The sequence below is a fragment of the Nonomuraea bangladeshensis genome, assembly GCF_039529455.1.
In the GTDB taxonomy this organism is placed as follows: domain Bacteria; phylum Actinomycetota; class Actinomycetes; order Streptosporangiales; family Streptosporangiaceae; genus Nonomuraea; species Nonomuraea bangladeshensis.
The window spans coordinates 112,604-342,219 of the sequence record NZ_BAAAMV010000011.1 but is presented as its reverse complement, the minus strand read 5'-3'; the positions used below and the strand labels follow the sequence as shown (position 1 = coordinate 342,219).

The 229,616-nt window shown below is 72.7% G+C and carries 203 protein-coding genes and 1 pseudogene (2 of these 204 running past the window's edge); 118 read left to right on the top strand and 86 right to left on the bottom strand.

The window, feature by feature from the left end; genetic code table 11:
* The 6 genes in view from ABD292_RS36660 to ABD292_RS36635 are tightly spaced (at most 48 nt apart) and all read left to right on the top strand, a layout consistent with a single transcriptional unit that may run on beyond the window.
* Window positions 1-351: the final stretch of a beta-galactosidase gene (locus tag ABD292_RS36660; RefSeq protein ID WP_344215668.1), read on the top strand. Its footprint begins 1,671 nt before the window's first position; 351 of the gene's 2,022 nt are visible here — the last part of the coding sequence; the start codon falls outside the window, past its left edge; the stop codon is at window positions 349-351.
* Window positions 348-1,472 carry a glycoside hydrolase family 53 protein gene (locus tag ABD292_RS36655; protein WP_344215666.1) on the top strand — a complete coding sequence of 375 codons (1,125 nt, stop codon included), beginning with the start codon at window positions 348-350 and terminating at the stop codon, window positions 1,470-1,472. Before ABD292_RS36660 ends, ABD292_RS36655 begins: the two co-directional genes overlap by 4 nt.
* Before the next feature lie 44 nt (window positions 1,473-1,516).
* Window positions 1,517-1,978: an RrF2 family transcriptional regulator gene (locus ABD292_RS36650; protein ID WP_344215664.1), complete on the top strand. Its 462-nt coding sequence runs from the start codon at window positions 1,517-1,519 to the stop codon at window positions 1,976-1,978.
* Between the two features lie 42 nt (window positions 1,979-2,020).
* The gene (locus ABD292_RS36645) at window positions 2,021-3,211 is read left to right on the top strand and encodes a globin domain-containing protein (protein ID WP_344215662.1); all 1,191 of its coding nucleotides are present in this window, start codon (window positions 2,021-2,023) and stop codon (window positions 3,209-3,211) included.
* A 35-nt stretch (window positions 3,212-3,246) separates the two neighbouring features.
* Window positions 3,247-3,876, top strand: a complete 630-nt coding sequence (locus tag ABD292_RS36640) for a nitroreductase family protein (protein WP_344215660.1) — start codon at window positions 3,247-3,249, stop codon at window positions 3,874-3,876.
* 48 nt (window positions 3,877-3,924) lie between these two features.
* A complete protein-coding gene (locus tag ABD292_RS36635; protein WP_344215658.1) occupies window positions 3,925-4,755 on the top strand; it encodes an SAM-dependent methyltransferase in 831 nt (276 codons plus the stop codon).
* Between the two features lie 4 nt (window positions 4,756-4,759).
* On the opposite strand, the gene ABD292_RS36630 is transcribed toward ABD292_RS36635, so the two are convergent.
* The 4 genes from ABD292_RS36630 to ABD292_RS36615 are packed head-to-tail and all read right to left on the bottom strand — an operon-like array spanning window position 4,760 to window position 11,452.
* The gene (locus ABD292_RS36630) at window positions 4,760-6,151 is read right to left on the bottom strand and encodes a GH1 family beta-glucosidase (RefSeq protein ID WP_344215656.1); all 1,392 of its coding nucleotides are present in this window, start codon (window positions 6,149-6,151) and stop codon (window positions 4,760-4,762) included.
* Window positions 6,148-8,439 carry an alpha-xylosidase gene (yicI, locus tag ABD292_RS36625; RefSeq protein ID WP_344215654.1) on the bottom strand — a complete coding sequence of 764 codons (2,292 nt, stop codon included), beginning with the start codon at window positions 8,437-8,439 and terminating at the stop codon, window positions 6,148-6,150. Before yicI ends, ABD292_RS36630 begins: the two co-directional genes overlap by 4 nt.
* A gap of 23 nt (window positions 8,440-8,462) precedes the next feature.
* Entirely contained in the window at window positions 8,463-10,454 is a 1,992-nt protein-coding gene (locus tag ABD292_RS36620; protein ID WP_344215652.1) for a beta-galactosidase, read from the bottom strand.
* Complete coding sequence (locus ABD292_RS36615; protein WP_344215895.1) at window positions 10,451-11,452, bottom strand: LacI family DNA-binding transcriptional regulator; 1,002 nt, start codon at window positions 11,450-11,452, stop codon at window positions 10,451-10,453. Before ABD292_RS36615 ends, ABD292_RS36620 begins: the two co-directional genes overlap by 4 nt.
* A gap of 98 nt (window positions 11,453-11,550) precedes the next feature.
* On the opposite strand from ABD292_RS36615, the gene ABD292_RS36610 reads away from it, so the two are divergent.
* Window positions 11,551-12,732, top strand: a complete 1,182-nt coding sequence (locus tag ABD292_RS36610) for an SGNH/GDSL hydrolase family protein (protein ID WP_344215649.1) — start codon at window positions 11,551-11,553, stop codon at window positions 12,730-12,732.
* Between the two features lie 3 nt (window positions 12,733-12,735).
* Here the strand turns inward: ABD292_RS36610 and ABD292_RS36605 are convergent, their stop codons facing one another.
* The 4 genes from ABD292_RS36605 to ABD292_RS36590 form a co-directional block, all read right to left on the bottom strand.
* The gene (locus tag ABD292_RS36605; RefSeq protein WP_344215647.1) at window positions 12,736-13,941 is read right to left on the bottom strand and encodes a hypothetical protein; all 1,206 of its coding nucleotides are present in this window, start codon (window positions 13,939-13,941) and stop codon (window positions 12,736-12,738) included.
* A gap of 119 nt (window positions 13,942-14,060) precedes the next feature.
* Complete coding sequence (locus ABD292_RS36600; RefSeq protein WP_344215645.1) at window positions 14,061-15,281, bottom strand: PP2C family protein-serine/threonine phosphatase; 1,221 nt, start codon at window positions 15,279-15,281, stop codon at window positions 14,061-14,063.
* 32 nt (window positions 15,282-15,313) lie between these two features.
* Complete coding sequence (locus ABD292_RS36595) at window positions 15,314-15,880, bottom strand: dihydrofolate reductase family protein (protein ID WP_344215643.1); 567 nt, start codon at window positions 15,878-15,880, stop codon at window positions 15,314-15,316.
* A gap of 50 nt (window positions 15,881-15,930) precedes the next feature.
* A complete protein-coding gene (locus tag ABD292_RS36590; RefSeq protein ID WP_344215641.1) occupies window positions 15,931-17,706 on the bottom strand; it encodes an aldehyde ferredoxin oxidoreductase C-terminal domain-containing protein in 1,776 nt (591 codons plus the stop codon).
* 96 nt (window positions 17,707-17,802) lie between these two features.
* Here ABD292_RS36590 and ABD292_RS36585 point away from each other — a divergent pair, with 96 nt between their 5' ends.
* On the top strand, window positions 17,803-17,985 hold the full coding sequence (locus tag ABD292_RS36585; RefSeq protein WP_344215639.1) for a DUF6203 family protein: 183 nt from the start codon (window positions 17,803-17,805) through the stop codon (window positions 17,983-17,985).
* 27 nt (window positions 17,986-18,012) lie between these two features.
* On the opposite strand, the gene ABD292_RS36580 is transcribed toward ABD292_RS36585, so the two are convergent.
* The 4 genes from ABD292_RS36580 to ABD292_RS36565 all read right to left on the bottom strand — a co-directional run bounded on the left by ABD292_RS36580 (window position 18,013) and on the right by ABD292_RS36565 (window position 32,837).
* Entirely contained in the window at window positions 18,013-20,676 is a 2,664-nt protein-coding gene (locus tag ABD292_RS36580; RefSeq protein ID WP_344215637.1) for a WD40 repeat domain-containing serine/threonine protein kinase, read from the bottom strand.
* 82 nt (window positions 20,677-20,758) lie between these two features.
* On the bottom strand, window positions 20,759-20,929 hold the full coding sequence (locus ABD292_RS36575; protein ID WP_329575292.1) for an MbtH family protein: 171 nt from the start codon (window positions 20,927-20,929) through the stop codon (window positions 20,759-20,761).
* Window positions 20,908-26,517 (bottom strand): non-ribosomal peptide synthetase/MFS transporter, encoded by a 5,610-nt coding sequence (locus ABD292_RS36570; RefSeq protein WP_344215634.1) that lies wholly within the window; start codon window positions 26,515-26,517, stop codon window positions 20,908-20,910. The genes ABD292_RS36575 and ABD292_RS36570 overlap by 22 nt, the downstream gene beginning before the upstream one ends.
* Window positions 26,514-32,837 (bottom strand): amino acid adenylation domain-containing protein, encoded by a 6,324-nt coding sequence (locus tag ABD292_RS36565; RefSeq protein ID WP_344215632.1) that lies wholly within the window; start codon window positions 32,835-32,837, stop codon window positions 26,514-26,516. Before ABD292_RS36565 ends, ABD292_RS36570 begins: the two co-directional genes overlap by 4 nt.
* 335 nt (window positions 32,838-33,172) lie before the next feature.
* Here ABD292_RS36565 and ABD292_RS36560 point away from each other — a divergent pair, with 335 nt between their 5' ends.
* The 11 genes from ABD292_RS36560 (at window position 33,173) to ABD292_RS36510 (ending at window position 45,001) form a co-directional block, all read left to right on the top strand.
* The gene (locus tag ABD292_RS36560) at window positions 33,173-33,493 is read left to right on the top strand and encodes a phosphopantetheine-binding protein (protein WP_177240931.1); all 321 of its coding nucleotides are present in this window, start codon (window positions 33,173-33,175) and stop codon (window positions 33,491-33,493) included.
* Window positions 33,490-34,839 carry a glycosyltransferase gene (locus ABD292_RS36555; protein ID WP_344215629.1) on the top strand — a complete coding sequence of 450 codons (1,350 nt, stop codon included), beginning with the start codon at window positions 33,490-33,492 and terminating at the stop codon, window positions 34,837-34,839. Before ABD292_RS36560 ends, ABD292_RS36555 begins: the two co-directional genes overlap by 4 nt.
* Entirely contained in the window at window positions 34,836-36,260 is a 1,425-nt protein-coding gene (locus ABD292_RS36550) for a glycosyltransferase family 4 protein (RefSeq protein WP_344215627.1), read from the top strand. The genes ABD292_RS36555 and ABD292_RS36550 overlap by 4 nt, the downstream gene beginning before the upstream one ends.
* Window positions 36,257-37,192, top strand: coding sequence for a thiamine pyrophosphate-dependent dehydrogenase E1 component subunit alpha (locus ABD292_RS36545; RefSeq protein WP_344215625.1), 936 nt, complete (start codon window positions 36,257-36,259; stop codon window positions 37,190-37,192). Before ABD292_RS36550 ends, ABD292_RS36545 begins: the two co-directional genes overlap by 4 nt.
* Window positions 37,189-38,193 carry an alpha-ketoacid dehydrogenase subunit beta gene (locus ABD292_RS36540; protein ID WP_344215623.1) on the top strand — a complete coding sequence of 335 codons (1,005 nt, stop codon included), beginning with the start codon at window positions 37,189-37,191 and terminating at the stop codon, window positions 38,191-38,193. The genes ABD292_RS36545 and ABD292_RS36540 overlap by 4 nt, the downstream gene beginning before the upstream one ends.
* A complete protein-coding gene (locus ABD292_RS36535; RefSeq protein WP_344215621.1) occupies window positions 38,190-39,356 on the top strand; it encodes a 2-oxo acid dehydrogenase subunit E2 in 1,167 nt (388 codons plus the stop codon). Before ABD292_RS36540 ends, ABD292_RS36535 begins: the two co-directional genes overlap by 4 nt.
* A complete protein-coding gene (locus tag ABD292_RS36530; protein ID WP_344215619.1) occupies window positions 39,353-40,732 on the top strand; it encodes a condensation domain-containing protein in 1,380 nt (459 codons plus the stop codon). The genes ABD292_RS36535 and ABD292_RS36530 overlap by 4 nt, the downstream gene beginning before the upstream one ends.
* Before the next feature lie 127 nt (window positions 40,733-40,859).
* Window positions 40,860-42,482 carry a SpoIIE family protein phosphatase gene (locus tag ABD292_RS36525; RefSeq protein ID WP_344215617.1) on the top strand — a complete coding sequence of 541 codons (1,623 nt, stop codon included), beginning with the start codon at window positions 40,860-40,862 and terminating at the stop codon, window positions 42,480-42,482.
* On the top strand, window positions 42,479-43,576 hold the full coding sequence (locus tag ABD292_RS36520; RefSeq protein ID WP_344215615.1) for a cobalamin B12-binding domain-containing protein: 1,098 nt from the start codon (window positions 42,479-42,481) through the stop codon (window positions 43,574-43,576). The genes ABD292_RS36525 and ABD292_RS36520 overlap by 4 nt, the downstream gene beginning before the upstream one ends.
* Complete coding sequence (locus tag ABD292_RS36515; protein ID WP_344215613.1) at window positions 43,573-43,950, top strand: STAS domain-containing protein; 378 nt, start codon at window positions 43,573-43,575, stop codon at window positions 43,948-43,950. The genes ABD292_RS36520 and ABD292_RS36515 overlap by 4 nt, the downstream gene beginning before the upstream one ends.
* Window positions 43,951-43,999: 49 nt before the next feature.
* A complete protein-coding gene (locus tag ABD292_RS36510) occupies window positions 44,000-45,001 on the top strand; it encodes a lytic transglycosylase domain-containing protein (RefSeq protein ID WP_344215611.1) in 1,002 nt (333 codons plus the stop codon).
* A 6-nt stretch (window positions 45,002-45,007) separates the two neighbouring features.
* Here ABD292_RS36510 and ABD292_RS36505 read toward each other — a convergent pair whose 3' ends face one another.
* Window positions 45,008-46,795, bottom strand: a complete 1,788-nt coding sequence (locus ABD292_RS36505) for a glycoside hydrolase family 15 protein (protein WP_344215609.1) — start codon at window positions 46,793-46,795, stop codon at window positions 45,008-45,010.
* A gap of 9 nt (window positions 46,796-46,804) precedes the next feature.
* On the bottom strand, window positions 46,805-47,437 hold the full coding sequence (gene yczE, locus ABD292_RS36500; protein WP_344215607.1) for a membrane protein YczE: 633 nt from the start codon (window positions 47,435-47,437) through the stop codon (window positions 46,805-46,807).
* Between the two features lie 63 nt (window positions 47,438-47,500).
* On the opposite strand from yczE, the gene yczR reads away from it, so the two are divergent.
* Window positions 47,501-48,931: a MocR-like transcription factor YczR gene (gene yczR, locus ABD292_RS36495; RefSeq protein ID WP_344215605.1), complete on the top strand. Its 1,431-nt coding sequence runs from the start codon at window positions 47,501-47,503 to the stop codon at window positions 48,929-48,931.
* Between the two features lie 9 nt (window positions 48,932-48,940).
* Here the strand turns inward: yczR and ABD292_RS36490 are convergent, their stop codons facing one another.
* Together ABD292_RS36490 and ABD292_RS36485 are read right to left on the bottom strand one after the other, a co-directional pair.
* Window positions 48,941-49,549, bottom strand: a complete 609-nt coding sequence (locus tag ABD292_RS36490; RefSeq protein ID WP_344215603.1) for a trimeric intracellular cation channel family protein — start codon at window positions 49,547-49,549, stop codon at window positions 48,941-48,943.
* Window positions 49,550-49,558: 9 nt separating this feature from the next.
* Window positions 49,559-51,052, bottom strand: coding sequence for a peptide MFS transporter (locus ABD292_RS36485; RefSeq protein WP_344215601.1), 1,494 nt, complete (start codon window positions 51,050-51,052; stop codon window positions 49,559-49,561).
* Between the two features lie 173 nt (window positions 51,053-51,225).
* Between ABD292_RS36485 and ABD292_RS36480 the strand changes: the two genes are divergently transcribed.
* The 5 genes from ABD292_RS36480 (at window position 51,226) to ABD292_RS36460 (ending at window position 57,424) form a co-directional block, all read left to right on the top strand.
* Complete coding sequence (locus ABD292_RS36480) at window positions 51,226-53,076, top strand: AMP-dependent synthetase/ligase (protein ID WP_344215599.1); 1,851 nt, start codon at window positions 51,226-51,228, stop codon at window positions 53,074-53,076.
* Between the two features lie 80 nt (window positions 53,077-53,156).
* The gene (locus tag ABD292_RS36475; RefSeq protein ID WP_344215597.1) at window positions 53,157-54,680 is read left to right on the top strand and encodes a hypothetical protein; all 1,524 of its coding nucleotides are present in this window, start codon (window positions 53,157-53,159) and stop codon (window positions 54,678-54,680) included.
* 114 nt (window positions 54,681-54,794) lie between these two features.
* Window positions 54,795-55,283: a hypothetical protein gene (locus ABD292_RS36470; protein ID WP_344215595.1), complete on the top strand. Its 489-nt coding sequence runs from the start codon at window positions 54,795-54,797 to the stop codon at window positions 55,281-55,283.
* A gap of 175 nt (window positions 55,284-55,458) precedes the next feature.
* A complete protein-coding gene (moaA, locus tag ABD292_RS36465) occupies window positions 55,459-56,448 on the top strand; it encodes a GTP 3',8-cyclase MoaA (RefSeq protein ID WP_344215593.1) in 990 nt (329 codons plus the stop codon).
* Between the two features lie 199 nt (window positions 56,449-56,647).
* Entirely contained in the window at window positions 56,648-57,424 is a 777-nt protein-coding gene (locus ABD292_RS36460; RefSeq protein ID WP_344215591.1) for an NTP transferase domain-containing protein, read from the top strand.
* Window positions 57,425-57,740: 316 nt separating this feature from the next.
* Here the strand turns inward: ABD292_RS36460 and ABD292_RS36455 are convergent, their stop codons facing one another.
* A complete protein-coding gene (locus tag ABD292_RS36455; protein WP_344215589.1) occupies window positions 57,741-58,055 on the bottom strand; it encodes a DUF3099 domain-containing protein in 315 nt (104 codons plus the stop codon).
* A 99-nt stretch (window positions 58,056-58,154) separates the two neighbouring features.
* On the opposite strand from ABD292_RS36455, the gene ABD292_RS36450 reads away from it, so the two are divergent.
* Window positions 58,155-58,367, top strand: a complete 213-nt coding sequence (locus tag ABD292_RS36450; protein ID WP_020547544.1) for a dodecin — start codon at window positions 58,155-58,157, stop codon at window positions 58,365-58,367.
* A 530-nt stretch (window positions 58,368-58,897) separates the two neighbouring features.
* Here ABD292_RS36450 and ABD292_RS36445 read toward each other — a convergent pair.
* Window positions 58,898-60,280 (bottom strand): metallopeptidase TldD-related protein, encoded by a 1,383-nt coding sequence (locus ABD292_RS36445; RefSeq protein ID WP_344215586.1) that lies wholly within the window; start codon window positions 60,278-60,280, stop codon window positions 58,898-58,900.
* Window positions 60,277-61,770 carry a TldD/PmbA family protein gene (locus ABD292_RS36440; protein ID WP_344215584.1) on the bottom strand — a complete coding sequence of 498 codons (1,494 nt, stop codon included), beginning with the start codon at window positions 61,768-61,770 and terminating at the stop codon, window positions 60,277-60,279. Before ABD292_RS36440 ends, ABD292_RS36445 begins: the two co-directional genes overlap by 4 nt.
* Window positions 61,771-61,847: 77 nt before the next feature.
* Between ABD292_RS36440 and ABD292_RS36435 the strand changes: the two genes are divergently transcribed.
* The gene (locus ABD292_RS36435) at window positions 61,848-62,543 is read left to right on the top strand and encodes a beta-ketoacyl-ACP reductase (protein ID WP_344215582.1); all 696 of its coding nucleotides are present in this window, start codon (window positions 61,848-61,850) and stop codon (window positions 62,541-62,543) included.
* Window position 62,544: 1 nt separating this feature from the next.
* Complete coding sequence (gene fabI / locus ABD292_RS36430) at window positions 62,545-63,309, top strand: enoyl-ACP reductase FabI (protein WP_329575373.1); 765 nt, start codon at window positions 62,545-62,547, stop codon at window positions 63,307-63,309.
* Between the two features lie 116 nt (window positions 63,310-63,425).
* Here the strand turns inward: fabI and ABD292_RS36425 are convergent, their stop codons facing one another.
* A complete protein-coding gene (locus ABD292_RS36425) occupies window positions 63,426-64,295 on the bottom strand; it encodes a hypothetical protein (RefSeq protein ID WP_344215579.1) in 870 nt (289 codons plus the stop codon).
* A gap of 125 nt (window positions 64,296-64,420) precedes the next feature.
* Window positions 64,421-65,368, bottom strand: coding sequence for an aldo/keto reductase (locus ABD292_RS36420; RefSeq protein ID WP_329575378.1), 948 nt, complete (start codon window positions 65,366-65,368; stop codon window positions 64,421-64,423).
* Between the two features lie 145 nt (window positions 65,369-65,513).
* Between ABD292_RS36420 and ABD292_RS36415 the strand changes: the two genes are divergently transcribed.
* Genes ABD292_RS36415 through mshC form a run of 5 tightly spaced genes read left to right on the top strand, consistent with a single transcriptional unit; the run spans window position 65,514 to window position 69,447 of the window.
* Window positions 65,514-66,200: a histidine phosphatase family protein gene (locus ABD292_RS36415; protein ID WP_344215576.1), complete on the top strand. Its 687-nt coding sequence runs from the start codon at window positions 65,514-65,516 to the stop codon at window positions 66,198-66,200.
* A 9-nt stretch (window positions 66,201-66,209) separates the two neighbouring features.
* Entirely contained in the window at window positions 66,210-66,758 is a 549-nt protein-coding gene (locus ABD292_RS36410) for a DUF3090 domain-containing protein (protein WP_344215574.1), read from the top strand.
* On the top strand, window positions 66,755-67,519 hold the full coding sequence (locus ABD292_RS36405; RefSeq protein ID WP_091087519.1) for an SCO1664 family protein: 765 nt from the start codon (window positions 66,755-66,757) through the stop codon (window positions 67,517-67,519). The genes ABD292_RS36410 and ABD292_RS36405 overlap by 4 nt, the downstream gene beginning before the upstream one ends.
* A gap of 31 nt (window positions 67,520-67,550) precedes the next feature.
* Window positions 67,551-68,201 carry an NRDE family protein gene (locus ABD292_RS36400; protein WP_344215571.1) on the top strand — a complete coding sequence of 217 codons (651 nt, stop codon included), beginning with the start codon at window positions 67,551-67,553 and terminating at the stop codon, window positions 68,199-68,201.
* Window positions 68,202-68,211: 10 nt separating this feature from the next.
* On the top strand, window positions 68,212-69,447 hold the full coding sequence (gene mshC / locus ABD292_RS36395; RefSeq protein WP_344215569.1) for a cysteine--1-D-myo-inosityl 2-amino-2-deoxy-alpha-D-glucopyranoside ligase: 1,236 nt from the start codon (window positions 68,212-68,214) through the stop codon (window positions 69,445-69,447).
* A gap of 114 nt (window positions 69,448-69,561) precedes the next feature.
* Here the strand turns inward: mshC and ABD292_RS36390 are convergent, their stop codons facing one another.
* Genes ABD292_RS36390 through ABD292_RS36350 form a run of 9 tightly spaced genes read right to left on the bottom strand, consistent with a single transcriptional unit; the run spans window position 69,562 to window position 78,879 of the window.
* Entirely contained in the window at window positions 69,562-70,521 is a 960-nt protein-coding gene (locus ABD292_RS36390; RefSeq protein ID WP_344215567.1) for a UDP-glucuronic acid decarboxylase family protein, read from the bottom strand.
* Window positions 70,518-71,405 carry a glycosyltransferase family 9 protein gene (locus ABD292_RS36385; protein ID WP_344215565.1) on the bottom strand — a complete coding sequence of 296 codons (888 nt, stop codon included), beginning with the start codon at window positions 71,403-71,405 and terminating at the stop codon, window positions 70,518-70,520. The genes ABD292_RS36390 and ABD292_RS36385 overlap by 4 nt, the downstream gene beginning before the upstream one ends.
* Window positions 71,396-72,070, bottom strand: coding sequence for an SDR family oxidoreductase (locus ABD292_RS36380; protein ID WP_344215563.1), 675 nt, complete (start codon window positions 72,068-72,070; stop codon window positions 71,396-71,398). Before ABD292_RS36380 ends, ABD292_RS36385 begins: the two co-directional genes overlap by 10 nt.
* Entirely contained in the window at window positions 72,067-73,398 is a 1,332-nt protein-coding gene (locus ABD292_RS36375) for a PfkB family carbohydrate kinase (protein ID WP_344215560.1), read from the bottom strand. The genes ABD292_RS36380 and ABD292_RS36375 overlap by 4 nt, the downstream gene beginning before the upstream one ends.
* Window positions 73,399-73,947: a D-sedoheptulose-7-phosphate isomerase gene (locus ABD292_RS36370; protein ID WP_344215557.1), complete on the bottom strand. Its 549-nt coding sequence runs from the start codon at window positions 73,945-73,947 to the stop codon at window positions 73,399-73,401.
* A 3-nt stretch (window positions 73,948-73,950) separates the two neighbouring features.
* Window positions 73,951-75,138: a glycosyltransferase gene (locus ABD292_RS36365; RefSeq protein ID WP_344215555.1), complete on the bottom strand. Its 1,188-nt coding sequence runs from the start codon at window positions 75,136-75,138 to the stop codon at window positions 73,951-73,953.
* The gene (locus ABD292_RS36360) at window positions 75,135-76,205 is read right to left on the bottom strand and encodes a glycosyltransferase family 9 protein (protein ID WP_344215552.1); all 1,071 of its coding nucleotides are present in this window, start codon (window positions 76,203-76,205) and stop codon (window positions 75,135-75,137) included. The genes ABD292_RS36365 and ABD292_RS36360 overlap by 4 nt, the downstream gene beginning before the upstream one ends.
* Entirely contained in the window at window positions 76,202-77,251 is a 1,050-nt protein-coding gene (locus ABD292_RS36355; protein ID WP_344215550.1) for a glycosyltransferase, read from the bottom strand. Before ABD292_RS36355 ends, ABD292_RS36360 begins: the two co-directional genes overlap by 4 nt.
* On the bottom strand, window positions 77,248-78,879 hold the full coding sequence (locus ABD292_RS36350) for a carbamoyltransferase family protein (RefSeq protein ID WP_344215548.1): 1,632 nt from the start codon (window positions 78,877-78,879) through the stop codon (window positions 77,248-77,250). The genes ABD292_RS36355 and ABD292_RS36350 overlap by 4 nt, the downstream gene beginning before the upstream one ends.
* Before the next feature lie 204 nt (window positions 78,880-79,083).
* Here ABD292_RS36350 and ABD292_RS36345 point away from each other — a divergent pair, with 204 nt between their 5' ends.
* The 3 genes from ABD292_RS36345 to ABD292_RS36335 are packed head-to-tail and all read left to right on the top strand — an operon-like array spanning window position 79,084 to window position 80,906.
* Complete coding sequence (locus ABD292_RS36345) at window positions 79,084-79,674, top strand: D-glycero-alpha-D-manno-heptose-1,7-bisphosphate 7-phosphatase (RefSeq protein ID WP_344215546.1); 591 nt, start codon at window positions 79,084-79,086, stop codon at window positions 79,672-79,674.
* On the top strand, window positions 79,671-80,591 hold the full coding sequence (locus tag ABD292_RS36340; protein WP_344215544.1) for a glycosyltransferase: 921 nt from the start codon (window positions 79,671-79,673) through the stop codon (window positions 80,589-80,591). Before ABD292_RS36345 ends, ABD292_RS36340 begins: the two co-directional genes overlap by 4 nt.
* 24 nt (window positions 80,592-80,615) lie before the next feature.
* Entirely contained in the window at window positions 80,616-80,906 is a 291-nt protein-coding gene (locus tag ABD292_RS36335; protein ID WP_425565227.1) for a WhiB family transcriptional regulator, read from the top strand.
* Here ABD292_RS36335 and def read toward each other — a convergent pair.
* On the bottom strand, window positions 80,842-81,327 hold the full coding sequence (def, locus tag ABD292_RS36330; RefSeq protein WP_344215542.1) for a peptide deformylase: 486 nt from the start codon (window positions 81,325-81,327) through the stop codon (window positions 80,842-80,844). The two genes, ABD292_RS36335 and def, sit on opposite strands and share 65 nt — an antisense overlap.
* A 229-nt stretch (window positions 81,328-81,556) precedes the next feature.
* On the opposite strand from def, the gene ABD292_RS36325 reads away from it, so the two are divergent.
* Both ABD292_RS36325 and ABD292_RS36320 read left to right on the top strand, forming a co-directional pair.
* Window positions 81,557-82,723, top strand: coding sequence for a uroporphyrinogen-III synthase (locus ABD292_RS36325; protein ID WP_344215540.1), 1,167 nt, complete (start codon window positions 81,557-81,559; stop codon window positions 82,721-82,723).
* Entirely contained in the window at window positions 82,720-83,511 is a 792-nt protein-coding gene (locus tag ABD292_RS36320) for a sirohydrochlorin chelatase (RefSeq protein ID WP_344215538.1), read from the top strand. The genes ABD292_RS36325 and ABD292_RS36320 overlap by 4 nt, the downstream gene beginning before the upstream one ends.
* Here the strand turns inward: ABD292_RS36320 and ABD292_RS36315 are convergent.
* The 3 genes from ABD292_RS36315 to ABD292_RS36305 all read right to left on the bottom strand — a co-directional run bounded on the left by ABD292_RS36315 (window position 83,397) and on the right by ABD292_RS36305 (window position 86,140).
* The gene (locus ABD292_RS36315) at window positions 83,397-83,675 is read right to left on the bottom strand and encodes a TetR/AcrR family transcriptional regulator C-terminal domain-containing protein (RefSeq protein WP_344215536.1); all 279 of its coding nucleotides are present in this window, start codon (window positions 83,673-83,675) and stop codon (window positions 83,397-83,399) included. The two genes, ABD292_RS36320 and ABD292_RS36315, sit on opposite strands and share 115 nt — an antisense overlap.
* A 957-nt stretch (window positions 83,676-84,632) precedes the next feature.
* Window positions 84,633-85,487 (bottom strand): PAC2 family protein, encoded by an 855-nt coding sequence (locus ABD292_RS36310; protein ID WP_091087559.1) that lies wholly within the window; start codon window positions 85,485-85,487, stop codon window positions 84,633-84,635.
* Between the two features lie 194 nt (window positions 85,488-85,681).
* A complete protein-coding gene (locus ABD292_RS36305) occupies window positions 85,682-86,140 on the bottom strand; it encodes a universal stress protein (protein ID WP_344215534.1) in 459 nt (152 codons plus the stop codon).
* A gap of 140 nt (window positions 86,141-86,280) precedes the next feature.
* On the opposite strand from ABD292_RS36305, the gene metH reads away from it, so the two are divergent.
* The 8 genes from metH to ABD292_RS36265 all read left to right on the top strand — a co-directional run bounded on the left by metH (window position 86,281) and on the right by ABD292_RS36265 (window position 97,388).
* Window positions 86,281-89,745 carry a methionine synthase gene (gene metH / locus ABD292_RS36300; RefSeq protein ID WP_344215532.1) on the top strand — a complete coding sequence of 1,155 codons (3,465 nt, stop codon included), beginning with the start codon at window positions 86,281-86,283 and terminating at the stop codon, window positions 89,743-89,745.
* A 36-nt stretch (window positions 89,746-89,781) separates the two neighbouring features.
* Entirely contained in the window at window positions 89,782-90,432 is a 651-nt protein-coding gene (locus tag ABD292_RS36295) for an HAD family hydrolase (RefSeq protein ID WP_344215530.1), read from the top strand.
* A 269-nt stretch (window positions 90,433-90,701) separates the two neighbouring features.
* Window positions 90,702-91,208, top strand: a complete 507-nt coding sequence (locus ABD292_RS36290) for a cellulose synthase (RefSeq protein ID WP_344215527.1) — start codon at window positions 90,702-90,704, stop codon at window positions 91,206-91,208.
* 225 nt (window positions 91,209-91,433) lie between these two features.
* Window positions 91,434-92,426, top strand: coding sequence for an ABC transporter permease (locus ABD292_RS36285; protein ID WP_091087569.1), 993 nt, complete (start codon window positions 91,434-91,436; stop codon window positions 92,424-92,426).
* Between the two features lie 47 nt (window positions 92,427-92,473).
* Window positions 92,474-94,237 (top strand): ABC transporter substrate-binding protein, encoded by a 1,764-nt coding sequence (locus ABD292_RS36280; RefSeq protein WP_344215523.1) that lies wholly within the window; start codon window positions 92,474-92,476, stop codon window positions 94,235-94,237.
* An 84-nt stretch (window positions 94,238-94,321) separates the two neighbouring features.
* A complete protein-coding gene (locus ABD292_RS36275; RefSeq protein ID WP_344215521.1) occupies window positions 94,322-95,335 on the top strand; it encodes an ABC transporter permease in 1,014 nt (337 codons plus the stop codon).
* Window positions 95,332-96,357, top strand: a complete 1,026-nt coding sequence (locus tag ABD292_RS36270) for an ABC transporter ATP-binding protein (protein ID WP_344215519.1) — start codon at window positions 95,332-95,334, stop codon at window positions 96,355-96,357. The genes ABD292_RS36275 and ABD292_RS36270 overlap by 4 nt, the downstream gene beginning before the upstream one ends.
* A gap of 44 nt (window positions 96,358-96,401) precedes the next feature.
* Window positions 96,402-97,388, top strand: coding sequence for an ABC transporter ATP-binding protein (locus ABD292_RS36265; protein WP_371247569.1), 987 nt, complete (start codon window positions 96,402-96,404; stop codon window positions 97,386-97,388).
* Window positions 97,389-97,428: 40 nt separating this feature from the next.
* On the opposite strand, the gene ABD292_RS36260 is transcribed toward ABD292_RS36265, so the two are convergent.
* The 3 genes from ABD292_RS36260 to ABD292_RS36250 are packed head-to-tail and all read right to left on the bottom strand — an operon-like array spanning window position 97,429 to window position 100,196.
* Window positions 97,429-98,112 (bottom strand): response regulator, encoded by a 684-nt coding sequence (locus tag ABD292_RS36260; RefSeq protein ID WP_091087580.1) that lies wholly within the window; start codon window positions 98,110-98,112, stop codon window positions 97,429-97,431.
* Window positions 98,109-99,275 (bottom strand): sensor histidine kinase, encoded by a 1,167-nt coding sequence (locus ABD292_RS36255; RefSeq protein WP_344215514.1) that lies wholly within the window; start codon window positions 99,273-99,275, stop codon window positions 98,109-98,111. The genes ABD292_RS36260 and ABD292_RS36255 overlap by 4 nt, the downstream gene beginning before the upstream one ends.
* 60 nt (window positions 99,276-99,335) lie before the next feature.
* Window positions 99,336-100,196, bottom strand: coding sequence for a RecB family exonuclease (locus ABD292_RS36250; RefSeq protein WP_344215512.1), 861 nt, complete (start codon window positions 100,194-100,196; stop codon window positions 99,336-99,338).
* A 149-nt stretch (window positions 100,197-100,345) separates the two neighbouring features.
* On the opposite strand from ABD292_RS36250, the gene ABD292_RS36245 reads away from it, so the two are divergent.
* Complete coding sequence (locus ABD292_RS36245; protein ID WP_344215510.1) at window positions 100,346-101,482, top strand: site-2 protease family protein; 1,137 nt, start codon at window positions 100,346-100,348, stop codon at window positions 101,480-101,482.
* 340 nt (window positions 101,483-101,822) lie between these two features.
* On the top strand, window positions 101,823-103,358 hold the full coding sequence (locus ABD292_RS36240; RefSeq protein WP_344215508.1) for an FHA domain-containing protein: 1,536 nt from the start codon (window positions 101,823-101,825) through the stop codon (window positions 103,356-103,358).
* Between the two features lie 162 nt (window positions 103,359-103,520).
* On the opposite strand, the gene ABD292_RS36235 is transcribed toward ABD292_RS36240, so the two are convergent.
* Both ABD292_RS36235 and ABD292_RS36230 read right to left on the bottom strand, forming a co-directional pair.
* Entirely contained in the window at window positions 103,521-104,018 is a 498-nt protein-coding gene (locus tag ABD292_RS36235; RefSeq protein WP_344215506.1) for a hypothetical protein, read from the bottom strand.
* Window positions 104,019-104,169: 151 nt separating this feature from the next.
* Window positions 104,170-105,261 (bottom strand): GNAT family N-acetyltransferase, encoded by a 1,092-nt coding sequence (locus ABD292_RS36230; RefSeq protein ID WP_344215503.1) that lies wholly within the window; start codon window positions 105,259-105,261, stop codon window positions 104,170-104,172.
* Between the two features lie 55 nt (window positions 105,262-105,316).
* On the opposite strand from ABD292_RS36230, the gene ABD292_RS36225 reads away from it, so the two are divergent.
* The 5 genes from ABD292_RS36225 (at window position 105,317) to dop (ending at window position 113,503) form a co-directional block, all read left to right on the top strand.
* Window positions 105,317-106,168, top strand: a complete 852-nt coding sequence (locus ABD292_RS36225) for a tRNA (adenine-N1)-methyltransferase (RefSeq protein WP_344215501.1) — start codon at window positions 105,317-105,319, stop codon at window positions 106,166-106,168.
* Window positions 106,169-106,372: 204 nt separating this feature from the next.
* Window positions 106,373-108,136, top strand: a complete 1,764-nt coding sequence (gene arc, locus ABD292_RS36220) for a proteasome ATPase (RefSeq protein ID WP_344215499.1) — start codon at window positions 106,373-106,375, stop codon at window positions 108,134-108,136.
* A 170-nt stretch (window positions 108,137-108,306) separates the two neighbouring features.
* Window positions 108,307-110,691, top strand: a complete 2,385-nt coding sequence (locus ABD292_RS36215) for a carbamoyltransferase HypF (RefSeq protein WP_344215496.1) — start codon at window positions 108,307-108,309, stop codon at window positions 110,689-110,691.
* Window positions 110,692-110,759: 68 nt separating this feature from the next.
* Window positions 110,760-111,902: an acyltransferase family protein gene (locus ABD292_RS36210; RefSeq protein WP_344215494.1), complete on the top strand. Its 1,143-nt coding sequence runs from the start codon at window positions 110,760-110,762 to the stop codon at window positions 111,900-111,902.
* Between the two features lie 86 nt (window positions 111,903-111,988).
* Complete coding sequence (dop, locus tag ABD292_RS36205) at window positions 111,989-113,503, top strand: depupylase/deamidase Dop (RefSeq protein ID WP_344215491.1); 1,515 nt, start codon at window positions 111,989-111,991, stop codon at window positions 113,501-113,503.
* 27 nt (window positions 113,504-113,530) lie between these two features.
* Here dop and ABD292_RS36200 read toward each other — a convergent pair whose 3' ends face one another.
* A complete protein-coding gene (locus ABD292_RS36200) occupies window positions 113,531-113,914 on the bottom strand; it encodes a hypothetical protein (protein ID WP_344215892.1) in 384 nt (127 codons plus the stop codon).
* Window positions 113,915-114,083: 169 nt separating this feature from the next.
* Here ABD292_RS36200 and ABD292_RS36195 point away from each other — a divergent pair, with 169 nt between their 5' ends.
* The 9 genes from ABD292_RS36195 (at window position 114,084) to ABD292_RS36155 (ending at window position 122,396) form a co-directional block, all read left to right on the top strand.
* The gene (locus tag ABD292_RS36195) at window positions 114,084-114,293 is read left to right on the top strand and encodes a ubiquitin-like protein Pup (protein ID WP_329575500.1); all 210 of its coding nucleotides are present in this window, start codon (window positions 114,084-114,086) and stop codon (window positions 114,291-114,293) included.
* A 586-nt stretch (window positions 114,294-114,879) separates the two neighbouring features.
* Window positions 114,880-115,728, top strand: a complete 849-nt coding sequence (gene prcB / locus ABD292_RS36190; RefSeq protein WP_371247025.1) for a proteasome subunit beta — start codon at window positions 114,880-114,882, stop codon at window positions 115,726-115,728.
* 22 nt (window positions 115,729-115,750) lie between these two features.
* On the top strand, window positions 115,751-116,584 hold the full coding sequence (gene prcA, locus ABD292_RS36185) for a proteasome subunit alpha (protein WP_344215888.1): 834 nt from the start codon (window positions 115,751-115,753) through the stop codon (window positions 116,582-116,584).
* Window positions 116,585-116,975: 391 nt separating this feature from the next.
* The gene (locus tag ABD292_RS36180) at window positions 116,976-117,503 is read left to right on the top strand and encodes a hypothetical protein (protein ID WP_344215489.1); all 528 of its coding nucleotides are present in this window, start codon (window positions 116,976-116,978) and stop codon (window positions 117,501-117,503) included.
* A gap of 132 nt (window positions 117,504-117,635) precedes the next feature.
* Window positions 117,636-118,994, top strand: a complete 1,359-nt coding sequence (gene pafA, locus ABD292_RS36175; RefSeq protein WP_091087617.1) for a Pup--protein ligase — start codon at window positions 117,636-117,638, stop codon at window positions 118,992-118,994.
* A 99-nt stretch (window positions 118,995-119,093) separates the two neighbouring features.
* A complete protein-coding gene (locus tag ABD292_RS36170; protein WP_344215487.1) occupies window positions 119,094-120,014 on the top strand; it encodes an FKBP-type peptidyl-prolyl cis-trans isomerase in 921 nt (306 codons plus the stop codon).
* 178 nt (window positions 120,015-120,192) lie between these two features.
* Entirely contained in the window at window positions 120,193-121,209 is a 1,017-nt protein-coding gene (locus ABD292_RS36165; RefSeq protein WP_344215485.1) for an FKBP-type peptidyl-prolyl cis-trans isomerase, read from the top strand.
* A 29-nt stretch (window positions 121,210-121,238) separates the two neighbouring features.
* Entirely contained in the window at window positions 121,239-121,883 is a 645-nt protein-coding gene (locus ABD292_RS36160) for a helix-turn-helix transcriptional regulator (RefSeq protein ID WP_344215483.1), read from the top strand.
* 21 nt (window positions 121,884-121,904) lie between these two features.
* Window positions 121,905-122,396, top strand: coding sequence for a DUF3291 domain-containing protein (locus tag ABD292_RS36155; RefSeq protein ID WP_425565226.1), 492 nt, complete (start codon window positions 121,905-121,907; stop codon window positions 122,394-122,396).
* On the opposite strand, the gene ABD292_RS36150 is transcribed toward ABD292_RS36155, so the two are convergent.
* The gene (locus ABD292_RS36150; protein ID WP_344215481.1) at window positions 122,342-123,409 is read right to left on the bottom strand and encodes a DUF3866 family protein; all 1,068 of its coding nucleotides are present in this window, start codon (window positions 123,407-123,409) and stop codon (window positions 122,342-122,344) included. The genes ABD292_RS36155 and ABD292_RS36150 overlap by 55 nt on opposite strands.
* Before the next feature lie 38 nt (window positions 123,410-123,447).
* Between ABD292_RS36150 and ABD292_RS36145 the strand changes: the two genes are divergently transcribed.
* From ABD292_RS36145 to ABD292_RS36115, 7 genes are all read left to right on the top strand, one after another.
* Complete coding sequence (locus ABD292_RS36145; RefSeq protein ID WP_344215479.1) at window positions 123,448-124,398, top strand: helix-turn-helix transcriptional regulator; 951 nt, start codon at window positions 123,448-123,450, stop codon at window positions 124,396-124,398.
* Between the two features lie 31 nt (window positions 124,399-124,429).
* On the top strand, window positions 124,430-125,422 hold the full coding sequence (locus ABD292_RS36140; RefSeq protein WP_344215477.1) for a helix-turn-helix transcriptional regulator: 993 nt from the start codon (window positions 124,430-124,432) through the stop codon (window positions 125,420-125,422).
* Window positions 125,419-125,574, top strand: coding sequence for a hypothetical protein (locus ABD292_RS36135; protein WP_344215475.1), 156 nt, complete (start codon window positions 125,419-125,421; stop codon window positions 125,572-125,574). Before ABD292_RS36140 ends, ABD292_RS36135 begins: the two co-directional genes overlap by 4 nt.
* Before the next feature lie 65 nt (window positions 125,575-125,639).
* Complete coding sequence (tatA, locus tag ABD292_RS36130) at window positions 125,640-125,957, top strand: Sec-independent protein translocase subunit TatA (protein ID WP_344215473.1); 318 nt, start codon at window positions 125,640-125,642, stop codon at window positions 125,955-125,957.
* Between the two features lie 43 nt (window positions 125,958-126,000).
* Window positions 126,001-126,924, top strand: coding sequence for a twin-arginine translocase subunit TatC (tatC, locus tag ABD292_RS36125; protein ID WP_344215471.1), 924 nt, complete (start codon window positions 126,001-126,003; stop codon window positions 126,922-126,924).
* Between the two features lie 46 nt (window positions 126,925-126,970).
* Window positions 126,971-127,867 (top strand): diacylglycerol kinase, encoded by an 897-nt coding sequence (locus ABD292_RS36120; protein WP_344215469.1) that lies wholly within the window; start codon window positions 126,971-126,973, stop codon window positions 127,865-127,867.
* Between the two features lie 94 nt (window positions 127,868-127,961).
* A complete protein-coding gene (locus ABD292_RS36115; protein WP_329575539.1) occupies window positions 127,962-130,688 on the top strand; it encodes a DEAD/DEAH box helicase in 2,727 nt (908 codons plus the stop codon).
* A gap of 39 nt (window positions 130,689-130,727) precedes the next feature.
* On the opposite strand, the gene ABD292_RS36110 is transcribed toward ABD292_RS36115, so the two are convergent.
* Window positions 130,728-130,916: a hypothetical protein gene (locus tag ABD292_RS36110; protein WP_344215466.1), complete on the bottom strand. Its 189-nt coding sequence runs from the start codon at window positions 130,914-130,916 to the stop codon at window positions 130,728-130,730.
* Between the two features lie 391 nt (window positions 130,917-131,307).
* Between ABD292_RS36110 and ABD292_RS36105 the strand changes: the two genes are divergently transcribed.
* Together ABD292_RS36105 and ABD292_RS36100 are read left to right on the top strand one after the other, a co-directional pair.
* Entirely contained in the window at window positions 131,308-133,278 is a 1,971-nt protein-coding gene (locus tag ABD292_RS36105) for an ABC transporter ATP-binding protein (protein WP_344215464.1), read from the top strand.
* Between the two features lie 137 nt (window positions 133,279-133,415).
* Window positions 133,416-133,997 (top strand): TetR/AcrR family transcriptional regulator, encoded by a 582-nt coding sequence (locus ABD292_RS36100; RefSeq protein WP_344215462.1) that lies wholly within the window; start codon window positions 133,416-133,418, stop codon window positions 133,995-133,997.
* A gap of 171 nt (window positions 133,998-134,168) precedes the next feature.
* On the opposite strand, the gene ABD292_RS36095 is transcribed toward ABD292_RS36100, so the two are convergent.
* Complete coding sequence (locus ABD292_RS36095; RefSeq protein ID WP_344215884.1) at window positions 134,169-135,590, bottom strand: RNB domain-containing ribonuclease; 1,422 nt, start codon at window positions 135,588-135,590, stop codon at window positions 134,169-134,171.
* A gap of 126 nt (window positions 135,591-135,716) precedes the next feature.
* Between ABD292_RS36095 and ABD292_RS36090 the strand changes: the two genes are divergently transcribed.
* Window positions 135,717-136,463, top strand: coding sequence for a hypothetical protein (locus tag ABD292_RS36090; protein WP_344215460.1), 747 nt, complete (start codon window positions 135,717-135,719; stop codon window positions 136,461-136,463).
* Window positions 136,464-136,470: 7 nt separating this feature from the next.
* Here ABD292_RS36090 and ABD292_RS36085 read toward each other — a convergent pair whose 3' ends face one another.
* Window positions 136,471-137,364, bottom strand: coding sequence for a siderophore-interacting protein (locus ABD292_RS36085; protein ID WP_344215458.1), 894 nt, complete (start codon window positions 137,362-137,364; stop codon window positions 136,471-136,473).
* A gap of 301 nt (window positions 137,365-137,665) precedes the next feature.
* On the opposite strand from ABD292_RS36085, the gene ABD292_RS36080 reads away from it, so the two are divergent.
* A complete protein-coding gene (locus ABD292_RS36080) occupies window positions 137,666-138,796 on the top strand; it encodes a pectate lyase family protein (RefSeq protein WP_344215456.1) in 1,131 nt (376 codons plus the stop codon).
* A gap of 148 nt (window positions 138,797-138,944) precedes the next feature.
* Complete coding sequence (locus ABD292_RS36075) at window positions 138,945-141,005, top strand: alpha-galactosidase (protein ID WP_425565232.1); 2,061 nt, start codon at window positions 138,945-138,947, stop codon at window positions 141,003-141,005.
* 10 nt (window positions 141,006-141,015) lie between these two features.
* Here the strand turns inward: ABD292_RS36075 and ABD292_RS36070 are convergent, their stop codons facing one another.
* Window positions 141,016-141,423, bottom strand: coding sequence for a DUF3592 domain-containing protein (locus ABD292_RS36070; protein WP_344215452.1), 408 nt, complete (start codon window positions 141,421-141,423; stop codon window positions 141,016-141,018).
* A gap of 196 nt (window positions 141,424-141,619) precedes the next feature.
* On the opposite strand from ABD292_RS36070, the gene ABD292_RS36065 reads away from it, so the two are divergent.
* Genes ABD292_RS36065 through ABD292_RS36040 form a run of 6 tightly spaced genes read left to right on the top strand, consistent with a single transcriptional unit; the run spans window position 141,620 to window position 147,546 of the window.
* Complete coding sequence (locus tag ABD292_RS36065; RefSeq protein WP_344215450.1) at window positions 141,620-142,483, top strand: STAS domain-containing protein; 864 nt, start codon at window positions 141,620-141,622, stop codon at window positions 142,481-142,483.
* Window positions 142,483-142,863, top strand: coding sequence for an STAS domain-containing protein (locus ABD292_RS36060; RefSeq protein WP_344215448.1), 381 nt, complete (start codon window positions 142,483-142,485; stop codon window positions 142,861-142,863). Before ABD292_RS36065 ends, ABD292_RS36060 begins: the two co-directional genes overlap by 1 nt.
* Window positions 142,860-143,261: an anti-sigma regulatory factor gene (locus ABD292_RS36055; protein ID WP_344215446.1), complete on the top strand. Its 402-nt coding sequence runs from the start codon at window positions 142,860-142,862 to the stop codon at window positions 143,259-143,261. Before ABD292_RS36060 ends, ABD292_RS36055 begins: the two co-directional genes overlap by 4 nt.
* The gene (locus tag ABD292_RS36050) at window positions 143,258-144,259 is read left to right on the top strand and encodes an ATP-binding protein (RefSeq protein ID WP_344215882.1); all 1,002 of its coding nucleotides are present in this window, start codon (window positions 143,258-143,260) and stop codon (window positions 144,257-144,259) included. Before ABD292_RS36055 ends, ABD292_RS36050 begins: the two co-directional genes overlap by 4 nt.
* Window positions 144,260-144,269: 10 nt before the next feature.
* Window positions 144,270-145,949: an ATP-binding protein gene (locus ABD292_RS36045; protein WP_344215444.1), complete on the top strand. Its 1,680-nt coding sequence runs from the start codon at window positions 144,270-144,272 to the stop codon at window positions 145,947-145,949.
* Window positions 145,942-147,546: a SpoIIE family protein phosphatase gene (locus ABD292_RS36040; RefSeq protein ID WP_344215442.1), complete on the top strand. Its 1,605-nt coding sequence runs from the start codon at window positions 145,942-145,944 to the stop codon at window positions 147,544-147,546. Before ABD292_RS36045 ends, ABD292_RS36040 begins: the two co-directional genes overlap by 8 nt.
* Window positions 147,547-147,559: 13 nt before the next feature.
* Here ABD292_RS36040 and ABD292_RS36035 read toward each other — a convergent pair whose 3' ends face one another.
* Window positions 147,560-148,300 (bottom strand): GntR family transcriptional regulator, encoded by a 741-nt coding sequence (locus tag ABD292_RS36035; protein ID WP_344215440.1) that lies wholly within the window; start codon window positions 148,298-148,300, stop codon window positions 147,560-147,562.
* A gap of 63 nt (window positions 148,301-148,363) precedes the next feature.
* Between ABD292_RS36035 and ABD292_RS36030 the strand changes: the two genes are divergently transcribed.
* Window positions 148,364-149,155, top strand: a complete 792-nt coding sequence (locus tag ABD292_RS36030; protein WP_344215438.1) for an inositol monophosphatase family protein — start codon at window positions 148,364-148,366, stop codon at window positions 149,153-149,155.
* 110 nt (window positions 149,156-149,265) lie between these two features.
* Here the strand turns inward: ABD292_RS36030 and ABD292_RS36025 are convergent, their stop codons facing one another.
* From ABD292_RS36025 to ABD292_RS36015, 3 genes are all read right to left on the bottom strand, one after another.
* Entirely contained in the window at window positions 149,266-149,973 is a 708-nt protein-coding gene (locus tag ABD292_RS36025) for an HAD family hydrolase (protein WP_344215435.1), read from the bottom strand.
* A complete protein-coding gene (locus ABD292_RS36020; RefSeq protein WP_344215433.1) occupies window positions 149,970-150,722 on the bottom strand; it encodes a hypothetical protein in 753 nt (250 codons plus the stop codon). The genes ABD292_RS36025 and ABD292_RS36020 overlap by 4 nt, the downstream gene beginning before the upstream one ends.
* A gap of 85 nt (window positions 150,723-150,807) precedes the next feature.
* Window positions 150,808-151,464, bottom strand: a complete 657-nt coding sequence (locus tag ABD292_RS36015) for a GntR family transcriptional regulator (protein WP_344215431.1) — start codon at window positions 151,462-151,464, stop codon at window positions 150,808-150,810.
* Window positions 151,465-151,530: 66 nt separating this feature from the next.
* Here ABD292_RS36015 and ABD292_RS36010 point away from each other — a divergent pair, with 66 nt between their 5' ends.
* Entirely contained in the window at window positions 151,531-152,718 is a 1,188-nt protein-coding gene (locus ABD292_RS36010; RefSeq protein ID WP_344215429.1) for a CaiB/BaiF CoA transferase family protein, read from the top strand.
* A complete protein-coding gene (locus ABD292_RS36005; protein ID WP_344215427.1) occupies window positions 152,715-153,536 on the top strand; it encodes an HpcH/HpaI aldolase/citrate lyase family protein in 822 nt (273 codons plus the stop codon). The genes ABD292_RS36010 and ABD292_RS36005 overlap by 4 nt, the downstream gene beginning before the upstream one ends.
* 6 nt (window positions 153,537-153,542) lie before the next feature.
* Here ABD292_RS36005 and ABD292_RS36000 read toward each other — a convergent pair whose 3' ends face one another.
* Complete coding sequence (locus tag ABD292_RS36000; RefSeq protein WP_344215425.1) at window positions 153,543-154,181, bottom strand: TetR/AcrR family transcriptional regulator; 639 nt, start codon at window positions 154,179-154,181, stop codon at window positions 153,543-153,545.
* 118 nt (window positions 154,182-154,299) lie between these two features.
* Between ABD292_RS36000 and ABD292_RS35995 the strand changes: the two genes are divergently transcribed.
* The 5 genes from ABD292_RS35995 (at window position 154,300) to ABD292_RS35975 (ending at window position 159,133) form a co-directional block, all read left to right on the top strand.
* Window positions 154,300-155,277 (top strand): sugar ABC transporter substrate-binding protein, encoded by a 978-nt coding sequence (locus ABD292_RS35995; protein WP_344215423.1) that lies wholly within the window; start codon window positions 154,300-154,302, stop codon window positions 155,275-155,277.
* Window positions 155,274-156,317 (top strand): ABC transporter permease, encoded by a 1,044-nt coding sequence (locus ABD292_RS35990; protein ID WP_344215421.1) that lies wholly within the window; start codon window positions 155,274-155,276, stop codon window positions 156,315-156,317. The genes ABD292_RS35995 and ABD292_RS35990 overlap by 4 nt, the downstream gene beginning before the upstream one ends.
* Entirely contained in the window at window positions 156,314-157,069 is a 756-nt protein-coding gene (locus ABD292_RS35985) for an ATP-binding cassette domain-containing protein (protein ID WP_344215419.1), read from the top strand. Before ABD292_RS35990 ends, ABD292_RS35985 begins: the two co-directional genes overlap by 4 nt.
* A 101-nt stretch (window positions 157,070-157,170) precedes the next feature.
* Complete coding sequence (locus ABD292_RS35980) at window positions 157,171-158,127, top strand: alpha/beta hydrolase (RefSeq protein ID WP_344215417.1); 957 nt, start codon at window positions 157,171-157,173, stop codon at window positions 158,125-158,127.
* A gap of 166 nt (window positions 158,128-158,293) precedes the next feature.
* Window positions 158,294-159,133: a metallophosphoesterase family protein gene (locus tag ABD292_RS35975; RefSeq protein WP_344215415.1), complete on the top strand. Its 840-nt coding sequence runs from the start codon at window positions 158,294-158,296 to the stop codon at window positions 159,131-159,133.
* A gap of 5 nt (window positions 159,134-159,138) precedes the next feature.
* On the opposite strand, the gene ABD292_RS35970 is transcribed toward ABD292_RS35975, so the two are convergent.
* Window positions 159,139-159,498: a fluoride efflux transporter FluC gene (locus ABD292_RS35970; protein ID WP_344215412.1), complete on the bottom strand. Its 360-nt coding sequence runs from the start codon at window positions 159,496-159,498 to the stop codon at window positions 159,139-159,141.
* On the bottom strand, window positions 159,495-159,956 hold the full coding sequence (locus ABD292_RS35965; RefSeq protein WP_344215407.1) for a FluC/FEX family fluoride channel: 462 nt from the start codon (window positions 159,954-159,956) through the stop codon (window positions 159,495-159,497). The genes ABD292_RS35970 and ABD292_RS35965 overlap by 4 nt, the downstream gene beginning before the upstream one ends.
* Window positions 159,957-160,029: 73 nt before the next feature.
* On the opposite strand from ABD292_RS35965, the gene ABD292_RS35960 reads away from it, so the two are divergent.
* Window positions 160,030-160,743, top strand: coding sequence for an HNH endonuclease family protein (locus ABD292_RS35960; protein ID WP_344215404.1), 714 nt, complete (start codon window positions 160,030-160,032; stop codon window positions 160,741-160,743).
* Between the two features lie 12 nt (window positions 160,744-160,755).
* Here the strand turns inward: ABD292_RS35960 and ABD292_RS35955 are convergent, their stop codons facing one another.
* Window positions 160,756-161,607 carry a GDSL-type esterase/lipase family protein gene (locus ABD292_RS35955; protein WP_344215402.1) on the bottom strand — a complete coding sequence of 284 codons (852 nt, stop codon included), beginning with the start codon at window positions 161,605-161,607 and terminating at the stop codon, window positions 160,756-160,758.
* Between the two features lie 216 nt (window positions 161,608-161,823).
* Between ABD292_RS35955 and ABD292_RS35950 the strand changes: the two genes are divergently transcribed.
* Window positions 161,824-163,050, top strand: coding sequence for an isochorismate synthase (locus ABD292_RS35950; RefSeq protein ID WP_344215400.1), 1,227 nt, complete (start codon window positions 161,824-161,826; stop codon window positions 163,048-163,050).
* A gap of 6 nt (window positions 163,051-163,056) precedes the next feature.
* Here ABD292_RS35950 and ABD292_RS35945 read toward each other — a convergent pair whose 3' ends face one another.
* A complete protein-coding gene (locus ABD292_RS35945) occupies window positions 163,057-163,677 on the bottom strand; it encodes a YigZ family protein (protein WP_344215398.1) in 621 nt (206 codons plus the stop codon).
* A 73-nt stretch (window positions 163,678-163,750) separates the two neighbouring features.
* Here ABD292_RS35945 and ABD292_RS35940 point away from each other — a divergent pair, with 73 nt between their 5' ends.
* The gene (locus ABD292_RS35940) at window positions 163,751-164,086 is read left to right on the top strand and encodes a hypothetical protein (RefSeq protein ID WP_344215396.1); all 336 of its coding nucleotides are present in this window, start codon (window positions 163,751-163,753) and stop codon (window positions 164,084-164,086) included.
* Between the two features lie 125 nt (window positions 164,087-164,211).
* On the opposite strand, the gene ABD292_RS35935 is transcribed toward ABD292_RS35940, so the two are convergent.
* From ABD292_RS35935 to ABD292_RS35915, 5 genes are all read right to left on the bottom strand, one after another.
* Window positions 164,212-164,532 (bottom strand): hypothetical protein, encoded by a 321-nt coding sequence (locus tag ABD292_RS35935; RefSeq protein WP_344215394.1) that lies wholly within the window; start codon window positions 164,530-164,532, stop codon window positions 164,212-164,214.
* A gap of 12 nt (window positions 164,533-164,544) precedes the next feature.
* Complete coding sequence (locus ABD292_RS35930) at window positions 164,545-165,939, bottom strand: glycosyltransferase family 4 protein (RefSeq protein ID WP_344215392.1); 1,395 nt, start codon at window positions 165,937-165,939, stop codon at window positions 164,545-164,547.
* 175 nt (window positions 165,940-166,114) lie between these two features.
* Window positions 166,115-169,255 (bottom strand): S41 family peptidase, encoded by a 3,141-nt coding sequence (locus tag ABD292_RS35925; protein WP_344215390.1) that lies wholly within the window; start codon window positions 169,253-169,255, stop codon window positions 166,115-166,117.
* 70 nt (window positions 169,256-169,325) lie between these two features.
* Complete coding sequence (locus ABD292_RS35920) at window positions 169,326-169,448, bottom strand: hypothetical protein (protein WP_281249613.1); 123 nt, start codon at window positions 169,446-169,448, stop codon at window positions 169,326-169,328.
* A 102-nt stretch (window positions 169,449-169,550) separates the two neighbouring features.
* A complete protein-coding gene (locus ABD292_RS35915; RefSeq protein ID WP_344215386.1) occupies window positions 169,551-170,630 on the bottom strand; it encodes an Rv2578c family radical SAM protein in 1,080 nt (359 codons plus the stop codon).
* Window positions 170,631-170,764: 134 nt separating this feature from the next.
* Here ABD292_RS35915 and ABD292_RS35910 point away from each other — a divergent pair, with 134 nt between their 5' ends.
* A complete protein-coding gene (locus tag ABD292_RS35910; protein ID WP_344215384.1) occupies window positions 170,765-171,109 on the top strand; it encodes a DUF3040 domain-containing protein in 345 nt (114 codons plus the stop codon).
* A gap of 97 nt (window positions 171,110-171,206) precedes the next feature.
* On the opposite strand, the gene ABD292_RS35905 is transcribed toward ABD292_RS35910, so the two are convergent.
* Genes ABD292_RS35905 through ABD292_RS35895 form a run of 3 tightly spaced genes read right to left on the bottom strand, consistent with a single transcriptional unit; the run spans window position 171,207 to window position 173,245 of the window.
* Window positions 171,207-172,061, bottom strand: coding sequence for a polysaccharide deacetylase family protein (locus tag ABD292_RS35905; RefSeq protein ID WP_344215382.1), 855 nt, complete (start codon window positions 172,059-172,061; stop codon window positions 171,207-171,209).
* A gap of 42 nt (window positions 172,062-172,103) precedes the next feature.
* Window positions 172,104-172,586 carry an OsmC family protein gene (locus ABD292_RS35900; protein ID WP_344215380.1) on the bottom strand — a complete coding sequence of 161 codons (483 nt, stop codon included), beginning with the start codon at window positions 172,584-172,586 and terminating at the stop codon, window positions 172,104-172,106.
* The gene (locus ABD292_RS35895) at window positions 172,583-173,245 is read right to left on the bottom strand and encodes a GntR family transcriptional regulator (RefSeq protein WP_344215378.1); all 663 of its coding nucleotides are present in this window, start codon (window positions 173,243-173,245) and stop codon (window positions 172,583-172,585) included. The genes ABD292_RS35900 and ABD292_RS35895 overlap by 4 nt, the downstream gene beginning before the upstream one ends.
* 100 nt (window positions 173,246-173,345) lie before the next feature.
* Here ABD292_RS35895 and ABD292_RS35890 point away from each other — a divergent pair, with 100 nt between their 5' ends.
* On the top strand, window positions 173,346-173,993 hold the full coding sequence (locus ABD292_RS35890; protein ID WP_344215376.1) for a PadR family transcriptional regulator: 648 nt from the start codon (window positions 173,346-173,348) through the stop codon (window positions 173,991-173,993).
* 144 nt (window positions 173,994-174,137) lie between these two features.
* The gene (locus ABD292_RS35885; protein WP_344215374.1) at window positions 174,138-175,001 is read left to right on the top strand and encodes an alpha/beta fold hydrolase; all 864 of its coding nucleotides are present in this window, start codon (window positions 174,138-174,140) and stop codon (window positions 174,999-175,001) included.
* On the opposite strand, the gene ABD292_RS35880 is transcribed toward ABD292_RS35885, so the two are convergent.
* From ABD292_RS35880 to ABD292_RS35860, 5 genes are all read right to left on the bottom strand, one after another.
* Entirely contained in the window at window positions 174,998-176,572 is a 1,575-nt protein-coding gene (locus ABD292_RS35880) for a penicillin-binding transpeptidase domain-containing protein (RefSeq protein ID WP_344215371.1), read from the bottom strand. The genes ABD292_RS35885 and ABD292_RS35880 overlap by 4 nt on opposite strands.
* A gap of 30 nt (window positions 176,573-176,602) precedes the next feature.
* The gene (locus tag ABD292_RS35875; RefSeq protein WP_344215368.1) at window positions 176,603-177,295 is read right to left on the bottom strand and encodes a lysophospholipid acyltransferase family protein; all 693 of its coding nucleotides are present in this window, start codon (window positions 177,293-177,295) and stop codon (window positions 176,603-176,605) included.
* A gap of 250 nt (window positions 177,296-177,545) precedes the next feature.
* Window positions 177,546-178,142, bottom strand: a complete 597-nt coding sequence (locus tag ABD292_RS35870) for an NUDIX hydrolase (RefSeq protein ID WP_329575683.1) — start codon at window positions 178,140-178,142, stop codon at window positions 177,546-177,548.
* A 56-nt stretch (window positions 178,143-178,198) separates the two neighbouring features.
* On the bottom strand, window positions 178,199-178,459 hold the full coding sequence (locus ABD292_RS35865) for a hypothetical protein (RefSeq protein ID WP_344215365.1): 261 nt from the start codon (window positions 178,457-178,459) through the stop codon (window positions 178,199-178,201).
* Between the two features lie 54 nt (window positions 178,460-178,513).
* The gene (locus ABD292_RS35860; RefSeq protein WP_344215363.1) at window positions 178,514-180,517 is read right to left on the bottom strand and encodes a HelD family protein; all 2,004 of its coding nucleotides are present in this window, start codon (window positions 180,515-180,517) and stop codon (window positions 178,514-178,516) included.
* Between the two features lie 67 nt (window positions 180,518-180,584).
* On the opposite strand from ABD292_RS35860, the gene ABD292_RS35855 reads away from it, so the two are divergent.
* Together ABD292_RS35855 and ABD292_RS35850 are read left to right on the top strand one after the other, a co-directional pair.
* Entirely contained in the window at window positions 180,585-181,199 is a 615-nt protein-coding gene (locus tag ABD292_RS35855; RefSeq protein ID WP_344215361.1) for a TetR/AcrR family transcriptional regulator, read from the top strand.
* Window positions 181,200-181,404: 205 nt separating this feature from the next.
* Window positions 181,405-183,102, top strand: coding sequence for a SulP family inorganic anion transporter (locus tag ABD292_RS35850; protein WP_344215359.1), 1,698 nt, complete (start codon window positions 181,405-181,407; stop codon window positions 183,100-183,102).
* A 60-nt stretch (window positions 183,103-183,162) separates the two neighbouring features.
* Here ABD292_RS35850 and ABD292_RS35845 read toward each other — a convergent pair whose 3' ends face one another.
* Window positions 183,163-184,341 carry a cysteine desulfurase-like protein gene (locus ABD292_RS35845; RefSeq protein WP_344215357.1) on the bottom strand — a complete coding sequence of 393 codons (1,179 nt, stop codon included), beginning with the start codon at window positions 184,339-184,341 and terminating at the stop codon, window positions 183,163-183,165.
* 9 nt (window positions 184,342-184,350) lie between these two features.
* Here ABD292_RS35845 and ABD292_RS35840 point away from each other — a divergent pair, with 9 nt between their 5' ends.
* From ABD292_RS35840 to ABD292_RS35820, 5 genes and pseudogenes are all read left to right on the top strand, one after another.
* Window positions 184,351-185,400, top strand: a complete 1,050-nt coding sequence (locus ABD292_RS35840; protein ID WP_344215355.1) for a winged helix DNA-binding domain-containing protein — start codon at window positions 184,351-184,353, stop codon at window positions 185,398-185,400.
* Between the two features lie 55 nt (window positions 185,401-185,455).
* A complete protein-coding gene (locus ABD292_RS35835) occupies window positions 185,456-186,901 on the top strand; it encodes a WS/DGAT/MGAT family O-acyltransferase (protein ID WP_344215353.1) in 1,446 nt (481 codons plus the stop codon).
* Between the two features lie 16 nt (window positions 186,902-186,917).
* The gene (locus ABD292_RS35830; protein ID WP_344215351.1) at window positions 186,918-188,051 is read left to right on the top strand and encodes a winged helix DNA-binding domain-containing protein; all 1,134 of its coding nucleotides are present in this window, start codon (window positions 186,918-186,920) and stop codon (window positions 188,049-188,051) included.
* Window positions 188,052-188,260: 209 nt separating this feature from the next.
* A pseudogene (locus ABD292_RS35825) lies at window positions 188,261-189,169 on the top strand (RNA polymerase sigma factor); the annotation flags it as partial.
* A 142-nt stretch (window positions 189,170-189,311) separates the two neighbouring features.
* Window positions 189,312-190,043: a class I SAM-dependent methyltransferase gene (locus ABD292_RS35820; protein ID WP_344215880.1), complete on the top strand. Its 732-nt coding sequence runs from the start codon at window positions 189,312-189,314 to the stop codon at window positions 190,041-190,043.
* Window positions 190,044-190,053: 10 nt separating this feature from the next.
* Here the strand turns inward: ABD292_RS35820 and ABD292_RS35815 are convergent, their stop codons facing one another.
* Both ABD292_RS35815 and ABD292_RS35810 read right to left on the bottom strand, forming a co-directional pair.
* Window positions 190,054-192,063 (bottom strand): beta-galactosidase, encoded by a 2,010-nt coding sequence (locus ABD292_RS35815; protein WP_344215349.1) that lies wholly within the window; start codon window positions 192,061-192,063, stop codon window positions 190,054-190,056.
* A gap of 10 nt (window positions 192,064-192,073) precedes the next feature.
* Window positions 192,074-194,395: a beta-xylosidase/alpha-l-arabinosidase gene (locus ABD292_RS35810; RefSeq protein WP_344215347.1), complete on the bottom strand. Its 2,322-nt coding sequence runs from the start codon at window positions 194,393-194,395 to the stop codon at window positions 192,074-192,076.
* A 225-nt stretch (window positions 194,396-194,620) separates the two neighbouring features.
* Here ABD292_RS35810 and ABD292_RS35805 point away from each other — a divergent pair, with 225 nt between their 5' ends.
* The gene (locus ABD292_RS35805) at window positions 194,621-195,634 is read left to right on the top strand and encodes a LacI family DNA-binding transcriptional regulator (protein WP_344215345.1); all 1,014 of its coding nucleotides are present in this window, start codon (window positions 194,621-194,623) and stop codon (window positions 195,632-195,634) included.
* 1 nt (window position 195,635) lies between these two features.
* Here ABD292_RS35805 and ABD292_RS35800 read toward each other — a convergent pair whose 3' ends face one another.
* Window positions 195,636-196,148 (bottom strand): hypothetical protein, encoded by a 513-nt coding sequence (locus ABD292_RS35800; protein ID WP_344215343.1) that lies wholly within the window; start codon window positions 196,146-196,148, stop codon window positions 195,636-195,638.
* 191 nt (window positions 196,149-196,339) lie between these two features.
* Here ABD292_RS35800 and ABD292_RS35795 point away from each other — a divergent pair, with 191 nt between their 5' ends.
* From ABD292_RS35795 to ABD292_RS35770, 6 genes are read left to right on the top strand one after another with little or no spacing between them, the layout of a single operon-like run.
* Window positions 196,340-197,797, top strand: coding sequence for a hypothetical protein (locus ABD292_RS35795; RefSeq protein ID WP_344215341.1), 1,458 nt, complete (start codon window positions 196,340-196,342; stop codon window positions 197,795-197,797).
* Entirely contained in the window at window positions 197,794-198,234 is a 441-nt protein-coding gene (locus ABD292_RS35790; protein ID WP_344215339.1) for a roadblock/LC7 domain-containing protein, read from the top strand. Before ABD292_RS35795 ends, ABD292_RS35790 begins: the two co-directional genes overlap by 4 nt.
* A gap of 38 nt (window positions 198,235-198,272) precedes the next feature.
* The gene (locus tag ABD292_RS35785; protein ID WP_344215337.1) at window positions 198,273-198,602 is read left to right on the top strand and encodes a DUF742 domain-containing protein; all 330 of its coding nucleotides are present in this window, start codon (window positions 198,273-198,275) and stop codon (window positions 198,600-198,602) included.
* Window positions 198,583-199,176 (top strand): GTP-binding protein, encoded by a 594-nt coding sequence (locus ABD292_RS35780; protein WP_344215335.1) that lies wholly within the window; start codon window positions 198,583-198,585, stop codon window positions 199,174-199,176. The genes ABD292_RS35785 and ABD292_RS35780 overlap by 20 nt, the downstream gene beginning before the upstream one ends.
* Window positions 199,173-200,453 carry a cytochrome P450 family protein gene (locus tag ABD292_RS35775; protein WP_344215333.1) on the top strand — a complete coding sequence of 427 codons (1,281 nt, stop codon included), beginning with the start codon at window positions 199,173-199,175 and terminating at the stop codon, window positions 200,451-200,453. Before ABD292_RS35780 ends, ABD292_RS35775 begins: the two co-directional genes overlap by 4 nt.
* Entirely contained in the window at window positions 200,410-201,624 is a 1,215-nt protein-coding gene (locus ABD292_RS35770; protein WP_344215878.1) for a cytochrome P450 family protein, read from the top strand. Before ABD292_RS35775 ends, ABD292_RS35770 begins: the two co-directional genes overlap by 44 nt.
* Window positions 201,625-201,706: 82 nt before the next feature.
* On the opposite strand, the gene ABD292_RS35765 is transcribed toward ABD292_RS35770, so the two are convergent.
* Window positions 201,707-202,756 (bottom strand): glycosyltransferase family 9 protein, encoded by a 1,050-nt coding sequence (locus ABD292_RS35765; RefSeq protein WP_344215331.1) that lies wholly within the window; start codon window positions 202,754-202,756, stop codon window positions 201,707-201,709.
* A 34-nt stretch (window positions 202,757-202,790) separates the two neighbouring features.
* On the bottom strand, window positions 202,791-203,732 hold the full coding sequence (locus ABD292_RS35760) for a glycosyltransferase family 9 protein (protein WP_344215329.1): 942 nt from the start codon (window positions 203,730-203,732) through the stop codon (window positions 202,791-202,793).
* A gap of 98 nt (window positions 203,733-203,830) precedes the next feature.
* Between ABD292_RS35760 and ABD292_RS35755 the strand changes: the two genes are divergently transcribed.
* Together ABD292_RS35755 and ABD292_RS35750 are read left to right on the top strand one after the other, a co-directional pair.
* Window positions 203,831-204,460, top strand: coding sequence for a cysteine hydrolase family protein (locus ABD292_RS35755; protein ID WP_344215328.1), 630 nt, complete (start codon window positions 203,831-203,833; stop codon window positions 204,458-204,460).
* Between the two features lie 41 nt (window positions 204,461-204,501).
* Window positions 204,502-205,080: a DUF1707 SHOCT-like domain-containing protein gene (locus tag ABD292_RS35750; protein ID WP_344215325.1), complete on the top strand. Its 579-nt coding sequence runs from the start codon at window positions 204,502-204,504 to the stop codon at window positions 205,078-205,080.
* 6 nt (window positions 205,081-205,086) lie between these two features.
* Here the strand turns inward: ABD292_RS35750 and ABD292_RS35745 are convergent, their stop codons facing one another.
* The 5 genes from ABD292_RS35745 to ABD292_RS35725 form a co-directional block, all read right to left on the bottom strand.
* On the bottom strand, window positions 205,087-206,124 hold the full coding sequence (locus tag ABD292_RS35745; protein ID WP_344215323.1) for a PP2C family protein-serine/threonine phosphatase: 1,038 nt from the start codon (window positions 206,122-206,124) through the stop codon (window positions 205,087-205,089).
* Between the two features lie 119 nt (window positions 206,125-206,243).
* Window positions 206,244-207,221, bottom strand: coding sequence for a glycine betaine ABC transporter substrate-binding protein (locus ABD292_RS35740; protein ID WP_344215321.1), 978 nt, complete (start codon window positions 207,219-207,221; stop codon window positions 206,244-206,246).
* Window positions 207,222-207,249: 28 nt separating this feature from the next.
* Complete coding sequence (locus ABD292_RS35735) at window positions 207,250-208,026, bottom strand: ABC transporter permease (protein ID WP_344215319.1); 777 nt, start codon at window positions 208,024-208,026, stop codon at window positions 207,250-207,252.
* Window positions 208,016-209,020 (bottom strand): ABC transporter ATP-binding protein, encoded by a 1,005-nt coding sequence (locus ABD292_RS35730; protein WP_344215317.1) that lies wholly within the window; start codon window positions 209,018-209,020, stop codon window positions 208,016-208,018. The genes ABD292_RS35735 and ABD292_RS35730 overlap by 11 nt, the downstream gene beginning before the upstream one ends.
* Window positions 209,007-209,660, bottom strand: coding sequence for an ABC transporter permease (locus ABD292_RS35725; protein WP_344215315.1), 654 nt, complete (start codon window positions 209,658-209,660; stop codon window positions 209,007-209,009). Before ABD292_RS35725 ends, ABD292_RS35730 begins: the two co-directional genes overlap by 14 nt.
* Before the next feature lie 124 nt (window positions 209,661-209,784).
* Between ABD292_RS35725 and ABD292_RS35720 the strand changes: the two genes are divergently transcribed.
* Window positions 209,785-210,594, top strand: a complete 810-nt coding sequence (locus ABD292_RS35720) for an IclR family transcriptional regulator (RefSeq protein ID WP_344215313.1) — start codon at window positions 209,785-209,787, stop codon at window positions 210,592-210,594.
* Between the two features lie 73 nt (window positions 210,595-210,667).
* Here ABD292_RS35720 and ABD292_RS35715 read toward each other — a convergent pair whose 3' ends face one another.
* The 4 genes from ABD292_RS35715 to ABD292_RS35700 form a co-directional block, all read right to left on the bottom strand.
* Window positions 210,668-210,937 carry a LuxR C-terminal-related transcriptional regulator gene (locus ABD292_RS35715; RefSeq protein ID WP_344215311.1) on the bottom strand — a complete coding sequence of 90 codons (270 nt, stop codon included), beginning with the start codon at window positions 210,935-210,937 and terminating at the stop codon, window positions 210,668-210,670.
* Between the two features lie 510 nt (window positions 210,938-211,447).
* A complete protein-coding gene (locus tag ABD292_RS35710) occupies window positions 211,448-212,323 on the bottom strand; it encodes a hypothetical protein (RefSeq protein WP_344215309.1) in 876 nt (291 codons plus the stop codon).
* 73 nt (window positions 212,324-212,396) lie between these two features.
* Window positions 212,397-213,635, bottom strand: coding sequence for a hypothetical protein (locus ABD292_RS35705; RefSeq protein WP_344215307.1), 1,239 nt, complete (start codon window positions 213,633-213,635; stop codon window positions 212,397-212,399).
* Window positions 213,590-217,927: a LamG-like jellyroll fold domain-containing protein gene (locus tag ABD292_RS35700; protein WP_344215305.1), complete on the bottom strand. Its 4,338-nt coding sequence runs from the start codon at window positions 217,925-217,927 to the stop codon at window positions 213,590-213,592. The genes ABD292_RS35705 and ABD292_RS35700 overlap by 46 nt, the downstream gene beginning before the upstream one ends.
* A gap of 980 nt (window positions 217,928-218,907) precedes the next feature.
* Here ABD292_RS35700 and ABD292_RS35695 point away from each other — a divergent pair.
* Window positions 218,908-219,222: a hypothetical protein gene (locus tag ABD292_RS35695; protein ID WP_344215303.1), complete on the top strand. Its 315-nt coding sequence runs from the start codon at window positions 218,908-218,910 to the stop codon at window positions 219,220-219,222.
* 430 nt (window positions 219,223-219,652) lie between these two features.
* A complete protein-coding gene (locus tag ABD292_RS35690; protein ID WP_344215876.1) occupies window positions 219,653-220,231 on the top strand; it encodes a hypothetical protein in 579 nt (192 codons plus the stop codon).
* 66 nt (window positions 220,232-220,297) lie between these two features.
* On the opposite strand, the gene ABD292_RS35685 is transcribed toward ABD292_RS35690, so the two are convergent.
* Window positions 220,298-222,655 (bottom strand): rhamnogalacturonan lyase, encoded by a 2,358-nt coding sequence (locus ABD292_RS35685; protein WP_344215301.1) that lies wholly within the window; start codon window positions 222,653-222,655, stop codon window positions 220,298-220,300.
* A gap of 186 nt (window positions 222,656-222,841) precedes the next feature.
* Between ABD292_RS35685 and ABD292_RS35680 the strand changes: the two genes are divergently transcribed.
* The 3 genes from ABD292_RS35680 (at window position 222,842) to ABD292_RS35670 (ending at window position 224,558) form a co-directional block, all read left to right on the top strand.
* Window positions 222,842-223,219 carry a hypothetical protein gene (locus ABD292_RS35680; protein ID WP_344215299.1) on the top strand — a complete coding sequence of 126 codons (378 nt, stop codon included), beginning with the start codon at window positions 222,842-222,844 and terminating at the stop codon, window positions 223,217-223,219.
* 65 nt (window positions 223,220-223,284) lie between these two features.
* On the top strand, window positions 223,285-223,722 hold the full coding sequence (locus tag ABD292_RS35675) for a MarR family winged helix-turn-helix transcriptional regulator (RefSeq protein WP_344215296.1): 438 nt from the start codon (window positions 223,285-223,287) through the stop codon (window positions 223,720-223,722).
* A complete protein-coding gene (locus ABD292_RS35670; RefSeq protein ID WP_344215294.1) occupies window positions 223,719-224,558 on the top strand; it encodes an alpha/beta fold hydrolase in 840 nt (279 codons plus the stop codon). Before ABD292_RS35675 ends, ABD292_RS35670 begins: the two co-directional genes overlap by 4 nt.
* 115 nt (window positions 224,559-224,673) lie before the next feature.
* Here the strand turns inward: ABD292_RS35670 and ABD292_RS35665 are convergent, their stop codons facing one another.
* Both ABD292_RS35665 and ABD292_RS35660 read right to left on the bottom strand, forming a co-directional pair.
* Window positions 224,674-225,156, bottom strand: a complete 483-nt coding sequence (locus ABD292_RS35665; RefSeq protein ID WP_344215292.1) for a nuclear transport factor 2 family protein — start codon at window positions 225,154-225,156, stop codon at window positions 224,674-224,676.
* A 31-nt stretch (window positions 225,157-225,187) separates the two neighbouring features.
* Entirely contained in the window at window positions 225,188-226,018 is an 831-nt protein-coding gene (locus tag ABD292_RS35660; RefSeq protein ID WP_344215290.1) for an SDR family NAD(P)-dependent oxidoreductase, read from the bottom strand.
* Between the two features lie 58 nt (window positions 226,019-226,076).
* Here ABD292_RS35660 and ABD292_RS35655 point away from each other — a divergent pair, with 58 nt between their 5' ends.
* Entirely contained in the window at window positions 226,077-226,733 is a 657-nt protein-coding gene (locus ABD292_RS35655; protein WP_344215288.1) for a TetR/AcrR family transcriptional regulator, read from the top strand.
* Window positions 226,734-226,895: 162 nt separating this feature from the next.
* Window positions 226,896-229,484 carry a M14 family zinc carboxypeptidase gene (locus ABD292_RS35650; RefSeq protein ID WP_344215286.1) on the top strand — a complete coding sequence of 863 codons (2,589 nt, stop codon included), beginning with the start codon at window positions 226,896-226,898 and terminating at the stop codon, window positions 229,482-229,484.
* 62 nt (window positions 229,485-229,546) lie between these two features.
* On the opposite strand, the gene fusA is transcribed toward ABD292_RS35650, so the two are convergent.
* Window positions 229,547-229,616, bottom strand: partial view of an elongation factor G gene (gene fusA, locus ABD292_RS35645; protein ID WP_344215284.1) — the 3' portion only. The gene runs 1,946 nt beyond the window's last position; the window shows 70 of its 2,016 coding nt (coding positions 1,947-2,016); its start codon lies off the right edge, out of view; the stop codon is at window positions 229,547-229,549.

The following is a 229,616-nucleotide window of genomic DNA, read 5'->3' as shown; positions in this document are numbered from 1 at the left end:
GCCGGCCCCGACGCCGGCCACCCCGCCTTCACCCGGCACGACCTCGGCGCGGGCGCCGCCTGGTACCTCAGCACCGCCCCCACCGGCGGCCGGGCCCTCCGCGACCTGCTCGGCCAGGTGCTCGACCGGGCGGGCGTGTCGCGCCCGCGCGGCCTGCCCGAGCACCTGGAGCTCGTCCGCCGGGGCCGCCACGTGTTCCTCATCAACCACGGCGACGAGCCGGTGACGGTCGAGGGGGTGACCGGCGTCAGCGTGTTCGACGGCGAGCGCTGCGACGGCCGGGTCACCGTCGCGGCCGGCGCCGTCACGGTCGTCGAGGAAACCCCCCGACCCGAAGGAGAACGCGCATGAGGCGCATCCTGACCGTCCTGTCCCTGCTGTTACTCACCGCCGCCTCCCTGGCGGCACAGCCCGCCCAGGCCGCACCGGCGCATGGCCCCGGGGTGCGGCTGGCGATCCGCGGCGCCGACGTCTCCAGCCTCGCCAAGTCCGAGGCGCTCGGCGGCGTCTACCGCGACACGCTCGGCCGCCGCGCCGACGCCCTGCGCGTCCTGTCCCAGGCCGGGCTCAACTACATCAGGCTCAAGGTCTGGGTGAACCCGGCCGACGGCTACAACACCAAGGCGAAGGTGCTCGCCGTCGCCAAGCGGGCCAAGGCCCAGGGGCTGAAGCTGCTCGTCGACTTCCACTACTCCGACACCTGGGCCGACCCCGGCAAGCAGTACAAGCCGGCGGCGTGGGAGTCGCTGAGCTTCGACCGGCTCCGGCAGGCCGTCGCCGACCACACCTACGACGTGCTCGACGCGCTGCGCCGCCAGGGCACCCCCGCCGACATGGTCCAGGTCGGCAACGAGATCAACGGCGGCCTGCTCTGGCCCGACGGCTCCAACACGAACTGGGCGAACACCGCCGCGCTGCTGAACGCCGGCCACGACGCCGTCAAGCGGGTCTCGCCCGCGACCAAGGTCGTGCTGCACCTGGCCAACGGCGGCGACAACGGGTTGTACCGGTGGTGGTTCGACAACGCCGCCGCGTACGGGATCAGGCACGACGTCATCGGGGTGTCGTACTACCCGTACTGGCACGGGACGCTGGAGGGCTTCCAGGCCAACCTCAACGACGTCGCCACCCGCTACGGCAAGCCGATCGTCGTGGTGGAGACCGGCTACCCCTTCACCACGGCCGACGACGACGGCTGGGAGAACCTCATCGGCTCGGCCGAGCCGTACCCCGGCTACCGGTCCACGCCGCAGGGGCAGGCGGCCATGCTGGCGAAGGTCGCCGACATCGTCAGGCAGGTCCCGAACGGTCTCGGCCTCGGCCTGTTCACCTGGGAGGCGACCTGGACCGGGGTGCCGGGCAACGGCTGGGACCCGGCCGACCCGTCCTCCGGCAACGCCTGGGAGAACCAGGCGCTGTTCGACTTCGCCGACCGCCCGTTGCCCGCGATGGCGGTGCTCGGCGGGGTCTGAAGACGGTAACCTGAGAAGGCGGCCGGGCGGCATACCGTGGACGCATGCGCCTGACCGCCTTCACCGACATCTCCCTGCGCATCGTGATGCGGCTGGCCGTGGCGGACGCCGACGAGCTGCTGACCACGCGGGCCGTGGCCGACGCGCTCGCCGTCCCGTACACCCACGCGGCCAAGGCCGTCGCCAGGCTCAGCGAGCTGGGGCTGGTCGAGGCCAGGCGGGGGCGGGGCGGCGGGATGCAGCTCGCCGCGCGCGGCCGCGCCGCGACGGTCGGGAGCATCGTGCGCGCCCTGGAGGGCGGCGACGACGTGGTGGGGTGCGAGGACGCCGTGCCCTGCCCCCTCCGGGCCGCCTGCCGGCTGCGCGGCGCGCTGCGCCAGGCCCAGGAGGCGTTCTACGCCGCGCTCGACGACGTCACGGTCGCCTCGCTGGTCGAGGCGCCGACCGGGCCGGTGCTGCTGTCGCTCACGCCCCCCGGGGAACGGACCGCCCCTCTGGCCAAATAATATGCATCCCAGATACCAATTTGAGGATCTGGGGGTTCATCCATGCTGTCCGAGGAGAGCGCGGCCGTCGTCCGCGCGACGCTGCCCGTCGTCGCGGCCCAGCTCGACACCATCACCGCGCGGTTCTACGACACGATGTTCGCCGACCGCCCCGAGCTGCTCGACGGCCTGTTCAACCGCGGCAACCAGCGCAACGGCGAGCAGCGGCGCGCCCTGGCCGGCTCCATCGCCGCCTTCGCGACCATGCTGCTCGACCACCCGGACGAGCGCCCCGACGAGCTGCTGTCGCGCATCGCGCACAAGCACGCCGCCGTCGGCGTCACCGAGGACCAGTACGTCATCGTCCACAAATACCTGTTCGGCGCCATCGCGGAGGTCCTCGGCGACGCCGTCACCCCCGACGTGGCCGCCGCCTGGGACGAGGTCTACTGGCTGATGGCCGGCGCGCTCATCGCGATCGAGGCCCGCTTGTACGCCGCCGCCGGCGCCGAGGGCGGCCGCACCTGGCGGACCTGGCAGGTCGTGGAGCGGCGCGAGGAGACCCCGGACGCCATGTCCCTGCTGCTGCGCCCGCTCGGCGACGAGCCCGTGCCGCCCGCCCTGCCCGGCCAGTACGTGAGCATCCGCGTCCGCATGCCCGACGGCGTCCACCAGCTCCGCCAGTACACCCTCTCCGGCGACGGCGACGGCGACGGCGACGGCGACGGCGGCCTGCGCCGCGTCACGGTCAAGCGGGTCGAGGACGGCGAGGTCTCCGCCCTGCTGCACGCCACCGCCAGGGAGGGCGACGAGCTGACGCTGTCCGCGCCGTTCGGCGACGTCGCGCTGCGCGACGGCGAGGCCCCGCTCGTGCTCGTCTCGGCCGGCATCGGCTGCACCCCGATCACCGCCATGCTCGGCCACCTGGCCCGCACCGGCGACCCCCGCCGGGTGCTGCTCCTGCACGCCGACCGGGACGTGACGAGCCACCCGCTGCGCGCCGACATGGCCCGCCTCGCCGCCGAGGTCGGCGCCGAGCAGGTCCTCTGGTACGAGCGCGACGCCCCCGAAGGCGCCCGCACCGGCCTGATGGACCTGGACGGCGTGGCGATCCCCGAGGGCGCGGAGGTGTACATGTGCGGGCCGGTGCCGTTCATGCGGGCGGTCCGCGGCGGGCTCATCAGGGCGGGCGTGGCGCCGAAGGACATCCACTACGAGGTCTTCGGCCCCGATCTCTGGCTCGGCGCCGCCTGAGCCTCCCGGGCGCGGCGGGTTGGCATGATGGGCCCATGACACCCGACGAGCTGCTCACCACCACCCGCAGCGTCCGCAAGCGCCTCGACCTGACCAGGCCCGTGCCGATGGAACTCGTCCGCGAGTGCCTGGAGATCGCGCTGCAGGCCCCCAGCGGCGGCAACGCCCAGGGCTGGCACTGGGTCGTGGTCACCGACCCGGAGCGGCGCAAGGCGATCGGCGACTACTACGGCCGGGCCACCCGCGCCTACCTCGCCTCGAAGTCCTCGGCCGGCGCGCTGTTCCAGGACGACCCTGAGCGGGCGGCGGTGCAGCGGCGGGTCTCCGACAGCGCCGCCTACCTGGGTGAGCACATGGGGGAGGCGCCGGTCCTGGTGATCCCCTGCATCGAGGCGGCCAGGCTGCCCGAGGGCAACCAGGCGGGACTCTGGGGGTCGCTGCTGCCGGCCGCGTGGAGCTACATGCTGGCCGCCCGCGCCCGCGGCCTCGGCACCGCCTGGACGAGCCTGCACCTGGTGTACGAGACCGAGATCGCCGAGCTGCTCGGCATCCCGGCCGACGTCCGGCAGGGCGCGCTCATCCCCACGGCCTACTACACGGGCGAGACGTTCAAGCCGGCCCGCCGCCAGCCGCTTGACGACGTTCTTCACCTCGACGGCTGGTGACGGGTTAAGATCACCGGCGTAATCCCCCCGTACCCCAAGGAGCCGGCGATGTCCGACAGCGAGCAGGAAAGCGCACCACAGGGGATCGACACCAGCAGGCCGAGCGTGTCACGCGTCTACGACTTCCTGCTGGGCGGCACGCACAACTACGCCGCCGACCGGCAGGTCGGCGAGCTGGCGCTGAAGATCGCGCCGGACGCGCCGCAGGCCGCCAGGGCCAACCGGGCGTTCCTGCGGCGCACGGTCCGCCACCTCGCGGGCGAGGCCGGCGTCCGGCAGTTCATCGACGTCGGCTCCGGCCTGCCCACGCAGGGCAACGTGCACGAGATCGCGCAGGCGGTCGCGCCGGGCGCGCACGTCGTCTACGTCGACCACGACCCGATGGTGCAGGTCCACGGCGGGGCGCTGCTCGCCGGCGACGACACGACGGCCGTGGTGCACGCCGACGCGCGCGAGCCGGAGAGCATCCTCGCCGACCCGCGCACGCGCGACCTCATCGACTTCGACCGGCCGGTGGGGCTGCTGATGTTCGGGCTGCTGCACCACCTGGCCGACGAGGAGGACCCGGCCGGGATCGTGGCCCGCCTGACGGCGCCGCTCGCCTCCGGCAGCCACGTGGTCATCTCCCACTTCCACAACCCGGGCGCGGCCCACCCCGAGGTCGCCGCGCAGGCGGCCGAGGCCGAGAGGCTGTTCAACGAGCATCTCGGCACCGGCCGCTGGCGCACCCGCGAGGAACTGCTGGCCTACTTCGACGGCCTGGAGCTGCTGGAGCCCGGCCTCGTGCCGCTGCCGGAGTGGCGGCCGGACGAGGGGGAGGACGCCGGTCTCGGGATCACCTACCACACCTTCGTCGGCGGGGTGGGGCGCAAGCCGTAGCGGCTCACTCCGGCAGCTTGCCCGTGGCCACCACGTCGCGGTACCAGTGGGCGCTGTCCTTCCAGGTGCGCTCCATCGTCTGCCGGTCCACCCGGACGATGCCGAACCGCTTGGCGTAGCCGTGCGCCCACTCGAAGTTGTCCATCAGCGACCACACGAAGTAGCCGCGCACGTCCGCGCCGCCCGCGATGGCCTCGGCCACGGCGGACAGGTGCCGGCGCAGGTAGTCGACCCGGTCGGCGTCGTGGACCAGCCCGTCCTGCCCGACCGGGTCGGGGAACGCGGCGCCGTTCTCGGTGATCATGAGGGGCAGGCCCGGGTAGTCGCGGTGCAGGCGCAGCAGCAGCTCGGTCAGGCCGGTCTCGTCGATGTTCCAGCCCATCTCGGTGTACGGGCCGGGCTGGCGGACGAACTCGACGTCCTCGCAGGCGATCCACGGGGAGGCCGCCCCGTCCTGGTGGCCGTCGGCCGTCTCCTTCGGCCCGGAGCCGTCCCAGTGCCGCACCAGCGTCGGGTTGTAGTAGTTGACGCCGAGCACGTCGATCGGCTGGCGGGCGGCGGCCTCGTCGCCGTCGCGCACGAACGACCAGTCGGTCACCGAGGAGGTGGCCTCGATGAGGTCGCGCGGGTAGGCGCCCTCCAGCATCGGCCCGAGGAAGGCCAGGTTGGACAGGGCGTCCGCCTTGCGCACCGCCACCGCGTCCGCCTCGGACACGCCGCGCACGTGGTGCAGGTTGAGCGTGACCGACATCCGCGCGTCCCTGGCCGCGGTCGAGCGCAGCGCCTGCACCGCCAGGCCGTGCCCGAGGTTGAGGTGGTGGACGGCGGCGAGGGCCGCGGCCGGGTCGGTGCGGGCCGGGGCGTGCACGCCGGAGGCGTAGCCCAGGTACGCCGAGCACCACGGCTCGTTCAGCGTGATCCAGGTATGCACGCGGTCGCCGTACCGCTCGCCCATCAGGCGGGCGTACTCGGCGAAGCGCAGCGCCGTGTCGCGGGCCGGCCAGCCGCCCGCGTCCTCCAGCTCCTGCGGCAGGTCCCAGTGGTAGAGGGTGGCGACGGGGGCGATGCCGCGGGCCAGCAGGCCGTCGATCAGCCGGTCGTAGAAGGCCGCGCCCGGCTCGTTCAGCCCGCCGGAGCCGCCCGGCTGGACGCGCGGCCAGGAGATCGAGAAGCGGTAGGCGCCGACGCCGAGCCCGGCCAGCAGGTCGAGGTCGGACTCCAGCCGGTGGTAGTGGTCGCAGGCGAGGTCACCGGTGTCGCCGTTCGCGACCAGGCCGGGGGTGTGCGAGAAGGTGTCCCAGATGGACGGGCCGCGGCCGTCCTCGTTCCAGGCGCCCTCGACCTGGTAGGCGGCCGTGGCGGTGCCCCACAGGAAGCTCTCGGGGAAGGTCGTCATGTTGCTCCTTCAAGGATGATCTCGATCTCGTCGATGTCCGGCCCGGCGGTCGCCCGCGCGCCGCCGGCCAGCAAGTTCCAGGACGTGGCCGCGCCCTCGACGCGCCGGGCCCGCACCCGCTCGCCGTCCCGCGACACCTCGAAGACCGCCCCTGTGCCCCCGTCCACGGTGGGAACGGTAACAGTGCGGTGATCGCCGTCCGCGAGCCGGTACGCCCGCAGGGTCACGCCGTCGGCGTAGTCGTAGTCGGGCCGGTCCTCGCGCGCGCCGACCGGCAGCACCGCGCCCGGCCGCACCAGCAGCGGCAGGCTGTCGAAGCCGTGCACCTCGGTGTGCCAGGCGGGGCCCGTCACCGTCGCGCCGTCCAGCAGGCGGGTCCACTCGCCGGCGGGCACGTAGTAGGAGACCTCGCCCCCGGCCGACAGCACCGGCGCGACCAGCAGGTCGGGGCCCAGCATGTACTGGGCGTCGAGGTGGTCGCAGGCCCGGTCGCCGGGGAACTCCAGCTGCATCGCCCGCATCACCGGCAGCCCGTCCGTGGTGGCGCGCACCGCGGCGCCGTACAGATAGGGCATGAGCCGCGCCTTGAGCCTGGTGAACGCGCGCAGCACGGTCACCGACTCCTCGTCGAACAGCCACGGCACCCGGTACGACGAGCTGCCGTGCAGCCGGCTGTGCGACGACAGCAGCCCGAAGGCCACCCACCGCTTGAACACCGCCGGGTCCGGCCGGCCCTCGAACCCGCCGATGTCGTGGCTCCAGAACCCGAACCCGGCCAGGCCGAGGGAGAGCCCGCCGCGCAGCGACTCGGCCATCGCCTCGAACGTGGACTCGCAGTCGCCACCCCAGTGCACCGGCAGCCGCTGCCCGCCGACGGTCGCCGACCGGGCGAACAGCACGGCGGGGCCGCGCTCGGCCAGCACGTCGTGGACGGTCTGGTTGTAGAGCAGCGTGTAGTAGTTGTGCATGCGCTCGGGGTCGGAACCGTCGGCGTAGGCCACGTCGGTCGGGACGCGCTCGCCGAAGTCGGTCTTGAACGCGTCCACGCCCATGTCGAGCAGCGCGCGCAGCTTGCCCGCGTACCACTCCCGCGCGGCCGGCGAGGTGAAGTCGACCAGCGCCCGCCCCGCCTGCCAGTGGTCGTCCTGCCACACCGTTCCGTCCGGGCGGCGCAGCAGGTGGCCGAGCCGCCGGCCCTCGTCGAACAGCGCCGACGCCTGCCCGATGTACGGGTTGATCCACACGCACACCCGCAGCCCGCGCTCCCTGAGCCGGCGCAGCATGCCCTCGGGGTCGGGGAACGTCTCCGGGTCCCACTCGAAGTCGCACCAGCGGTATTGCCGCATCCAGAAGCAGTCGAAGTGCAGCACGCTGAGCGGGATGTCCCGCTCGGCCATCCCGGACACGAACGACGTGACCGTGGCCTCGTCGTAGTCGGTGGTGAACGACGTGGACAGCCACAGCCCGAACGACCAGGCGGGCGGCAGCGCCGGACGGCCGGTCAGCGCGGTGTAGCGGCGCAGGATGTCGGCCGGCGTCGGGCCGTGGATCACGAGGTACTCCAGCTCGTGCCCCTCGACGCTGAACTGCACCCGCGACACCGTCTCCGACCCCACCTCGAACGACACCCGCCCCGGATGGTTGACGAACACGCCGTAGCCGCGGTTGGTCAGGTAGAACGGGATGTTCTTGTAGGCCAGCTCGCTGGCCGTGCCGCCGTCGTCGTTCCAGATGTCGACGCTCTGCCCGTTGCGCACCAGCGGGCCGAAGCGCTCGCCGAGCCCGTACACCAGCTCCCCGGCGCCGAGCCGCAGCTGCTCGACCAGGAAGTGCCGCCCGCCGGCGTCCTCCATGAGGCCGAGGCTCCTGCCGTCGCCGCGGGTCAGCTCCCTGCCGCCGGCGCTGAAGACCAGCTCCCACGGCGCGTCCCTGCGCAGCCGCGCGGTGAGCGCGCCGCTGGTCAGGCTCGCGTGTTCGGCGTCCACGTCGATCCCTGTCGTGACCGGCTCCCCGCGCAGCTCGAAGGCGGGGGAGTCGGGCACCGAACCGGCGAGGTGCACCACGCGGACGCTGATCACGTCCGGCATCGGCGAGGAGACGTCCACGCGCAGGACCGGGCCGTCGATGGTGGCGCCCCGGTGGGTGATCGGGCGGGTGGGCGCGAGGATCCGTAACGACCCGCCCGCCTGATCCGCCGTGACGTCCTGGATCGTGACGTCGTGGGCCGCGGCGGCGTACGAGGCCCGCACGCCCGGCCGCATCCGCCAGTAACCGTCCTTGAACTTCATCCCGTCCGCCCCAGAGGTGAGAGTCAGGTGCGCCGGCGCAGCGCGGCGACCGCGCGCGGCGGCAGGGTCACGGGGCCGTCGGCGACGGCTCCGGTCAGCAGGTCCTCGCAGCGTCCGCCGGGGTCCACGCGGGCGGTCGCGGCGCCGTGGTTCAGCAGGAACAGCACCTCGCCGCGGCGTACCGCCTCGACGCCCGGTGGCAGCTCGGCGACCTCGCCGCGCACGCCCGCGTCCGCCAGCGCCCGCGCCATGACCTCGGCGAGGGCGGCGGGCTCCGGCAGGGTGGCGACGTACCAGGCGACGCCGTCGCCGGCGCGGTGCCGCAGCACCGCGGGCCGCCCGGCCAGGTCGCCGCCGGTGAACTCGGCCACGGCCTCGGCTCCTTCCGCGGCCATCAGCTCGGTCCAGGTGTGCGCGGTGAACGCCTCCCCGTCGCGCCAGCGGCAGCCGACCTCGCCCGCCGCGGGCAGCCACTCCTCGCCGGAGGCGCCGAGCGCCGCGCGCAGCGGCGCGGGGAAGCGGCCGGTCCGTACGTGCCCGTCCGGGTCCACCACGCCGGAGAACGGGCCGACGACCAGTGTGCCGCCGCCCCGCACGTACGCGGTCAGCGCGTCCGCGTCCTCGTCGGTGACGAGGAACAGGTTCGGCACCACGACCAGCGCGTACCCGCCGAGCTCGGCGTCCGGCGGCACCACGTCCACGGCGACGCCCCGCTCCCACAGCGGCAGGTAGTAGGCGAGCAGCTGCTCGTCGGCCCGCAGCCGGTCGCTCGGCCGGGCCGGCTCCTCCAGCGCCCACCAGCTCTCCCAGCCGAACACCAGCGCCACCCGCGCCGGCACCGGCTGCCCCGCCACCTCGCCGAGCCCGCGCAGCTCCCGCCCGTGCGCGCGCACCTCGCGGTGCAGCCGCGTGTCCGGGCCGGCGTGCGGCACCATCGCCGAGTGGAAGCGCTCGGCGCCGAAGCGGGAGGCGCGCCACTGGAAGTAGCACAGGCCGTCCGCGCCCCTGGCCAGCGCCTGCAGCGACTCCAGCCGGAGCTGCCCCGGCGGTTTGGGCAGGTTGTGCGGCCGCCAGTTGACCGCGCCGGCCGCCTGCTCCATCAGCAGCCACGGCCGGCCGCCCGCCAGGCCGCGCATGAGGTCGTGGACCAGCGCGGTGCGCGCCGGGGCGAGCGGGTCGCCCGGGTCGGGGTAGCAGTCGTTGGAGACGACGTCCTCCTCGGCGGCCCACTTCCAGGCGTCCACCGGCTTGAACAGCCCCATGAAGTTGGTGGTGACCGGGATGTCCGGCGTGTGCTCACGCAGCACGTCACGCTCGGCGCGGAAGTGGTCGAGCAGCGCGTCGGAGCAGAACCGCTGCCAGTCGAGGCTCTGCGTCGGGTTCACCAGGTACGGGGCCCGCCGTGGCGGCAGGATCTCCGCCCAGCCGGAGTAACGCTGGCTCCAGAACGTGGTGCCCCACGCCGCGTTGAGCGCGTCCAGGCCGCCGTAGCGCCGCTCCAGCCAGGCGCGGAACGCCTGCGCCGAGACGTCGCAGTGGCAGATCTGGCCGTACTCGTTGCCCACGTGCCAGAGGGCGAGCGCGGGATGACCCACGTAACGGGCGGCGAGGTCGCCTGCGATGCCGAGCGCCCGCTCCCGGTAGACCGGCGAGGACGGGCAGAACTGGTTGCGCGAGCCGTACCAGAGCCGGTGCCCCGAGGCGTCCTCCGGCAGCGTCTCCGGCCGGAGGTGCCCCAGCCACGGCGGCGGCGAGGCGGTCGGGGTGGCGAGGTCCACCGCGATCCCGGCGTCGGCCATCAGGTCCATGACCCGGTCCAGCCAGCCGAAGTCGCGCGCCCCCGGCTCCGGCTCCAGCCGCGCCCAGCTGAACACGCCGACCGTCACCAGGTTGACCCCGGCCTCGCGCATCAGCGCGACGTCCTCGGCCCACACCTCCTCCGGCCACTGCTCGGGGTTGTAGTCGCCGCCGAACAGCAGGCCACGGCCCGCCGTGAGGCGCTCCAACCCGCTCATGCGCCGGCTCGCGGGGGGCCCGAGCTGCCGCCGGGCACCAGGCGGCACGGCACCAGCCGCTGCCGTGGGGGACCGTCGTCCTGGAGCCGGTCGATGAGCATGCGCGCGCCGAGCCGGCCGAGCTCGGCGCTCGGCGGCTCCAGCGTCGTCAGGCTCGGGTGGAACATCGCGGCCGCCCGCGCCGACGACAGCACCAGCACCACCGTCAGGTCCTCCGGGACGCGCCAGCCGCGCGCCGCCACGCCCGCGAGCACGCCGGCCGCCGCGTGGTCGTCGGCCACGGCCAGCGCCGTCACGCCGGGGCGCTCGGCCATCAGCCGCTCGAACGCCTGCCTGCCCTCCTCGGCCGAGCCCGGACGGAAGCCGTCCGCGTAGCCGATGCCCGCCTCGCGGGCGGCCGCGGCGAACTCCGCCGCCATCCGGGCCGCCGGGCCGTAGCCCTCGGCGTACCGGCCGGGGGAGAGGTTGAAGAAGGCCAGCTCGCGGTGGCCGAGCCCGGCCACGTGCGCGACCGCGTCGCGGGCGGTGGCGGCGAAGTCGATGTCGGCGTGGTCGATCGCGTCCGGCTCGCGGGTGCGGCCGATCATCGCGAACGGCACCCCGGCCGCGGACAGGAACTCCGTCCGCTCGTCGTCCAGCCGCACCTCCATGAGCAGCACGCCGTCCACCAGCCCGAGACCGGTGAGGTGGCGCAGCTCGTCGATGGGGTCGGCGCTCTCCGGCGACAGCAGCAGGTGGTAGCCCAGCTCCTTGGCGGCCTCGGCGGCGCCGGTCGCGAAGAGCATCTCCGTGTGGCCGAAGCCGCCGGACGGCGTGGGGAACAGCAGCGCGAGGATCCTGGTCCGCTTGCTCTGCAGGCCGCGCGCCAGCAGGTTCGGGCGGTAGCCGAGCTCGGCGGCGGCCTGCTCGATGCGCCGCTTGGTGGCCGCGGCCACCGGCCGGGTGCCGTTGAGCGCGGCGGAGACCGTGCTGACCGCGACCTGGGCCCGCTCGGCCACATCACGCAATGAGGACATCAGACCCCAGACGGGAGGTTGTCGAAACGTTTCGCATAACCTAAAGTCCGATTTGTGCGGATGTCAACGGGCTTAGTGCCATGAGCGGCCACTGGGTGGACACCTGGACCGCGACGCCCCAGCGGATCGAGCCCGGCGACCTGCCGGCCCCGCCGTACGCGGGCGGCGGCGGTCCAGGCGGCCCCGTCCTGGCGGACGCCACGCTCCGGCAGACCATCAGGGTCTCGGCGGGCGGCCCCCGCCTGCGGCTGCGGCTGTCGAACGCCTTCGGGACCGCGCCCCTGCCCGTGACCAGGCTCGCCGTGGCCCGTCCCGCCGGCGGACGGGCGGGCGTGAGCGCGATCGAGCCGGGCACCTCCCGGCCGCTGACCTTCTCCGGCCGTTCCCACGTCGTCGTGCCGCCCGGCGCGCAGGCGGTGTCCGACCCGCTGGACGTGCCGCTCGCGGCCGGCTCGGTCGTCACCGTCACCGCCTACCTCGCGGACGGCCAGCACGCGCCGGTCACCGGGCATCCCGGGTCGCGGACGACGTCCCATCTCGCGCCCGGCGACCAGTGCGAGGCCACTGATCTCGCCGGGGCGACGCCCGTGGACCACTGGTACCTGCTGAGCGCCGCCGAGGTGCACGCCGATCCAGGGACGTACGCGCTGGTCCTGCTGGGCGACTCGCTGACCGACGGGCGCGGCTCCACCACCAACGGCAACGACCGCTGGCCGGACCGGCTCGCCGACCGGCTCGGCGGAACAGGTCTCGCCATCGCGAACCAGGCGACGGGCGGCAACCGGGTGCTCGCCGACGGCCTCGGCCCGAGCGCGCTGGCCCGCCTGGACCGCGACGTGCTGGCCCGCAGCGGCGCCCGCTGGCTCATCGTCTTCGAGGGCGTCAACGACCTCGGCGTCGCCGAGCCCTCCCCGGCCGCGCAGAAACGGACGGCCGGGGAGCTGGTCGCCGGCTACGAGCAGATCGTGACCCGCGCGCACGCCGCCGGCCTCACCGTGTACGGGGCCACGCTCACCCCGTTCGGCGGGCACGACTACGACGACCCCGGCGGCTGCAGGGAGGCCGCCCGCCAGGAGGTCAACGACTGGATCCGCACCGGCGGCCGGTTCGACGCGGTGATCGACTTCGACCGCGCGGTCCGCGACCCGGCGGAGCCACGGCGGCTGCGGGCGGCCTTCGACGGCGGCGACGGCCTGCACCTGAACGCGGCCGGGTACCAGGCGCTGGCCGAGGCGGTGCCCGCCGGGCTGTTCGCGCGGTAAGGGTCAGCGGCGGCTCAGCGCCAGGCTGTGGACCGGGTGCTCGCCCTCGGTCTGCAGCCGGTACTCCCGCCCCGACTTGGCGCGGTTCTCGGCGATCACCCGCTCGGAGGCCGGCTGCTCGCCGCCCATGAGCGCCTCCTGCATCTTCTCGAACCGCTCGTGGGCCTCCTGGACGTAGCCGGTGCCGAGCGTCGTGTAGTCGATCTGGGTGGCCAGCAGGTCGCGCAGGTAGGCCTTGTTGGGCTCGAACGTCACCGGCTGCGGCAGCTCGGGCGCGCACACCTGCTCGGGGTCGCGGCCGTCGTACTTCTTGAACAGCTCGGCCGCCAGCCGCAGGTGCTCCAGCTCCATGTTGAGATGCAGCTCCCAGATGTTCTTCACCTTGGGGTCGGACTCGGTCTCCATGAACGAGTGGTAGAGGTAGCACTCGTTGTACTCGTGGTTGAGCAGCATCTCCCACCAGCTCTCGCCCGGGTCCACCAGGGACTCGTAGTGGGTGACGTGCTCCTCCTCCACCATGCCGATCTCCTGGTAGAGCTGCCGGGCGATCGGCTCCATGTAGGTCGGGCCGACGTTCATGTAGAAGTTCATCGTCTGCTGCTCGGCAGCCATGATCGTCAGCGCGTGCAGCTTGGAGATCGGCGCGGCGCTGGAGCGGTCATAGGGCTCGCGCACGTTGTCCACGGGGTTGCGGTGATGCAGGTACGTCGGCCGTCCCGGCATGACCTCGGTCAGGTTGTCGACGATCTTCTCCGCCTTGCGGTGCTCGATCATCTCGTACAGGTTGGCGTAGCGGTAGAGGTGGTCGAAGTCCTCCAGCACCCCGAACTCGTACGCCTGCCGCAGGTACGGATCCGGCTCCATGCGGGCCACCCACGCGGTCAGATCGACGGCGACCTGCTCGTAGGAGATCGTCGTCTCCAGCACCGAGGACACGCCGGGCAGCAGCCAGTTCACGGCCTTCTGCTGCTGGGCCTCGATGTAGCGGGAGCGGGCCAGCTGCTGCTTCAGCTCGATGTCCGGGCAGTGCCGGGCCAGGTGGTGGCTGAAGAAGATCGCCTCGACCTCGATGCCGTTCATCGTGATGATGCGGCAGAGCGTGTAGGGGTCGCAGTGGTCGGGATCGACGGGGGTCACGTTCAGCTCGCGCCAGTTCCGCAGCTGCTTGTCCAGCGGGATACCCCGCTCCTGCAATGGGTTGAAAGGCATGACGCCGGGCTCCTTGCGTTGGTCGGGAACATCCGGTTTCCGGCGTACCCGGCGCCTTTGCCGACAACCTCCCGTCCTGATCGGCTGAGAGGCTGGAGATGGTAATGCCGCGCCGCAGGTCAGGACACGGTCAGGAGGCGGTGCCGCTCGCCGTACCACTCGACGGTCATCACCGTGGCATCGTCCTGCAGCCGGTCGCCCTGGTGCCGCAGGATCGTCTGGATGAGCCGGCGCAGCGTCTCCGGCGCCGACACGCCGTCGGCCTCGTGCCGCACCACGAAGTCGGTGAAGCGCTCCAGCCCGAACACCTCGCCGCCCGGGCTGCGCGCCTCCACGATCCCGTCGGTGTAGAGCAGCAGCCGGTCGCCGGGTTCGAGCTGGTAGCGCAGCAGCCCCCTGGCCATGCCCAGCCCGAAACCCATCGGCGGATCGGGCATGGGCAGGGTCTCCAGCGTCGCCACCCGCCGGCCGCCGCGGATCACCAGCGGCGGGTGGTGGCCGCGGTTGACCCAGTGCAGCAGGCCGGTCCGCAGGTGCAGCGAGGCGAGGAGGCCGGTCGCGTACCGGCCCCTGAACTGCTTCTTGATCGCGGCGTCCACCGCCTCGCTCACCTCGGGCAGCCCCATGCCCTGGCGCCGGTGGTGCCGGGACGCGGCCATCGCGACCGAGGCGGTCAGCCCGGCCGCCGTGTCGTGCCCCATCGCGTCGAACAGCGACACGTGCAGGACGTCACCGTCGATCGCGTAGTCGTAGGCGTCGCCGCCCACCTCGTACGCGGGCTCCATGGCGGCGCTGACCACCACCCCCTCGCTCGCGAACGTGCCCGGCGGCAGCAGGCTCCACATGACCTCCGCCGACAGCGTCATCGGCCGGGACCGCACCAGCCGGGCGTAGGAGTCGCTGTGGGGGCGCTTGCTGACGATCAGCACCGCGATCAGCGCGGCGAGCTGCGCGGCCCGCCACTCGGTCAGCTCCGGGTCCTCGTCCGGCACGTCCAGCCCGAGCACCCCGATCCGCTCGGTGCCGTCCAGCAGCGGCACCCACAGCCGGCGCGGGCCGCCGCCCGTGCCCGGCGTCGCGTACACCTTCGACACCGTGCGGAACGCCCGGCCAGGCAGCGTGGTGTCGATGCCGAGCCGCTCGGGCGGGGGGCCCGCCGCGTCGCGCTGCCCCGGCAGCAGCACCAGCGACTGCTGCTGCAGGTCCGCGACGTAGATCAGGGTGCCGGAGAAGCCCATCATCGCGGCGTGCTCGGCGACCAGGGCCGGCAGGTCCTCCATGGCGGCCAGGTGGCTGGCCGCCAGCAGGCCGCCCAGGGCGCGCTCGCCGTCGCTCCGCATCGACCTCTCCTTTCAGGGCGGATGGACGGCTCCTACCCGCGCGGTACGGGATCACCCGGCGGCGGGACCCGCCACCACAGGTGCGTGGCCGACGGGGCCTGCGTGACGCCGAGCCGTTCGAGGGGGACGGGCGCGCCGCCGGGGCGGTCGAAGAGGCGGACGCCGTCGCCGAGCAGGACGGGCGCGACGAACACCAGGATCTCGTCCAGGACCCCCGCCTCCAGGCACTGCCGGGCCACGTCCGCGCCGAGCACGTTGACGTACTTGCCGCCCGCCGCCTCCTTGGCGGTGGCGACGGCGGTGCCGAGGTCGCCGGCGAACACCACGCCGGGCACCGGCTCGGCGGGGACGTGATGGGTCAGCACGACCTGCGGCCCGCTCCAGCCGCCGCCGAACGCCTGGCCCTCGCCTTCCGTGCCCCGGTGCGGGTCGTCACCGCCGAACGTGCGCCGGCCCACGAGGAGCGAGCCGATCCGCCCGGCGAGGTCGTCGGCGAAGGGATCGGGCCCGAGGTAGGGGGTCAGCCAGGACATGTCGCCGCCCGGCCCGGCGATGAAACCGTCCAGGGACATCGTCGCGGAGTAGAGGAGTTTGCTCATACTCCATGGGACACCGCCCGCGCGGCGAACTCACCGCGCCCGGCGGGGCTTTACCAGCCGAGTTCGGCGTGGAACGCCGCCCGCGCCTCGGCGAACGCCTCCCGCTCCAGCACCGCCCCCGTGTACGGCCCCTCGGCGACCGGCTCCTCGTGCAGCCGCGCGGGCAGCTCCTCGCGGCCCGCTCGGCCCTCCCTGGCGGCGTAGGCGCGCATCGCGTCCAGCCGCTCCTGCCCGGCCGCCAGCAGCTCCGCGACCGGGAACTCGCGGCCCAGCACGGCGGCGGCCAGCCCGGTCAGCCGGTCCAGCGTCAGCGGCCGGGTGGGGGAGGAGGCGAACAGGCACACGTTGAGCGCGTCCAGGGCGCTCCACAGCCGCAGCAGGCGGGCGGTGCGCGTGCCCCGCTCCGCGTCCAGGCGTCCGGCCGGCGCCGGCTCCGCCCCGATCCTCGCCGCCTCGGGGAAGCAGTACGTCAGCCCCTCCACCGGGTCGAAGTCCAGGTCGTGCTCCAGGGCGTCGTAACGGGGGCCGCCGGGAGCGAGGGCGTAGCCGAGGCCGAGCCCCGGCTGGACACGGGGGTCGAAGCAGGGCAGCTCCGCGCCCTTGGCCGTCATCGCGTACCGGGCGGCCTCCGGGCCCAGCGCGGCGGCCGCGCGGGCGGCGCCGTCGGCCAGCAGGTCGCCCAGCTCGCCCGTCCGGTGCGCCACGTCCGCGACCAGGCCGGGCAGGGCCGCCGCGGCACCGAAGGCGGGCCCGCCGGGCAGCAGGCCGCGCCCGGCGCACTCCATGGCGAAGGCCAGCGTGCCGCCCAGGCTGACCGGGTCGAGGCCGAGGTCGTTGCAGCGGGCGTTGGCGGCGAGCACGGTGTCGAGGTCGTCGATGCCGAGGTTCCAGCCGAGCGAGGGGAACGCCTCTTGCCCGAGCCCGCCCGAGCGGCGCTCCGGCGCGGACGGCGGGGCGTACACCTTGAGGCAGTCGTTGGGGCAGCCCGGGCAGGCGCCGCGCAGGGTCACCGCGCGGCCCGCGTAGTCGCCCTCCTGGGGGGCGCGCAGACCGGTCGCGGCCGTGACGGAGAAGTTGCGCACGGCGACGTAGCCGGGCGCGGGCGGCTCGCCCGTCCACCCCGCGAACCCCGGCTCGCCGTGCTGCCAGGCCGCGAGCCGGTTGCCGGGCAGCGCGTCGCGGTAGAAGGCGGCCACGTCCGCCAGCGCCCCGGGATCGGCGACCGCCGCCTCGGCGTCGCCCGCGAACACCAGGGCCTTGAGGTTCTTGGCGCCGAACACCGCGCCGATGCCGTACCGGGCGGCCGGGTGGGCGAGGTCGGTGACGACGCTCGCGTACCTGACCAGGCTCTCCCCGGCCGGGCCGATCGCCGCCACCGAGGCGTCGCGGCCGTGCCTGGCCCTGAGCGCGTCGGTGGTCGCGGCGGTGCCGAGGCCGCGCAGCTCCTCCGCGTCGCGCACGCTGACCTCGCCGTTCTCCACCAGCAGGTACGACAGCCGCGCCGCCCGCCCGGTCACCGCCAGCGCCCGCACCCCGGCGGCCCGCATCCCGGCCGCGAACGGGCCGAGCGCGTGCGACTCCCCGGCCACCCCGGTCAACGGCGACTTGGCCAGGAACACCGCCTTGGCCAGGCCGGGCGCGCGGACCCCGCCGAGCCGGCCGGCGGCCACGAACAGCAGCGCGCGCGGGTCGTACGGGTCCAGTCCTGGCGGCGTGCGCTCGGTCATCAACCGCAGGCCGAGGATCGTCCCGTCGTAGTGGCCGGGCTCGTCGTCGCGGTGCTCGCGTTCGACGGTTCCGCTGGTCAGGTCCACGATGGTCGGCACGGCACAGTACGACATCACACCTCACAGCGCGGGCGCAAACCGGCGCGGGCGCAGGTGCCTGGTGCGGCCGGCGCCGATCCGGGCAGAGGAGAGCCCATGAAACGGTTACTCAAGGTCCTCCTGGGGCGCCGCATGGCCGCGACCCCCATCGGCGCGGCGCTCCTCGCCCTCGGCTGGTTGGTGAACCGCCGCCGCCGCAAGAACCAGCCCCGCCCCGGCCCCGCACCCCGGCCCGCCCGCTCCCGCCGCCGCTCCGATCGCCGCCTCTCCCACCGCTGACTACAGGAGCGTGGCTGGGTGGCCGGCTCAGCCGGTGCCGAGGCTCCAGAGGCGCAGCCGGCGATCCGCGCCGAGGGTGGCGACGACCGGGCGGTTCACCGCCTGCTCGGTGAGCGCCAGCGCGCGGATGCCGCCGCCCTCGCCGGAGCCGAACTCGCCGACGATCTCCCCGTCGGCGAGGCTCCAGACGCGCACGAACGCGTCCCCGCCCGACGGCGTGTGCGCCACGACCGCCACCGGCATGCCGCCCATGACGCCGGTCACCAGCGCGGCGGCGCCCCGGTCGTCGGGGCTGCGGTCGCTGAAGTCCCACTTCTTCCGGCGTTTGCCCGACTTGAGGTCGTACACGCGCAAGGTGGCGTCCTGATGCGTGGAGACCAGCACCGGCCGGCCCTTCAGCTCGTCGCACGCCAGGAGCTCGATGCCGCCGATCTCGCCGGTCTTGAACGTGCCCGACACCACGCCGGTGGACAGGGGACGCACCCGGATCCGGTTCGCGCCGTCGCCCGTCACCAGCACGTCGGCGTCGCCCAGGCGGCCGAAGGCCAGGCCGTTGACGCCCTGGAAGTGCTCGGTGCTCGTGGGGCCGATCTGCTTGCCGGTCGTGACGTCCCACAGGCGGACGACGCCGCGCAGGTCGCGCAGGCTGTCGTACTTCTGCGACACCGCGACCACCTGGCCCGCGGCCGTGACGGTCATCGCGATGATCGGGTCGGGGGCCTTATGCGAGGCCAGGCTCTCGCCGGACGGGCGCCACAGGCGCATGCGGCCGTCGGCGTGCCCGGAGGCGACCACCGGCTCGCCCCGGCTGTTGCCGTACGCGAGGGCCGTCGTCGCCGCGCCGCCGTCGCCGAGCCTGCGGGCCGGGCCGGCGGTGACGTCCCAGGCGACGACGGAGCCGTTGCCGCCGCCGAGCGCCACGAACGGGCCGCGCGCCTCCATCACCGCCGACGGGGCCCCCGTGCCCGCGGGCAGCGCCGCCGGCTCCCCGATCATCGTCCCGAACGGCTCGGCCGCGACCGGCGTGGCGGGCGTTTGTGTCGGCGTCTGGAGGGACGGCTGAGTGGACGAGGGAGTGGCGGAACCGGCGGGGGAGGGCATCCCGGTGGCGCCGGTGTCGGGAACGGGCGGCTGATTCAGCGTCCCGTCGTGGCCTGCCGCGCCGCCGTCCGGCCTGAGCGCGACGAACGCCGACACCGCGGCCGTCGCCAGCGCCGCCGCCCCGGCGCTCAGCACGGCCCGCCGGCTGACCCCCTTCCGCGCGCCCCCCGGCGAGGTCTCCGGGCCCGGCATCCCCCCGTGGTACGACCCCTGCGACCCCCGGCCCCGCCCACCAGACCCGCGTCCCTCGACGGTCCCCTGCTCCCGACGCCCTCCAGAACTCCTGTGGCCCTCGGCAACCGGCCGCCCACCGCCCCTCCCCGCCCCACCGGCCCCCGGCCAGGGCCCGACAGGATTCGGCACGGGCACGCCGCCCCCACCGCCCGGCCCAGCGGCAGCAGGCACGGCGGCGTGGCCCGGCGATTGCATGCCCGGGCCGCTGGCGTTGCCCGATGGCACGCCGCTCGGCCTAGCCGTGCCCGGCACAGCGGCGGGGCCCGGCGGAGGCGCGCTCGGCCCGGAGGCGGCCGGCCTGCTCGCATGGTCCGACGGCACCCCGCTTGGCTGGGCGGCGTCCGGCATGGCGGCGTAGCCCGGCGATTGCATGCCAGGTCCGACGGCGGCCGGCCCGCCGGCGTTGCCCGACGGCATCCCGCTCGACTCAGCCGCGCCTGGCAGCGCGGCGTGGCCTGCCAGTGGCGTGCCCTGTCCGGTGGTGCCCGGCGTGGGGGCGGCGCTTGGGCCGGTGGGGGTGGAGCCGGGCAGAGGGGAGGGGACGGCGGGGGCGCGGTGGGTCATCAGGCGCTTCATCAGCTCCGTGGGGGACGGCCGTGAGGCCGGGTCCCTGGCGAAGCACGGGCGCAGCACCTCCGCCAGCCGCTCCGGCACCCCGCCCAGGTCCGGCGAGCCGCTGAGCACGGCGTTGAGGATCGCCGGCACCGTCGCCCCGGCATAGGCAGGCCGCCCGGTGGCCGCGAACACCATGGTCCCGGCCCAGCTGAACATGTCGGACGCCGGCCCGACCCGCTGCCCCTCGAACTGCTCGGGCGACATGTACGTAGGCGTCCCCACCACCCCGGACGCCATCGTCGTCGCGTCCAGCGCCTTGGCGATGCCGAAGTCGATGACGATGGGCCCCTCGGGCCCGATGAGCACGTTGCCCGGCTTGAAGTCGCGGTGCACGATCCCGGCCTGGTGGATGGCGGCCAGCGCGGTCAGCGTGGAGATCGCCAGCCGGTCCAGCGTCCCGCCCGTGCGCGGCCCCTCCGACCGGACGACCTGGTGCAGCGTGTCGCCCGCCACGTACTCGCTCACGATGTACGGCCGCTCGTCCGCCGTCCCCACGTCGAGCACCGCCGCCGTGCAGAACGCCGCCACCCGCCGCGCCGCCTCGACCTCGCGCAGGAAGCCACGGGTGATCCCGTCGTCGCCGATCAGGTGGCTGTGCAGCAGCTTGACGGCGACCTCGCGCCCGTCGTCGCCGACCGCCTTGTAGACCGTTCCCTGGCCGCCGGAGCCGAGCACGCCGACGAGCCGCCAGCCGGCCACCCGTTCGGGGTCGCCCGGCCGGAGCGGGCGGATCTGCGGCATCCCGCTCCTTCCGCGGACATCTGTGTGAGCGATCCACACGATAGCCAATATCCGCTCGGATGGTCCGATCGGGACGGATGGGTCAGCGGGCGCTGAGGGGGCGCATGTCGGTCCAGACCTCCTCGATGTACGCCAGGCAGTCGTCCTTGCCGCCGCGGAACCCGGCCGCCCGCCAGCCGGCCGGCACGTCCCGGTCCGCGGGCCACACCGAGTACTGCTCCTCGTGGTTGATCACGACCTGGTAGTCGTCCATGCGTCCTCCTTGACCGGCGCCCCGCGTTCGCGCAGGGCCTGGAAACCGATGAGGTCGTCGGGCAGCGCGTCGGGCACCAGCGCGTCGAAGTCCCACAGGACCCGCCGCCGCCTGGCGACCAGCACGCAGGCGGCGATGGCGGCGCCGAGCAGCACGTACAGCAGGCCGATGCCGCGGCCCTCGCCGGTGCCGATGACCCGGCCGACCGTGTCCGCGAGCGCGCCGCCGTCGGCGAGCAGCGGTTCGAGGAGGGACGTGCCGAGCGGCGCGACGACGGCGTACCCGATGGGCAGCGTCGAGAACGCCACGAGCTGGTTGAGCGCGAACACCCGCCCGTGGTAGCGCTGCGGGATCTTCACCTGCACGATCGTCGTGTAGACGCCGTTGAGCAGCGTCAGCGACAGGAACAGCCCGAACACCCCCGCCGTGACCACCACGAGGTCCGGCCGCGCGCCGATCACCACGGCCGAGATCGCCAGCGTCAGCGTGAACATGAGCTGTCCCCGGAAGCGCCGCACCCGCGGCCCGCCCCACACCGCCATGACGAGCCCGCCGACGAACACCCCGAGCCCGCCGGCGAACGACACCCGCCCCACATCGGCGATCGTCCCCGACGACAGCACCAGCGGCGAGATCATCAGGAACAGCGCGGCCATGAACAGGTTGACCACGGCGAAGAACGTCACCATCCGCCGGAAGCCCTTGTTCCCCCACGAGTAGCGCAGCCCGTTGACCAGCTCGGCGGCCACCGTCTCGCGGCGGCGCAGCGCCATCGTGGCGGGGAAGCGGATGAGCAGCAGGCTGCCGATGGCGATCGCGTAGCTGATCACGTCGAGGGCCAGAATGCCCTCCAGGCCGATGAGCGACATCAGCCCGGCCGCGGCGAGCGGCACGACGAGCTGCGCGACGCCGTTGATCATGCCGACCACGCCGTTGGCGTGGCCGAGGAAACGTTTCGGCACGAGCTGCGGCACGGCCGACTGGTACGCCACCCGCTGGAACGCCAGCGCCACCGACAGGCCGACCAGCAGCGGGTAGATGTGCCACACCTGGAGGTTCCCGGTCCACAGCAGCAGGCCGAGCAGCAGCTGCGTGCCGAACGCGCCCGCGTCGCCGAGCAGCATCACGCGCCGGCGGTCGCTGCGGTCCACGATGGTCCCGGCGAGCGGCGCGACGATCATGCCGGGCACCAGCGCCAGCACCGAGAACAGGGCGAAGTCGACGAGGGAGTCCGTCGTCAGGTAGATCCAGAGGGGGACGGCGAACTCGGTCAGCGCCGAGCCGATGATCGACACCGCCTGCCCGGCCGCCACCGCGAAGAAGCGCCGCATGCTGGGCCGCGGCCCGGCCGCCTCGCGCCGGTCCGGCGTCCCGGTCGCTCCGCGCCGGGGCGGGATCCCGGCGGCCGCCCTCGCCTCGACCGCCGGGACGCCCGCGGTCCGCGACCCGGCACCGGAAAACGCCTCGGAGGGCGCGTCGGAGAGCGTCTCGGAGGACACTCCGGTGGACTCCCCGGGAAGTGCCTCCGGGGTCTCGCGGGAGACCCCCTCTAGCCACCACGTCCGCCCGCCGTCGCCGCGCTCCAGCCCGGCCGTCTCCCCGGAGGCGAGCGCGGTGTGCGTCCGGGTCAGGATCTCGGCCAGCTCCCCGGCCCGGTACTTGACGAAGAAGTGCGCGGCCTCGTCCAGCACCGCGCACGCGGTCACCGGCGACAGCACGTGCCACTCGCGGAAGCGCTCCTGGTAGAACTCCATGATCGGGTCCCGCTCACCGGCCACGGCGATGACGGGCGCGCCCAGCCGGCCGCCGTCCTCCTCGAACAGCCGGGTGAAGTAGCGTTCGGCGGCCCGCGTGCCCTCCCGCCGGTTGCGGACGATCAGCCGCAGCTCCTCGGGGCTCAGGTCCGACACGTCGAGGCCGGCCGCCGTGAGCGCGTTGATCCGCCCCTGGTCGCCGCGCAGGTCGTCCAGGCGGTCCCGGAGCCGGGCCGTCCGCCCGCCCGGCCGGGCGAACGGGAAGATCCCGCCCAGGTAGACCGCCTCCACCTCGCGTCCCGAGTCCTGCAGCCGCCGCGCGATCTCGGCGATGATCATCGCGCCGAGCCCGCAGTGCCCGTACAGCACGACCGGGCCCTCGATCCCGGTCAGGATCTCCTCGGCGCAGCGCCGCGCGACCTCCTCCGGCGGCATCGACTCCTCGCCGAGCTCGTGCCCGGGAACGGCGATCGAGTACAGCGCCCAGTCGCCGGGCAGCGCGTCGGCCAGCGGCTTGTAGATCACCGCGCTGCCGCCCCCGTACGGCGCGCACACCAGCGTGGCCGCCGTCGCGGCGCGCGCGGGCGTGAGCCGCCGCAGCAGCCCGCCGTCCCCTTCGCGGGCCCGCTCGTCCCCGGCGAGCAGCGCCGCCGTCTCCCTGACGGTGGTGTGCGTGAACAGGTCCATGAGCGTGACCCGACGCTCCGGCGCGATCCTGCGCAGCCGCGCCAGCACCCGCATGGCCAGCAGCGAGTGCCCGCCCAGCTCGAAGAAGTCGTCCAGCGCGCCCACCCGGGCGAGCCCGAGCACGTCGGCCCACACCGCCGCGACGGCCTCCTCGACCGGCCCGTCCGGCGGGACGAAGGCGGCGCCGTCGTCCGGGCGGTCGTCCTCGGGGTCGGGCAGCGCGGCGCGGTCGACCTTGCCGTGCGACTTCAGCGGCAGGTGGTCGAGCCAGACGTACCGGGCCGGGATCATGTAGTCGGGCAGCCGCTCGCGCAGCCAGGCGCGCACCTCGGCGGCCGGCGCCCGCGCGCCGCCCTCCACCGGCAGCAGGTAGCCGACCAGGCGGTCCCCGCGCAGCTCGGCCACCGCCTGCGCCACCCCGGGGAACTCGGCGAGCACGGTCTCGACCTCGCCCAGCTCGACCCGGTACCCGCGGATCTTGACCTGCAGGTCGCGGCGGCCCAGGAACTGGAGCGTGCCGTCCGGCAGCCACCGCCCGAGGTCGCCGGTCCGGTACAGGCGGGCGCCCGGCGGGCCGTCAGGGTCGGGCACGAACCGCTCGGCGGTGAGCGCGGGCCGGCCCAGGTAGCCGCGGGCCAGCCGGTCCCCGCCGAGGCAGAGCTCGCCGACCACTCCCACGGGCACCGGCCGCAGCCGCTCGTCGAGCACCCGTGCCCGCGCGCCGGGCAGCGGCCGGCCGATCGGCAGCGTCGTCTCCCGCGCCGGGAGCTCCGGGTCCACGGCGAACGTGGTGATGCCGACCGTCGCCTCCGTCGGCCCGTAGTGGTTGACGACGGCGCAACGGCCGCGTCCTGGAGCCTCGTACGCCGCCAGCTCCCGCGCCCACGCCCACGAGGACGCCTCGCCGCCGAGGATCAGCAGCCGGCGCGGCAGCAGCTCGGCGGGCCCGGCCTCGGCGAGCAGCGCGGCCAGGTGCGACGGGGTGATCTTCAGGTAGTCGGCGGGGCTCGCCCGGAAGTGCTCGGCCAGCTCGCGCGCCGACGTACGGGACGGCAGCAGGTCGAGCCGGCCGCCGGTCATCAGCGCCAGGTAGAAGATCGTCACCCCGAAGTCGAAGGCCAGCGACTGCGGCAGCGCGAACGACGCCCCGGGCTCGACGCCGAACCGCTCGCGCACGCCCGCCAGGTATGTCACCACCTCCCGGTGCTGCACGGCGACCCCCTTGGGCCGCCCGGTGGTGCCGGAGGTGTAGATCACGTACGCGAGGTCCGACGGCCCGATCCCGGCCCCGGCGGGCGGGTCCCCGTCCGGCACCCGGCCGGGGTCGATCTCGATCAGGCCGTCAGGCAGCGCCCCGCGCGCCCCCTCCGAGGTGATCGCCGTGCGCACCCCGGCGTCCTCGACCAGGTACGCGAGCCGCGCGGCCGGCTGCTCGGGATCGAGCGGCACGTACGCCGCCCCGGCCGCCAGCACGCCGAGCAGCGCCACCGCCGTCCCGGCCGACTGCTCCAGGCACACCGCCACCCGATCGCCCGGCCGCACCCCGCGGGCGCGCAGGTGGGCGGCCAGCCGCCGGGCCCGTACGGCCAGCTCGCGGTAGGTCAGCCGGTCGCCGCCGAAGGTCACGGCGGTCGCGTCCGGGGTCCGCCCGGCCTGCGCGAACACCAGCTCGTGCAGCAGCTCCGCCTCCGGAGGCGCGGGCGGCGCGGCGCTCTCCAGCGCGGCCAGCCTGGCCCGCGCGGCCTCCGGCAGGATCTCCAGGCCGGACACCGGCGTGCCCGGCGCGGCCACGGCCGAGCGCAGCAGCGACTCCAGCGACTCCGCCATCCGCTCGGCCGTCCCCGCCTCGAACAGCGCCGTGTTGTAGACGAACGTGCCGTCCAGCCCGCCCCCGGCCGCCTGGTGCAGGTACAGGCTCAGGTCGAACCGGCTGGCCACGGTGTCGGCGTGGAACCACTCCAGCTCCAGCGGCCCCGCGTCCACCGGCCGGGCGGTGTAGTTCTGCAGCGCGAACATCACCTGGAACACCGCCGGACGGCTGACGTCCCGCGTCACGTTCAGCTCGCCCACGAGCTGGTCGAACGGCAGCTCCTGGTGGGCGAACGCGTCCAGCGCCGTCTCCCGCACCCGCGACACCAGCCCGTCGAACGCCGGGTCGCCCGACAGGTCGGCCCGCAGCGCGAGGGTGTTGACGAACATGCCGACCAGGCCGTCCAGCTCCGGCAGCCCGCGCCCGCTCACCGGGCTGCCCACCGCGAACGAGCTCTGCCCCGACCACCGGCCGAGCAGCGCCTGGAACGCGGCGAGCAGCACCATGTACGGGGTCGCCCCGAGCGACTCGGCCAGCGCCCGCACCGCCCCGGCCAGCTCCGCGTCCAGCTTGAACCCGTGGGCCGCCCCCGCGAACGCCTGCTCGGCCGGGCGCGGCAGGTCCGTCGGCAGCTCCAGCGCCGGCACCCCGGCGAGCTGCGCCCGCCAGTAGTCCACGTCCGCCCGGTACGCGGCCGAGCCGGTGCGCTCGCGCTGCCAGAGCGCGTAGTCGCCGTACTGGACGGGCAGCGGCTCCGGCTCGCGGCCGGCCAGCAGCGTGAACAGCTCGCCGAGCACCACGTCCCAGCTCCACCCGTCGGCCACCGCGTGATGGGCCGCCAGCATGAGCACGTGGTCGTCACCGGCGTCCGAAGGGAGCCGGATCAGCAGGACCCGCAGCAGCGGGCCCGCCGCCAGGTCGAACGGCCGGGCCAGCTCCGCCGACACCAGCGTCCGCGCCTCCTCCGGCGTCCCGGCCGCCGCGACCAGGAACTCGGGCGCGGGCTCGGCGTCGATCACCAACTGCGGCGTGCCGTCCTCGGCGGTCGTGAACCGGCTGCGCAGGCTCTCGTGCCGGGCCGCCACCTCGCGCACCGCGCGGCGCAGCGCCTCTTCGTCCAGCTCGCCGGTCACCCGCGCCGTGCAGGAGACGGTGTAGGCGGCGGTGCCGGGCGCGTACTGCTCCAGGAACCACAGCCGCTCCTGCGCGTGCGACAGCGGCGGCGCCGTGCCGGGCGGGCGCGGCGGGACCGTGGTCGCGGCGGCCCGCCGCCGCAGGCGCTGGGCCAGCAGCGCCTGCTTGGCGGGCGACAGGCCGCCGGGGGAGAGCGTGGTCACAGTGCCTCCGTGGAATTCAGCGGCGTGGGGTCGAGCAGGCGCAGCGCCTCCTCCTCGGGCAGGCCCTCCAGCTCGGCCAGCAGGATCTCCTCCGTCGCCGCCGCGAACCCGGCCAGCGTGCGATGCGTGAAGAACGTCCTGATCGGCACGTCCACCTCGACGGTGGCGCGCAGCCGGGCGGCGGCCCGTACGGCCAGCAGGGAGTGGCCGCCGAGCCGGAAGAAGTCGTCGTCCACGCCGACCCGCGCGACGCCGAGCAGCTCGCCCCAGACCTCGGCGACCAGCGCCTCGGCGTCGGTGCGCGGCGCGACGTAGGCGGGGCGCGCGCCGGCCCCGGCGGTGCCGACGGTCGGCGCGGCGGGCAGGCGTTCCAGCCGCCCGTCCGGGTGCCGCCTGACCCGCTCACCGGTACGGACCCCGCCCCGCCAGAGCTCCCCGACCGCGTCCGCCGGCACGGGACGACCCCACGGATCCAGCACCCGCTCGCCCGCTTCCGCCGGCCCGCGTGGTCCGTCAGGGGCGGGCAGTTCGGACAGGCGCAGGGAGGGGTCCTTCGCCACGGCGTCGAGCAGCGCCAGGAACCGGCCGGCCAGCCGTGCCGCGGTGGCCGCCGTCAGCACCGCCGCGTCGTGGTGGAAGGCCAGGACCAGGCCGTCGCCGTCCGGCCGGGCCTCCAGCGCCAGGTCGTAGGCGAGGTCGGCGGGGCGCGGCGCGAACGGCTCGCCGAAGGCGGCCTCCGGCGGGGCCTGCTCGCGCACCGTGAGCGTGGTCTGGAACAGCGGCTCGCGGCCGGGGTCCCGCTCCACGCCGAGCGCGGTGACGAGCCGTTCGGGGGAGAGGTCGGCGTGCTCGTCCGCCTCCCGCTCGGCCTCCCGCGTACGCCGCAGCAGCTCGGCGAAGCCGGGGTCGCCGGACAGGTCGCCGCGCAGCACCAGGTGCCGGGTGAGGTGCCCGGCGACCCGGGAGAGCTCGGGCCGCTCCCGTCCCGGGACCGGACGGCCGATCATGAACCCGGTCTGCCCGGCCTGCCGGGCCAGCAGCACCTGGTACGCGGCCAGCAGCACCGTGGAGAGCCCGCCCCCGGCGTCCGCGCCGAGCCGGCGCAGCTCCCCGGTCAGGCCGCCGCCCAGCCGCACCTCGTGGCACGCGGCGGTCCGGGAGGTGACGGCGGGCCGGGGCCGGTCCAGTGGCAGGTCGAGGACCGGGGCCCCGGCCAGCCGGGCGCACCACTGCTCCAGCGCCGGCTCGGCCAGCCGCTCGCGGCGCGCCCGCCAGAGCGTGACGTCGCCCGCCTGCAGGGGCGGCGGGGGGAGCTCCCGGCCCTCGTACAGCGCGGCCAGGTCGGCCAGCAGCATCGGCAGTGTCCATTCGTCGGCCGCGATCGGGTGCGCGGCCAGGCACAAGACGTGGTCGTCGGCGGCCAGCCGGATCAGCGCCGCCCGCACCGGCGGCGCCGCCCCCAGGTCGAACGGCTCATCGGCGATCCCCGCCACCAGCTCCTCGGCGGCTCCGGGCCGCGCGGTCAGGTCGTGGCGGGTGAGCGGCAGGGCGTGCCCGTCCTGGACGACGGCGCGCGGCCGGCCCTCGGCGTCGGCCTCGTAGCGGGTGCGCAGGGCCTCGTGCCGGGCGGGCAGCGCCGCGACGGCGGCGGCCAGCGCGTCCTCGTCCAGCGGGCCGCGCAGCCGGCGCGCCTGGCTCAGGTGGCCGGAGGTGTCCCCCTCGAAATACGAGTGCAGGAACCAGAGCCGTTCCTGCGCGGGCGACAGCGGCGGCGCCGTCCCGGCCTCGCGGGGCCGCGGCGGGACGTCCTCGCCCGCCCGGGTCCCCGGCACGGGCAGCGCCGCGCGGTCGATCTTGCCGTTGGGGGTGAGGGGCAGCGCCTCCATGGGGACGACGAGCGACGGGATCATGGCGGCGGGGAGCCGTTCGGCGAGGCGTTCCCGCACGTCGGCGGGGGCGTCCCCGGCGACGTAGGCGATGAGGGTGTCCTGGTGGACGGCGGCCACGGCCTGCCGGACGCCGGGCAGGTCCTCCAGTGCCGACTCGATCTCGCCCAGCTCGATGCGGTGCCCGCGGAGCTTGACCTGATTGTCGGTGCGGCCCACGTACTGGAGGGCGCCGTCGGTGCGCAGCCGTACGACGTCGCCGGTCCGGTAGAGCCGCCCGCCCGCCGCTCCGAACGGGTCGGGGACGAACCGTTCGGCGGTGAGGCCGGGCCGGCGGTGGTAGCCGAGCGCCAGGCCGTGCCCGCCGAGGTGCAGCTCGCCGGTGTGCGCCGGCTCGCCGTGCTCGTCCAGCACGTAGACCTGGGTGTTGCCGATCGGCCGGCCGATGAGGACGTGCCCGGCGTCCGGCGGCACCTCCCACGCGGTGGACCAGATCGTGGTCTCGGTGGGGCCGTACACGTTGAACAGCCGTCCCGTACGCGCCCGCAGCTCGCGGGCCAGCGGCTCGCTCAGCGCCTCCCCGCCCGCCAGCGCGGTGACCTCCGGGGCGGTGAAGCCCCCGGCGAGCAGCACCCGCCATCCGGAGGGCGTGGCCTGCACGTGCGTGACGCCCTCGGCGCGGACCAGCCCGGCCAGCAGCGCCCCGTCCAGGGCCGCCTCCGGTCCGGCGATCACCGTACGGCCGCCGGTGACCAGCGGCAGATACAGCTCCAGCCCCGAGATGTCGAACGACAGCGACGTGAGCGCCAGCCAGGCGTGGTCCTCGCCGGAGCCCAGGAGGTCGCGCATGGCGACGAGGAGGTTCAGCAGCGCCCGGTGCGGGACCACGACGCCCTTCGGGCGGCCGGTGGACCCGGAGGTGTAGAGCAGGTAGGCGGGATCGGCCGGCTTGATGGTCACATCCGGCTTTGCCGCGCTGTATGCGGATAAATCAGCATCAAGGGAGAGTGCGACGGCGGCGTCGACGGCGGGAAGGCGTTCCCGCAGCTCGTCAGGGACGAGCACCGCCCGCGCGCCGGAGTCCTCCAGCACGAACCGCACCCGCGCTTCCGGATAGTCCGGGTCGAGAGGGAGATAGGCGGCTCCGGCCTTGAGCACCGCGAGCATGGCGGCCAGGGTGCGGGCCGAGCGGCCGGCGTACAGGGCGACCACGTCCCCGCGTCCGACGCCGGCCTCGGCCAGGCGGCGGGCCAGGCGGTTGGCGGTGGCGTCCAGCTCGCCGTAGGTCCAGCGGGCCGCGCCGTCCACCACGGCCACCCGATCCCGGTCCCGCGCCTCGATCAGCGGCAGGAGGCCGGGCACGGCGGGCAGCGGCATCGCGGTGTCGTTCGGGCCGCGTACCAGCCGCTCCCGCTCCTCGCCCGTCACCCTGGTCAGCCGCGACAGGCGCGCCTCCGGGTCGGCCACGGCGGCGGCCAGCAGCGCGGCGAAGCGGCGGGCCAGGCCCTCGACGGTCGCCGCGTCGAACAGCGCGGCCTCGTACCCGAAGACCAGGTCCAGCGCGCCCTCGGCGGGCCAGGCGTCGAGCGTCAGGTCGAAGCGCGCCGGCGCGTACGCGGCGTGGAACACCTCGGCCGTGGCCTCGCCCAGTTGCACCGGCGCGCCGTCGTCCTGCGTGTGCAGGATCATCAAGGTCCCGAACAGCTTCCGGCCGTCGCCCACGCCCAGCCGCTCCATCGGCACGTCCCTGTGCGTGAGCGCGCCGAGCACCGACTCCCTGGTCCGCGCCAGCAACTCGGTGAACGCCGGGTCGCCCGACAGGTCGGCGCGCAGCGCCAGCGTGTCGGCCAGGAAGCCGACCAGCGGCTCCAGCTCCACCCGGTCCCGCCCGGCGACCGCCGTGCCGACCGTCAGGTCGTCCTGCCCGGCGTGCCGGCCCAGCAGCGCCTGGTACGCCGCCAGCAGCACCATGAACAGCGTCGTCCCCGTACGCCGGCCGAGCTCCTCCAGCGCCGCGACCGTCTCGCGCGGCAGCCGCGCCCGGTGGAAGGCGCCCCGCCGGACCAGGCCGGGGGAGCGGGGCCGGTCGGCGGGCAGCTCCAGCGGCGGCGCGCCCGCCAGCCGCTCCCGCCAGTACGCCAGCGCGGCCTCGCCCGCGCCGGCCGCCTCCCGCTCGCGCCGCCAGTGGACGACGTCCCCGTAGCCGACCGCCAGGGCGGGCAGCTCGCGGCCGGCGTAGCAGGCGGCCAGGTCCGACAGCAGCACGTTCTGCGACCAGCCGTCGCCGATCATGTGGCTGATCACGACGCACAGCACGTGCTCCGCCGCCGAGAGCCGGATCAGCGTGGCCCGCATCGGCGGCGCGGCGGCCAGGTCCAGGGGCGTGTTCACCCGCTCGGTCACCAGCCGCCGGGCCTCGGCCTCCCGCTCGTCCTCCGGCAGCGCCGACAGGTCCAGCCGCTCGACCGGCACCGGCCCCGGCGGCTCGACCACCGCGACCGGCATGCCGTCCACCTCGGGGAAGCGGGTGCGCAGCGGCTCGTGCCTGGCCGCGACGAGGGTCAGCGCGTCCGTCAGGCGGCCGGCGTCGAGCGGGCCGCGCAGCCGCCGCGCCAGATAGATGTTGTAGGAGGCGTCGCCGGGGTCGAGCCGGTACATGAACCACTGCCGCTCCTGGCTCGGCGACAGCGGCGGCGCGGTGCCCTCGGGGCGCGGCCGGAGCGGCACCGACGGGGCCGCCCGCTCCTCCAGCGCCCGCGCGAACCCCGCCACCGTCGGATGCTCGAACAGCGCCGCCACCGGCGCCTCGACGCCGAGCCGCCGGGTGATCCGCGCCGCCGCCCTGGCGGCCAGCAACGAGTGCCCGCCCAGCAGGAAGAAGTCGTCCTCCACCCCCAGCTCCGGGGGCAGGCCGAGGACCTCGGCGAAGACCTCCGCCACCGCCCGCTCGGCCGCCGTCCCCGGCGCGGCCCCCGCGCCCGCCTCCGGCGCGGCGGGCTCCGGCAGGGCCTTGCGGTCCACCTTCCCGTTGGGGGTGAGGGGCAGCGCCTCCATCGGTACGACGAGCGACGGGATCATGGCGGCGGGGAGCCGTTCGGCGAGGCGTTCGCGCACGCCGGCGGGGACGTCGCCGACGAGGTAGGCGACGAGGGTGTCCCGGTGGACGGCGGCGACGGCCTGCTTGACGCCGGGCAGGTCCTCCAGCGCCGACTCCACCTCGCCCAGCTCGATGCGGTGCCCGCGCAGCTTGACCTGGGTGTCGGTACGCCCGAGGTAACGCAGCCCGCCGGGCTCCACGCGCACGAGGTCGCCGGTCCGGTAGAGCCGGCTCCCCGCAGGCCCGAACGGGTCGGGGACGAACCGCTCGGCGGTCAGGGCCGGGCGGCGGTGGTAGCCGAGTGCCAGACCGTGGCCGCCGAGGTACAGCTCGCCGGTCTCCGCCGGCTCGCCGCGCTCGTCCAGGACGTGGACCTGGGTGTTCGCGATCGGGCCGCCGATGGAGACGTCCGCGGGATTCTCGGGGACCTCCCACGCGGTGGACCAGATCGTCGTCTCGGTGGGGCCGTACACGTTGAACAGCCGCCCCGTACGCGCCCGCAGCTCGCGGGCCAGCGGCACGGTCAGCGCCTCGCCGCCGACCAGGGCCGTGACGTGCGGGTCGGCGTACCCGGCGGCCAGCAGCACCCGCCAGCCCGAGGGGGTGGCCTGCACGTGCGTGACGCCCTCGGCGCGGATCAGCCCGGCCAGCCGGTGTCCGTCGCGGGCGGCGGCGGGCTCGGCGATCACGGTCCGGCCGCCGGTGACCAGCGGTAGGTACAGCTCCAGCCCCGAGATGTCGAACGACAGCGACGTGAGCGCCAGCCAGGTGTCGTCCTCGCCGGAACGGAGCAGATCGCGCATGGCGACGAGGAAGTTCAGCAGCGCGCGATGCGGAATGGCGACGCCCTTGGGGCGGCCGGTGGATCCGGAGGTGTAGAGCAGGTAGGCAGGATCCATCGGATCAACCGCCACCTTTACATTTACCGCGCTATATGCGGATAAATCGTCGTCAAGGGATAAAGCGGACGCCGTGCTGCCCGTGGGCAGGCGTTCCCGCAGTTCGTCCGGCACCAGGACGGTCCGCGCGCCGGAGTCCTCCAGCACGAACCGCACGCGCGCGTCGGGATAGTCCGGGTCGAGAGGGAGATAGGCGGCTCCGGCCTTGAGCACGGCGAGCATGGCGGCCAGGGTGCGGGCCGAGCGGCCGGCGTACAGGGCGACCACGTCCCCGCGTCCGACGCCGGCCTCGGCCAGGCGGCGGGCCAGCCGGTTGGCGGTGGCGTCCAGCTCGCCGTAGGTCCAGCGGGCCGCGCCGTCCACCACGGCCGGCCGGCCCGGGTCCTGCGCCTCGATCAGCGCCGTCATGGTGTCGTTCGGTTCGCGGAGTTCGCGCATGCGCCATCCTTCGTCGGACAGGCGGGGACAGGCGGAATTCATGGGAACGCTCCCACGGCCTCGTCAGCGTAAGGAGGCTTTCCGGTCGTGGTCAACGACAGTTGAAAATTTGATGGAAATAACTCACGAAACCGGACGATAACCCTTCTAGCTGCGGTTCCTTACAAGGCAGTTTCGGAAACATTACAGAGACTGTTCCCTTGACAATGATGTGTCGTGATTCCAGGCTCGTCCTGGGGGCGTTCCCGGGGTCTGAATTGGGAGCGCTCCCAACAGGACAGCCCTGCCCTCTGAACCTCCGGAGTACGGCAATGACACCGACCGAGGAAGCCGTCATGGGGATCTGGACCGGTCTCCTGAGCACTCCTCCGCGCTCCCTCGCCGACGACTTCTTCGCGCTCGGCGCGCAGTCGCTCACGGTCGTGCGCTTCCTCGCGGAAGTGCAGGATCGGTACGGCGTGGAACTGCCCGTGGACGAGCTGTTCGCCGGTGACTTCACCGTCGCGGCGGCCGCCCGGCTCATCGACGAGACGCTGCTCGGCGAGATCTCCGAGGACCAGCTCGCCGAACTGCTCGACGAGCTGGAAGGCATGTCCGAGGACGAGGTGCGGGCCCTGCTCGACGAGGGCACCCCGCTCGGCGAGTCCTCGCCGTGACGCCCGGCGGCCCGCTCACCCGCGTCCTGCTGGTGGCGCACGGCAGCGACGGCGACGTGCTGCCGTTCGTCCGGCTGGGCGGCGTGCTGCGCGAGCGCGGGCACGACGTGACCCTGCTGACCCACGCCCCCTACCGGAGCCGGGTGGAGGCGGCGGGCCTCGACTTCGTCCCCGTCGACACCCACGACGCCTACGCCCGCTACGCCGCCGACACCGCCCTCCTCCCCGACGGCCTCGGCACCCTCGACTGGCTGTCGTTCTACCGGCGCAACCGGCTGTTCGAGCAGTTCGCGGCCGAATGCCGGGCGCTCGCGGCCCGGGTGGTCCCGGGGCGGACCGTCCTCGCCGGGCGGCACACCTCCGCGCTGTCGGTCCTCGCCGTACGCGAGCTGACCGGCGCGCCGGCGGCGTGGATCGCCGTCGCGCCGATCCAGCCGCTGGCCGCCGAGGTCGCCCGCCACCTGCACCAGCACGTACTCGCGCCTGGCATCGACGCGGTGCGCGGCGACCTCGGGCTGCCCCGCGTACGCGACTGGCGGGCCTGGTTCTCCTCCGCCGACCTGCGGCTCGGGCTCTGGCCGCGCTGGTTCGACGAGGCCGGCCCGGCCACCGGTCCCGCGACCCGGCTGACCGGCTTCCCGCTGCCCGACGACGGCGCAGCGGACCCCGTGCCCGCCGAGGCGGCCGCGCTGCTGAGCGGGACGGTACGGCCCGTGCTGATCACCGGGGGCACCGGGCGCATGCTGCGGCCCGGGTTCCACGACGCCGCGCTGGCCGGCTGCCGGCGGGCCGGGCTGCCCGCGCTGCTCGTCGCCCCGCACGACGAAACGGTCCCCCGGCCGCTGCCGCCCCACGCGCGGCGCTTCGCGCGGCTGCCGTTCCGCGAGGTCGTCCCCCAGGTCGCGGCGGTGCTCCACCACGGCGGGATCGGCACGCTGACCCGGGCGCTCGCGGCCGGGACCCCGCAGGTGATCCTCGCCCACGGGGCCGACCGGCCCGACAACGCGGCCCGGCTGGAGCAGCAGGGCCTCGCCCGGTGGCTGCCCGAGGAACGCTGGGACGCCGGCGAGGTGGCCGGGGCGCTCAACGCGGCCCTCCGCGACGGCCGCCACCCGCCCAGAACGGGACCCCGCGACGCCGCCGACGGCCTCGCCCTGGCCGCCGCCCACCTCGAACGTCTCCTCCACGCCCCGGCCCGTCTCGGCGGCCCCCTTCCCGATCAGGAGCCGCGGGGTGAGGCCGGGCGCGGGGACGCGGCGAGGCGGCTGGCCGCGCTGCCCGCCGAGCGGCGCAGGCTGGTGGCCGCGCGCCTGCGGCGGCGGGCGGCCGAGCAGGAGGCGTCGTGAGGATCCTGCTGGCGCAGAACCTGATCCACCTGCCGTCCCACGGCGGGGCCAACAAGTCGAACCGCCTCCTCATGGAGCGCCTCGCCGCCCGCGGCCACGAGGTGCACGTGGTGTCCCCGCTCTCCGGCGCCCTCGCCACCGGCCCATCGCCGGTTCCCGGCACCGGCCCGACGCCGGTTACCGCCAGCGGCCCGTCGCCGGTCTCCGGGGCCGGCGCGTCGTCCGGCACTGGCCCGTCGTCCGGCACTGGCCCGTCGCCCGGTGCCGGCCCGTCGTCCGGCACCGGCGCGTCGTCCGGTGCCGGTGCTTCGCCCGCCCTCGACGAACTGACCCGCCGGGGTGCCACGCTGGTCGCGTCCGACGACCCTGACGAGGTCACCTACCTGCACCGCGGGGTCGTCGTCCACGCCGTGACCGATCCGGCCGCGCTGCCCCGGCGGATCGCGGAGGTGGCGGCGCGCCTCGTGCCCGACTGGACGCTGGTCCCGTCCGACGACCCCGGCCTGGTGGTCCTGGGCGCGGCGCTGCGGGCCACCCCCGGCCGGGTCGTCTACCTGGTCCACACCCTTCAGCAGCTCCCTTTCGGCCCGGGCGCGTTCTACCCGAGCGCGGCCGGCACCCGGATGGTCCGCCGCGCCGCCGGGGTCGTGGCGGTCAGCCGCGCGGCGCGGGACTACTGCCTGCGGCACGCCGGCCTGCACTCCACCGTGATTTATCCGCATATATACGGTGACACCGCCCCACCAGCGGCGGCCCCCACCGCCCCGTACGTCACCATGATCAACCCCTGCGCCTACAAGGGCCTGCCGATCCTCCTCGGCCTCGCCGACGCCTGCCCCGCCGTCACCTTCCAGGCCGTCCCCACCTGGGGCGCCACCGCCGACGAGCGCGCGGCCCTGGCCCGCCGCCCCAACATCCGCCTCACCCCGCCCGCCGACGACCTCGGCCCGATCCTGGACGACGCCCGCGCCCTGCTCATGCCCTCCCTCTGGGACGAGACCTTCGGCTACACCTGCGTCGAGGCCATGCTGCGCGGCGTCCCCGTCCTCGCCGCCGACGTGGGCGGCCTGGCGGAGGCCAAGCGCGGCGTGCCGTACCTGCTCCCGGTCGCCCCCATCGAGCGGTACGAGGCCGCCCCCGGCCACGCCCGCCCCGTCCCCGTCGTGCCCGCCCAGGACCTGACCCCGTGGCTGGCCGCCCTGCGCCGGCTCATGGACGACCCCGCCCACCACGCCACGCTGGCCGGACGCTCCGCGGACGCCGCCCGCGCGTTCGTCCGCGGCCTGGACCCGGACGCGCTGGAGACGTACCTGACCGCGCTGAGCCCGGCGACCGGGAAAGAGCGGCAGGACCCGCACCGGCGGGCCGCGCTGGCGAGGCTCGCCGCCGCCCGCGCCGCCGCGAAGGGAGCAGCCCGATGACCGGCACGATCGTCGAAGGCGTCGAGCACGGCCGCCCGAGCCCGCCCGCCCCCGGCGACCTCGACCGCCTGCTGCTCATCAGGCACTTCGAGAACGCCCTGCTCCGGCTGTTCGGCGAGGGCCTGCTCAGCGGCACCACGCACACCTGCCTCGGCCAGGAGCACGTCCCGGTCGCGCTCAACCCCCTCCTGCGCGAGGACGACTTCACCTTCAGCCACCACCGCGGCCACGGTCACTTCCTTGCCCGCTACGGCGAGGAGGCCGGCGCGCTGCTCGCCGAGATCATGGGCCGCAGGGGCGCGCTCTGCGACGGGGTGGGCGGCAGCCAGCACATCTACCACCGCACGTTCATGTCCACCGGGGTGCAGGGCGAGAGCCTGCCGGTCGCGGTCGGCATGGCGCTGCGGCTGCGCAGGGCCGGGCACGGCGCGCTGGCCTGCGCCTACCTCGGCGACGGCACGTGGGGCGAGGGCTCGGTCTACGAGGCGCTCAACCTGGCCGCGCTGTGGGGCGCGCCGCTGCTGGTCGTCGTGGAGAACAACGGCATCGCCCAGTCCACGCCCACCGAGCGCGGCATGGCCGGCACGATCGAGGGCCGGGTGGCCGGGTTCGGCATCCCGTACCTGCGGATCGACTCGATCGACCTGGCCGCCGTGCGGGCCGCGCTGGCCGGGCCGGTCGCCGCCGTCAGGAAGGACGCGTTCCCGCTGGTGGTCGAGTTCGTGACGCGGCGGCTCGGGCCGCACAGCAAGGGCGACGACACGCGCACCGCCGACGAGCTGCGGCGGGCCAGGGCCGGCGACTGGTACGAACGCTACGCCGCCGCCTTCCCGCGCCGTTTCGCCGAGGCCGACGCGACCTGGCGGCGGCACGTGGACGACCTGGTCGCCGAGGTGTCGGCGCGGCCCCCGGCGCAGTGGACGGTGCGATGAGGGAGCCCGTCCGCGCGGAGCGGGTGTCGGAGCACCTGAACCGCGCGCTGCACGACGTCCTGGCCGCCGACCCCGCCGTCCACGTGCTGGGCGAGGACATCGCCGACCCGTACGGGGGCGCGTTCAAGATCACGAAGGGGCTGTCGTCGCGGTTCGGGGAGCGGGTGCGCTCCACCCCGATCAGCGAGGCCGCCATCGTCGGCGCGGGCGCCGGGCTGGCGCTGGGCGGCGACAAGGCCATCGTCGAGATCATGTTCGCCGACTTCGCCGGGCTCGCCTTCGACCAGCTCGTGAACTTCGCCAGCAAGTCGACCGCCATGTACGGCCGCCCGGTCCCGATGCCGCTGGTCGTCCGCTGCCCGTCGGGCGGCCGGCGCGGCTACGGGCCGACGCACAGCCAGAGCCCGCAGAAGCACTTCCTCGGCGTCCCCGGGCTGTCGGTGCTGGAGCTGACCCCGTTCCACGACGCCCGCGCCCTGCTGGAGGACGCCTTCGCCGCCGGCCGGCCCGCCCTGCTGTTCGAGGACAAGGTGCTCTACACGCGGCGCATGTTCCGCGACGGCGTCGTGGACGAGCTGTTCCGCTACGAGCTCGTGGACGGCCTCGCCCGCGTGGCCGTCGAGGGCGTGGACGGCCACGACTGCACGATCATCGCCCCCGGCGGCATGGCGCACCGCGCGCTGGAGGCGATGCGGGAGCTGCTGCTGGAGCACGACGTGCTGTGCGAGCTGCTGGTGCCCGCCCGGCTCTACCCGTTCGACCTCGGGGGCGTGCTGCCGCGCGGCCGGCACGTGTGCGTCGCCGAGGACGGCGCGGCCGGGGCCACGTGGGGCGCGGAGGTGGCGACCCGGCTGTACCCCGTCCTCTGGGAGCGGCTGGAGCGGCCGATCACGCTCGTCAGCGCGGCCGACAGCGTCATCCCCGCGGCGCCCCATCTGGAGCACGAGGTGCTCGTGCACGCCGACACCATCCGCCTGGCCGTCCTGGAGTCGCTGGCATGAACGCGGTCGTCGTCCCCAAGATCAACAGCAATGACGCCCGCTACCTGCTGGTGGAGTGGGTGGCCGGCGACGGGGCCACGGTGCGGCCCGGCGACGTCCTGGCCCTCATCGAGACCTCCAAGACCGTGGAGGAGCTGGCCGCCGAGCGCGGGGGCGTGCTGCGGCACCGGGTGGCGGCGGGCGCCGAATGCCTGCCCGGCCAGACCATCGCCGACCTCGCCGACCTCGCCGACCCGGCCGACCCGGCCGACCCGGCCGACCCGGCCGTGCCCGCCTCCGGGGGCGCGCCGGCGGGCGAGGACCCGCCGGAGGACGGGGTGGTGATCACCGCGCCGGCCCGCCGGCTCATGGCCGAGCTCGGGATCGGCGAGGACGCCGTACGCGCCCTCGGCAGGAAGATCATCCGCCGTGACGACGTGACCACCCTCGCCCAGCCCGCCCCCGTCGAATCCGCCCCCTCCGACCCCGATGCCGAGGAGATCATCTTGCCTGTGTCGCAGCGCCGGGTCGCCGACGTGGTGGCCCGCGCCCACCGGGAGGTCCCGGCCGCCTACACCGTCGTCAAGGTCGACGTGGAGGACGCCCTGCGGCTCGCCCGCGAGCTCACCCCCGCCCTGCGCACCCTGATCGGCCTGCCGGAGCTGCTGGTCAAGGCCGTGGCGGGCCTGGCGGGCCGGTTCGAGCTGCTGTTCGCCACGCCGGTCGGCCCCGGCCGGGTCCGCCGCGCCGCCACCGCGCACGTCGGCGTGACCATGGACGTCGGCAAGGGCCTGTCCGTGCCCGTCGTCCACGACGCCACCGGCCGCACGCTGCGCGAGATCTCGAAGACGCTGATGGCGTACCGGATGGCGGCGCTGCGCGGCGGCCTGCGCGAGGAGGACCTGTCCGGCGGCAACATCACGCTCACCCTGCACAACGAGAGCACGGTCACGCTGGCCGTCCCCATCGTCTTCCCCGGCCAGCTCTGCGCCCTGTCCCTCGCCGCCCCGCAGCAGGAGCTCGTCCCCGCGGAGGGACCGGCCGGGTTCGCCGTGCGGCACAACGTGCACCTCGGCCTCGCCTACGACCACCGCTACGTCAACGGCCACGACGCGATCGTCTTCCTCGACGCGCTCCGCGCCGCGCTCGAAGCGCCGGCCGGCCTGGCCGCGGACCCCACGTGACGGGCCCGAGCGAGGTGCCCGCCGACCGGCGGGAGCTGATGGCCCGGCTGCTCGCCCGCAAGGCCGCCGCCGCGGCCGTCCCCGTCCTGCCGCGCACCGGCGAGCCGATGGAGTGCTCGCACGAGCAGCGCCGCGGCTGGCTGGCCGCCCGCGCCGCCCCGGAGACCGCGCCGCCGAACGTCACCCTGGGCCTCGCCCTGACCGGCGAGCTGGACCTGCCGCGCCTCGCCGCCGCGCTCGCCGCGCTGGTGGCAAGGCACGAGGCGCTCCGCACCCGGTACGTCGCCGCCGACGGCCTCCCGCGCCAGGTGATCCGCCCGGCCCAGCCGGTGCCGCTGGAGCTCGTGGACCTCACCTGCCTGCCGGAGCCCGAACGCGAGCCCGAGGCGCTGGCCCTCGCCCTGGCGGCGGCGGGGGAGCGGTTCGACCTGGAGCGCGGGCCGCTGCTGCGGCTCACCGTGTACCGCGTCGGGCCGCTCGAACACCGCCTCCTCCTGGTCTGCCAGCACATCGCCTGCGACGGGGCCGGCGTGGCGCTGGTCGCGGCCGACCTCGCCGCCGCGTACGCGGGCGAGGAGCTGCCGCCGCCGCCCGCCCCCCAGTACGCCGACTACGCCGCCTGGTCGGTGCGCCGGGCGGCCGAGCGGACGCCGAAGCGGCTGCCGTACTGGAGGGAACGCCTGGCCGGCATCGAGCCCCTGTTCCCGCGCCTGCCCGCGCCCCCGCCCACCGCCGGCCCGATGTCGGCCACGGCGCGGGTGCGGGTCGGGCGGGCCGTCGTGGAGCGGCTGCGCGGCGGAGGGGGCGACGGCCCGGCGGGGGGCGGGCCCGTCACGACCTTCGCCGCGCTGCTGGCCGCGTACCTGGTGCTGCTGCACGAGATCAGCGGCCGGAACGACCTCGTGACAGGCGCCGTCACCTCCGGCCGTGGCCGCCGCGAGCTGGAGCCGGTCGTCGGCTCGTTCGTCAACCTGGTGCCGCTGCGCGTCGGGCTGGACGGCCTGACCGGCTTCCCCGCCCTGCTCGCCCGCGTCCGCGCGAGCGTGGCGGGGGCGCTCGCCAACGAGATCCCGTTCGACGCGCTCGTCGCCGGGCTCGGGGCGCACCGGCTGCCCGGCGTGCACCCCTCCTTCCAGGCGGCCTTCGTGCACCGGGGCGATCCCGCGCCGCCGGCCGGCTGGGCCGGTCTCGACGTACGCGTGTGGGAGCACGAGGTGGACGACGGCGGCTTCGACCTCGCGCTCACGGCGACGCCGCGCGGCGGGACGCACGAGCTGGCGCTGACCGGCCGCCTGGCCCGCTTCACCGCCGCCGACCTGGCCGTACTCGCCAAACGCCTGGCCGCCGTCGTGGAGCGCCCGTCCCTGCCGTACTGACCGTGCGCCCCGCGGACGACTGTCGCAACGGCGAGGCTCGGCTACAGTGGATGAAATCGGTCAAAAGGCATCTATGGCATAGGGAGGCAGAGCCCGTCCCTGCGGGCTCGCTGTTGTGACAGGTCTCATGAGCGGCCTTGGGCAGGACGGAGCCGACGCCCTGTGGCGTGGCTCCCCGCACCCGGTTCTGGTGGTCGACGCCGCGGGCCTGATCACTCGGGTCAACGACGCCGCCCTGCGGCTGCTGCCCGCGGCGGTGCCCGGCGCGCCCCTGGAGGACGCCGCGCCCGCCTGGCTGTCCCACGCCCACGCCCGTCTCGGCCCCCGCATCGACGACCTGCGGGAGCGCGGCCCCATCGGGCCGGCCACTTTCGAGGCGCAACCGGTGCGCGAGGGCGGCGCCGTCGCCTGGTGGCTCGCCGACGTCACCGACCTCGAACGCGCCACCCGTGCCCTGCGCCTCGAACGCGAGCGGACCGCCTTCCTCGACACCGCCTCCGGCGAGCTGCTGTCCTCGCTCAACCTCGACCGCTGCATGGAGGTGACCGCCCGCCTGGCCGCCCGCCACCTGGCCGACGCCGCGATGGTCATCCTGCCCCCGTACCGTCGCCGGCACCCGATCGCCTACTGCGGCCCTGACGGCACCGTCGTCCGAGAGGAGCTGGCCGTCGATCCCGAGGCCGTGCCGGGCCTCGCCGAGGCGCTGCAGGGCTACCCGCCCTTGCCCTCCCGCTGGATCGATCCCGCCGCCGCGCCCGGCTGGCTGGCCCGCGACGGGATCGGCGAGGTCGGCTCGATGGTGGTGAGCGCGCTCCCCGGGCACGGCGTCCCCGCGGGCGCGCTCGTCCTGTTGCGCCGCGGCGGCCAGGCCGGCTTCTCCGAGGGCGAGGAGGTCTTCGCCCGGCTGTTCGCGGCCCGCGCGGGGGCCGCCATGTCCGCCGCCCGGCTGTACGCCGAGCAGGCCGCCATCACCGAGACCCTCATGCGCGAGCTCCTGCCGCCCCGCGTCCGCAGCCTGCACGGGGTCGAGGTGGCCGCCCGCTACCGTCCCTCCGAGCAGGCCGCCCGCGTCGGCGGCGACTTCTACGACCTGCACGCCCCCGCCGAGCCCGACGGGGAGTCGCTGGTGGTGCTCGGCGACGTGGCCGGCAAGGGCCTGGAGGCCGCCGTGCTCACGGGCAAGATCCGGCACACGCTGCACGCGCTGCTGCCGCAGGCCGGCGACCACCAGCGGGTGCTCGAATCGCTCAACAGCGTGCTGCTGACCGGCGGCGACCGCACCCGTTTCGTCACGCTCGTCCTGGCCTCGCTGCTGCGGGTCGGCAACCGCGTACGGCTGCGCCTCACCAGCGCCGGGCACGCGCCGCCGCTCATCGTGCGCGCCGACGGCCGCGTCGAGGAGGCCCGCACCAGAGGCACCCTCATCGGCATGCTGGAGCGCGTCACCAGCGTCACCGACACCGTGCTGCTCGAACCCGGCGAGACCTGCCTGTTCTACACCGACGGCATCAGCGAGGCCATGGGCGGCCCGCTGGGCGACGAGATGTTCGGCGACGAGCGGCTGAAGGAGGAGCTGCGGCAGTGCGGCGGCATGCCGCCCGAGGCGATCGCCGAACGGGTGGAGATGCTGGCCTCCCAGTGGGTAAGAGGTGGCGATCACGACGACATGGCCGTCATCGCCATCACCGCGCCGCGCGGCGCACATCTCAGCGCGGTGGGAGGCAACGGCCGGGGAAGGTTCACGGCATGACGCACACAGACGAGCTCGCCTACGGGCTGCCGGCCTGGCGGGAGAAACTCTGGAACGCCGCCGTCGAGGGCGACGAGTACGCCGCCGCGGACGCCGCGCTCGCCGCGCTCGACTCCGGCATCCCGTTGGAGACCCTGCTGCTGGAGGTCGTCGCGCCCGTACAGGGCCGGGTCGGCAGCGAATGGGAGGCCAACCGGCTCACCGTGGCGCAGGAGCACGCCGCGACCGCCGTCAACGAGCGGGTGCTGGCCGCCGTCGCCCACCACCCCGTGGCCCGCGCCGCCGCCTCCGGCCCGCCCGCCGGGCGGATCGCGGTCGCCTGCATCGACGGCGAGTGGCACGCCATGCCCGCCAGGATCCTGGCGGAGGTGCTGCGGCTGCGCGGCTGGCGGGTCGACTACCTCGGCGCCCAGGTGCCGACGCCGCACCTCATCGCCCACCTGCACCGTACGGCCTGCGACCTGGTCGCGCTGTCCAGCTCCATCCCCGTCCGGCTGCCCGCCGCGCACGCGGCCATCACCGCCTGCCAGGCGACCGGCACCCCCGTGATGGCCGGAGGCGCGGCCTTCGGGCCGGACGGCCGCTACGCCCGCCTGCTCGGCGCCGACGCCTGGGCCCCGGACGGCGGGGCCGCCGCCGACCGCCTGGCGTCGGGCCCGCTGCCCCGCCCGCCCGCGCCCCGCCAGGCGGTGGACGACCTGCCGCACCTGGACGACCAGGAGTACACCGTGGTCAGCCGGTCGGCCCGGCGGCTGGTCAGGGACGTCATGAGCGGCCTTGAGGAGCGCGTCCCCGCGATGGCGGCGTACACGCCGCAGCAGCGCCGGCACACCGCCGAGGACATCGCGCACATCGTCGACTTCCTGGCCGCCGCGCTCTACGTGGACGACCCCGAGCTGTTCGGCCGTTTCCTCGGCTGGACGGCGGGGGTGCTGGTCGCGCGCGGCGTCCCGGCCGGTACGCTGCTACCCGCGCTCGACCTGCTCGGCGGGCGGCTGGAGGACTTCCCTCGGGCCGTGGCCGTGATCGCGTTCGGACGGGACGCCGTCCGCGCCGCGTCCCCGTCCCCCGAACACCCCGGAAAGCTCGCATGACCCCCTTCGCACCCCTCCCGCTGACCCTCGTCCTGGACACGCCCCGCCCGGGGGCGCTGCGCGTCGCGGTCGGCGGCGACCTCGACTACACCACCGCCGAGGAGCTGCTGACCACCGTCGCCGCCGCGTTGGAGGGCGGGAGCCTCACCGACGTGCACCTCGACTGCGGGGAGCTGCGCATCTGCGACTCCAGCGGCCTGTCGGCCCTGCTGACCGTCCACCGGCGGGCGGCGGCGGCCGGGGCGCGGCTGCACCTCGACGACCGGCCGCCCGCGCTGAACCGGCTGCTGGACGTCAGCGGCACCTACGAGCACCTCACGGGCGAGCCCGCCACGTCGGACCGGTGGCACTCCACCACCACCTCCTCCGACTGAGGCCCCGGCACGCCGCTGCCGGGGCATGATCCGGGTAGGTTGGCCCACCATGAAGGACCTCCGACCCCCGAACAGCGCCCCGCACGCCGACAGGGGCGCCGGCCCCGCCCGTGGCCGCCGCCCGGTCCGCCTCGCGCTGGTGGCCGCGACGGCTCTCGTCACCGGGCTCAGCGGTTGCGGCGCGACCTCGTCGGCCGATCCGGCGGACACGTCCTCAGCGGCCGGGACGCGGTCCGGGGAGCCGTCGGGCGGGCCGGCCGAGACGCGGCCGACGGAGGGCGCAGGAGCCGCCCGCGCGCTTCCCGCCCCCGGCGAGCCGCTCCCCATGACCCCCGCCAAGCTGGCCACCGCCCTGAGCGAGACGACGGCCGCGCTGAACGCCGCCATCGACCGCTGGAAGCCCGCCAAGGGCGCCCCGCCGCGTGACGTCGAGCTGCTGGCCCTCTACCACCAGCGCCTCTACCGCCACGCCGCCCGCCACCGCTCCCTCGCCGACCGCGCCTTCGCCCGCCTCCCCGCGGCCCTGGCGGCCCAGGCCAGGGACAACGTCGGCGCCATCCGCGAGCTGCTCGCCCTGGCCCGCCCCATCAAGCCGGCCGCGGTGTTCAAGGTCCAGCCGGCCCGCCCGGCCGCCGAGCTGCTCGCCCACTTCAAGCGCGGCGAGCGCCGCTTCGGGGTGGAGTGGGAGGTGCTGGCCGCGGTGATGCTCGCCGAGACGAAGTTCGGCCGGGTCCGCTCCGACAGCCACGCGGGCGCGCAGGGCCCGATGCAGTTCATGCCGGCGACCTGGCGGGCGTACGGGATGGGCGGCGACGTCCAGGACCCCGGCGACGCCATCATGGGCGCGGCCAACTACCTCAAGGCCAGCGGCGCGCCCCGCGACTACCGGCGGGCCCTGCACGCCTACAACCCGTCCCAGGCGTACGTGAACGCCATCCTCCTGCACGCCCGCCAGATGAAGCGCGACCCGCGCGCCTACTACGCCTACTACAACTGGCAGGTCTTCGTCCTCACGACCGAGGGCGAGCGCCGCCTCACCGGACCCAAGTAGCGCGGCTCAGCCTGTCGTGACCCCCGCCGGGCCGTCCAGAGAGGACAGGGCGCGGGCGGCGTGCACCAGCGGCACGTGGCTGAAGGCCTGCGGGAAGTTGCCGACCAGCCGCCCGTAGCGGGGGTCGTACTCCTCGGCCAGCAGCCCGACGTCGTTGCGCAGCTTCAGCAGCCGCTCGAACAGCTCCGTCGCCTCCTCCTTCCGCCCCTGCATCGCCATCACCTCGACCAGCCAGAAGCTGCACGCGAGGAAGGCGCCCTCGCCGCCGGGCAGGCCGTCCACGTCGTTGTCCTCGGCGATCGGGTAGCGCAGGACGAAGCCGTCCGACATGAGCTCCTTCTCGATGGCGGCGACCGTGCCCACCACGCGGGGGTCGTCGGCGGGCAGGAAGCCCACCATGGGGATCATCAGCAGCGCCGCGTCCAGCTCGGACGACCCGTACGACTGGGTGAAGGTGTTGCGCGCGCAGTCATAGCCCTTCTCGCAGATCTCCTTGTGGATGACGTCCCGCAGGGTGCGCCACTTCTCGACGGGGCCGGTGCGGCCGAAGCGCTCGACGTACTTGACGGCCCGGTCGAGCGCCGCCCAGCACATCACCTTGGAGTGGACGAAGTGCCGGCGCGGCCCGCGCACCTCCCACAGGCCCTCGTCGGGCTCGTCCCAGTGCTCCTCCACGTAGCCGAGGAGCTGGCGCTGGATCGTCCAGGCCCGGTCGTCGGGGGGCAGGCCGCGGGTGCGCGAGACGAACAGGCAGTTCATCACCTCGCCGTACACGTCGAGCTGGAGCTGGCGGACCGCCTCGTTGCCGATCCTGACCGGGCGGGAGTCCTCGTAGCCGTCGAGCCAGTCGAGGCGCAGCTCGGGCAGGCGGCGCTCGCCGGCGACGCCGTACATGATCTGCAGGTCCTGGGGCCGGCCGGCGATGGCCCGCAGCAGCCAGGACCGCCAGTCGGCCGCCTCCTCCAGGTAGCCGTTGGAGATGAGCGCGTCGAGGGTCAGCGTGGCGTCGCGCAGCCAGCAGAAGCGGTAGTCCCAGTTGCGCACGCCGCCGAGGTCCTCGGGCAGCGAGGTGGTGGGGGCGGCGACGATGCCGCCGGTCGGCGCGTACGTGAGCGCCTTCAGCGTGATGAGCGAGCGGTTGACCGCCTCGCGGTAGGGGCCGCGGTAGCTGCACCGCGTCATCCAGTCCCGCCAGTACGCCTCGGTCTCGGCGAGCTGCTCCTCGCAGTCGATCGCGGGCGGCATCTCCTCGTGCGAAGGGTGCCAGGTGAACACGAACGGCAGCCGCTCGCCCTCCTTGACGGTGAACGTGGCCCGGTGCGCGTAGTCGCCGCCCTTCAGCGGCACCGGCGCGTGCAGCCACACCGAGTCGGGCCCGCCGATGGCCTGGAGGTGCCCGTTCGTGCGGCGCACCCACGGCACGATCCGGCCGTAGTCGAAGCGCACCCGCAGCACGGTGGAGATCTCCACGGTGCCGCTGACGCCCTCGACGATGCGTACCACGTCGGGATTGCGGTCACGGGGCGGCATGAAGTCGATGATCCGTACGGTGCCCGTGGGGGTGTCCCACTCGCTCTCCAGGATGAGCGTGTCCGGGCGGTAGCGTCGCCGGTCGGCGTGCTTGCGGCCGGTGGGGCCGAGCCACCAGTGCCCGTTGCGCTCGTTGCCGAGCAGGGACGCGAAGCACGCGGGGGAGTCGAACCTGGGCAGGCACAGCCAGTCGATGGAGCCGTCCCTGCCCACGAGCGCGGCCGACTGCATGTCTCCGATCAGGGCGTAATCCTCGAGGCGCATGCTAAGACGCTACTCGCCGCGCGGGTGGTCCCGCGTCGGCGAGAGCGGGAACCAGCGGGTGAACAGCTGCGTGAGCGGGCCGATGGCCAGCGCGAAGACGAGGGTGCCGAGGCCGGCCGTGCCGCCGAGCAGCCAGCCCGCGCCCAGCGCGGTGATCTCGATGAGGAAGCGGGCGAGCCGTACCGACAGGCCGAGCCGGGTCAGCCCGGTCATGATGCCGTCGCGCGGTCCCGGCCCCATGCCGGCGCCGATGTAGAGGACGGTGGCGAGGGCGACCGCGCAGACGCCGGCGGCCAGGTACAGGCCCTGGAGGGGGAGCGCGTGCGGGGTCGGCAGCAGTGCGATCGCGGCGTCGGCGAACAGGCCGAGGAACACCACGTTCGCGATCGTCCCGAATCCGGGGCGCTGGCGCAGCGGGATCCACAGCAGCATCACCAGCGCGCCGACGGCGATGATGACCGCGCCGATGGACACGCCGGTGCGCATGGCCACCCCCTGGTGGAAGACGTCCCACGGGCTGTTGCCGAGCCCGGACTCCACCTGGAGGGCGATGCCGGCGCCGTACAGGGCGAGGCCGCCGTGCAGCTGGGCCAGCCTGGCCGGGAGGGAACGCGGCAGGGGAAGGGTGATGCTCTCGCTCATAATGGACCCAGAGTGGCAGGGTTCAGCTTGCCAAAACAGGGCCAATCGCGGAAAGTGGCCCTTATGCGGCATCTCTCGGCGGCCCAGGTGGCCCGGCTCGCCGGCGTCGACCCCGGCGCCCGCCCCTACTACCGCGCGCTCGCCGACGGCGTGCGCGCCCGCATCATGGACGGCCAGATCCCGGTACGCGTCCGCATGCCCGCCGAACGCCACCTCGCCGAGGCGCTGCGGGTCAGCCGCACCACGGTCACCGCCGCCTACGACCTGCTGCGCGAGCGCGGCTACCTGGAGAGCCGCCAGGGCTCGGGAAGCTGGACGGCGCTGCCCGACCCGGCCTCCACCGCCGAGAACCCCTGGCTCAGCACCGGCGGCGACGGCCTCATCCAGCTCCACAGCGCCGCCCCGCCCGCGCCCACGGCGCTGCGCGAGGCGATGCTGGAGGCGGTCGAGGACCTGCCGCGTCACGGCATGGGCAACGGCTACGAGCCCCTGGGCCTGCCGCTGCTGCGGGAGCGCATCGCGGCCCGCTACACCGCCCGCGGCGTGGCCACCCGCCCCGAGCAGATCCTCGTCACCGCCGGCTCCCAGCACGCTCTGCACCTCGTGCTCGGCCTGCTCGCCGGGCCGGGTGACGCGGTGCTGGTGGAGTCGCCGACCTACCCGCACGCGATCGACGCGGCCCGCCAGCGCGGCGCCCGCATCGTCCCGGTCGGGATCTCCCACGAGGGCTGGCGGCCCGACCTGCTCACGGGCGCGATGCGGCAGTCCGGGGCCCGCCTCGCCTACCTCATGCCCGACTTCCAGAACCCGACCGGCGCGCTCATGGACGACGCCACCCGCGCCGCCGTGACCGCCATGGCCCGGCGCCACGACGCGCTGCTGCTCGTCGACGAGACCTGGCAGGAGCTGGCCGTCGACGAGGTGCCGCACACCTCGCCGATGGCCGCCTTCGACACCGACAGCCGGGTGATCAGCGTCGGGTCGGCGTCCAAGCTGTGGTGGGGCGGGCTGCGCGTCGGCTGGGTCCGCGCCACCGCGGCGCTGGCCCGCCGCCTCGCCCTGCACCGCGCGGTCGTCGACATCGCCGGCCCCGTGCTGGAGCAGCTCGCCGTCGCGCGGCTGTTCGACCGGCTGGAGGAGACCCGCGCCGAACGCCGCCGCGCCCTGCGCGCCTCGCGCGCCGCCCTGGTGGACGGGCTGCGCGAGCACCTGCCCGGGTGGACGTTCACCGTGCCGCGCGGCGGCGGCTCGCTCTGGGTCCGGCTGAACGGCGACGCCGCGACCCCGCTCGCCGAGGCCGCCGCCGGGCACGGCGTCCGGCTCGCCCCCGGCCCCTGGTTCGGCCTGGAGGGCACGCTGGAGGGCTATCTGCGGCTGCCGTTCACCCTGCCGCCCCAGGTGCTGGCCGAGGCCGTGGTCCGCCTGCGCGCCGCCCGCGAGCACGGCCCCGCCGGCCCCGCCCCCGTCCCCGACTCGCTCAGTGCGATGGTGTGAGCCGCGCGCTCACTGGGCGACGCCCTTGGCCATCGGGAAGCGCCAGTTGAACCGCATGGACGTGATGCGCAGCCCGAAGGCCAGCAGCGCCGCGGCGAGGGTGGCGGGCCAGCCGTGCAGCCCGTACGACGACAGCGCCGCCATCACCCCCGACCCGAGCATCGCCGGCACGGCGTAGAGCTGGCGGTCGTAGAGCAACGTCGGGATCTCCCCGGCCAGCACGTCCCGCAGCATGCCGCCGCCGACCGCCGTGACCACGCCCAGCAGGGCGGCGTGCAGCGGGTTGAGCCCGTACTCCAGGGCCTTCTCGGTGCCGACCGCGCAGAACAGCCCGAGCCCGGCCGCGTCCAGCACCAGGATGGCGGGCATCACCCGGGCCACGTGCGGGTGCCAGAAGAAGACGATCACCGTGGCGGCCACCGGCACCAGGACGTAGCCGAGGCTCTGGAACGCGATCGGCCGCACGTTGAGTATGAGGTCGCGGACCACCCCGCCGCCGAGCGCGGTCATCGAGGCCAGCACCAGCATGCCCACCCCGTCCAGCTTCTTGCGCACGCCCATCAGCGCGCCGGACAGGGCAAAGACGAAAATTCCGACAAGATCCAGGATTTCTGACACGGTGGATTTCTACCGGATCGAGGAGGGAAGGGCCTCCGCGTGGTAGTGCTCGGCCATCAGCACCCGCAACCGCCGCGTGAACATGAACAGCGCCACCCCCGCCACGATCGCCATGACCGCCAGCACCAGGTAGTACGCCGGCTCCGACAGCACCGCGCCGAGCCGCCCCGTCTGCCCGCCGACCGCGTCGCCCACCGACACCGCGATGAACCACACGCCGAGCATCTGGGCCTTGAACGCCTCCGGCGCCAGCTTCGTCGTCACCGACAGCCCGACCGGGCTGAGCGACAGCTCGCCGAACACCTGGATCGCGTACACCAGCACCAGCCACCACACCGACACCCGCCCGGCCTCGGCCAGCGCCGCCGCCACCGCCATGACCACGAAGCTCAGCCCCACCATGACCAGCGCGAAGCCGAACTTCTGCGGCGTGCTCACCCGCGTGCCCAGCCTGACCCAGAGCGCCGCGAACACCGGCACGAAGATCATGATGAGCAGTGGGTTGAACGACTGCGTCGTGGCCGGCTGGATGTGGACCCCGAACAGCGTCAGGTCGGTGTGGTCGGCGGCGAAGGCCAGCAGCTTGCTCGGCGCCAGGTCGTAGATCATCCAGAAGATGGCCGCGGCCACGAAGAGCCAGATGTAGGCCTTCATCCGGTCCCGCTCCTCCTGGGACAGCTCGTGGCTGCCCAGCATGATGTACGAGAAGTAGACGATCGGCACGATGAGGATGACCACGGTGATCGCGATCGTCAGCCGGTCGATCGTGAGCGTGCCGCTCGCCGCCCACGCCGCCAGCGCGGCCACGACCACAGCCGCGCCGAGACCCGCCAGCCGGCCGAAGCGGCGCCGCTCGGCGGGCGTCAGCCGCAGGCCCGGCCGCTCGCCGACGCCGCGCAGCGCGCGCCTGCCCCACACGTACTGGACCAGGCCGAGCGCCATGCCGACGGCCGCCGCGCTGAAGCCGAGGTGCCAGCGGTCGCCGGCGGCCAGCCAGCCGACCACGATCGGCGCGAAGAACGCCCCCAGGTTGATGCCGAGGTAGAACAGCGAGAACCCGGCGTCGCGGCGGCCGTCCTCGTCCTCGGAGTAGAGCCGGCCCACCATGACCGAGATGTTCGGCTTGAGCAGCCCCGTGCCGGCGATGATCAGCAGCAGCCCGAGCCAGACGAAGAACGGCGTCGTCACCGGGATCGCCATGCTGATGTGCCCCAGCATGATGACGAACCCGCCCCAGAACACCGACCTGCGCGCCCCCAGGATGCGGTCGGCCACCCAGCCGCCCGGCAGCGCCACCAGGTAGATGAGCGCGCCGTAGACGCCGACGACCGCCTGCGCCGTCGCGGGCGGCAGGCCCAGCCCCTGGTGGGCCGGCGAGGCGGCCATGAAGGTGTAGAGGATCGCGCGCAGGCCGTACCAGCTGAAGCGTTCCCACATCTCGGTGCCGAAGAGCGTCGCCAGGCCCCACGGATGGCCGAAGAACGTCCTGCCGCTGCCCCGCATCGCCCTGCCCCCACTATGACGGCCCAATGTGACGGCCCCATGTGACGCGTCGCATCCGATCCATCACTCTACGTCAGAGATGCCGCTCTTTCCGGGCAAGGTCTTGCCGCTGTCCGGCCCCTGTGGTGCGATGCAAGCCATTCATGCAAGTGAATACTGACTGGAGGCGCGCCATGGCCGAAGTCCTCGAGGTCCGGGCCGAGATCGAGCAGCAGATCGCCGGCCGTACCGTCTGCGGGCAGCTCGCCGAGCTGGCCGAGCGGCACCCCGACGCCCCCGCCTACTCCGACCCCGGCGAACCCGACTCCGGCGAGGACTGGCGCACGCTCACCTACGCCGAGGCCAGGCGGCGCGTCCTGGAGATCGCGGCTGGCTTCGCCGCCCTGGGCCTCGGGCGCGGCGAGTCCGTCGCGATCATGATGGTCAACCGCAGCGAGCACGTCCTCGCCGACCTCGGCGCCGTGCACGCCGGGGGAGTGGGCTGCACGATCTACAGCACGTTCGCGCCCGAGCAGATCGAGTTCGTCGCCGGCGACGTCGGCGCCCGCTTCGCCGTCCTCGGCGGCCCCGCCGAGCTGGCCCGCTGGCAGCCGGTGCTCGACCGCCTCGGCGGCCTGCGCAAGATCATCATGCTGGAGGGGGCGCCCGCCGGCGACGAGCGGTTCATGGCCTGGACGGACTTCCTGGAGCTCGGCCGCGCCCGGCTCGCCGCCGACCCCGGCGCCGTCGAGGAGCGCCTGCGCGCCGTCACCGCCGGCGACGTGGTCACCGTCCTCTACACCTCCGGCACCACCGGGATGCCCAAGGGCGTCCCGCTCACCCACACCAACGTCTTCTACGAGGTCGCCGCCACCGACCGGCTCACCGCGCTGCCGACCCTCGGCACCCAGATCTCCTACCTCACCTACGCCCACATCGCCGAGCGCATCCTCAGCCTCTACCTGCCGCTGGTGAAGGCGTCCCACGTCTACTTCTGCACCGACCTCGCCAACCTCGGCGCCACGCTGGGGCAGGTCCGGCCGATGATGTTCTTCGGGGTGCCGCGCGTGTGGGAGAAGATGATGGCCCGCCTCCTCGCCGTGCTCGCCGGCCAGCCCGAGGAGCAGCAGGCCGCGGTCCGCGAGGCCATGGCGGCCGGCCGCGCGTACGTCGAGGCCGGTCAGTACGGCCACACGATCACGCCCGAGATCCAGGCCGCGTACGACAAGGCCGACGCCGCCCTGCTCGGGCTCATCCGCGGCATGATCGGCTTCGACCGCGCCCAATGGACCGCCACCGGCGCCGCCCCCCTCCCGCCCGAGGTGCAGCACTTCTACGCCGGCCTCGGGCTCAAGGTCATCGACGTGTACGGCATGACGGAGACCACCGGCGCCTTCACCGGCAACAGCCCCGCCTGCTACCGCCTCGGCACCGTCGGCAGAGCCGAGCCCGGCGTCGAGGTGCGCATCGCCGAGGACGGCGAGCTGCTCACCCGCAGCCCGCTCAACACCCTCGGCTACCTCAACCGCCCCGAGGCCACCGCCGAGCTCATCGACGCCGACGGCTGGCTGCACACCGGCGACATCGGCAGCGTGGACGACGACGGCTTCTACCGCGTCGTGGACCGCAAGAAGGAGCTCATCATCACCGCGGGCGGCGAGAACATCTCCCCGGCCGAGATCGAGAACCACCTCAAGCAGCACCCGCTCATCGGCCAGGCGCTCGCCTACGGCGACCTGCGGCCCTACCCGGTCGCCGTCCTCACGATCGACGCCGAGGTGGCGCCCGGCTGGGCGCAGGCGCGCGGCATCACGTACGGCTCGCTCGCCGAGCTCGCCGCGCACCCCGACGTGCTGAAGGAGGTGGAGAGCGCCGTCGAGGCCGCCAACACCAGGCTCGCCCGGGTGCAGCAGGTGAAGAGGTGGGCGCTGCTCGGCACCGAGTGGACCGCTGAGACCGAGGAGCTCACCCCGAGCCTCAAGCTCAAGAGGCGGATCATCCACGCGAAGTACGCCGACGTCATCGAAGGTCTCTACTCCGGCTGATCCCGTTTTTCCGGGGCTTTGCCACCAGAGGCGTGTGTCGAGGGTTTGGCCATGACCGGGCGGTTCCTACCGTCTCGATCATGACCAGAGGACTGCTACTCGCCTCGCTCGCGGCGGGGACGCTCGTGGCTCCCGCGTCCGCGTCCACCGCCGCCGTGTCCGCCGCGACCGGGGTGCCCGCCAAGGTGCCCGTCTCCGCGCCCCTGCCCTCCTCGGAGGAGGGGCCCATGATCCGCGCCATCACCGTGCGCCCCGCCGAGCCCGTCGTTGGGCCGCGCGGCTCCGTCCGCCTGGTGATCGACGTGATCGCCAAGGGGACGTCGGGCAAGAACGGCGTCACCGTCAAGGTCGAGCCGGGCGCTCCGCCCGGCCCGGTACTGGCGTCCAAGCCACTGCCCGACGAGCCGGCGGAGACCCCCACCCCCGCCGAGTCGCCGGCCGGATCGCCCGACCTGGAGCCCCCGGCCGAACCCGCGGAAGCGCAGTCCCCGTCGCTGTCTCCCGAACTCGGATACCCCACCCGACCTTCCGGGGCGAACACTCCCGACGACCTGGCCGGGCTGAACACTCCCGACGACCTGCCCGAGCTCGACCCCCCGGCGGCGCAGACGGGCCGGGCGGCGCGAAGGGACCGGACGGCGCAGACGGACCAGGCGGCTCAGACCGACCGGGCGGCTCAGACCGACCGGGCGGCTCAGACCGACCGGGCGGCTCAGACCGACCGGGCAGTGCCGGCCGCCCCGGCGGCACCGGCTGACTCGGCACCGGCGGGCCTTCTGGCCCCAGGCCGCCCGGCGGCGCAGACGGACCGGGTGGCTCAGACCGACCGGGCAGCGCTGGCCGCCCCGGCGGCACCGGCTGGCCCGGCACCGGCTGGCCCGGTGGCCCCCGCCCGCCCGGCGGTGCAGGGCCATCCGGGGACGGCGCATGCGGCGGCGCCGGTCGACCCGCTGGCGCAGGCCATCTCGCTGGCGCAGGCCGAGCCGACCGCTGCCGCAGTGCCGCCGCACCCGGCCCCCTTGGCCCCTCTGGCCCCCCTGGCGGCCGCGACCGGGCACGCCGACGCGACCCCCAAGGCAGGAGGCCTGCACCTGCTCCCGCTCACCCGCGCCGTCGCGCCGAGGCCCGCCGCGCAGCGCTCGACCGACGGCTGGGAGACCTGGCGCTTCCTCCCCGACAAGAGGCTCAGCCGCTACTACCCGACCGGCACCTGGACGGTGGCCGCCACCGCCCACGGCAAGGACGACCGGACCGTGACCGAGTACGCCACCTTCCGCTTCCGCCGCGCCACCCGCCTGTCGCCCGTCCGCGTCGAGAAGGCCGGAGCCGGGGCCGGCGGCGCGGTCCGCGTACGCGGTTCGCTGACGCGCGTCGACCCGCGCGGCCTGACCGACTACGGCCCGTTCGGCAGACAGCGCCTGGAGATCCTGTGGCGCCAGGACTGGCACTCCGACTGGCAGCAGGTCGCCGAGACCGTCACGGACGCCGCGGGCGGCTTCGAGACCAGGATCTACGGCCGGCCGAACGGCTACTGGCGCGTCCGCTTCCCCGGAACCGCTCACTACGCCGCTTACACCTCCAGATCCCGACGAACCATGAGGTAAGGGACTTGTAGCCGAATCGTGACACCCTTTGCCGCAACTTTCCTTGACCTTTACGAGTCAATGGTTGACGTGCCCTATTTGGGGCGCGTAAGTGACGGGGAAGGAATCATGAAGATGCGACGAATCGCAGCCGGTCTGGCGGCCGCCGCCCTGGGCGCCTCGGTGCTCGCCACCGCGGCCACGCCCGCGTTCGCGGACGAGCCGGACACGGACTTCGTCGGCGGCAACACGAGCCTGGCGCTCGACGCCAACCCCGAGCCCGCCTGGCGCGGCAAGCCGATCCGCCTCGACGGCAAGCTGTCCGTGCAGTGCGAGGAGGACTACATCAGCGGGTTCGTGCAGGTAATCCACTCCGACGCCTGCAAGAAGCAGGAGCGCTGGCACCGGCTGGCCTGGAAGCGGATCGTGATCCTCTTCCGCCCGAACGGCACCGGCAAGTGGGAGTACGTCGACTCGGTCAGGACCGGCCGCGACGGCTACTTCCACACCCGCGTCCCGGCCCGTACGTCGGGCACCTGGCGCGCCGTCTTCGAGGGCGCCAGGCACCTGGAGCCGTCGGAGGCCACCGACTACGTCAAGGTGATCGGCCGCCGCCACCACTGAGGCACCCACTGAGGCATCACTGGGGCACCACTGGGGCTCGGCCCGCCGGACGCCCGGCCGCTTCGGCGGCCGGGCGTCCGGCGTTCCCGGACATGCGGCGACAAGGTGGTTTTGAGTACGGCCGGAACCACGTCGTAGGCTGGCTCTCTGGCGAACGGACTGGAGGTGACGCCCGGTGTTGCGAGACTCGTTCGGACGGGTGGCGACGGATCTGCGGGTGTCCCTCACGGACAAGTGCAACCTGCGCTGTACCTACTGCATGCCTCCCGAGGGCCTCGACTGGCTGCCGAGCGCCCAGCTCCTCACCGCCGACGAGATCGTCCGCCTGGTGGGCGTCGGCGTCGAGCGCCTCGGCATCACCGAGGTCCGCTACACCGGCGGCGAGCCGCTGCTGCGGCGCGAGCTGGCCGACATCGTGGCCCGCACCGCCGCGCTGGAGCCGCGCCCGCAGATCTCGCTGACCACCAACGGCATCGGCCTCGCCCGCCTGGCCGGGCCGCTGGCCGACGCCGGGCTCGACCGCGTCAACGTCTCACTCGACACCCTCGACGCGGCCACGTTCAAGCGCCTCGCCCACCGCGACCGGCACGCCGACGTCATCGCCGGCCTCGCCGCCGCCGACCGCGCGGGGCTGCGCCCCGTCAAGATCAACTCTGTGCTCATGCGCGGCGTCAACGAGCACGAGGCCGTCCCGCTGCTGCGCTGGTCGCTGGAGCAGGGCTACGAACTGCGCTTCATCGAGCAGATGCCGCTCGACGCGCAGCACGGCTGGAGCCGCGAGGCGATGGTCACCGCCGACGAGATCCTCGGCCTGCTGTCGGAGGCGTTCGACCTGACGCCGGACGACCAGGAGGAGCGGGGCAGCGCGCCTGCCGAGCGTTTCCTGGTCGACGGCGGGCCCGCGCGGGTCGGCGTCATCGGCTCGGTCACCCGCCCGTTCTGCGGCGCCTGCGACCGCGTCCGTCTCACCGCCGACGGTCAGGTCCGCAACTGCCTGTTCGCGACCGAGGAGTCCGACCTCAAGACCGCGCTGCGGGCCGGCGCCACGGACGAAGAGCTCGCGGCGCGCTGGCAGGCGGCGGTCGCCCGCAAACGGGCCGGCCACGGCATCGACGACCCGTCCTTCCTCCAGCCCTCCCGCCCGATGTCCGCCATCGGCGGCTGACCCCGTGCCCACCGACCCGTACGACGGCGCGGAGACGGGCGCCCCGTCCGGCGGTCCCGAACGTAAGGGGTCGGCCGACGGACCTGAAGGTGAGGGGCTGGCCGGCGGACCTGAGCGTAAGGGGCCGGCTGGGGGTCCCGGACGTGAGGGGTCGGACGGCGTTCCCGGACTTCGGGGGCCGGCCGCGGGCTTTGACGCCGTGGTGCTGGCCGGGGGCGAGGCCAGGCGGCTCGGTGGGCGCGACAAGCCGGGCATCACCGTCGGCGGCCGATCCCTCGTCGAGAACGTCGTCGCCGCCGCGTCCGGCGCCCGCCGCACGATCGTGGTCGGCCCCGAGCGCGCCCTTCCCGGCGTCCGGTTCGCGCGCGAGGACCCGCCGGGCGGCGGGCCCGTCCCCGCCCTGGCCGCGGGCCTGGCACACGTCACAGCCCCCTGGGTGGCGCTGCTCGCCGGCGATCTGCCGTTCCTCACGCGGACGCACGTCGCGGCGCTGCTGGAGGCCGCGCCGCCGGGCGCGGGCGCGGTGATGGTGGACGACGGCGGGCGGGAACAATGGCTGGCGGGCGTCTGGCCGGCCGCCGAGCTGCGGAGCGCGCTCGCCGCCTACGCGGGCCGCTCGCTCCGCGGCCTACTGGCCCCGCTGGTCGGCGCGCGCCTGACGCCGCCCGGACGTCCCTGGTTCGACTGCGACACGATCAACGACCTGGAGGAGGCACACATGCACGTGCTCAACGAATGGACCGCTCTGGCCTGCAAGGAGCTGGGCATCGACCCGGCCGCCGTGGACCGCGACCAGATTCTCGACCTCACCAAGGAGGTCGCCCACGGCGTGGCGCGCCCGGCCGCGCCGCTGACGGCGTACCTGCTGGGCCTGGCTCAGGGCGCGGGCACCGCGCCCGAGGACGCCGTCGCCAAACTGACCACTTTGGCGAAGAACTGGCCGTCGGCGGCCTCCGGGACGCTGACAGACGGCTGACACTCGAACGAACTCTTGAAGTCAAGCTGACTCCCGCCTGAAGATTTCCTGTGAATAACAGGAGGGGCGGGAGTGAAAACGATTTCGGGAAAGCAGCCCTATCCGACCGGGCCGGCGCCGCCGTTCTAGATCATCTGCTGAAGCAGGTTTGACCAGGAAAAGGGCGACGCCGGGTGGTTACGGGGGCAAACCACCCGGCGTCGCTTCATCGGCGTTCCGACGGGGGCCCGGAACGCCGGCACCAGCACTCCGACGGGGGACCGGAGCGCTTGGCTAAAGCGTACACCTACAACCCATGGGATGCGTCAAGACTTAGTCACGACCCGATCTCGCGTCGATGCAGCGGTATCTCGCTTTGGTTAGCCTCAGGGTCCTGAAAGGTAGGAGGCGGGGCGGGCTCGCCCCTCTCATTGGCCCCGATTACCGCTATGTATGGCAAAAACACGGCGCCGGCGATGAACAGCAGCCTGAACGGCCACGGCACGGGCACCACCACCGCGAGGATCAGGCACACCGTGCGGATGCCCATCTGGACGAGGTATCTGATCTCCCGCCGGTGGATGTCCGACGTCAGCGACGGTTTGGCGTCGGTGACCTGGTAGACGTCCACGTTCTTGCGCCACCGCTTCATACCTTCCACGGTAGTCCTCGGAGTACGAGCTCGGGACGGCGCACCCGGGCGGCGGAAGGGGTCATGCGATCATGGCCTTCGGGTAAGGAGGAGAGGGATATGTCGGACCGAACGTACCGGGTCACCGAGATCGTCGGGACCTCGGGAGAGAGCGTCGACCAGGCCATCCGCAACGGGATCAGGCGGGCCTCGGAGACGCTGCGGCACCTGGACTGGTTCGAGGTGACGGAGATCCGCGGCCACATCGACGCGGGGGAGGTCGCCCACTTCCAGGTGGGCATGAAGGTCGGCTTCCGCCTGGAAGACGCCTGAGCGCCCTCTGAGCCCCGCCCACGCCCCACGCTGGGGAGTGCGACGGCTGCCCTTGCGGACGCTCAGGCCGCGCCGCCAGCCCCACTGCCGCTCGGCCCCGGCACCTGGGCGAGGCCCCTTACCGCCGCCCGCCGCCCGCCGCAGGACCGGGCCCGGCCGTGCAGGAGTCCAACAGGACCAAGCAGGCCCGGATTTCCGGCGGCTCGCCGCAGGCCCGGCCGTCAGGGAGTTCAGCAGGCAGGCGCTGACCCGGTCGCCTGGCGCAGGCGCGGGCAGGAGGCGCGCGGAGGTCCGGACCCGGCCGGCCCGGCCGTTCGGCGTTGGTCTGGAGCAGCGTCACCGGGCCCACCGGGGCCCTTGGGTGGGCGCCCGACCGGGCCCGCCTCCCCGGCCCTCATGCTGGTGGCCACCCGGGTCTGTGGTTCGGCACGACCCGGGCCCGCCTTCGCGACCCTTCACCCGGGTCGCCTTCCGGCTCTCGGGCCGGTGCCCGACCGGGCCCGAGGGCCGGCTCGGCCCGGGGGCGGGGGTCAGCTTGCCTGGCTCACGGTGGACATGTTGAAGTCCGGTACTCGGACCGCCGGCATGATCGTGCGCTGGAAGTAGTCGTTCCACTCGCGCGGGAGCGTCCGTCCCTCCGCCCCCACCTCGGAGACGCGTCCGAGCAGGTCGACCGGGCTCTCGTTGAAGCGGAAGTTGTTGACCTCGCCCACGACCTCCCCATGTTCCACGAGGTAGACGCCGTCGCGGGTCAGTCCGGTGACGAGCAGCGTCTGGGGGTCGACCTCCCGGATGTACCACAGGCAGGTGAGCAGCAGCCCGTGCCGGGTGCCGGCGATCATCTCCTCCAGCGACGGCGACGGCGACGGCCCGCCGGCCGGTCCGCGCATGATCAGGTTGTCGACGGCCGGCGTCACCGGCAGCCCGCTCAGCTCCGCCGAGTAGCGGGTCTGGTGCAGCGCCTCCAGCCGCCCGTCCCTGATCCAGTCGGTCGGCCCCAGCGGCAGCCCGTTGTCGAAGACCGAGCTCTCCCTGCTGGAGGCGTGCGCCATCACGAACGGCGCGCACGCGATGCCCGCCGCACCCGGGTCGCTCGACAGCGTCACCGGCAGCGCGCCGAGCTGCTCGCCCACGCGGGTCCCGCCGCCGGGCTTGGAGAACACCGACCGCCCGTCCAGCGCGTCGCGCGCCCCCGCCGACCAGAACAGGTAGATCATCAGGTCGGCCACGGCGCTCGGCGGCAGCAGCGTCTCGTAGCGCCCCGCAGGCAGGTCCACCCGGTTCTTCGCCCACTCCAACCGCTGGGCCAGCGACGCGCCGAGCGCGTCGACGTCGACGTCGGTGAAGTCCTCCGTGGACACGCCGGTCCAGGCCGACCGCTTGAGGTCGCCCGACTTGGCGTTGAGCTCCAGGCGGCCGGTCGGCTGGTCGTGCCGCAGCCGCACGCCCGTGGACGTGCCGAGGAACGTCGAGGTCAGCCGGTGCTCGGCGAAGCCGTAGAGCCTCCTGCCGCCCGCCTCGGCCGTCGCGAACGCCTCGCCGAGCGCGGGCGCGAACGCCTCGAACACGCCGATGTCGGTGGGCCGTACGTCCTCGTCCCAGTGGGCGGAGGCGGGACCGGCCTCGACGAGCGGGCGCGCGTCCTCGGCCGGCTGGGCGTCCCTGGCCGCCGCGTCGGCCGCCGCCACGACGTCGGCGAGCTGCTCCTCGCGCACCGCCGCCCGCGACACCACGCCGGCCCGGTCGCCCGCGATCGAGATCACCGTCAGCCGGGACGAGCGCGCCACGCCGTTGGTGGTCAGCGTGTTGCCGGCGAAGCGCAGGTTGGCCGTGGACTCCTCGTCCACCAGCACCACGCAGCCGTCGTTCGTGGAGAGCGCCAGGGCCCTTTCCACCATCTCCTGGGGAGTCACTTCCCGCCCTCCTGCACGGTGTTGAGTATGCGTACGCCCCTGAACAGCGCGGACGGACATCCGTGGCTGACCGGGGCGACCTGCCCCGGCTGGCCCTTGCCGCAGTTGAACGCGCCGCCCAGCACGTACGTGCCCGGCCCGCCGACCGCCTCCATCGACTGCCAGAAGTCCGTCGTCGTCGCCTGGTAGGCGAAGTCCCTGACCTGCCCCGCCAGCTTCCCGTGCGAGATGCGGTAGGCCCGCTGGCCGGTGAACTGGAAGTTGTAGCGCTGCATGTCGATCGACCAGCTCTTGTCGCCGACGATGTAGATGCCCCGCTCGACCCCGGCGATCAGCTCGTCGGTGCCCGGCCCGTCCGGCGCGGCCTGGAGCGAGACGTTGGCCATGCGCTGGATCGGCATGTGCCCCGGCGAGTCGGCGAAGGCGCACCCGTTGGAGCGCCCGAACCCCTTCATCAGCGCCATCCGCCGGTCGAGCTGGTAGCCGACCAGGATGCCGTCCTTGACGATGTCGAAGCTCTGCCCCCGCACGCCCTCGTCGTCGTAGCCGACGGTGGCCAGGCCGTGGGTGACGGTGCGGTCGCCGGTGACGTTCATCAGCGGCGAGCCGTAGACCAGCTCGCCGAGCTGGTCGAAGGTGGCGAAGCTGGTGCCCGCGTAGGCGGCCTCGTAGCCGAGCGCCCGGTCGAGCTCGGTGGCGTGGCCGATCGACTCGTGGATGGTCAGCCACAGGTTGGACGGGTCGATCACGAGGTCGTAGTCGCCGGCCTCGACCGACGGCGCGGCGAGCTTCTCGGCCAGCAGCTCGGGCAGCCGGGCCAGCTCCCCCTGCCAGTCCCAGCCGGTGCCCGTCAGGTATTCGTAGCCGCGCCCGACGGGGGGTGCGATCGTCGACATGTCGTCGAAGCCGCTCTCGCCCGCCTTCATGGCGTTGAGCTTGGGGTGCACCCGCACCCGCTGCTGCGTGGTCACCGTGCCGGCCGTGTCGGCGTAGAACTTCTGCTCCTTGACCTGCAGCAGCCGCGCCGAGACGTGGTCGGCGCCCTTGAGCAGGCCCGCCGACCAGTCGGCCAGCAGGGCCACCTTGTCGGCGGACGGCACCTCGAACGGGTCCACGTCGTACGCCGACACCCACACCGCCTCGGCGTGCACCGGCTCGGGCGCCAGCTCGATCGGCTCCCTGTTGATCGGCGCCGACACCTCGGCGACCCGCACCGCCTGCTCCGCGACCCGCGCGGCGGCCTCGGGGGTGAGGTGGATCCCGGCGGCGAACCCCCACGTGCCGCCCTTGACGACGCGCACCGCGTAGCCGAGGTCGTCGGCGTCCGTGGCGCCCTCCAGGCGGGCGTCGTACAGGCTCAGCGTCTCGGCGCGGACGCGTTCGAGCCGGAAGTCGGCGTGCTCGGCGCCGAGGTCCCGAGCGCGTTGCAGGGCGGCGTCCGCGAGCTGCCTGAGCGGCAGTTCCAGGAAGTCGGCATCGATCTGGCGCATGTCCACGATCCTAACCCTGTGATCTTGTCTCACCCGGACAACCGGATACCCGCCGGTAGGGGATAGCGTCTGGTGTCATGGCACGCTCTGTACTCGTCACCGGGGGCAACCGAGGCATCGGCCTCGCGATCGCCCGTGAACTCGCCGCGGAAGGCGACGCCGTCGCGGTCACCTATCGATCGGGGGAGCCTCCCGAGGGCCTGTTCGGCGTGCGCTGCGACGTCACCAGCACCGGCGACGTCGAGGCCGCCTTCGACAAGGTCGAGGCCGAGCAGGGCCCGGTCGAGGTCCTCGTCTCCAACGCGGGCATCACCAAGGACACGCTGCTGGCGATGATGAAGGAGGACACCTTCACCGACGTCATCGACGCCAACCTCACCGGCGCCTACCGCGTCGCCAAGCGCGCCATCCGGCCCATGATGAAGCTCAAGCGCGGCCGCATCGTGCTCATTTCCTCGGTCGTGGGCCTGTCGGGCCAGGCGGGGCAGGCCAACTACGCCGCCTCCAAGGCCGGCCTCGTCGGCTTCGCCCGCTCCCTGGCCCGCGAGTACGGCTCCCGCAACATCACGGTCAACGTCGTCTCGCCCGGCTTCGTCGCGACCGACATGACCTCGGGGCTCGACCAGGACAAGATCGTGGCCAACATCCCCCTCGGCAGGCAGGCCGCCCCCGAGGAGGTCGCGCGCGTCGTCCGCTTCCTGGCCAGCGACGACGCCTCCTACATCACCGGAGCCGTGATCCCGGTCGACGGCGGACTTGGAATGGGGCACTGACGTGGGCATTCTCGACGGCAAGCGGATTCTCGTGACGGGCGTGCTCACCGACGCCTCGATCGCCTTCTCGGTCGCCAAGCTGGCCCAGGAGGAGGGCGCGACGGTCGTGCTGACCGGGTTCGGGCGGCTCAGCCTGGTGGAGCGCATCGCCAAGCGGCTGCCGACCACGCCGCCGGTGCTGGAGCTCGACGTCCAGAACACCGAGCACCTCGACACGCTGGCCGACCGGGTCGGCGAGCATGTCGACGGGCTCGACGGGGTGGTGCACTCCATCGCCTTCGCCCCGCAGACGGCGCTCGGCGGCAACTTCCTCAACACGCCGTGGGAGGACGTCTCCACGGCGGTGCAGATCTCGACGTACTCCTACAAGTCGCTGGCCGTGGCCTGCCTGCCGCTCATGAAGGAGGGCGGCGCGGTGGTCGGCCTCGATTTCGACGCCTCCAAGGCGTGGCCGGTCTACGACTGGATGGGCGTGGCCAAGGCCGGCCTGGAGTCGTGCAACCGCTACCTCGCCCGTGACCTCGGCAAGCACGGCATCCGGGTCAACCTCGTGGCGGCCGGTCCGCTGCGCACGATGGCGGCCAAGTCGATCCCGGGCTTCAAGGAGTTCGAGGACAGCTGGCCGGACCGGGCGCCGCTCGGCTGGGACCTCGCCGACACCCTGCCGGCCGCCCGCGCCTGCGTGGCGCTGATGTCCGACTGGTTCCCGGCGACCACGGGCGAGATCGTGCACGTCGACGGCGGCGTCCACGCCATCGGCGGCTGACACCCGCCACTTTCGAGGCGGCCGCCACCTCTTCAGGCGGCAGCCGCCTCCCCGGCGGTCGCCACCTCTCAGGCGCCCGCCGCCTCTCCCTTCCGGACGGTCGCCGGGGCCTCGCGTCAGGCGAGGCGCTGGCGGCCGCCGCCGGCGCGGGCCGGCTCGAACGGGATCGACTCGACCGGCTCGGTGCGCTGCCGCCGCTGCTGCACGATGCGCGTGGCGAGCACCGCCGAGCCGAGCAGCGCGATCGTCAGCACGGTGCCGAGCACGTCGGAGGCCGGGGGAGTGGGCCTGACCACCCGCTGGTCCCGCAGCGGCACGGTCAGCTCACGGGCGAACGGGTTGGGCCACAGCAGCTCCACCCGTGGCTCCTCCGGATCGGTGGCGCGGGCGCTCTCCTCGCGCTCCTCACGGCCGTCGTCACCGGCGGGCCGGGGGCGGGCGCTCCCCGAAGGCAGCGCGGTCACGCCCGGCACGGCCGACGCGGTGGCCGAGGCCGTCGGCGTGGTGGCCGGCTTCTTCACCGAGGGCGAGGCGGAACGGTCGCGCCGCGGCGGCGCCGAGGAGGTCGTGCCGGCCCTCGGGACCGGATCGCCGGCGCACGCGTCCGGCGTGTCGCACTCGTCGTCCTCCTCCTCCTGGCCGTGGGACTTCGTCGTACGCGTGGCGTCCGGCGAGGGCGCGGCGGTCTCGCCGGAGGTGTCCGCCCGTCCGGTGGGGACGGCCTCGCCCACCCGGCCGAGCACTTCGTCGGTGGTCTTCTCCACGGGCTTGGTCACCGGGTCGGTGAGGCCGCCCGTGAGCGTGTCCACGGTGCCCGTGAGGGTGCCCACCACGTCGCACAGGGTGTTGGTGACCCCCGACAGCAGCCCTCCGTCCCGCGTGCAGTCCTGGGCGCCTGCCGTCGCCGCCACGGCGGGCCCCGCCCCGGGGACGGCCACCAGTGCCACCGCGAGAACTCCGGCCGAGATCGCGGTCCTGCTCCCCATCCGTCCCCTCCTGCGTTGCTTACGGGGAAAATCTTGATGGACGCCGCCCGTGGGCGCACCCGTTCGGCAGGGGAAGTTGCGATTCGGTATCCACTAGTGATACGCGAGAGAGCTTCTTGTTCCCCTCAGTCGAGTGACGAGACGTCGTCCAGTGCCTCGCGGATCTCGATCGGCAGCACGACCTCCTCGGCCGGGAGCACGCCCTTGAGCTGCGCGTGCGTACGCGCCCCCACGATGGCCGAGGCCACGCCGGGCTGGTCGCGCACCCATGACAGCGCCACGGCCAGCGGCGAGACGCCGAGCCCGTCGGCGGCGGTCATCACCGCCTCCACCACCGCGCGCGAGCGCTCGTCGAGATAGGGCCGGACGAAGTCGGCGAAGTGCGGCGTCGCCGCGCGCGAGTCGCCCGGGATGCCGGTGCGGTATTTGCCGGTCAGCACGCCCCTGCCGAGCGGCGACCAGGCCAGCACGCCGACCCCCAGGTGCGCCGCGGCGGGCAGCAGCTCGCGCTCCGGCTCGCGGGCCAGCAGGCTGTACTCGGCCTGCGCCGAGGTGATCGGGATGCGGCCGGGGATCGACTTCTGGGTGACCGCGGCGGCGGCGAGCTGCCAGCCGGTGTAGTCGCACACGCCGGCGTAGACCGCGCGGCCGGAGGAGACGATCGCGTCGAGCGCGGCCAGCGTCTCCTCCAGCGGCACCTCGTCGTCGTAGGTGTGCAGCTGCCACAGGTCGACGTAGTCGAGCCCGAGGCGGTTGAGCGAGTCGTCGACCGCGGCGATGAGGTGGCGGCGGGAGGCGTCGCGCGTGCGGCGGCCGGCGGGGGTCACCACGGCCTTGGTGGAGATCACCAGCTCCGAGCGGGGCACCGACTCGCGCAGCAGCCTGCCGAGGAGCCGCTCGGCGTCGCCGCCGGTGTAGACGTCGGCGGTGTCCACGAGCGTGCCCCCGGCGTCCAGGAACGTGCGGAGCTGGGCGGCCGCCTCGTCCGCGTCGGTGTCACGACCCCAGGTCATCGTGCCGAGCCCCAGCCGGGACACCGACAGGCCGCTGCGGCCGACATAGCGCTGCTCCATGATCCCGCCAGGTTACCGCCCTGGTGGCCGCGACGTCGTGATAGACGCCGTACGGGGCACGGACGCGCTCTCCGGGCCCGCCCGTCCCGGTGCCGGGCCGGATGCCGGTTTCGACACTGTGATCGAGGGCTGCGACACTTGCCCGGTGACCACGCTGCTTCTGGCCCGCCACGGGCTGACGGACCTCACCGGCCCGGTGCTGGCCGGCCGGACCCCGGGCGTGCGGCTGAGCGAGGCGGGGCGGGCGCAGGCCGTGGCGCTGGCCGGGCGCATCGCCGGCGTCCGGCTCGACGCGATCGTCTCGAGCCCGCTCGAACGCTGCCAGGAGACGGCCGCGGCGGTGGCGGCGGGCCGCGACCTGCCGGTGCGGACGGACGAACGTTTCATCGAGTGCGGCTACGGCGAATGGACCGGCCGGCCGCTGAAGGAGCTCGCCAAGGAGCCGCTGTGGCAGGTCGTGCAGGCCCACCCGAGCGCGGCGGCGTTCCCCGGCGGGGAGTCGGTGGCGGACATGCAGCACCGGGCCGTCGCGGCCGTGCGGGAGTGGAACCGGCGCCTGGGGGAGAAGGGCGTCTACCTCGTCTGCAGCCACGGCGACGTGATCAAGTCGATCGTCGCCGACGCCCTGGGGCTCCATCTCGACCAGTTCCAGCGGATCACGGCCGACCCGGCGGCCCTCACCGTCATTCGCTACGCCCCCCTGCGTCCCTTTGTTCTCAGGCTCAACGATATGGGGGAATTGCGGCTCCCTGAGGATTCGGAGGAGAAAGACGGGGGAGAAAATCACACCGGGAGCGATGCCGCCGTCGGCGGCGGACCCGGAACCACGTAAGGTCAGGCTATGCCGGTCTTCGACTACGACCCACCAGAGAGGTTCGTCGCCGGCGCCCTGGGGCAGCCGGGCGCGCGGGTCTTCTATCTGCAGGCCAGGGCCGAGGGCAGACTGACCACGGTGGCGCTGGAGAAACTGCAGGTCGCCGCGCTCGCCGGCCGGCTCGACGAGCTCCTCGACGAGGTGCTGCGGCTCAGCGGGGGCACCGCCCACGTGCCCGCCGTGGCGCCGGCCGAGCTGACCGACGACGCCCCGCTCGACGTGCCCCTGGCCGAGGACTTCCGGGTCGGCACGATGGCGCTGGCGTGGGACGCCGAGCGGTCGCAGGTGGTGATCGAGGCGCAGGAGGTCGTCGACGAGGACGACGTCGACGGCTCCGATCCCGCGATGCTCCGGGTGCGGATCAGCGCGGGAGCCGCGCGCGCGTTCACCAAACGGGCCCTGCAGATCGTCGCGGCGGGCCGGCCGCCGTGCCCCCTGTGCGGGCAGCCGCTCGACGCCAAGGGACACATCTGCGTACGCCTCAACGGATATCGCGGGGGTGAGGCGGCTTCATGACCGCTCCGGAGAGCGAACCGGCCGTCAAGCCGTCCAGTCCACCGGGCATGAACGAGGAAGAGGCCCTCGCCCTGCTGCGCGACGGCCGGCTGGAGGTGGCGGGCCGCCTGGTCGAGGCCACCAACATGACGCTCTACTGCTCGGTCACGCTGGGCGAGCGCACGGCGGCGTGCGTCTACAAGCCCGTACGCGGCGAGCGCCCCCTGTGGGACTTCCCCGACGGCACGCTGGCCGCCCGCGAGGTGGCCGCCTACGAGGTCTCCCGTGCCACCGGCTGGCGCATCGTGCCGCCCACCGTCTACCGCGAGGGCCCGTTCGGTCCCGGCATGTGCCAGCTCTGGATCGACACCGAGCGCGAGATCGACCTCATGCGCCTGGTCAAGAGCCGCAACCCGGTCGTGCGCCGGATGGCGGTCTTCGACGCGATCGTCAACAACGCCGACCGCAAGGGCGGCCACCTGCTGCCGCTGCCCACGGGCCACGTCTACGGCGTCGACCACGGCGTGTGCTTCTCCGTCGAGGACAAACTGCGCACCGTGCTGTGGCAGTGGCGCGGCAAGCCGCTCTCCCGCGAGGCCGTCGCCGTGCTGGCCAAGCTGGAGCGCGACCTGGAGTCGGGCACCCTCGGCAGGCGGCTGCGCGAGCTGCTCACGCTGGCCGAGGTGGAGGCCACCTGGCAGCGGGTGCGGCGGCTGCTCGACACCGGGGTGCATCCCTACCCGTCGGAGGGCTGGCCCGCCGTCCCCTGGCCCCCGATCTGACGCACATTTCGGCATTTACTACCCTTTGCCCATGTGCACGCTGATCGTACGGACGGGACGCCCCCTGACCCTCATGGGCGTGCGGGACGAGTTCACCGACCGGCCCTGGGAGGGGCCGGGGGAGCACTGGCCGGACTACCCGGGCGTCGTCGGCGGGCGCGACCTCAAGGCCGGCGGCACCTGGCTGGCGGTCAACCCGGCCGCCCGGCGCGCCGCCGCCCTGCTCAACGGCCGTGGCCGGGCCGCCGCCGAGCGGACCAAGGTCTCGCGGGGGGATCTGGCGCTGCGGGCGGCGTACACAGGGGAGGGGCCGCGCGGCGACCTGTCCCGCTACGACCCCTTCCACCTGGTCCTGGCCACGCTCGACGGGGTCCGGCTGTTCAGCTGGGACGGCGAGCGCCTGACCACGGCCGACCTGCCGGACGGCACCAGCATGGTGGTCAACGAGGGCCTCGACCCGGCCAGCCCGCGCGTGCTGGCGCACCTGCCGCGCTTCGAGGCGGCGGAGACCTGGCGCGACCTGGCCGCGGCCGAGCCGTCGGCCGATCCCGGCGCGCTCATCGTCCGGCACGAGCTGCCCGACGGGCGGATCTTCGCCTCGCTGTCGGTGATGGAGGTCGCACTGTCGCCGGACGAGGTCACGTACGACTTCACCGACCTGACACAGGAAACGGACGGATAGGCTCAAAGGCATGAGATCGTGGTCTGCCCAGAACGTCCCCAAGCTCCCCGGTGAGAGCATTCCGCTGCGTCTCTACGACACGTCCGCCAAGCAGGTCAGGCAGACCGACCCCGGCCCGACCGCCAGGATGTACGTCTGCGGCATCACCCCCTACGACGCCACCCACCTCGGCCACGCCAACACCTACCACGCCTTCGACCTGGTGGCCCGGATGTGGCTGGACGCCGGCCACGAGGTCCACTACACCCAGAACGCCACCGACGTGGACGACCCGCTGCTGGAGCGGGCCGCCCAGACCGGCGTCGACTGGCGGGAGCTGGCCGAGCGGGAGATCGAACTGTTCCGCGGCGACATGGAGGCCCTGCGCATCCTGCCGCCCCGCGAGTACGTCGGCGTCACCGAGGTCGTCGACCGGGTGGCCGAGTCGATCGCGCGGCTGTCGGACAAGGGCGTCACCTACGACCTCGACGGCGACGTGTACTTCAGCGTCGCCGACGCCCCCAAGTACGGCCAGGTCTCCGGCTACGACGAGGACGAGATGACGGCGCTGTTCGCCGAGCGCGGCGGCGACCCCGACCGGCCCGGCAAGCGCCACCCGCTCGACTGGCTGCTGTGGCGGGCCGAGCGGCCGGGCGAGCCGGCCTGGGACTCCCGGCTGGGCAGGGGACGTCCTGGGTGGCACATCGAGTGCACCGCGATCGCGCTGGACAACCTGGGCGCCGGCTACGACGTCGCGGGCGGCGGCTCCGACCTGATCTTCCCGCACCACGAGTGCGGCGCCTCCGAGGGCCACGCGCTGACGGGGGAGTGGCCGTTCGCCAAGTTCTACACCCACGCGGGCATGGTCGCGCTCGACGGCGAGAAGATGTCGAAGTCCCGGGGCAACCTGGTCTTCGTCCGGCGGCTGCGCACCGAGCACGACCCGATGGCGGTCCGCCTGGTGCTGCTGGCCCACCACTACCGCGCCGACTGGGAGTACGTGCCGGAGCTGACGGCCGAGGCCGAGCGCAGGCTGGCCACGTGGCGCGCGGCCGTCGCGCGGGAGTCGGGGCCGCCCGCCGAGGACCTGCTGACGCGGGTGCGCGAGCGCCTGGCCGACGACCTCGACACGCCCGGCGCGCTGGCGGCGATCGACGCCTGGGCGGCGGACGCGCTGGCCGGCGGCGGCTCGGACCCCACCGCCCCGGCCCTGGTCGCGGACCTGACCGACGCCCTGCTCGGCGTCACACTCCGAACCCCCGCCTGAGGGCCCTGTCCGGCGGTTCTGTCCGACGGTGATCCCCGCCCGGCGGCTCCGCCTGGCGGGTCCCGCCGACGATCCCGTTCGTGCGGTCCCCGCCCGCGACCCCGCCCGCGACCGTCAGAAGGCCCGCTCCAGCCGGTCCTCCGCGCCGAGTTCGGCGCGGAACCACTCGATGGTGCGGCGCAGCCCCTCCTCGGCCGGCACCCGCGCCCGCCAGCCCAGCCGCTCGGCGGCGAGCGTGGTGTCGGGCCGGCGCACCTTCGGGTCGTCGGCGGGCCGGTCGATGAAGGTAATCTCCGAGGACGACCCGGCGAGGTCCCGGATCAGGGTGGCCAGCTCCAGCATGGTCACCTCGTCCGGGTTGCCGATGTTGACCGGGCCGGCGAAGTCGCTGCGCGCCATCGCCATGATCCCGAAGACGGTGTCCTCGACGTAGCAGATCGAACGGGTCTGCGAGCCGTCGCCGGTGACCGTGATCGGCTCGCCCATGAGCGACTGCCGGATGAACGTCGGGATCGCCCGGCCGTCGAACGGCCGCATGCGCGGGCCGTAGGTGTTGAAGATGCGTACGATCCCCGTGTCGGTGCCGCGTGCGTGCCGGTAGGCGGTGGTCAGCGACTCGGCGAAGCGTTTGGCCTCGTCGTACACGCTGCGCGGCCCCACCGGGTTCACGTTGCCCCAGTACGTCTCCTTCTGCGGGTGCTCCAGCGGGTCGCCGTACACCTCGCTCGTGGAGGCGAGGATGAACCGGGCGCCCTTCTCCCTGGCCAGGCCGAGCGCGTGCAGGGTGCCGACGCTGCCCACCCGCAGCGTCTCGATGGGATAGCGCAGGTAGTCGGCGGGCGAGGCGGCCGAGGCGAAGTGCAGCACCAGGTCCAGCCGGTCCGGCACGTGCACGAACCCGGTCAGGTCGCTCTCGACCAGCCGGAACCCCGGACGCTCCAGAAGGTGCTCGACGTTGCGCGGCCCACCGGTGAGGAAGCTGTCCATGCAGACGACCTCCGCGCCCTCCTCCAGCAGCCGCTCGCACAGGTACGAGCCGAGGAACCCGGCGCCTCCCGTGACCAGAGCCCTCATGACGTCACCTCCAGGGCAGCTTCGACGACTTCGGAAACCTCGATCTTGAGCAGGCCGGGATGCGGCTGTTCGCCGTGCGGGTCGCCGTTCTCGCCGGCCCACAGCGCCACGTGCCGCCAGCCGGGCGGCGGCCCCCACAGCGCCGGCGAGACCGGCCCGAACAGCACCACCGACGGCACGCAGAACGCGGTCGCCAGGTGCGCCACGCCGGTGTCGCCGCACACGACGAGCCGCGCCCGGCCGATCAGGTCGATCAGGTCGGCCAGCCCGGTGCGCCCGGCCAGCACCCGCTCCTGCGGCAGCCCGGCCAGCTCGGCGACCCGGCGGGCGATCGGCACCTCCCGCTCGTCGCCGGTGACCACCACGTCCTCCAGCGCCGCCGCGACCTGCGCGAAGCGCTCGGGAGGCCACCGCCGCGCCGGGAACGACGCGCCCGGATGGACGATCGCCGGGCCGCTGCGGTCGGAGATCCCGAGCGTCAGGTCGGCCGGGTCGGCCGGGATGCCGTGCCACTCCAGCAGCTCGCACCAGCGGCGCACCTCGTGCACGCCCTCGCGCCACACCGGTCCCGTGCCGTAGCTGATCAGCCGGCCCGGCCTCGTGGCCCGCAGCGCCTCGATGCTCTGCGGCCCCTTGCCGTGCAGGTTGACGGCGATGTCGGGCCGCCCGTACGGCAGCTCGTCCACCGGCACCGGCCCCGGCCCGGCGACGTGCACCTGGCCGTCCACCGCGCCGATCAGCGGCAGCAGCGGCTCCAGCGCCCGCGGCGCGGCGAGCGTGACGCGGTGGCCGGGGAACGCCTGGCGCAGGGCCCGCAGCGCGGGCACGGCCGTGAGCAGGTCGCCCAGGCCGAGCCCGCGCAGAGCCAGGAGCTCTAGGGCCATGACGTCTCCGTCGAGGGGCAGACCACGAGCTCTCTCACCTCGCATCCGGCCGGCTGCCGCAGCGCGAACACGACGGTCTGCGCGACGTCGGCGGGGTCGTTGAGCCCGGCCTCCGGGCCCGGTTTGTACTGCTCGGGACGGCCGTCGAAGAAGCTCGTCCGCATGCCGCCGGGGACGAGCAGGGTGACCCCCACCTCGCCGCGCAGCTCGACGGCCAGCGCGCGGGTGAGGCCGACGACGCCGAACTTCGAGGCCGAGTACGCCGAGGCGTCGCTCAGCGGCCGCAGCCCCAGCGTCGAGGCGCAGGTGACGATCCTGCCGCGGGTGTGCTTCAGGTACGGCAGCGCCGCCCGGATGACCGACGCCGTGCCCAGCAGGTTGACCTTGACGACCCGCTCCCAGTCGTCGGCGGGCACGTCCTCCATCCGGCCGCAGACGTCGATGCCGGCCGCGGTGACGACGCCGTCCAGGCCGCCGGCCCGCTCGGCCAGCTCGCGGACCGCCCGCTCGGCCTCGCCCCGGTCGGCCAGGTCGGCCGTGACGTGCTCGAAGCGCTGGTCCGGCGGGCGTACGTCGACGACGAGCGCCCGCCAGCCCTCCTTCTCCACGGCCTCGGCGGTGGCCAGGCCGAGTCCGGAGGCTCCCCCGGTAATCAGAATCTTCACTGGATCTCCCTGATCAGGTTGGTCGTGGAACGCCCCGGCAGCGTGCTCAGCACGACGATCTCCGCGCCGAGCCTGCCGAGGACCTCGGACTCGGGCAGGAACTCCCCCTCGTAGTCCCCGCCCTTGACCCACACGTCGGGGCGCAGCAGCGCGATCGCGCGGTCCGGGGTGTTCTCCTCGAACACCAGCACCGCGTCCACGCAGCTGAGCGCCCGCAGCACCTCGACCCGGTCGCGCACGTCCACGACGGGCCGCTGCGGGCCCTTGAGGCGGCGTACCGAATCGTCGGAGTTGACGCAGACGACGAGCGCGTCGCCGAGCGCCCTGGCCCGCCGCAGCAGGCTCACGTGGCCCGCGTGCAGCAGGTCGAAGCAGCCGCCGGTGGCGATGAGCCGCCCCCCGTTGGCGCGGGTGAACTCGGCCACCTCCAGCGCCGTGCGCGGCCGGTCGCCGAGCTGCTGCTCGGCGACCTTGACGTTGGCGGCGCCGCCGCGCTCGACGAAGCGCGAGGCCTCGCCGACGCCGATGGTCACCGCGTCCCTGACGTCGAGGCCGTCGCGCAGCGCCAGCGCCGCGGCGCCGGCGAAGCGGTCGCCCGCGCCGCACGCGTCCCGGCCGCCGGCCTGCACCGGCGGCGGCACGTGCGCGAACGGGCCGCCCTCCACGGCGAGCGCGGCCCCGTGCGCGCCCGTCGTCACGGCCACGGCCCGCGCCCGCAGCTTGCGTACGAGCTGCCGGGCCGCCTGCTCGGGCCCCGCCCACCCGGTCGGGCACAGCGCCCGCGCCTCCGCCTCGCTCGGCGTCAGCAGCGCGCAGCCGGGCATCGGCTGCTCGCCCCGGGGATGCGGGTCCCAGACCACCGGCACGTCGATGCCGTACAGCAGCTCGCGCGCCATCCTGGCCACGCCCCTGCCGTAGTCGGACACGAGCACCGCCCCGGCCCGCCGCACGGCCTCCATCGCCGCGTCGGTCGGCGCGCAGCCGGCCAGCCCGTCGCCGCTGTCCAGCCTGACCAGGGTCTGACCGCGCGCGCGGACCCTGGTCTTGCGCACCGTGCCGCCGCTCAGCGGCAGCCGGAGCAGGTCCAGCTCCTCCGACAGCAGCCCGCACAGGCGGTGCCCGTCGGGGTCCTCGCCGATGGCCGTGATCAGCACGACCTCGGCCCCGTCACGGGCGGCCAGCAGCGCGGCCAGCCCGGCCCCGCCCGGCCGCGCCAGCTCCGCGGCGACGTCCACCACGGGAACCGGCGCGTCCGGGCAGAGCCGGCCGGAGTCCCCCTCCACGTCGACGTCCAGCAGCGTGTCGCCGATCACCACGAGCGGCCCCATCTACAGTGCCTCCTCTAGTGCCTCGCACAGCAGGTGGATCATGGCCAGGTGCACCTCCTGCACGGTGGCGGTCTCCTCGGAGGGGACGACCACCGCGCCGTCGCACAGCTCGGTCAGCGGATTGGGGCCGGGGCCGGTCATGGCCCAGGCCAGCACCTCGCCCTCGCGGGCGGCGCGCGCGGCGGCCAGCACGTTGGGGCTGGATCCGCTGGTGGACAGGCACAGGAGCACGTCGCCGGGCCGCCCGTGCGCGCGCACCTGGCGGGCGTAGACCTCCTCGGCCCCGAAGTCGTTGGCGATCGCCGTCATCGACGAGGTGTCGGCGTGCAGCGCGATCGCCGCGTACGGCCGCCGGTCGTCGCGGAAGCGGCCGACCAGCTCCGCCGACAGGTGCTGCGCCTCGGCGGCCGAGCCGCCGTTGCCGCACACCAGCAGCCGGCCGCCGCAGCCGAGCGAGCCGGCCAGCCACGCCCCCCAGGCGCGTACGACGGCGGCCTGCTCGTCGACCTTCTCCAGCGTGTTCCAGAGCTTTTCGAGATGGACGTCCATCCGCTAACCCCCCATCGCCTCTAGGCCGCACAGCCTGCCGCCGATGACCTGCGCGTAGACGGTCTCGGTGCGTTCGGCGACCCGCGGCCAGCCGTAGCGCTCGCGGGCGCGCCTGGCCCCCGCCGCGCCGACGCGGGCCCGTTCGTGCTCGTCGCCGAGCAGGTCGAGCAGCGCTCTGGCCAGCGCCCGCGGCCGGCGCGGCGGGACCAGCACGCCGCAGCCGGCCACGGTGTCGAGATGTCCGCCGACGGCCGAGGCCACGACGGGGACGCCGCAGGCCATGGCCTCGACCGTGACCATGCCGAACGGTTCGTACCAGGGGACGGTGACCAGTACGTCGGCCGCGCGCATGAGCGCCGGGACGTGGGCGCGCGGCACGCTGCCGATCACGTGCACGCGCTCCTCCAGGCCGTAGGCCGCGGCCAGCGCGCGCAGCCGGACGGCCTCCTCGTCGTCGGGGCCGCCGCCGGCGATCACCAGCTCGGCCCCGGGCACCTGGCGCAGCGCCGCGATGACGGTGTCCACGCCCTTGCGCGGCACCATCCTGCCGATGCTGAGGATCATCGGGCCCGCGGTGCGCGGCGCCTTGGGGCCGTCGGGCCGGAAGTGGTCCAGGTCCACGCCGCAGGGCACCACCGTGATGCGCTGCTCGGGGACGCCCATCGCGCACAGCTCGCCCACCTCGTCGCCGCAGGTGGCGAGGACGGCGTCGGCGTGCTTGCCGATCTCCCGCTCGGTGTCGATCCGGTGGGCGGGGCTGGTGTCGGCCTCGCCCTGCCAGCGCCGCTTGACCGTGCCGAGGGCGTGGAACGTCTGCACCACGGGGAAGCCGTCGGCGGCCTGGAGGGCGGCCTGCCCGCTCATCCAGAAGTGCGCGTGCGCGACGTCGGGCGGGTCGATCGCCCAGCGGTCGGCGAGGAAGTCGGTGAACTCGGGCATGTACGGCGGCAGCTCGTCCTTCGGGACGTGCGCCGCCGGGCCGGCGGGGACGTACTCGACGACGACGCCGGGCCCGAGGCGCACCGAGCGGGGCTGGGTCCGCGACGAGCGCCGCGTGTGGACGACGACCTGGTGGCCGCGATCGGCCAGCGCGAGGGCGAGGGCGGCCACGTACACGTTCTGGCCGCCCGAGTCCACGCCGCCGACGGCGGCCAGCGGGTCCGCGTGCTCGGAGATGAGATCGACCTTCACTGCGTCAGCTCCCTCACTGCCTTGACCACCTGCTCACTCGTGACCTGGGACAGGCATGGGTGTCCGGGGACCGGGCAGGTGCGCGCCCTGCTGTCCCTGCAGGGCGCCTGCTGATCGCCGAGCAGCACGGTCGCGACCCCGTACGGGGCCCACCGGGCGGCCGGGACGACGGGGGCGAACAGGCTCACGACCGGCGTGCCGACCGCCGCCGCGAGATGCGCGGGGCCGGTGTTGCCGGCCACGAGCACGCTCGCCCGTTCGATCACGGCGGCCAGTTCGGCCAGAGTGGTCGCGCCGCCGAGGTCGGCGGCGTCGTCGCCGGCGACGTAGGCGGTGAGGTCTCGTTCCGTGCCGGTGACGGCGACCCGATGCCCGTCCTCCGTCAGCTCCCGCACGGCCTGCCGGTGCCGTTCGGCGGGCCAGTTGCGCGCGGGTGCCGACGTCCCTGGATGCACCACGACATAAGAGCCTTTGTCGGCCTCGGCGCCGACACCGAAGAAGTGCCCGGTAATCGCGGTGATATCCGGCAGGGGGTGTTGAACAGCGAGTTTGCCGTCGTCGCCCGCCGGCGGTGGGAACCCCGCCGCCCGGGCCACGGCCAGCATGCGCTCGGCCTCGGGCACGTCCACGCTCTCGTCCCACCGGTGGCGGACGTCGAGCAGCGAGCCCGGGTAGTCGTTGCTGATCGCGGCGATCCGCGCCACCCCGGCCAGCCGCAGCAGCAGCGCGAGCGGCAGCGCCGACTGGTGGAAGGAGGTGAGGATCACCGCCTCGTCGATGCCGCGCAGGCGGGCGACCAGGTCGTCCACCTGCTCCCGGCCGACCGGCGGGGGAGTGTGGTCGATCCACGGCGCCCGCCAGGTGAGCACGCGGTCCACGCCGGGCAGCAGCTCGGCGGCGGCCCGGCCGTTGGGGCCGGCGAGGAAGACCACCTCGGCGGCGTGCGCGGCCACCGCCCGCACGGCCGGACCGGCCAGCAGCACGTCACCGGCGTCGTCCAGCCGGGCGACGAGCACGCGCCCCCTGCCGCCGGGCCCGCCGGCGGCTCGCAGCGTCCTGTCGCTCATCGGCGCACCTTCCATTCCCCCCGCATCCGGTGCACGCACGCGACCGGCGGGATCACCACGCTGGTGACGGCCATCCGCCACAGCTCATCGGGGGTACGGGGACCGGGCGCGATCCTGCGCCAGGCGAACTCGGCGGTCAGCCCCGCCCAGGCGGCCCCGGCCGCCACGGCCAGGGCCGGGACCAGCCGCGCGGGGGTGCCGGGGACGACCGGCCCCCGGAGCCGCGTGGCCAGCGCGCCCAGCGCCAGCGCGGACAGCCCGGCCGCGCTGGTCGCGGCATGCGTTCGCAGCCGGCCGCGCCCGCCGCCGATCAGCGCGCGCCAGCCGGGCCCGTGCAGGCGCCGCATGAGCGCGTCGTCGGCGTTGCCGCGCTGGAAGCGCACGCTGGCCCAGAAGCCGTCCTGGCGGACCGGGTGCCGCGTGACGCGCGCGCCGCGCACCAGCCGGTGCCCGGCCCGCGTCACGCGCAGCGCCAGGTCGGCGTCCTCGCGGTAGGCGCGGGGGAAGCGCTCGTCGAAGCCGCCGGCCTCCTCCAGCGCGGCGCGCCGGTAGGCCATGTCGGCGGTCACCCACCACGCGCCGGTGAGCCCGGCGGTGTGCCGCTCGCCGTCGGTGGGCGGCCGGTGCTCCGGCAGCGGGACGACGATGCGGCCCTGACTGCCCGCGACGTCGCCGGGCAGGCCGGCCAGGTCGGCGCGGAGCGCGTCCGCCCAGCCCGGCTCGGGGATCACGTCGTCGTCGAGGAAGACGATCCAGGGGGTGTCCGCCGCACGCCATCCGGCGTTGCGGGCGGCCGCGGGGCCTCTTCCGCCACTGCGCACCAGGCGCACGTGGGCAGGCGGATGTTTCAGAACGGTGGGCATGCCGAACTCCCTTGAGTGGCTGCCACCGCCGTCACCGAATGTACACGACGCGACGCGACGAGTAACAGTCGGGCGGTCGTCCACCACGACGACCGGCACGCCGGGGCCGACCGCGGCGATCGTCTCGCGCAGCGACGGCCGCCCGACGGTGGGAATCACGACGGTGATCAGGGTGGTGATCACGAGCGGAACACCTCCCGCCGCCGCACCACGTACGGGCCGAGGACCAGCACCTCCACCGGCGCGGACCCGAAGCACTCCAGGGCGTCGCGCGGGTCGTCCACCATGGGCCGGCCGGCCGTGTTCAGGCTGGTGTTGACGAGCACCGGCAGCCCGGTGCGCCGCTCGAACTCGGTGAGCAGCCGCGCCACCAGCGGCTCGGCGTCCGGCGAGACCGTCTGGACGCGGGCGGTGCCGTCCACGTGCACGACCGCCGGAACGCGGGCCGCCCACTCGGGGCGCACGTCGTGCACGAACAGCATGTACGGCGAAGGCACCGGCCCCCGCCCGAAGACCTCACGCGCCCGCGACTCCAGCACCATCGGCGCCACCGGCCTGAACTGCTCGCGCCCCTTGACGTCGTTGAGCCGCTCGGTGTTGGCCGCGTGCCCCGGATGCGCGAGCAGCGACCGGTGGCCGAGCGCCCGCGGGCCGTACTCGGACCGGCCCTGGAACCAGGCCACGATCCGGTTCGCGGCCAGCTCGGCCGCGACCTCGGCGGCGAGGTCGGCGGGCCGCGTGCACGGCACCCGCGCCACGTCCAGCCAGGCGCCCAGCTCCTCGTCGGTGAAGCCGCGCCCCAGCGCCGCGGTGCCCATGGGCGCGGCCGGCTCGCCGTACGCCTGCGCGAGGTGCAGCGCGCCGCCGAGCGCGGTGCCGGAGTCGCCGGCCGCGGGCTGCACCCACACCTCCGCGAACGGCCCCTCCTGCAGCAGCCGCGTGTTGGCCACGCAGTTGAGCGCGACGCCCCCGGCCAGGGCGAGGCGCCGCTCGCCGGTGCGCTCGTGGAGCCAGCGCGCCAGCTCCATGAGCACCTCCTCCAGCCGCGCCTGCACGCTGGCGGCCAGGTCGGCGTGGTCGGAGGTCCACGGGGCGCCCCTGGGCAGCGCCTTGGCGTAGCCGTTCCAGTCGACCGGCTCGACGCGGAACCCGCCGTCGCCGGTCGCGCGGATCACCTCGCGCAGCGCGTCCAGGTGCCGGGGCCGGCCGTAGGAGGCCATCGCCATGACCTTGTACTCGTCGCTGGAGCGCAGGAAGCCCAGGTGCTCGGTGACGTCCTCGTACAGGAGGCCGAGCGAGTGCGGCAGCTCCTGCGCGGCCAGCACCTCCAGCTCGCCGTCCCGGTAGCGGCCCGCCAGGTGCGAGACGTTCTCGCCGCGGCCGTCGCACACCAGCACCGCGCAGTCGCGCCAGGGCGAGGCGAGGCCCGCCGAGGCCGCGTGCGCCACGTGGTGCGGCACGTACGTCACCCGCGCCGGATCCAGCCCCGGCAGCGCCGTGGCGAGGAACAGCGGGGCGCGCACCGCGTACGTCGTGCGCAGGTCCTCCCAGTCGCCCTCCGGCCGCCGCACCACGAGCGACGGGTCGTAGGAGTAGGCGACCGCGTCCACGTCCTCGGGGGAGAGGCCCGCCTCGCGCAGGCACCACGCGGCGGCCTGCTCGGGAAGCTCCCACGCGGAGAACGCGAGCGGCCGCTTGCCGTGTTTGCGGCGGCTGAAGCGTTCCTCCTCCGCCGCGGCGACGATCCGCCCCCCGGCGACGAGCGCCGCCGCCGGGTCATGGAAGACCGCGTTGATCCCGAGAAACCTCATCGTGCCTCCCCCGATGGGATGGAGAACCGCTACCGAGAGAAGCGGTAGTCAAACATCGCGCAACCGCCCGAAGTGCTAAAACGCTCGCGGAACACCCCATTTCGCCGGGCGATGGTCACGCTGCGTGGTTGTTTGCCGGAATTGCCCCCGGGTAGCTGGGCGGCACGCCACCAAGGCGAGAGTGGGGCGAGAGGTGGTTGAGAGGTGTTCGAACGACGACGTCCCGGCGCCGTGCTCTTCGACCGGGACGGGACCTTGATCAGGGACGTGCCCTACAACGGTGACCCGGGCAGGGTCGAGCCCATGCCGGGAGCCGTCGAGGCCCTCTGCCGGCTGCGCCGCGCCGACGTGCCGGTGGCCGTGGTCACCAACCAGTCCGGCGTGGCCAAGGGCCTGCTCACACCCGACGAGATGGACCAGGTGAACGCGCGGGTGGAGGAGCTGCTCGGGCCGTTCGACGCGTGGGCGATCTGCGTCCACGACGACGGCGACGGCTGCACCTGCCGCAAACCCGCGCCCGGCCTCGTGATCAGGGCGGCCGCCGTGCTCGACGTCAGCCCGCGCGAGTGCGTGGTCGTGGGGGACATCGGACGGGACATGGAGGCGGCGCGCGCCGCCGGCGCCCGCGGCATCCTCGTCCCCACCGCCATCACCCTGCCCGAGGAGATCGACCAGGCGCCCGAGGTCGCCGACGACCTGGCCGACGTGGTGGACCGCGTGCTCAGCGACGCCGAGGGGCCCGTGGCGGCCGTCGCCGCGCCGTGGGCCCGCGCCATGGGCTGGAGCCGCTGGTGAGGATCCTGCTCTGGCACGTGCACGGATCCTGGACCGACGCCTTCGTCCGCGGCGCGCACGAGTACCTGCTGCCGCTCGTCCCCGGCAGGGGACCCGACGGGCGGGGGCGGGCCGACACCTACGACTGGCCGGCCGCCGCCCGCGAGGTGCCCTGGGACCGGCTGCGCCACGAGCACGTGGACGTCGTCGTCTGCCAGCGCCCGCACGAGCCCCGCCTGGCCAGGGAGTGGCTCGGCCGCGACGTGCCCGCCGTGTACGTCGAGCACAACACCCCGGCCGGCGACGTGCCCCGCACCCGCCACCCGCTGGCCGGCCAGGACGCCGTCACGCTCGTCCACGTCACCCACTTCAACGAGCTCTACTGGGACAACGGCCGCGCGCCCACCCGCGTCATCGAGCACGGCGTCCCCGACCCCGGCCCCCTCTACACCGGCGAGCTGCCGAGGGCCGGCGTCGTGGTCAACGAGCCGGTACGCCGCACCCGCGTCGCCGGCACCGACCTGCTGCCGCGCTTCCACGAGCGCGTCCCGCTGGACGTGTTCGGCATGAAGGTCGAGGGGCTGCCGTACGGCACCTACGAGGACCTGCCGCGGCACGTCATGCACGCCGAGCTCGCCCGCCGCCGGGTCTACCTGCACCCGTACCGGTGGACCTCGCTCGGCCTCGCCCTCATCGAGGCCATGCACCTCGGCATGCCGATCGTGGCGCTGGCCGCCACCGAGGCGATCGAGGCCGTGCCGCCGGAGGCCGGGGTGCTCTCCACCAGGGTGCACGTGCTCGCCGACGCCCTGCACGCCTTCGCCCGCGATCCGGAGAGCGCCGCCCAGGCCGGGAAGGCCGCCCGCGCCGCCGCTCTGGCGCGCTACGGGCTCGGCCGCTTCCTCGCCGACTGGGATCGGCTGCTCAGCGAGGTATGACCGGCATCCGTCCGGGTAGGCGCCATGAGCATGATGATGCTCGACTGGACACGCAGGGCCGCCTGCCTCGACCAGGACCCGGAACTGTTCTTCCCGATCTCGATGGAAGGGCCGAGCCAGTCACAGGTCGAGGAGGCGAAGGCCGTCTGCCGCGGCTGCCCGGTGCGGGAGCCGTGCCTCGCGTACGCGCTCAGCACCCGTCAGGCGTACGGCGTGTGGGGCGGGACCGACCCGGAACAGCGACGGGAGCTCAGCCCGACGGCAGCGCGGCGGCCAGAAACCGTTCCCGCTCAGCCGCTTCGAGGTGATCGCTGAACAGCACGCCGTCGAGATGGTCGGCCTCGTGCTGCAGCACCCGGGCCAGCACGCCGAGCGCCCGGACCGTCACCGGCTTGCCGAACATGTCGCGGCCACGCGCGGTGACCATGTAGGAACGTTCCAGTGGCCACCACACGCCGGGGGCCGACAGGCACGCCTCGTCGGCGACGACCCGGCGCTCCGACAGCTCCAGCCGCGGGTTGACCAGATGGCCGGCACGGCCGTCGTAGTCGTAGACCAGCACCCGTAGCGGCTCGCCGACCTGCGGGGCGGCCAGTCCCGCGCGGCCCGCGCCGGCCCGCATCGTCGCGGTCAGCGCCTTCACCAGCCGGCGCAGCTCGCGGTCGAAGTCGCGCACCGGCTCGGCCGGCACGCGCAGCGCCGGATCGTCGAACGTGCGAATGGGCAGGACCGTCACCCGTGGCTCCCCGATAGGCGGCGTTGTCACGCTGAGAGCTTCCCATGATCGTCAGGCGCCAATCGCCCGGGTCCTGCCTTGTAGCACAGCGGTAACAGAAGAGACCCCGCGGCGAAACCCCCCGAAAGCAGTATCGAAGGGTGATCTCACTTGCGTCACACGCGCCTGTGATGCCTGGCCGGGAGCTCGGGGCCCGGCCAGGCCTCCACGAGTACCTGGAGGTGACGGCATGACCGCACTCCCCGTCGGCGACGGCGCTTCCCCGGAGACGGCGCCGGACGCCCTGGCCGGATTCACCGTCGGCGTGACCGCGACCAGGCGGCGCGAGGAGTTCGGCGCGCTGCTGGAGCGGCGCGGCGCGCGCGTGGTCAGCGCCCCCGCCATCCGGCTGGTGCCGCTGGCCGAGGACGCCGACCTGCTCGCCGCCACCCGGCAGGCGCTCGAAGCGCCGCTCGACGACGTCGTCGTCACCACCGGCGTGGGCTTTCGCGGCTGGATGGCCGCCGCCGAGGGCTGGGGCCTGTCGGCCGACCTCGGCGCGCACCTCACCCGGTCCCGCCTGCTCACCCGCGGACCCAAGGCCAGGGGAGCGGTACGCGCCGCCGGGCTCAACGACCACTGGACGCCCGCCACCGAGTCCTGCCAGGAGGTCAAGGAGCACCTCCTCGCCCAGGACCTGCGCGGCCGGCGCATCGCGGTCCAGCAGCACGGCGAGCCGCTCAGCGAGTTCGTGGCCGAGCTGCGCGCCGCCGGCGCCGAGGTGATCGAGATCCCGGTCTACCGGTGGCTGCCGTACCGGGACATCTCGCCGCTGCGCCGCCTCATCACCCAGACCGTCTCCGGCGCGGTGGACGCCGTCGCCTTCACCAGCGCCCCCGCCGTCCACGCCATGCTCAACGCGGCCCGCGCCGAGGGCCTGGAGGACGCGCTGCTCGCCGCCTTCGGCGGGCCGGTCGTGGCCGCCTGCGTCGGGCCCGTCACCGCCGACCCGCTCACCTCGCGCGGCGTGGCCACCCTGCAGCCGGACCGCTCGCGGCTCGGCGCGCTGGCCCGCGCCCTCGCCCGCCACCTGCCCGAGCACGGCGTCACCCGGCTCGCCGCCGGGGGGCACCAGCTCGAGATCCGCGGCCACGCCGTCGTCGTGGACGGCGAGCTGCGCCCGCTGCCGCCCGCCCCGATGGCGGTGCTGAAGCGCCTGGCCGACAAGCCGGGGCACGTCGTCTCCCGCGCCGAGCTGCGTACGGTGCTGCCCGGCAGCCTCGCCCGCGACTCCGCCGAGCACGCCGTCGAGATGGCCGTCACCCGGCTGCGCCGGGCGCTCGGTCCCGGCGGCATCGTCGAGACCGTGGTCAAGCGCGGCTACCGGCTGGCCTGCCCGTACGAGGTGGGGATGTGACGCCCGCACTCGTCCTGGCCGCGCACGGCACCCGCAGCGCCGCGGGGGAGGCGACCCTGGAGGCGCTGGCGGAGGCGGTCAGGAGGGCGCGTCCCGGGCGGCGGGTCGAGCTCACCTACCTGGAGATCAGCTCGCCCCTGCTGGCCGACGTGCTCCCGGCCGTGCGCGGGCCGGTGGTGGTGGTCCCGCTGCTGCTGGCCACGGGCTACCACGTCCACATCGACCTGCCCGAGATCGTCGCCGCGCACCGGCCCGACGCGGTGGTCGCCGACCGGCTCGGGCCGCACCGGCTGCTGACCGGCGTGCTCGCCCGGCGGCTCGGCCGGGCCGGGCTGCGCGCCACGGACGCGGTCGTGCTCGGCGCGGCCGGCTCCTCCGACCCCGCCGGGCTCGCCGACGTACGGGCCGCCGCCCGCATGCTCGCCGTGCGGCTGGCCCGGCCGGTCACGGCGGCCTTCGCGTCGGCGGGCTCGCCGTCCCTGGGGGAGGCCATGGAACGGCTCGCCGCGACGCCGGCCGCGCGCGTGGCGGTCGCCTCGTACGTGCTGGCCCCCGGCTTCTTCCACGACCGGCTGGCCGCGGCCGCCCCCGGCCCGGTGAGCGACCCCCTCGGGGCCGACCCGGACGTGGCGGCGCTCGTCTGGCACCGCCACGACGAGGCCGTACGCGCCGCTCAGACGGCGGCCGGTGCGGCGGGCGCCGGCTCCAGCCGCAGCTCGCGCACCACCTCCCGGGCGCTGGCCTCACGCGACGGGCAGGTGTCCTCGCCCACGAACATCTCGACGTAGGCCCGGTGGAAGCAGCCCGCGATCAGCAGGCGGGCGCTGGCCTCCGGGTCGGCGTCGGCCCGCACCCTGCCGATGCGCTGCTCGGCCGCGAGGTAGGCGGCCAGCGGCGCGGCCTCGGTCCACGGGCCGAGGCCCGTGTCGCGGACGGCCTGCCGGAAGCGCACGGTGACGTTCGGCGAGGTGAACGCGGGTAGCGCCGCGCTTTGTACGTCTATGTAATATTGAATGCCTGCTCGTGCTATTGGTTGAAGATTGTCGGCTACGGTCCCTTTTCCGATCCGATGTGCAAGATCGTGGAGCATGCTCAGCCAGGACGGGAGCCGGTCCTGGAGCAGGGCGAGGAAATGATCCACGGAGCCGCCGCCGCGGTCCTCCCGGAGCGAGACGGCCATCTCCAGGACGCGCCGTCTGGCGTCCTGGCTCCGCTGGTACGGGTCTACATGGGATGTCGCCATGGCGTGCCTAACGTGCGCGGTCAGGGGAGTAGGCATCGCGGCGCGAAGCCGGTCGATCGCGAATTGTTGGTATGCGTGGGATGTTTGGCTCGGATCCCAACTTAGTGCAAAGTTCTACGGCCCCTGATTATTACCTGAAACCTCGAAAAAGTGTCAGATTTAACCCCTAAGGGTTAGCTGTCAGTGTCCTACCCGGACAGCCCACGTGTCCGTCGAGGACGTCGGAGCCCCTGACAACCCCAGGAGCCCGCCCGCCCCAGCCCGGCATCGCGCGGCCAGGCGGACGGCGGGTCGGGGGAACGGCCGACGAAACGCCGCAGCACGAGCGCGACCCACGCGCGGCGTGCCCAGCCAGACGCGGCTCAAGCGCCCCAAGCGGCGACGGCTCGGCTCCCTCAGCGGCTCAGCGCCCAGCGGCGCCAGCTCGTGTGCCTCAGCGGCCACGGGCGCGGCGAGGCTTCGACCGCCCTAGCGATCCCAGACGCGTCGATGGCTCAAGCGCCTCAGCGGTCCCAGGGACCGCCGGCCACCCCGGCGGCCCAAACGCGGCGATGGCCGGCCACCCCGGCGGGCCCAGACGCCGGAGCTTGCCCAGGCGCAACGACGGTTCAGGGGCGCCCCGCGTCGTGGCAGGCTCAGGCGCTACGCCGCCTGGCCTGCGACGGCTCAGGTGTCGGTGTCGCGGTCGCGGCGGCGCAGGTAGCGCTCGAACTCGGCGGCGATCGCGTCGCCGCTGGCCTCCGGCAGCTCGGCGGCGTCCTTGCGCTCCTCGAGCTCCTTGACGTAGTCGGCCACCTCGGAGTCCTGCGAGGCCAGCTCGTCGACCCCGCGCTCCCAGGCCCGCGCCTCCTCGTCGAGGTCGCCGAGCGGCATCGGGATCTCCAGGACGTCCTCCAGCCGGCGCAGCAGCGCCAGCGTGGCCTTGGGGTTGGGCGGCTGGGCGACGTAGTGGGGGACCGACGCCCACAGCGAGATGGCGTCGAGCCCGGCCTGGCCGAAGGCGTGCTGCAGCACCCCGACGATGCCCGTCGGCCCTTCGTAGCGGCTCAGCTCCAGGTTGGTCGAGCGGGCCAGCCCTTCGTCGGTGGCGCCGCCCAGGATCGGGACCGGCCGGGTGTGCGGTGAGTCGTTGAGCAGCGCGCCCAGCATGACGGCCAGCTCCACGCCGAGCTCGCGGCAGACCTCGATGATGTCGGCGCAGAACGAGCGCCACCGCATGTTGGGCTCGATGCCGCGCAGCAGCACCACGTCGCGCTCGACGCCCGGCGGGCGGGCGCGCAGCAGCCGCGTGGTCGGCCAGACGATGGACTGGGTGAGCCCTTCGCTCATCTCGACCACCGGCCGCGTCACCTGGAAGTCGTAGTAGTCGTCGGGGTCGAGGGCGATGAGTGGCTCGGCCTTCCACGCCGACTCGAGATGCGCGATGACGCCGCTGGAGGCCTCACCCGCGTCGTTCCACCCCTCGAACGCGGCAATGAGCACCGGGTCGACGAGCTCGGGGAGCCCTTCGAGCTCTATCACGGGTCGCCTCCTCTCTCCATTGTCCCGCTTAGCCTATGCGCTGAGGAGGCTCCGGCGTCACTGATCTCCTCGCGAACCCCTTGCCCCGCACGGCCTCCCGTCACTCGCGTCCGTACGCAACCCGCGGCCGGTACAGGGCCGATCTCCCCGCCCGTACCGCACAGGTGTTCGCGCTCAGCGCACAACCGGCGCGGTCAGCGCCCGCCCTCCGTCGTACGCGCGATCAGCACGTCGCACGCCGCCCGGTGCAGCACCCCCGAGGGCACGGAGCCGAGCAGTCGCCCGGCGAGGCTGTTGAGCCCGCGGTTGCCCACCACCATGAGGTCGGCGCGGTGCCGCGCGGCCAGGGCGATCAGCACGTCCACGGCGTCGCCCTCCTCGGCGGCCAGCACCACGTCGGAGGCCCCGGCCGCCACCGCGTGCTCGCGCGCCGCGCGCAGCGCGTCGTCCGCGGGGGTGGAGCCGCTCACCTTGTACGCCAGCTCGCCCAGCCGGTCGGCGGCGGCCGCCCGCTCGCTCTCCCGCATCGGCAGGTACGCGCAGGCGAGGACGAGGGTCGCGCCGGACGCCGCGGCCAGGGACGCCGCCGCGGTCACGGCGCGGAAGGAGGAGGTGGAGCCGTCGGTGCCGACGAGCACGGTGCGGTAGGCCATGGGAGCCCCTATTGGACGCGATGTTCAATTGACATCCGGCAGACTAGCGCCGGGCCGCCCGGGCCGTCGCGGAACCCATAGAACGATCTTCTGCCCCCGCTCCGACCAGCGGCCGGAGCGCACCCGATAAGCTCTACCCCATGAGCATCTCCCCGTCCTTCCGCGAAGTGCTGGACCAGCGCGTGATCGTCGCCGACGGCGCCATGGGCACGATGCTCCAGGCCCAGGACCCGACGCTCGACGACTTCCACGGTCACGAGGGCTGCAACGAGGTGCTCAACGTCTCGCGCCCCGACATCGTGCGCGGCGTCCACGACGCCTACTTCGCCGTCGGCGTCGACTGCGTCGAGACCAACACCTTCGGCGCCAACCTCGCCGCACTCGGCGAATACGACATCGCCGACCGCGTCTTCGAATACTCCGAGGCCGGCGCCCGCATCGCCCGCGAGGCGGCCGACCACTGGTCCACGCCCGAGCAGCCGCGCTTCGTCCTCGGCTCGATGGGCCCCGGCACCAAGCTGCCCACGCTCGGCCACCTGCCCTACGCGAGCCTCCGCGACGCCTACCGCGACAACGCGGCCGGCCTCATCGCGGGCGGCGCCGACGCGCTCATCATCGAGACCTGCCAGGACCTCCTGCAGGTCAAGGCCGCCGTCATCGGCGCCAAGCGGGCCGCCGAGGACTCCGGCCGCGACATCCCGATCATCGCCCAGGTCACCATCGAGACCAACGGCGCGATGCTGCTGGGCAGCGAGATCGGCGCGGCGCTGACCGCCATCGAGCCGCTCGGCGTCGACATCGTCGGGCTCAACTGCGCCACCGGCCCCGCCGAGATGAGCGAGCACCTGCGCTACCTCGCCCGGCACTCCCGGCTCCGGCTGAGCTGCATGCCCAACGCGGGCCTGCCGGTGCTCACCTCCGACGGCGCCTACTACCCGCTCAGCCCCGGCGAGCTGGCCGACGCCCACGGCGCCTTCACCCGCGACTACGGGCTGTCCCTGGTCGGCGGCTGCTGCGGCACCACCCCCGAGCACCTGCGCCAGGTCGTCGAGCGGGTGCGCGGCAAGCAGCCCGCCGCCCGCCGCCCCCGCCCCGAGGCCGGCGTCTCCTCGCTCTACCAGACCGTCCCGTTCCGCCAGGACACCTCCTTCCTGGCCATCGGCGAGCGCTGCAACACCAACGGCTCCAAGGCCTTCCGCGAGGCGATGCTGGGCGGGCGCTGGGACGACTGCGTCGAGATGGCCCGCGAGCAGGCCCGCGGCGGCGCCCACATGCTCGACCTCTGCGTCGACTACGTCGGCCGCGACGGCGTGGCCGACATGAAGGAGCTGGCCTTCCGCTTCGCCACCGCCTCCACCCTGCCGATCATGCTCGACTCCACCGAGCCCGAGGTGCTGCGCGCGGGCCTGGAGATGCTGGGCGGCCGGGCGGCGGTCAACTCCGTCAACTACGAGGACGGCGCCGGCCCCGACTCCCGCTTCCAGAAGATCATGCGCCTGGTGCGCGAGCACGGCGCCGCCGTGGTCGCCCTCACCATCGACGAGGAGGGCCAGGCCCGCACCGCCGACTGGAAGGTGCGCGTCGCCAGCCGCCTGATCGAGGACCTGACCACCAACTGGGGCATGCAGGTCGAGGACATCATCGTCGACACCCTCACCTTCCCCATCGCCACCGGCCAGGAGGAGACCCGCCGCGACGGCCTGGAGACCATCGAGGCCATCCGCGAGCTCAAGCGCCGCTACCCGGGCGTGCAGACCACGCTCGGCGTCTCCAACATCAGCTTCGGCCTCAACCCGGCCGCCCGCATGGTGCTCAACTCGGTCTTCCTCAACGAGTGCGTCAACGCCGGCCTCGACTCCGCGATCGTGCACGCCTCCAAGATCCTGCCGATGGCGCGCATCCCCGACGAGCAGCGCCAGGTCGCGCTCGACATGGTCTACGACCGCCGCCGCGAGGGCTACGACCCGCTGCAGCGCTTCATGGACCTGTTCGAGGGCGTCGACGCCGCCGCGCTGCGCGCCGGCAAGGCCGAGGAGCTGGCCTCGCTGCCGCTGTGGGAGCGGCTCAAGCGGCGCGTCGTCGACGGCGAGCGCAAGGGCCTGGAGGCCGACCTCGAGACCGCGCTCGAGCAGCGCCCCGCCCTGGAGATCATCAACGAGGTGCTGCTCGACGGCATGAAGACCGTCGGCGTGCTGTTCGGCTCCGGGCAGATGCAGCTGCCGTTCGTGCTGCAGTCGGCCGAGGTCATGAAGGCCGCGGTCGCCTACCTGGAGCCCTACATGGAGCGCGTGGAGGGTGAGACCAAGGGCCGCATCGTGCTGGCCACCGTCAAGGGCGACGTCCACGACATCGGCAAGAACCTCGTCGACATCATTCTGTCCAACAACGGCTACCAGGTCGTCAACCTCGGCATCAAGCAGCCGGTCTCGGCCATCCTGGAGGCCGCCGACGAGCAGAAGGCCGACGTCATCGGCATGTCGGGCCTGCTGGTCAAGTCGACGGTGGTGATGAAGGAGAACCTGGAGGAGATGAACTCCAGGGGCCTGTCGGACCGCTACCCGGTGCTGCTCGGCGGCGCCGCGCTCACCCGCGCCTACGTCGAGCAGGACCTCGCGGAGCTGTTCGAGGGCGAGGTGCGCTACGCCCGCGACGCGTTCGAGGGGCTGCGGCTCATGGACGCGTTCATGGCCGTCAAGCGCGGCGAAAAGGGCGCGACGCTGCCGCCGCTGCGCGAGCGGCGGGTCAAGACCGGCGCGGTGCTCCAGCGCACCCCGGTCGAGGAGCTGCCCGCCCGCTCCGACGTCGCCGTCGACAACCCGGTGCCCGCGGCCCCGTTCCACGGCGACCGGGTGGTCAAGGGCGTCTCGCTGGCCGACTACGCGGCCTTCCTCGACGAGCGGGCGCTGTTCCTCGGCCAGTGGGGGCTCAAGCCCACCAGGGGCGGCGAGGGCCCCGGCTACGAAGAGCTGGTCGAGACCGAGGGCCGGCCCCGGCTGCGCATGTGGCTCGACCGCATCCAGACCGAGGGCCTGCTGGAGGCGGCCGTCGTCTACGGGCACTTCCCGTGCGTCAGCGACGGCGACTCGCTGATCATCCTCGACGACGCGGGCGGCGAGCGCACCCGCTTCACCTTCCCGCGCCAGCGCCGCGACCGTCACCTGTGCCTGTCCGACTTCTTCCGGCCGAAGGACTCCGGCGAGGTCGACGTGGTCGGCTTCCAGATCGTCACCATGGGCGCGAAGATCGCGGAGGCCACGGCCGAGCTGTTCGCCAAGGACGCCTACCGCGACTACCTCGAACTGCACGGCCTGTCGGTGCAGCTCACCGAGGCGCTGGCCGAATACTGGCACGCCCGGGTGCGCGCCGAGTGGGGCATCGGCGGCGACGAGTCGCTCGACGACATGCTCAAGGTCAACATCCAGGGCTGCCGCTACTCCTTCGGCTACCCCGCGTGCCCCAACCTCGAGGACCAGGTGCAGCTCTTCCAGCTCCTCCAGCCCGAGCGCATCGGCGTGACCCTGTCGGAGGAGTTCCAGCTCCACCCCGAGCAGGCCACGTCCGCGCTGGTGGCGCACCACCCCGAGGCCAAATACTTCAACGTCTGACAGCGGGCGCACGGGCACGACGAGGGCACGAGACATATGAGCATGGAAGCCGTCTTCTTCGACATGGACGGGCTGCTGGTCGACAGCGAGCGGGTCTGGCTGGAGATCGAGACCGGGGTGATGGCCCGGCTGGGCGCCGCCTGGACGCCCGAGCACCAGGCCCACCTGGTCGGCGGGTCCATGGAGCGCACGATCGACTACATGCTGGCCGTCTCGGGCGCCGAGGTGCCGGCCGGCACCGTGCGGTCGTGGATGGTCGACGGCATGGTGGCCCGGCTGTCGGCCGGGGTCGAGCTCATGCCGGGGGCCGTCGAGCTGCTCGACGCCGTACGCGCGGAGGGGGTGCCCGCCGGGCTGGTCACCTCCTCGCTGGGCGAGATCGCCGGCGCCGTGCTGAAGGTCGTCGGGCGTGAGCGTTTCGACGTCATCGTCACGGCCGACGACGTGACGCACACCAAGCCCGACCCGGAGCCCTACCTCACGGCGGCCCGGCTGCTGGGGGTGGAGCCGGTGCGCTGCGTCGTGCTGGAGGACTCCCCGAGCGGGGTGGCCGCGGCGACGGCGGCCGGCTGCGCGGTGGTGGCCGTCCCGAGCATCCTGCCGATCGAGCCGGCCCCGGGCCGCCTGGTCGTCCCCTCGCTCACCGCCGTCACCGTCGCCGACCTCCGGGCCCTCCTGCCGGCCTGATACGGAACGCCCGCTCCCGGGCGCCCACTCCGGGACGCCCGCTCCCGGGCGCCCACTCCGGGACGCCCGCTCCCGGGCGTCCCTTTCGGCCCTGTGCGTGCCTAGAACGGCCGCTACGCCCGTTCGGCGGGGTTGGCGGCGTTCGTCCCTGAAAGGACAGCAGGGGGCGAGCGGCGTTCCCCTAGGGGACGGCTGGTTCTCGCGGAGGAGAGCGAACGGCCGTTCGCATGCCAGGATGGAGGCAGAAGCCGAGACGAAGGGGTGGCCGGATGGACTTCGACCAGATCGCATGGTTTCCGCTGTGCGCCGGGGCGACGGTGGCGGGCCTGGTCCTGAGCTTCCTGGCGTTCCGCCGCAGAGGAGCGGCGTCGGGCCTGCGGGTGGCGGCGTGGGCGCTGCTGCCGGTGGCGGCCTATCTGACGAACGCGCTGCCGGCGCTGTGGACCATCGGCACCACGGCCGTGGGGTTCGTCACCGGCCTGGTGCTCAACCCGGCGGTGTGGGCGGGCGTCGCCGTGGCCGGGCTGTCGGCGGTGCTGTTCGTGGTGTCGGGGTTCATGCGCGGCCGCAGGCTCTCCGTCGGGCGGAAGGACAAGGGCGAGAAGAAGGGCACGGGCGAGACGCCCGCGCAGCGGCCGGCCCAGCCTGGCGCGGCCCAGCCCGCCGCCTCGGCCGCCGCGCCCAAGCCGGCCGTCGCCGCGAAACAGCGCAAAGCGCCCGCCGACGACGACTTCTCCGACATCGAGGAGCTCCTCAAGCGGCGCGGCATCAGCTGACCTCGGTTGTGTCACGAATCCGAGACGCAACCGGAACCGGGCCACGACATTCAGATCAAGATCAATACGAATGAGTTTCGCATCAATCACAGATTAGCCACATAGCGGCCTGAGGGACTGGTCATACCAGCTCAGGCCATAGATTCTGCCTCCTGAGGTCGCGACTTTGCGGTCTAAGTCCAGTTTCAATAGACAGCGTCGTCTGGATCCAGGGGGCAATTTCGCATGACCGCGCCGCTTGACGTTCCCGGTTCCGCCGCAGAAGCGCAACCGGAGTCGGTGCTCGCGGGAGCGGGCAAGGACATCCAGGGCCGGTCCCTCACGAGGATCGCCTGGATGCGGCTGAGGCGGGACAAGGTCGCCCTGGGCGGTGGCGTCGTCGTCGTGCTGCTGATCCTCGTGGCGATCTTCTCCGGGCCCATCATCTCGGTCTTCGGGCACGACCCCCTGGAGTTCCACCAGGAGGCCATCGACCAGAGCACGCTGCTGCCCCAGGGCTCCTTCGGCAACATGGGCAGCGAATACCTGCTCGGCGTCGAGCCGGTCAACGGCCGCGACATCTTCAGCCGCATCGTGGCCGGCGCCTGGATCTCGCTGCTCATCGGCTTCCTCGCCACCCTGGTGTCGGTCGTCATCGGCACCGTCCTCGGCGTGGTCGCCGGCTACTTCGGCGGCTGGGTCGACCAGGTCATCGGCCGCATCATGGACGTCTTCCTCGCCTTCCCGCTGCTGGTCTTCGCGATCGCGCTGGCGGGCGTCGTCCCCGACAAGGGGTTCGGGCTGGAGGGCAACGGCCTGCGCATCGCCATGCTGATCTTCATCATCGGCTTCTTCAGCTGGCCCAGCATCGGCCGCATCGTCCGGGGCCAGACCCTGTCGCTGCGCGAGCGGGAGTTCGTCGACGCCGCCCGCAGCCTCGGGGCGCGCCACGGCTACATCCTCTTCCGCGAGGTGCTGCCCAACCTGCTCGCGCCGATCCTGGTCTACGCGACCCTGCTCATCCCGACCAACATCCTGTTCGAGGCCTCGCTCTCCTTCCTGGGCGTGGGCATCAACCCGCCCACCCCGACCTGGGGCGGCATGCTGTCCGAGGCGGTGCGCTTCTACACGCTGCCGCACTTCGTGCTCTTCCCGGGCCTGGCGATCTTCATCACGGTCCTGGCGTTCAACCTGTTCGGCGACGGGTTGAGGGACGCCTTCGACCCCCGCGCGCACTGACCTTCGCCTACGCTCCATCCCCCATCTCACTACCAAGGGGTTAGTCAATGAGAAGGAAATCCGCACTGGCGGCGGCCGCGACAGCGGCGCTGGCCATGGTGCTCTCCGCCTGTGGCGGAGGTGGCGGCACGCCGCAGCAGCCCGCGCAGTCGGCGTCCGGCGGAGGCGCGCAACCCGCGTTCAACGCCGCGCTCACCGGTGTGTACAACCCTTCGACGAAGAAGGGCGGCACGATCAAGGCCGCGCACTCCTCCGACTGGGACAGCCTCGACCCGGCCGACACCTACTACGGGTACTCGTTCAACTTCGGCCGCCTCTACTGGCGTACGCTGACGACGTACAAGACCGGTCCCGGCCCCGACGGCAACCAGGTCGTCCCCGACCTCGCCGAGGGACTGGGCCAGCCGAGCCCGGACGGCAAGACCTGGACGTACAAGATCCGCTCCGGCCTCAAGTTCGAGGACGGCACGCCGATCACGGCCAAGGACGTGGCCTACGCGGTGGCCCGTTCGTACGACAAGGAGACCTTCCCCCACGGCCCCTCGTACCTCAACGAGCTGCTGGCCTGGCCGAAGGACTTCAAGGGCGTCTACAAGACCCCCGACGTCGACTACAAGTCTGCCGTCGAGGCGACCGACGACACCACGGTGGTCTTCCACCTGGTCAAGCCGTTCTCGTCCATGGACTACATCGTCCAGCTCCCGATGACGGCGCCGGTGCCGAAGGACAAGGACACGGGCGCGAAGTACCGCGAGCACGTGATCTCCTCGGGCCCGTACAAGTTCGAGACCAACGAGGCCGGCAAGCGCTTCACGCTGGTCCGCAACGACCAGTGGGACCCCGCCACCGACCCCAACCGGCCCGCGCTGCCGGACAAGTGGGAGGTCCAGCTCAACGTCAACGCCGATGACCTGGACAACCAGCTCATGTCGGGCAGCATCCAGCTCGACATCCCGGGCACCGGCATGCAGCCCGCGGCGCTCGGCAAGGTCCTGCCGGACCCGGCGCTGAAGGCCCGCACCGACAACCCGACGATCGCCCGTCTGTGGTACGTCTCGGTCATCCCGGACACCAAGCCGCTCGACAACATCGAGTGCCGCAAGGCCGTCATGTGGGCCGCGGACCGCGTCGCCAACCAGACCGCCTACGGCGGCCCGGTGGCCGGCGGCGAGATCGCCACGAACGTCATGCCGCCCGCCGTCGTCGGCCAGGAGAAGTTCGACCTGTACCAGACGCCGGAGAACAAGGGCGACGTCGAGAAGGCCAAGCAGGCCCTGGCCGCCTGCGGCCAGCCGAACGGCTTCGAGACCACGATGACGTTCCGCGCCGACCGTCCGCGTGAGAAGGCCCTCGCCGAGGCCATGCAGCAGGCGCTGTCCAAGGCCGGCATCAAGCTGACGCTGAAGGGCTTCCCGGCCTCCAGCTACTTCTCCGACTACGCCGGCAACGTCGACTACGTCAAGAAGAACGGCATCGGCCTGGCCACGCACGGCTGGGGCTCCGACTGGCCCGACGGTTACGGCTTCATGCAGGCCATCGTCGACAGCCGGACCATCCGCCCGGCGGGCAACTACAACCTGAGCGTCAAGAACGCCGAGGTCGACAAGCTCGTCGACCAGGCCGCCGCCGAGCTGGACGCCACCGCCCGCGCCAAGCTGTGGGTGGACGTCGACAAGAAGGTCATGGAGGACGCCTCCATCCTTCCCGTCGTCTGGGCCAAGTCGCTGCTCATGCGCGGCCAGGGCGTGACCAACCTCGCCTACAACGAGGGCCAGCAGATGTACGACTACGTGCTGCTCGGCGCGGAGTGACCAGGCGAGGCTCGGGGATCTAGCGAAGGCAGGTGAAGGCAGGAGTGGCCGGCCCGGCGCGGGCCGGCCACTCGGCCGGCAGCGGTGCTCACATACATCATCAGGCGTCTGATCGGCGCGCTCGCGATGCTCATCGTGGTCAGCATGGTCACCTTCGGCATCTTCTTCGTCGTGCCGCAGTGGGCCGGGGCGACTCCCGAGGCCCTCGCCTCGCGCTACGTCGGGCGCGCGGCGACCCCGGAGACCGTTCACCTGGTCGCCGAGCGGCTCGGCTTCTACGACCCGGTGGTCGTGCAGTACGGCAGGTTCGTCAAGGGCGTCTTCGCCGGCGCCGAGTACGACTACGGCGCGGGCGTCGAGCAGTGCCCCGCTCCCTGCTTCGGCTACTCCTTCATCAGCGGACAGCCCGTCTGGCCGGACCTGGTCGACCGCATGCCGGTCACCTTCTCCCTCGCCATCGGCGCGGCCATCCTGTGGGTGCTGGGCGGCGTCGCCATCGGCGTGCTGTCGGCGCTGCGCCGCGGCAGCTTCTTCGACCGGCTGTCCATGGGCACCGCCCTCGCCGGCGTGTCGCTGCCCATCTTCTTCACCGGCATGGTCTCCCTGGTCATCTTCAGCTACGGCCTCGGCTGGACCCCGCCGGGCGGTGCGTACACACCGCTGGCGGAGAACCCGGCGCTGTGGGCCTACGACCTGCTGCTGCCGTGGATCACGCTGGCCTTCCTGTTCGCCGCCACCTACGCCCGGCTCACCCGGGCGGGCATGCTGGAGACCATGGGGGAGGACTACATCCGCACCGCCCGCGCCAAGGGGCTGAGGGAGCGGGAGGTGATCGTCAAGCACGGCCTGCGCGCCGCGCTGACGCCCATCCTCACGCTCTTCGGCATCGACTTCGGGCTGCTGATCGGCGGCGCCGTCCTCACCGAGACCACCTATACTCTGCCCGGGCTCGGCCAGTACGCCATTCTGGCGATCAGGAACCAGGACCTGCCGCAGGTCATGGGGGTCGTGCTGGTCGCCGCGCTGTTCGTGGTGGTCGCGAGCCTGGTCGTCGACCTGCTCTACGCCGTGGTCGACCCGAGGGTGAGGTTGTCGTGAGCTTCCTTGAGGTCAAGGACCTGAAGATCCACTTTCCGACCGACGACGGTCTGGTCAAGTCCGTCGACGGGCTGACGTTCGAGCTCGAACGCGGCAAGACGCTCGGCATCGTCGGCGAGTCCGGCTCCGGCAAGAGCGTCACCAGCCTCGGCATCCTGGGGCTGCACAAGGGCGGCCGTGCCCACCTCTCCGGCGAGATCTGGCTGGACGGCGAGGAGCTGATCGGCGCCTCCGCCGAGCACGTACGCGGCCTGCGCGGCAAGAAGATGGCGATGATCTTCCAGGATCCGCTGTCGTCGATGCACCCCTACTACACGGTCGGCCAGCAGATCATCGAGGCCTACCGCATCCACAACGACGTCAGCAAGCAGGTCGCCCGCAAGCACGCGATCGACATGCTGGGCCGCGTCGGCATCCCCGAGCCGGCCAGGCGCGTCGACAGCTACCCGCACGAGTTCTCCGGCGGCATGCGCCAGCGCGCGATGATCGCCATGGCGCTGTCGTGCGACCCCGAGCTGCTCATCGCCGACGAGCCGACCACGGCGCTCGACGTGACCGTCCAGGCCCAGATCCTCGACCTCATGGTCGACCTGCAGCGCGAGTTCAACTCCGCGCTCATCATCATCACCCACGACCTGGGCGTGGTGGCCGAGCTGTCCGACGACATCCTCGTCATGTACGGCGGCAAGTGCATCGAGTACGGCCCGGCCGACAGCATCTTCTACCGCCCCGAGCACCCCTACACCTGGGGCCTGCTCGGCTCCATGCCCCGCCTGGACCGGGAGCCCACCGAGCGGCTGCTGCCGATCAAGGGCTCGCCGCCCTCGCTCATCAACGTGCCCCCCGGCTGCGCGTTCCATCCGCGCTGCCCGTACGCCGAGCGCACGCAGGGCAAGGCCGACACCGAGGTGCCCGCGCTGGCCGAGACCGAGGGCGGCCACCTGGTGCGCTGCCACATGAGCCGCGACGAGCGGCGCGGCCTGTGGGAGAACGAGATCAAGCCAGTGCTGGAGACCCAGTGAGCGAGCCGAACTACGCCAGTGAGCCGCTTCTTTCCGTGCAGGACATGGAGAAGCACTTCCCCGTGACCAAGGGCCTGCTGAAGAGACAGGTCGGCGCGGTCAAGGCGGTCGACGGCATCAGCTTCGACGTCTTCAAGGGCGAAACCCTCGGCCTGGTGGGCGAGTCGGGCTGCGGCAAGTCCACGACCGGCCGCCTGGTCACCCGGCTGCTGGAGCCCACCGCGGGCAAGGTCGTCTTCGAGGGCCAGGACATCACGCACATGAGCCAGGGGCGGCTGCGGCCGCTCCGGCGCGACATGCAGATGATCTTCCAGGACCCCTACTCGTCGCTGAACCCCCGGCACACGGTCGGCGCCATCGTCGGCGCGCCGTTCCGCATCCAGGGCGTGCAGACCGAGAACGGCGTCAAGAAGGCCGTCCAGGACATCCTGTCGCTGGTCGGGCTCAACCCCGAGCACTACAACCGCTACCCGCACGAGTTCTCCGGCGGCCAGCGCCAGCGCATCGGCATCGCCCGCACGCTCGCGCTCAAGCCCAAGCTCATCATCGCCGACGAGCCGGTCTCCGCGCTCGACGTGTCCATCCAGGCCCAGGTCGTCAACCTGCTGGAGGACCTGCAGAACGAGCTGGACCTCACCTACGTCGTGATCGCCCACGACCTGTCGGTGGTGCGCCACATCAGCGACCGGGTCGCCGTGATGTACCTCGGCAAGATCGTCGAGATCGCCGACCGCAAGCGGCTCTACAGCTCGCCCATGCACCCCTACACCAACGCCCTGCTGTCGGCCGTGCCCGTGCCCGACCCCAAGGCGCGCAAGGGCCGCGAGCGCATCCGGCTGGCCGGCGACGTGCCGAGCCCGCTCAACCCGCCGCCCGCCTGCCGCTTCCACACCCGCTGCTGGAAGGCGCAGGAGATCTGCAAGACGGTCGAGCCGCCGCTGGGCGAGGTGGCGAGCGGGCACCGCGTCGCCTGCCACTTCCCGGAGAACGCCGTGGAGACCCCGGCGGCCGCGGCCGCCGAGCAGAGCTGACACGCGCCGGGCGTCCCCGACGACGGGCCGCCCGGCCCGGTCAGGACAGGGCGCCCGGCGTGATGAGGCCCGTCTCGTAGGCCAGCACCACCGCCTGCACGCGGTCGCGCAGCCCCAGCTTGGTCAGCACGTTGCCGACGTGCGTCTTGACCGTCGTCTCGCTCACCACCAGCTTGGCGGCGATCTCGGCGTTGGACATGCCCTTGGCGATCAGCCGCAGCACCTCCAGCTCGCGCTCGGTCAGCCGGTCGAGCCGGGCGGGGGCCGCCTGCTCGTACGCCGACGGCAGCCGCGCGGCGAACCGGTCGAGCAGCCGCCGGGTCACGCTCGGCGCGACGATCGCCTCGCCCGCCGCCACCACCCGGATCGCCTGCACCAGCTCGTCCGGCGGCACGTCCTTCAGCAGGAACCCCGACGCGCCCGCGCGCAGCGCCTCCACGATGTACTCGTCGAGGTCGAACGTGGTCAGCACCAGCACCTTCGGCACGTGCGCCGACGGCGCCGCCTCCCGCACGATCCGGCGGGTCGCCTCGATGCCGTCCACCCCGGGCATCCTGATGTCCATGAGCACCACGTCGGGCAGCAGCGCCCGGGTCTGCTCCATCGCGGCCTTGCCGTCGCCGGCCTGCCCCACCACCGTGATGTCGGGCTCGGCCTCGAGAATCAGGCGGAAACCGGTGCGCAGCAGCGGCTGGTCGTCCACCAGCAGCACTCTGATCGTCATTGTCCGTCCTTCAGCGGGAACCTCGCCCGCACCTCGAAACCGCCCCCCGGCAGCGGACCGATGCTCAGGATTCCACCATAGAGTGCCACTCTTTCGCGAATGCCCACCAAACCATGCCCTTGCCCCGAGGTCAGACCATCCGCCGCGCCGCCCGTCCCGTCGTCCTCGACCCGTACGTCCAGCTCGCGCGGCTTGTGCCGGACGGTGACCACCGCGCCGGCCCCGGCCCCCGCGTGCCGCAGGCTGTTGGTCAGCCCCTCCTGCACCAGCCGGTACGCCGCCAGGTCCACCCCGGCGGGCAGCTCCCGCGGCTCGCCCTCCACCAGCAGCCGGACCGGCAGCCCCGCCTCCCGCATCTGCTCCACGAGCGCCGGCAGGTCACGTACGCCCGGCTGGGGCCCCAGCTCGGCCCGCGCGTCGGCGCGCAGCACCCCCACGATCGTGCGCATCTCCGCCATCGCGGTGCGCCCGGTGTGCTCGATGGCCGACAGCGCCTCGCCCGCCAGCGCGGGATTGGCGGCGAGCACCCGCCGCGCCGCCGCGGCCTGCACCACCATGACGCTGACGTGGTGGGCCACCACGTCGTGCAGCTCCCGCGCGATCCGCGAGCGCTCCTCGGCCCGCGCCGCCCGGGTGTCGGCCGCGTGCGCCCGCTCCAGCCGCGCCGCCCGGTCCTTCAGCTCCTCCAGGTAGGCCCGCCGCAGCCGCAGGCTGCGCCCCGCGCCCCACACGGCCGTCACCAGGATGACGACCACCACGTGGTCGGTCCAGGCCGCCGCCCGCACGGGGCCGGCCAGCGCCCCCAGCGTGTACGCCGACAACGACACCAGCAGCCCGCCCAGCGCCATCGCCAGCCCCCGGTGGGAGGCCACCGAGTAGAGCAGCACCAGCCCGGCCAGGCCCGGCACGCCCATGCCGTAGCCGGTCGCCGTCAGCAGCAGGCCCGGCACCAGGGCCGCGCACAGCGCGGCCAGCGGCCAGCGCCGGCGGAAGGCCACGGGCACGCCCGCCACGGCCACCAGCGCGACGCCGAACCCGTCGGGCGGCCGCGGCCCCGCGGACGCCGGGATCAGCGGGTCGTCGAGCGTGTGGAGCACCACCGAGACGATCGCCACCACGGCGGCGAGAACCGGGTCGTGGAGGCGGGTTCGGTCGATGCGCACGGCTTCACTGTAGGACCGCCTGGGAGTCCGATTCCTCCTCCCCGGGGAGGATCAGTCCTGCTAAAGCTCGTCGGTCGCGGCCCGGCGGTTCCTGCGCACGGTGTCGCCGGGCTGCCGGTCGGGCACCGGGGGAGGGGTGCCGCCGAACTCGGGGCACAGCGCCTGATGGTCGCACCAGTCGCACAGCCGGCTGCGCCGCGCCCGCCACTCGCCGCTCTGCATCGCGCGCTCGATCGCCGTCCACAGCGCCATCACCTTGCGCTCGGTGGCCTGCAGGTCGGCCTCGTCGGGGGCGTAGCGCAGCACCTCGCCCTGGCCGCCGAGGTAGACGAGCTGCAGCAGCCGCGGCACCCGCCCGCGCAGCCGCCACAGCACCAGCGCGTAGAACTTCATCTGGAACAGCGCCTTGGCCTCGAAGTCGGGCCCCGGCGCGCTGCCGGTCTTGTAGTCGACCACCCGGACCTCGCCGGTCGGCGCCACGTCGAGCCGGTCGACGTAGCCGCGCAGCATCAGCCCGCCGTCGAGCACCGCCTCGACGTAGAGCTCACGCTCGGCCGGCTCCAGCCGGGTCGGGTCCTCCAGCGTGAAGTAGCGCTCCAGCATGCCGCGGGCCTGCGCCAGCCACTCGGCCTGCTCCTCCTCGCCGGAGAACATCTCGGCGTATTGGGGGTCGTCGTCGAGCAGCCGCCGCCACTGCGGCTCCAGCAGCTCCAGCGCCGCCGCCACCGACCGGCGCGGAGCCGGCAGGTCGTAGAGCCGCTCCAGGACCGCGTGGACCACCGTGCCGCGCACCGCCGCCGGGGAGGGCCGCTCGGGGAGCTGGTCGATCACCCGGAAGCGGTAGAGCAGCGGGCAGGTCATGAAATCGCCCGCGCGGGAGGGGGACAGCGCACCGATGATCACCGGCTCGGTCAGCGTCATGCACGCACTCTAGGTCACGGCCCCGACAGATTGACCCCCGGCGCGACGATGAGCGCCTGCCGCGGCGCGTAGCATCAAGGCAGCGAGACCACCACACCGCCGGGGCCCGACCGCACGCGGACCCGCCGGGAAGACGTACGAGGAGAGCGGTGAGCGAGCAGAGCCCCCGGCAGGAGTTCTCCGGCGTCCCGATGGGGAGGCTGTTCGGCATCCCCGTCTACGTGTCCTGGACCTGGTTCCTCGTGGCCGGCTTCATCACCGTGATGTTCGGCCCCTACTTCGGGCGGATGCTGCCCGGCATCGGCGAGGCCGCCGCCTACGGCGTGGCGTTCGTCTTCGCGGTGCTGCTCTACGTCTCGGTGCTGCTGCACGAGCTGGCGCACAGCGTCCTCGCCAAGGCCTACGGGCTGCCGGTGCGCCGCATCACCCTCTACCTCCTCGGCGGCGTCTCGGAGATCGAGAAGGAGCCGCCCACGCCGGGCAAGGAGTTCCTGGTGGCCGCGGCGGGGCCGGGGCTGTCGCTCGGGCTGGCCGGGCTCGGCTGGCTGGCCGACGTCTACTTCATCAACGACGGCGGCATCCTCGAGGTGCTGGTGCTGCAGCTCTGGTTCGCCAACCTCATCGTCGGCGTCTTCAACCTGCTGCCGGGACTGCCGCTCGACGGCGGCCGGATGCTGCGGGCCGGCGTGTGGAAGATCGCCGGCAGCCCCGGCACCGGCACGATCGTGGCCGCCTGGGGCGGCCGGGTGCTGGCCGTGCTGCTCGTCGCCGTGCCCCTCGCGTCGGCGCTCGTCGGCGGCGGCGAGGCCGACATCACCGACGTGATCTGGCCGCTGGTGCTGGCCTCCTTCATCTGGATGGGCGCCTCGCAGTCGCTGCGGGTGGCCAAGATCCGCGCCCGCATCCCGCGGGTCAACGCGCGGGCCCTGGCCCGCAGGGCGGTGCCGGTGAGCGGCGACACGCCGCTGTCGGAGGCGTTGCGGCAGGCGGGCGAGCGGCACGCGGGCGCCATCGTCGTGGTCGACCACGACGGCCGGCCGCTGGCGATCGTCAGCGAGGCCGCCGTGCAGGCCACCCCCGAGCACCGCCGCCCGTGGGTGAGCTCCGCCTCCCTGGCCAAGTCGCTCGACCCGGCCATGGTGCTCGCCGCCGACCTCGCGGGCGAGCCGCTCATCGACGCCATGCGCGAGGCGCCGGGCAGCGAATATCTCCTCGTGGAGCCGGGCGGCGAGGTCTACGGCGTGCTGTCCACCGCCGATGTGAACCGGGTGTTCACCGGCGTCTGATTTGTCCCACTCGTTTAAGCCGCGGCCCCCGGATAGGGTCGTGTCCAGCGGTTTCCGGGTTCGGGAGCGGACCCGGGCGATTTCTGCGATGCGATGACTGGCCGCTAGTGTGCTGTTTGGCCAAACTTGCACAGTTAAGGGGTTAGTTGCGGTCCACCGGTTCATCGAATCGAGACGACGGGGGCGCGGCACGGCTCCGTCGTCTGGGTATGCGTATGGCTGGTGGCCGGCACCGCAGTGCGGGCGCCGTGACAACGCCGGCTTCCGGGGAGGAGAGTTGAGTGACCGAGCGCAGCGAGGGCACCGATGAGCGCGGCACGGTCGTCATGAGGGAGGACGCATGACCGACCAAGGCTTCGGAGCGGTGCGTCCGCTTCCTGGTGACGGTCTCGTCGCCTACCTGGGCGGGCTGCTGCTGGTGTGCGATCCGGGCGAGGCCACCGCCGACGGCCTGCTCGACGCGCTGCGCGAGACCGCGGCCTCCGGCGGCGACGGCCGGGCACTGGCGCGCCGCGCGGCGCAGGTGCTGGCGGCCAACATGGCGGGCGACCCCGCCGCGTGCGCGGTCGCGGGCCCGGTGACCGGCGGCGTCGCCGTCCTGGTCAGCGGCTCGGCCTCGGCGAGCGTCGTCACCTCCGCCGGCGAGACGCGGCTGTCCGGCAGCGACTCTCTGACCTGGGCCGACCGGCTCGTCACCGGCACCGTCGAGCGGGTCGAGCTGAGCCTGCCCGGCGCCGGCTCCCCGCATCCCGCCGTACGCCTCGACGGCGGCGTGGTCCACGGCGGCGGCCTGGTCAGCGACCTCGCCGACCGTCCCGCCGACCGTCCCATCGGGCGGTCGTCCGAAATGCCCGCGCAGTCCCGGCCGCTGACCAGCGAGATGCCGGCCACGGCCTTCCACATCGAGGCCGACCTCATCCAGCCGCCCGCCCAGCAGCAGCCCCAGCACCAGCCCCAGCCGCAGCCGCAGTCCCAGCCGGTGGAGCGGCCGCCCTATCCGCTGGCCGACCAGCCGCCGGTCGTGCCGAGCCCGCCCTCGGGCCCCCAGCCCGTCCCGGCGTCCATGGAGCAGGGGCCCTACCACACGCCTCAGGATCAGCCGTACCCCTCGCAGGACCAGCCTTACCCGTCGCAGGAGCAGCACTCCCCGTACGGGCCGCCGCACGACCAGCCGCCGGCCTACCACTCGCGCGAGTCGTCGCCGTCCCTGGCCGAGCCGGGCCACTACCCGACCTACGACGAGCAGCCGCCCTCCGGCAACGGCCTGCCCGACCAGCAGGGGCAGCAGCCCTTCGGCGGGCCCGACCACTTCGGCGACCAGCCCGCGCCGCTCGGCCAGCCCGACCACTTCGACCACCCGGGCCCGCCGCAGCAGGAGCAGCAGCAGCCCGAGCACGGCGACCGGCCGCTGGTCTACGGGGTCGACTGCAAGAACGACCACTTCAACGACCCCCGCGTCCCCTACTGCGCCGTCTGCGGCATCGCCCTGGTCCAGCGCACCCTCGTCCCCTACAAGGGCCCGCGCCCCTCGCTCGGCGTGCTCATCCTCGACGACGGCACGGCGCTGCCGCTGGAGAGCGACTACCTGCTCGGCCGCGACCCCGAGCGGGCCCCCGAGGTGGCCGGCGGCACGGCCCGCCCGGCCAAGGTGACCAGCCCCGACGGCTCGGTCTCGCGCCGTCACCTGCGGGTGGCGCTCGACGGCTGGGACGTCAACCTGGTCGACCTCGGCTCGGTCAACGGCACCCAGATCCAGCCGCCCGGCGACCCCAACTTCTACGACATCCCGCCCAACGAGCCCGTCACCATCGCGCCCGGCACCACCGTGCGCGTGGGCGTCTCCCGCACCCTGCGCTACGAGGCGCACCGCGGCTGAGCGGCCCGCCGGCCGCGCCCCCTCACCGAGCGGGCGCGGCCGCCGTCCGGCGTCGTCCAAAGCCTGCCGTCCGGCGTCCTCCAGGGCCTGCCGTCCGGCGTCGTCCAAGGCTTGCCATCGGGCGTCGTCCAGGGCCTGCCGTCCGGCGTTCTCCGTGGCCCTTCAGACCGGGCGGAACGCCCGTACGCCCCGCAGGAGCCGCACCGCCGCCTCCAGGCCGCTGGCCGCCTCCAGCGCCCGCCCGGCCGCGATCGCGTACCTGCTCAGCAGGTGCTCGTCGGCGTCGCAGAAGGCCCGCCCAGCGACCCACACGAACAGGTGGTCGCACGACACCGCGGGCACCGGCGTCGCGAGGAAGCCAGGCTCGCCCACGCTGGGGTCGCACGCCAGCCGCACCGGCTCCACGGCCGACGCCAGCTCCTTCAGCACCCCCGACTCCGCGAGCCAGCAGCGCACCCGCAGCGGGTCGCCGGGCGGGGTGTGCGCGTACATCGACCGGGCCTCCTCGCGCAGCGGATCCGCGCGGACGAAACCCGCGTACGAGGTGTTCGCGACCGCGGCGGCGGCCCGCGCCAGCCGGTCCACCAGGTCCGCGGCCTCCAGCCCTGAACAGGCGGAGATGAGCTCGCGCATGGAGACGTCGACACGGTTGTATGGCATCGCGGCGATCCCTCGGCCGGTCGGAGGCGAGATCGCGCGAGCCGACCACGCGACCCTCGAAAGCGACTGCCCCGACTATCGCCCCCGACGTGGCCCTTGACTAGCCCTCAACAGGAAATCGGGATTTCTCCCCGTCCGGGGCCGTCAGCCGTCAGGAGGAGCGGACGCGGGCCCAGGCGAGGTCGTCCACGCGCCGCCCGCCGCCCTTCGGGAACATCTCCCTGTGCACGCCCTCCCGGCTGAACCCGGCCCGCTCCAGCACCCGGTGCGAGGCGACGTTGCCCGCCTCGGTGCCGGCCACGACCCGGTGCAGCGCCGTACGGGCGAACGCCCAGTCCACCAGCAGCCGCACCGCCCGCGTCATGAACCCCTTGCCGCGGAAGCCCGGCATCAGCGAGTAGCCGACCATCGCCTGCCCGAGCGCCGGCGTCACCTGGGTGAGCTGCACGTGCCCGGCGAACGCCCCGGACCCGGCGTCGCGCACGGCCAGCTCGATCCGCTGCCCCGACACCCACCAGTAGCCGGTGTAGCGGCAGCGCCGCTCGTCGTCCTGGAGGGTGCTGGGCGGCCCCACCTTGTACGCGGCCACGACCGGATCGGCCAGCATCCGGTGGAAGTCGGCCGCGTCCGCCGGGGTCATCGGCGTCAGCCGCACCACGCCGTCGGACAGCTCCCCGCCGTCGAAGAACGGCAGGTACGGCTCCACCGGCGGCGCCGCCTCGCCCGGCAGTCGCCCGAAGGTGATCAGGTCGGCGGGGCGGCCGTCGCGCAGCAGCTTGGCCTCGCGCCGGTGCCCCTCCTCGCGGAAGCCCGCCTTGTACGCCACCCGCAGGCTGGCGACATTCTCCACCTCGGCCTCCAGCTCGACCCGGCGTACGCCCTGGTCGAACAGCCAGTCGGCGACCGCCCGCGCGGCCGTCGAGGCCACGCCCTTGCCGCGGGCCCACGGCGCGACGAGGTAGCCGAGCTCGGTGACCCGCCAGCGGTCGGGCGGCCGGACGCCGATCGAGCCGGCGTAGCGGCCGTCCTGGGTGATGGCGAACTCGGCGCCGCCGGCCTCCCACTTGGCGCGGGCCTGCTCGACGTACGCGCGCGCGTCCGACAGCCGGTACGGGGAGGGCAGCAGCGGCAGGAAGCGGGCCGTCACAGGGTCGTCGCACGCCCGCATGATCGCCTCGGCGTCGGAGTCTGAGGGGGCCCGCAGGACGAGGGGACCGGCGGAGATCACGTGGCGCGCGAGCATCCCCCATACTTATCGTGCGTCCGGAGCCGCCCGAAAGCCCTATAACCTTGCCGCCATGGGTTTCCGCAGGCATGGGCCGTTCCGCCCGGGGGATCAGGTGCAGCTCACCGACCCCAAGAACAAGCGCCACACGATCACGCTCAAAGAGGACGGCGTCTTCCACACCCACAAGGGCGCCATCCCGCACAGCGACCTGATCGGGCAGCCCGAGGGCTCCGTGGTGCGCTCGTCCGGCGGCACCCAATACCTCGCCTTCCGCCACCTCCTCCAGGACTACACGCTCGCCATGCCGCGCGGCGCGGCCGTCATCTACCCCAAGGACGCCTCGATGATCGTCGGCATGGCCGACGTCTTCCCCGGCGCCCGCGTGATCGAGGCGGGGGTCGGCTCCGGCGCGCTCACCTGCTTCCTGCTGCGCGCCGTCGGCCCCGAGGGCCACGTGACGAGCTACGAGCGCCGCCAGGACTTCGCCGACGTGGCGCGCAAGAACGTCGAGAACTTCTACGGCGGCCCCATGGACGACACCTGGCGGCTGGTGGTCGGCGACCTCAACGACTCCATCGACGAGGCCGACGTCGACCGGGTGATCCTCGACATGCTCGCGCCGTGGGAGTGCGTCGACGCCGCCGCCAAGGCCCTCACGCCGGGCGGCGTGATCTGCTGTTACGTGGCCACGACCACCCAGCTGTCGAAGACCGTCGAGGTCATTCGCGATCACGGGTGTTTCACCGAGCCGCATGCGTGGGAGACCCTGGTTCGCGACTGGCATGTCGAAGGACTCGCGGTGAGGCCGGATCATCGGATGATCGGCCACACGGGGTTCCTCGTCTCCGCCCGCCGCATGGCGGACGGAGTGACACCCCCGCCGAGACGCCGCCGACCGAAGGGGACGACCGAAGAACTATGACAATTTGGCCACGAGGGTGCGTTGGTGAGTGACACGGGAACAGATCGTCGTGTTCCTGTGCTGGGAGTATTAAACGCACTATTGAGGATTAATCGCCGAACACTGAATGTCACTCTACGAACACTGCCCGGCCAGGTTACGGAGGGGCCCGAGATAGGTAAGGTCCTTAGTAGTCGCCCTCGACTGGGAAGGAGGTGACGGGGCGTGGCAGCTCGCGATGATGCTGAGGCTCGAGCCGCGCAGCGCGAACGGGAGGTCGCTGATCTTTCAACACAGGTCTCCTTCCTGCAGGAGGAGATCACCGCGCTGAGGCGGAAGCTGGCCGAGTCACCCCGTCAGGCCAGAGTCCTCGAAGAGCGTCTCCATGAGGCACAGGCGAACCTCGCGGCCGTGACCGGCCAGAACGAACGCCTTGTGGCCACACTCAAGGAGGCCAGGGACCAGATCGTCGCTCTCAAGGAGGAGGTCGACCGGCTGGCGCAGCCGCCGTCCGGTTTCGGCACCTTCCTGGAGGCCAGAGAAGACGGCACGATCGAGGTGTTCACCGGCGGCCGCAAGCTGCGGGTGAACGTCAGCCCCGCCGTCGACGTCGATTCGCTGCGGCGTGGCCAGGAGGTCATGCTCAACGAAGCGCTCAACGTGGTCGAGGCGCTCGGCTACGAAGAGGTCGGCGAGATCGTGATGCTCAAAGAACTGCTCGACGAGGGCAAGCGGGCCCTGGTCATCTCGCACGCCGACGAAGAGCGCGTCGTGCGGCTGGCCGACTCGCTGCAGGGCCAGCCCGTCAGGGCCGGCGACTCGCTCCTGCTGGAGCCCCGCTCGGGCTACGTCTACGAGCGCATACCCAAGTCCGAAGTCGAAGAGCTCGTGCTCGAAGAGGTCCCCGACATCTCCTACGAGGAGATCGGCGGCCTCGGACGGCAGATCGAGCAGATCAGGGACGCCATCGAGCTGCCCTACCTGCACGCCGACCTGTTCCGCGAGCACATGCTGCGGCCGCCGAAGGGCGTGCTGCTGTACGGCCCGCCCGGCTGCGGCAAGACGCTCATCGCCAAGGCCGTCGCCAACTCCCTGGCCAAGCAGGTCGCGGAGAAGACCGGCCAGTCCGGCAAGAGCTTCTTCCTCAACATCAAGGGCCCGGAGCTGCTCAACAAGTACGTCGGCGAGACCGAGCGGCACATCCGCCTGGTCTTCCAGCGGGCTCGTGAGAAGGCCTCCGAGGGCACGCCGGTGATCGTGTTCTTCGACGAGATGGACTCGATCTTCCGCACCCGCGGCTCCGGCGTCTCGTCCGACGTCGAGAACACCATCGTCCCTCAGCTGCTGTCGGAGATCGACGGCGTCGAGGGCCTGGAGAACGTCATCGTCATCGGCGCCTCCAACCGCGAGGACATGATCGACCCCGCGATCCTGCGGCCCGGCCGCCTGGACGTGAAGATCAAGATCGAGCGGCCGGACGCCGAGGCGGCGAAGGACATCTTCTCGAAGTACCTGCGTCCCGACCTCCCTCTGCACCCGGACGACCTGGCCGAGCACGGCGACTCGCGGCAGGGCACCATCCAGGGCATGATCCAGAGCGTCGTCGAGCGCATGTACACCGAGAGCGAGGAAAACCGCTTCCTCGAGGTGACCTACGCCAACGGCGACAAGGAAGTCCTCTACTTCAAGGACTTCAACTCCGGCGCGATGATCCAGAACATCGTCGACCGGGGCAAGAAGATGGCCATCAAGCAGTTCCTCGAGACCGGCCAGAAGGGCCTGCGGGTGCAGCACCTGCTCACGGCCTGCGTGGACGAGTTCTCCGAGAACGAGGACCTGCCCAACACCACCAACCCCGACGACTGGGCTCGCATCTCCGGCAAGAAGGGCGAGCGGATCGTCTACATCCGCACGCTGGTCTCCGGCAAGCAGGGCAGCGAGGCCGGCCGCTCGATCGACACCGTCGCCAACACCGGCCAGTACCTGTGACCCCTTCCCGAGAGGGCCACGGCGCCTGACGCCGGCACGACGACAAGCGGGAGGGCCTCCGGGCCCTCCCGCTTTCGTTTCCCGGTGCCCGCCGCCCTCCGCCCGACGCCGGGCGCGACACGACGCGATAGGCATGCGCCGGCCCGCCTCCGGGGCGCACACTTGGCGATGTGACCACTTCCGATCAGGTGGGGCTCAAGCGCGTCGAGGTGCACGTCGAGGGCGTCCTGCGGGGCGTCGGCTTCCGGCCCTTCGTGCACGCGCTCGCCCGGCGGCTCGGCCTGGCCGGCCAGGTGCGCGACGACGTCGACGGCGTGCACATCGAGATCGAGGGCGCCCGCCCCCGCGTCGCGGAGTTCCTCACCGCGCTCGAACGCGACGCCCCCGACCTGTCGGAGATCGAACGGGTCACCGTCGTCCGCGCCGAGCCCACCGGCCGCCGCGGGTTCGCCGTCGCCGCCGCCGACCCCGCGGGCCCGCGCCGCGCCGCGGTCCCCGCCGACCTCGCCACCTGTGACGACTGCCTGCGCGAGCTCGCCGATCCCGCCGATCGCCGCCACCGGCACCCGTTCGTCTCCTGCGCCGGCTGCGGGCCGCGCTTCACCGTCGTGCGCGCCGTCCCCTACGACCGGCCGCTGACCACCATGGCGGGTTTCGCGATGTGCCCGGACTGCGTGGCCGAGTACCACGACCCCGGCGGCCGCCGCTTCCACGCCCCGCCGATCTGCTGCCCCGGCTGCGGGCCCCGGCTGCGGCTGCTCGACCCGGGCGGCGGCGAACTGCCGGGCGATCCCGTCGCCACCGCCGCCGCCCTCCTGCGGGCGGGCCGGATCGTGGCGGTCAAGGGCCTCGGCGGCTACCAGCTCGCCGTCGCCGCCTCCAGCGAGCCGGCCGTCGCCGCCCTGCGCCTGCGCGAGCAGCGCGCGGACGAGCCGTACGCCGTCCTGGCCGCCGACCTCGCGCAGGCCGGCCTGCTGTGCGCGATCGACGGGGACGCCGCCGGGCTCCTCACCAGCCGGGCCCGCCCGATCGTGCTCCTGCCCCGCCGTGACGCCTCCCACCGCGACGCCTCCCACCGCGACGCCTCCCACCGCGACGCCTCCCACCGCGACGCCTCCCACCGCGACGCTCCCCGCCGTGACGCCTCCCGCCGCGACGCCTCCCGCGCTCTGGCGCCCTCCGTTGCGCCCGGGAGCCGGAGTCTCGGCGTCATGCTGCCCGGCACGCCGCTGCACCACCTGCTGCTCGCCGAGGTCGCCGAGCCCCTCGTACTCACCGGCGGCACCGGTGACGAGCCCATTGCGTACGACGACGCCGACGCCCTGGCCCGGCTCGGCGCGGTCGCCGACGCCTTCCTCACCCACGACCGGCCTATCCACGTCCGCGCCGACGACAGCGTGGTCCGGCCCACGGCCGGCGGGGTCGTCGTGCTGCGGCGGGCTCGCGGTTACGCGCCCGAGCCGTTGCCGCTGCGCCATTTCGTGCCCCGTACCGTGCTGGCCTGCGGCGCCGACCGGGAGAGCACCTTCTGCCTGGCCCGCGACCGGCGCGCGTTCGTCTCGCCGCCCTTCGGCGACCTGGACAACGACGAGGCCCGGCGCTCGTACGCGGCCGGCATCGAGCACTTCCTCGCCCTGTTCGACCTGTGCCCCGAGATCGTCGCCCACGACCTGCACCCCGGGCACCGCTCCACCCGGCACGCCCTCGCGATCCCCGGCGTCGAGCACGTCGCCGTCCAGCACCACCACGCCCACATCGCCTCCTGCCTGGCCGACAACGGCGAGCGGGGCCCCGTGATCGGCGTCGCCTTCGACGGCTCCGGCCACGGCACCGACGGCACCGTCTGGGGCGGCGAGTTCCTGCGGGCCGACCTGGCCGGCTTCGAACGGCTCGGCCGCCTGGAGCCCGTCCCCATGCCGGGCGGCGACGCCGCGGTCCGCGAGCCCTGGCTCATGGCCGCCGCCTACCTCGGCCCCGGCGACGGCCCGCCCAAGCTGGACGTCGTACGCCGCAACGCCGAACGCTGGGCCGCCGCGCTCGCCCTCGCTGCCGGCTCCCCGCTCACCTCCAGCGCCGCCCGGCTCCTCGACGCCGTCGCCGCGCTCCTCGGGGTCCGGGACCAGATCACCTATGCCGGTCAGGCCGCGTACGAGCTGGAACAGCACGCCGACCCTGCGGAGACCGGCTGCTACCGCGCCCGCCTCACGCCGGGGGAGCCGCTCACCGTGCACGGCGCCGACCTGGTCCGGGCCGCCGCCCGCGACCTGGAGTCCGGGCGGCCCACCCCGGTCATCGCCGGCCGCTTCCACAACGGCGTGGCCGACGCCGTGGCGCGCGCCTGCGCCGCGCTCAGGGACGCCACCGGCCTCACGGCGGTCGCCCTGTCCGGCGGCGTCTTCCAGAACGTGCTCCTCACCGAGCGCACCGTGCGGCGGCTGCGCGCGGCCGGCTTCCGCGTCCTCACCCACCGGCGGGTGCCGCCCGGCGACGGCGGGCTCAGCCTGGGCCAGGCCGTCGTCGCCGCGGCCCGCGATCGGGCCCGCCTATCACGCTGACGCTCCGTGACGGAAGTGAACAGCGGGACCAGGGGAACCAAAGTGATCGCTGTGGCGTCAAAAGGGGCGTGCGCACCCCCAACCGGCCGAAGCATGCCCGGGAGCACGGCCGGTTGGCCGAGCTCGACCTCCTCCGGTTCCTCGCCGCCCTCGCGGTCGTCGCCTTCCACTACCTCGTGGCGTACGCCAGCGTGTGGGGCGACCGGCCCGCCGAGCTGTTCCCCGCCGTGGCCCCCGTGGCCGGGCTCGGCATCCTGGGCGTCGAGCTGTTCTTCATCATCAGCGGGTTCGTCATCCTCATGACGGTGTGGGGGAAGGGGTTAGGGGCGTTCGCCCGTTCCCGTCTGGTGCGGCTCTATCCGGCGTACTGGCTGAGCCTCGCGGCCGTCGCCGCCCTCTACGGCCTCACCGGCGCCAAGGCCCTGGACCCCAAGCTGTCCACCGGCGAATACCTGCTGAACGCGACCATGTTCCAGCGGCTGTTCAAGGTCACCGACGCCAGCGGCGTCTACTGGTCGCTCTGGGCGGAGCTGCGCTTCTACCTCCTCATGGCCATCCTCGTGATCGTCGGCGTCACCTACGGGCGCGTCCTCGCCTTCTGCGGGATCTGGCTGGCCGCCGCGCTCGCGCTCAAGGTGCTCCAGCACGGCGACGTCGCCGTCCCCCCGGTGATCACCGAGACCGTCATGCCCGACTACGCCCCCTACTTCGTCGCCGGCATGGGCCTCTACCTCGTGCACAAGCACGGCCACGCCTGGCTGCCGTGGATCTACGTGGCCGCCGGCTACGCCCTGTCGCTCGACAGCGCCCTGGCCCGCGTGCACCGCCGCATCGACGCCGCCGGGTTCAAGAACATGCCGGTCACCGACACCAGCGTGATCATCGCGATCACGATCGTCTTCGCCCTCATGGCGCTGGCCGCCACCCGGGTCCTGCGGCTCAAGCCGTCGCGGACGCTGACCGCGCTCGGCGGCATCACCTACCCGCTCTACCTGTTCCACAGCGTGGTGGCCGTCGCCGTCATCCCCGTGCTCAGCGGCGATCTGCCGCCGTGGCTCGTCGCCTGTTGCGCCACGCTGATAGCCGTGCTCCTGTCCTATCTGGTGTACGTCTTTGCCGAACGTCCCATCCAGCGCATACTCAAGCCCCGCGGGCGGGCGGGCGCCTCGGTGGCTTCCGCCGTACAGATGGAAAAAGCGTCGGTGCCATAACCTTGTGGCCCTGGGGCACTGTGAAGGGCATAGGCTCGGGCATATAAACGGCGGATAGACAGACCCGGACGAACAGAGGATGTTGCATGACGGTGCGTCGGGTGATGGGCATCGAGACCGAGTACGGCATCTCCGTACCCGGCCAGCCAGGCGCCAACGCGATGGTGACCTCCTCGCAGGTCGTCAACGCGTACCTCGCCGCCTCGGCGGCCCGCGCGCGCCGCGCGCGCTGGGACTTCGAGGAGGAGAACCCCCTGCGTGACGCGCGCGGGTTCGACCTGGCGCGAGAGGTCGCCGACCCCACCCAGCTCACCGACGAGGACCTCGGGCTGGCCAACGTCATCCTGACCAACGGGGCCCGGCTCTACGTCGACCACGCCCATCCCGAATACTCCGCGCCCGAGTGCACCAACCCCCGCGCCGCGGTCATCTGGGACAAGGCGGGCGAGCGGGTCATGTACGACGCCGCCACGCGTGCCTCGGCCATGCCCGCCAACGCGCCCATCCAGCTCTACAAGAACAACACCGACGCCAAGGGCGCCAGCTACGGCTGCCACGAGAACTACCTCATGCGCCGCGCCACGCCCTTCGCCGACATCGTGCGCCACCTGACCCCGTTCTTCGTCAGCAGGCAGGTCGTCGTCGGCGCGGGCAAGGTCGGCATCGGCCAGGACTCGCGCGGCGAGGGCTTCCAGATCAGCCAGCGCGCCGACTTCTTCGAGGTCGAGGTCGGCCTGGAGACCACGCTCAAGCGGCCCATCATCAACACCCGCGACGAGCCGCACGCCGACCCCGAGAAGTACCGGCGCCTGCACGTGATCATCGGCGACGCCAACATGTCCGAGATCTCCACCTATCTGAAGCTCGGCACCACGGCGCTCGTGCTGGCCATGATCGAGGAGGGCTTCCTCAGCCGCGATCTCGCCGTCGAGAACCCCGTCCAGGCCCTGCGCGCGGTCTCACACGACCCGACCTGCCGCTACGAGATCGCCCTGCGCGACGGCCGCAAGCTCACCGCCGTCCAGTTGCAGATGGAATACCTGGAGCAGGCGCGCAAGTTCGTCGAGGAGCGCGGCACCGCCCAGGACGAGATGAACAAGGACGTGCTCGACCGCTGGGAGTCCGTGCTCACCCGCCTGGCCGAGGACCCCATGCAGCTCGCCCGCGAGCTCGACTGGGTCGCCAAGCTCGAACTCCTGGAGGGCTACCGCAGCCGCGACGGCCTGGCCTGGTCCCACCCCCGCCTCCAGCTCGTCGACCTCCAGTACAGCGACATCCGGCCCGACCGCGGCCTCTACAACCGCCTGGTCGCCCGGGGCCGCATGCAGCGCCTGGTCTCCGAGGAGGAGGTGCAGCGCGCCGTCGAGCACCCGCCCAGCGACACCCGCGCCTACTTCCGCGGTCGTTGCCTGCGCCAGTACAGCGAGTCCGTCGCCGCCGCCTCCTGGGACTCCGTCATCTTCGACATCCCGGGCCGCGAGTCCCTGCAGCGCGTCCCCACCCTGGAGCCCCTGCGCGGCACCAAGGCGCACGTCGGAGAGCTGTTCGACCGCTGCCACACGGCCGCCGACCTGGTCGCCGCCCTCACCGGCGGCGAATGACCGTCCGCTGACGCCGGGGCCGGCCGCTCACAGCAGGCCGATGCCCAGCGTCAGCGTGCCCACCGCCAGGCCCACGCCGCCCGCCACGGCGAGCCAGATGAGCTTGTTCGGCCTGGTGTCGCCCGGGCGGGCCACCGACAGGAAGAACCCCAGCGGCATCAGGACGGGCGCCGCCACGATGAGCACCCGGGTCAGCGTCCTGACGCCCTCGGGGAGTGCGGTCTGGTCCACGTACAGCATCGCCACCAGGGCGAACAGGACCAGCACGCCCGCGTGCGCGTGCCCCGCCCGCCACAGGCCGCGCCGGACCGGGTTGTCCCGGTAGCCGGGAACGTTCCGCATGAGGAACGTCAGCAGCGACACACCGCCGAACACGATCGTCGGGACTGTGATGAGGAGCACACCTGCCATGGTCAGGGACATAGTGGACATATCTGAACCTCCGTGTACGTAGGGGACTCATTATTGGATAGCAACACTATCCAGTCAACCGATACAAGATCGCGCAAGGTTGGGCGCGAAATGTCGGACGGTTCGGGGAAGATATGCCTAGAGGCAGTCCCCCAAGCGGAGGTAGGACATGGCAACCAAGGACACCGGCGGCCAGAAGCAGGCCGGACGGCGCGAGACCGAGGTTGAGGAGACCGAGGCCTCGGCGGCGCCCGACGTTCAGGAGCGTCAGGAGAAGCTCACCGACGACGTCGACGCGATCCTCGACGAGATCGACGAGGTCCTCGAGGAGAACGCCGAGGAGTTCGTCCGCAGCTACGTCCAGAAGGGCGGGGAGTAACACACCCGGCACGGCACCACCACGATCTAGAGTCACGGCAACACCGAGGACGACGTCGAGCGCGCGCTCGCCCGTCAGGGCGGGCCCTGCGCCGTCGCCCTCGGCGCCCGTCCCATGAGCGGCCGGACGGGCGGCACCCCATGAGGTGAGGCCGCGAACGGGCGAGCGCTCCGGCCCGGCCGGCGCCTCGCTGTCTTCCGTCGCGCGGGCGCCGGATCCTTCCTTCCGCGCCTTGACAGGTCGCGAGCGACCGTATGAACGCCGGCGTCTCCCAGGCCGGCCACGAGTCCCCACGAACGCACCGAGCACACGCGCGGACGCGCAGCGCCGCACGCTGCCCCCGGACGTGCTGCCACGGCCCCGGCCACGCCCGCCAGCGTTGCGGCAACCCCCGCCTGCCCACCATCCGATCATGCGGCCTTCGCCGCCGGCCGTAAGGAAACGATCCGGACAATGATCGGCTCGCGCAGGGGTAGGTTGGCCGCGGCGGGGGAGGGTTCGCCGTGAGCTGATCGTGGGAAGTGCAGACAGCAACGCAACAACAGTAGGGTCGCCCTAGGGACAGTGACGTTTGGGAGGGAGTCGCGTGGCATCGCACAGGGATCTGCCCGTCGGCTTGGTGAATCAGCTTTTCCAGAACAATGGGAGCTCCTCGTTCACGGAGTTCGTCAGCTCCTACGCGCCGGAATTGCTGCCACGGCGGGATGAGGTTCTGGCCACCCCGATCGGCGACCAGGTTCCGCACGCGACCACGATCGTCGCCGCCACTTTCGCGGGCGGGGTGATCATGGCAGGTGACCGGCGGGCGACGTCGGGCAACGTGATTTCGCAGCGTGACGTGCAGAAGGTGTTCAGGACCGACGACTATTCCTGCATGGGCATCGCGGGCACGGCGAGCACCGGCATCGAGTTCGCCCGGTTGTTCCGGGTCGAGCTCGAGCACTACGAGAAGCTCGAAGGCCGCACGATGTCGGTGGCGGGCAAGGCCAACCGGCTGGCGACCATGATCAGGGGCAATCTCGGCATGGCGATGCAGGGGCTGGTGGTGGTGCCGCTGTTCGCCGCCTACGACCCCGACAAGGACGAGGGCCGCATCTTCAGCTACGACGTGGCGGGCGGGCCCTACGAGCGCGAGCGGTTCGACGCGATCGGCTCCGGCTCGATCTTCGCCCGCGGGTCGCTGAAGAAGCTCTACCGCGACGGCGCGTCGGCCGACGACATGGCGATGACGCTCATCCAGGCGCTCTACGACGCGGCCGACGACGACTCGGCGACCGGCGGCCCCGACGTGACCAGGAAGATCTGGCCGGTCGTGGGCGTCATCGACGCCGACGGCTTCCGCCGCCTCACCGACGAGCAGGTCGCCGGCTACGTCGACCAGATGCTCGAAGCCCGGATGATCTCGCCCGACGGCCCCATCGCCCCGCTGCGCTAGAAAGGACCACCTGCCCGTGTCCATGCCTTTTGGATATGCGTCCCCTGAGCAGATCATGCGGGACAAGGCCGACTACGCGCGCAAGGGCATCGCGCGGGGCCGGTCGGTCGTCGTGCTCCAGTACGTCGACGGCATCCTGTTCGTCGCGCCCAACCCGTCGCGGGCGCTGCACAAGATCAGCGAGATCTACGACCGCATCGGGTTCGCGGCCGTGGGCCGCTACAACGAGTTCGAGGAGCTGCGGCTCGGCGGCATCCGTTACGCCGACATCAACGGCTACACCTACGACCGCTCCGACGTGACCGGGCGTGGCCTCGCCAACCTCTACGCCTCCAACCTGGGGCGCATCTTCACCGAGTCGATCAAGTCGCTTGAGGTGGAGGTCGTGGTCGCCGAGGTCGGCGAGACCAAGGACGGCGACGCCATCTACCGGCTCACCTTCGACGGGTCGGTCTTCGACGAGCACGGCTTCGCCGCCATGGGCGGGCAGGCCGAGGCGGTCGCGGGGCGGCTGAAGGAGCGTTACCGCGAGTCGATGTCGCTGGCCGACGCGCTCGAAGTGGCGCTGACAGCGCTGACCGAGCCGGGCGGGGAGCGGCCGCCGGTGGGCCAGCTCGAAGTGGCGGTGCTCGACCGCAACCGTGAGCACCGCAAGTTCCTGCGGCTGACGGGGGCCCGGCTGGAGCGGCTGCTCGCCCAGACGACCCAGCCGCCCGCCTCGCCGCCTTCGTCGTCCGAGTCGTCGGAGGAGCCGCCCTCCACCGGCTCCGCCGGTTCGTCGTCCGGCTCCTCCGGCGACACCCCGCCGCCCACGGGCCCCGAAGGCCCGGTCGACGACGGCTCCTCGCCCCTGTAACCCCACACCCGTTCCCCGGCGGGGCCGCCACTCGCGCGGCCCCGCCGCTCGCGCTTCCGGTCCCGCCATCCGCGCTTCGGGGCCGTGTCCGGTCCCGCCGTTCGCGCGCCCGGCGCGGTGTGCGGCAGGCCGTGTGCGCAGCCCCCGGCGTGTGCGCAGCCCCCGGCGTGTGCGCAGCCCCCGGCGTGTGCGCAGCCCCCGGCGTGTGCGTGGCCCCTGCCGTGTGCGTGGCCCCTGCCGTGTTTGTGGCGCCTGCCGCGTGTGGCCCCTGCCGTGTGCGCTGCCCCGAACGTTCGCGTCGCCACTGTTCGCGGTGCCGGACCGGGGCGGTGTGAGCTGGATCACCAGGATGGGGGCGAACCGGAGGCGGGTGGTGTTGGTCTCAAGGGGCGTGAACACTTCGTTGCGCACCCTCCTCGCCGGCGGGGCGGCCGCCGCCGCGCTGGTGGCCTCCGGCGGCGCCGCACAGGCCGCGACCGCCGCCTACCCCCACTACAAGGCGCCGAAGATCTTCGGCACCACCTTCCAGCCCGACCCGAAGCACGACTTCACCAAGCGCATCAGCCCCCGCCACGACGGGATCCTGCGCGGCTGGATCACCCACGTGAGCGGCGGCGTGGCCGAGTACCAGCCGATCAAGTGGAAGCGGGACAAGCACACCGAGGGCTATTTCGTGGGCCCGGGCGAGGGCGACGCGACGGCCTACGCCTCGCCGATCGCCAAGAACGTGGAGTTCCTGTCGGCGTACGGCTGCAAGCAGTCGGGCGGGTCGCTCACGGTGAGCAGGAAGACCGGCCTGGGCGCCAAGCGGTGCCCGGCGTCGGTGCTGGTCAAGCGGCACGGCAAGCAGCGTCAGCCGGCCCTCATCACGGTCTACCGGGGCAAGATCGTCAAGGTCCAGGAGATCTACGTCCCGTGAGCGCGCCGCCGTGCTCATTCAGGGGCGGGCACGGCGCTGCCAACAGGGACAAAACATCCCATACAGGTCCGCCATTGAAAACACCCGGCAAGATCTCTCCCGCTCGCCGATCCATGGGCATAGTGTGAGGTGATGGATCGTCGCATCTTCGGGCTGGAGAACGAGTACGGCGTGACCTGCACGTTCAGGGGGCAGCGCAGGCTGTCCCCCGACGAGGTCGCGCGCTACCTGTTCCGGCGAGTCGTGTCCTGGGGCCGATCGAGCAACGTCTTCCTCCGCAACGGCGCCCGCCTCTATCTCGACGTGGGCAGCCATCCTGAATACGCAACACCCGAGTGTGACAACGTCATCGAGCTCGTCACCCACGACAAGGCGGGCGAGCGCATCCTCGAAGGTCTCCTCGTGGACGCCGAGAAGCGGCTGCGCGAAGAGGGCATCGCGGGCGACATCTACCTGTTCAAGAACAACACCGACTCGGCGGGCAACTCCTACGGCTGCCACGAGAACTACCTCGTCGGCCGGCACGGTGAGTTCGGCCGCCTGGCCGACGTGCTGATCCCGTTCCTGGTGACCCGGCAGATCGTCTGCGGCGCCGGCAAGGTGCTGCAGACGCCGCGCGGGGCCGTCTACTGCGTCTCCCAGCGGGCCGAGCACATCTGGGAGGGCGTCTCCAGCGCCACCACCCGGTCGCGGCCCATCATCAACACCCGTGACGAGCCGCACGCCGACGCCGAGCGCTTCCGCAGGCTGCACGTCATCGTCGGCGACTCCAACATGAGCGAGACCACGATGCTGCTCAAGGTCGGCGCCACCGACCTGGTGCTGCGCATGATCGAGTCCGGCACGGTGATGCGCGACCTGTCGCTGGAGAACCCCATCAGGGCCATCCGCGAGGTCTCCCACGACATGACCGGGCGGCGCCGGGTGCGCCTGGCCAACGGGCGCGAGGCGTCGAGCCTGGAGATCCAGCAGGAATACCTGTCGAAGGCGAAGGACTTCGTGGACCGGCGCGGCGGCGACGACATCGCGCACCGCGTGCTGGAGCTGTGGGAGCGTACGTTGCGCGCGGTCGAGACCGGCGACCTCGACCTGGTCTCGCGCGAGATCGACTGGGTGACGAAATACCAGCTCATCGAGCGCTACCGCAAGAAGTACGACCTGCCGCTCTCCTCGCCCCGGGTGGCCCAGCTCGACCTCGCCTACCACGACGTGCACCGCAAGCGCGGCCTGTACTACCTGCTGCAGAAGCGCGGCTCGGTGGAGCGGGTGGCGTCCGACCTGAAGATCTTCGAGGCCAAGTCGGTGCCGCCGCAGACCACGCGGGCGCGGCTGCGGGGCGAGTTCATCCGCAAGGCGCAGGAGAAGCGGCGCGACTTCACCGTCGACTGGGTGCACCTGAAGCTCAACGACCAGGCGCAGCGCACCGTGCTGTGCAAGGACCCGTTCCGCAGCGTGGACGAGCGGGTGGACAAGCTGATCGCCGGCATGTGAGCCGCCGGCTGGACGGGACGCGGGCGGTGCGTTTACCTCGGGCGTACCCGAGGTTCGGGTAGGGTGACGCGAATCTGACGTCTTTTCCGAGGGAAACGCATGCGCCGCGTTCTGGCCGTTCTGGCAGCGATGCCGCTGATCTTCTTCGCCGCGGGATGCGGCTCCGACGACGCCGCATCCGGCGGGTCCACCGGGTTCAAGGTCGCCGGTAACCCCGGCGCCAAGCCCACGGTGACCTTCCCGTCCGGCTCGCCGGCCACCAAGTCGTCCTACGAGGTGATCCAGCCGGGCAGCGGCGCGGAGATCAAGACCGGTGACAAGGTCATCGTCAACCTGACCGTCTGGGACTGGGACGGCAAGACCAACGCCGCCCAGGGCTCGTCGTACGACACCAAGGCCCCCGAGACGATCTCGGTCAACGAGCAGCTCCCGCAGGTGCTGCAGGAGGGCTTCACCAAGGTCAAGCACGGCGGCCGGCTGCTGGCCGTGCTGGCCAACGACTCGGTCCCCGCGCAGCAGCAGCAGACCTCTCCGGCCGAGCCGACCAAGGTGTTCGTCTTCGACGTGGTCGGCACGCAGCCGCCCGCGCTGAAGGCCGCCACCGGCAAGGAGACCAAGGAGTCCATCAAGGGCGTCAAGGTCGAGAACCCGGGCGGCGAGAAGGCGCCGACGCTCACCACCAAGACGGGTGAGAAGCCGCCGGGCGAGCTCGTGGTCAAGACGGTGATCGAGGGCACCGGCGCCAAGGTGCAGCCCAACCAGACGCTCGCCGTCCACTACACGGGCAAGATCTGGGGCACCGACAAGCAGTTCGACTCGAGCTGGGAGCGGGGCGAGGCGGCCGAGTTCCCGCTGAGCGGGGTCATCCAGGGCTGGCAGCAGGGGCTGGCCGGGGTGCCGGTCGGCAGCCGGGTCGTCATGAGCATCCCGCCGAACCTGGGTTACGGCGACCAGGAGCAGCCGAACATTCCGGCCAACAGCACGCTGGTGTTCGTCGTGGACGTCCTGGCCGCCTACTGAGCCACCGCCCGGCCCCGGTGCTCGCCATTTGGGGGTTTCGCGGGGTTTGTGGTGGGTCAGCGCGGTAGCATCGCGAGCCCCGGGGACTGCCTGCCCCGGGGCTCGCCGCGTAGGGGAGGGCCCGATGCTCCGCCGTGCCACCGCCCCCAGGGCCGTTTCCAGGACCGGGCCCAGGCTCGTGTCCAAGCTTGCTTCCAGGCCCGTCCCCGAGCGCGCGTTCAGGCCCGCGCTGAAGCTCCTGTCGGCGCTCGTGCCGAAGGTCGCGCGCAAGCCCATGCCCGTGCTCGTGCTCGTACGGGAGCTTGGGCCGGTGTTTGGGCCGGTGCTCCTGGTCGCGGTGCTCGCGGGGTGTACCGGGGCGCCTGCTCAAGGGCTGGAGCTGAAGGTGGCCGGGGCGTTCGGGGCGCGGCCCACGGTCGACTTTCCCGACGGCAAGCCCGCGCCCGGCCTCCAAGTGGACGAGCTGACCACCGGCAAGGGCGCCCGGCTGGAGCCGGACGACGTGGCGGTCGTGCAGTACACCGCGCACGTCTGGGACGGCGGACGCAACCGCCTGGTCGACTCCAGCTTCACCCGTGGCGCGCCCGCCGCGTTCCCCGTGGGCGGCCTGCTGCCCGGCCTGGACCGGGCCCTGGAGGGCCGTACGGTCGGCAGCCGGGTCATCGCCGCCGTCCCGCCCGGCGACGGCTTCGGGCCCAATCCGCCGCGCGGCGTGGGCCCCTCCGACGAGCTGTTCTACGTCGTGGACATCCTCGGCGCCCACCACAAGGGCGCCTCGGTCGAGGGCCGCGCGGGCACACTGGCGGGCGTGCGCGTGAGCGCCGGCGCGCGGCCGGCGATCCAGGTGCCCGCCGCCGCTCCGCCGGCCCGGTTCTCGTCCACGGTGCTCGAACGGGGCTCAGGCCCCAAGGCCAGGCCCGGCCGGCTCGTCGTCACCCAGTACGCGGGCGCGGTCTGGGGCAGCCGCCGCGTCTTCGACACCACGTGGACGAGCGGCCTGCCGAAGGCGTTCAAGCTGGGCGACGGCGGCCTCATCAGGGCGTGGGAGCGGGCGCTGACCGGTGTCCCCGCCGGCAGTCGGGTGCTGATGGTCGTCCCGCCCGCGTACGGCTACGGCGCCCCCGGCTTCCCCGCGTACGGGATCAAGGGCTCAGACACCCTCGTCTTCGTCGTGGACGTGCTGGCCGTCTACTGAGCCAGGGCCGCGCGCATAGACTCCCGCCTGTGAGCATCGACGACCTCGACGCGCTGGCCCTGCTGAACGACCCGGTACGCCGCAGCCTCTACGAGGCGGTCGCGGCCGGCGGCGGCGACGTGGGGCGGGGTGAGGCCGCCGAGGCGGCCGGGGTGTCACGGACGCTGGCCGGCCACCACCTCGACAAGCTGGTCGAGGCCGGGCTGCTGGAGAGCGGGTTCCGCGCCCCCGCCAAGAAGGGGCCGGGCAGCGGGCGGCCGGCCAAGGTCTACCGCAGGGCCAGGGGCGAGCGCTCGGTGAGCCTGCCGCCCCGCGACTACGTCACCCTCGCCTCGGTCCTCGCCGACGTGGTCGAGCTGCTGGGCGCCGATGAGCAGGCGGAGAAGGCGGCGCGCGGCGCGGGTGAGCGCATCGGCGCGCGGCACGCGGGCGAGCCGGTGGAGCGGGTGCTGGGGGAGCGGGGCTATGAGCCGTACGAGGAGGACGGGCTGGTCCGGCTGCGCAACTGCCCGTTCCACGTGCTGGCCTCGGAGCAGCCGCTGCTCGTGTGCTCGATGAACCTGGCGCTGTGCCAGGGGCTGCTGCGCGGGCTCGGCGAGGACCCGGCGCGGGCGCGGCTGGACGCGCGGCCGGGGGAGTGCTGCGTCGCCCTTTCTAAAACAAATGGAGATTGACATAGAAGGGGAGGAGGTGATGTGCTGAGCGTCATGCATCTCGCCCAGCTCAACCTCGCCCACATGCGCGCGCCCATCGACTCCCCCGAGCTCGCCGAGTTCGTCGCCCTGCTCGAACCGATCAACGCCCTCGCCGACGCGGCCCCCGGGTTCGTCTGGCGGCTGAAGGAGAGCGAGAGCGACCCCACCGCGACCGTCCAGCACGAGTACGGCGACTACCTGCTCGTGAACTTCTCCGTGTGGGAGTCGCTGGAGTCGCTGTGGAACTACGTCTACCGCTCCCCGCACCTGGGCGTGCTGCGCCGCCGCAGGGAGTGGTTCCAGCGCATGGCGGAGCCGGCCATGGTGATGTGGTGGATCCCGGAGGGCACCATCCCGACGCTGGCCGAGGGCATGCGGCGGCTCGAACGCCTCAGGACCGAGGGCCCGAGCCCCGAGGCGTTCACCTACAAGGACGCCTACGACAGCAGCGAGGCCGCGAACCTGCCCGCCGCCGCCGAGGCGAGGAAGTAGGCCAGGTCCTCCTCCAGGCCCCGGCCCATCGTCGAGAGCCGGACCGGTGCCGCCCGCAGCGCCTCGTGCAGGCCGTCCACCGGCACCGGCACCAGGCGGTGCCGCACCGCCAGCAGCTCGGCCTGGTCGCGCACCCGCGCCCCGAACTCGCCCGGCAGATCGGGCACCGGCACGTCGGCCGGGCAGAGCGCCACCCGCCCGAACGCGGTCAGCGAGTGATGCGACACCCCGTGGTGCCGCTCGCGCAGGTCGCCCTCGCTGACCCGCAGCGCCGCCACCGGCCGCCCCCGCAGCACCCCGGCCGCGTTGACCGCCTCGCCCGCCTGCACGCCGGAGAAGCCCCAGCGGGTGCCCGAGCCCAGGTTGCCCGGGCCCTGTGCGACGATCGCCACGTCGGCCTCCAGCACGTGCCTGGCCGCCAGCAGCGCCGTGTGCACGGTCACCGCCTCCAGGTCGCCGCCGAACGCCTGGCCCGCCGTCACCACGCCCGCCAGCCAGCCGGTCTCGCGCAGCCGCGCCGCCGTCATCGAGAACCACGCGGGCAGCGCACCGCCGTCCTGCATCACGTACGCCACCCGCGTGCCCGGCGCGGCCTCGTACAGGCCGGCGAGGATCGGCGCGAGCGCCGAGTGCAGGTCGGCCACCACGACGGGCATGTCGTCCAGGGAGTCGGCCTCGCGCAGGACCTCGTGGTGGGGCGAGTCCTGCTCGTCCGCGCCCGCCACCGTGGCCTGCAACGGGGTGTATCGGGCCTTCACCAGGTGCCCCGGCCCCTGAGGATCTTGCGGCAAACGGTTCGGGACGGCCACCACCATGGCGTAACCTCCCGTACCGAGACCCATCGCGAGTGCGGTCGTGTTGAGCAGCACCTCGTCGCCGGGTTCCGGGCGCCCCACCAGCGGGGGGTACGCCAGCGCCCGGCACTCCCCCTCGGGGACGGCGACGTCCAGTTCCACCGCTCCCGGCCACTCGCGTCGGATCCGTACGACCTCGCCCTTGCGCCATCTGATCACGGGGGCAGGGTAGCGTCGATGAAGGAGGAGTGAGGCAGATGTCGCGCCGGAAGACGGAACGGCTGCTCAATCTCGTCATCTGTCTGCTCGCCACCCGGCGTCCGCTGTCGGCCGAGCAGATCCGCCAGGCGGTCCCCGGCTACGACCGCGACGGCGACGAGGCTTTCCAGCGCATGTTCGAGCGGGACAAGAACGAGCTGCGCGAGATCGGCATCCCCATCGACGTCGTCCGCGACCCGTGGGAGGACGAGCCGGGCTACCGCATCCAGCGGGAGTCGTACGAGCTGCCGGAGATCACCCTGGAGCCCGACGAGGCCGCCGTGCTCGGCCTGGCCGCCCAGGTGTGGCAGCGCGCCAGCCTGGCCGAGGCCGCCTCGGGGGCGCTGCTCAAGCTGCGCGCCGGCGGCGTCGCCACCGACCAGCCGGTCGGCACCGGCGCGCTGGAGCTGCGCGTCGACACCCGCGACCCGGCCTTCCCCGCCCTGTGGGAGGCTGTGCGCGACCGGCGCGCGGTCCGCTTCGACTACCGCGGCGCCGGCAGCGAGAGCGTACGCGCCCGCACCGTCGAGCCGTGGGGCGTGGTGAGCCGGCGCGGCCGCTGGTACCTCGCCGGCTACGACCGCGACCGGCAGGCGCCGCGCGCCTTCCGGCTCAGCCGCATCGCCGGCCAGGTCGCGCACGTCGGCAAGCCGGGAGCGGTACGCGTGCCCGAGGGCGTCGACCTGCGGGCCATGGTCGGCTTCCCCGACGAGACGACGGACGAGCGGGTGGCCGTCGTACGGGTGCGCCAGGGCGCGTGCGAGGGGGTGCGCCAGCTCGCCAGGGCCGTCCACCCCGGCGTGGACGGCTGGGACGAGGCGGAGCTGACCTTCTCCGACCCCGAGCGGCTGGCCGGCTGGATGGCCAGCCTCGGCGGCGACGTCGAGGTGGTCGAGCCGCCGGACGCGCGCGAGGCGGTCATCCGCAGACTGAAGGGGGCCATGGCGTGAGCGCGCCGGCCACGAAACAGGGGGAAAGCATATGAGCGGGAGCGCGGACCGGCTGCCGCGGCTGCTGGCGCTGGTGCCGTACCTGATGTCCCATCCAGGGGCGCAGGTCGGCGAGGTGGCGGCGGTGTTCGGCCTGAGCGAGAAGCAGCTCATCGACGACCTGCAGCTCGTGTGGATGTGCGGCCTGCCCGGCCACACCCCCGGCGACCTCATCGACGTCTCCTGGGACGGCGGCGAGATCATCATCGACAACGCCGACACGATCGCCCGGCCGCTGCGGCTCGGCATCGACGAGGCCAGCGCGCTGCTCGTCGCGCTGCGCATGCTGGCCGCCCAGCCGGAGCTGGCCCTGCCCGCGGGCAGGGATCAGGCCGGTGGGGCGACCGGTGACGCGCTCGCGCGGGTGACGGCCAAGCTGGAGCGGGCCGCGGGCGAGGGCGCCGCCACCGTCAGCAGCCAGGTCGCCGTGGACGTGGACGCCGCCCCCGACGCGCTGCCCCGCGTCCGCGAGGCGCTGACCGGCGGGCGGCGGCTGTCGCTGCGCTACTACGTGCCGGGCCGCGACGAGGTCACGCCGCGCGAGGTCGATCCCACCCGCGTGCTCGTCGTCGACGGCCGCGCCTACCTGGAGGGCTGGTGCTACCGGGCGGAGGCGATGCGGCTGTTCCGCCTCGACCGCATGCTCGGCGTGGACGTGCTCGACGTGCCCGCCGACCCGCCCGCCGAGGCCGAGCCGATCGACGTCACCCGCGGCGTCTTCCGTCCCTCGCCCACGGACGAGCTGGTCGAGCTGGAGCTGAGCGCGGCCGGCCGGTGGGTGGCCGAGTACTACCCGTGCGAGGAGGTCGCCGAGCTCGGAGAGGGCCGGCTGCGGGTGGCGTTGCGGGCCCGCGACGAGGACTGGATCGTCAAGCTCGCGCTGCGGCTCGGCGACACCGGCCGGGTCGTCGCGCCGCCCCGGATGGCCGAGACCGTGCGCGCCGAGGCCGAGCGGGCTCTCGCCCTGTACGCTCACGGGTCATGACGTGGATCATGCCCGCGGCCGTCGTGGTGGCGGCCGGGCTGGCCGTCCTGGGGGTCCTGGGGGCCCGCGTGGTCGTGGCCGCCCGTGCCCTGAACAGGGAGGTTGCTCGAATTAACCAGCAATTCAGGCTGAAAGCGGACTCCAGGGGATGAGGCAGGGCCGTCGGCAGCGTACGATCGGGTTTGGACAGCACACGGCTCACCTGTAAGGACGTCACATGAACCTGGGAGCTCCGGAGATCATCCTGATCCTGGTGGCATTGGTCCTGCTCTTCGGGGCCAAGAAGCTGCCGGACCTGGCCCGTGGCGTCGGGCGGTCCCTGCGCATCTTCAAGGCCGAGACCAGCAAGATGAACGACGACGACGACGAGCGTCCGACCGTCGTCCAGGCCCAGGCCCAGCCTCCGGCCCAGCCCGCGCCCCCGCAGCAGATCCCGGCCCCCGCGCCCGCGGTGTCGCTCGAGGAGCAGGCCCGCCAGCTCGAGGAGCAGGCCGCCCGGCTGCGTGCCTCGGCGCAGGCCGACAAGCGCGCCTGAGCCTTCCCCTTCATCCGTCCCTCGTCCCCGAGGACTCACCTAGATGGCGCTGCTGAAGAAGTCGGGCCCGAAGCCGTCGCGGGACCCGGAAGGCCGGATGCCGCTGATGGAGCACCTCCGGGAGCTCCGCAACCGGCTGCTCATCGCGATCGCCGCCGTGGCCGTCGGCCTGATCGTGGGCTGGATCGTCTCCGGTCCGGTGTGGGAGATCCTCAAGGAGCCCTACTGCCACACGGACCAGGCGCGGCAGCTCACCGGTGAGTGCAGCCTGACCTACAACGGCATCTTCTCGTCGTTCTTCATCACGCTGAAGATCTCGCTCATGGTCGGTCTCGTGGTGTCCTCACCCGCGTGGCTCTACCAGATCTGGGCGTTCGTCACCCCGGCGCTCTACCGCACCGAGAAGCGCTACACGCTGACGTTCCTGGGGCTGGCGATCCCGCTGTTCGTCCTCGGCGCCTGGCTGTGCTACTTCATCATGGACACCTCGCTGTCCTTCCTGCTGGGCTTCTCGCTGGACGGCACGGTGGCGACGATCGCCATCGACGACTACCTCGACTACGTGCTGATCATGTTGCTGATCTTCGGGGTGTCGTTCGAGCTGCCGCTGCTGCTGGTGTTCCTCAACATCATCGGCGTGGTCTCGCACGCCGCGATCGCCAAGCACCGGCGGCTGGTCATCTTCCTGATGTTCGTCTTCGGCGCGGTGATCACGCCGGGCGGCGACCCCATCACCATGATGGCGCTGGCGACCCCGATGATCGTGCTGTTCCTGGCGGCCGAGCTGTTCATGTACCTCCGCGAGCGCAGGCGGCCGGCGGACGAGTTCGCCGGGCTGTCCGACGACGAGGCCTCGCCGCTGTCCGACGACGACAGGCCGCTCGACGACGTGCCGCTCGGTGACGCCCCGCCCGCTGACAGGCCGGTCGGCGACAAGCCGGGCGACGGGGATCCCGCCGGGCGATAGCGGGCGGAGGATTCCGGTTCCGCGCGATAGGCGATAGGTTCCGGGCGTGTCCCCCCAACTCGCCGTGCTCGTCAACCCGGCCGCACGCGGCGGCCGGGCCCTGCGCCAGCTCGAACCCGTGGCGCGCCGGCTGCGCGCCGGCGGGGCGGAGCTGTCGGTCATCGTCGGCTCCGACGCCGCCGACGCGCTCGAACGCGCCTGCACCGCCGTCGCCGAGCGCCCCGACGCGCTCGTCGCCTTCGGCGGCGACGGCCTGGTGCACCTGGCCGTGCAGGCCGTGGCCGGCACCGACGTGCCGCTCGGCATCATCCCGGCCGGCACCGGCAACGACATCGCGGCCGCGCTCGGCGTGCCGTGCAAGGACCCGATGGCGGCCGCCCGGGTCGTGCTGCGGATGAAGTCGCGGCTGGTGGATGCCGCCCGCGTGCGCGCAGGGCGGACCGAGGAGCTGTTCGCCGGGGTGCTGTGCTGCGGCTTCGACTCGCGGGTCAACGAGCGGGCCAACCGGCTCACCTGGCCGGCCGGGTCGGCCCGCTACGTGGTGGCCATGGTGGAGGAGCTGCGCTCGTTCCGGCCCGTGCCGTTCCGGCTCGTCCTCGACGACGACGAGGTGATCGAGCGGGAGGCGATGCTGGTGGCGGTGGCCAACACCCGTTCGTACGGCGGCGGCATGCGGGTGTGCCCCGACGCGCTGCCCGACGACGGGCTGCTCGACGTGGTGATGGTCGGGGCCCTGCCGAAGGGCGAGTTCCTGCGCGTCTTCCCGAGCGTCTACCGGGGCACGCACGCCGGGCATCCGGCGGTGACGGCGCGCAGGGCGCGGACGGTGCGCCTGGAGGCCGCGGACCCGGCCGGGCTGGTGGCGTACGCCGACGGCGAGCGCGTCGGGCCGGTGCCCGTGGAGTGCGAGGTCCGGCCGGGCGCGCTGCGCGTCCTCGTCTGAAATCTACTTTGTAAAGGCGTCGGGCCCGGATCGCCCGCACCCGGCCCCGTACGGAAGGACGGACCGGAATGGCGGTTTCGGTAGGCTGACGGGTATGACAACGCCAGCGGAACGCTATGCGGCCTTCCGTCAGAAGCACGCCGACGACGGGGCCGCGCTCACATCGTTCCGAGGTCTCTACGACTTCGAGCTGGACGACTTCCAGCTCGACGCCTGCCGCGCCCTGGAGGCCGGTGACGGCGTCCTGGTGGCGGCGCCGACGGGGTCGGGCAAGACGGTCGTCGGCGAGTTCGCCGTCCATCTGGCCCTGCAGCAGGGCATGAAGTGCTTCTACACCACCCCCATCAAGGCGCTGTCCAACCAGAAGTACAACGACCTGGTCAAGCGCTACGGCACCGCCAAGGTGGGCCTGCTGACCGGCGACAACAGCGTCAACGGCGAGGCCCCGATCGTGGTCATGACCACCGAGGTGCTGCGCAACATGCTGTACGCCGGGTCGGCCACGCTGGCCGGGCTCGGCTTCGCGGTGATGGACGAGGTCCACTACCTGGCCGACCGGTTCCGTGGCGCGGTGTGGGAGGAGGTCATCATCCACCTGCCGGAGTCGGTCCGGCTGGTGGCGCTGTCGGCGACGGTGAGCAACGCCGAGGAGTTCGGCGAGTGGCTGGGCGACGTGCGCGGTGACACCACGGTCATCGTCGACGAGCACCGGCCGGTGCCGCTGTGGCAGCACATGATGATCGGCAACCGCGTCTACGACATGTTCGTCAACGACGACCTGACGCCGCGCATCAACCCCACGCTGATGCGGGTGACCAGGGACGCCGAGCGGCTGATGGCGGGCCGGGGCAGGGGGCGGGGCTACGGCCGGCCGCAGCGGGCCCGGCCGCCGGACCGGGTGCAGGTGATCGAGAAGCTCGACTCCGAGGGGCTGCTGCCGGCGATCACGTTCATCTTCTCGCGGGCGGGCTGCCAGGCGGCGGTGCAGCAGTGCCTCTACGCGGGCATCCGGCTCACCACCGACCGCGAGCGGCACGAGATCCGCCAGCTCGTCGACGAGCGCACCGCCCACCTGCCCGACGAGGATCTCGCGGTGCTGGGCTACCTGGAGTGGCGCGAGTGCCTGGAGCGCGGGCTTGCCGCGCACCACGCGGGCATGCTGCCGGCCTTCAAGGAGGTCGTGGAGGAGCTGTTCACGCGGGGGCTGGTCAAGGCGGTCTTCGCGACGGAGACGCTGGCTCTGGGCATCAACATGCCGGCCCGCAGCGTGGTGATCGAGAAGCTGGACAAGTGGAACGGCGAGACGCACGCCGACCTGACGCCGGGGGAGTACACCCAGCTCACCGGCCGGGCGGGGCGGCGCGGCATCGACGTCGAGGGCCACGCCGTGGTGCTGTGGCAGCCGGGCATGGACCCGCTGTCGGTGGCGGGGCTGGCCGGCACGCGTACCTATCCGCTGCGCTCCAGCTTCCAGCCGTCGTACAACATGGCGGTCAACCTGGTGGGGCAGTTCGGCCGTGAGCGGGCGCGCACGCTGCTGGAGGAGTCGTTCGCGCAGTTCCAGGCCGACCGGGCGGTGGTGGGGCTGGCCAAGCAGCTCCGCAAGCACGAGGAGGCGCTGGAGGGCTACCAGGAGGCCATGACGTGCCACCTGGGCGACTTCCCCGAGTACGCCGCGCTGCGGCGGCGGCTGTCGGACCGGGAGGCCGAGCTGTCCAAGCAGCGCGGCGCGGCGCGGCGGGCGGCGGCGGTGCGCTCGCTGGAGGCGCTGCAGCCGGGCGACGTGATCCGGGTGCCGGGCGGGCGGCGGGCGGGGCTGGCGATCGTCCTGGACCCGGGACGCAACCCGCGCGGGCACGGCCCGAGCCCGCTGGTGCTGACGATCGGCAAGCAGGTCAAGAAGCTCGACCCGGCCGACTTCCCGGTGCCGGTCGAGCCGCTGGAGAAGCTGCGCATCCCGAAGAACTTCAACGGCCGCTCGCCGAAGGAACGCGCCAACCTGGTCTCCACGCTGCTGGCCAAGATCGGCGACCGTGACCTCGGCAAGCCGCCGCGCGTGCGTGACCACGCGATGGAGGACGACGAGATCAACGAGCTGCGCCGGCGCATCCGGCAGCATCCGTGTCACGGCTGCGACGAGCGCGAGGACCACGCCCGCTGGGCCGAGCGCTACTACAAGCTGCTGCGCGAGACCGAGGGGCTGCGCCGCCGGGTGGAGGGCCGCTCGCATGTCATCTCGCGGACGTTCGACCGCATCTGCTCGGTGCTGGAGCAGCTCGGCTACCTCGACGGCGAGACCGTCACCGACGAGGGCCGCCGTCTCGGCCGCCTCTACACCGAGCTCGACCTGTTGACGGCCGAGAGCCTGCGCCAGGGCCTGTGGGAGGAGCTGGACCCGGCCGAGCTGGCGGCGTGCGTGTCGGCGCTGGTGTTCGAGTCGCGGGCGGCCGACGACGCGCGCCGGCCGAAGATCCCCGCAGGACGGGCGCAGGACGCGCTGACGGCCATGCTGCGGCTGTGGGGGGAGCTGGAGGGCATCGAGTCCGACCACAAGCTGTCGACGCTGCGTGAGCCGGATCTGGGGTTCGCGTGGGCGGCGTTCCGGTGGACGAAGGGGCACACGCTGGACGCGGTGCTGATGGACGGCGTCAACGGCAACGAGCTGGCGGCCGGCGACTTCGTCCGGTGGATCAAGCAGCTGATGGACCTGCTGGGGCAGCTCCAGAACGCGGCGGCGCCGGGCAGCAGGATCCGGCAGACGGCGGGCAAGGCGGTCGACGCGATGCGGCGCGGAGTGGTGGCGTACTCGTCGCTGACCTGACCGGCTGAGTCCGGTGAGTGAGGGCCGGCCACTCGGCCCTCACTCGTCGCCGTGCGCGATGCCCGCGACGGTGAGCGCGAGCCCGAGCACGCCGGTGACGATCCCGGCGACCGTCAGCGCGCCGCCGTCGAACACCAGGTGGAGCAGGCCGAAGTCGCGGTCGAAGACGTGGACGGCGACGAGGGCGCCGAAGCCCTGGATCATGAGGAGCACACCGAGGATCGTCATGCGTCCCATCGTGGCGACCGGTGAGGGGCCGGCCATCGGCCGAAAGTAGCGGGCGGGGCCGACTTGTGGCCATGCCCCGGAAGAACCGTTGGCGGTGGCGTGACGATTCTTTGGTTCATTTACTCATTTGCGGCGGATTTAACAAGAACGATGAGACGCCGTTCTCGTCGCGTTTTACCGGTCAAGCTTTCACGGTTTCGGCTGAAATGTCGTGAATTATGCGACTTGGTCGGGTAACGTCCGAATTGTCAAGTGTTCGGCCGTTCAACGGGGGAGGAATCATGGCGAACACGCAGCTCACTCACGTCGGGTACCAGCAGGGATGGGGCTGCCGGCGTCGCTATTGGCGCCGCCGCTGGGCCTGCGCCCGCCGTAGGTGGTGGGGTTGGGGGTGCTGACAGCGCCACGTGAGAGCCGGCGGCTCAGCCGCCGGCTCTCCTTTTCCGCCTCCGGCCGCGAACTCGCCCCGGCGATCACCCTTCGCCGGACTTTCCGCGAGTTCTGGCCGGACACCCGTGGGCTGCGGCCGTTGTTCGCCGCCGGAGTGGTGTTCGCCGTCCTGGCCGCGCTGTGCGAGGTCGCCGCGATCCGCCTGTTCGGCCACATCACGGACGAGGTGCTCACCACCCGGGACCTGGAGGGTTTCTGGGTCCCCGCGTTCAGCTGGCTGGGGCTCGCCACGGTCGCGGGGGCGGCGTCGTTCGCCGGGGCGTACGCCACCGCCCTCGCCGCCGAACGCTTCCTGCTGAGACTCCGCGACCGCATCTTCGGCCACCTGCAGACGCTCGCGCCCGACTACGCCGAGAAGCGGCGGCTCGGCGACCTCATGGCCCGGCTCACCGACGACGTCGAGGCCATCGAGGAGCTCGTCGGCTCAGGGCTGGTCAAGGCGATCACCACCGCCGCCAGCGTGGTGTTCTTCGCCGGGGCGGCGTTCCTCGTCCGCTGGGACCTGGCGCTCGTCACGCTCGCCCTGATCCCGGCGTTCCTGCTGGTGTCGAAGCTGTTCGCGGCGAAGTTCCGCGTCGCGGCCGCGCGCGAGCGGCACAGCAACGGCGCGATGAACAGCGTCCTGGAGGAGGGGCTGGCCAACCAGCCGCTGGTGCAGGCGTACAACCGGCAGCGCGACGAGGCGCGCAGGCTGCACCGCGAGGGACGGACCTGGCTGCGCGCCAACCTGTCGCAGGCGTGGCTGTCCGGTCTGTACGGCCCGGTCGTCCAGGTCATCGAGACCGTCTGCCTGATCATCGTCCTCGGCGTCGGCGCGTGGGAGATCGCCGCCGGCCGGCTGACCATCGGCGGCCTGCTCGCCTTCGCCGCGTACCTGGCCCTGCTCTATCCGGCCGTCCAGGGGCTCGGCGAGCTGGCGCTCACCGTGTCGGAGGCGGCCGCGGGCTCCGACCGGATCATCGAGGTCCTGCGGGCCAGGCCCGCCGTCACCGACGCCCCCTCGGCCGTCGCCGCCGGCCAGGGACGGGGCCGCGTGGAGTTCGACCGGGTCGGCTTCGCCTATCCGGGACGCGCCTCGCGGCCCGCGCTGCGCGAGGTGTCCTTCGTCGCCGAACCCGGGGAGGTGCTGGTGATCACCGGGCCCAGCGGGGCGGGCAAGTCCACGCTGGCCAAGCTGCTGCTGCGCTTCTACGACCCGGACGAGGGCCGCATCCTGCTGGACGGCGCCGACGTCCGGAGCCTGACGCGCGAGTCGCTGCGCGAGAACGTCACCGTGCTGCACCAGGAGACGATGCTGTTCTCCGGTTCCGTACGGGACAACATCGCCTACGGGCGGCCCGCCGCCTCCATGGAGGAGATCATCCGGGCCGCGGAGACGGCCGGCGTGCACGAGTTCGTCAAGGATCTGCCCCGGGGGTACGACACGCCGGTGGGGCAGCGCGGGCGGCTGCTGTCCGGGGGGCAGCGGCAGCGCGTCGCGATCGCCAGGGCGGTCCTGCGGGACGCGCCGGTGCTGGTGCTCGACGAGCCCATGACCGGGCTGGACGAGGAGACGGCCGCGCAGGTCATGGCGCCGCTGGGGCGGCTCATGGCGGGGCGGACGACCATCCTCATCACGCACGACCTGCGGCAGGTGCCGTCGGGCGCGCGGGTGATCGGGCTGCGGCCGGTGCCCAGGCACGAGCGCATCCGGCTCAGGCGGGCCGGCGTCCCGCGCCTGGCCAGGGACCGGGCCAGGGACCGGGCCGAGGACCGGGTCGGGGATCGGGCCGGGGATCGGGCCGGCGCGGGACACGGGGCCTCGCGCGCCGGTCGCGCGGAGGCCGCTCATGCCGTGCGGTCGTCCGGGCCGGTGCCGTGGCCGCGCGAACCGCTCGTGCCTGGACCCGGTGGCGCCGACGCCGGGCCGTGATCCGGTGGCGCCGCGCACGGGACACCCGTCCTTCCCGAAGGGCGGGTGTTCTCGTGTCATCGGGGCTGTTTGTCCGGGAAGTCCGCCGGTAGAATCGGAGAGATCCCTCCGGTTGCCGGTGAAGGCGGGTGGAGCGCATGGGCGACGATCACAGCACGGCCAGACTGCTCCGCGCGGACGCCCGCCGCAACCGGGAACGGGTGCTGCAGATCGCCCAGGAGGCCCTGGCCAGCGACGGCCTCACCATCTCCTTCGACGAGATCGCCCGCCGGGCCGGGTTCGGCGTCGGCACCGTCTACCGGCACTTCCCGACCAGGGAGGCGTTGTTCGAGGCGGTGCTGCTCGGCCGGATGGAACGTTTCGTGGCCGACGCGCGCGCGCTCGCCACCGCCGAGGACCCCGGCCGGGCGTTCTTCGGCTGGTTCCGTACGGTGGCCGAGCAGGCCTCGGCCAACCAGGCGCTGTGCGAGATGCTGGAGGGCGGCACGGGACCGGCGTTCCGGCGCGGGACGACGCTGGAGGCCGACTTCGCCGCCGCGCTGGGGCGGCTGCTGCAACGCGCCCAGCGGGCCGGGGCGGTGCGCGGCGACCTGCGCACGGAGGACGTGCAGGACCTGCTGCGCGGCTGCCTCACGGCCGAGCGGCTGGCGCGGGCCAGGGGAGGGAAGGTCTCGATGGCCGAGGTGGTCTGCGACGGCATGCGCTCACACCCGCGCTGAGCCGCGGCGCCTCAGCGGACACCGCCGCGTCTCGAAGGGGCGGCGGCATCTCGAAGGGGCCGCGCCTCGAAGGGGTGGCGGCGTCTCCAAGGGGCCGCGCCTCGAAGGGATGGCGGCGTCTCCAAGGGGCCGCGCCTCGAAGGCGCGGCGCGTCAGAGGAGCCGTCGCGGCTCAGGGGGAGCCGTCGAGGGTGAAGCGGACCTCTCGAGTGGCCGGGTCGGCCTTGGTGAGGCGGACCGTGACCTGCGAGCCGAGCGGCAGCGGGCCGTCGCAGCGGGCGATCACCGCGGGCTCGACGAGCTGGACCTGCCCGCCGCCGCGCCGCTCGTCCACGTCGATCACCACCGCCTCGAACGCCTCCCCGACCCGCCCCCGCAGCAGGAACGCCTCCACCAGGTCCACGCACGCCCGGTCCACCGCCGAGGCCCGCCGCCCGGACACGGCCATCAGCTCCGGCAGCCCGGCGAGCCCCGCCCGCACGTCGGCGGGCACCGGCTCACCGGCGGCGACCGCCAGGCACACCTCGGTGGCGTACCGGTCGACCAGCCGCCGCAGTGGGGCCGTGACGTGCGCGTACGGCGCCGCGACCGCCGCGTGCCCCGCCTCCTTCGGCGGCGCACCGTCGAACGCCTCGTAGCCTGAGCCGCGCAGCAGCACCCGTGACTCGTGCAGGAACGCCGCCTGCCGCGGGTTCTTCGGGTCCAGCCCGTGCACCACCTCGCCGTAGCCGGCGCCGTCCGGCCACGGCACGCCCAGCGCCCCCGCCACCAGGCGGACCTTGGCGAGGTCGTCCGGCCGGGAGGCGGGCAGCACGCGCAGGATGCCGATCTCGGCGTCGAGCATCATCGCCGCCGCGGCCATGCCGGTCAGCAGCGAGATCTGCGCGTTCCACGCCTCGGCCGGCAGCGGCACCCGGTACTCCAGCCGGTAACCGCCGTCGGCGGGCACGACCTCCTGTTCGGGCGTCGGCAGGGTGACGCCGCCGCGCTCGCGTTCCAGCGCGAGCCGCAGCCGCCCGATCTCGGCCAGCAGCCCGAGCACGCCGTCGGCGGTGCCGGTGTCGACGGCGGCCTGCACGTACGCGTAGTCGAGGCGCTCGCGGCTGCGCACCAGGGCGCGCTGCACGTCGGCGCCGATCGTGCGGCCGTCGGCGTCGAGGTCGATCCGCCACACCGCGGCCGGGCGCGGCAGTCCGGGCAGCAGGCTGGCCGCGTCCTCGGACAGGACCTTGGGGTGCAGCGGGATCTTGCCCTGCGGCATGTAGACCGTCTCGCCCCTGGCCCGGGCCTCGGCGTCGATGATCCCGCCCGGGCGGACGAACGCGCCCACGTCGGCGACGGCGTACCAGACCCGGTAGCCGGCGCGCAGCCGTTCCAGGTGGAGTGCCTGGTCGAGGTCCATGGAGCCGGGCGGGTCGATGGTGACGAACGGCAGGTCGGTGAGGTCCTTGCCGCTGAGCCGCGGCACCTGCGCCACCCACGCCGCCTCGTCCAGCACGGCGGGCGGGAAGCCGGCGGGCAGCGCCAGCTCGCGCCCGATGCGGTCGAACCCGTCTTCCAGCTTCAGGGGGATCTCTTCTGGAACCTGAATCATCGACACGGGCACAACCTACCGTTGCGCCTCCAGACGGGTCAGCCGGGGCTTTTTGTGCGATTCCCGCTTTTGGCGTGATCGCTCACATTACGCTGCTGCCCCGGTAGGTACGAGGGAGAGCACAACGTGTGGATCGCAGTCGCGGTGCCGGCCGTCGTCGTCGGGATCCTGGTCTGGTGGCTGCGCCGTGCCCGGCCCGCCGCTCCGGAGGCCGGTGGGGGTTTCGCGGCCGGACGGGCGCCGGAGTGGGGGCCGGGCCTGACGCCGGAGGCGGACGCCGCGTTCGTGGAGGGGCTGGGCGCGTACGACGCCACCGGCGAGGCGTTGCGGCCGGACTGGGAGCGGGACGTGCTCGCGGTGGACGGCACGCCGCCACGGCTGATCTCGCTGCGGCTGCTCGCCGACGGGTTCGCCGCCCTGGAGGAGGCCGCCCTGCACGACCCGCAGGGCGCGGTCGCGGGCCTCATGGCCGAGTACGCCGCCGCCGAGCGGCCCGGGGTGCTGCACCTGCGGGCCGAATGGCCGGCGGACGAGGTGGACGGCATGGACCGTACGGCCTTCGCCGAGGCCGTACGGGCGGTCGTCTGCCCGCCGGGCGCGGCCGGCGTCGAGGGATTCGCGGACGGCGCGTCCCTGCTCGTCACCGTCACCGACACCGAGGCGTCCGGGCGCAACACGCTGATGCTGGACCTCGGGCGGGTGCTCGACCTGTACGCGGAGGCGCGCGAGAAGCGTCCCGACGCGACGCCGGGGGAGGTGCTGGGCGAGGTCGTGCCCGGCATGCTCGCCGCCGGCGGCCCGGGCCTCACCTGGGTACGCCCCCCGACCGAGCAGGAGCGCCACACCGTGACGACGGCCTGCGCCCCAGCCTGAGCCGGCGTCAGCCGCCGCCCTCGGCGCGCCCCTCGCGCCAGTACCCCATGAACGCGACCGCCCGCCGATCCATCCCCCGCTCGCCCACCAGGTGACGCCGCAGCGTCTTGATCACGCCGGCCTCGCCCGCCAGCCACGCGTACAGCGGGTCGGCGGCGTCCTCCTCCGGCACCTCCCACAGCTCCTCGGCGTCCACGTCCACGTCGCTGAAGCCGTTCGCGCCGGCGCCGGGGGACGTCAGCAGCCGCCCGGCGGCGGCCTGGACGGCGGGGATGAGCTGGGCGCCGCGCTCGCCGCCGTTCCTGGGGAGCCAGCCGACGCGCACCGAGCAGGAGGTCTCGACGGGCAGGGCGTCGTCGTCGAAGGGCACCTCGAGCAGGGCCTCGCCGGTGACCCCGGCGGGCAGGCGCTCCAGGACGGAGCAGATGGCGGGCACGGCGGTCTCGTCGCCGGCGAGCAGCACGGTCGTGCTGCCGGCGGGCAGCCGGAACTCCAGCCCGCCGTGCACCCCGTCGTAGCGGGCGTCGGGCCCGAGGATCGCGACCTCGTCGCCGGGCTGGACCCGCTCCGCCCACTGGGCGACCGGCCCGCCGTCGGGGTGCATGACGACGTCCACGTCCAGCTCCCGGACGTCCGCCCGCACCTGGCGCGCGGTGTAGGTGCGGATCGGGTTGCGCCTGGTGTCGTCGAGCTGCCGCCACTGCTGGTACCAGTCCGGTCCGGACGGCAGGTACGACAGCCCGCAGCCCGGCAGCGGCAGAATGAGCTTGATCCGCTGGTCGTAGCCGTTGTCGGCGAAATGGCCGAGGTCGTCCCCGGTGAACGTGACCCGCAGGAACGACGGGCTCAGCCGCTCAAGCCGGTCTACCTGGACGTGGAACATGTGAAACGGCGAGCTCATCCCCGACTCCTCCAACAAAATTAGGCGAGCCTAACCTAAACGATCGCCGGAGGGCTGGCCACCGCACGCAGCGTCAGGACCGATGCACACATCGGAGTCACCGCAGGTCATCAAGTGGATCACTGTCCTCGACAAGCCGTTGTCATGAAAGTTTCAGCGACGATTGACAGTTGGAAAGCGCTTACCTATGTTGTGGCATGTTCGCTCTCACGTACGTAGATCACGTATGTGAACGGATGCTCGCTGGGGGGACACCATTCGCGGACCTGACGGTCCGCTAGGGCCAGCAAGGAGCAGAATCGTGCGACACACATCCATCGGCAGGACGGGCGCGGTCCTCGCGGGCGTCGTCACCCTCACCGCCTCCGCGGTGACCGGCGTCGTCATGGCCTCGGCGGCGGCCGCCGCTCCGGCGCCCGGAGCGTACACGCTCGTGAACGCGCACAGCGGCAAGTGCGCGGGCGTGGAGGGCGCGAGCACCTCCGCGGGCAAGGCCGTGCAGCAGGAGAGCTGCACCGGCGGCTCGTCCCAGACCTGGACGGCGACCGAGTCCGGCGGCACCGTCAGGATCGCCAACGCGGACGGCCCGGTCGGCTGGGCCACGCAGGGCGGCGGCACCACGGGCGGCGGCGGCACGAGCCCGACCACCGTCACCTCCTCCTCGGCCCTGACCAGCGCCCTGTCCGCGAGCGGCTCGGGGGTGATCCGGGTCTCCGGCACGATCTCCTGCTCGGGCATGCTGAAGGTCGGCTCCAACAAGACGATCATCGGCAACTCCGGCGCCGTCATCTCGGGCTGCGGGCTCAACATCTCCAAGGCGTCCAACGTGATCGTGCGCAACCTCACCTTCAGGAACTGGAACGACGACGCCATCAACGTCCAGTACTCGACCCGGGTGTGGATCGACCACAACAGCTTCAGCAACGGCTACGACGGCGCGGTGGACGTCAAGCGGGCCAGCGACTACGTCACCATCTCCTGGAACAGGGTCAGCTCCCACGACAAGACGATGCTGCTCGGCCACGACGACGGCAACGGCTCGGAGGACCGCGGCCACCTGCGGGTGACGTACCACCACAACTGGTTCGACGGCACCAACCAGCGTCACCCGCGGGTGCGCTTCGGCAACCCGGTGCACGTCTACAACAACTACTACGGCAACATCGGCAGCTACGGCGTGGCCTCGACGCAGGAGGCGGGCGTGCTGGTCGAGGGCAACTACTTCGAGAACACCGACGACCCATTCCACCGGGGCGAGGGCGACTCCGACCCGGGCAACCTGGTGGCGCGCAACAACTGCTTCGTCAACTCCGGCAGCGGCCAGGCCGGCGGCAGCGTCGCCTCCATCCCCTACTCCTACACGCTGGACACCCCCTGCAACGTCAAGTCCATCGTGACCGCGGGCGCGGGCGCCGGGCGGATCTCCGTCTGAACGCCGTTCCCGCTCTGATCGAGGCCCCTCCGGCGACCGCCCGCCGGAGGGGCCTTCCCTCGCCCCGGCGGAGCCGGGTTCGATAGCGTCTTTCCGCGCGTCACACCCCCTGTGCCTGTTGCGTAAGGAGCCCGGCTTGTCCTACCTGATGCTGTCCGCCGCGGATGTCGCCCTCCTGCTCGACGCCTCCGGCCCCGGCCTGCCCCGCGTCCGCCACTTCGGCGCCGCGCCCGGCACGGACGACGGGGCCGAGCTGCTTCCCGTGCTGGCGTCCCTGGTGAGCGCGCCGCCGCTGCTGCCCGCGCAGGGCGACGGATGGTACGGCCGCCCCGGCCTGGCGGGCTCCCGCGACGGCGAGCACTGGCCGGTGCGCTGGACCCTGGGCGGCGCGGACGTCGCGGCGGAGCCGGGCAGGGGCGGCACGGTGACGATCACCGCGGCCGACGAGCGGGCGGGCCTGGCGCTGGTGAGCGAGCTGGGCATGGACGCCCACGGGGTGGTGACGCTGCGGCACACGGTGACCAACACGGCGGCCTCGCCGTACCGGCTGGCGGGCCTGGTGTGCGCGCTGCCGATCCCGGCGCGGGCCGGCGAGCTGCTGGACTTCACCGGGCGCTGGGCGCTGGAGAAGGTGCCGCAGCGGCGGGCGTTCGCGCACGGCGTGTGGAGCAGGGAGAACCGGCGCGGCCGGACCGGGCACGACGCGACCGGCCTGCTCGTGGCGGGCACCGAGGGCTTCGGCTTCCGCTCCGGCGAGGTGTGGGCCGTGCACGCGGGCTGGAGCGGCGACCACGTCCACTACGCCGAGCGCCTGCAGGAGGGGGCGGCGCTGCTGGGCGCGGGCGAGCTGCCCGAGCCCGGCGAGATCGTCCTGCGGCAGGGCGAGAGCTACCGCACCCCCCTCGTCTACTTCACCTGGTCGGCGCAGGGCCTGGACGCCGCGAGCGCCCGGCTGCACGACCACCTGCGGGCCGCCCGGCCGCTGCCGGTCCGGCCGGTCACGCTCAACAACTGGGAGGCGACCTACTTCGACCACGGCCTGGACCGGCTGCTGGAGCTGGCCGAGCGGGCCGCGGCGGCCGGGATCGAGCGGTTCGTGCTCGACGACGGCTGGTTCCGCCACCGCCGCCACGACCGGGCCGGGCTCGGCGACTGGTACGTCGACGAGGGCGTCTGGCCGCACGGCCTGCACCCGCTGGCCGAGCGGGTGCGCGGGCTCGGCATGCAGTTCGGCCTGTGGTTCGAGCCGGAGATGGTCAACCCCGACTCCGACCTGGCCCGCGCCCACCCCGACTGGGTCCTCGGCCGGGCCGAGCGCCTGCCGCCGCCGCACCGCAACCAGCAGACGCTCGACCTGGCCCGGCCGGAGGCGTACGCGTACCTGCTGGAGCGGATCGACGCGCTGATCACCGAGTACGCCCTCGACTACATCAAGTGGGACCACAACCGCGACATCGCCGAGCCCGTCCACGACGGGGTGCCCGGCGTGCACGCGCAGACCCTCGCGGCCTACCGCCTGCTGGACGAGCTGCGCGCCCGCCATCCCGGGCTGGAGATCGAGTCGTGCTCGTCGGGCGGCGCCCGCGTCGACTACGGGGTGCTGGCCCGTACCGACCGGGTGTGGACCTCCGACAGCAACGACGCGCTCGACCGGCAGGCCATCCAGCGCTGGACCGGGCTGCTGGTGCCGCCGGAGCGCATGGGCGCGCACGTCGGCGCGCCGCGCGACCACATCACCGGCCGGTCGCTGCCGCTGGCCTTCCGCGCGGGCACCGCGCTGTTCGGGCACATGGGCGTGGAGTGGGACCTCACCTCGGCGAGCGAGGCGGAGCTGGAGGAGCTGGGCGTCTGGATCGCGCTGCACAAGCGGCTGCGGCCGGTGCTGCACGCCGGGCGGGTGGTCCGCGCCGACCATCCCGACCCGTCGGCGCTGCTGCACGGGGTGGTGCTGCCGGAGCGGGCGGTGTTCGGCTACGCGCAGCTGAGCTCGCGGCCGGAGTCGGCCCCCGCGCCGCTGCGGCTGCCCGGCCTGGATCCGGCCGCCCGCTACGAGGTGCGCGTGGCCGGGCCGGTGCCCGGCTCCGCGCTCATGCCGTCGTGGGCGGACGGGCCGGTGCGCCTGCCGGGGGCGGCGCTGGCCGAGCTGGGGCTGCCCGCGCCGGCGCTCCAGCCCGCCTCGGTGGTCGTCATCGAGCTGGAACGGGTCTGAGCTGCCGCGGCTACCGGGGCATGTTGTAGGGGTAGGGGGCCGGGTACGCGCCGGGCACGGGCTGCCAGGCCGCCCAGTCGATCCGTACGCGCTCGCGCCGCTGCCGGTCCACCCTGACCGGCAGCACCGCGCCGGGCGCGAGGATCCCCATCGGGATGCGCGGCAGCGACTGCCGGTGCGTGACCCGGTAGACCTCGCCGTCCGCGCCGCGTACGGCGAGCACGAAGCGCACCACGGGCCGTTCGTTGACCGACATGCCGGTGTCGGTCACGGACTCGACGACGGCCTGCGCGGGGACGCCGGTGGCGAGCAGCTGCCGCCCGGCCCGCGCCGCGACGGCGATGGGCACCCAGACCCCGGCCGTGATGAGCATCGTCACACCCGCGATCGTCAGCGGCAGCCACGTTACGGAGCTCACTGTCTTTCCCCGTTCTTCCTGTTCTCCGACCTTCCTGGCCTTTTCTAGGCAAGGTGGTTTGCATGGCGCTTGATCAGCGCTTGCGAAATACCGGCTTGCGGGCGCGCCGCCGACGGGAACGCATAGAGGCGGAGCGAAAAGCCCGGTAGCCTTCGTGTCGATTCATGACAAAACACCCCATCTTCGGGAGCACACCTTGACAGCTCACGGCGACGCCGGCCAGCTCCGCGTGGCGGAACTCCTGCGGGCGCAGGAGGAGACCATCCTCAAGCGCTGGATCGACCTCGCGGGCGCCACCGTCGGTGGCCGGGCCGACCGCAGCGTCCTGGCCGGGCGGCTGCGCGAGCTCTACCAGGCCCTGCTGCAGTTCATCGGCGAGGGAGGGGACGCCTCCGACCTGCGCGGCCTGCTCGCCGACCTGTCGCGGGCGCAGGCCAGGGAGGGCTTCACGCCGGCGGAGACCGCCGCCGTGGTGTTCAGCCTGAAGGAGGCGGTGTACGGGCTGATCGAGGCGGAGGACGACGTCGAGGCCCTGCGCGGCTACATCTGGCTGGCGCGGCACATCGACGACCTGGGCCTGTTCACGTTCGAGACCTTCGTCAGCGCCCGCGAGAAGATCATCACCGACCAGGCCGAGCAGCTCCTGGAGCTGTCCACGCCGGTGGTCAAGCTGTGGGACGGCATCCTCGCGGTGCCGCTGGTCGGCACGCTCGACTCGGCCCGTACGCAGGTCGTCATGGAGAAGCTGCTCCAGGGCCTGGTGGAGACCGGCTCCGAGCACGCCGTGATCGACATCACCGGCGTGCCGGCCGTGGACACCCAGGTGGCGCAGCACCTGCTCAAGGCCGTGGTGGCGGCCCGGCTCATGGGCGCCGAGTGCGTCATCTCCGGCATCCGCCCCCAGATCGCGCACACGATCGTCACCCTCGGCATCGAGTTCGGCGACATCGTCACCAAGTCCTCCCTGGCCGACGCCCTCGCCTACGCGCTGCGCAAGAGCGGCGTGCAGGTCACGCAGCGGGCCGACAAGCACGTCGTCGTCGGGCTGGAGCGGGCCTGATGGAACGTGTCCCCGTTCTCAAGCTCGGCGACCTCCTCATCGTCTCGATCCAGATCGACCTGCAGGACCAGAGCGTGCTCATGCTGCAGGAGGACCTGGCGGACGCGATCGTCGACAGCCGGGCCCGCGGGGTGATCATCGACATCACCGCCGTGGAGATCGTCGACTCCTTCATCGGGCGCATGCTCTCGACCATCGCGTCGATCTCGCGGATGCTGGACGCCGAGACGATCGTCGTGGGCATGCGGCCCGCGGTCGCGATCACACTGGTCGAGCTCGGCCTGTCGCTCGGCGGCGTGCGCACCGCGCTCAATCTGGAGAAGGGTGTCGCGATGCTCAAGGAACGCGACGGAGCCGACCCGGCAGCGGTGCCGGAGTGACGCCCGTCCAGGAGCTCGCCATCGCGGGCAACAGCGACGTGGTCATCGTGCGCCAGCAGGTGCGCAACAGCGCCCAGCAGGTCGGCCTGTCGCTGGTTGACCAGACCAAACTGGTCACCGCGGCCAGCGAGCTCGCCCGCAACGCCCTGATGTACGCCGGGGGCGGCCGGGTGCGGATCGAGGTCGTCAACAACGGCGTACGCGACGGACTGCGCCTGGACTTCACCGACGAGGGCCCCGGCATCCCCGACCTGGACCTGGCCCTGACCGACGGCTGGTCCACGGGCGGCGGCCTCGGCCTGGGGCTGAGCGGGTCACGCCGGTTGGTGGACGAGTTCGACCTGGAGTCCAAGACCGGCGAAGGGACGCGGATCACAGTGATCAAGTGGGCGAGATGATCCGCTCAGGGGACGAGCCCTGGGTCCGCATCGAGGACGCCAGCGCCATCGGGGCGGCCCGCCGGGCCGCGACGGCGCTGGCCGAGGCGTGCGGCTTCGACGAGCAGGACCGCGGGCGGGTGGCCGTCGCCGTCAGCGAGGCGGCCTCCAACCTGGTCAAGCACGCGGTCGAGGGCACGATGCTGATCCGGGCCCACCCCGAGGCGGCGGCCGCCGTCGAGGTGGTCGCCCTGGACAAGGGGCCGGGCATGCGCGACGTGCGCAGCGCCGTGCGGGACGGCTACTCCACCGCGGGCACGCTCGGCGTCGGTCTCGGCGGGATCGCCAGGATGGCCTCGGCCCACGAGGTCTATTCCCTGCCCGGACGTGGCACGGTGGTGACCATGTGCTTCACCGCCAACGACGTGCCGGCCCCCGACTCCCGGGTGAGCGGGCTGACCCGCCCCATCGGGGAGGAGGTCGTCTCGGGCGACGCCTTCGCGTACGTCGAGAGCCGCGGCACGGCCATCGGCCTGATGTGCGACGGCCTCGGCCACGGCCCCGCCGCGGCCGCCGCCTCCCGCGAGGCCGTGCGGGTCTTCGAGCAGCAGCACCACCTGCCCGTGCTGGAGCTGCTGGAGCGCATCCACAAGGCGCTGACGGGCACCAGGGGCGGCGCCGTGGCCCTCGCCCGGCTGGACCGCGAGCGAGGGGTGGTCCGCTACGCCGGGCTCGGCAACATCTCGGGCTGGATCGTGCACGCCGAGGGCCGCCAGGGCATGATCTCCGTGCCGGGCATCGCCGGGCACCAGCGCAGCCGCCTGCGCGAGTACGAGTACGCCGTCCCGCCGCACAGCGTGCTCGTCATGCATTCCGACGGGCTCTCCGACCGGTGGGACCCGGTCTCCTTCCCCGGCCTGGTCTCCCGTTCCCCGGTCGTCGTGGCCGCCACCCTGCTGCGGGACGCCGGCACGCGCAGGGACGACGCGGCCGTGCTCGCCGTGGGGACGGCTCCATGAGGAGGACGCCGTGAGGGCGGCGCCGCTGACCACGGTCACCGTAGCCGGCGAGTCCGACGTCTTCGCCATGCGCCAGGTGGGCCGCGAGGTCGCCGCCGCGCTCGGCATGTCCCAGCAGGACCAGATCCGGGTGGCGACCGCGCTCAGCGAGCTGGGCAGGGAGATCGTCATCGAGGGCGCGTCCGGCATGGTGGTCGCCTTCGCCCTCGACTTCGACGACCTCGTGATGGAGGTGAGCTTCCCCGACGCCGCCGCCCGCCACGTGGCCGAGGGCGTGACCATGGCCGGGCGGCTCATGGACGTCGTCGACGCCGGCGAGCGCGGCCGGGTGGTCCTGCGCAAGCGGCTGCCGGCGAGCGCGTCCGCGCTGTCGGTCGCGCAGATCCGCACCAAGGTCAACGCCATGGCGCCGTCCAGCGCGCTGGACGAGCTGCGCCAGCAGAACCACGAGCTCGCCTCGACCCTGGAGGCGGTCCGCCAGCTCAACGCCGAGCTGGAGGAGACCAACCAGGGGGTCATGGCGCTGTACAACCAGCTCTCCGCCGAGCTGGAGGAGACCAACCGCGGCGTCGTCGCCCTCTACGCCGAGCTGGACGAGAAGTCGGTGCAGCTGCGCGAGGCCAGCGACGCCAAGAACCGGTTCTGGGCCACGGTCAGCCACGAGCTGCGCACGCCGCTCAACTCGATCATCGGCCTGGTCCGGCTGCTCACGGGCCCCGGCGGGGACCCGCTGGGCGAGGAGCAGGCGCGGCAGGTCGAGCTGATCGGCTCCTCGGCCGAGACCCTGCTGACCCTGGTCAGCGAGCTGCTCGACATCGGCAAGGCCGAGTCGGGGCGGCTCGACCCGCAGTTCACCACCGTCGACCTCGTCGCCCTGGCCGAACGGCTGCGCATGACGATGGGGCCGGCGCAGAGCACCGACCAGGTCACGCTGCGCGTCGTCGTCCCGCCGCCGCCGTTCACCATGCCGGCCGACGAGGCGATGCTCACCAGGATCCTGCGCAACCTGCTGGCCAACAGCCTGAAGTTCACCCAGGAGGGCGAGGTCGTGCTGGAGGTGGCCCGCGACCCGGCCGCCGGCGAGACGGTCTTCACCGTCGCCGACACGGGCATCGGCATCCCGGCCGAGCACCTCGAACGGGTCTTCGAGGAGTTCTACCAGGTGCCGGGGCCGGCGCAGACCCGCGCCAAGGGCACCGGCCTGGGCCTGGCGTACGCGCGGCGGCTGGCTCAGGCGATGGGCGGCACGCTGACCCTGGCCAGCACGCCGGGGAAGGGCACCACGGCGGTGCTGCGGCTGCCGTACGAGTCGCACGACGTCCCCGTCGCCCAGCGCATCCTCGTCGCCGACGACGACGAGAACTTCCGCGCCGGGGTGCGGCGCATGCTCACCGGGTTCGCCGCCCACATCGACGAGGCGCCCGACGGCGCCGCCGCGCTCGCCGCGATGGCCGCGGCGCCGCCCGACCTGGCCCTGCTGGACCTGCTCATGCCCGGCCTCGACGGCACGGCCGTCCTGCAGCGCATGGCCGACGACGAACGGCTGCGGAACGTCCCCGTGATCATCGTCACGCTGGCGCAGACGCACCGGCGTCCCGAGCGGGCCGAGGCCGTGCTCGGCAAGCAGGGGCTGCGCAGGGACGTGCTGCTGAACGCCATCCGCCAGGCACTGGGGAGCCGTGATGAGTGACGCGACGCCGCAGGAGGCGACGATCCTCGTCGTCGACGACACCCCGACCAAGCTCTACATCCTGTCCAGCTGGCTGCGCCGCGCCGGGTACGCCGTGGTCGAGGCCACCGGCGGCCTGGAGGCGCTGCAGCGCATCGCCGAGCTCCATCCCGACCTGGTGGTGCTCGACGTCCGGCTGCCGGACATCTCCGGCTACGAGGTGTGCGAGCGCATCAAGGCCGACCCCGCGACGTCCTCGATCCCCGTGATCCAGATCTCCGGCGCGGCCATCACCGCCGCCGACCGGGCGCTCGGCCTGCACCGGGGCGCCGACGGCTACCTGGCCGAGCCGGTCGAGCCGGACGAGTTCGTCGCCACCGTGGAGGCGGCCCTGCGCTACCACCGGGCGCGGCAGCGGGCCGAGCGCCTGGCCGCCCGCCTCGGCGCGCTCACCGACCTCACGCTGGCCATGAACGCCGCCCAGACCTTCGACGAGCTGCTGTCGACCGCCGTCTCGGGCACCAGCCGCATCCTGGGGCGCAGTGCCGGGGTGGTGGCTCTCGCGCCCGACGGGCGCACCCGCAGGCTGACCGCGCTGGCGCCCGAGGGGACCCCCACGTTCAGGACGGTCCAGCCGCCCGTGCTGCAGTTCCTCGGCGAGCGGGCCCTCGGCCAGCGGGCCGGCACCGAGTTCCTCATCATCCCGCACGACTACTGGTCGGGGATCGCGCCCGACACCCCGTCCCGGCTCGACATCACGGCCGTGCTGTCGCGCACCAAACGCGACCGTCCGCCCGTCCTGCTCGGCGTGGAGCCGGACCCCGAGCTGGACGAGGACGAGCTGAGCATGCTGCGCCAGCTCGGCCAGGCCGTGGCGCTGGCGGTGGAGGCGCTGCGCGCCTACGCCGAGGAGCACGCGATCGCCCTGACGCTGCAGCGCAGCCTGCTGCCCTCGCGTGTCCCCCAGGTGCCGGGGCTCGACATCGTCTGGCGCTACCAGCCGGCGGTGGACAACGTCGAGGTGGGCGGCGACTTCTACGAGGTGCTGCAGCTGGGCGAGCAGGTCCTGGTCGCGGTCGGCGACGTCCAGGGGCACTCGCTGCTGGCCGCCACCGTGATGGCCGAGCTGCGCCACGCGCTGCGCGCCTCGCTCATCGGCAAGGTGGAGCTCGACCAGTCGCTGTCGCTGCTCAACGACGTGCTGCGCCGCTACCACCCGCGGATGACCGCGACCGTGTGCCTCACGCTGCTCGACCCGGCGACCGGCGAGGCGCAGATCGCCAACGCCGGCCACATCCCGCCGCTGCTGCTCGACGGCGACGGCGGGGCCCGCTACCACGAGCGCTTCGGCAACCTGCTCCTCGGCGTCGCCGAGGAGGTCTACCGGATCGACCGGGTCGTGGTGCCGCCGGGCGGGGCGGTGCTGATGTTCACCGACGGGCTCGTGGAGGACCGCGACAAGTATCTGGACGACAGCCTGGAGATCGCCCGGCGCGCCGCCGAGGAGATCGGCGACGACATGGACGAGGCGGCCGGCCGGCTCATCGACACCTTCGGCGCGCGGGAGGACGACGTCGCCCTGGTGATCGTCCGCCGCCACCCGCCTGCCGAGGGGTGACGCGGAGGGCTGCTCACCGCTCGATGAGCGTGACCTCCAGGGAGTAGTGCGAGGCGCGGTAGACGTGCGAGCCGTGCTCGACCGCCCGGCCCTGGTCGTCGTAGGTGGTGCGGACCATGGTGAGCAGAGGGGCGCCGCGGCGCTCGGCCAGCAGCCGCGCCTCGGCCTGGGAGGCGGCGCGGGCCCCGATGCGCTGGTTGGCCACCCGCATGCGCACGCCCGCGCCGCGCAGCAGCTCGTACAGGCCGCGGGTCTGCAGGTCGGCGCGGGTGAGCTGGGCGAGGCCCGGCGGCAGCCAGTTGTGCAGCACGGCCAGCGGCTCGCTGGCCGCGAAGCGCAGCCGCTCCAGGTAGAGGATGTCCGAGCCCGGCTCGACGCCGAGCACGGCGGCGACGTCCTCGTCGGCCGTGCGCGGCTCCAGCGCCAGCACCTGCGTGGCCGGCTCCTGGCCGGCGCGGCGCAGGTCGTCGTAGAGGCTGGTCAGCTCGACCGAGCGCTTGACCTGGCCGTGCACCACCTGCGTGCCGACGCCCCGCTTGCGGACCAGCAGGCCCTTGTCCACGAGGTATTGGATCGCCTGGCGGATCGTGGGCCGCGACAGGCCGAGCCGGTCGGCCAGCAGGATCTCGTTGTCCAGCCGCGAGCCAGGAGGCAGGTCGCCTCGCCGGATGGCCTCGGCGATCTGCTCGGCCACCTGGAAATAGAGCGGCACGGGGCTGGATCGATCCAGGTCGATCGCCAGATTCGCGGTCATGCTGATCAGCTTAACCGAGGTCAGAATGTCATGACAAACGATCGGCACGTTAGGGTGGGGACGATGGATGCGACAGAGTTGCTCGACACCGCCGCCGAGGCGGCCAGGTCCGTCGGCCCCCGGTTGCGCGAGGCGTTCCGGTCCCGGCCCGAGGTGGACACCAAACGCGACTTCCACGACCCCGTCACCGAGCACGACCGGGCCGCCGAGGAGGAGATCCGCGCGGTCATCGAGGCACGCGCCCCTGGCAGCGCCGTCGTCGGCGAGGAGGGCGGGGCCACCGGCTCCGGCGACCTCGTCTGGTACGTCGACCCGATCGACGGCACCGCCAACTTCGCCGCCGGCCTGCCCTTCTTCTGCGTCTCGATCGCCGCCGCCGTGCACGGCGAGCTGGTGGCGGGCGTGGTCTACGACCCGGTGCGCGACGACGCGTTCACCGCGAGCACCGAGGGCGCCTGGTGCAACGGCGAGCCGATCCGCAGCCGGGGCGCGACCCGCGACCGCGAGGCCATGCTGCTGTGCTCCTACCCGCAGCCGGGCGACCTCGACGCCGAGGGGGATGAGGCGCTGCTGCGTTACGGGCGTCTCCTGCGCTCGTTCGCCACCATCCGGCGGCCGGGCAGCGCGGCGCTCAACCTGGCGCACGTCGCGGCCGGCTGGTCCGACGCCACCTACGGCACCTTGTCCAGCCCCTGGGACGTGGCCGCCGGGGCGCTGCTGGTGCGACAGGCGGGTGGCGTCTATCTGGGCGACCCCCTGGCCAAGGGCGACTACCTGGCGCACGTCGGCGGCTTCGACCTGGCCGGCTCCGCCCTGGCCGAGGTGAGCAGCCGCCCGCGCCGCGCCGCGCCCTGACCGCCCTGACCGTCCGCCGCGCCCTGACCGTCCGCCGCGCTCTGACCGCCCTGACCGTCCGGCGGGCTCTGACCGTCCGGCGCGCCCGGCCCCTCCTCAGCGCCCTCTCCTCAGCGGAGTGACGCGACGAGGGCGGGGAGCTCGGCCAGCGTGGTGATGCGTGGGAAGCCGGCGGGCGCCTCCTCCACGCCGAGCCGGTCGAGCCAGACCGAGCGCATGCCGGTGACCGCCGGGGCCGTCACGTCCCGCACGATGTCGTCGCCCACCAGCAGCACCTCCTCGGTCGCCAGCCCGAGGGCCGCGGCGGCGCCGGTGTAGGCGGCCGGCGACGGCTTGTAGTGCCCGTCCAGCACCTCGCCGGTCAGCACCGTACGCAGCGGCCCGGCCAGGCCGATCGCGCGGACCTTCGCCTCCTGCATCGGCTGCGTGCCGTTCGTCAGCACGCCGAGCGCCGGCCCCGAGGGCCCGGCCAGCGCGGCCACCGCCGCCGCCGCGTCAGGGAAGGCGGTCCAGCTGCGCCGGTAGCGGGCGGCGAAGTCGGCGTAGGCCGCGTCGAGGTCGTCCGGGCCGGGCTCGGGCACGTCGAGCTCCCGGCACAGGGCGCGCAGGCGCAGGTGGCGCTGCTCCTGCACCGTGCACTCGCCCGCCTGCCAGCGCGCGAGGTACGGGCCCTCCAGCGCGGCCCACAACGCGGGCGCCTCGGCCTGGCGCGGATGGCCGGGGAAACGCGCCGCGAGCCAGTCCGCGATCGCGGCGTCGGCGGCCGCCCGGTGGTCCAGCAACGTGCCGTCCAGGTCGAACAGAACCCCGTTGATCATGGCCCCGACGATACCGGGCGCGGCCCTGGCGCGGCCGAGGCGGCGATGCGCTCGGCGGTCTCGTGCGGCGGGTAGCCCAGGGTCAGGCCGCGCACCGACAGCGGCGCGCGGGCGAAGCGGGTCTCGGCGTCGTCGGTGAGCACGTAGCGGACGGCGAGGGAGTCACGCCGGTGCTCGTCGAGCGCCGCAGCCTCCGGCTCGGCCAGCTCCGGCGGCAGCGCCTCCAGGTAGTCGGCGATGAGCGAGTCGAGGTCGAACAGCAGGGCGTAGCGCGCGGCGGTGCCCGCCACGACCCGGACCAGCTCTCCGGTCAGCTCGGCCCGGTAGACCAGGCCGCTGCCGCCGCTCGCGTCGAACCAGCGCAGCGCCTCCTCCACGGGCAGCGTGAACGCCCCGTACGGCTTGCGCCCGTACAGCAGGGCCTCGGCGATCCACCGGTCGCACCACAGCTCGTCCCGGTACGGCACCGGCGCGGCGGGGTCGACCGTCAGGCCCTGGGCGAGCACGGGGTTCCACGCCGACACGAGCGGGCTGCTGAAGCGCGGCATGCGGGGGCCGCGCCAGTGGCTGAGCGGGTAGCCGTACCAGACCGTGACGACCTCGATCCGCCGCTCGGGCAGGGGGCGCTGGTAGGTGCCGTTCATGATGTGGCCGCCCTCGGGGTGCCGCCAGGGGCCGGGGGCGATGCCTGAGCCCGTGGGGACCGGGGGAGTCCGGTAGTCCGGATGCAGGATCCACGTGTCCGCCACGATTACGGCCCTTCGCGATCGGCGGGTACAGCACCAGAGTGGCATCGTGCATCACCGCTCACCCCCCTTGCAAAGGGGTGGCGGGTCAGGTGGTCCGGGCGCGGAAGGCGCCCGCGTGCCGGACGTGCTCGATCATGACGCGCTCGGCCGCGTCGCCGTCGCCCGCCGCGAGGGCTTCCAGGATGGCCTCGTGCGCGTCGAGCTGGGCCTGGACCTGGTCCCGCGCCAGCCACAGCGACGCCTCCGCCGGCACGGGGACGCTGTTGCGCACCGCCCGCGCGTGCGCGCCGAGGAACGCCGGCCCGCCGATGTCCACGATGCGCAGGTGGAAGCGGAGGCTCTGCTCGCCCAGGCGGTCGCTCCGGCCGCGCGCGGCGTCCTCGACCATGGCGGTGTGCAGCTCGCGCAGCTCGGCCAGCTCCTCGGCCGTGACGCGGGCGGCGGCGAGCCGGGCGCCGAGCCCTTCGACGACCGCGCGCAGGCCGTAGTACTCCGCCAGCGCCTCCTCGCCGAGGTCCACCACGGTCGCCCCGTGGTGCGCCTCGTACCTGATGAGGCGGTCCTTCTCCAGCCTGCGCAGCGCCTCGCGCACCGGCGTGACCGACACGCCGAGCCGCCTGGCCACCTCGCCGGCCCGCAGCGCGGTCCCGCCGGGGATGCGCGCGTTGCGGATGTCGTCGAGCAGCGTGTTGTAGACGTATTCGGCCTTGCTGACGGGGGGCCGCGGCTCCAGCGCTGACATGTCGTCCAGTGTCCCGTACGTTCTCGTCGAATTGACCTATGACATATTTCTTATAACTTGCAAACCATGACGATCCTCGGCGACCTGCGGGTCATCGACGCGGCGACGCTGTTCGCCGGTCCCTCCGCCGCGATGATGCTCGGCGACTTCGGCGCCGACGTGATCAAGATCGAGCACCCCCGGCGCGGCGACCCGTCGCGCGGCCACGGCGCGTCGGCCGGCGGCGTCGGCCTGTGGTGGAAGACGCTCGCGCGCAACAAGCGCACCGCCGCCGTCGACCTGTCGCGCGCCGAGGGCCAGGAGATCCTGCGCCGCCTGTGCGAGCGCTCCGACGTGCTGATCGAGAACTTCCGCCCCGGCACGCTCGAACGCTGGGACCTCGACCCCGAGGACCTGCTGAAGCTCAACCCCCGGCTGATCGTGGCCAGGATGACCGGGTTCGGGCAGCAGGGGCCGATGGCGCGGCAGCCGGGGTTCGGCACGCTGGCCGAGGCGATGAGCGGCTTCGCGGCCATGACCGGCCAGCCCGACGGCCCGCCCACGCTGCCGCCCCTCGCCCTCGCCGACGGCATCGCGGGCCTCGCCATGTCGTACGCGATCATGCTGGCCCTGCACGCCCGCGAGCGCACCGGGCGCGGCCAGGTGATCGACCTGGCCATCATCGAGCCGATCATGGCCCTGCTGGGGCCGCAGATGACCGCGTATAAGGCGCTCGGCGTGGTGCCGCGGCGCACCGGCAACCGCTCCAGCAGCAACGCCCCCCGCAACACCTACCGCACCCGCGACGGTCGCTGGCTGGCCATCTCCACCAGCGCGCAGCCGATCGCCGAGCGGGTGGTCACCCTCGTCGGCCGGCCCGACCTGGTCGAGCAGCCGTGGTTCGCCACCGGGCAGGGCCGCGTCCAGCACGTGGACGAGCTGGACGAGGCCGTCGCCTCCTGGATCGCCGAGCGCGACGCCGCCGAGGTGATCGCCCGCTTCGAGGAGGCGCAGGCCGCGGTCGCGCCCATCTACGACGTCACCGACATCGCGCGGGACCCGCAGTACGAGGCGCTCGGCACGTTCGTCGAGCTGCCCGACGAGGAGCTGGGCAGTGTCACCATGCAGAACGTCATGTTCCGCCTGTCGGACACCCCGGGCGAGATCCGCTGGCCGGGGCGTCCGCTCGGCAGGGACACCGACGAGGTGCTGACCGAGCTCGACTACTCCCGCGAGCGTCTGGCCGAGCTGCGCGAGGCCGGGGTGATCGCGTGATCCCGCCGGTGACCTGGCTGTACGTCCCCGGCGACCGGCCTGAACGGTTCGCCAAGGCGGCCGCGTCCGGGGCCGACGTGGTCATCATCGACCTGGAGGACGCGGTCGTGCCCGCCCGCAAGGACGAGGCCCGCGCCAACGCCGTCGCCTACCTGCGCGAGCGGCCCCCGGCCGGCGCCGCCGTACACGTCCGGGTCAACGACCTCACCACGGCCCGGGGCCGGGCGGACCTGGAGGCGGTCGGCGGCCTGGCCGACGGCGTACGGCTGCCGAAGGTCGAGGACCCCGCCGTGCTCGACGGGATCGCGGACGGGCGGGCGTACCCGCTGCTGGAGTCGGCGGCCGGGATCCTGCGCGCGGCGGCCGTCGCCGCGCATCCGGCCGTCGCCGGGATCGCGCTCGGCGAGCAGGACCTCGCCGCCGAGCTGTCGATCACCGACGAGGCCGCCATGAACCACCTGCGGCTCCAGGCGGTGCTCGCGGCGGCGGCGGCCGGGCTGCCGCCGGTGCCGATGTCGGTGTATCCCGACGTCAGGGACGAGGACGGGCTCGCCGCCTCCTGCCGGGCCGGGCGCGCGACGGGCCTGTTCGGCCGGACCGCGATCCACCCCCGGCAGATCCCGGTGATCCGGCGGGCCTTCCGGCCGGGGGAGGAGGAGGTCGCGAGGGCCGAGGAGATCGTCGCGGCGGCCGAGCGCGCCGAAGGGGCGGGGCTCGGGGCGGTGGCGCTGCCGGACGGCCGGTTCGTGGACGCGCCGGTGCTGGCCCGCGCCCGCCGTACGGTCGCGCTGGCCCGCCACCTCGCCGCCGAGGTCTGACCCGGCTCAGGAGCCGGTCCACCAGCGGGAGGACAGCTCCTCGTCCGTCGCCGCGGGGCCGGGCAGCTCGCGGCGGGCCGGCGGCAGGCGCAGCGCGTCCATCATCAGGGCGAGGTAGCGGTGGCGCAGCTCGGAGATCCGCCGCTCGTCGCCCACCCGGATGGAGGCGATCTGCTCCAGCAGCAGCGCGATGTCGGCGGTGGTGAGGTCGGGGCGCAGCACGCCCGCCTCCACCGTGCGCCGGTGGATCTCGGTGGCCAGGGCTCCCGCCCGCATCGCGTCGCGGCCCAGCGCCTCCGTCGGCTGGAACGTCCCGGCCAGCCTGATCGTCAGCGAGTTGGTGTCGGCGTCGACGATGCCGCGCAGGTAGCCGGCGAACGCCTCCCACGGGTCGCCCTCCTCGGCCAGCGCCCGCTCGGTGACCTCGATGTAGAGTTTCAGCCCGTCGCCGCACAGTTTCTGCAGCAGGGCCTCCTTGCTGGGATAGCGGCGGTAGAGCGCGCTGATGCCGACGCCCGCCTTCTCGGCGACGGCCGCGATGGGGGCGCCGGGGTCGGCGGTGAAGACCGCCCGCGCCGCCTGGAGGATCAGCTCGTCGTTCCGCGCGGCCTGTGCCTTGCGGCCGCTCATGGGTGCCCTGGTCATGCTCGCATTATAGGGAACGTAGTCTTCCGTTCTGCAAGTACGTCTGTCCTATTGTCTATACGACACGTTGACACTGAGGTAGAACCGGGCCAAGCCTGTTGGTCTTGGAGGTGTCCTCGTGAGACGTACCCCGATCGTGCTGGCACTGTTAGGAGCCCTCGCCCTCACGGGCTGCTCGTCCCCGTCCGGGCAGAGCGCGCCGAGCAGCGCTCCGGCGGCCGGATCCCCGGCCAAGAGCGGCGGCAAGTACGCCGTCATCACCCACGGCGGCGCCGGCGACGCCTTCTGGGACGTGGTCAAGAACGGCGCCGAGGCCGCCGGCGAGCAGTACGGCGTCACCGTCACCTACCAGGGCGACGGCGACCCCGCCAAGCAGTCCCAGCTCATCGACCAGGCCGTCGCCGAGAAGGTGGACGGCCTCGTGGTCTCCATGGCCAACCCCGACGCGCTGAAGGAGGCGATCGGCAAGGCCGTCGCCGCGAAGATCCCGGTGGTGACGATCAACTCGGGGGCCGACTCCTCCAAGGCGTTCGGCGCGCTCACCCACGTCGGGCAGTCCGAGGACGTGGCCGGGCGCGGCGCGGGCGAGCAGCTCAAGGCGGCCGGCGTCACCAAGCTGCTGTGCGTCATCCACGAGGCCGGCAACGTCGGCCTCGACCAGCGCTGCAAGGGCGCCGAGGAGACCCTCGGCGGCGCCGTCGAACGGCTCCAGGTGGACATCGGCAACCTGGCCGACGTGACGTCCAAGGTCACCGCCAAGCTCCAGTCGGACAAGCAGGTCAACGGCGTGCTGGCGCTCAACCCGGCGGTCGCCGTGGCCGCCAGGGACGCCGTCAGGGACTCGGGATCGACGGCCAAGGTGGCCACCTTCGACCTGTCGGCCGACGTGGTGGACGCGATCAAGGCCGGCGAGGTCCTGTTCGCCGTGGACCAGCAGCAGTACCTCCAGGGCTACCTGCCCATCACGTTCCTGCGCCTCTACACCACCAACCTCAACACCGTGGGCGGCGGCCTGCCGGTCAACACCGGGCCGGGCTTCGTCACCAAGGACAACGCCGACCAGGTCGCCAAGCTGGCGGAGGCGGGCACCAGATGAGCCGGACGAGCGCGGCGGCCGCCGACGAGCGGATCGCCCGCGTCGGCCTGGCCCGCCGCCTGCTCATCCGGCCCGAGCTGGGCGCGGTGGTCGGCGCGGTGCTGGTGTTCGCGTTCTTCGCCGCCCAGTCGCCGGTGTTCCGCTCGCCGGCCGGCGTCGCGAACTGGCTCGACCCGGCCGCCACGCTCGGCATCATGGCGGTCGCGGTCGCGCTGCTCATGATCGGCGGCGAGTTCGACCTGTCGGCGGGCGTGCTGACCGGCACCAGCGGGCTCATCCTGGTCACGCTGGCCACCAGGTTCGGGCTCAACGTGTGGCTCGCCATGCTGGCGGGGCTGGCGGTGGCGCTGGCCGTCGGGTTCGCCAACGGGCTGATCGTGACCCGCACCCGGCTGCCCAGCTTCATCGTCACGCTCGGCACGTTCCTCATGCTCCAGGGCGTCAACCTCGGCGTGACCAAGGCCATCACCGGGACGGTCCAGGTCGGCGGGCTGCGCAGGGCCGACGGGTACGACGGCGCCAGCGCCCTGCTGGCCGGCACCGTCGACCTCGGCGGCACCTCGTTCCGGGTGGCGATCCTGTGGTGGCTGCTGGCGACGGCGGTGGCGACGTGGGTGCTCATGCGCTCCCGCGCGGGCAACTGGATCTTCGCAGTCGGCGGCGACGAGCGGGCGGCGCGGGCGGTCGGCGTGCCGGCCGCGCGGACGAAGATCGCGCTGTTCATGACCACGGCGTTCGCCGCCTGGCTGGTCGGCTCGATCCTGGCGCTGCGCTACACCTCGGTCCAGGCCAACATCGGCATCGGCCAGGAGTTCATCTACATCATCGCGGCGGTCATCGGCGGCTGCCTGCTGACCGGCGGCTACGGCTCGGCCGTCGGCGCCGCCATCGGCGCGGTCATCTTCGGCATGGCCGACAAGGGCATCGTCTTCCTCGGCTGGGACGCCGACTGGTTCAAGTTCTTCCTGGGCGCGATGCTGCTGCTGGCCACCCTGGCCAACCGGCTGGTGCGCCGCTACGCCGAGGAGGTGCGGCATTGATCCTGGAGACCCGCGGCATCGGCAAGAGGTTCGGCTCGGTGCTGGCGCTGCGCGAGGTGTCGATGGGCGTGGCCGCCGGGGAGGTGCTGTGCGTGCTCGGCGACAACGGCGCCGGCAAGTCGACGCTCATCAAGATCCTGTCCGGCGTGCACCAGCACGACACGGGGGCGCTGCTCGTGGACGGCGAGGAGGTGCGCCTGTCGAGCCCGCGCGACGCGCTCGACCGCGGCATCGCCACCGTCTACCAGGACCTGGCGATGATCCCGCTCATGTCGGTGTGGCGCAACTTCTTCCTCGGCTCCGAGCCGCGCAAGGGCCTCGCCTTCGACGTGGCGAAGGCCCGCCGGGTGGCCCGCGAGGAGCTGCGGGCCATGGGCATCGACATCCGCGACGTGGACCAGCCGGTCGGCACGCTGTCCGGCGGGGAGCGGCAGTCGGTGGCGATCGCGCGGGCCGTGCACTTCGGCGCCCGCGTGCTCATCCTCGACGAGCCCACCTCGGCGCTCGGCGTCAAGCAGGCCGGGGTGGTGCTGCGCTACATCGCCCGCGCCCGCGACCGGGGGCTCGCCGTGGTCTTCATCACCCACAACCCGCACCATGCCCACCCGGTGGGCGACCGGTTCCTGCTGCTCAACCGGGGCGCCGGCATGGGCGAGTACGCCAAGGCCGACATCACCCCGCAGGAGCTGACGGCGCTCATGGCGGGCGGGGCGGAGCTGGAGGAGCTGGCGCACGAGCTGCGGCGCGAGTGAGGCTCTTGGGCGGGAATTGACGGTTCCCGGCGGGTGCCTGGAGGCGGGGCGAGGCACAACCATCCGGGCAAGGTGCAGGCGCGAGAGCCCGGAGGTCGCCGGTGAGCAGGAAGGTCGTGCTGGAACAGGCGGCGCGGGAGTTCGCCGAGGCGACCTCCGAGCCGCCCTTCATCTACGAGCTGCCGCCCGAGCAGGGCCGCGAGGTGCTGGAGAAGCTCCAGTCCGGGTCCGGCGTGCCCAAGCCGGACATCGACGAGGAGTGGATCGAGGTCGAGGGCGGCCCGACCGGGACCGTGCCGGTGCGCCTGGTCAGGCCCAAGGGCGCCACAGGCGCCCTGCCGGTGATCCTCTACATCCACGGCGCGGGCTGGGTGTTCGGCTCGGCCCGCACGCACGACCGCCTGGTGCGCGAGCTGGCCGTGCGCTGCGAGGCGGCCGTGGTCTTCCCCGAGTACGACCGCGCCCCCGAGGCGAAGTATCCGACCCAGATCGAGCAGAACTACGCCGCCGCCCGATGGGTGACGGAGCACGGCGGCGAGAAGGGCCTCGACGCCGGGCGGATGGCCGTCGCCGGCGACTCGGTCGGCGGCAACATGTCCGCCGTGCTGGCCCTCATGGCCAAGGAACGCGGCGACGTGCGGCTGCGCGGCCAGGCGTTGTTCTACCCGGTCACCGACGCGAGCTTCGACACCGAGTCCTACCACGACTTCGCGACCGGCTACTACCTCAACCGCGACGGCATGAAGTGGTTCTGGGACCAGTACACGACCGACGCCGGGCAGCGGGCCGAGAGCCACGCCTCGCCGCTGCGGGCCACGGACGAGGAGCTGCGCGGCCTGCCGCCCGCGATCGTGCTCAACGGCGAGGCCGACGTGCTGCGGGACGAGGGCGAGGCGTACGCGGCCCGGCTGCGCGCGGCGGGCGTGGACGTGACGGCGGTCCGGCTGGCCGGGATGATCCACGACTTCGTCATGCTCGACGCGCTGCGCGGCACCAACGCCGCCAGGGCCGCGATGGACCTCGCCGTCGGCGCGCTGCGGACCTGGCTGCGCGCATGACCTACCGGATCAGGAGGAACGGCCGCGAGCTGCTGCGGAGCGGCCCGTTATTACGCCGCTCCCGGCCGGGGCCCTAGGGGGTCCCGGCCGGATCTTCACACCGGCAGGGGTGGGGGAGAGGCGCGTCCGCGTGGCATGCTCGTGACAGCCGGAAGGAGGCCCCCCGTTGCCCGCCCGCCCTGATGGCCGCCTGCTCGCGGTCAGTGACCTGCACGTCTCCTACGCCGAGAACCGCGCCATCGTCCAGGAGCTGAAACCGTCCGCGCCCGGCGACTGGCTCCTGGTGGCCGGGGACGTCGCCGAGAACGTGGAGGACATCCGCTGGGCGCTGCGGCTGCTCGCGGGCCGCTTCGAGCGGGTGGTGTGGACGCCGGGCAACCACGAGCTGTGGACGCCGCGCGGCGACCCGCCCGAGCTGCGGGGCGTGGCCCGCTACGAGCACCTGGTCGCGATGTGCAGGGAGCTGGGCGTCCTGACGCCGGAGGACCCCTACCCGCTGTGGGAGGGGCCGGGCGGGCCGGTGCGGATCGTGCCGCTGTTCCTGCTCTACGACTACACGTTCCTGCCGCCGGGCATCGACTCCAAGGAAGAGGCGCTGGAGTACGCCCGCGGCACCGGCGTGGTGTGCACCGACGAGTTCCTCCTGCACCCGGACCCCTACCCGAGCAGGGAGGCGTGGTGCCGGGTGCGGGTGGCGGCGACCGAGCGGCGGCTGGCGGCGGCCGACGACGGCGTGCCGCTGGTGTTCGTCAACCACTACCCGCTCGTCCGCGAGCCCACGGACGTGCTGTGGTACCCGGAGTTCGCGCAGTGGTGCGGCACCACCGCCACCCGCGACTGGCACCGGCGCTTCCCGACGGCCGCGATGATCTACGGCCACCTGCACATCCCGCGCGTCAACTGGTACGACGGGGTCCGCTTCGAGGAGGTCTCGCTCGGCTACCCGCGCGAGTGGCGCCGCCGCCCGCCCCGCGACCTGCTGCGCGAGGTCCTGGTCGAACCGTGAGCGCGTCACAAGAGCGCCTGGGCCAGGGCGGCGCCGCAGTAGGCCGCGCCGAGCCCGGCGACGACGCCGGCGGCGGCGTTGGCCACGGCGTGGAAGCGGGCGCCCACCTCCAGCAGCCGCACCGTCTCGTAGCCGAACGTCGAGTACGTCGTCAGCGCCCCGCAGAACCCGGTGCCGGCCAGCGCCATCAGCCCGCCGTCCACCGGCAGCGCGGCGAGGAACCCCAGCAGCGCCGACCCGGCCACGTTGACGGCGAGCGTCCCCCAGGGGAAGACCGTGTCGTGCCGGGCCTGCACCGCCCGGTCGGCGAGGTAGCGCAGCGGCGCGCCGACCGCCGCGCCGGCCACGATGAGCAGCAGCGTCATCCCGCCGCCGCCCGCCTCCCGGCGGCCCGCCGGGTCAGCCACATGCCGGTGGCGACGGCGGCCAGCGCCGCGGCCATCGTGGCGGCCAGGTAGGCCAGCCCGACGACCGGTGCGCCCGCCTCGACCACCCGCCGCACGTCCACGACGTACGTCGAGAACGTCGTGTACCCGCCCAGCACCCCCACGCCGAGGAACGGCCGTACGAGCCGGTGCGCCGGCCGCACCTCGGTGATCACCACCATGAGCACCCCGATGAGCAGGCAACCCGACACGTTGACCCAGAACGTCGCCCACGGGAACCCGCCCGGCGGAGCCGGCAGCGCCGACTGCAGGCCGTGGCGGGCCAGCGCCCCGAGCGCCCCGCCGGCCGCGATGACGGCCAGGACCGGCCAGTGCAGCTCGGCGCGCTGCGCCGGGACGTGGAGATCGACGTCAGGATCGATCGGGCGTTCGGTCACACAATCCTCCCGTGTCGGAACACCTCAAGCCGGGAATTTCTCTAGAGATCTGGAAGCGCGCTCGGAGGCCCGATTGAGCACGAAGGACGCCCTCGCCCTTCTCGCAGGAGCCATCATCGTCGTTTCCCTCGTCGGCACGGCCAGGACACCACCGGCGACGGCGGCCAGCCCGCTGGGCAACACCGGCGGCACCTTACCCGGTCTGGCCCCCATCATCTCCGACGCCGACAAGGCCGAGGCACGCGCCCTCATCCGGCGGCTGCGCACCCGGGGGCTCGGCCCCAACGCCGGCTACGAACGCACCCGCTACGGCGAGAACTGGGCCGACACCGCGCCCGGCGTGCCGTACGCGGGGAACGGCTGCCGCACCCGCGACGACCTGCTGGCCCGCGACGGCAGGAACGTGAAGTACCGCGCCGGCTCGCGTTGCGAGGTCGTGTCGCTCACGCTGGAGGACCCCTACACCGGCCGGGTCATCCGCTGGCGGAAGAACCGCGCGGACGAGGTGCAGGTCGACCACGTGGTGCCGCTGAACTACGGCTGGCGCATGGGCGCGCGGCGCTGGCCGATGTCGAAGCGGCTCGACTTCGCCAACGACCCGCTCAACCTGCTGCCGGTGTACGGCGCCGCGAACGAGGAGAAGGACGCCGCCGGGCCGTCGGGCTGGCTGCCGCCGCAGCGGCGGGTGCGCTGCGCGTACGTCACCCGCTTCGCCCAGGTCGCCGTGAAGTACGGCGTCCCGGTCACCCCGGCGGACAAGAGGGCGATGCTCGCCCAGTGCCGATGAGGGGGCAGACGATCAGCGGGGGTCGATCCAGTCGAAGCCGCTCTTGAAGGTCTGCGCGGCCAGCGCCCGCTGGCCCGCCGCGCTCGGGTGGAAGAAGTCCCACTTGCTGACGTGCTCCAGCGTGAACGGGAAGGAGAAGACCGCCCCTCCGTCGGTGCGGCACTGCGGGCCGTAGGCGGCGCAGACCTCGGCGGAGGCCCGGTTGTAGGCGATCACCCGGGCGCGGACCCGGTCCCGTCGCGCGGCGTCGGCCTTCTTCGTCGACGACGGGTTGGCCAGCATCGTCGGGCAGACCCGGCCGAGCGTCCAGAACGTACGGGCCACCGGGTCGTCCTTGCCGACCTGCCACAGTCGCCGCAGGTCGGGGACGCTCGCGAACAGCACCCGGGCCGTCGGCATCCCGGCGCGCAGCGTGTCCAGCGCGGTCTCCAGGCGCTGCCGGTAGGTGGCGACCGGGGTCATGGCCTTCTCGGTGCGTACGCAGGCGTCGGTGGCGCCGATGAGCACGGTCACGTAGTCGGCCTTGGCCTCGACCGCCTTGTTCACCTGGCCGAGCAGGTCGGCGCTGGTCGCGCCGGGGGCGGCGAAGTTGAGGTTGTGGCCCTGGAGCGTTCCAGACAGCTTCGACAGGCGCTGGTAGTGGCTGGAGACGGAGGCGTGGTCGCCCGCCGACCACGAGCGCGAGGTGCAGGAGACGTACCAGCCGCAGGCGTTGAAGCCGGTGGAGATGGAGTCGCCGAGGGCGGCCATGACCTCGGGGACCGGCTCGGCGAAGGAGGTGGAGGTCGCGGCGGCGGCCGGAGCCGTGACCGTACCGGTGAGGACACTAGCAGCGGCGAGAACAGGGGCCAGGCGACCGATCATGGCCCCAAAGGTAGAGAGCCGGGCAGGCCCCGGCCATCGCGTCCGGGCAGGTCTGCCGTTTCGGGACCGACTTCATATGGCGGCTTGACAGCCCGAAGGCCGGCCGGTCGGCCCCGCCCCCCAACCGTTCCGCTTTTTTCCGGATTTGCTTGCCTTAACGTGGCATTCACGGGGGTCAGAGTCGAACATGTTCAGGTGACGCATAGCATGTCTTGAGTGAGTGTCGCGCTCGGAACAACCCGCCCGCTGCCGGTTCGCACCACACCGGTCGGCGATCCCGGCGACCTGCTGGCCTCCCTGCCCAGGTCGTCGCCGTACGCCTGGATCAGGAACGGCGAAGGGATCGTCGGATGGGGTGAGGCGGCCCGCGTCGCCGTGCCTCCGGGCTCGGGCCGTTTCGCCTGGGCCCGCGAGTGGCTGGCCGACGTGCTCGGCGGGGCCGGGGTCCCCGGAGCGGGAGGGCCGGGCACCGGCCCGGTCGCCTTCGGCAGCTTCACCTTCGACGAGGACGCGCACGGCTCGGTGCTCGTCGTGCCGCAGGCCGTGCTGGCCCGCCGCGACGGCCGCGCCTGGCTGACCACGATCGGCGACGCGCCACTGGAGACCGTCACGCCGGTGCTCGACCCCGGCCGCATCAGCTACGGCGACGGCAGCCTCACCGCGCCCGAGTGGGAGCACGTGGTGGCCCGCGCCGCCGCCCGCATCCGCGACGGCGAGCTGGAGAAGGTCGTGCTCGCCCGCGACCTGGTCGCCACCGCCGAGCGGGCCATCGACGTGCGGCTGCTGCTGTCGCGGCTGGCCGGCCGCTACCCCGAGTGCTACACGTTCTCCGTCGCGGGGCTGGTCGGCGCCACGCCCGAGCTGCTCATCCGGCGCACCGGCCAGGAGATCGAGTCGCTGGTGCTGGCCGGCACGACCGCGCGCGGCACCGGTCCCGCCGACGACCTCGCCCGCGGCACCGCGCTGCTCGCCTCCGCCAAGGACCGGCACGAGCACGAGTGCGCGATCGCCTCCGTACGCACCGCGCTGGGTCCGCTCTGCTCGTCGCTGGAGACGCCCGACGAGCCCGAACTGCTCGTGCTGCCCAACGTCCAGCACCTCGCCAGCCACGTCACCGGGCGGCTCGCGGACGGGGCGTCGGTGCTCGACGTGGTCGCCGCCATGCACCCGACGGCGGCCGTCGGCGGCACCCCGACCGACCTGGCGTCCAAGATCATCCGTGAGCTGGAGGGCATGGACCGCGCCGGCTACGCGGGGCCGGTCGGCTGGATCGACGCCAACGGCGACGGCGAGTGGGGCATCGCGCTGCGCTCGGGGCTCGTACGCGGGCGGCGGGCCCGGCTGTTCGCCGGCTGCGGCATCATGGGCGACTCCGACCCGGCCGCCGAGCTGGCCGAGGCGCAGGCCAAGTTCCGCGTCATGCAGTACGCCCTGGAGGGATAGGACGCGTCAGGCGGGGACGTGCACATCCTCGCCGACGCTCACCCGGGCACGGCCCGCCGTCAGCGTCGCCACCCATTCGCCGAACGCCGCCACCTCGTCCTCGCCCACCGCCACGCTGAAGGTGACCTGGGCGGCGTAGGCGACGTCCTCGACCGCGTACCGCGAGGCGCGCAGGTCGTTCTCCACCCGGCCGGCCTGGTCGTGCGCCACCGCCACGCGCACCCGCCTGGCCGGCACCATCCGCACCGGCTCGGCCCGGTCGAGGGTCTCGGTCACCGCCGAGCCGTAGGCGCGCACCAGCCCGCCCGCGCCGAGCAGCACGCCCCCGAAGTAGCGCGTCACCACCGCCACCACGTCGCTGTAGCCGCGCCCGACCAGCGCCTGCACCATGGGCGTGCCCGCGGTGCCGCCCGGCTCGCCGTCGTCGTCGCCCTTCTGGACGCGCTGCCCGATGACATAGGCCGTGCAGTTGTGGGTGGCGCCGGCGTGCTCGCGCCGCCGCCCGGCGATGAACGCCGCCGCCTCCTCCACGCTGCGCGCGGGCGCGACCGCGCAGATGAAGCGCGAGCGCCGCACCTCGGTCTCGTGCTCGACGGGGGCGGTGAGGGTGAGGTACGGGGCAGGCACATTCGACAGGGTATGCCCTCGCCTGTGGCGGTCGGCGGGCTACCATCGCCTACAGACCTCAGGGGAGGGTCTTATGCGGAATTCGCGGCACTTGCCGGTGGACGTCGCCGACGACGTCATGCCCTTCGCCACCCTCGCCATCGACGCCTACGGCGTGAGCGTGCTGGCCAGGACCAGGGAGTCGGCCGCCGGCACCCCGGTCGCCCTCGGCACGCGGGTGCTGCAGCGGGTGTTCGGCCGGGGCGACGCCCACACCCGAGCGCTCATCGAACGGGCGGCGAGGGCGACCGGGGACGGCAGGGAGGCGTTGCGCGCGGCGATCGTGGCGGCCTTCCGCGACGACCCGATCCTGGGCCCCGAGGTGGCCGCGATGCTGCTCCGCGCCCCGCTGACCGCCGACCGCACCTGAGCCGCCGCCTGAACCCGCGCCGGACCGCGCAGGTCTGGACCGCCGCCTGAACCTGCGCTGGACCGCGCGTGCCTGGACTGCGCGTGCCTGAGCCGGCGGCCTCACGGGCTCAGGCACCTGCGGCCTCATGGGCTCCCGGACGGCTCCGGGACGGCGTCGGAGGCGGGCGGGCCCTGGCCGCGGAGGCAGTCCATGTCGCGGGCGGCCGGGTGCGGCCCCGCGAGCGTGGTGGTCAGCCCGTAGACCACGCCGCAGGCCACCAGCACCGGCGCCAGCCCGGCCGCCGCGACCGCCGCCGCGACTGTGGCGCCGCCCGCGACCAGCCTGGCCAGCACGCCGAGCGGCAGCAGCGACAGCGCGTGCAGCCGACGGGGTGGGCGGGCGCCCGCAACCCTTGGCGTCGAGGACGACCACGCCGCTCTCCCGGGGATCGGCCATGGCCCCACCCCAGACCGGGATCAGGGCGTGACCTCGGGAGTGACCGGCACCACCGTGAGCCGGGCGCGCGGCGCGGCGACGGCCTGCGCAGGGGCCTCCGGGACGGATGGTTCGGCGGGCGGCTCGGTGGGCGGCTCGGCGGGCGGCTGGGCCGTACGTGGGACGTAGGTGCCGTCGCGGCGGGCCAGCAGCTCGGCCAGCAGCGCGTCCCACTTGCGCCCGACCGCCTCCACGCTGTACGTCTCCGCCTTCTCCAGCGCGCCCGCGCCCAGGTCGCGGCGGAGCTGCTCGTCCTCGATGACCCGGATGATGCCGGCCGCGAGGTTGGCGTTCGTCCGCGGCTTGATCAGCAGCCCGTCCACCTCGTTCTTGATCATCTCCTTGGGGCCGTGCGGGCTGTTGAAGCTGACGATCGCCAGCCCCTTGGCCATGGCCTCCAGGACCGTCATGGGGAAGCCCTCGTGGCGCGAGCTCATCACGTACACCGACGCCTTCTCCAGCTCGGCACCGACGTCGGTGGTCGGCCCCGGCAGCTCGACCTTGTCCTGCAGCCCCGCCTCGGCGATCTGCGCCCGCAGGTTGTCCTCCTGCGGTCCGGCGCCGAAGATGCGCAGCTTCCAGTCGGGGTGGGCGGCGGCGACGGTCTCCCAGGCGGTGATCAGCCGGTGGAAGCCCTTGATCCGGGTCATGCGGCCGACCGCGACGGCGACCTTGGCGTCCAGCTTCGACGGGTCGCCGGACATCGGCGGCACGGCGTTGGGGATGCGGGTGAGTTTGCGCGGCTTCTTCGGCAGCGCCTCGCGGTAGTCGTTCAGGTCGGCCCTGGTGAGGGTGACGAGGGCGTCGAGGCGGCGGTAGCGCCACTTGATGAGCTTCTGCACCGGCTCGGGCTGCGTGCGCAGCGCCACGTGCTCCTGCCCGATCGTGATCACCCCCGGCAGGGCTAACTGGGCCATCACGAGGTTGAGCCCCGGACGGGTGCCCATGAGCACGCCGGTGTCGAGCGACCGGATGTAGCGGGCGAGCTGCAGGTCGGTCCACATGTTGAAGCGGTGGTAGGCCGACTCCTCCTGGGGGATCAACCGGCTCGGCCGCTTCGACAGCAGCGCGCGCAGCGGGTTGCGGCTCGGCCGCAGCCGGTCGTCCAGGAAGCGGAAACGCACCCGGGGATCGATGGGGAAGAACGGCTCCTCGGCCTCCTTCAGGATGCTCACGATCTCCACGTCGTGCTCCTCGGCCAGGTAGCCGGCCAGGTTGAACACGGTCCTGATCGTGCCGCCCATGCCGTGGGCGTGCAGCAGCAGGATGTGGATCCGCTGCGTCGAGGGGGGCGGCGCGCTCCGCGCCTTGCGCCGGTTGTACCCCCGATAGAGCCGCAGCGCGGCCGATCTGCCCTTGCGTGCGAGTGCGCGCACCGTACGGGTCCCCCTTGAGAACGAGAAAGCGATCAACAACACTTCACGGCCGTGCGCGAGGTCGTGTCGCACCTGCGCCGGCCGGCGTTCACCTGAGCGGTCTTGCGTGAGCGGGAAGCACTGTCAGCCCCGGTGTGCTTTCCTCACCTATGATCATTAGACGCCGCAGGGGTGACTAAGGTTGCATACGCGGCCGATGCCGCGGATCGGGCGTGTGCGGGGGATGCTCGGTCAGCAGTTCCAACGCCACGTCGATGGCCCGTTCGAGCTGGGTGTCCACGCCGCGCGCGTAGTCCTGCGGGGTGATGTCCACTTCGATGTCGGGATCGGTGCCGTAGTTCTCGACCTGCCAGCCGACGTCGTCGAAGGCGAAGGAGAACTCCGGCTGCGTCGTCACCGTGCCGTCGGCGAGCTGGTGGCGCGGCCAGATGCCGATGACGCCGCCCCAGGTGCGTTTGCCCACCAGCGGCCCCAGCTTCAGCAGCTTGAAGGTGTGGCTGAAGATGTCGCCGTCGGAGCCCGCCCACTCGTTGGCGATGGCGACCAGCGGCCCGCGCGGCGACTCCGGCGGGTACGGCTCCGCCGCCCCCCACCGCGGGTAGTCGTAGCCGAGCCGGCGCCGGGCCAGCTTCTCCAGCAGCAGCGCCGAGACGTGACCGCCGCCGTTGAAGCGCACGTCCACGACGAGCGCGTGCCGGTCGTGCTCGGCGAGGAACCCCCGGTGGAACTCGCCGAACCCGTCCGGCCCCATGTCGGGCACGTGCAGGTAGCCGACCCGGCCGCCGGAGCGCTGGTGGCAGCGGGCCCGGTTGAGGTTGACCCAGTCGCGGTAGCGGGCCGGCTGCTCGTCGGCCAGGGTCCGCACGGTGACCGCGAACACCTTCTCGCCGCGCCGCAGGGTCAGCTCGACCTCCTCGCCGGCCTGGTTGACCAGGCGCTCGTTCGGGGTCGCGACGCCGTCGCCGATGGGCGCGCCGTCGATGGCCAGCACCGCGTCGCCGGGGCGTACGTCGAGGCCGAGCCGGTTGAGCGGCGAGGTCGCCTTCGGGTCCCACGGGTCGCCGGTGACGAGGGAGGCGATGTGGTAGACGCCGTCGCGGCGCTCCCAGTCCACGCCCAGCTTGCCCTGCGTGTAGTCGGGGCCGGGGCGGTACTCGCCGCCGCTCTCGTAGGCGTGGCTGGTGGCCAGCTCGCCGTGCAGCTCCCACAGCAGGTCGGAGAACTCGCCCCGGGTCGTCACCCGGTCCACCAGCGGCTGGTAGCGGTCGTACACGGCCGGCCAGTCCACCCCCGCCATGTCCTCGGTCCAGAAGTTCTCCCGCTGCAGCCGCCACGCCTCGCGGAACATCTGCCGCCACTCGGCCTCCGGGCACACCGACACCTTGATCCGCGACAGGTCGATCCAGCCGCTCTCGCGCCCCGGCCGGTCGTCGTCGTGGCCCGGCACCTCGCCCGCCTTGACCACGCGCAGCCGCGAGCCGGTCCGGTACAGCAGCGTCCTGTGGTCGCGGCCCAGCTCGAAGTCCGTGACGCCCTCGGCGAAGGTCTCGTTGTCGTTCTTGGCGAAGTCGTACAGGTGCAGGACGTTGTCGCCCTCCACCGGGCTGGTGAGGACGAGCGCCTTGCCCTTCAGCCCGGCCACCCGCTCGTAGCGGCCCTCGGGGAGCGGGAAGGCGGTGACCCGGCGGGCCAGGCCGTCCACGTCCACGCGCAGCGCCTCCGGCCGCTCCTCGCCGCCCTCCTCGTCCTCGTCCCCGTCCTCGTCGTCGTCCTTCCGCTCCAGGGGACGCTGGCGCGGCACGAACGGGTCCGGCACGTCGGCGCGCAGCGCCACCACGTACGGGCGGGTGCCGAGCGGGAAGCCCAGGTCGAACTGGAGCTGGTCGTAGACGGGGGAGAAGGTCCGCTGGCCGATGAAGTAGAGGTAGCGGCCCTCGGGGTCGAAGGCCGGCATCGAGTCGATCAGCACCGGCTCGGTCGCCTGCACCGTCCGCCCGCTCTCCGGATGGTGCAGCTTGATCGCGGTGGTCTGGGCGTTGAGCGGGGCGGCGTAGGCGAGCCACGAGCCGTCGGGCGACCAGGCGGGGTCCTCCGGCGAGCCGTACGGGTTGGCCTCCACCAGGTCGCAGCGGCCCGTGGCGAGGTCGAGCAGGTGCAGCTCGTAGCGGTGGTTGACCACGGCCACCCGGTCGTGCGCCGGGTCGGGCACCAGCGCGGTGATCCGGCCCAGCCGGGCGACCTCCGTGCCGGGGCCGCCCTCTCCGCTCTCCAGGACGACCAGCCGCTCCTCGTCGTCGTCGTCGCTGGCCGCCGCGATCAGCCGTACGCCGTCGTTGAGCCAGGTCAGGAAACGGTAGCGGACGCCGTCCTCGGCGCCCTGCCGGCGTACGGGGCCCTCCCAGCCGGCCATCGTGTACGCCTTGCCGCGCGCGGTGATCGCCAGCGCGCTGCCGTCCGGGCTGAGCGTGGCGCTCTCCAGGTAGTCGGCCGCCTCGACGAAGCGCCGGTTGCGCTGGGTGCGCGAGCTGGCCAGCGCCACCTCCAGCCGGCGCGGCCGTTCGCCGGGCTCCAGCAGGTAGAGGTCGGCGCCCGCGTGGTAGACCAGCCGGTGACCGTCGCCGGACAGGTTGCGGGCGTAGTAGTCGTCGTGATGGGTGAGCTTGCGCAGGTCGCCGCCGTCGGGCAGGCACGAGTAGACGTTGCCGACGCCCTCGTGGTCGCTGATGAAGCACACCCGCCCGCCGCTCCAGCAGGGGGAGGCGAGGTTGCCCGGCAGCCGGATCAGCCGCCGGAACTCGCCCGCGCCGGTGGGGTCGATCCACAGGTCGCCGACCGTGCCGCCCCGGTAGCGCTTCCAGCGGGCCGGATCGGCGGTGTTGCGGCCGAGCACGATCATGCCGCCAGGGCCGTGGGCGATGGAGTTCGCGGGACCGTACGGCAGCCGCTCCGGCACCTCGCCCGGCGCCACCTGGTGCAGCCACTTGCGTCCCTCGAACGGCTGGGACTGGTCGCTGGCGTAGAGGATGCGGCCCTCGGGGTCCCAGCCGGTCACCGTGCAGCGCGCGCCGTGGAAGGTCACCCGGCGGGCCGCGCCGCCGGACGCCGGCATGACGTAGACCTCCTCGGGGCCCTCCTCGCGGCCGACGAAGGCGAGCTGGTCGCCACGGGGGGAGATGCGCGGATAGCCGGCCTCGGCCAGCCCGGCGGTGAGGCGGAAGGCCCGGCCGCCCTGGGCGGAGACCATCCACAGGTCGTCCTCGGCGGCGAACACCACGACGTCCTGGAACACGGAAGGGAAGCGCAGGTAGGCGGACATCGCGGCAGCTCCACGGTCGATGCGACAGCCGGGAGCCGGGCTCCCGGCTGTCCGATCATGTCACCATAGATCAGCTCTCGTCGGAGCCCTTCCTGGTTTCTTTCTTCGTCTCCTTGGCCTGCCGGCTCGTCTTGATGGCCTGCTTCTTCGACTTGCCCGACTTCGTGGCAGGTTTCTTCTTCGTGTCTGCCATTGGAATCCCCCCTGTACGGACAGAGCGCACGCGATGATTCGTGCACCAAGCTCATTGCTACCCATTTGTGCACGAAACCCGACATGCCGCCTATATGCGCCCTCACAGCAGCCGAAGCTGCTCAGGCGGCGAGTCCTGCCCCAGGCCGTGCTCCGGGCCGTGCTGCGGGCCCTGCCCTGGGCCGTGCTGCGGGGCCGGGCGGAGCCGGCGGCGGGCCGACGCCGGGACGCCGCGGCCGACGCCGTAGCGCTCCGCCAGCTCGCGCACCTGCGCCGTGATCCGCGCCTGGTAGGCCTTGGGCGCATAGGCGCCGCGCCCGTAGAGCTCCAGGTAGCGCGGCACCAGGCGCGGGTGCTCGCGGGCGAGCCAGCGCAGCCACCACTCGCGGGCCCCCGGCCGCAGGTGCAGCACCATGGGCGTGACGTAGGTGGCGCCCGCCTCGGCGACCGCCTTGACGGTGCGTTCGAGCTGGGCGGGGGAGTCGGTGAGGTAGGGGAGGACCGGCGCCATCAGCACCCCGCACGCGATGCCGTGGTCGTTGAGCGTGCGGCAGACCTCAAGGCGGCGCATCGGGTGGGGCGCGCCCGCCTCGACCGCCCGCCAGGCCTCCGGATCGACGAACCCGGCCGAGACGGCGGCGCTCACCTCGGTGACCTCGGCCGCCTCGGCGAGCAGGTCGAGGTCGCGCAGGATCAGCGTGCCCTTGGTGAGGATGGAGAACGGGTTGGCGGCCTCGCGCAGCGCGGTCAGGATGCCGGGCATCAGGCGGTAGCGGCCCTCGGCGCGCTGGTAGCAGTCGACGTTGGTGCCCATGGCGATGTGGTGGCCGCCCCAGCGCGGCGAGGACAGCTCCCTGCGGGCCAGCTCGGCGGCGTTGACCTTGACCACGATCTTGGAGTCGAAGTCCGCCCCGGAATCCAGATCAAGATATTCGTGCGTTTTCCGGGCAAAACAGTAAACACATCGATGGCTGCAGCCGCGATAGGGGTTGATCGTGTACTCGAACGGCACGCGACTGGCGGCCGGCACGCGGTTGACGATCGAGCGGGCCTGGATCTCGTAGAAGGTCATGCCCTGGAACTCGGGCGTGTCGAACGTCCGCGTGACCGCTCCGCGAGCGAACAGCGGGACGGACGGATCGGCCTCACCATCGGCGGTCAGGCGCAGGTTGTCCCAGCGCATGCCATGATTAGAACAAAAGTTCGAGCTTGATCGCAAACCGAAAAGAGGGTGCAATTACCTGGTCAGGCCGTGGCTAATGATCTTCATGGTTGGGCAGGAAGAGGCCACAGAGCTTGCGTTCCGGAGGTGCACGTATGGCCTGGTCGCAGGACGAGGAGCGGATGCTCGCCCAGATCGAGCAGTACCTCGTCGAGGATGATCCGCGACTCGTCGCACGGCTCGAGTCGTTCAACGAACGAGTCCGTCGCAGCGAGGCCAGGTCACAGGGGCAGCCCGGCGCCTGGCGCCGGCCGCGCCGCTCGACGGTCATCATCCTGGTCAGCTGGGTGCTCATCGCCACGCTGGTCTCCACACTCCTGATCATGGTCCTGCACAACGAGCCCGCCGCGGGGCTGTCGCTGGGCGCGGTGCCCGGCGAACCGGCAGCCGAGCTCGCCACCGACACGGCCCCGATCCCCGCCTCGGCGGGGGCTCACTGACGCCCTCAGCGCGCTGTCCGGTTCAGGCCCGGTAAGGGCTCTGTGCCGTCCTCAGCGCGCTGTCCGGTTCAGGCCCGGTAAGGGCTCTCTGACGCCCTCAGCGCCGTTCCGCCCAGGCGCGGCGGATCTCGCCGTAGCCGAGCACGGTGATCCCTTCCTGTCGCAGCAGTTCGCGAGCCCGCGGCGAGGTCAGGAACTCGTGGTCGCCGCTGCGCACCCGCCACCCGTCGGGGTCGGCGGCCTGTGACGCGGGCCCGCCGAGGCCGGGGTGCACCGCCCACTCGCTCAGGCCGGGCGGCAGCTCGCGCAGCGCGCGGGCGTACGCCTCGGCCCTGCCCTCGACGTCCAGGGCGAAGCTGTCCAGGAAGTCGTGGTCGAGCGCGGGCAGCCCGCGGGCGCGCAGCAGCTCCCGCGACGGCTCCAGCCAGGCCCGCACCGCCAGGCCGTGCTCGTCGGCCAGCTCCAGAGTCAGCTCGAACACGTCCTGACGCCCCCCGTCGGCCAGGCAGTGCCAGTCCAGGTGCGAAGGCTCCAGTCCCGCGTCCAGCACGGCGCGCAGCTGCGCCCGGAACTCGATCTCGATCTCGTCCAGGCGGGCGCGAGCCAGCACGCCGGGAGCGTCCTCGAAGGAGGGGAACCCGCCGGCGGCGTCCAGCAGCGACGGGATCAGCGCCCGCGGGGCGAGCGGGCCCCACGGGCGGCCCGGCTGCTCGCACACCAGCGTCAGATGGACGCCGAACGGGATCTCCGGCCGGTCGCGCAGCAGCGCCATCGCGTGCGCCGCGCCCGGGCAGGGCGTCATGAGGCTGCACGAGGCGGCGAGGCCGTCCTCGATCGACCGGATGACGGCCTCGTTGACCTCGGGGTGGAGTCCGAAGTCGTCGGCGTTGACGATCAGCAGGCGCGCCTCGGGCGGGAATCCTTGAAACGAGGCGGACGGTCGTGCAGTCATCTCCTCACCATGATCGTGGTGAACGTCCTGCACAACCCGTTTTCATGACGACGTCGTCGCGACGCGGATCTCCGGCTCGTGGCGTACCGGGAAGTTCACCGAGGAGGCGATGAAGCAGGCCTTGTGGGCGTCGGCGTGCAGCGCGGCGGCCTTCTCCGCCATCTCCGGGGCGGCCACCGTGACCTCGGGACGCAGCACGACCTCCGTGAAGTGGCCGCCCGCCGCGGTCTGCTCCATCGTGCCGCCGGCGCGGTCGACGTACGCGGTGACGACGACCCCGTTGACCGCGCACAGGTGCAGGTAGGACAGCATGTGGCACTGCGACAGCGCCCCGACCAGCAGCTGCTCGGGGTTCCAGCGGGACGCGTCGCCGCGGAAGGCCGGGTCGGAGCTGCCGGGGATGACGGCGGCCGGGCCGTCGGCGGACAGCTCGTGGTCGCGGGCGTAGTCGCGGTAGCCGCTGGTGCCGGTGCCCTTGTCGCCGGTCCAGGTCACGACGGTGGCGTAGGTGTGATGGCGGTTCATGGGCGCTCTCCCTCGGATCGCGGTTCATGTGCTCGGCTCGTGGTCGTACGGGTGTCCAGGACGTGGGCGCGGGCGACGGCGGCGGCCTCCTCGGGGCGGCCCGCCGTGATCGCGGCGAGCAGGTCCTCATGCTGCGCGGAGACGTACGCGTGCCGGTCGGGCGGCGCCAGCGAGCGCAGCGTGGACACCTGGATCTGGTCCCAGACGCGCTCCAGCGTGCGCAGCGCCAGGGCGTTGCCGGCCAGCTCCGCGATCGTCTGGTGGAAGCGGCGGTTGAGCGGCACGGCGTCGGCCAGACGCCCCTCGGCGGTGGCGGCCGCCGTCCGCGCCGCGACGTCGTGCAGCGCGCGCAGGTCGGCGGGGGCGATGCGGCCCTCGCGCTGCCGCACCGCAGCCAGCTCGGCGGTGAGCGCCTCCAGGGCGGCCCGCACCTGGTAGGCCTCGTCCAGGTCGCCCTCCTCCAGGGCGACGACCGTGACGCCGCGCCCGGCCGGCCGGACCAGGCCGTCGGCGGCCAGCGCCCGCAGCGCCTCCCGCACGGGGGTCCGGCTCATCCGCAGGCTCGCGGCCACCTCCATCTCGGTGAGCCGCGCGCCCGGCGGATAGGCCCCGCCGAGAATCAGCTCCCGCAACCGGTCGCACGCCACATCGGTCTGCACGGGATGGATCTTAGCCGTTTGCATACATTGCATGCAAAGCGCGGATCATTGCCAGAAAATACTCGCAGACGTATACTCGCAAACGAGTAAGGAGAGCGACATGGCGAAGCGGCGGCCCGTACGCAACCTGCTGGGACTGGCCGTGCTCACCGTGCTCGTGCAGCGCCCCATGCATCCGTACGAGATGGCCTCGGTCCTGCGGGCCCGTGCCAAGGACCGCGACATGCGGATCAAATGGGGCTCCCTCTACACGGTGGTCGGCAACCTGGAGAAACACGGCCTGATCGCCGCCGTGGAGAGCAACCGCCAGGGCGCCCGCCCCGAGCGGACCGTCTACCGCGTCACCGACGCCGGCCTCGCGGAGGCCGCCGACTGGACGCGGGAGCTGCTCGCGGCCCCCGCGGACGAGCCGTCGGCGTTCGAGGCCGGGCTGTCGGTCCTCGGCGGTCTCGGCCCCGACGAGGTCGCCGAGCTGCTGCGGCGGCGGCTCGCCGTCCTGGAGCGGCACGTCGCGGCAGGCCGGGACGAGCTGGAGCGCGACGGGCGGGAGGTGCCCCGGCTGTTCCTCCTGGAGGCCGAGTACGCGCTCGCGATGCGGCAGGCCGAGGCCGCCTGGGTGCGCGGCCTGCTCGCCGAGCTCACGGACGGCACGTTCCCCGGCCTGGACGCCTGGCGCGCCTACCGCGAGACCGGCCGGCTCCCCGACGACGTGGCCGCCGCCGCCGAAAGGGGACGCCTGGACGACTGAAGCAAGAACCCGGCGGCGGTGCTGGCACACCGCCGCCGGGGTGACCTCGCATCCGACAGACCCGCGGCGCGGACCCCGGCCACGAGGTGGCAACGGCAACAATAGCCGGGCTCCCCGCCGCGGTCCCGACCATGGGGAGCGAACATGATCACACTTGACCGCGTGACGTCGCAGGACGGCACGGAGATCGCCTACCGCCGCCTCGGCGGCGACGGCCCCGGCCTGGTGCTGCTGCACGGCGCCATGCAGACCGGGCAGGGCAACATCGAGCTGGCCGAGGCCCTGTCCGGCGCGTTCACCTGCTACGTCCCCGACCGGCGCGGCCGGGGCCGCAGCGGCCCGGCAGGACCCCGCTACGGGCTCGCCCGCGAGGTCGAGGACCTCTCCGCGCTGCTCGCCGCGACCGGCGCCGAGCATGTCATGGGCGTCAGCTCGGGCGCCATCGTCGCCCTGCGCACCGCACTGGCCCGCCCCGAGCTGCGTACGGTCATCGCCTTCGAGCCGCCCCTCGACCTCGACGGCTCCAACCCGACCGGCTGGCTGGAGCGCTTCGACAGGGAGCTCGCCGCGGGCCGCGTACCCGCCGCGCTGGTCACCGGCATGCTGGGGACCCGCATGGGCCCGGCGTTCCTCGGCCTGCTGCCCCGGCCCCTGCTGGAGGCCATGACCACCGCGATGCTCAAACGGCAGGACAGGACGGCCGCCGACGGCGAGCCGACGTTCCGCGAGCTCGCGCCGACCCTCCGCCAGGACGTCCAGGTCGTCGCCGAGACCGCCGACGACCTCGACGCCTACCGCCGGGTGCGGGCCGAGGTGCTGCTGCTCGGCGGCACGAGGAGCCCCGCCTACCTCAGGAACGCCCTCACGGCCCTGCGCGGAGTGCTGCCCCGCTGCCAGCGTGTGGACCTGCCCGGCCTCGACCACAGCGCCACCTCGAACGCCGCGATGCGCGGCAGGCCGGAACAGGTCGCGGCGGAGGTCCGCCGCTTCCTGCGGCCGGCCGGTTAGAGGTTCTTCAGGAAGGTGGCGGCGACCGGCGCGGCCACCGCGCCGCCCCCGCCGCCACCCTCCACGATCACCGCGAACGCCACGTCGCCCTTGAACCCCATGAACCAGGCGTGGGTCTCCAGCTTGTCGCCGACGTTGTACTCGGCCGTCCCGGTCTTGCCGCGCGTGCCCGCGGGCAGGCCGGCCTTCTTGGCGGTGCCCTTGGTGACGACGGCCGCCATCATCGTGTGGAGGCGGCTCTTCACCCCGCCGGGCAGCTTGCGCTCGGCCGCCTTCTGCTTCAGCGACGGCACCAGCGTCGGCGGACGCCACGTGCCGTCGGCGATGGCGGCGGCCACCGAGGCGATCGACAGGGGGCTGGCGGTGATCCTGGCCTGCCCGAACGACTCCGCCGCGAGCTCGGCGTCCGACTCCGGCTTGGGGAAGCTCGCCGGGGTCGCCGGGACGCCGATGTTGAGCGGCTGGTTGAAGCCGACCGCCTCGGCCGTCTTCAGCAGCTTCGTCCCGCCCAGCTTCGACTGGGCGAGCGGCGCGAAGGTCGTGTTGCACGAGTGGGCGAAGGAGTCCAGGAACGACAGCGAACCGAACGCCTCGTTGTCGGAGTTGCGGATCTTCAGGCCGCCGACGGTGGCGTACTCGGGGCAGGTGACGGTGTCCTCGGGCGACAAGCCGGCCGCCAGCAGCCCGATCGCGGTGACCGCCTTGAACGTCGAGCCCGGCGGATAGCGGCCGTCCAGCGCCCGGTTGAACCCGCCGCGGTTGTTGACCACCGCCAGGATCTCCCCGGTCGAAGGCCGGATCGCCACCATGGAGGTCGGCTTCTCCACGTCCTTCACCGCGGCCACGGCGGCGGCCTGGGCACGGGGGTCGAGCGAGGTCTTGACCGGCTCGCCCTCGGCGCCCTCGATGGTCTCCAGCGTCTTGCCGCCGAGCTTGATGTCGGTGGAGGGGGTGCCGGCCAGCCGCTTCTGGAACGTCTCCTGCAGCCCGCCGCGGCCGATCGCCTGGCCTGTCTTGTAGGCCGAGCCGAGCTTGGCGACGTCGTCCTTGGACGCCTTGTCCAGGTAGCCGACGAGCTGCTGCACCGAGCCGCCGGCCGAGCCGTCGTCGATGCGCCCGCCGTCGGCGTCGGTGATCTCCGCCCGCTGCGGCCAGCGCGTCTTGACCGAGAACGTGGCCCCGTCCGTGAGCTGGGGATGCAGGGCCGTGGGCGACCAGTCGACCTTCCAGGTGCGGTCGGCCACGACCAGGTCGAGCCGGCCGTCGTAGGACCAGCCGCCGATGCTCTTCAGCTTCAGCGTCACGGTGTAGGGGACTCGTGCCTTGCCGTCGCCCTCGGTCACCTGGCCCAGCCGGACCGAGGTGCGCTCCACGCCGAGCGCGGTGCGCTGCTGCTCGTAGACGCCGAGCTGCTGCGGTGTCGCCAGCTCCCTGGCCATCGCGGCGGCGTCACCGGACTGCCAGGCCGCGACGAACCGCTGCGCGGTGCCGGCGGGAGTGCCCCGGGTGTGCAGCACGTAGTAGGCGCCGCCGGCCGCGGCTCCCACCGCCAGCACGGCCGCGGTGGACACGATCGCGATGGTCCGGCCCCGTGCCACCGATCAGCCCCCCGCCTCCGCCGACGTCGTGCGGGCCACGGCCGCTCCGTCGGCCCCCTTGACGCTGGAGGCGTAGACGGGCACGTATTCCTGCCCGGAGAGCCGCTGGATGGCGGCCATGACCTCGTCGGTGACCCGCCGCCGGTCGCGGGCGCTGCGGTAGTCGCCCTCGAAACGCATCGGCTCGCCGATCGCGATGCCGATCCGCGCCGGGCGCGGCACCTTCGAGCCCAGCGGCAGCACCTTCTCGGTGCCGCTGAGCGCCACCGGCAGCACCGGCGCGCCCGTCTTCAGCGTCAGCCAGGCCACGCCGATCTTGCCGCGGTAGAGGCGGCCGTCGGGGGAGCGGGTGCCCTCGGGGTGGATGCCGAACAGCTCGCCCCGCTCCAGCAGCGCCGCTGCCTCCTCCAGCATCGCCTGACCGGCGTGGGCGCTCTCACGATCGATCGGCAGGCTCCGCCCGATGCGCATGAAGAAGCCGGAGATCGGGTTGCCGTCGAAGTACTCGTTCTTCGCCGTGAACGTCACGTGCCGCGGCAGCAGCGCGGGCAGCAGGAACGAGTCGAGCACCGACAGGTGGTTGGCGGCCAGGATCCCGGGCCCGCTCCTCGGTACGTGCGCCGCGCCGGTGATGTGCGGCCGGCACATCGCGTGCGTCAGCGGAGCGGCGGCGAACTTGACCACTTCGTAAAGCAACAGGCTCTCCTGGATCATCGGGCGTTCGGCCACCCACCATAGAGCAGGCGCTCCGCCGGTGAGCGGAGCGCCTGGAAAGATTGAGGCCGATGTGGCGGTCGCCTCCTCGGCGAGGTGCACAACACGGCTCCAGCCGAACGGTATTCCGTGAAGGCGGTAATTTGCGGCCCGGGGGACACTGACCACATCGGCCTCTTGATGCTAACGGACGTTCGGGGCCCGCTATTCCACCGGCTCGCCGACGGCGTGGTCATGTCCGCGTCCAGTGCGGCTGGACGACGTCGAAGACCCGCTGCTCGCGCCCCCGCAGCGCCACCTCGGCGAACTGCCACAGAATCGCCCCCGTGGGCGCGTGGATCACGATGGACGGCCCCAGCGGCATCTGCAGCAGCTCGCCCTCCCACCGCGGCACCCCCGGCGCCAGGAACCACTCCAGCGGCACCTCGTGCACCGACGCCACCTCACGAGGATCGGCCACCGGCCGCTGCCGGCCGCCGAACGCCACCACCGGCGTGATCACGAACCCCGAGTCGGTGACGAAGTCGTCGAGCAGCCCCGCCACCTCGACCCCGGTCAGGCCCGTCTCCTCGGCCAGCTCGCGCAGCGCCGCCTCCACCGGCTGCTCGCCGTCGTCCAGCCGGCCGCCGGGCAGCGCCCACTGCCCCGGGTTGCGGCCCCGCGAGGCCCGCTTGATCACCACCGTGTACGGGACGCCGCCGGGGTCCTCCAGCACGCACACGGTGACGGCGGCCCGGCGCACGCCGCCCACCGGCGGCACCTCCCGCCGGTCGAACGCGGCCAGCCGGGCGGCCACCTCCTCGCGCAACACGTCGATCGGCGACAGCACCCGTACAGGATCTCACGCCCGCCCCGCGTGCGGCGGGAGCCTGACGATCAGGCGTCTCACCCGACGCTCTCCAGCACCAGCGTCAGCACCGTCCCCGCCCCCATGCCCGCTCCCGCGGCCAGCGCGGCCCACCTGCCCAGGGGCTCGCCCCGCAGGTGGCCCACGACGCCCAGGACGATGCCCGCCAGCCCGAACAGGACGGGCGCGTACAGCACGGCCACCGCCGCGCACACGCACCCGAGAACCGACGGCACCTGGTCGACTCCCCGGCGCCGCCGCGCGGCGTCGTCCGGGGGCGGGTCGTCGGGGTGGGGCACCGGGCGGGCTCCTTCCGGCGGGGACCTCCATCACACACCTCCGCCAGGGCCTTGTCAGCCCGTTGTCCCCGTGCGGGCGAGCTGGGGCGGGAGCGGCCGCGCGTGGACGACGTCGAGCCGGGACACGGCCCGGGTGAGCGCCACGTACAGCCGGTTGAGCCCGCGCCGCTCGCCCTCGGCGATGGCGGCCGGCTCGGCGACCACCACGTGGTCGTACTCCAGCCCCTTGACCAGCGACGCCTCCACCACGCTGAGCCGGTCGCCGAGGTCGAAGCCCTCCTCACGCAGCGCCGCGGCCAGCTCCGCGGCCCCCGGGTCGGCGGCGATCACCCCGATCGACCCCTCGAACCCGTACGCCTCCCGCACCGCCGCCACCACCCCCTTCCCCAGCTCCTCGACGGCGGTCACCCGCACCCGCCCGTCCGACCGGTACGACCGCGTCGGCGGCACGTCCGCCTCCAGCGACTCCAGCAGCCCGTTGGCCAGCTCCACCACGGCCCCCGGCACCCGGAAGCCGGTCGTCAGCGCCACGACCTCGCCCTCGGGCTTGCCGAGCAGCGCCATCCGCTCCGGCCACGAGGCCGCCGCCCACGGCGTGGTGCCCTGGGCCAGGTCCCCGAGCACGGTGAGCGAGCCGTGCTCGCTGCGCCTGGCCACCGCGCGGCACTCCATCGGGGACAGGTCCTGGGCCTCGTCCACGATGACGTGGCCGTAGCCGCGCGGGCGTTCGATCAGCCCGGCGATCTCGTCGAGCAGCACCACGTCGGCGGCCGTCCATTTCGCGCTCCTGGGGCCGCGCGGGGGCCTGGCCCAGGTGATCGCGGCCCGTTCCGCGTCGGTCAGCACCCCGCGCGCCGGGTCCGCGCCGTCGTCCGCGCCGTCGTCCGCGGGGCCGCTCAGGACCTCGTACAGGACCTCCTCCGGCTTGACCGGCGGCCAGAGTGCGTCCAGGGCGGGGGCGAGCGCGCGGGCCGTCCTGCGGCTCCAGGCGGCGTTGACGGTGACGCCGCGGGCCTCGGCCTGGCGGCGGACCGCTTCGAGCGTCCGCGCGTGCACGCGCTCGCGGCCCACGCCGTACGGGAGCGCGGCGCGGCGGGCGTCGTCCACGATGCGGCGCAGCTCGTCCTCCCCGACCCGCCACCGGTAGGAGCCGTCGGCCACGGTGACCGGCTCGACCGGCTTGCGTATCCGCCCGTACAGCGCCCTCCGCAGCACCTCCGCCATGCGGGCGTCGTGCTTGACGGCCGCCGCCTCCTCGCTGTCGGCGGCGGTGACGGGCACGGTCGCGAGCAGCCGCTCCAGCGTGGTCTGCTCGACGTCCACCTCGCCGAGCGCGGGCAGGACGGCGGAGATGTAGCCGAGGAAGGCGCGGTTGGGGCCGAGGACGAGCACGCCGCCGCGTTCCAGCCGGCGGCGGTGCGCGTAGAGCAGGTAGGCGGCCCGGTGCAGGCCCACCGCCGTCTTGCCGGTGCCCGGCGCGCCCTGGACGCAGACGCTCACGTCGAGGTCGGCGCGGACGAGGTCGTCCTGCTCGGGCTGGATGGTGGCGACGATGTCGCGCATGGGGCCGACGCGGGGGCGTTCGATCTCGGCGGCCAGGAGGCGGCCCCCGCCCTCCTCGCCCCGGTCGAGCCGTTCGTCCTCGTACGAGGTCAGCGTCATGCCCGACCACCCGAACCTGCGGCGCACCGCGACGCCCTGGGGATTGCGGGCCCCGGCGCGGTAGAAGGCCCGCGCGACCGGCGCGCGCCAGTCGATCACGACGGGCGGGCCGCCGTGCTCGCCGGTGATGTGCCGGCGCCCGATGTGGTACGCGCGCCCCTGGTGCTCGGCCGAGTCCGCGCCGAAGTCGAGGCGGCCGAAGAACGGCGGGCCCTCCGGCTCCTCGCTCAGCTCCTTGGCGAGGCTCTTGAGGTGGCGGCCCAGCCGCTCGGCGCTGTAGCGGTCGCCGGCCACGGTCTCGCCGACGATCACGTTGTCCCGCGCGCCCTCCAGCATGCGGCGGAGGCCCGCCCGGCAGCGTTCGACGTACGCGCGCTCCTCGTCGAGCGTCCCCATCGCGCCTCCTCAAGTGTTAACTCGGTCAATATTTTGACCAGGTTAACACCTTGCTAGAGTTGGCGCCGTGACGGGACTCCGGGAGCTCCAGCGGCAGCGCGTGCGTGAGGCCATCTCCGCCGCGGCGATCGGGCTGTTCCTGCGGAGGGGCTTCGACGAGGTGCCGGTCACCGAGATCGCTGCGGCGGCCGGGGTGTCCAAGCCGACGCTGTTCAAGTACTTCCCGGCCAAGGAGGACCTCGTCCTGCACCGCATCGCCGACCACGAGGGCGAGTCCGCCCGCGTGGTGCGGGCGCGGGCCGAGGGGGAGACGCCGCTGGAGGCGCTGCGCCGCCACTTCCTCGACGGGCTCGCCCGCCGCGACCCCGTCACCGGGCTCAACGACCACCCCGAGGTCATGGCCTTCCACCGCATGGTGTTCTCGACGCCCAGCCTCCAGGCGCGGATGTTCCAGCAGATCTCCCGCGACGAGCAGGCACTCGCCGGCGCCCTCGTGGAGTCGGGCGGGCTGGACGACCTGACCGCCGCGCTGCTCGCCGCCCAGGCGCTGGCCGCGCAGCGGGTGCTGTCCCGCCGCATCTGGCAGTGGCTCGCCGATGGCCGTCCGCTCGCCGAGGTCGAGCTGGAGGCTATTGATGCCGCGAACCGGGCATTCTCCTTGTTGACGATTAATGGTTATTAATCCGGTAATGATGCTTTCCGCTGTACGCGAGAAAGCCGGTGTTCAACCAGGTCGTCCAAGGTGCGCTTGATATTCTGAACAACGCCTTGACGATGTGCATCGTCATGCAATGAGCGTTGCGGGTTTCTTTACCAGAAGGAGTGACAATGGAAGGCCCATTTACGGATAAATGCGATTACCCGGTGATTGTGAAGGATCACGGATCGTGACCGCCGTCCGGCTCTCCTTCGCCTGGGAGCGGCTGCGCGCGGTCCTGCCCGACCCCGCCGGCCTCGTCGCCATGACCCGCACCCCGCGCCGCGACCTCGTGGCCGGGCTCACCGTGGCGATCGTCGCCCTCCCGCTCGCGCTCGGCTTCGGCATCAGCTCCGGCATGGGCGCCGAGTCCGCCCTCGCCACGACCATCGTCGCCGGAGCGCTCGCCGCCTTCTTCGGCGGCTCACGGGTCCAGGTGTCCGGCACGAGCGGCGCCATGACCGTCATCCTCATCCCGATCATGAGCACGCACGGCCCCTCCGGGGTGCTCGCCGTCGGCGTGCTGGCCGGGCTGCTGCTGATCGTGCTCGCGCTGGCCCGCGCGGGCCGCTGCATCGCGCTCGTGCCCGCCCCGGTGGTGGCCGGGTTCACCGTGGGCGTGGCCTGCGTGATCGGGCTGCAGCAGCTTCCCACCGCACTCGGCGTGCCGGCCAGCGGCCACGACAAGGTCGCCGTCGTCGCCTGGCACGCCCTGCTCGACTTCCTGGCCCGCCCCCACTGGTGGGCCATGTCCGTCACGATCGCCGTGGCCGCCGTGCTGCTCGTGGGGGCGAGCCTGCGGCCCACGGTGCCGTTCTCGCTGCTCGTCGTGGTCGTCACCGCCGTCGTCGCCGAGACGGCCGAGCTGCCGCTGGCCCGCATCGGCACCCTGCCGACGGGGCTGCCCGCGCCCTCGCTCGGCTTCCTCGACGCCGCCGTGCTGCCGTCGCTGGTCGGGCCGGCCGTCGCGGTGGCCGCCCTCGCCGCGCTGGAGTCCCTGCTGTCGGCCTCCGTCACGGACGGCATGACGCGGGGTCCCCGGCACGACCCCGACAGGGAGCTGTTCGGGCAGGGGGTCGCCAACCTGGTGGCGCCGATGTTCGGCGGCATGCCCGGCACGGGCGCGATGGTCCGCACCGCGGTCAACGTGCGCGCCGGCGCCCGCTCGCGCCTCGCGGCGATCTCGCACGCGGGCATCCTCGCCGCCATCGTCTACGCCGGGGCCGAGCTGGTGTCCAAGATCCCGCTCGCCGCGCTGGCCGGCGTGCTGCTCGCCACCTCCATCAGGATGATCGAGGTCGGCACCGTGCGCGCCCTGTTCCGCTCCACCCGGTCCGACGCCGTCGTCCTGGTGCTCACCGCCGTCGCCACACTCATCCTCGACACGGTGCTCGCCATCGTCGTGGGGCTCGTGGTGGCGGGGGCGCTCGCGCTGCGCCAGCTCGCCCGCAACACCCGCCTCGACCCCGAGCCGCTGCGCCACGAGGAGCACCTGCAGCACACCGAGGACGAGCACGCGCTGCTCGCCGAGCACATCGTCACCTACCGGCTGGCGGGGCCGCTGTTCTTCGCGGCGGCCCACCGGTTCCTGCGGGAGCTGTCGGCGGTGACCGGCGTGTCGGTGGTCGTGCTGCGCATGTCACGGGTCACCGGCATCGACGCCAGCGGGGCGCTGGTGCTGGGCGACGCCATCGAACGCCTCGAACGGCGCGGCATCCTCGTCTACGTCTCCGGCATCCCGGACGGCCACCACCAGCCGCTGGAGGCGCTGGGGGTGATCGCCCGGCTCAGCGAGGCCGGCCAGGTCTTCGCCACCACGACGGAGGCCATCGCGGCCGCCCGCGACCGCCTGCGCAACACCGGCGTCCTGCCCCGCCTCGCCGGCTGACCCGTCCGCCCCTGCCCCGGGCCGCCGGGGCAGGGGGCCGGGGCAGGGGGAGTGGTGCGGTCAGGCCAACTGGGCGACGCCCTCCAGGAGACGGTCCACGTCGGAGCGGTCGTTGTAGGGGACGAGGCCGGCGCGCACGGCTCCGCCCGTGTCGCGGATGCCCATCGCGCCCGTCAGCTCCCAGGCGTAGTTGTGGCCGTTCCAGACGTTGACCCGCAGCCGGGCCAGGTGCTCGGCCACCTCGCGCGGCGTCCGCCCGGCGACGGTGAAGTACGCCGTGGCGGTGCGCCGGGCGGGCTTGCCGTACACCGTGACGCCCGGCAGCGTCTCCAGGCCCTCGATCAGGACGCCGAAGAGCTCCATCTCGTGCTCCTCCGCCGCCGCCATCGAGGCGAGCAGCCGCTCGCGCCGGTTGCCGGTGCCCGGCACCATCGCCGCCAGGTGGTCCACGGCGGCCGTCACGCCCTCCAGGTCGGCGAAGGCCGCCGTGCCCGTCTCGAACCGTTCCGGCACCGTGTCGGGCGAGGAGGCCAGCTTGTCCGGCCGGAGCGTCTCCAGCAGCGCCGGGTCGGCCACCACCGCGCCGACGTGCGGCCCCGACCACTTGTACGCGCTCGTGGCGTAGAAGTCCGCCCCCAGCGCCCGCATGTCCACCGGCCCGTGGGCGGCGGCGTGCACGCCGTCCACGTACATCAGCGCCCCCGCCCGGTGGGCGAGCTCGGCGATGGCGGCCACGTCGGGACGGGTGCCGATGATGTTGCTGGCCGCGGTCACGGCCACCACGCGGGTGCGCTCGTTGACGAGGCTCGCGTACTGCTCGACGGGCAGCTCGCCGGTCACCGGGTCCACCTCGGCCCAGCGCACGGTCGCGCCGGTCTGCGTCCAGGGGCGCACGTTGGCGTCGTGGTCGAGCCGGGAGACGACGACCTCGTCCCCGGGCCCGGCGAGCGCCCGGGACAGGCGGTAGGTGAGCGTGGTCATGTTCGGGCCCAGGATCACGCCGCGCGGGTCGCCGCCGACCAGGTCGGCCACGGCGGCGCGGCAGGCGGCCACGATCGCGTCGGAGCGGTGGCTGGCGGGGAACGCGCCGCCCACGTTGCCGATCCCGCCGCGGTAGGCGTCGGAGATGGCCTCGATCACCGAGCGCGGGGTCTGCGTGCCTGCGGCACCGTCGAGATAGGCGTAGCCGTCGTTGAGAGCGGGGTAGCAGGCGCGTACCGCTTTGATGGGGAAGGGCATGATAGGTAAATGCTCACCCTCCGCGACCTCAACCGTGCGACCTTGTCCCGGCAGCACCTGCTCGACCGGTACGAAGGCGACGTGACGGACGTCGTGCACCGGCTGGCCGGGCTGCAGGCGCAGGAGCCGCGCCCGCCGTACCTCGGGGTGTGGTCGCGGCTGGCGAACTTCGAACGGACCGGACTGCACGAGGCCCTGCACGCCGGGACCGTGCTGCGGGCCACGATGTGGCGGGCCACGCTGCACCTGGTGACGGCGGCGGACTTCGCGGCGTTCCGGCCGCTGCTCGCGCCCGTGCTGGCCGCCGCGGCGCGCCGCTTCGACGGCTACGACGCCGCGGCCGTGGTCGCCGCCGCCGGCCGGATGCTGGCCGAGCGGCCGCACACGTTCAACGAGCTGCGCCCGAAGCTGCTGGAGGAGTTCCCCGGCGCGAACGACCGGGCCCTCGGCTACGCCGTGCGCATGCTGACCCCCCTCGCCGTCGTGCCGACCGACGACCGGTGGAGCTTCCCGCGCGACCCCGCCTTCGCCCCGCCCGGCATCGGCCTGGACCCGGAGCCGCGCCCGCAGGCGCTCGTCGAGCGCTACCTGGCCGCGTACGGCCCCGCCACGCCCGCCGACGTGCAGGCCTGGTCGGGGCTCGCCGGGCTGCGGCCGGTCATGGAGGCGATGGAGCTGGACCGGCTCGCCGGGCCCGCCGGCAAGGAGCTGTTCGACCTGCCGGGCGCGCCCCGGCCGGGCGGCGACGTGCCCGCGCCGGTGCGGTTCCTGCCCGACTTCGACACGCTCGTCCTCGGCCACGCCGACCGCACCCGGCTGCTGGCCGACGCGCACAAGGGCCTGGTCACCACCAAGAACCTGCGGGTGCGTGCGGTCGTCCTGGTGGACGGGTTCGCGGCGGGGACGTGGCAGATCAAGCGCTCGGGCAAGAAGGCGAAGCTGCTCATCAGCCCCTTCGAGGCGAAGTTCCCCCGGGACGCGGTGGCGGAGGAGGGCCTGCGGATGCTGGCCTTCGCCGAGCCCGACGCCGCCGCCCACGACCTGGAGGTCACGGCCTGACGGTGCTTGCCGCGCCGGACGGAGTTTGATTGGTTCGGGACGGAGGTGGTACGCCGTGCCGCAGCTCACCGCCCTGGACGCGCAGTTCCTCAGCATCGAGACCGCCACGAACGTCGCGAACATCGCCGGCCTCGCCATCCTGGAGGGCCGGCTCAACCGCGCCGACCTGCAGGCCCTGCTCGAACGGCGGCTGCCGTCCGTGCCCGCCCTGCGGCGCAGGCTCGCGCCGGTGCCGTTCGGGCTGGACCACCCGTACTGGGTGCAGGAGGACGACCTCGACCTCGACTACCACGTCCGCGAGATCGGCCTGCCGGGGCCCGGCGACGACCGGCAGCTCGCCGAGCAGGTCTCCCGGCTGCACGCCCGCCGGCTGGACCGGAGCCGGCCGCTGTGGGAGATCTACCTCGTCCACAACCTGTCCGGCGACCGCACCGGCCTCTACACCAAGATCCACCATGCCGCCGTGGACGGCATCGGCGGCGCCGACGTGCTGGCCGCGCTGCTCGACACCACCCCCGAGCCGCCGCCCCCGCCCGCGCCCGGCACGGAGGAGCCACAGCCCGACCGGGACGAGCCGCCGCCCGGGCAGGCGGAGATGGTGGCGCGCGGCCTGGCCAGGCTGGCGGCGAACCCGGCGCGGGCGGTCAGGTTCGCCGCGGCGGCCGTGCCGTACCTGGACGAGATCCCCGTCGTGTCGTGGCTGCCCGGCACCCGGCTGCTGTCCGGGCTCGCCCGCAGGATGGCCGGCGCGGGTGCCGTGCCCGGGCTGCCCGCCCTGCCCGCGCCCCGGACGCCGTTCAGCGGGCCGGTCTCGCAGCACCGGCGGTTCGCGTACGTGTCGCTGCCGCTGGAGGAGGTCAAGGCGGTGCGCAAGGCGTTCGGCGTGACCGTCAACGACGTGGTCATGGCGGTGTGCGCGGGCGCGCTGCGCGGCTGGCTGGCCGGGCACGGCGGCGTGCCGGGCCGGCCGCTGGTGGCCGGGGTGCCGTTCTCGCTGCGCGAGGCCGGGATGCCGGGGCCGGGCAACCAGGTGACGATCATGACCGCGCCGCTCGCCACGCACGTCGCCGACCCCGTCGAGCGGCTGCACGAGGTGCGCAGGGCCATGCGCCGGATCAAGGACCGCTTCGCGCTGGCGCCGGCGCGCTGGCTGCGCGAGTTCAGCGCCTCGATGCCGGCCGCGCTCATGGGGCTGGCCTCGCGCTCGGCGTTCGCGCTGGTGGGGGAGACCGTCCCGCCGATCAACGTGATCATCTCGAACGTGCCGGGCCCCCAGTTCCCGCTGTACGTGTGCGGCAACCTGCTGCTGACCCACTATCCGGTCTCGGTGATCACGGACGTCAGCGGCGGCGTCAACATCACCGCCTTCTCCTACAACGGCTCGCTCGACATCGGCGTCGTCACCGACCGGGCGATGATCCCCGATGCCTGGGAGCTCGCAGGGCACCTGCGCGCCGCCCTCGACGACCTGCTCAACGCGGAATCATCCTTGCCGCATTGACGCCTACGCTCGGCGGATGATCCTCGACCGCCGGGTGCTCAACCGGACGACCCTGGACCGCCAGCTCCTGCTGGCCCGCGCCGCCCTGCCTCCCGCCGAGGCCGTCGCGCGGCTGGTCGCGCTGCAGGGACAGGAGGCCGACGCGCCGTACATCGGGCTCTGGTCGCGTCTCGCCTCCTTCACCCAGGACGACCTGACCGCCCTCCTCCACAGCGGGCAGGTCGTCCGGGGACCGCTGCTGCGCGCCACCCAGCACCTCTCGCTCGCCGACGACTACGTGTGGCTGCGCCCGCTCGTGCAGCCGGTCCTCGACCGCGCGAGGAAGGGCGCCTTCGGCCGCGCCCTCAAGGACGTGGACCACGCGGAGCTCACCGAGCTGGCCCGCGCCCACCTGGCGGACGCGCACCGCGACGGCCGCGTCCTCACCCGGCCCCAGATCCGTGACCTGCTGCGCGAGCGGTGGCCGCAGGCAGACCCGATGGCGCTCGGCTACGCGGTGCAGACGCTGCTGCCCATCGTCCACACCCCGCCCAACGGTGTCTGGGGCCGCGGCGGCGCCACGCCGTTCACCCTGGCCGAGCACTGGCTGGGCCGCCCCCTCGACGCCCCGCTCGGCACGGAGGCCGCCGCCGAGCGGCTGGTGCGGCGGTACCTGGCGGCGTTCGGCCCCGCGTCGGTGATGGACGTGCAGGCCTGGTCGGGGCTCACGCGGCTGCGTACGGTCATGGAGGGCATGCCGGACCTGCGGACCTACCGGGACGAGACCGGCCGCGTCCTCTACGACCTGGACGGCCTGCCGCTCGCCGACCCCGGCACGCCCGCGCCCGTGCGCTTCCTGCCCTGGTTCGACAACCTCGTCGTCGCCTACGCCGACCGCGGCCGGTTCATGACCGCCGAGCAGCGCAAGGCGGTCTGCGTCGGCGCCGCGATCTATCCCACGTTCCTCGTCGACGGATTTGTCGGTGGCATGTGGAATCTTGGTGGTGGAGTGCTGACGGCCGAGCCCTTCCACCCGCTGCCCGCCGGGGTGCGCGAGGAGCTGGAGGCCGAGGGGGCGCGCCTGATGGCGTTCGCCGGCGTCGAGGAGGGGAGGTTCACCTGGCTGCCGCCCAGGACGGACAGCAGGCGCGAGGGGAGCCTGCGGAACTGAACGTGCTGTCGAGTCGTTCCTGTTGGGTAGCTTGGAAGTTGGGCGGCCCGTGCGGCCGGTGGTTGTTCCGTGATGTTCGAGGTGGCGATGCCGTAGTCCCGTTCTCACCACGTTCCGTGCGTCCGTCCAAAGCGAGCGAGGAGAAAGTCTTGTCCGAAGCAGCAGAGGTTCTAGAACTGGACGACACCAGTGCCGACGGCGGTGCGCCGCTCGGCGCCGACTCGGTCAAGGCCTACCTCAAGGAGATCGGCCGGGTGCCGCTCCTCACCGCCGAGCAGGAGATCGACCTCGCCAAGCGCATCGAGGCCGGCCTGTTCGCGCGCGAACGCCTCGACACCGAGGAGGGGCTCTCCGACGAGCTGAGGGGCGACCTGGAGTGGATCGCCGCCGACGGCGTCGAGGCCAAGCGCCGCATGCTGGAGGCCAACCTGCGGCTGGTGGTCTCCATCGCCAAGCGCTACACCGGCCGCGGCATGCTCTTCCTCGACCTCATCCAGGAGGGCAACCTCGGCCTGATCCGCACCATCGAGAAGTTCGACTACCGGCTCGGCTACAAGTTCTCCACCTACGCGACCTGGTGGATCAAGCAGGCGATCACCAGGGCCATGGCCGACCAGGCCCGCACCATCCGCATCCCCGTCCACATGGTCGAGCTCATCAACAAGGTCGCGCGGGTGCAGCGCCGCCTGCAGAGCGACCTCGGCCGCGAGCCGACCCCGGAGGAGATCGCCGCCGAGACCGACCTCGAACCCGACCGGGTCATCGAGGTCCAGGGCTACGGACGCGAGCCGGTCTCGCTGAGCATGCCGCTCGGCGAGGAGGGCGACAGCGAGTTCGGCGACCTCATCGAGGACACCGAGGCCGTCTCCCCGGCCGACGCGGTGTCGTTCACGCTGCTCCAGCAGCAGCTCCACCACCTGCTCGACCAGCTCTCCGAGCGGGAGGCGGGCGTCATCACCATGCGCTACGGCCTGGCCGACGGCAAGCCGCGCACGCTCGACGAGATCGGCAGGGTCTACGGCGTCACCCGTGAGCGCATCCGGCAGATCGAGGCCAAGACGATGTCCAAGCTGCGCCACCCCTCCCGGTCACTGGCGCTGCGCGACTACTTGAGCTAGCCCACGCGCGTGGGTGTTCCGCCGGTGGTGAGAAAGGCTGCGCAAACAAGCACTCAAGAGTGCCGCAAGGGCCTGCTGACCGCACCGGCGGCTGACCTACGTTCGTAGCGTGAGACGTACCCGATCGAGCCTCGTCCACCAGATGGCCTACGCCGCGGGACATCCGCACCGCATCGCGCCGCACCTGCGGCGCCTGGCCCGCGACACCTGGTTCCGCCTGCGCAGCCACGACCACATCGCCTACTACCGCCGCGTCATGCGCTCCGACACCGCCCGCGACCCGGAGGGCGCGGTCGGCTCGCACACGCACAGGCGCTGGCTCGCGCTCGGCCGCACCCAGTTCGACTACCTCGTGAGGCACGGGCTGAAGCCCGAGTGCCGGATGCTGGAGATCGGCTGCGGCAACCTGCGCGCCGGCCGGCTGTTCATCGACTACCTGCACACCGGCAACTACTACGGCCTCGACATCTCGCCCGACATCCTCATGGCGGCTCAGGACACCCTCGTCCGCTACGGCCTGATGGACAAGCTGCCGCACCTGACGCCGGTCCGCGACCTGCGGCTGGAGTTCCTGCCCAGCGGCTTCTTCGACGTCGTGCACGCCCACAGCGTCTTCTCGCACTCGCCGCTGGAGGTCATCGAGGAGTGCTTCGCGCACGTCGGGCGGGTGATGAAGCCGGAGGCGCACTTCGACTTCACCTTCGACCGCACCGAGGGCCGCGAGCACCAGGTGCTGCGCGAGGACTTCTACTACCGCACCGAGACGCTGGTGGAGCTGGCCGGCCGCCACGGTTTCACGGCGACGTTCATGGCGGACTGGGAGCCGCTGCACAAGCAGTCCAAGCTCCGCCTCACGCGGCGGCCGGAGGCGTGAGGGCCGCCGCTCAGCGGGCGATCCTGACGACCGCCGCGCCGAGCGGCTCCAGCTCCACCCGGCCGGTCACGGCCCGGCCGGTGAGCAGGTCCGTCCCGTCCGCCTCCAGAGGCACGGACGCGCCCGACTCGCCGCTGTGGTTGAGCAGGAACACGTACTCGTGGGTCTCGTCGCCGCGCACCGCGCACTCCACGTGGGCGGGGACGCCCGCGAAGCGCGCCCGCACCCCCGCCGCCTCGACCGTGCCGGCCACCAGCTCGTCGAAGGCCGCCTGCTCCAGCAGGGTCGCGACGTAGACGACCCGCCCGGCGCCGTAGCGGTTCTCGACCACGGCGGCCTGCCCGGCGAGCAGCCCGTCGGCGTAGGTGGCGAGCGCCGTGCCGCCTTCGAGCCGCAGGTCCTCCCGCCACCAGGTGGAGGTGGTGGTGGGCCCGCCCTTGAACTCGACCGTGAACTGCTCGCCCGGCCTGGCCGGCCAGTACTCGTCGATCTTCGCGCCGATCAGCTCACGGAACGCGCCCGGGTAGCCGTCCGGCCGCACCCGGTTGTCGGCGTCCACGACCCCGGAGAAGAACGACATGAGCACCGTGCCGCCGGCCCGCGCGAACTCGGTGATCCGCCGCACACCCTCGTCGCCGATCAGGTACGCGTTCGGCACCACCAGCACCTTGTAGCCGTCCAGCGGCGAGGAGGCCGACACCACGTCCACCGCGTGGTGCCGCTCCCACAGCGGCGTGTAGTGCCGCATCACCGTGTCGGTGTAGCTGAAGTCGCTGCGCGGCAGGCCGAAGACCTCCTCCAGCCCCCACCAGCCGTCCCAGTCGAACAGGATCGCGATCTCCGCCCGCGACGTGGTCCCGGCGAGCGGGGCCAGCAGCCTCATCTCCCGCCCCAGGTCCTTGATCTCCCGGAACGTCCGCGAGTCCGGGCCCGAGTGCGGCAGCATCGCCGAGTGGAAGCGCTCCTGCCCGCCCCGGCTCGCCCGCCACTGGAAGAACATCACCGAGTCCGACGCCCGCCCGAGCGCCTGGAGCGAGCCGAGCCGCATCCGCCCGGGCTCCTTGACGATGTTGAGCGACCACTGGCTGACGGCGCTGCTCGACTGCTCCATCAGCAGCCACGGCTGCCCGCCCTTCAGCGACCGGAACAGGTCGAAGTTGAACGCCGCCGAGACGTGCGAGCCGGCGTCGGCCGGGTTGGGGTAGATGTCGAGCGCCGCCGCGTCCTCCTCCGGCGCCCACCTCCAGTAGTCGGCGTGCCGGAAGAAACGCATGAAGTTGGTCAGCACCGGGATGTCGTCGCGGAAGGAGCGCACGATGTCGCGTTCGGCGACGAAGCACTCCAGCAGCGCGTCGGAGGTGAAGCGCTTGAAGTCGAGCCTGCGGGTGGGGTTCATCCAGGTGCGCGGGATGTGCGGGACGTCGATCTGCTCCCAGTCGGTGTAGACCTGGCCCCAGAAGCGGGTGGTCCACGCCTCGTTGAGCCGGTCGAGGGTGCCGTACCTGCGGCGCAGCCAGCGGCGGAAGTTCTCCGACGCGGCCTCGTTGTAGGCGGTGGGGCCGTACTCGTTGCTGATGTGCCACATCGCGAGCGCCGGGTGGAAGGAGTAGCGCTCGGCCAGCCTCGTGGTGATCGCGGCGGCGTAGCGGCGGTAGATCGGCGAGGAGGGGTCGTAGTGCAGGCGGTTGCCGAACCCGAACGGCTGGCCGTCCTCCCTGATGGGGAACACCTCGGGGTGCAGGTGCGTCAGCCAGACGGGCGGCGCGGCCGTCGGGGTGGCCAGGTTGACGGCGATGCCGTTGTCGTGGAGGAGGTCCATGACCTCGTCCAGCCAGCCGAACTCGTACGTGCCGGGCTCCGGCTCCAGCGACGCCCACGCGAACACGCCCAGCGAGACCAGGTTCACCCCCGCCTCGCGCATCAGGCGCACGTCCTCGCGCCACACCTCGCGGTCCCACTGCTCGGGGTTGTAGTCGCCGCCGTAGGCGAGGCCGCCCATCCGCCGGCGGAAAGCGTCCATACGACTCATGTCAGACCTCCCGCTCGACGGTCACGACGGTCAGGCGCGGCTCCTCGCCGCTGATCTCGTGTACGGGACCCGTCAGCGTCACGTCCCGCTCCTCGATGACGTCCGGCACCGAGCGGCGGAAGGACAGCCCCACCGCGCCGGGCTCCACGATGCGCCGCCCGTCGCGGCCGGTGAAGGCGAGCAGCCGGGCAGGCACCTCGAAGCCGATCCGGGCCCGCTCGCCGGGGTCGAGCTCGACGCGGGCGTACCCGACGAGCTGGGCGACCGGCCGGGTCACCGAGGCGACGCGGTCGGCGGCGTAGAGCTGGACGACCTCGGCTCCGCGCCGGTCGCCGGCGTTGCGCACGGTGACCGAGCAGCGGATCGGGCCGCCGGCCGGGGCCTCGCCGTCGGCGGTCATGTCCGCGTAGGTGAAAGTCGTGTAGCTCAGCCCGTGGCCGAAGGGCAGCGCGGGCGCGGGGTCGATGTTGCTCACGGAACCGGCCCCGCCGAGCTTCGGGTGCAGGTAGCTGTAGGGCTGGCCGGCGCTCGCCCGCGGCAGGCTCATCGGCAGCCGCCCCGACGGGTTGACCGCGCCGCTCAGCACCCGGGCGATCGCCCCCGCGCCCTCCTCGCCGGGGAAGAACGCCTGCACGACGGCGGCGGCGTCGCGGAGCAGGCCGGGCACCGCGTACCCGCGGCCGGTCATCAGCACCACCACGGTCGGCGTGCCGGTGGCGATGACCGCCTCGGCGAGCTCCCGCTGCGCGCCGGGCAGTTCCAGGCTCTCCGCGTCGCAGCCCTCGCCGGACGTGCCGCGGCCGAACAGCCCCGACCGGTCGCCGAGCACCACCACCGCCACGTCGGAGCCGGCGGCGAGGCGGGCGGCCTCGGCGATGCCGGAGCGGTCGCCGTCGTCCACGCCGGTGCCGCGCACGGTCTCGATCACCGCGCCGGGCAGCTCCGCGCGCAGCGCCTCCAGCAGCGTCGGCGCGGTGATCCCCGCCTCCACGCCGGGGAAGTGCGGCAGCACGTGCTGGACGAAGGAGTAGCAGCCGAACAGCGCGGCCACCTCGTCGGCGTTCGGCCCGACCACGGCCAGGCGGCGTCCTTCGCAGGGGCCGAGCGGCAGCACCCCGTCGTTGGTGAGCAGCACGACCGACTCCTCGGCCAGCAGCCGCGCCACCTCGCGCGACTCCGGGCCGTCGAGGTCCACGGTCTCCGCGGGCTCGTCCAGCGCGGGCTCGTCGTCGAGCAGCCCGAGCCGCGCCTTCTGCCGCAGCACCCGCAGCAGCGCCCGGTCCACCAGGTCCTCCGCGACGCGGCCGGAGACGACGGCGTTCCGCAGCGGCTCCAGGTAGGCCACGCCGGTGGGCAGCTCGACGTCGATGCCCGCGGTGAGCGCCTGCACGGCCGCGTCCTCGGCGTCCTCGGCCACGGCGTGCAGCGTGTGCAGGAAGGCGACGGAGAAGTAGTCGGCCACGACGGTGCCGTCGAAGCCCCACTCCTCGCGCAGGACCTTCGTCAGGTAGTGGGCGTCGGCGGCCACCGGGACGCCGTCGATCTCGGCGTAGGAGTTCATGACCGAGCCCGCGCCGGCGTCGCGCACCGCCACCTCGAACGGGAACAGCAGCGTGTCGGCCACCTCGCGGGCGCCTGCGTGCACCGGCGCGAGGTTGCGGCCCGCCCGGGAGTTGGAGTAGCCGACGAAGTGCTTGAGCGTCGCGATCACGCCCGCCGACTGCAGGCCGCGCACGTAGGCCGCGCCGATGGTGGCGACCTCGTACGGGTCCTCGGAGACGCACTCCTCGACCCGCCCCCACCGCTGGTCGCGGATCACGTCGAGCACCGGCGCCAGCCCCTGGTGGACGCCGAGCAGCCGCATGTCCGCCCCGATCCGCGCCGCCATGCGCTCGACCAGCGCGGGATCGAACGACGCCCCCCATGCCGGCGGCACCGGGTAGACCGTGGCCCGCCAGGCGGCGAGGCCGGTCAGGCACTCCTCGTGGACCAGCGCGGGGATGCCGAGGCGGGTCTCGCGGCGCAGCCACCGCTGGCGGGCGGCCAGCACGCCGCTCGCCCAGGCCGGCTCGACCGGGCGGGTGCCGTAGTGGCGGGTGACCTGGCCCAGGCCGTCGCCGGCGAACGCCTCGAACTCCACCTCCTCGCCCTGCATCGAGTCCTGCAGCGGCGCGACCACGCCCTCGTCGCGGTTGACGTTCAGCCACACGCCCACGAGCTGGGCGAGCTTCTCGTCCAGCGTCATCTCCGCCATCAACTCACGGACCCGCCGCGCGCGGCGTTCCTCCAGCTCCGACGCCGACTGCTCCACACGTGCAGGCATGACCCCTCGAAGTCTTCCCAAAGCGCTGACAGAAGTCTGTCAGAAAGTTTCTGGTGCACTTTCCGAAATATTACCGTGACATTGCCGAAGCGTTACGGTAGGCTCCGGCACGTAGTAATGTCAACAGATCTCCAAAAAGAGCGGCATGCCGGCGGTAACCGCAGCTCATCGGGGATGGCTGGATTTCTGATACTTTCCGGAAAGTTGTGGAGGTGCGAGATTTCGGTGCGCCGAGCCACGCTCGCGGACGTCGCGGCGGCAGCCGGAGTGTCGGTGCCCACGGTGTCCAAGGTCCTGAGCGGCAAGAAACACGTCTCCGCCGCCACCCGGGACAAGGTCCTGGAGGCGGTGCGCGCCTTCGGCTACGAGGCGCCACGCCCGCCCGCCACGCCCCGGGCCGGCATCGTCGACCTGCTCATCGACGGGCTCGGCTCGCCCTGGGCGCACGTCGTCGTCGACGGCGCCGAGCGGGCCGCCGCCCGCTGGGGGTTCTCGCTGGTGGTGACGTCCTCCGCGCGGCCCGACTTCGACCTGCGGCGCTGGATCGGCATCATGCGCAAGCGCGGCACCGACGGCATCGTGCTCGTGCTCTCCCGCGCGAACGCCGAGGAGATCCGGGCCATCGAGGAGCTGCTGCACGTCCCGCTGGTCCTGCTCGACCCGGTGGGGCAGCGCGACCCGAGCCTTTCCGCCGTCGGCGCCACCAACTGGAACGGCGGCGTCCTCGCCACCACCCACCTGCTGGAGCTCGGCCACACCCGCATCGGCTTCATCGGCGGGCCGCTCGACGTGCAGTGCACGCTCGACCGCTACGAGGGCTACCTCGCCGCCCACCGCACCTTCGGCATCGAGCCCGACCCCGGGCTGACCCGCTACGGTGACTTCCTCGTCTCCGGTGGCAAGCGGCACGGGGCCGAGCTGCTCGACCGCGACGACCCGCCCACCGCCGTCTTCGCCGGCTCCGACCTGCAGGCCGCGGGCGTCTACCAGGCCGCGGCCGAGCGCGGCGTCCGGGTGCCCGCCGAGCTGTCGGTGGTGGGCTTCGACGACTCGCCGCTCTGCGCGACCATGTCGCCGCCGCTCACCACCGTGCGCCAGCCGCTCGACGAGATGGCGAACGAGGCCGTACGGCTCATCAGCGAGGAGCTGACCCACCCGCGCGGCCCCGCAGGGACCCGCATCGAGCTCGCCACCACCCTCATCCTGCGCGCCAGCACCGCCCCGCCCGCCGGAGGCTGACCTAGTTGGCGCAGTCCTGGGTGTTCAGGGCTAGCGCGATCTCGTAGACGCGCTTGTTGGAGTTGACCAGGAACGCGTAGTACGCCTTCGGGTTGCCGGGGACCTTGATGTATGGGTAGCCGCTGGCGGCGGTCTTCAGCCCGGGGTAAGCCTTCTTGAGGCTGGTGAGGGTGGAGCCCAGGCCGATGCCCGCCGGGGTGCGGGCGCCCTTCGGCGCGAAGATCATCGCGACGCCGCGCTTCTTCGAGATGTAGAGCCCGACCGCGTCCTTGCCGGCCGGGTGCGCCTTCAGCTCCCATCCGGTGCAGGTGTCGGAGTCGAAGGTCTTCTTGTACCTGATCTTGCCCGTGGCCTTGGCGGCCTTGGCGCTCATGCCGAGCCGGACGCCGCCGTACCCGTGAGGGCCGAACGTGCCGGGAGCCGTCGCGGCCTGTGCGGTGGGGGCGGCGGCCAGCAGAAGTCCAGCGGCCAGCGCCGTCGCCAGCGCGGCGCGAGCCGTCGTGTGTGGTGTCATGCAGGGTTCGACGGCCGAAGGGGCCCGCAGGTTCACACCAGATCGTGGGCGACGGCGGCCCGCGTTTATGAATAATTCTCGTAATAACTTCGAATTTCCTCGTGTGGAATTCGCTGACGATTTCCCGTGGAGTCGCGGTGGAGAACTGGTAAAAGTGAAGTCAAGGCAGTCCCGACCGACCAAGGATCGTCATGATTACACCGGATCTCCTGGTCGGCGCGTTGCTCGGCGGTGTGCTCGTGGCCGTCGTACTCGCGCTGACGGGCGCCCTCCTGTGGCAGGCCAGGGCCAAACGCGCTGCTCTTCGCGCCCGTGACGTCGCCCGGCGCGAGACCCGCTCCGCCGAGCAGAAGGCCGAGACGGCGCGCAAGAATGCCGAGAGCGCCGCACAACAGGCCGAGATCAATAAAAAATGGTACGACGCCGCCGTGAGCGAATACGGCCGCCTCGTCGAACGGTTGCGCGCGGTGGCCGACATCGAGGCCGGGCATCCCGCCGTGGAAATCCCGGGGCTCCTGAACGAGTGCCTGACCGAGACCGCCGTCGCCGTCCACTGCCGGGAGGCCGAGAGCCTGTTCAGGGAACGGGCCTCGGCCATCCGCGGCGACGTCGCGGCTGCCGCGCGCTCGGGCGTGCGCGGCGTCGCCGACACCGCGCAGGCGGCACTCACCCGGCTGCAGATCAAGATCGACGAGGAGCTGGACGACCACGCCGGCACGCCCCGCTACCACCAGGGCCTGATCGAGATCGACCACCTGGCCACCCAGGCGCTGCACAGCCTCCAGCGGCTGCGCATCCTGGCCGGCTCCTGGCCGGGCGTCCAGCGGGAGGACTGCACGTTCAGGGAGATCGTCGAGAGCGCCAGGGGCCGCATCGGGCCCTACCTGCGGGTCGACTACACCTACCAGCCCGACGCGGGGGAGGTCGTGGTCGAAGGGCGGGTCGCCGAGCCCATCATCGTCGCGCTGGCCGAGCTGCTGGACAACGCCACCAGCTACTCCGACGACCGGGTCGACGTGTACGTCCAGGCCGTGCAGGCGGGCTACCGCGTCGTCGTGGAGGACCGCGGGCTCGGCATGAACGACTTCCAGCGGGCCGAGGCCGAGCACCTGCTGTCCAGTGACACGCCCATGGACGCCGCCGCGCTCAAGGACGAGCGGCGGCTCGGGTTCGCCGTCGCCGGCCGCCTGGCCCACGACTACGGCTTCCGCGTCGACGTCGGCGCGCCGTCCAGCAGCGGCGGGGTCAAGGCGGTGTGCCTCGTGCCGACGCACATGATCATCCACATTCCGCCCTCGACCGATCCCGCCGCCCCCGGCCCCGCCCATCCCGACTGGGCCACCGTCCCCGACGACCTGATCCCTCCTGACCCGGCGCCCGTCACCGCCCCTCCGCCGGAGGAGTTCGAGGACGAGACGGACGGTGCCGAGGCGCCCGCGACCACGACGTCCGGGCTGCCGAAGCGGCGGGTACGGGTGCCGGAGAGCAGGCCCGCCGCCCCGCCCGGGCCGATGGGGGACGCCGTGCCGGCCGACGACCTGGACGGCGGCATGGAGTCCATCTTCGAAGCGCTCCGCGCCGCGTACGCCGACCGTGACACAGACCGCGACCCCGTCCGCGACCCCGACCGAGGACAGCACCAGCCATGACCACCCAGCCCACCGCCGACACCATCGACATGACCGGGCACCTCAACCGCCTGGTCACCGACAACGACGGCCTCATCAACGCGATGCTGTTCACGACCGACGGCCTGCTGCTGGCCCGCTCGCACGGCCTCAGCAGGGAGGAGGCCGAGCGCACGGCCGCGATGATGGCGGGCCTGCAGTCGCTGCAGCGCCAGCTCGCCGGCTTCTGCGGCATGCCCGCCGAGCAGGAGCTCGCCGCCCCCTGGCGGCACATGATCAGCGACCTGTCGGACGTCACCGTGCTGCTGTTCGCCGCCGGTGAGCGCACCGGGCTGGCCGCGGCGGTCCGCGGCGGGTCCACGACCGGGCCGGTCGCCGTGGCCATCCAGGCCATCATGAAGACGATCAGGGGCCTGCAGCCGGTGCTCGGCGCCCGGGAGCGGGGCAAGCCGTCGTGACCGGGCCGCCGTCGTACGGGCGGCCGAGGCGGGCCGGGATGGTGCGTTCGCACACCGTCACCGGCGGCGGCGCCGCCGCGTCCCGCTCCGCCCTGGACGAGGCCACCCTCCTCATCGCCGACCCGCACCGGTCGCCGGCCGGTCTCGGCGCGCACGCCCAGCGGGCGATGACGCTGTGCCGGCCCGGCGTGCTGTCGGTCGCGGAGGTCGCCCACCACCTGCGGTTGCCCGGCGCGGTGGTCAAGATGATCGTCGCCGGGCTGGTCCACAGCGGCCACCTGAGCGCCCGGGCCCCCTACACGCCCGCCGCCGGGCGGCACGACCTCGACTTCCTGCAGCAGGTGCTCGATGCCCTACACAAACTCTGACCGCTACGTCCCCGCGGCCGCCCGCCCCGTCAAGATCGTGGTGCTGGGGCCGTTCGCGGTGGGCAAGACCACGTTCATCGGCACCGTGTCGGAGATCCGGCCGATGCACACCGAGGAGCGGCTGACCCAGGCCGGCCAGCTCGTGGACGACCTCGACGACCTGCGGGGCAAGAGCACCACGACGGTCGCCATGGACTTCGGCCGGCTCACGCTCACCCCCGACATCGTGCTCTACCTGTTCGGCGCGCCCGGCCAGCGGCGCTTCAGCGGCATGGCCCGCTGCCTCATGGAGGGCGCGCTGGGCGGGCTCGTCCTGGCCGACACCCGCCGCCTCGACCAGAGCTTCCCGGCGATCGACCTGCTGGAGCAGGCCGGGCTCCCGTACACCGTCGCGATCAACCACTTCGCCGGCGCGCCCCTGCACCGCGAGGCCGAGCTGCGCGAGGCGCTGGCCCTGCCCGCCGACCGCGCGCTGGTCAGCCTCGACGCGCGCGAGCTGGGCTCGGCCAAGCAGGGGCTGATCGCCCTCGTCACCGCCATCATCACGCAGTCCCGTCTGGAGCCCGCCCGATGATCATCCCCGCAGCCGCCGGCGTCCGCCTGTACGGCGAGGAGTTCGCCGCCCGCCCCGAGGACGCCTACGACAAGCTGCGTGCCGAGGGCCCGGTGGCCTGGGCGGAGATCGCCCCGCAGGTGCGCGCGCTCGTCGTCGTCAGCCGCCGTGCCGCCCGCGACCTGCTCAACGAGGCCGGGACCTACAGCAAGGACAGCCGCATGTGGGGCGACCTGGCCCGCGGGCTGGTGCCGCGCGACAGCCCGGTGCTGGCCCTGATGGCCTTCCGTCCCAGCCTGCTGTACGCCGACGGGGAGCGGCACGCCCGGCTGCGGCACGCCATGGACGACTGCCTGGCCCGGATCAACCTGCACCGCCTGCACGACCGCACCCGCGGCCACGCCGGGCGGCTGATCGCGGAGTTCGCCCGCGACGGCCACGCCGACCTGATGAGCCAGTACGCCGACCTGCTGCCGCTGCTGGTCTTCGCCGACCTGCTGGGCTGTCCCGCGCAGATGGTCGAGCGCATGGTCACCGGCTGCCAGGGCATGATCGGCGCGGGACCGCAGGCCGAGCAGGCCGCGGCCGACCTCGCCGCCGTCCTGGCCGAGATCATCCAGCTCAAGAGCGAACGGCCGGACGACGACTGCACCTCCTGGATGCTGGCCCACCCGGCGCGGCTCGGCCACGAGGAGATCCTGCACCAGCTCGTCGTCCTCATCGGCGCGGGCACCATCCCGACCGCCGCGTGGATCGCCTCCACGCTGCGGCTGCTGCTCACCGACGACTCCTACGCGGGCGACCTGTCGGGCGGCGCGGTGACCGTCCGGCGGGCCATGGAGCAGGTGTTGTGGACCCGTTCGCCGATGGCCAACTTCTCGGTCCACTACGCCCGCCACGACACCTCGCTGCACGGCGTGCCGATCCCGGCCGGCGTGCCGATCCTCATCAGCCACGCCGCCACCGGCACCGACCCCGCCGCGCCGCGGCCCGGCTACGGCAACCGCTCCCACCTGGCCTGGTCGGCGGGGCCGCACCGGTGCCCGGCCGAGAGCCACGCCGCGATCATCGCCCAGACGGGCATCGAGGCGCTCCTCGGCCACCTGTGGGACCTCGACCTCATCGACCCGTACACGCCCAACCGGCACGGGCCGTTCCACCAGTGCCCCGCGAGCCTCGGAATCCGCTTCCGCCCCCATACGGCAGACACCCTCACCCCCTCATCCCTGCCGAATGCTGGAGGTCTCCGTGACCATGGCACCGATCCCCCTCGACACCACCGGCCACCGCCTGTATGAACAGGCCGACCAGTTGCGCGCCGCCGGCCCGGCCGTGCGGGTCCTGCTCCCCGGAGACCTCGTCGCCTGGTCGGTGACCAGGGGCGACGTGGTCAGACGGCTCCTCACCCATCCCGACGTCTCGAAGGACGCCCGCAGGTCGTGGCCGGGCTACCGGCCCTTCGCGATCGCCTGGCTGACCGCCTGGGTCGATGTGGTCAGCATGTTCACCGCCGACGGCGACGACCACCAGCGGCTGAAGGACCTCGTCGGGCGGGCCTTCACCGCCCGCCGCATCGACGCGATGCGGCCCGCGATCGAGGCGATCGTGACCTCGCTGCTCGACGAGCTCGCCGGCTTACCCGCCGACCGGCCGCTCGACCTGCGGTCCCGTTTCTCTTACCGTGTCCCCACCCGGGTCATCTGCGACCTGTTCGGCGTGCCGGACGACCAGCGGCCCGCGATGCTCGCGACCATCGACGCGGTGCTCGACACCAGCCTCGGCCCCGACGAGGCGGCCGAGGTGCAGCGGGGCATGTACGCCGCGATCCACCGGCTGGTCGCCACCAAGTCCGCCCGGCCCGGCGACGACATGACCAGCCTGCTGCTGACCACCCGGCGGCGCGACGAGGACCGGCTCAGCATGGACGAGCTGGTCAGCACGCTGATCCTGATGATCGGGGCGGGCAGCGAGACGACCGTCTCCCTCATCGACCACGCGGTCGCCGCCATGCTCACTCATCCGGACCAGCTCGCGGCCGCGCGCGAGGACCCCGGGCGCTGGGCCGACGTGATCGAGGAGAGCCTGCGCCTGCATCCGCCGATCATGCACCTGCCGCTCCGCTACGCCACCGCCGACCTCGACCTGGGGGAGGGGGTCACCATCGGCAAGGGGGAGCTGATCATCATCGGGTTCGGCGCGCACGGCCGTGACCCGGCGGTCAACCCCGATCCCGGCCGCTACGACATCGACCGGCACGACCGGCAGCACCTGGCCTTCGGGCACGGCATGCACTTCTGCCTCGGGGCGCCGCTGGCCAGGCTGGAGGCGAGTGTCGCGCTGCCCGCGCTGTTCGGGAGGTTCCCGCGCCTGGCGCCGGCGTGGCCGGTGGGTTCGCCGGCGCGGCAGCCGTCGTTCATCGGGAACGACGTCCGCGAGCTCCCGGTGCTCCTCGGGCCCGCCGCCGCGTAAGCGAGGACCGCCGGCCCGCCCGGACCGGGGCGGGCCGGCGGCCTGCCTGGATCGGGACGGGCCGGCGGCCTCTCCGCCCTGATCAGCTCTGGCGGAGGAGGTCCTCGGCCTGTTCGGTCACCTCGTCCACGGTGATCGCGGCCACCCAGGAGGCGTCGTGCGGGCACCGTTCCGCCCGCAGGTCCACGCCGCTCGCGCCGCAGCGGGGACAGGCGATGATCCAGGACACCAACGGCCGGTGCCTGACCCGGGTGAGCGGGCCCGCGTTGACCAGGTTGCCGCACCAGTACAGGCCGATCGTGGCGGCGCCCACGGCGGCGGCCAGGTGGCGCGGGCCGGTGTCGTTGCCGATGACCAGGTCGCAGCGCTCGTACAGGGCGGCGAGGCCGCCGATGCTCAGCGCGCCCACCAGCGGCGTCGCGGGGCGGCACATGGCGGCGCAGACCTCCGCCACCAGGTCCGCCTCCTCGGGCGTGCCCGTCACCACGACGGGACGGCCGAGCCGGTCGCCGACCGCGGCGAACGAGCGGGCCGGCCAGCGCCGCCGCGGGTCGGTCGCGCCCGGATGCAGGGCGACCAGGCCGGGCGGCGGCTCGCCGAGCACGGCGCGCAGCTCGGCCCGGTCGGCGCCGGTGACCGCCACGCGCGGCTCGAACTCCCGCGCGCGGGCCCCGACCAGCGCGGCCGCCTCCAGGTAGCGCAGGGTCTCGTGCTGGTAGTAGTGGTACGGCAGCCAGCGGTCCAGCGGCTCGGCGTCCGGCGTGCGGAAACCGGCGGTGACGCGGGCGCCGAGCCGCCGGAGGAACGGGTTGGAGTGCCGCCCGCCCCCGTGCAGCTGCACGGCCAGGTCGAAGCGCCGCTCGCGCAGCCGTTCGACCAGCTCCTCGGGGGCCGGGCGGGCCTCCGGCCGGGTGGTGAGCCCGGCGATCGGCGGCATGGCGACCACCTCGTCCACCGGGCCGGCCCGCCCGGCCAGGAAGGCCGCGTGCCAGGCGTTGCCCAGCAGGACCAGCCGGGCGTCCGGGTAGGCGTCCTTGATCGCCCCGATGGCGGGCAGCGCCACGACGAGGTCGCCGAGCGCGTTGGCGCGCAGCACCGCGATCGTCCGCACCCCGTCGACCAGCCCCGTCATGACGACCGTCGTGCCCGGCTCCCACCTGGGCAAACTACGCGGCGAGCACCCTGGCGGCGGCGTCGAGCACCTCTTGGACGGTGATGCGCAGCAGCGCCGGGTCCGGCACGTCCGTCTGCACCTCCTGTTCGCTGTCGCCGTGCCACAGGGCGGCGTGGACCGGCTTGCGCGGCGGGCCCCAGATCCGCGGCGAGGCCGGGCCGAACAGCACGACCGACGGCCGTTCGTACGCGCTGGCGAGATGCGCCATCCCCGTGTCCCCGCACACCACCAGCGCCGCCCCGCGCACCAGCGCCGCCAGCGTGTCGAGGCCGGTCCGCCCGGCCAGGTTCGCCCGCGCCGGCAGCCCGGCCAGGGCGGTCACCCGCGCCGCGCGCTCCCGTTCGGCGGCCGTGCCGGTGACGACGACGTCGTGGCCGGCTACGGCGAGCGCCGCCGCGACGGCGGCGAACCGCTCCGGCGGCCACCGCTTGCTGCCGTAGGCCGCGCCGGGATGCACGACGGCCGCCCCGGGCCGGGGGCTCGGCGCGGGCGGCGGCGCGAGCAACAGGTCGGCCTCGTCCGGGTCGCCGCCGTCGGAGCGGACGAGCCGGCACCACTTGGCCACCTCGTGCTCCACGTCCCGCACCGCGGGCCCGTCCGGGTGCCCGGCCTCCGGGCAGGCGAAGGCCACCAGGCGGCGGGGTCGGGTGCCGTAGACGGCCCGTACGCTGTCCGGCAGCACGCCGTGCAGGTCCACGGCCACGTCGGGGGCCACGACGGGGGGCGGGCGGAGACTGCGGTGCGGGACGACCTCGTCCACGGCCCCGGTCAGCCGCGCCAGCGGCCGGAGCGCCGGGTTGACGGCCAGCAGCAGGCGGTGGTCCGGGTAGCGGCGGCGCAGCCCGCGCAGCGCCGGCACGGTGACCAGCAGGTCACCGAGGTTGAGCGCGCGCAGCGCCAGCAGCCTGGGCGCGGCCTCCTGGGCGTCGGTCACACCCTCCGCTGCCCGTGGCCCGGCAAAGACAATCCTGCCCGCCGTCCGGAAGTGGTCAACGCCGCAAGACCGGCCCGGGGCCGGGGTACACCACGGGCGTGAGCAGCGCCTCCTACGCGATCCACCGGACCGCCGTCCTCCTCGTCGACCCGTACAACGACTTCCTGTCCGAGGGCGGGAAGATCTGGCCACGGGTACGGGAGATCGCCGAACAGGTCGACCTCCTCGACCACCTGCGCGCGATCACCGCCGCCGCGCGGGATGCGGGGATGCTGGTCTTCGTCGTCCCGCACCGGCAGTGGCGGCCCGGCGACTACGACGACTGGGACCACCCCAACCCCACGCAGCGCGGCATCCAGGAGCGCCACTCCTTCGAGAAGGGCGCCTGGGGCGGCGAGTGGCGGGCCGATCTCGTCGCGCCGGGCAGCGACATCGTGGTCAAGCAGCACTGGGCGCAGAGCGGGTTCCCCAACACCGACCTCGACCTGCTGCTGCGCCAGCACGCCATCACCCACGTGATCCTCATCGGCCTGCTGGCCAACACCTGCGTCGAGTCGACCGGCCGGTTCGCGATGGAGCTCGGCTACCACGTCACCCTGGTCAGGGACGCGACCGCGGCCTTTAGCGCGGAGATGATGCACGCCGCGCACGAGCTCAACGGGCCGACGTTCGCGCACTCCATCACGACGACGGAGGACCTGATCGCGGCGATCAGATCGGCCCGCTGACCGCCTGGGCCGGGTGTACATCTCGGCCTAATGTGGTCGCCATGACCGATCATCGGGAACTGCGGGCCGGCGACCGCGACCGCGAGCGCGTGGCCGAGCTGCTCCGGGTCGCGGTCGCTGAAGGGCGGATCACCCTGGAGGAGCTGCACGAGCGCGTCGACCGCGCCTATGCCGCCCGCACGCTGGGCGACCTGGACGGGGTCGTCGCCGACCTGCCGGTCCCCGGCGTTCCCGCGCGGCCGGCCCCTTCCGAGGTCGGCGGCGGTCTGGAGCTGCACACGGTCGGCGGGCGGGTCGAGCAGGCGGGCCGTTGGACGGTCCCGGCGTACATCAGCGCCAGGGCGGGGCGCTGGGGCAAGGCGCGGATCGACTTCACCCGGGCCGACTGCCCCCACCGCGAGGTCGTGCTCGACGTCGAGATCACCTCCTGGTTCGGCGACATCGTCGTCGTGGTGCCGCGCGGCTGGCGGGTGCGCGACGAGGACGTCGTACGCCGCCGGCTGGGCGCCGTCCACAACCACCCGCCCGTGCCGCTCGCAGCCGACGGCGTCACCGTACGCCTCACCGGCTACGTGCAGACCGGCGACGTCTGGGTGAGGTACCGCCGCCCACCGGCCTGAGGAGCGTCAGGTCTGCCTGTGCAGCAGCAGCATGGCGGCGTCGTCGGGCAGCGGACCGCCGGTGTGGCGGACCAGGTCGGCGCGCAGGGCGTCCAGCGCGTCCTGCGGATCATCCGCCCGCAGGAGATGGACGCGGTCGGTCAGGGGGTAGAAGGCGCCGCCGTCGTCCCTGGCCTCGATGACGCCGTCGGTGAACAGCAGGATGCGGTCCCCGCCGAGGAAAGGCGCCTGATGCGCTTTCGGACGGTCGCTCGCGAGAGGGCCGAGCCCCAGGGGCAGACCCGCGTCGGCCGGCTCCACGGCGGCGACCCTTCCGTCCGCGCCGAGGTGGAGCGGCGGGGGATGGCCGTGATTGAGGAGGAGGATCTCGCCGTCGCGCACCTCGGCGAGGATCGCGGTGACGAACTTCTCGCCGCCCAGGTGCCGGGACAGGCTCGCCTCCAGCCGCGCGCTCACCTCGTCGAGTTCGGGCTCGTCGTAGGCGGCTTCGCGGAAGGCGCCGAGCACCCAGGCCGCCGTCTCCACCGCCTCCAGGCCCTTGCCCTGCACATCGCCGATCAGCAGCCGTACGCCGTGCGGGGTGGTGACCACCTCGTACAGGTCGCCGCCGATGCGGGCCTCGGCCGCCGCCGAGGTGTAGGACAGCGCCACCCGCAGGTCGGCGGCTCTGCGCGGCACCGGCCGCAGCAGCACGCGCTGGGCCGCCTCGGCCACCAGGCGCACGTCGGCCAGCTCGCGCTCGCGCCTGAGCCGCAGGTGCCCGGCCAGCATGCCGACCCCGGTGACGCCGACGATCGTGACGATGGTGAGGTTGTTCTGCCAGCGCAGCAGCAGGTCGTTGTAGGCGGCCAGGGGGATGCACAGGGCGAGCGCGACCAGACCGACCATGGCGGTGCGCTGCACGCTGCCGGACACCGAGGCGAAACTGGGGCCGAGCGTGAGCAGCGGGAGGAAGCCGAGGGAGGGGCCGGCCAGGACGTCGGTCACCGCGACGGCCGCCATGACGCCGAACGGCAGCCAGCGCAACGCCCCCTGCGCGCTCATCCAGCGCCCCCCTCCCACGTAGGTCGCCGTGCAATATCATTGCATAGTGCAACCTAGTTTGGGCCAGGCGTCATTTTCCTTTTGGAGCTCCTGGTCCACGCCGTCCGGCGGCACGATGCTCAGGCGTCGCCGGTCGAGCCGAGGAAGCCCTGCTCGCGCAGCCAGTCGGCGGAGACCTTGCCCGGCTCCTCGCCCTCGACGTCCACGCGGGCGTTCAGCCGCTGCATGGTGGCGTCGTCCAGTTTCGCGATCACCGGCTGCAGCACCTTCTCCAGGGCGGGGTGCTCGTCGTAGGTGTCCTGGCGGACCGTGACGGCCGCGTTGTAGTTCGGGAAGAACTTCTTGTCGTCCTCCAGGACGGTCAGGCCGAGCGCGGCGATGCGGCCGTCGGTGGTGAACACCTCGCCGAAGTCGCAGACCTGGCCCTTGTCGGTCTCGGTGTAGACGACGCCGGTGTCGAGCAGGCTGACCTGCTTCTTCGGGATCTTCATGCCGTACGCCTTGGACAGCCCGGGCAGGCCGTCGTCGCGGGTCGAGAACTCGGTCTCGATGCAGAGCGTGACCGCCTCCGGGTTGGTCTCGGCCAGCTTCGCCACGTCGGACAGCGTCTTGACGCCCAGTTCCTGGGCCTTCTCCGAACGGATGGCCAGGGCGTAGGTGTTGTTCAACGGGGTGGGGCCGATCCAGCGGATCTTGTTCTTGGACAGGTCCTCGTCTGCGGTGGCCTTGAACTGCCCGGCGGAGTCCCGGATCGGCTCGGTCTTCTTCAGGTGCTCGATCCAGCCGGTGCCGGAGTACTCCCAGTAGAGGTCGATCTCGCCGGCCTCCAGAGCCTTGCGGTTCGGCGCCGTACCGCCGAGGTTGGTCTTGTCGACGACGTCGGCGCCGTGGGCCTTGAGCAGCTGGGCGGCGATCTTGCCGAGCACGATGTTCTCGGTGAAGTCCTTGGAGCCGACGACGAGCTTGCTGCCCGCCAGTTCGTTGCCCGCGCTGCCGGATTCGACGGCGTCGGCGGTGCCGCAGGCGCTCGCGCCGGCGACGGTCAGCGCCGCGGCGGCGAGCAGGGCGAAGGTCGTCCTGAGGGGACGGGGGAGCATGAAAAAGCCTCTCGATTGTCCAGTACGGTCAGATCCCGCGTGGTTTGAGCAGGTTCTCGGCCAGGCTGCCGAGCCAGTCGATGAAGAAGGCGACGCAGGCGGTCAGCACGCCGCCGACGATGGTGACGGGCATGCGGTTGAGCTTGAGCCCGTTGATGATCAGCTCGCCGAAGCCGCCCGCGGCGACGAAGGCGCCGAGCGTGGCGACGCCGACGGTCAGCACGAGCGCGGTGCGCAGCCCCGCCAGGATCGCCGGGACGGCGAGCTTGAGCTCGACCCGGCGCAGGATCTGTCCCCGTGTCATGCCCATGCCGCGGGCGGCCTCGATGAGCGCCGGATCGACCTGCTGCACGCCGACCATGGTGTTGCGCAGCACGGGCAGCACCGCGTACGCGACCAGGCCGACGAGCGCGGTCTGGAAACCCACGCCCATGAGGAACGTGCACAGCACCAGCAGGCCGATGCAGGGAACGGCCTGGCCGAGGTTGCCCAGGGTCAGGATGACGGGGGCGATGAGCCGGTTGCGGGCGCGGGAGGCGGCCACGCCGAGCGGGATCGCGACGATCACGACGAGCGCGGTGGCGGCCAGCGTCATCTGCAGGTGCTCGACGGTCTTGGCCAGGATGACCGCGCGGTTGAGGCTGCGCTGTTCGATGGAGTCGAGCTCCAGCGTGCCCACCCACATGTACAGGGCGATCAGGGCGGCGGCGACGGCGGCGGGCGTGATCAGGTGGCGGACGCCGCGCGGGACGCGCCGTACGGGGGTGAGGGGCAGGGTCTCAGTCGGCAGGGTTTCAGCGGTCACCGGCGACCAGCTCCTCCTGTGACCGGTTCCCGACGGCCGCGCACAAGGTCGCGTAGCTCAGCACGCCGGCCGTCGAGCTGCACCGGTCGGTGCCGTGGGCGAGCATGAGGTCCAGCGCCTCGCGCAGGCTGGCGTCCGCCGCGATCTGGGGCAGCCGGGGGTCGGGCCGCGGGTAGGTGGCCGGGACGTCGGTGACCCGCAGCAGCGCCAACCGCTTGAGCGTGGCGTCCTGGCCGATGAAGCCCGCCACGTAGTCGTCGGCGGGGCGGTCGAGGATGGCGGCGGGGGTGTCGTACTGGGCGATGTGGGAGCCCTCGCGCAGGACGGCGATGCGGTCGCCCAGCTTGATGGCCTCCTCGAAGTCGTGGGTGACGAAGATGATCGTCTTGCGGAGCTGCTTCTGCAGCCGGACGAACTCGTTCTGCAGGTGCTCACGGGTGATCGGGTCGGTGGCGCCGAACGGCTCGTCCATGAGCATCACGGGCGGGTCGGCGGCCAGCGCGCGGGCGACCCCCACACGCTGCTGCTGGCCGCCGGACAGCTGGCGCGGGTAGCGGTCGTGGAAGGCCGACGGCTCCAGGTGCACCAGGGCGAGCAGCTCCTCCACGCGGGCGGCGATCCGGGGCTGCGGCCAGCCGAGCAGTTTGGGGACCAGGCCGATGTTCTGGGCCACGGTCAGGTGCGGGAAGAGGCCGACCTGCTGGATGGCGTAGCCGATGTGGCGGCGCAGCTCGTCGGGGTTCAGGCCGAGCACGTCGCGCCCGCCGATGCGGATCTCGCCCGAGGTGGGCTCGACCAGCCGGTTGATCATCTTCATCGTGGTGGTCTTGCCGCAGCCCGACGGGCCGACGAAGACGACCAGCTCGCCGGCCGGGATGTCCATGGTGACGTTGTCGACCGCGGGGGCCGGCTGGCCCGGATAGTGCTTGGTCAGCGCGCGCAGCTCGATGCGCACGCCCTCGGCGTCACGGTCGGACAGGTCACGGTCGAACACGAAGCCCCCTCGGGGTGGTCAGGTGGCGGACGGCGGCGAAGAACAGGTCGAACAGCACCGCGATGATCACGATGCCGAGCGTTCCCGCGAGCGTGGCGTTGAGCGAGTTCACCGAGCCCAGCCGGGAGAGGCCCTCGAAGATCTGGTTGCCGAGCCCCGGCCCGTCGACGAAGGCGGCGATGGCGGCGATGCCGATCGCCATCTGCGTCGAGATCCGGATCCCGGTCAGGATCATCGGCCAGGCGAGCGGGAGCTGGACGCGCAGCAGCAGCCGCGGGCGGTTCAGGCCCATGCCGCGGCCGGCCTCGACGGTGGCGGCGTCCAGGCCGCGCAGGCCCGTCACGGTGTTGCGGATGATCGGCAGGAACGCGTACGCGGTGAGCGCGATCAGCGTGGACCCCCAGCCCAGCCCGGTCAGGGGGATGAGGAGGGTGAGCAGGGCCAGCGAGGGGACGGTCAGAATCGCCGCCGAGACCGCGATCGACCCTTCCCGCACGCGCGGCGAGCCGTGGCCGAGGACGCCGACGCCGATGCCGACCACACTGGCCAGGACGATGGCGATCGCCACGACCAGGGCGTGCTCGGCGGCGGCCAGCGAGAGGGTGTCCCATCGGGAGACCACGTACTCGCCGAAACTCATACAAGGACCACCTTCGCTTACGCTGTCAGAGGCTCGCAAACGTATGCCAAGAGTTGCGGTCAGTGCAAAACCAGGTGCAGCTAGCGCAACAAAAGCGCAATGCTTCTGTGATGAACGGACGTGGATGAGCGACAAGCCTCCGGCACCCTCGGCGGGGCTGCGGCGGGACATGGATATCCTCGAAGTCCTCGCAGGTCACGGCGATGACAGGGACGCGGACGGGTTCGGCGTCAGCTGGATCGCCGAGCGGCTGGGACGGGAGAAGAGCCAGATCTCCAGAGCGTTGCGGGCGCTGGAGCTGGAAGGCATGGTGGAGCGGGACCCGGTCACCCGGCGCTACCGCCTGGGCTGGCGGCTGTTCGCGCTGGCCGCGCGCACCCAGCAGGCCCGGCTCGTCCGGGTCGCCGCGCCCTACCTGCGACGCCTGGCCGGCGCCTTCGACGAGGACGCCTACCTGTGCGTGCTGCGCGGCAACCAGGTCCTGACGCTGCTGTCGGTGCCGTCGTCGCGGGCGTACCACCGCGTGTGGGAGGGCGTCTCGGTGCCAGTGATCATGGCCGCCGCCGGCCGGTCGCTGCTCGCCGAGTGGGACGAGGAACGAGTGCGGGCGCTGCTGCGGACTGTGCTGCCGTCCGGGCTGGACAGCGCGGTGGCCAGCGAGGACGACTGGCTGGCCGACCTCGCGCATGTGCGGTCGGCGGGCTACGCGGTCTCGAACGTGGAGCTGGACGACAGTGCTGCCGGGGTTTCGGCGCCCGTACGCGACCACCGGGGGCTCATCACGGCGGCGATCAGCGTGTCCGTGACCCGGGCGGCGGCGCCGGAGCGGCTGCACGAGATGGGGGCCGTGGTGGCGGAGGCGGCCCGTGAGTTCTCCGCCGAACTGGGTTTCCCGGCGACGCCCGCCGCGGGAACGTGGAGGTCACCGGCTTAGCACCCGCTCAGGACAGGATGTTCACTGGTCTGGCCGGTCGGGCGAGTCGCGCTGGCCGGCCGGAGAATAGGTCTCATCCGCAGAAAACCCCGACTCGTGGTTGTCGGGACTTCGCTAAGGCCTCACTGTGGCGGCGGGTGTCCACCTTCTCCAGGATGTCGTGCACGTGGTTCTTCACCGTGCGCATCTCGATGCCCAGCCGTTCCTCAATCTCCTGGTTCGTCAGGCCCAGTTCGAGCAGCCCGAGCACCCGGTCCTCGCGCGGAGTGAGCGCCGGGACCCGCGGTTGTGGGCGCCGTTCGGCGGCGAGTGTCGCGACCCGGCGCATCAGCGTCGCGGCCATTCGCAAGCTGCACAGCGTCTCTCCCGTGACGACCGCGCCGATCAGCGACAGCAGTCGGGCAATCAGCTCAGATCGCAGGAGATAGATGCTCGCCTACCCTCCGCACGAGCGGATGGCCCGAGCGGCAGTGGGACGTGGGTGGCCGGCAGCTGCCGGGAGACCTTGTCCAGATCGGCGGACGTTATAGCAGGTGAAGGGGCGCAGAACGAGCCCAGCGTGGGTGGTGCACGGATGCCAAACAACAGCTCGTGCACCTCGCCGCAGATCGTTGATGCTGTTGATGCTGCCGACGTCGCAGGCCATCCCGACCACAATCAAGGTCACTTTCGCTACCGCGTTGACACCGGTTGCTGAGTTCGTGCTCACGCGCGCGCTGACCAGCGTTCCAGACCTGCCCGCTCGAGCAACTGCAGCACCGGAGCCAGCCCGGCGTAGGAGATCCCGCGAGGCCGCTCTCGCCCTCCTCGACTTCGTCCAGGCATGCCTACTCTACCCGGATTCTAGAATTTCCTAGCGCTGGCGAAGGTGCAGAAAGTGAACCCAGGCAATGCGCGGATCCGAGAGGAGATGTTCAATATCTTCAGGTAGGGCCGTCATTATAAAAGCCGAAATGCGACCCTCCCTGGCATATGCTTGCATTTTGGAGTACCTCAAGCTGTAGTGCTTGAGGATTAGATCGTCCTCCGGTCGTAGCATGTCTACCCATTTAGAGAAAACGCTGATGGTGGCACGCGATTGCTGGCAACCTCTGACTCCTCTAAGTTCGCACGATTCTCGATCCCAGGCGAGCAATACTGCGGCAGAACTTGATGGTGGTGATATGAAGATAGTGTCAGGCGTGAGCGGCGCGGTCAGAAGATTCGAAACCCCTGCATCAGTGAGAGGGGTTTTGGGTTTCACGAGCACCTGAACCTCGGCGCTTATACGCCTTTCAGACAATGCGGAGATCAGTGATTCAGTGTCCCCGAAAGGCTTGTTGTTGCCGATTAATGCCCTGGAAAGAGTGGCGGACTTGCCAAGGTGCGGATTGGATATTCTCCCTGACGAATGAAATTGGATCGCGCTTTGTATCCAATGCCCAGAGGAGATCCCTTCGGGGCTGCGCGGTTCCAGTAGAATCGGCAGAAAGCCACCCCTGGCCGTAATCGGAGAGTCTTCGAGTAGACCGGCACTTTTCATCTCGAGGAAATCTACTTGATAATCGATCTGTGACACAGCGAAGGCGTTAAGTGCGACGAGCTCGAGACGGTTGCTGGACACAAAGGGACGCCATGGTTCGAACAGAGTCCTATTTACTCCCCAGATCGATATAGCAGCCACTAGTAAAATTGCTGCCGAAGCACGCATTGCTGCTTTTTTGGAGGGTAACCGATTAATTAGCTTCATGTCCCTCTTCTTTCGTTTGGCCGAAAGCGGATGGGAAAGAGTGTCGGCTCTCTCCTATCCGCTTGACTGAATCTCAGTCGAGGCCGGGAGTTATGCAGTTGGAGTACTGATATCTCCCAACCGAGCTGGCGAGCTGGAAATTCAGATTCAATGGGTTACCGCCGGGATTGCGCCAATCTCTCTTGGCGGTTATCCATACAGTGTGCCTGATCGTGGGTGACTTATAGCGCTTGTTGATCTTCTGGCCATTCGGCATGGTTTCCCAGGCTTTGAAGTCCCAGTATGCCTCACTGTCGAGCTGGTGACGGAAATGCCGGATGGTACAGAAGTCTAGTGCGCCCGTTGGGCAGCGACCGGTGACGAGCATGGAATCCGACAGTTTATGATTGCCTGTTTTTCCGCCGGGGGATGGAAAGTATTCCTTGCAGTCTTGACTTGCGCTCGTGGTCGCGGCGAGACCGCCGCCAAGACTCGAGTCGCCGAAACTGCCAGGTGCGATGGCGACCATGCCGGCTACCTCAAAACTGAGACGTGTTGCGGTGTAGCACGCACTGGCAATATATGCGACGTGGGCAGCCTTGTCGAACGCCGTGGCAAAGGTGGATCCCCAGCCCTGTTTGGCGTTCTTTCCTGGATAGAGTTGGACGGTGTTCCGGAAGTTCTCTACTATCCAGAGTTCCTCGTCATCCAGCCCATCCTGTCCGGCGTGGTACATCCAGTCCGAGCTTACTGCGGTTCGGAAATACCAGCCCTTCTTGCCGAGCTGCTGATCAACCTCGCACTGCAGGCCATCCGGGCCGTACAGCGACTTGTCGGTCACTCTGCATGGACCACCCTTCACCAGGCCGCCATCGCAGTCATCGGCTGCTGCGACGCGCGAAGTACCTGGAATTGAGGAGCACGTGCCACCATCGTGCAAGTCTGTGGGGTCTTGTTCGGCTGGAATCGGCGCCTCGATGATGGTCAGACCACCGCACCGGTCGAAGACAAAGATAGAGATTGTGGCTTCGTCTGGGTCAATTTCTCCAGGCTCGTCACTCGACCTCGTGGAGGAGGTGACCGCTCCGGTCGCCGCAGTTTCGTCCCAGAGCCGCTTCACCGTCGCCGTCACCCGAGCCCCTCCGTCTCCGGTTTGCTGAACGACGACGTTTTCTACGATGACTTCAGAGTTGGTTCGTTCTACCTTTCCATCGGACAAGCCGTCATGCTGTCCGACGAGTTCATCGTTGAGCAGGGATATTTGCGCGGTAACTGGTGAGGTTGCTGTTATCCCGGAAGCATCCCAAATCGTCTCGGCTTGGCCCTCCAGCACCTCGTCCTGGGCTGTGTAATATGCCCGAATTCGATCGGTGTAGTCGGGGATGGATGACTCGGAGGCGTCTGCCCTGGCTTTCTGAACCTGCGACTGGCTCTCGAGTACGCATTCGTGTGGTGTGGACGGCGGCTTGGGAACCACCTTTGAGTGGCTGTCGCAGATTCCCATTCGCTCATCCCAAATGCTGTGCGAGAGCGGACTCGGACTGTGTAATGAGTGTCGTTCGATAGTCCTCCGATAGAAGCAGTAGGAATTTTTACGCCTATTTCTTTGACTGTCGATCCGCTGTCATCGATGACCTCTACGTCGTATCCATCCAGCAGCACAAGGCCGCCGTTGTCCTCCGGTATACCCCAGCTTGCGACGATGCTGCTGTCACCGGGTTGCACTGCGAGGTTCAACACTTTGCTCGGTGGGCGGGCTGGCACATACGTGATTTCCAGCGAGAGTTGTTCTGCAGCGCCTGGAGCACTGAACTCGACCGGCTCCTCGTGGTCCGAGGTAAGCAAATACCAAGTAGAATTGCTATTGGCGACATCTGCCTGGGGTGATGAGATCGGAATATTGAAGGGGGCGACTGTGGTGTCCACATCGCTCGACAGATCGGAGCCCTTTGTGTCGCTCGTCACCGCTTTGGCGAGTGGGGCCGCTGTGATCAGCATATCGGCGGGACATGTGCTAGCACATGACGAGGAGCCCAGTTTGAGCACTGCTTCTGTGAAGGTTACTCCATCTGGGATTTCGTCGAACTTGACGCCGAGCACTGATGCGATCTTGTTCTGCTCCACTCCACCAAATTGCAGCCGGTCGGCATTCTGCAAGGAGCAGGGGGCGCCGTTACAGGCGGTCGGATCGATCTTCGTTGTCTTGATGACAAAGTTGTCCTTGCCCAGCGTCAGCTTCCGCACGTCCTCCACTGGGTCGGGTGACGGTGTGCCGGGAGTGGTGAAGCTGATGGCCTCGGTCTTGGAAGTGCAGATTTCCTCGACGTCTGATCCCTCTGTGGAGGCAGTGATGGTATCGGTTGTGGTTGCACGGACCGTGCTGGCTACAGGTGTAGTGCCACCGAGCGGGGTGTTCATGTCGGTGGTGATCTCGGCGGCGGTCTGTGCTCGGCTGTAGATGCGGACCTCGTCGATGACGCCCTTGAAGTACTCTTCGTCCCAGATGTCGTTGCCGCCGATGTGCAGGAGGCCGGCGTCGTTGGTGATCGAGCCGCTGAGATCTTCCTGGGCGATCTGGGTGCCGTTGCGGTAAAGGCGGGCGGTGGTGCCGTCGTAGGTGACGGCGAGGTGCGCCCAGGTGTTGACGGTCAGGTTGCTGGTGGCTCCGACGGACTCTGGCTCTCCATTGATGGTGAAATAGCCGGTAGGACCGTTTCCGCTGGCGGCGTAGAGGCCGTAGGACAGGTCGAAGACGTTGTCGTTGTCCTTGGCGATGACGGTGCGCCAGCCGTCCACGGTGCTGGGCTTGACCCAAGCTGACAGGGTCAGCTTGTTGCCGAGACGCAGGGAAGGGGCGTCCTCGATGTCCACCCTGCCGTCTGTGCCGTTGAAGGAGAGCGCCTTGCCGTACTTGCCGGTGACCCAAGTGGTGCCGGAGGCGCTGCCGTCGTTGCCCCCGATGGGGTCGGTGATGGTGCCGCCGCTGCCCTCGTTCATGTCGTAAGCGGCCACCAGACCGGACGGAGTAGGAGTCGGAGTAGGCGTGGAAGTCGGAGTCGGCGAGGGTGTGGAAGTCGGTGTTGCCGTGGGAGTGGGGGTGGGGGTGGGGCCAGGGTCGGAGCCGTCGTCTTGTGGGCCGGTGACGCAGGCAACCATCTGCCACTTGTATGTGCGGCCGGCTTGCACGGTGTTGGCCGGAAGTTGGAAGGAGGCGCGTTGGCCGCCGTTGACGGTGCGGCTGCCGAGTGGTGCAGAGCCGACCGGCAGGCCGTTGTTGTCGTACAGGTAGTACTTGGCCGTCACCAGGCCGCCGGAGGGGCGGTTGACCATGCCGGACAGGATCGGCTGGGCCGGGTCTGCCATGCCGGTCTCGGTGTCGGAGGGCAGCACCGGCGCGTCGGAGGTGATGCGGTAGGCCGGGCTTTCGTTGCAGGAAGGGGGGTTGAGGCCGCTGCGGCAGGCCTTGACCACGAACTTGAAGCTGGCCGGGTTGTCCAGCGTGAACACCTTGTCCAGCGCCTGGCCCGACGGGATGTTGTTGTGGGTGGTGGTTCCGGGGACGCCGACCAGGGCGCGGATCTCGTCGCCGGTCAGCACTTTCTGGTAGGCGTGCACGTCGTCGACGGCGCCGTCGAGGGTGGCCTCGTCACCGGCGATGACGGTGCCGCGGCCGATCTGGAAGGCGCCGCGGGCGTTCCAGCCGGCGGTGTGGTCGCGTTCGGCGTTGAGTTCGCCGTCGACGTACAGGCGCATCTTGTGGGCGGTCGCGTCGTACTGGGCGGCCAGATGCGTCCAGCGGCCGACGCCGGCCAGTTTCTTCGACCCGATCGGGACCGGGTTGGCGTTGGCGGTGTCGGCGTCGTTGAGGGTGAGGATCCAGCGCTGGTCCAGCTCGGCAGCGTTGGAGGCCAGGTAGCCCAGGCTGAAGCCGGGCTGGTTGGTGCCCATCTGGGAGAATACGGCCTGGTCGCCGGCGCCGCTGTCGAGGCGTACCCAGGCGGTGACGGTGTAGCTCTGGTTGGTGTTCAGGACCGGTGCGGCGGTGCGGATCTGGCCGCCGGGCGACAGCTTGACCGCTTGGCCGAGCTGGCCGGGGACGCGGCTGTAGGCGCCGCTCAGGTTGGCGGTGAAGCCCTTGCCGGTGGCGTCGGCGGCGGTGGTTCCGGAGGTCTCGTCCAGCTTCCACCAGGCCGCTTCGCCGGTGGGTAGCTGGGCGGCCGGGGGCGCCATGGTGGAGTCGTTGACGGTCACGGTGTAGTCCAGGTTCGTCGCCTCGGGGACGGTGGACTTGTAGGTGACCTTGACGTTGGTGCTGCGGGCGATGGCGTCGTTACCGGACATGGAGTCGATCGACTCGGCGGTGACGGTGGGGATCGCCGGCGGGAGCACCCAGTCCACGCTCAGTTTCGGCACGCGGGAGCCGCCAAACATCTGGGCCCAGAAGTTGTACGACTCGCTGAGGTCCTTGGGCACCGGCAGCTCGGTGCCGAGCCGCAGTTGCAGGCCGTGGTTGGCGGTGCCGGTGGCCCAGGCTTGGGCCATCGCGGTCAGGTTCCAGCTCCAGATCGCCCCGTCGGTGCGTACCTGAATACAGGGGTCGAGAGAGGAGCGTTCGTCGGGGCGGGTGGCCGGCTGGTTCTCCCAGAAGGTCTCTTCCGCTTCCCATTCTTCGGTGATGAGGGAGGCGGTGACCGCCTGCAGGTTGCTGCACGTGGTGGCGTTGCCGCGCAGCGACAGCTGCATGGTGGCCCCGACCACATGGCGGCCGCTGATCGGCGCGGTGTCGAAGGCCAGCAGCGCGCGGGTGGCGGACTCTCTGGTATAGCCACAGGTGGAGGGGGTGGGGCAGCTCCGGGGGTTGGACCGGGACACCTGCCCGGCACCCGTGGCGGAGTTCGGCGACATGACCGACGTCTCCTGCGTCACGGTCAGCGTGGTGGTCGGGTCCACAGTGACCGGATATTGGGTCGCGGGGTCGGCCAGCCACTTCGCGTCCGGCTTCAGCACCAGGACGGTGTCGCCGTTGTCGCCCTTGACCACGTCGGTGGCGACCTTGGCTTCCCGTCCCGGCTGCTTGGCGTCGGCCTTGGCCGCGGCCGCGTCCCACATACGCGGGGCGGGCGCGGAGGCGATCTTCTCGCCCTTGTCCTTGCCCTCGTCGTCGGAGAGAGTGAGCGCGCCGGACTTGGTCTTGGCCAGCTTGACGCCCTGGGCCTGCACCGGCAGGCGGAACTCCACCGGCTCGGCAGGCCGCTCGCGCAGCACCACGTCATGCCGGAATCCGGTGGGCAGCGCGGTCACCACCAGGTCCGCGGCCGGGCCGGCGACGCCTGTGTATGTGGCGACGTTGCCCTTGATCTGCGGCTTCGGGAGCGCGGTGGGCCAAGACAGGCCGAAGCTGCTGCCGCGTCCCATGCGGATGGAGGCGAACGGTCCGGTGCCGCCGGGCGACAGCCGTAGCCCGGCCTTAGCCAGCCGGGGCCTGAGCACGCCGTTCTCTTCGACGAGGGTGGTGTCGATCCACTCCCATGTCTTGCCGCGCCGCAACTGGGCGGGGCCGTTATAGGACTGGGTGGACAGATGGCCGTCCGGATAGGCCCATGTACGCGAGGATTCGGTGTACACGGCTTCTACTGCGACCGGTTTGTTCTGCTTTTTGGCTTCGGTTAGCGCTGCTCGGAACAGCGCGTCCGGGTCCTCCGGCTGGGGGAACGTGGTTATCGACGGGAGTAACTGGTCCGGTGGGCTCCGGCTCGGCCTGGGCTGACGGGATGGTTCCCGCGACTAGCAACGATGCTGTCACCGTGAGCACCGTTGCGATCGCTAATTGTCCCGAGGTGAGCCAGCGGCGTTTCGATGTGCTTACTAACTTGTTCACTAACACCTCTGAATCGGGGTGAGCATGAGATAGCAAACAAGCTTTACTGGCGGCGAGCTTCATGATCAATGTGATATAGATCACCATAAGTTCTACCTAAAAAACTCGTAACATCAGGTGTCGCCTCGGAGGTGTAAAGCCCTTTTTGAAGATCCACCACGCTCAGGGGGCGCTGTACAGGGAGGGCTGCCAGAGGTAACTGAGGTTTGGGTGGGCGCGCGGGGCCGCAATGAGCTTGCCGCAGCGGGGATGGCGGGGCACCTGCAGGTTGCAGGCGTGCTCGTTGCCAGAGGGCGGCCCGCCAGGCGGGTGTCCTGGCGGGTCTGCTTGCGACGCAAGGTTTTGTCTATGGCCACTACGGTTGGCGTGTGACACACGCCGAGGCGGTCCCCGAACTTCCTCCTTGAAGTCGCGCATGCTCTGGTTCGGTTTTCTCTCGGCCTATGTGCGTAAGAGAATCTCGTCGAGGTGCCATTCGAGTATCTCGGGGTGGGGCCGGTTCGGGACGTTGATCTCCTGGCCGGCTCGGTGGCAGAACCCCCACCTACTACGTCGGGGTGGGTAGGGCGAGCGTGCTCGTCCACTACACGCCGGGTCCCGACGAAGCGGACGGCGTCGACCATGCGCTCGACAGGCATGGCCATGACAGTTGCGGAAAATTGAGCACCAGGTACGCGGTCGTGCCTGACAAGCAAGGCTGACTGGTCACTATGTATCGTGTCTGACGATGGCCACTATAAGAGTGCGGCTCCTGTCCGAATTCAAGAGAGTCCTGTCGGAGGTGGAGTACTTCCCGCTCGACGTGCTGGACTGCCCGGCGATCTCCAAGGCCGGGCAGCCCATGCTCGGCCATGTCGATCCTTACGGGGACACGATGTTCAACCGGGCGCAGATGCGGACGCTGCTGGACGAGATCGACGCTTTGCTGGCCGCGGATGCCCCACTCACGGCGGACCAGCGGCGCTATCTGTCGTTCCTCGGGAGGTTGTGCGTTCTGGGAGACGACGCCCCGCACCGGTACCTGTGGATCTGGGGAGCGTGAAGACAGCTCGACGTGCGATCGGCGGTTGCCTTGAAGTGCGCCGTGACGGCCGCCGTCTCGCTCGCAACCGTAGCCTCGATCAGGTCGGCGGGCGCCTCGGTGCGGAACCAGTTGGGCGCTCCTTGTGCTGTATGCGCGGATTGCCGGGCGATGGGAATCCTGCCCGCCTCGGTGGCGTTACGTATCCGACGCTTTACCTACCGAGGTAGATCTTTGCCGGATATATGGTGATTTGTTTGCATGTGTCCAGGTTTGGTCGGTAGCTTGGTAGGCGTTGGTCAGCGGGTAGCCAGTCTCCCGTTGGCATCGGATCTCCGGAATCTCCGGATCCGCACGCGCTCCACGTAGCGACCGCATTGGCTTAGGCCCGGCTACATCAGTCAAGCGAGCGCAACCTCCGTGTTCCCTAACGAAGGACTTTCCCTTGACCATGTCCGTCCGCACGCGAGCTCTCAGCCTGCTGACCGCCGCCACCCTCGGCGGCCTGTCCATCGGCGCGGCCACCGCGCACGCCGACGCGCAGACCACCGCACCGGTGAGCGCCGCCAAGGCCCAGGCGACCCTGCTCACGGGCTCGACCAAGGCGTCGTACTTCTGGGACGACTCCTCCGGCCGGGCCGGCGACACCGGACTGCCGGCCGCCGGGAAGCCCATGCAGAAGGGTCTGGCCGCCAGCCCGAGCTGGCCGCTCATGACCGAGGGCTACGTGATGTACAAGGGCAAGAAGCTGCCCTTCTTCGTCGGCGACCGCGGTCCCGGCGAGCCCTCCGACCGTGGCGTCATGCTGGACCTCGACGCCAAGACCTTCGCCGAGCTGACCGGCGGCACGTTCAACCCCGACACCCTGGGCGTGGACGGCGTCGACGGCGAGGGCCACATCAAGATCGACTACGTCATCACCAAGTGGGGTGACGGCGTGGGCCGTAAGAGCCAGCCGGTGGCCTTCTCCACCGGCGCCTGGGCCGAGAAGGACACCAGCGTCCGCCCGGTCTCCGTCAAGAACCAGTGACCTGACGGCCGGGCCACGAAGGAGGGCGTCCCCGCGCGGGGGCGCCCTCCTTCGTGTTCGGAGCGTTCAGCGCAGGCGCGGCACCGGCACCTTCGACCAGTCGAGGTCGGAGGCGAGGTAGAAGCTCGGGTAGGCGGGCTGGTTGTAGGCCGTCTGCTGGCGCGCCACCTCCACTCTGTACTGCGGGTCGTGCATCAGCGTGTACAGCTTGCGGTCCGCGACCTCGGTGCTGAGGTAGACGCGCAGGGCCGAGCTGTCGGCCGTGCGCACCAGCAGCTCCTCCCGCCAGTCGCCGAACACGTCGGCCACCAGGCCCGGGTTGCCCTTCGTCCAGTTGTTCGTCAGCGTGCCCTCGGCCGTGAGCAGCGTGCCGCGCCGCCGGTCGTCGATCGTCGGCGTCTGCAGCACGGTCGTGGCGGTGCCGTTGACGAGCTGCGTCGTCATGTCGGCCGCCCACCGGATGCTCATGTTCGTCCCCGGCACGTCGCGGCCCAGGTAGTCGCCGCGGGCCGACCACAGGCCCGCCTGGACGGCCTGGTCGGGAGGCATCGACGACCACGCCTCAAGGCCGCGGAGCGCCGGGTCGACGTCGCCGACCATGCCGCGGCCGGTGTCCACGCCGCTGTAGCCGCCGAACAGCACCCGGCCGGTGGCCGCGTCGCGCATCGCCCATCCGTACGGGGCGCTGCGCCCGCCCTCGTGCACGGTCCAGATCTCCAGGCCGGGACGGTCGGGGTCGAGGTCGCCGACGTGCATCGCGTCGCCGTGGCCGAGCCGTACGGTCTGGCCGGGCACATTGCTCTGCGGCGGGGCCTCGGCGAAGGACGAGTACAGCACGTCGCCGTCGTCGTCGATGGTGGCGGCGCCGTACACGATCTCCTGCCGGCCGTCGCCGTCCACGTCGGCCGCGCTCATCGAGTGGAAGCCCTGCGTGGTGATGTCGGCGTATTTCGGGTTGGTGCCGGGCTGGCCGTGCGGGGAGGCGTTGAACGGGTTCGCCATCGGCACGTGGCCGCTGTCGGCGTACCAGACCTCCTTGAGCCGCCGGCCGTCCCAGTCGTAGGCGACGAGCGTGGTGCGCGTGTAGTAGCCGCGCGCGAAGACCGCCGACGGGCGCCGGCCGTCGAGGTAGGCGACGGCGGACAGGAACCGGTCCACCCGGTTGGCCGGCTCCACGCGCGCCATCGCGTAGTCGCCCCACATGAGGCCGTCGTCGCCGCGGCCCGGCTTGTACGGGACCGTCTGGAGCTCCTTGCCGGACGCGCCGTCGAGCACCGACAGGTACTCGGGGCCGCTGACGACGAACCCGGCGAACTCCCGCAGCCGGTTGTTGGCGCTGCGGCCCGGCGCGTACACGTCCACGAAATGGTTCGCCAGCTCGACGGCGGCCTCATGGGAGAGCGGGTACGTGTGCGCGGGCGCGATCCCGAACGCCTCCTCCAGCGTCCGCGGCCAGCGCCCGGCGACCACCTCGGGGTGCTCGTGCCACTTCTCGAACATGGCCACGAGGTGGTCGAAGTAGCCGGCGGCGCTCAGTCGGTAGTCGTCGGCATGGGAGCGGCCCGCCTTGACGTCGGCCTTGGGCATGGTGACGTAGCGCTCGGAGACGACCTGGCCGCGGGCGCCGTACCGGATGATCTTCGTGCCGGGGGCGGTCTTGAGCATGAGCTCCGAGCGGCCGTCGCCGTCGAAGTCGTAGACGAGGAACTGCGTGTAGTGGGCTCCGGAGCGGATGTTGACGCCGAGGTCGAGCCGCCAGCGCAGGGTGCCGTCGAGCTCGTACGTGTCCAGATAGGTGTTGCCGGTGTAGCCGCGCTGGGAGACGTCCTTGGAGTTGGACGGGTCCCATTTGACGACGTACTCGTACTGGCCGTCGCCGTCCACGTCGCCGACGCTCACGTCGTTGGCGGAATAGGTGTACGCCTCGCCGGTCGGGGTGACGCCGTCGGCCGGTTTGGTGAGCTTGATATCAAAAAACGATTTAAGCCAAGGCGTGACAACGGCGCCGCGGCCGCCCTCGCGGCCCCTCGTGACCGGGGCCACCTGGTAGCGGGAGGCGGGCGTGCCGGCCGGGTCGAGGTAGTTGGTGCTGTCGGTCACCGTCGCGATCGGCCGGCCGTCGCGGTAGACGCGGAAGTCGGCGCCGGTCATTCCCGTGGCGCCGTGGCCGGTGACCTCGTCGCCCAGCAGTCGCCAGCTCAGGAACACGCCGGTGGGGGTGGAGGCGGCGACCAGGCCGCGGTCCAGGCGTTCGAGGCGCGGTCCCGCGCCCGCGCCGCCGGTCGCGCCCGTTTCGGCGATCGGGGCGGCCCCGACCGGGGCGGCCGCGGCGGGCGGGGGCGCGGTCGCCAGGGTGGTGAGGAGGGCGGCCAGCGCGAGGGTCGCGGCGCGGCGGCGCGCGCGCGGGCCGGTGGGGAGGCTCATCGTGACGGGCTCCTCGGGGTGAGGCCCGCGTGGGGGCGCGGGATTAAATCGATATAATCAATGCGCCCGCGATATTTGTCAAGGATTCATTTACTGCTTATTGCGCGCAGTATTTTCGCGAAATTACTGCACCCGTTCGCAGTGGATGTTCTCGCGAACTGGGACGAATGCGGCAAGATGCCGAACATGAACACTGACAAGGTGCTGGATGACGCGGTGCTCGCCGTGCAGCGCGACATCGATGCGACCGGCGTCGGCGGGCGGCTCGGCTTCGATGTCCCGGAATGGGACGACCACGGATATCTGCGCGTCGAGTACAAGGGGCAGTACTCCAGTCAGGGGCTGCTCGACGGCGAAGAGCATGAACCGGTCGCCGCCCTTGTGCTGATCGCCGATCTCGCCCAGGCGGTGATCGCCGAGCAGGAATGGCGGGCCTGGCCGACCTGCCCGGAACACTCTCTCGGGTTGTATCCGGAACGGGCGGGTGGGGCGGCGCTGTGGAGATGCAACGGCGGTGGCGGGCACCCGGTGGCCGCGATCGGGGAGCTGAAGCGAGGAGACTGACCGGTCCGGCGCCGGCCGGCTCATTGGGACTTGCAATGCTAAGTTAACATGCTAAGTTAGAGGCTGTGGAACAAAACCTCAGCCTCAACCTGCACGTGCTCGTCGCCCGGCTCGACCGGATGGCCGACCGGATCCTGCGGGCCGAGCACAACATCTCCTACAGCCGCTTCCTCGCGCTGACCCTGGTGGGCGAGCTGGGCTTCTCGACGCAGCGCGCCCTCGCCGACGGCCTGGGCGTGACCGAGCCGTCCGTGAGCCGCATGACCGCCGTCCTCGCCGCCGAAGGGCTGCTCGACGTCCGGCCCGACCCGGCGGGCGGGAACCGCAGGCAGCTCAGCCTCACCGATGAGGGAAAGCGGGTCGTGGCCTCGCTCCGGCAGGAGTTCGAGGACAAGCTGGCCGCCCTGGTCGCGCACAGCGGCGTGCCCTATGCCGAGTTCGCCGAGCACACCGCGCGACTGCTCGCGACGTTGGACCGTACGGAACAGGAGCCCACCAGATGAACCGGACCACCCAGATCACGCGGACGAGCACCGTCTCCTCGGCCGACGGCACGCCGATCAGCTATCAGACCTTAGGCGCCGGGCCGGACCTCATCGTGCTCGGCGGCAATCTGCGGACCTCGCAGGACTACCTGCCGCTGGCCTCCGTGCTGGCCCGCTCCTTCACCGTGCACGTCGTCGACCGGCGGGGACGCGGCGCCAGCGGCCCCCAGGGACCCCGGTACGACCTGGGCAAGGAAGTGGAGGACCTGCTGGCCGTCCAGGAGGAGACCGGCGCGCGGCTGGCGTTCGGCCACAGCTACGGCGGGCTCGTCGTCCTGGAGACCGCGCGGTCGTCCCAGGTGTTCGAGCGCATCGCGGTCTACGAGCCCGGAGTTCCCGTCGCTCCCGTCCCCACGCACTGGATGGCCCCCTACCGGGAGCGGCTGGCGGCGGGCGACCCCTACGGCGCGTTCGCCCATTTCATCCGGGGTTCGGGCGGCGCGCCCGCCTTCATGGCCAAGATGCCGCACTGGTACCTGCGCACCGTGTTGCGGATCGGGTTCCGCGGGCCGAGCTGGCAGCGGATGCGGCCGCTTCTCGAGGCCAACCTGGCCGAGCACGAGCAGCTGGCGGCCCAGCACGGCCGGCTCGCCCTGTTCGCGGACGTCACCGCTCCGGTGCTGCTGCTGTGCGGGGGGCGTACGCGGCCCGCGAGCAGAGCGGAGTTCGACGTCGTACGCGACACCCTTCCGCACGCCACGCTCGAAAGTGTGCCCGGCCTCGGCCACTTCGGGCCGGAAGGGAAGACGGCCCCGCTCGTGGCCGAGCGCGCCCTTCGGTTCCTTCTGCGGTAGCTGACGCGGAAGAAGCCGTCCGGGTCCTTTTTGGGCTCCGGCCGCGTGCTGGTGCGCGCGGGCGACGCTCGGGGATGTCGCGCCGGGGCGAAGGGCCGCCCCGGCCGGTGATGAGTCAGACGGGGTCGATCGCGAGGTCGGTGACCTGGTCGTCCTTGATGCCGAACACGAACGCGAAGGACAGAGGCCCGCCGGGGAACTCACCGTCCCCGGAGGCCACCAGACGGTCGCCCGCGAACGAGGTCGGCGTGATCACGATCTTGGGGTTGATCAGGTGCCCCTGGATCCACTCGCGGATCTCGGCCTCGCCGGCGTAGGTCGTCCCGTCATCGCGCACGGTGGCCCCGTCGCCGAAGACCGCGGCCAGCGCGTTCGCGTCGTGCGCGTTGGTGGCCGCGACGAAGTTCTCGACAGCCTTGGGAAGGGTGAAGTCGTCCATTTCCGCTCTCCGGTCTTCTCGGGTGACAGGACGCGGGCGCGTCCTGGTACGTCCCTGCGGCACCTCAGCAGGGACGATGACGATGCGGGCGGCGACCCGCCGCAGGCCGTGCGGCGCGGTGACCAGCTCGAGGTGCCGAGCAGGGGTCAAGTCGGGCACCGACGAGGCTCCTCGCGTTCTGGCGACTGGCTCAGAAGTCCGCACCGCGCGAGAGCTTCTCGTTCGCGCGCAGCTCCGCGAGCGCGTTCTCGTGCATCGCGACAACGACGTCGTAGCCGGAGTTGCCGAGCACGATCCGTTTCGGCGGAACGGGTGCGTTCATCGCGCTGATCACGGCCTGCACTCCGCGTTCAGGGTCACCCTCTTGCTTGCCGTCATGTTCCACGAACGCCGCCTTGACGCCCTCGACCATCGGCACGTAGGCGTCGACGGTCTCGTTGACGGGCTCGTTCCGGAAGCCGGCGAAAGCCTTGGTGCGGAACGCTCCCGGCTCCACGACGAGCACGCGCACCCCGAACGGCTCAACTTCGTGGCGCAGTGTCTCCGACAGTCCTTCGAGCGCGAACTTCGCCGCTGAGTAGTAGCCGAACCCCTGTGCGCCGACGAGGCCCGCCACCGACGACATGTTCACGATCCAGCCGTCGCCGCGTGCCCGCATACCGGGCAGGACCGCGCGTATCACCTCGACCACGGCGAACAGGTTGAGGTCGAACGTGCGGCGGATCATCTCGTCGGGGGCCCCCTCGACCGAGCCGAACCAGCCTCGGCCCGCGTTGTTGACGAGCACGTCGATCCCGCCGAACCGCTCCTCCGCCGTCCTGACCGCCGCACGCACCTGCTCGGCATCGGTGATGTCGAGCTGGAGAACCAGCACCCGGTCGCCGTGCGGTTCAGCCCATTCCTGCAGTTCGGAGGGCCGGCGTGCGGTCACCACCACCTGATCGCCCTGGTTCAGCGCAGCCTCGGCATAGACCAGGCCGAACCCTCCGGGTGTCACGCCAGTGACGAACCAAGTCCTCATGGACTTCTCCTTCCGCTATAGCGGGCAATGTAGCGCTATATAAGCTAATGTAGCAAGCATGCAGAACGCACGGGACCGACTCCTGCTCGCCGCGGCGGAGTTGCTGGAGAGCGGCGGCACGGTGTCCACGAGGGCGGTGTGCGAACGCGCCGGGGTGCAGGCCCCGACGCTGTACCACCACTTCGGCAGCAAGCAGGGCCTGATCGACGCCGTGGTGAACCACGGCTTCACCCAGTACACCGCGGTCGAGAGCTCCGACGACCCGCTGCACGACCTGCGCGAGGGCTGGGACAGGCACGTGCGGTTCGGGCTGGAGCACCCGTCGTTCTACGGGCTGCTCTACGGCCGCGCCGAGCCGGGAAAGCCCTGCGCCGTCACCGCTCCCGCGCACGCCGCGTTGCGTGAGCGGTTGACCGCCGCCGCCGCCCGGGGCCTGCTCAAGGTGCCGGCAGACGAAGCCGCCGAACAGGTGCTCGCCGCCAACGTCGGCATCACGCTCACCTTGATCAGCCAGCCGGAGCCGGACTTCAGGCTGTCCGAACGCGTCCGCGAGGCCGCGCTGGCCGGAGTCCTGCACACACCCTCCGCCGACGCCCCCGCGACCCGTGCGAGCGCCGCACTGACGTTGCGTGCGCTGGTCGGCGACGACCCGGGCGACCTCACCCCTGGCGAACGCGCGCTGCTCGGCGAGCTGCTGGACCGCCTGGCCCGCTAGAGCACTGTGAATGGTCAGACACGCCTTGGCAGGCCCGCTTGACGCCGGAATGACCACGGATTGACATGGATTGAGCGTCGCTCTGATCACGGTGCCTTGCCGCGTTCCTCGACAAATCGTACGAACGGAACGCACCTCTCATTCATGCACATGGAGGCCGCCGTGCGCTTATCCATCCCGTTGGCGAGCATCGCCGTCTCGGCCGTGCTCCTCGCCCCGGCAGGGACGGCGACCGCCGAACCGCCCGCGCCACCCCAGCCCGCCGTACGCGACTTCGGCAACGGCCCCGAACGCCACGAGGAGGCGGCAGGCGGCGACGAGCAGGCCCGAACCCTCCGCACCCCCGCCCCTCCCACGACCGGCGAGCCGTCCGGCGGCCCGTCCCGCGACCTCGGCTACCCCCGCCGCACCGAACTTCCCGAACCGCCCGAGAACCCTGCCGACGCCTCCATCAAGCTCGGCCTGGTGCCCTACCACGGCATCGCCCCCAAGCTCAACGAGCTGCAGCGGCGCAGCGACCGGGTGAGCGCCGAGATCATCGGGCGCAGCGCCCAGGGCCGCGACCTCTACCTCGTCACCGTCACCGCCCCGGAAAGCCGCGCCGAGGCGCGCGAGCAGGCCCGCCTGCGCGAGCGCATCGCGGACGACCCGGCCGCCACCGCCCGCGACCGCAGGCTCGCCGCCCGCTACAAGGCCCCGCTCTACGTCAACGCCAACATCCACGGCAACGAGTGGGAGGGCACCGACGCCTCACTGCGTACCATCGAGGAGCTGGCCACCAGCGCCGATCCGAAGGTCGCCGCGCTGCTCGCGCGCACCCGCCTCTACTTCAACGTCACCGCCAACCCCGACGGCCGGGTCAACGGGGTGCGCCCCAACGGCGACGGCTTCGACCTCAACCGGGACTTCGTCACCGCCTCCCAGCCGGAGGTCAGGGCGATGCGCCGGCTCATGATCGACGCCCAGCCGGTCACCATGATCGACCTGCACGGGTACGTGAACGGCACCCTCATCGAGCCCACCACCCCGCCGCACGGCGCGAACTACGAGTACGACCTGTTCATCAGGAACGCCTACGCCAACGGCCTCGGCATGGAGGCCGCCGTCAACGGCCTCGGCTACACCGCCGAGAAGGACGGCGTGCACCCGGCGCAGATCCCGTTCCGCGACAGCGCCGAGGGCTGGGACGACTGGCCGCCGATCTTCACCCCGCAGTACGCGCCCTTCCACGGGGCCGTCGCCTCGCACACCGTCGAGATCCCGCTGCGGGTCAACAACGCCGACTACGCCAACCTGCCGGTCGAAGAGCTGCGCCGTCGCTCGGCGATCAACACCGACGTGGCCGCCGCCGCCATCCGCGCCTCCTACGCCTTCGTCCAGGCCCGGCACGACGCGCTGATCGCCGACCAGATCGAGGTGTTCCGGCGCGGCGCGGCAGGGGAGCCGGCCAGGACCGTGCCGCTCGGCATCGTGCCCGGCTTCGGCCCCGAGGACGTCTACACCACGACCTTCCCCCGCGCGTACGTCATCACCGGCGAGCGCTCGGCCACCGCCGCCGCCCGCCTGGTCGACCACCTCGTGGCCAACGACGTCAGGGTCGGGCGGGCCAGGCACGCCTTCCGCGCGGACGGCCGGACCTACCCGGCCGGGTCGTACGTCGTGGACATGCGCCAGCCCAAGCGCGGCCTGGCCAACGTGATGCTGGAGCCCGGCGCGGACATCTCACCACGGGTGGATGCGATGTACGACATCTCCGGCTGGAGCCACGCTCTGCTGTGGGGCGCCACCGTGGAGCCCGTGACCGGATCGGCGCCGCGCGTGGCGGCGGAGCCGGTCAAGGCCGCCGTCCCGACCGGATCGGTGCCGCGCGGCTCAGGGCCGCTCGCGCTCAAGGTCGTGGACGCCAAGGAGGTCCGGGCGGTCAACGACCTGCTCGCCCAGGGCGTCGCCCTGACCTGGACCGACGACGGCCGGGCGATCGTCCCGGCGAGCGCCCGCCGCGCGGCCGGGACCGTCTCCGACCGGTACGGCGTCGCCTTCACCCCGGCCGCCGGCGCGACCGGCAGGCCGCTGGCGCCGGTCCGGCTGGCCGCCGCCGTCGCGGCGGACGAGCTGTTCACGCTGCGCGAGCTGGGCTTCCCGGTCACCCCGGTGTCGACCGCCGTGCTCAACGCCGGATTCGACTGGAGCGCCACGGACGTGCTGGTCGTCTCCAGCGGGCTCAGCTACACCGCGCTCAACCCGGACGCCCGCGCGGCGCTCGACGCCTTCCTCACCACCGGCGGCGTCATCACCCGGGGCGGCACGGGCGCGGCGTTCAACGCGGCGGCCGGGCTGCTCACCGTGACGGCGGTCGCGGGCCGTTCCGACGCCAACGGCGTCGTGCGCGTGGCGTCCTCCGCCGGGCCGGTCGGCGCCGGGTCGCCGGAACACTCGTTCGTGTACTCGCCGCGCTGGTTCACCGGCCTGGGGCCGGAGGTCAGGGTGGAGCAGTCGTACGCGGCGGACGGACCTCTCGTCGCCGGTCACTGGCGGGCCGACCCCCGCACCGGCGCCGGCGGGCCCGAGCAGGCCAGGGGGCAGGCGGCGGTGGTGAGCGGCCGGGACGAGCGCGGCGCGGCCGTCGTCATGTTCGGCACCGAGCCGATGTTCCGCAACCACCCGAAGGGCCTGTTCCCGCAGGTCGCCAGGGCCGCCTACTGGACGGCGACGGCGACGGCGACGGCCGCGACGGCCGCCGCCGCTCACTGAACGAGCCGCCGGCCCCATGAGCCGGACGGGCCGGGCGGATCGCTCCGCCCGGCCCGCGCCGGTCACGGCGCCGGCGCGTACCCGGCGGGCCGGGCCGTGAACGTGCCGCGGCCGTGCGTCCTGCCGCGCAGG

Bases quoted from the DNA above. Each gene is read 5' to 3' on its own strand.
- ABD292_RS35890 (WP_344215376.1), top strand. From the start codon at position 173,346: ATGGCGAAGCGGCGGCCCGTACGCAACCTGCTGGGACTGGCCGTGCTC.
- ABD292_RS36575 (WP_329575292.1), bottom strand. From the start codon at position 20,929: ATGGACGACTACCAGGTCGTGATCAACCACGAGGAGCAGTACTCGGTG.
- ABD292_RS36400 (WP_344215571.1), top strand. From the start codon at position 67,551: ATGTGCACGCTGATCGTACGGACGGGACGCCCCCTGACCCTCATGGGC.
- ABD292_RS36050 (WP_344215882.1), top strand. From the start codon at position 143,258: ATGATCCGCTCAGGGGACGAGCCCTGGGTCCGCATCGAGGACGCCAGC.
- ABD292_RS36305 (WP_344215534.1), bottom strand. From the start codon at position 86,140: ATGGCCTACCGCACCGTGCTCGTCGGCACCGACGGCTCCACCTCCTCC.
- ABD292_RS36585 (WP_344215639.1), top strand. From the start codon at position 17,803: ATGAAACGGTTACTCAAGGTCCTCCTGGGGCGCCGCATGGCCGCGACC.
- ABD292_RS35885 (WP_344215374.1), top strand. From the start codon at position 174,138: ATGATCACACTTGACCGCGTGACGTCGCAGGACGGCACGGAGATCGCC.
- ABD292_RS36015 (WP_344215431.1), bottom strand. From the start codon at position 151,464: ATGTCAGCGCTGGAGCCGCGGCCCCCCGTCAGCAAGGCCGAATACGTC.
- ABD292_RS35775 (WP_344215333.1), top strand. From the start codon at position 199,173: ATGATCATCCCCGCAGCCGCCGGCGTCCGCCTGTACGGCGAGGAGTTC.
- ABD292_RS36640 (WP_344215660.1), top strand. From the start codon at position 3,247: ATGACACCCGACGAGCTGCTCACCACCACCCGCAGCGTCCGCAAGCGC.
- ABD292_RS36605 (WP_344215647.1), bottom strand. From the start codon at position 13,941: ATGCCTTTCAACCCATTGCAGGAGCGGGGTATCCCGCTGGACAAGCAG.
- pafA (WP_091087617.1), top strand. From the start codon at position 117,636: ATGGATCGTCGCATCTTCGGGCTGGAGAACGAGTACGGCGTGACCTGC.
- yicI (WP_344215654.1), bottom strand. From the start codon at position 8,439: ATGAAGTTCAAGGACGGTTACTGGCGGATGCGGCCGGGCGTGCGGGCC.
- ABD292_RS36505 (WP_344215609.1), bottom strand. From the start codon at position 46,795: ATGCGCCTCGAGGATTACGCCCTGATCGGAGACATGCAGTCGGCCGCG.
- ABD292_RS35840 (WP_344215355.1), top strand. From the start codon at position 184,351: ATGCTCACCCTCCGCGACCTCAACCGTGCGACCTTGTCCCGGCAGCAC.
- ABD292_RS36655 (WP_344215666.1), top strand. From the start codon at position 348: ATGAGGCGCATCCTGACCGTCCTGTCCCTGCTGTTACTCACCGCCGCC.
- ABD292_RS35710 (WP_344215309.1), bottom strand. From the start codon at position 212,323: ATGAAGCTAATTAATCGGTTACCCTCCAAAAAAGCAGCAATGCGTGCT.
- ABD292_RS36085 (WP_344215458.1), bottom strand. From the start codon at position 137,364: ATGAGCTCGCCGTTTCACATGTTCCACGTCCAGGTAGACCGGCTTGAG.
- ABD292_RS36420 (WP_329575378.1), bottom strand. From the start codon at position 65,368: ATGGAGCAGCGCTATGTCGGCCGCAGCGGCCTGTCGGTGTCCCGGCTG.
- dop (WP_344215491.1), top strand. From the start codon at position 111,989: ATGACGGTGCGTCGGGTGATGGGCATCGAGACCGAGTACGGCATCTCC.
- ABD292_RS36000 (WP_344215425.1), bottom strand. From the start codon at position 154,181: ATGACCAGGGCACCCATGAGCGGCCGCAAGGCACAGGCCGCGCGGAAC.
- ABD292_RS35900 (WP_344215380.1), bottom strand. From the start codon at position 172,586: ATGAACCGCCATCACACCTACGCCACCGTCGTGACCTGGACCGGCGAC.
- ABD292_RS35820 (WP_344215880.1), top strand. From the start codon at position 189,312: ATGGCCTACGCCGCGGGACATCCGCACCGCATCGCGCCGCACCTGCGG.
- ABD292_RS36645 (WP_344215662.1), top strand. From the start codon at position 2,021: ATGCTGTCCGAGGAGAGCGCGGCCGTCGTCCGCGCGACGCTGCCCGTC.
- ABD292_RS36470 (WP_344215595.1), top strand. From the start codon at position 54,795: ATGCGACGAATCGCAGCCGGTCTGGCGGCCGCCGCCCTGGGCGCCTCG.
- ABD292_RS36350 (WP_344215548.1), bottom strand. From the start codon at position 78,879: ATGAGGTTTCTCGGGATCAACGCGGTCTTCCATGACCCGGCGGCGGCG.
- ABD292_RS36200 (WP_344215892.1), bottom strand. From the start codon at position 113,914: ATGGCAGGTGTGCTCCTCATCACAGTCCCGACGATCGTGTTCGGCGGT.
- ABD292_RS35925 (WP_344215390.1), bottom strand. From the start codon at position 169,255: ATGTCCGCCTACCTGCGCTTCCCTTCCGTGTTCCAGGACGTCGTGGTG.
- ABD292_RS35745 (WP_344215323.1), bottom strand. From the start codon at position 206,124: ATGAGCGCGCAGGGGGCGTTGCGCTGGCTGCCGTTCGGCGTCATGGCG.
- tatC (WP_344215471.1), top strand. From the start codon at position 126,001: ATGGCGCTGCTGAAGAAGTCGGGCCCGAAGCCGTCGCGGGACCCGGAA.
- ABD292_RS36290 (WP_344215527.1), top strand. From the start codon at position 90,702: ATGGACTTCGACCAGATCGCATGGTTTCCGCTGTGCGCCGGGGCGACG.
- ABD292_RS35800 (WP_344215343.1), bottom strand. From the start codon at position 196,148: ATGACACCACACACGACGGCTCGCGCCGCGCTGGCGACGGCGCTGGCC.
- ABD292_RS35920 (WP_281249613.1), bottom strand. From the start codon at position 169,448: ATGGCAGACACGAAGAAGAAACCTGCCACGAAGTCGGGCAAGTCGAAG.
- ABD292_RS35915 (WP_344215386.1), bottom strand. From the start codon at position 170,630: ATGCGCTGGGACAACCTGCGCCTGACCGCCGATGGTGAGGCCGATCCG.
- ABD292_RS35860 (WP_344215363.1), bottom strand. From the start codon at position 180,517: ATGGGGACGCTCGACGAGGAGCGCGCGTACGTCGAACGCTGCCGGGCG.
- ABD292_RS35750 (WP_344215325.1), top strand. From the start codon at position 204,502: ATGACCGATCATCGGGAACTGCGGGCCGGCGACCGCGACCGCGAGCGC.
- ABD292_RS36580 (WP_344215637.1), bottom strand. From the start codon at position 20,676: ATGCCGCAGATCCGCCCGCTCCGGCCGGGCGACCCCGAACGGGTGGCC.
- ABD292_RS36280 (WP_344215523.1), top strand. From the start codon at position 92,474: ATGAGAAGGAAATCCGCACTGGCGGCGGCCGCGACAGCGGCGCTGGCC.
- ABD292_RS36230 (WP_344215503.1), bottom strand. From the start codon at position 105,261: ATGCTCGCGCGCCACGTGATCTCCGCCGGTCCCCTCGTCCTGCGGGCC.
- ABD292_RS36455 (WP_344215589.1), bottom strand. From the start codon at position 58,055: ATGAAGCGGTGGCGCAAGAACGTGGACGTCTACCAGGTCACCGACGCC.
- ABD292_RS36010 (WP_344215429.1), top strand. From the start codon at position 151,531: ATGACGATCCTCGGCGACCTGCGGGTCATCGACGCGGCGACGCTGTTC.
- ABD292_RS36515 (WP_344215613.1), top strand. From the start codon at position 43,573: ATGACCCCCTTCGCACCCCTCCCGCTGACCCTCGTCCTGGACACGCCC.
- ABD292_RS36385 (WP_344215565.1), bottom strand. From the start codon at position 71,405: ATGGCCCTAGAGCTCCTGGCTCTGCGCGGGCTCGGCCTGGGCGACCTG.
- ABD292_RS35740 (WP_344215321.1), bottom strand. From the start codon at position 207,221: ATGCTCCCCCGTCCCCTCAGGACGACCTTCGCCCTGCTCGCCGCCGCG.
- ABD292_RS35715 (WP_344215311.1), bottom strand. From the start codon at position 210,937: ATGGCCGCGACGCTGATGCGCCGGGTCGCGACACTCGCCGCCGAACGG.
- ABD292_RS36510 (WP_344215611.1), top strand. From the start codon at position 44,000: ATGAAGGACCTCCGACCCCCGAACAGCGCCCCGCACGCCGACAGGGGC.
- ABD292_RS35970 (WP_344215412.1), bottom strand. From the start codon at position 159,498: ATGACGCTGCTGCTCATCGTGGCCGGCGCGGCGGTCGGCGCGCCGCTG.
- ABD292_RS35795 (WP_344215341.1), top strand. From the start codon at position 196,340: ATGATTACACCGGATCTCCTGGTCGGCGCGTTGCTCGGCGGTGTGCTC.
- ABD292_RS36195 (WP_329575500.1), top strand. From the start codon at position 114,084: ATGGCAACCAAGGACACCGGCGGCCAGAAGCAGGCCGGACGGCGCGAG.
- ABD292_RS35790 (WP_344215339.1), top strand. From the start codon at position 197,794: ATGACCACCCAGCCCACCGCCGACACCATCGACATGACCGGGCACCTC.
- ABD292_RS36145 (WP_344215479.1), top strand. From the start codon at position 123,448: ATGTCGCGCCGGAAGACGGAACGGCTGCTCAATCTCGTCATCTGTCTG.
- ABD292_RS36360 (WP_344215552.1), bottom strand. From the start codon at position 76,205: ATGAGCGACAGGACGCTGCGAGCCGCCGGCGGGCCCGGCGGCAGGGGG.
- ABD292_RS36425 (WP_344215579.1), bottom strand. From the start codon at position 64,295: ATGGGGAGCAGGACCGCGATCTCGGCCGGAGTTCTCGCGGTGGCACTG.
- ABD292_RS36040 (WP_344215442.1), top strand. From the start codon at position 145,942: ATGAGTGACGCGACGCCGCAGGAGGCGACGATCCTCGTCGTCGACGAC.
- ABD292_RS36560 (WP_177240931.1), top strand. From the start codon at position 33,173: ATGGGGATCTGGACCGGTCTCCTGAGCACTCCTCCGCGCTCCCTCGCC.
- ABD292_RS36390 (WP_344215567.1), bottom strand. From the start codon at position 70,521: ATGAGGGCTCTGGTCACGGGAGGCGCCGGGTTCCTCGGCTCGTACCTG.
- ABD292_RS35655 (WP_344215288.1), top strand. From the start codon at position 226,077: ATGCAGAACGCACGGGACCGACTCCTGCTCGCCGCGGCGGAGTTGCTG.
- ABD292_RS36480 (WP_344215599.1), top strand. From the start codon at position 51,226: ATGGCCGAAGTCCTCGAGGTCCGGGCCGAGATCGAGCAGCAGATCGCC.
- ABD292_RS36025 (WP_344215435.1), bottom strand. From the start codon at position 149,973: ATGATCAACGGGGTTCTGTTCGACCTGGACGGCACGTTGCTGGACCAC.
- ABD292_RS36520 (WP_344215615.1), top strand. From the start codon at position 42,479: ATGACGCACACAGACGAGCTCGCCTACGGGCTGCCGGCCTGGCGGGAG.
- ABD292_RS36565 (WP_344215632.1), bottom strand. From the start codon at position 32,837: ATGCGCGAACTCCGCGAACCGAACGACACCATGACGGCGCTGATCGAG.
- ABD292_RS36630 (WP_344215656.1), bottom strand. From the start codon at position 6,151: ATGACGACCTTCCCCGAGAGCTTCCTGTGGGGCACCGCCACGGCCGCC.
- ABD292_RS36600 (WP_344215645.1), bottom strand. From the start codon at position 15,281: ATGCGGAGCGACGGCGAGCGCGCCCTGGGCGGCCTGCTGGCGGCCAGC.
- ABD292_RS36650 (WP_344215664.1), top strand. From the start codon at position 1,517: ATGCGCCTGACCGCCTTCACCGACATCTCCCTGCGCATCGTGATGCGG.
- ABD292_RS36450 (WP_020547544.1), top strand. From the start codon at position 58,155: ATGTCGGACCGAACGTACCGGGTCACCGAGATCGTCGGGACCTCGGGA.
- ABD292_RS36370 (WP_344215557.1), bottom strand. From the start codon at position 73,947: ATGGACGTCCATCTCGAAAAGCTCTGGAACACGCTGGAGAAGGTCGAC.
- ABD292_RS35940 (WP_344215396.1), top strand. From the start codon at position 163,751: ATGCGGAATTCGCGGCACTTGCCGGTGGACGTCGCCGACGACGTCATG.
- ABD292_RS36485 (WP_344215601.1), bottom strand. From the start codon at position 51,052: ATGCGGGGCAGCGGCAGGACGTTCTTCGGCCATCCGTGGGGCCTGGCG.
- ABD292_RS36060 (WP_344215448.1), top strand. From the start codon at position 142,483: ATGGAACGTGTCCCCGTTCTCAAGCTCGGCGACCTCCTCATCGTCTCG.
- ABD292_RS36440 (WP_344215584.1), bottom strand. From the start codon at position 61,770: ATGCGCCAGATCGATGCCGACTTCCTGGAACTGCCGCTCAGGCAGCTC.
- ABD292_RS36265 (WP_371247569.1), top strand. From the start codon at position 96,402: ATGGAGAAGCACTTCCCCGTGACCAAGGGCCTGCTGAAGAGACAGGTC.
- ABD292_RS35660 (WP_344215290.1), bottom strand. From the start codon at position 226,018: ATGAGGACTTGGTTCGTCACTGGCGTGACACCCGGAGGGTTCGGCCTG.
- ABD292_RS36035 (WP_344215440.1), bottom strand. From the start codon at position 148,300: ATGACCGCGAATCTGGCGATCGACCTGGATCGATCCAGCCCCGTGCCG.
- ABD292_RS36235 (WP_344215506.1), bottom strand. From the start codon at position 104,018: ATGCCATACAACCGTGTCGACGTCTCCATGCGCGAGCTCATCTCCGCC.
- prcA (WP_344215888.1), top strand. From the start codon at position 115,751: ATGCCTTTTGGATATGCGTCCCCTGAGCAGATCATGCGGGACAAGGCC.
- ABD292_RS36375 (WP_344215560.1), bottom strand. From the start codon at position 73,398: ATGGGGCCGCTCGTGGTGATCGGCGACACGCTGCTGGACGTCGACGTG.
- ABD292_RS36405 (WP_091087519.1), top strand. From the start codon at position 66,755: ATGACCGCTCCGGAGAGCGAACCGGCCGTCAAGCCGTCCAGTCCACCG.
- ABD292_RS36410 (WP_344215574.1), top strand. From the start codon at position 66,210: ATGCCGGTCTTCGACTACGACCCACCAGAGAGGTTCGTCGCCGGCGCC.
- ABD292_RS36170 (WP_344215487.1), top strand. From the start codon at position 119,094: ATGCGCCGCGTTCTGGCCGTTCTGGCAGCGATGCCGCTGATCTTCTTC.
- ABD292_RS35695 (WP_344215303.1), top strand. From the start codon at position 218,908: ATGGCCACTATAAGAGTGCGGCTCCTGTCCGAATTCAAGAGAGTCCTG.
- ABD292_RS36075 (WP_425565232.1), top strand. From the start codon at position 138,945: ATGCTGTCCGCCGCGGATGTCGCCCTCCTGCTCGACGCCTCCGGCCCC.
- tatA (WP_344215473.1), top strand. From the start codon at position 125,640: ATGAACCTGGGAGCTCCGGAGATCATCCTGATCCTGGTGGCATTGGTC.
- ABD292_RS36260 (WP_091087580.1), bottom strand. From the start codon at position 98,112: ATGACGATCAGAGTGCTGCTGGTGGACGACCAGCCGCTGCTGCGCACC.
- ABD292_RS35785 (WP_344215337.1), top strand. From the start codon at position 198,273: ATGGTGCGTTCGCACACCGTCACCGGCGGCGGCGCCGCCGCGTCCCGC.
- ABD292_RS35690 (WP_344215876.1), top strand. From the start codon at position 219,653: ATGTCCGTCCGCACGCGAGCTCTCAGCCTGCTGACCGCCGCCACCCTC.
- ABD292_RS35725 (WP_344215315.1), bottom strand. From the start codon at position 209,660: ATGAGTTTCGGCGAGTACGTGGTCTCCCGATGGGACACCCTCTCGCTG.
- ABD292_RS35815 (WP_344215349.1), bottom strand. From the start codon at position 192,063: ATGGACGCTTTCCGCCGGCGGATGGGCGGCCTCGCCTACGGCGGCGAC.
- ABD292_RS36610 (WP_344215649.1), top strand. From the start codon at position 11,551: ATGAGCGGCCACTGGGTGGACACCTGGACCGCGACGCCCCAGCGGATC.
- ABD292_RS35780 (WP_344215335.1), top strand. From the start codon at position 198,583: ATGCCCTACACAAACTCTGACCGCTACGTCCCCGCGGCCGCCCGCCCC.
- ABD292_RS36545 (WP_344215625.1), top strand. From the start codon at position 36,257: ATGACCGGCACGATCGTCGAAGGCGTCGAGCACGGCCGCCCGAGCCCG.
- ABD292_RS36295 (WP_344215530.1), top strand. From the start codon at position 89,782: ATGAGCATGGAAGCCGTCTTCTTCGACATGGACGGGCTGCTGGTCGAC.
- ABD292_RS35680 (WP_344215299.1), top strand. From the start codon at position 222,842: ATGAACACTGACAAGGTGCTGGATGACGCGGTGCTCGCCGTGCAGCGC.
- ABD292_RS35990 (WP_344215421.1), top strand. From the start codon at position 155,274: ATGAGCCGGACGAGCGCGGCGGCCGCCGACGAGCGGATCGCCCGCGTC.
- ABD292_RS35765 (WP_344215331.1), bottom strand. From the start codon at position 202,756: ATGACGGGGCTGGTCGACGGGGTGCGGACGATCGCGGTGCTGCGCGCC.
- ABD292_RS36135 (WP_344215475.1), top strand. From the start codon at position 125,419: ATGACGTGGATCATGCCCGCGGCCGTCGTGGTGGCGGCCGGGCTGGCC.
- ABD292_RS36250 (WP_344215512.1), bottom strand. From the start codon at position 100,196: ATGACGCTGACCGAGCCGGTGATCATCGGTGCGCTGTCCCCCTCCCGC.
- ABD292_RS36240 (WP_344215508.1), top strand. From the start codon at position 101,823: ATGACCGACCAAGGCTTCGGAGCGGTGCGTCCGCTTCCTGGTGACGGT.
- ABD292_RS35685 (WP_344215301.1), bottom strand. From the start codon at position 222,655: ATGAGCCTCCCCACCGGCCCGCGCGCGCGCCGCCGCGCCGCGACCCTC.
- mshC (WP_344215569.1), top strand. From the start codon at position 68,212: ATGAGATCGTGGTCTGCCCAGAACGTCCCCAAGCTCCCCGGTGAGAGC.
- ABD292_RS36595 (WP_344215643.1), bottom strand. From the start codon at position 15,880: ATGAGCAAACTCCTCTACTCCGCGACGATGTCCCTGGACGGTTTCATC.
- ABD292_RS36095 (WP_344215884.1), bottom strand. From the start codon at position 135,590: ATGATTCAGGTTCCAGAAGAGATCCCCCTGAAGCTGGAAGACGGGTTC.
- yczE (WP_344215607.1), bottom strand. From the start codon at position 47,437: ATGAGCGAGAGCATCACCCTTCCCCTGCCGCGTTCCCTCCCGGCCAGG.
- ABD292_RS36335 (WP_425565227.1), top strand. From the start codon at position 80,616: ATGAGCATGATGATGCTCGACTGGACACGCAGGGCCGCCTGCCTCGAC.
- ABD292_RS36620 (WP_344215652.1), bottom strand. From the start codon at position 10,454: ATGAGCGGGTTGGAGCGCCTCACGGCGGGCCGTGGCCTGCTGTTCGGC.
- ABD292_RS36285 (WP_091087569.1), top strand. From the start codon at position 91,434: ATGACCGCGCCGCTTGACGTTCCCGGTTCCGCCGCAGAAGCGCAACCG.
- ABD292_RS35845 (WP_344215357.1), bottom strand. From the start codon at position 184,341: ATGCCCTTCCCCATCAAAGCGGTACGCGCCTGCTACCCCGCTCTCAAC.
- ABD292_RS36225 (WP_344215501.1), top strand. From the start codon at position 105,317: ATGGGTTTCCGCAGGCATGGGCCGTTCCGCCCGGGGGATCAGGTGCAG.
- ABD292_RS36325 (WP_344215540.1), top strand. From the start codon at position 81,557: ATGACCGCACTCCCCGTCGGCGACGGCGCTTCCCCGGAGACGGCGCCG.
- ABD292_RS35830 (WP_344215351.1), top strand. From the start codon at position 186,918: ATGATCCTCGACCGCCGGGTGCTCAACCGGACGACCCTGGACCGCCAG.
- ABD292_RS36475 (WP_344215597.1), top strand. From the start codon at position 53,157: ATGACCAGAGGACTGCTACTCGCCTCGCTCGCGGCGGGGACGCTCGTG.
- ABD292_RS35670 (WP_344215294.1), top strand. From the start codon at position 223,719: ATGAACCGGACCACCCAGATCACGCGGACGAGCACCGTCTCCTCGGCC.
- ABD292_RS35905 (WP_344215382.1), bottom strand. From the start codon at position 172,061: ATGACTGCACGACCGTCCGCCTCGTTTCAAGGATTCCCGCCCGAGGCG.
- metH (WP_344215532.1), top strand. From the start codon at position 86,281: ATGAGCATCTCCCCGTCCTTCCGCGAAGTGCTGGACCAGCGCGTGATC.
- yczR (WP_344215605.1), top strand. From the start codon at position 47,501: ATGCGGCATCTCTCGGCGGCCCAGGTGGCCCGGCTCGCCGGCGTCGAC.
- ABD292_RS36535 (WP_344215621.1), top strand. From the start codon at position 38,190: ATGAACGCGGTCGTCGTCCCCAAGATCAACAGCAATGACGCCCGCTAC.
- ABD292_RS35955 (WP_344215402.1), bottom strand. From the start codon at position 161,607: ATGATCGGTCGCCTGGCCCCTGTTCTCGCCGCTGCTAGTGTCCTCACC.
- ABD292_RS36635 (WP_344215658.1), top strand. From the start codon at position 3,925: ATGTCCGACAGCGAGCAGGAAAGCGCACCACAGGGGATCGACACCAGC.
- ABD292_RS36110 (WP_344215466.1), bottom strand. From the start codon at position 130,916: ATGACGATCCTCGGTGTGCTCCTCATGATCCAGGGCTTCGGCGCCCTC.
- ABD292_RS35720 (WP_344215313.1), top strand. From the start codon at position 209,785: ATGAGCGACAAGCCTCCGGCACCCTCGGCGGGGCTGCGGCGGGACATG.
- ABD292_RS36030 (WP_344215438.1), top strand. From the start codon at position 148,364: ATGGATGCGACAGAGTTGCTCGACACCGCCGCCGAGGCGGCCAGGTCC.
- ABD292_RS35910 (WP_344215384.1), top strand. From the start codon at position 170,765: ATGGCCTGGTCGCAGGACGAGGAGCGGATGCTCGCCCAGATCGAGCAG.
- ABD292_RS36525 (WP_344215617.1), top strand. From the start codon at position 40,860: ATGAGCGGCCTTGGGCAGGACGGAGCCGACGCCCTGTGGCGTGGCTCC.
- ABD292_RS36140 (WP_344215477.1), top strand. From the start codon at position 124,430: ATGAGCGGGAGCGCGGACCGGCTGCCGCGGCTGCTGGCGCTGGTGCCG.
- ABD292_RS36540 (WP_344215623.1), top strand. From the start codon at position 37,189: ATGAGGGAGCCCGTCCGCGCGGAGCGGGTGTCGGAGCACCTGAACCGC.
- ABD292_RS35810 (WP_344215347.1), bottom strand. From the start codon at position 194,395: ATGCCTGCACGTGTGGAGCAGTCGGCGTCGGAGCTGGAGGAACGCCGC.
- ABD292_RS36100 (WP_344215462.1), top strand. From the start codon at position 133,416: ATGGGCGACGATCACAGCACGGCCAGACTGCTCCGCGCGGACGCCCGC.
- ABD292_RS36115 (WP_329575539.1), top strand. From the start codon at position 127,962: ATGACAACGCCAGCGGAACGCTATGCGGCCTTCCGTCAGAAGCACGCC.
- ABD292_RS36435 (WP_344215582.1), top strand. From the start codon at position 61,848: ATGGCACGCTCTGTACTCGTCACCGGGGGCAACCGAGGCATCGGCCTC.
- ABD292_RS35770 (WP_344215878.1), top strand. From the start codon at position 200,410: ATGGCACCGATCCCCCTCGACACCACCGGCCACCGCCTGTATGAACAG.